The sequence below is a fragment of the Neofamilia massiliensis genome (genome assembly GCF_001299475.1).
Classification (GTDB): Bacteria; Bacillota; Clostridia; order Tissierellales; family Peptoniphilaceae; genus Neofamilia; species Neofamilia massiliensis.
Genome location: NZ_CYUJ01000002.1, coordinates 344,935 through 575,620 on the forward strand (window position 1 = coordinate 344,935; position 230,686 = coordinate 575,620).

A 230,686-nucleotide genomic window follows, 5' to 3' on the forward strand; every position below is an offset into this window, starting at 1 on the left:
GCAAGATCAGGCGGAGGCGTAAGACCAGGATTCGAAGGTGGTCAAATGCCATTATTCCGTAGACTGCCAAAGCGTGGATTTAAAAATATTAACACTAAAAAATTCGCTGAAATCAACCTAGACAGATTAAATAAATTTGAATCAGGTGCAGTAGTAGACCTAGATGCACTTGTAGAAGCAGGAATCGTAAAGAGCAGAGATGCTGTTGACGGTTTAAGAATATTAGGAAATGGAGAATTAAATCATCCATTAACAGTAAAGGCGACATATTTTACAAAATCAGCTCAAGAAAAAATTGAAGCCGCTGGCGGAAAGGCAGAGGTGATTTAAAATGTGGTCAAACCTTAGAGATGCGTGGAAAATTCCCGAAATAAGAAAAAAACTATTATTTACCCTAGCGACAGTTTTTATATTTAGAATTGGATCAGCAATTCCAGTTCCATATATGAACCAAGAAGCTATTCAACAACTATTTAATAATAGCCAAGGAACAATGCTTGACTTCTTAGATATGATGGCTGGGGGAAATATATCTCAATTTTCAGTATTTGCAACAAGTATATATCCATATATTACTGCATCTATTGTAATACAATTATTAACTTATGCTATTCCTTCACTAGAAGAATTAGCTAAAGACGAAGACGGAAGAAAGAAGATTCAAATATACACTAGATATTTAGGAATAGCCCTAGCATTTGTAACAGCTATTGGATATACCTTTGGACTATTTGGATCAGCCCTTGAAGCTACAACCCTAATGCAAAAAATGATTGTAGTACTTTCAATTGTAGGTGGAACAGCATTTCTAATATGGTTATCTGATCAAATTACCATGTATGGTATTTCTAATGGATCATCAATAATAATTTTCTTAGGTATTATTGGTAAATTACCTGGAGATATTAGAAAAATGATCTATGGAGTAAAAATAGGTTATATAAGCATATTATCAGTAGTATTATTCACAATTTTTGCCTTATTTGTAGTAGTAATTGTTGTTGCTATTAACGAAGGTGAAAGAAGAATACCAGTTCAATATGCAAAAAGAGTAGTAGGAAGAAAACTTTATGGAGGTCAAGCAACTCATATTCCAATTAAAGTTTCAATGTCAGGAGTAATGCCAATAATTTTCGCTAACGCAATTATGTCAATCCCTGGCTTACTATCTATTTTTAATCCAGAAGGTGGATTTGCTAGATTCTTTACTAACTGGTTTACAACACAAACAGTTAAAGGAACAGTAATCTATACCATATTAAATATAGTTCTAATAATTGCATTTGCATTTTTCTACTCATCAATGCAATTCAATACAGTAGAATATTCAAAAAACCTACAACAACAAGGTGGATTCATTCCAGGAATTAGACCAGGAAAACCAACATCTGTTTATCTACAAAGAATCTTAGATAGAGTTGTAATTGTAGGAGCAATTGTATTAGCCTTCCTAGCAACAATACCAACATTTGTATCAATATTTACAAAAATACCGATAGCATTTGGTGGAACATCACTAATAATCGTAGTTGGAGTAGTAATCGAAATCGTTAAGTCAATTGAGCAACAAATGCTTATTAGACATTACAAAGGATTCTTAAACTAGGAGGAGAAGATGAGATTAGTTATTCTAGGTCCTCCAGGGGCCGGAAAAGGTACGCAAGCAAACGAAATAGTAGAAAGATATAACATTCCACATATATCAACTGGAGATATTCTTAGAGAAAATATTAAGAAGGGAACAGACCTTGGCCTTGAAGCAAAAAAATACATGGACCAAGGCAACCTAGTTCCAGATACTTTAGTACTAGACTTAATCCAAGAGAGAATATCAAGAGCTGATACAAAAGATGGATTCTTACTAGACGGATTTCCAAGAAATGTATCCCAAGCAACATCACTAGATGCAGAACTTGACAAACTTGGAATCAAATTAGACAAAGTAATAAATATTATTGTAGACCCTAAAAAGCTCATAGCAAGAGCTACATCAAGAAGGGTGTGCCCAACTTGTGGAGAAACCTACAACATAGTGGCCAAACCACCAAAAGTTGAAGGAAAATGTGACAAAGACGGATCTGATTTAATAATAAGATCTGACGACACAGAAGAAACAGTATCAAGAAGAATTGAAGTTTATACTGAACAAACATCTCCACTTATTGACTATTACAAGGCACAAGGAACCCTATTTGATGTAGATGGTTCTCAATCAATTGAACAAGTAACTGAAGATATATTTAAAGGACTGAACAAATAATTAATGGACAGTACTAGATATCTAAAAGTTGGGCAGGTAGTAAGTTCAAAAAACGGAAGAGACGCTTTTAAAGTCTTTGTGATTGTAGAAATCCTAGACGACAAATATGTTCTAATAGCCGATGGCAAAAGAAGAACATTAGAAAAGCCAAAGAAGAAAAAAGTTAATCACTTAAATATTTACAAAAAAGTTTTTGAAGAAATAAAGTCCAAAGCTTGTGGCAAGTATCAACTAAACGATGCTTATATAAGAAGGATTTTAAAGCCCTTTGAAGAAATTGAATTAGAGAAACAGGAGGTTTCAATAAATGAGTAAAGAAGATATCATTGAAGTACAAGGTAAGGTAAAAGAAGCCCTACCAAATACACAGTTTATTGTAGAGCTAGAAAACGGACACGAAGTACTAGCCCACATATCTGGAAAACTCAGAATGAATTATATCAGAATACTCCCAGGAGACACAGTAACCCTAGAAATGTCTCCATACGACTTAACTAGAGGAAGAATTACTTGGAGAAACAAGTAAAGAGGAGGGAATATAATGAAAGTTAGACCATCTGTAAAAAAGATGTGCGAAAAATGTAAAATAATAAAAAGGAAAGGCAGAATAATGGTTATCTGTCAAAACCCTAAGCATAAACAAAGACAAGGCTAAGACGGAGGTAGTATACTAAATGGCAAGAATATCTGGTGTTGATTTACCAAGAGAAAAAAGAATTGAAATAGGACTAACTTATGTCTATGGCATCGGAAGAGCAAGATCAAACGAAATTCTTCAAAAAGCAGGAGTAAATCCTGATACAAGAGTAAAGGATTTGACAGAAGCTGAAGAAGCTGCAATTAGAAAAGCTGTTGATGACTATCATGTAGAAGGGGACCTTAGAAGGGACAGAGCTCTTGATATAAAAAGATTAAGAGACATTAACTGCTTTAGAGGAATGAGACATAGACGTAGTCTTCCAGTAAGAGGACAAAGAACAAAAACAAACGCAAGAACAAGAAAAGGACCAAAGAGACTAGTCTCAAAAGGAAAGTAAAAGAAGGAGGTAAAAAATAATGGCACCAACAAAACGTAAGGGAACACGTACCAGAAGAAGAGAACGTAAATACGTAGAAAAAGGCCAAGCTCACATTGCTTCCAGCTTTAACAACACAATGGTAACACTATCTGACTCAAACGGAAATGTATTATCATGGGCTAGTGCTGGTCAATTAGGTTTTAGAGGATCTAGAAAATCAACTCCATTTGCAGCCCAACAAGCAGCAGATGAAGCAGCAAAAAAAGCTATAAGTGAATATGGACTAAAATCAGTAGAAGTATTTGTAAAAGGTCCAGGATCTGGTAGAGAAGCAGCAATTAGAGCATTACAAGCTGCTGGTCTAGATGTAACTATGATAAAAGACGTTACTCCATTACCACACAATGGTACAAGACCACCAAAACGTAGAAGAGTATAATTTGACTTTTTTATACCTTAAAAGGAGGCTTTGTAATGATAGAAATCGAAAAACCTATAGTTACCATTCAAAATAGTGAAGAAGATGGAAATTATGGTAGATTTATAGTAGAACCCTTAGAAAGAGGCTATGCTATAACTCTAGGTAATTCTCTAAGGAGAATACTTTTATCTTCACTTCCAGGAGCAGCAGTTTCTAAAATAAAAGTAAGAGGAGTTCAACACGAATTCGATACTATTCCAGGAATGCTAGAAGATGTCCAAGAGCTAATCCTTAATATTAAACAATTAGTATTATCAATGGAATCAGAAGAACCAGTATCAGTTCTTATAGACAAAGTAGGGCCATGCGAAGTAAAGGCGTCAGATATAATTACAGGAACAGACGTAGTTATAAACGACCCAAACCAATATATAGCAACCCTAAACGAAGACGGACATCTATATATGGAGATGGTAGTTTCAAGAGGCAGAGGATACGAACCTGCAGAAACTCACAAAGATGAAAACACTGACATAGAAGCCATCCTCATAGACGCTAACTATTCACCAGTAAAATCAGTAAATTGGACTAGTGAAAACACAAGAGTAGGACAAAGAATCGATTACGAAAGACTTATCCTTGAAGTAGAAACTTATGGCTCAATAATGGCAAGAGAGGCAGTTAGCTTAGCAGCTAAAATTCTTATAGAGCACCTTGATTTATTTGTAAACATGACAGAACATGTAAGCGATGTTGAAATCATGGTAGAAAAAGAAGAAGAAGACAAAGAAAAAGTTCTAGAAATGACAGTAGAAGAACTTGACCTATCAGTTAGATCATATAACTGCTTAAAGAGAGCAGGAATAAATACAGTTGACGACTTGATTCAAAAAACTGAAGCAGAAATGATGAAAGTTAGAAACTTAGGGAAAAAATCTTTACTTGAAGTCAAAGGAAAACTTGCAGAACTAGATCTATCTTTAAAGGAAGAAGAAGTCTAAAGGAGGAAACTATGGCAAAGCTAAGAAAGCTTGGTCGTACATCTGACCATAGAGATCACATGCTTAGAAATCTTACAACTTCTGTTTTAGAATCTGGTAGAATAACAACTACAGTAACTAGAGCAAAAGAAGCCCAAAGAATGACTGAGAAAATGATCACTCTAGGTAAGAGAGGCGACCTACATGCAAAAAGACAAGCAAATGCATACCTTTACGATGCAAAGCTTGTTCAAACTCTTTTCAACGAAATCGCACCAAAGTATGAAAACAGAAACGGTGGTTACACAAGAGTTCTAAAATTAGGACAAAGACGTGGCGATGGAGCTGAATTGGCGATACTTGAATTAGTAGAATAAAAAATTTATTATAAATTCGGAGGTTAGAAAAACTAATCTCCTTTTTTATTGGGAAAAATTAGTTTGGAATGGAAAACCTGATCTCGAATTGAAAAATAATATAATTTGCTTAGCAAAAAGATAAATGATATTATAATAACAAATGTAAGTAATATATATGATTTAATTTTTAGAAAGGAGGTCAACAAGATAAAATTAAAAAACTGGAGGAATAGTATGCAAGAAAAGAAAATCTTAAAATCCGATGTTAAAAAGCCTTTGAAATTTTTATACTCTAATATTAGGAAAAAGGAGCTCTTCCTATTATATAGTTTGTCTGTGATATCTATCCTCATAAAAACAGCGAATATATTTCTTTCTGGATATATTGTTCAAGATGCCATAGAATTTAGGAAATTAAATATGAAGTTCACGCTCATCTTTTTAATCCTCACCATCAGTGAAATCATCATCTTTAAGCTTAAAACTTATATATCCAACCGCATTTCATACAAGGTTGAAAATAGACTGCTACTTAAGTCCGTTAATTCCATATTGGATATTAAACAATTGGATCTAGAGGCCTTTGGCCAATATGAAATCAATAACATATTGACTCAGGATGGACAGCGAGTCAAGCAATTTATAAATAAAAATATTGAAAAGCTTATTTTCTTTCCATTGTCCTTTCTAATCTATTTTATTTTTATCTTAAAGACAAATACCAGGATTGGACTTATCATTAGTCCCATAATTATTCTCTCATCCCTTTTTAATATCTTTATTACAGATAAATTAGTTCACGAATTGGGAAAAAAGGTGGAGGTCACCCATACACTCAATTCCTATGAGCAGGATATTATGGGCAATCAGGACCTGGTTCGGTCTTATAGAATTTTTGATTTTGTACTTAATAAATATGAAAATAGCTTGGGCGACATGTATACCAGCGACAAATCCGCCTTGAAGGTGAAATATATTTCATATATACCAGGCCTAATTAATGAATACTTGCCTATCCTAGTTCTCAGTATTTTATCCTTAGGCCTTATTATGAACAAGCAGCTTAATTACGGCGACTTTATTATTCTAGTCGGCTTGGTAAACCAGGTCTCTCTGCCTTTTACTCAATTTTTAAGAATTCTAAACAATCTGAAGATTATAGAAATTTATGAGAAAAACTTTTCCAAAATTTTATCCACTGACGCTGCCAAAAGCATGCCTTCTCAGTCCGTATCACTTAAAATGGATTGTCTTTCCATCGAATTAAAGCATGTGGATTTTTCCTATGAGGAACATTTCAAAAATACCCTTAACGATTTATCTTTATCCATATCGGACAAGGAAAAGGTGCTTATTACCGGGCCTTCTGGGATTGGAAAGTCAACATTGATCAAGCTTGTATCTGGCGTCTTAGAGCCAATTAAAGGTTTAGTTAAAGTATATGGTATCGATCCCTTTGACAATGAAAGGACTATTTTTGAAAATATAGCCATCATCGATCAAAAGCAGGAATTTTTTAAAGAAAGCATTCCTTTTAATATAAGTTTGAAGAAAGAATTAACCGATGAAGAAAAGGTCCGACTGAATGAAATTATAATATATACAGACTTGGACCAGCTCTGTACAGAAAAAGCATATATTGAAAAGAACGGCCAAAATTTGTCTGGAGGACAAAAGCTTAGAATTTTAGTGGCCAGGGCCCTATTCTCTCAAAGGAAGATTATGCTCTTGGATGAGCCGGATTTCGCCATCGATGAAGCAGGAATAGACAAAATATATCAACTTATTACAAGCATTGATTCCACAGTCCTTGTGATCACACACAATCGAAGGATCCACGGTTATTTTGACAAGCATTATATTTTTAGCAGGAAGGGAAAACTTTATGAGGAGAATGCCAATGAATATTAATCAGATATTTCGAAAAGTACTCAATCCGATATCTCTTATGAGTTTCATATTAAATATCCTTCAAACTAGTATCGCCAATTTATTATTGGGTTATATTTATATGATTCTTTTTTCAAGCAAGATCAATTATGTCAAACTTACGATTGTCGTCCTTATTTCATGCGTCTATTTTTGGGCCATCATCCCCTTTGCTGGATATAATATGGAGCTGACAGAATCTAGGCATAAAAAATCATTGAAATACAATATGATGAATTATATAGTCCATTCCAAAAACAGCATTGCAAATAACATCGGCCTTTTGTTATTGCAACAGGATACAGAGGCCATATCCAGCCTGTACAGTTGGCCTATTGTCATTCTACTCCAGGCCCTTGTCTCTGGCGCATTATCCATTATCATATTAGGTAAATACTCTCTCTTTATGGCCAGCCTCCTACTTTTGAGCGGTTTCCTTTTTATAGTTATTAACTTCTATTTGAAGAAGAAATTAAAGAAGACTGTTAGCCTCATGCGGGAATGGAGAGGCAAGAGAAATGAATTTATTTTTGAAACGACCCATAATATAAGGGCCATCAAAATGTATGGTCTAGGGGATTATGTGAACGATAAGCTCACCGAGTTCAATGATCAATTGAATTATTATGAAAATAAATACAGTACAGTGGCATTTATAGTCGGAATCATTGAAGGCATTTTGTTGGAAGGCTTCCTTTCGATTATCATTATAGGTTATGGAAGCTATCTCATCTCCATTAACAAAATTCCTTTTAATTCCCTCCTGATGATCTTGCAGCTTTCGACAGGATACACCTTCCTCTTTAGTTCGGTCACAAGTTTATATAGAGGGGTCCAGGGCCTCTTTCTATCAAAGGAGAAGGTCTCCGAATTTATCCAGGAAAATCCAATTGAGGATGTCCATGTGGTCGCTGAAGACCTTGAATGCATTGCCTTTGACCACTGTTCTTTGGGCTACAATGACAAAAACATCATCGAAAATCTCAATCTTAGCTTTAAATTTCCTGACAATTATATTTTATCCGGGGATAATGGAAAGGGCAAAAGCACGATTATGAAATCGGTCATAGGCCTATTGCCTCCCAAGGAGGGCAGGGTTCTGCTCAATGACTACGATCTCTATAAAGAAAATATCTCCTTTGGTACTCGAATAGGTTATATTCCTCAAAACACCTATATTTTTAACGATACCTTGCGAAATAATATCTTATTGGGTCGAGAAATGGAGGAGAAGGAGCTTTTTGATATCCTCTCTTTTGTAGGATTTGACAGCTATTTAAACAAAATAGATAGAAACCTAGATTATTATTTTAATATCGATTCCATTGCCTTGTCCGAAGGAGAAAAGAAAAGATTGGCTGTAAGCCGTGCCCTTATTGCAAGGCCAGAGGTCTTATTGATCGATGAGTTCGATTCAAATTTGGATGAAAAAAGCATGCTTGAACTTTTGAACAAGTTAACCGCAGAGTATTCATGTATTATTATCACTCATAACAGAAGCTTAAAGGATCGGTTTAAGAATGTAGATTTAAACGATTTGCAAGGCTAAAATAGTTTATAGCAATTAGCTCATATATTGATTTTTTTGTGTGGCAAGTTTTACCATAAACAAAGTTTATACATTCCACTGTTTATTGTAGGATAAAATTAAATAAGAAAATTAAAAATAAATTCGGAGGTTAGAAAAACTAATCTCCTTTTTTTTGGGAAAATTATTTGGTAGGAGAAAATTTAAAAATCAAAAAAAGCGAGCTAGAAAATTTCTAGTCCGCTTTTTAAGGTTCTTTATTAAATTTACTAGGGCTTTTCATAAAGCATAAGGCTGGCCCTAAAGGTATTTGCAGAAGGAGTAAATTTCATCTTTCCATGGTACTTAGAAGAAAGATATTTCACATTTTTAAGGCCAATGCCAGAAAACTCCTTGTCCTTTCTAGATAAAAACCTGCCATCTTTTATTAAAACTTTACCATCAAAAGAATTTTCTACCATTATAAAGACAAGGTCCATTTCATTTTGTAAGACGAGCTTTATCCACCTATCACCTACCTTTAAAGTAGCTTCGATAGCATTGTCTAAAAGATTTCCTAAAATTACAGCCAGGTCCCTATAAAGTATTTTTGTAGCCTTAGTTATATTAACATCTAGGACAAAGTCAATATTGTTCTTTTTACATATTTCATATTTAGAATTTATAATAGCATCTACTTCTATAATCCCAGTAGAGGAAATTAGAAATTCACTATTAAACTCTCCAATAATTTCAGAAAGATAGTCTTCAACATTAGTAGCAGAATCAGCCATATAATAAAGAGGTACAAGTTTGTTTTTTAAATCGTGCTCAAGGGCAGCTAATCTATCAGTAGAATTTTTAATATTTTCTCTTTGAATATTTAATAGCTTGTATTCCTGGTTAACACTTTGTAATTCTAGCCTGTCCTTATAGAGCTTTTGTAAGACATTAAAGATAATAAATACAGAAATATTTAATATTAAAAGTATTACTGAAAAAATCAAGTAGTACTTATCAGTTATGGGATATCTTATTGCTTCGAAAATTAATAAAGATAAACTAAAAAATGGCATTAAAGATAAAACAAGAATAATCTTTCTAGGAATATTATTCTCTTCAGTTTTATGAAAATTTAAATAAATAAAGATAGACGTAATTAAGGTTACTAGCTTTAAAAATATATAAGCAAAATTTACATCAAAATCTAAATATACTGTTGGTGAGTCATTTCCCCTAATAAAAAGTGCCATTAATGATTCTATTATTGCAAAAATAATATATGTTATAAAGAAAACAAATATCTTATAGTAACTTTTACCATCATATAAAAGAGTCAAAAAAAGCGTGCCCAAAATTACAAATATCATATTTAGAATAGAATATTTAGCAGTAAGCAAAACTGTTGTGGTAATAAAATAAAAAAGAAAATAAGACAAGCAAACAATTTTTTTATTATATTTTTCCTTGCCTAAAAATGTAGCATACAAAAAATAAATAGCTATAGGATTTACAATATTTAATAGAATAAGGGAAATATTTTTTGACATTTTAACCACCAAACTTGCCTTCTAAAAGGGACAGAATATTTTTTGAATATTTTTCGCTAACAGAAATAGTCTTTCCATTTTTCAAAATTATTGAAGAAGGAGAAATAGAATCTATAAAGTTCATATTTACTAAAAAAGACTTGTGAACACGAATGAAAACCTTAGGATCCAGCTTGTCTTCTAAATCATCTAGCCTAGCATAAAAGGAATCACTAGCTTCTGTTGAGAAAACCTCAACCTTTCTAGCAGAACTCATAAAATATATTATATCCTCAAAAGGAAGATAATAGGTACTTGTGTTCTTCTTATAGGAAAAGATATTTTCAGCGGCCCTAGACTTTTTCAAATAAGAATCTAAAATATTTTTAAGGTCCTTATAGTCTATAGGTTTTTTTAAAAACCCAAAAGGTTGGAAGGAAAAAAGTTCCCTAAAGTAGGCCTCACTTCCACTAACGAAGATAATTTCAGTTTTAAAATCTTCCTTAGAAAATCTAAGAGAATTAGCAAAATCTATGCCACTTTTTTCTGGAAACTCTATATCTAAAAATATAATATTATAAAATTCATCTTCACAAGCCTTAGAAAGCTCTTCAACAGAAGAGAAAGAATCAATTTGAAAATCAGTTTTTTCATCTATTTGATACTTGGCCAAATATTTTTCTAAAGATTTTATAAAAAGTAAATTGTCGTCACAAATAGCAAATTTCAAAATATCACTTCCTTAACTTATTATCAATTATAGCAAAGATAAGAGATATAAGATATAGTAGTAGATGAAGAAAGTCTATATCCAAGTATAGAAAATATCTAGGAAAAAAGTAGTAGATGTAAAAATTAGACTTATAAATGTAAAAAATTATTTTTATTACATCTGCAGGCCTATTTATTACATTTATAATAAACATTTTTGTTTTTATGCTAAGCTATAGTATAGAACAAAGTGGGTTGAAAAATCTGTTGGAGGATTTATATGAAGGAGAATATGGTAAAAATGAAAGAAATAAAAAAAAGTTTTATTTTTTATTTCATTATTATTTTAATTTTAATTCTAATTCAACTCTGTTCTTGCTCCAAAGTAGAGGAAATTGAGTATGACGATGGATTTCATTCGCTTAATCCAGGTAATAAGCTTGCAATAGTAAGAAACCCAGAAGCTGATGATTACAAAAAACATTTTGAGAAAATTTCTCAATTACCTGATTTAGAAAGTTTAGATGAATTAAATTATAATTGTAGCTGTTTTGATTTAAGTGAACTTGATTTAACTGACAAATATGAATCTATAAGTAAGATTGATTTTGATGATTTTACTATATGGCCAAGTGAAAAAAAGTTACCTGAAAATTTTGACATAGAAAAAATTAAAGAACTTGGAAAAGACCCTGGTATAAACATAAGAAAAGTACATGAAATGGGTATTACCGGTAAAAATATAGGAATAGCCATTATTGATCAGACATTGTTGGTAGATCATAAGGAATATAAAGATAATTTAGTACACTATGAAGAAATACATATGCCAAAAGATTTAACAGCACAAATGCATGGCCCGATGGTATCTTCAATAGCAGTGGGAAAAAATGTTGGAGTAGCACCTGATGCTAATCTTTATTATTTTGCAACGGGACATATTGAAATTGTAGATGAAGGCTTTAAACAAGATTTATCTTGGTTTGCAGATGCTATAGATAGAATAATTGAAATAAATAAGTTGTTGGATAAAGATAAAAAAATAAGAGTTGTATCATTTTCTCAAGGAATAAACTCAGGACTTAAAAATTATAAATTAGCATTTTCTGCTATAAAAAGAGCTAATGAAGAAAATATTGAAGTTATATATATTAGCGATTATAATAATCATCCTTGTAAAGGTTTTTTTAGGGATCCATTTTTAGATCCAAATGATACCAATTCTTTTGTGATAGATAATAGAAAAGATACTTATGGTTATGATATATATGTTCCAAATGGTTGGCGTACAGTAGCAAGCCAATTTGATGTTGATAAATATCAATACAAGTATAGTTGTGGAGCTAGTGGCATCCCACCATATGTAGCAGGTCTTTATGCTCTTTGTTTAGAGGTTAATCCGGAACTTAGTTTAAGAACATTTTATGAGCTTTTAGACAAGACTTCTAAAAAAACTATTTCAAATAACGATAAAACTTATAAAGTAGCAAATCCAGTAGAATTAATAAAATATTTACAAGATAATATTTCCTAAAAATATGGTATTAAATTGAAATAGCTATTAGAAAAATACTTCAATAAACTTGGGTTACTAATGGTATATTTGTTTCAGATAAAGCAATTAATTTATTGATAATAAATATAGTTTGTGTATTAATAGAGATGAAATAATATATTACTACAGAGAAAAAATAATTGAAAATGAAAATATAAAGAATTCACAAGACATAAAATTTACAAAATTTGAAATAAAATGTAATTCAGTAAAAAACAACTTAAAAATATTTTTGGGGGATTTTTATGAAGGAAAATATGGTAAAAAGAATTATAAAGAGTAATCTTTTATATTTAATTTTATCAGTAATTTGTGGTTGGGCAGAGGTAATATTTTCAGTAAAGTCTTTGCTTTTAATCGGTGGCTTATTAGATATTGCAACTGGCAGTATTGAAGAAAACTTAAAATTATACGTCCTAAAAATTATAAGCCTTGTGCTCTTACTTTTTGTAATGAGTGTCCTACAAAAATATTTCCAACAAAAATTTTCTATTGCTTGTACTGGACAACTTCGAAAAAATATAATAAGCAATTTATTTCAAGAATCTACAATAAAATTTAGAGAAATCTCTAGTGACGAGTATCTTGGTTTATTAGAAACTGACATTGAACAGATTAGAATTAATTATTTTGGTAGCATTCCAAATGTAATAACTAGATTAGGCCAGGTTTTAATTTATGGCTTTGCCTTATTTAGGTTTAATATATTTATTTTTGTCGCAAGTATTCTTGTAAGCTTACTTCCAATGTTGATAAACAGGTCCTTTATAAAACCACTAAACAAAATTGAACTAGACAGGTCTCAAAAAAACTCTTTTTATTTTGAAAAGTTGACTGAACTATTAGGCGGATATTCAACAATAAAGAGATCTAATAATGAAAATAAATTTGTTGAAAATGTATCGCTAGCAGACAATGACAAATTAGAGGCCGTTAAAAAGCTAAATGTTATACAAACTATAGCCATGCAAGGCTTATTTGCTGCTAATTTTATTTCAATAGCTACGATTATTTTAATAGGAAGTCTTTTAGTTAATCAGGGAAAGATGGAACTGGCTGAAGTAATAGCTGCAATGAGTATGGTATCTACTGGGTCAAATGCCTTTGGAAGTTTTTTAGGCGATTATTTGAAACTTAAATCTTCAAATTCCCTCTTTGAAAAGATTAAGAAATTATCCTTTGATGAACAAAATAGTACAAAGGCAATATCTGATATTAAAAATATTTTTCCTGTAACTTTTAATGATGTGTCTTTTGCCTTTGCCAACAAAAAGATTTTAGATGATTTTACTTTTAGCTTTAATGAAGGTGGTAGCTACGGAGTAGTTGGAGATAGTGGCTCAGGAAAAACTACTGTGGCTAGACTGATTTTAAAAGAACACGAAAACTACCAAGGGACAATATTATTGGGAGCAGAAGACATAGAAAATATAGGAGAAAATGATTTATATGAATATGTTGACTATATTCCTCAAACTCCTTTTATCTTTAAGGACACTTTAAAAAATAATATTTCCATGTTATATGATTATGACAAGGACAAAATGAACGATATTATAAAAAAAGTAAATTTAGAAGGAGTTTTACAAACCCATGGAGAGGAAATTCTAAATCCAATTAACTTATCTGGTGGAGAGAAACAGAGAATTGCAATAGCCAGAGCCCTATACAAAGATTCAAAATTAATTATTTTTGACGAACCTACATCAGGCCTAGACCCTTATAACAGGGAAATGATAGACCAGTTAATATTTTCTCTAAAAAATACAAGTAAGATTGTAATTACCCACAACTGGGACAAAAACTTTTTATCAAAATTTGATGAGGTTATTAGAATTAAAAACGGTGGAGAAAAATATATAGTTTAAATACTTTTCAATTTAATATATGGGTAAGAAGCAAATAGAAAAAAATAAATAGCTTAGTATAAAAAAATGTAAGTAGTATATATGTGTTTTAATTTTTACAAAGGAGATTAACTATGAAAAAATTTAAAATTCTAACCTTAAGCTTATTAGTTTTACTTTTAGTAGCTTGCAATAAGGGAGAAATTGAAAATAACTCAGTATCTGAAAATAGTGAAAATAATGAATATATTGTTAACTATGGGAAACTTGCGGGATCTGCCGTGCAACTTAAAGATTTAAAAATCGACAAAGACAATGGATCTAAGCTATATATTTATGCTAAAAATAACAGTGATGCTATTCTAGCTATGCTATTTAATGGTGAAACTGTTGCAGAAATTGAACCGAACGAAGATTATGAATATTCAACTGATGTAACTTTTAGAAAGTGCGATATCCAACTAGTGCGTGCTGATGGAGATGTAGATGTAGAATATAAGATTTATCAAAAGTAAAAAGAATAGAAAATGGCTCAGACTTAAATATCTGAGCTATTTTTTTATTAAATAATCTTTTTTAAGACCAAGATTATTCTTTTAGAAAGTCTAGCAAGTATTGAAAGGAAATTTTCATATAAATAAATTGGTTTAGCATATTGAAATATATATTTCAAAGTGCTATTATTAAGTCAATATAATATTATCTAAAGGAAGGCGTCATGGAAAAGAATTTTAAAAAGATTTTGGCTATTGTTTTTGGAGAATTAATTTGCGCTTTGGCAATTACTTTCTTCTTTGTGCCTCACAAGTTATTGTCTGGTGGAGTTGGTGGGATTAGTATTTTACTTCAACTGCTAACTGGTTATTCTACTGGGGTTTTTATTTTTCTAATAAATATTCCCCTAGCTATTGTTGGTTTTAAGAGGCTGTCTAAGTCTTTTATGATCTACACTTTTATTTCTTATAACCTTTTGTCTCTCTACTTACTTATTTTAAACAAGTTGAACTTAAACTTTTGGGTAGACGATATTCTTCTGTCTTCAGTTTTTGGTGGAATTTTTAACGGCTTAGGCATGGGGATTATGTTTAAAAACTCTACCAGCCAAGGTGGTCTTGACATTATTGCCATGATTTTGAGAAAGGAAAAAAATATTTCTATTTCAACTCCATTAATGATGATGAACTTTGTTGTTGTCCTAATTGGATCTACAATTTTTGGCGTAACTAGAGGCATGTACACTTTAATTGCCATGTATATTGGCTACCAAATGGTTGACAAAGTTGTTCTCGGTTTTGATACAAAGAAACAAATTATTATTATCTCAAAAGAATACGAAAAAATTGCTCAAAAGATTTTAGTTGACCCACACAGGGGAGTTACTATGTTAAATGCAAGGGGAGCTTTTACTGGAGAACAAAAGGAAGTTCTCTATGTTGTTGCCTACTCTAGACAAGTTGTTCGTATTAAACAAGTTGTCAAGGAAATTGACGAAAAGGCCTTTATTTCAATTTCAGACATGGTTGAAGTTTCTGGCAAGGGCTTTGTAAGTGATGAAGATTTTTAAGTTAAAGAGTTCAAGATTTTCTTGGACTTTTTTCTTATAAATTTTTGCTTAAAATTTTCTTTTACTGTATAATAATGATGACAAATAAATATATGGATTGTTAGACTTTATGTCTTGGAAGTTAGGTGAAATTCCTACACAGGGTCGCTGCTGTAATAAGGGAGCAAGTCCTCTAAAAGTTAAATCTTTAGCCACTGAGAAATTGGGAAGGCGAGGTGCTTGTGCTGATCTTTAAGTCAGAATACGATAACAATGCAGGGCCATATTCTTACCGTGTTTTGGTCCAGATTTTTATCGTATCCTCAGGGTACGATTTTTTATTTTAAGATGAATTTATAAATTATAAGGAGACTATATGGCAAAGATTTATGGCCTGGGAACTGGGCCAGGAGATGTTGAATACCTTACTCTAAAGGCTGTAAGGGTTTTAGAAGAAGTTGATTATATTTTTGTTCCCAACAACAAGGGGAAGAACATGGCCTTAGACACTATTGAAAGCTTAGTAGATGAGGACAAGCTAGTCTTTATCGACTATCCAATGGGCCAGATGACAGAAGAAAAATATAAAGAAAACGCAAAAGTCATTGAAGATATGTTAAGCCCAGACAAGACTGGGGCCTTTATAACTATAGGGGATCCAATGTATTATTCTACGGTTTTAAATACCTTTGTTTTCTTTTCAGAAAATGTGGACCAAGAATTTGTATCTGGTATTCCGTCTTTTGTTGCTGCAGCAGGAGTTTCTAAACAACCTCTGGCTCTAATGGGAGAAAAGTTTATGGTCTTAGACAGGTTGCCTGAAGAATTTATTCCAGGTGTAGACTCTTATGCCATCTTAAAGACCTTTGACCTAGATGATGAAAAACTAGATTTTATAGAAGAAGCTGGCTTTTCCTATACCTATGTTGAAAGAGCCAGCCTTGAAGATGAGAAAGTTTTTACTAAGAGAGAAGATATTTTATCTACAAAGAATTATATTTCACTGTTACTACTAAGGAGGAAATAAAATGAAGGGAATAATTGTACAAAGTTTCGGTTCAACTTATAGGGAGGCCTATAAAAAGTCTGTCGGTTCTGTTTTTGAAAAAGTTAAGGCTGACTTTCCTGACTACTATGTCGTAGAATCTTATTCTTCAGAAATAGTTAGAAAGAGAATTGAAGCCAGAGACGGAGACCACTATTACAACATTGCAGAAGCTTTAAAAGTTATGGAAGATAAGGGTATCAAAGATATTTTTGTCCTAAGCCTTTATGTTATCGAAGGCCATGAATACAACAAGGTAATAAAAATGGCTGAAGACTATAATGCTGATGGCAGGTTAAATATTAAATTTTCCAAAGGTCTTTTCTCAGACGATGCTGACATAGAAAAAGTTGGAGAATTTTTTAGCCACTTAAAAGACAAGTCATCTGCTGAAGCCCTAGTTTTTATGGGCCACGGGTCCTTCCACGACGAAGACGAAAAATATGGCAAGCTTCAAGCTTATTTAGACCAAAGAGGCGTAAAAGTTTTTATAGGAACAGTTGAAGGTTCAATTGTCCTTGAAGACATAATGGCTAGACTTGAAAAAGAAAATATAAAGTCAGTTGAAGTCTATCCTCTAATGTTAGTAGCAGGAGACCACGTTCAAAACGACATGGCAGGAGACGAAGACGACTCTTGGAAGTCTGTACTAAGAAAGGCAGGCTTTGACGCAGGCGTTTCTGTTAAAGGCCTTTGCGAATACGATGACTTTAACGACTTGTTTATAGGAAAACTTAGAGAAATCCTATGAAGACCATCCAAATAACTGCCCCAGCTTCAAACTCTGGAAAGACTATAACAACGTCAATTATAGCCAGGGCCCTAAAAAACCGCGGCTTAGACCTAGTTGGTTTTAAATGTGGGCCAGACTTTATTGACTCTAAGTACCTGGCCTTTGCTAGCAAGAAAGACAACGGCAACTTAGACGTCCACCTTTGTGGGACTAAAGGAATGAAACATGCCCTTGCTTTAAACAAGGGAGCCTACGCAATTGTTGAAGGGGCCATGGGCTACTTTGATGGCATTGGCCTAGGCTATGAGGCATCAGCCTATGACATTGGAAGGACCTTAGACCTTCCAGGAATTTTAGTTTACAAGCCCCAGGGAGAAATGTTTACAATAGTTCCAAAGGTCAAGGGCATGGTAGACTACTCTCAAGGCCGCCTCAAGGGAATAATTTTTTCTGCAACAACCAAGACCATGTACGGCTATTTGAAAAAAATGTTAGAAGACCATGTGGACATTAAGGTCTTAGGCTATATAGAAAAAGACGAAGACTTAAACTTTGGGTCTAGAAACCTTGGCCTAATGCTACCAGAAGAATTAGAAGAATTTGATAATATTTTAGATGCCCAAGCTAAAAAATCTGAAGAGACAATAGACTATGAAAGTCTAATAGATCTAATGGCAGATATAAATGTAGATCAAGGTATGGAAGAGATTAAAAAAACTCCCTATACTATTGCCATAGCTAGGGATCAGGCCTTTTGCTTCCACTATGGAGAAAATATTAAGCTCTTTGAAAAATATTTTACAGTAAAATACTTTTCTCCACTAAGGGACAAGACCTTGCCTGAGGCAGACCTTGTCTATATTGACGGTGGCTATCCGGAAATTTATATAGACGAACTTGCAGCAAACAAGTCTATGCTTAAAAGTGTTAGAGCTTATATAGAAGCTGGTGGATTTTATCTTGGCCAAGGAGCAGGACTTTTGTATTTAACTGAAAACCTAGATGGCAGGGACCTAGTAGGAATTTTTAAGACCCAGTCCCAAATGACTAATAGGCTGCAAAACTTTGGCTATGTAAATTTAATTTTAGAAGAAGATTTACTTTTAGGAGATTCGGGGACTCTAATTCCAGCCCACGAGTTTCACTATTCAAAAATCGAAGAGAATTTACCAGCCAGCATAAGGGTTGAAAAGGCATCAAAGTTAAAAACTTGGTCAGGAGGCTATAAGTACAAAAACGCCCTAGGCCTTTACCAACACATAAACTTTGCTGGCAATGAAAGTGTAATTGACCATATAATAAAAAAATTAGGAGAAGAAAATGTATATAAATAATCCCATGGAAATTGAAAACAAATCAATGGACATAATTGAAGAAGGTTTAAATAAGACAAATTTTACAGAAGAAGAAAAAATTGTAGTTAAAAGGACCATTCATACAACTGGCGACCTTGACTACCAAAACATTGTAGACTTTAAAGAAGACTTTGTTAATGTTGCAAAAAATTCTTTAAAGAACAAGGTGAAGATTTATACAGATACAAATATGACCAAGGCTGGAGTAAACAAAAAGGCCTTGGAAAAACTTGGCCTAGAAATTGTCTGCTATATTGCCGACGAAGATGTAGCTAAGAAGGCCAAGGAAGAGGGAACAACTAGAAGCCAGGCAGCCATTGAAAAGGCTATTAAAGAAGGGGTGACTTGCTTTTCAATTGGCAACGCCCCAACAGCCCTCTATAAATTATTAGAAGAATACGATGCAGGCAGGGCAAAGGTTGACTTTGTAATTGGAGTTCCAGTTGGTTTTGTTGGAGCAGCAGAATCAAAAGAAGACCTAAGAGGCTATAAAATTCCTCAAGTTACAACCATAGGCAACAAGGGCGGCTCAAATGTTGCAGCCTCAATAATCAATGCCCTTATGTATATGTTAGTTGAAAGATGAAAAAACTAGACCTTTATATTGACAAGGACGGGGAAAAACTTCGCTGTGGTTATACAACTGGATCAACTGCAACTGGAGCCACCAAGGCAGCAGCTATAATGCTCCTTAGCCAAAGGGAAATTTCTGAAATTAAAATAAAAACTCCAGCAGGCGTAGACCTAGACCTAGAAGTTGAGTCAGCAGAAATAGGAAAAGACTATGCCATAGCCTCTGTGAAAAAAGATTCTGGTGACGACCCAGACGCAACCAAGGAAGTAGAAATTTTTTCCAAGGTCTCCTTAAGAGATGATGGGGAAATTTTTATAACAGGGGGACCAGGAGTTGGAAGAATTACCCAAAAGGGAATTTACGGAGATATTGGCGACTATGCAATAAATCCAGTTCCTAGGCAGATGATGGAAAGAGAACTTTTAGACCTAGGAGAAGACACTGGCTACAATGTAGAAATTTTTATTCCCCAAGGTGAAGAGATTTCAAAAAGGACCTTTAACAAAAACATTGGCATTGAAGGTGGCATTTCAATTATTGGCACCAAGGGCATTGTCTATCCAATGAGCGAAGAAGCCCTACTAAAGTCAATTTATATGGAAATCGAATCTATAAAATTAAAGCAGGGAACAGAAAAAACTCTGATGCTAACTCCAGGTAACTATGGCGAAGAATATGCAAAAAAGTTAGGAGACGACATAAAAGTTGTCCAAGTTTCTAACTATGTAGGCAGGTGTTTAAAGTACGCCTACAAGGCAGGCTTTAGAGACTTTTTCCTCCTTGGCCATATAGGAAAATTTTCAAAATTATCTATGGGAGCCTTTAACACCCACAACGAAACAGTTGACCTGCGCATGGAGGCCTTTGTCTACTATCTAGCCTTAAAAGGCGTGGACCTAGACCATTTAAAAACCATAGATAAGTTTCTAACTGCAGAAGAGGCGTCAAAGTATATTTTCGAAAATAACTTAGACTTTGTCTTTAAAGACATGGAAGCAGGCTGCCAAAGAAGGATAAAAAAATACCTAAAAGACGATCAAATAAAGGTTCAAGTAAAAATGTATTCAATGAGTAGAGGTATGCTAAGTGATTAAACTAATAGGAGCAGGACCTGGTAACATTAACTTGTTAACCCTCCAGGCCCTAGATGAGATAAAGACAGCAGATAAAGTCATAGCCTTTGAAAGAATTGCCAAGGACCTTCACAGCCTAAGACCTGACATTATTGTTATAAAAAGAGTAGACCAAGTCTTAGACCAGCTAGAAAAAATTGGCGGAGATGAGACTGTAGCTATTATGGCTTCAGGGGATTCTTGTTTTTTTGGAATTATAGATCTCTTAAAGAGAAAGGGAGTTGAGATAGAAGAAGTCCTAGTTGGAATTTCTTCTGTTCAATACTTTTTCAACAGGCTACAAAAGTCTTATTCCAGTCTAGAGACTAGGTCAGTTCACGGCAGAGACTTTGATTTTTCTACAATTGATAAAGATAAAAAATATTCTTTCTTAATTGACCAAGAAAAAAATGCCAACTATATTTCAAAAAAATTAAAAGACCAGGGCCTAAGTGGAAAAATCTACTGTGGCTACAATCTTTCTTATGACGACGAAAAAATTTTAACAATAAATATTGGAGATCAAATAGACGAGCCTTCAATATTGGGAGTAGTGGTGGTGGAATTTAATGTGGATTAAAGACGAAGAATTTATTAGGGGCCAGGTCCCTATGACAAAATTTTCTGTCCGCAGTCTTATAATAGCAAATCTTGCCGTAAAAGATGACGACAGGCTTTTAGATATAGGCTGTGGAACAGGATCAATTTCTGTAGAAGCTGCCTGCCATGGAGCGACAGTTTTTGCAGTTGATAAAAACCCAGAGGCAGTGAGCCTAACTAAAGAAAATGCAAAAAAATTCGACCAAGACATAGAAGTTCTAGAGAGAAATGTTCCAGACGGCCTTGACGACATAAAAATAAACAAGTGCTTTGTCGGTGGATCAACTGGCAGGCTAGAAGATATATTTTCTTATTTAGAAAAAAACTTAGAAGCAGGCGGAGTTCTTGTAGGGTCTTTTATACTTTTAAAAAATCTTTTTGAGTTTAAAGAGCTGTTGAAAAAATACGCCTACAAGGACCTGGAAGTAAACTTAGTCCAAGTTGCTACAGAAGATAAGATAGGACTAATGAGAGGAGAAAATCCTATTTTTATAGTAAAAGGAGTTAAAGTATGATACATTTTGTTGGAGCAGGACCAGGAAATCCTGACTTAATAACTATAAGAGGCAGGGACCTTTTAGAAAAAGCAGATATATTAATTTGGGCTGGGTCACTAGTATCACCAGACCATTTAAAATACACCAAGGAGTCATGTGAAATCTACGACTCCAAGGGCATGAACCTAGACGAAGTTATAGAAGTAATGCTAAGGGGCCATGAAGAAGGCAAGGAAATTGTCCGCCTTCACACTGGCGACCCTACAATTTATGGAGCCATTAGAGAACAAATGGACAGGCTAGAAGAAGCAGGCATTGAGTACGAAGTTGTGCCAGGAGTTTCATCTTTTACAGGAGCCTGTGCAGCCATAAAAAGAGAATTTACACTACCAGGAGTTTCTCAAACAGTAATTCTAACTAGAAACGCTGGCAGAACTCCAGTTCCAGAGGGAGAAGAGTTAGAAAAATTAGCCAGTCACAAGGCGTCAATGGCAATATTTTTGTCAGTCCAAGACATAGACTCTGTAGTTGAAAAACTAAAAAAAGGCTATGGGTCAGGAGACGTGCCAGTGGCCATTGTCTTTAAGGCAACTTGGGACGACCAAGAAATTCTATATGGCACCTTAGACACAATTTCTGATCAAGTAAAAAAGGCCAACATTAAAAAAATGAGCCAAATCCTAGTAGGAAACTTTATAGAAGGAGACTATGAACTTTCTAAACTTTATGACAAGCACTTTACCCATAAATTTAGAAAAGGCATAGAGGAAAAATGATAAAAATATTTTCTTACTCTCAAGCTGGCCTAGACCTTGGAGAAAAAATAAAGGACTTTTTGTCAGCTGACCACTATAATAAAAGAATTACTGCCTTTGATGTAAAAATAATTTTAAAAGAAAACTGGCAGGCAGCTGAAGCCTTTATATTTATTTCTTCAACTGGCATTGCAGTTAGGATGATAAAGGACTTTATAAAAGCCAAGGACCAAGATCCAGCAATTATAGTTATAGACGACACAGGAAAAAATGTAATTTCACTTTTGTCAGGCCACCTAGGTGGGGCCAACGACTTGACTCGGACTCTAGCAGAATTTTTAGGAGCCAATCCAGTCATTACAACATCAACTGACAACCACGGCATTGAAGCAGTAGACAGTTTTGCAAGGACCAACGACTACAGGCTGGCAGATAAAAATAAAATCCTGCCGATTTCAAAGTTAATGCTAGAAGGAAAGACTATCGGTTTTTATTCAGAAGTTGACAAGGTCATTGATTACAATCACATAAAAGTTTTAGAAAATCTAGACGATCTTTCGGGCTTAGACGGGCTAATTGTAGTTTCTAATAAAATAGAAAGAGACCTTCCTATCCCTAGTATTTATTTACACCCAAAAAATCTTAACCTAGGTATTGGCTGTAGGAGAGATACGCCAGGAGAAAAAATTATTTCCTTTATAAAAGACCAGCTTAATGACCTTGGCCTATCATTTTATAGCATAAAAAAAATTGGCTCAGTTGAAGCAAAAAGAGACGAAGTTGGCATCCAAGAGGCGGCAGACTATTTTAAAGTAGAGAAGAAAATTTTTTCAAACGATCAAATAAAAACAGTAGAAGACAAATTTGATAAATCAGACTTTGTTAAAAAGACCATTGGAGTTTATTCAGTGGCAGAGCCTTGTGCATACCTACTTGGTGGCAGGCTTTTAACAAAGCGACTAAAAAAAGATGGCATAACCCTTGCCATAAGTTTGGAGGACAAATGAAAAAATTATATGTAATTGGAATAGGCCCAGGTGGCAAGGAAAGAATGACCCAAGAAGCCTTGGCAGCTATAGAAAAATCTGATGTTATAGTTGCCTACACACCATATTTAGAATATGTAAAAGACTATATAAAAGACAAAGAGACCTTTACATCAGGAATGAGAAAAGAAGTAGAAAGATGTCAAAAGGCCATAGACTTTGCTAGAGAAGGCAAGACAACTTCGATTTTATCAACAGGAGACGCAGGCCTTTATGGCATGGCAGGACCAATTTTAGAACTCCTAAAGGGAGACGAGGAAGTTCAGGTAGAAATTGTTCCAGGAGTTTCTAGCGTTTTTTCTGCAGCAGCAGAACTTGGCGCCCCAGTTATGCACGACTTGGCAATAATTTCCCTATCAGACCTAATGACACCATGGGATCTTATTCAAAAGCGCATTGACCTAGCAGCCCAAGGGGATTTTGTCATTAGCTTGTATAACCCAAGGTCCAAGGGTAGACCAGACCACCTTCAAACAGCCATAGAAATAATTTTAAAACACAAGAGCCCAGACACTCCAGTTGGAGTTGTAAAAAATTCTGGCAGAGAAAACAAAGAACAGTGGGTCACAACCTTAAAAGACCTAGACTATGAAAAAGTTGACATGCTGACAATTTTAATAATTGGCAACAAGGCTTCCTATATAGACGGAGACAAAATTATAACTCCAAGAGGCTATGAAATATGATTTGGATAGTAGGTGGAACTAGCGAATCAGTAGCCCTAGGAAAAATATTTGAAGAAAAAAATATTCCCCACCTAATAACCTATGCCACCAAAGACGGTCTAGAACTGGCAACAGACAAGGCCATTAACAAAGACGAGTCAGTAGAAGACTTTATAGTCCACAAGGACATTGACACAATCATAGACCTGACCCATCCCTTTGCTGTAAAGATGACAGACAAGGTGAAGAAGGCAGCAGAAAAATTTCAGATCAGCTACTTGAGATACGAAAGAGAAAGAGTTTCTTATCCAGCTGACGCAATTTTAGTAGACTCTTACGAAGAAGCTTATGACAAGTTAAAAGACATGAGTGGAACATTTTTCTTTACAACTGGGTCTAACAAGATCGCAGACTTTGAAAAGGTAAAAGGCCACAAGAGATTTGTCTATAGGATCCTACCGACAGTAGACTCAATAACTAAGGCCAGAGAGGCAGGAGTTGAAATAAGAGACCTAGTTGCAATGCTAGGGCCATTTTCAGAAGAAATAAACCTGGCCATGCTAAGGACCTTCCAGGCAGACTACCTAGTTACTAAGGACTCAGGCAAGGCAGGTGGCGTAGAAGAAAAAATTTCTGCAGCAGAAAGCCTAGGCATAGTGCCAATAATAATAACCAGAGACCAAGTTGCAACAAAAACTTGGGAAGACTTTTTATTAGAAGTAGAAAAATTCCTATCCATTAAAAAAAGCAGGACCTAGAAAAGTAGGTTCTGCTTTTTGCTATAAAACTTTATAAACTTATATCATATTAAAAATCCAATTCTCTTTATTTCTTTTCAAACAAGATTACACTGACCCTAAACTTATTTTCCTTATGACTTATGGTGACCTTGCCTCCGTACTTATCAGCTAGGTATTCTACATTGGAAAGACCTAGGCCAGAAAATTCTTTGTTCTTTCTAGAAATTAATTTGCCATTTTTCTTTTTTAAAATGCCGTCAAAGGAATTATCTACCATAATAAAAACTAGGTTTTGTTCACTTTTCAACACTAGCCTTATCCACTTGTCAGCCACTTTTGAAGACGCTTCTATAGCATTATCTAGTAGGTTTCCTAAAATAATTGCCAGGTCTCTGTGGTTAATATTAATGTCCTTAGAAATATTTAGGTCTACATCAAAATCTATATTATTTTCCTTACAAAATTCGTATTTAGAATTAATAATGGCATCAACTTCTATAAGGCCACTATTTGCAATTAAAAATTCGTTTTTAAACTCGCCAATAATTTCAGATAGGTAGGCGCCAACATTGCCTTCACTTTCAGCCATATAATAAAGAGGAATGAGCTTGTTTTTTAGGTCATGCTCCAAGGCTGCCAGCCTCTTAGTGGACTTGTTTATATTTTCCTTTTGCATATTAATAAGGTCATAGTCTTTTTCTAAGTTGTTTAGTCTTAGCCTGTCGGTGTAAAGGTTAGAGAGAATAGTAAAAATCACAAAGATTGAAATATTAATTAGCAAGAGAAATAAAACTAAAAGAGCATAAAACCTATCAGAAATTGGATTTCTTACTGTTTCTAAAACCATTATTATTATACTCAAAATAGGAACTATAAATAGGAATATAGTTATATATTTAGGTAGTGTCTTATTTCTAAATTTATTAAAATTGAGATTTATAAAAAATGCTATTAAGAGCATTGAAATTTTAATAAAGACATAAACAAAATCAACCTCAAAATCTAAATTATAAAGTGAAATATCTAAAGAAGAGAAAATAAGATATAAAGAAATTTCTTCTAATGCAAATATAATGTAAATTATAAAGGCAATAAAAATCTTAAAATATATCTTTCCTTCATATAAAAATGTAAGCAAAATCATTCCACCTAGAAAAAATATTGAATTTAAAATTGAAGATGAAGCCTTTAACAAAACAAAAGTAGTAATAAAATTAAAAACAAAATAAACAGCAAAAACTATTTTTTTATTGTACTTGGGCTGGCCTAAAAAGGCAGCATAAATTAAATAAATAGCTATAGGATTGATAATATTTAAAAGGATAAGGGCTAAGTCTCTAGACACTTTCTCCACCAAACTTTCTTTCTAAAAATAAAACAAAACTCTCAGCATAGCTAGTTGAAATAGCAATTGACTCGCCATTAATAAGACTAACATGGGCCAAAGAATAGTCTTTAATAAAATTAGTATTTATAATATAGGACTTGTGGACCCTTAAAAAAACTTCCTGGTTCAAGGCTTTCTCAATATTATCTAAGCGGTCATAAAAAGAATCACTGCCATCTAGGGTCTTCACCTTAATCTTCCTATTATAACTAGCAAAATATAAAATCTCATTATAAGGCAGAACAAAAGAAGTTGTACTCTTTTTGTATGTAAAAACATCCCTAGTAACTATGGCCTTAGAAAAAAACAAATCTAAAATCTTCACTAGGTCCTTATAGGCCACAGGTTTTTCTAAAAACCCAAAAGGCTGAAAGGAAAGAAGATCTCTAAAATAACTATCAGACCCAGAGACAAAAATTATTTCACTAGAGAAATTTTTCTCTACATATCTCAACTTGTTAGCAAGGTCTATGCCACTTTGGCTAGCGGCAGGAAATTCTATATCTAAAAATATTAACTTATAGGCCTTGTCCTGTATAGCCTGATAAAGGTCTTCTACAGAAAAATAAGAATCCACTTCAAAATCATAGCATTTTTCAATTTGATACTTGTCCAGATATTTTACTAACCCATCTACAAAAGCCTTATTGTCATCGCAAATAGCTATTTTCAAAAAATCACATCCTTATCTTATTATCAATTATACCAAAGATAAGTAAAATAAGACAATGAGACAAAGATAAAAAATAAACCAAAAGTAATTCTTCATAGCACATTATAAAAAATAAAAAAGACAATAACAAACCACAAGTTAAAATTATAAGAACTTTTTTCTTAATTTTTCTTCTTTCATTTACATCAAGTCTTCTATTTTTAGTATCTACTGGAGCAAATAGAAATATAAAAATAGAAAATATAATAATTAACACGAGTAGTATATTCGTATTCAAATTTAGATTTTTTAATAAAAAAGCTATAAAAAATAGTTCCATTATAGAGGTGAAAAGACAATAGTAGTAATTTTTAAAATGAAAACCACCTGTATAAGATCTAAATAGCAATATTATTGATAAAAAATATAATAAGTCATAATTAAGGAGATATACTCTACATACAATGTAAGCAGTCAAATATAAAACAAAATAGTTAAATATAATAAAGCTACCATATTCATATATATCTTTATTTGCTTCATCAAGAATATTTTTTTCTATTAATTTTTTAACTATTAATGATGAGTTGTTCATAGCCTATCTAAATTTTTAATTTTACTTGAAATTTTTGAAATATCAGGCTGATATAAAATACCTACACAAACAGAATTTAAATTATGCCTTACAATTTTTAACAAAAAAACAGATAAAAATTTTGAAATTAGGACACTCATAATTACCTCCGTAAAATTATATTTTATTGCTTTTAATTTTATTATATTACAAAGAAATTAACATAAAAATGTTGAAAAAAGGCACAAAAATGTTGAAATTAATTTAAATTCAACAAAAATACCTGTTTTTTCAACATTTTTGAAAAATTAAATATATCAGTGGTATCTTATAATTAACAAGAAATTAGAATCTTAAAAAATAATATGGAGGTCAAAATGAAAGTATCAAAATTTAATCACTATTATAATTGTGACGGAGAAATATTTATTTATAATGCCAGAACAACAGCTCTTGCAAATATTGAAAAAGAAAAATTTGAAGCTTTAAGTAAATTTACCAGTGATAATTCTACTAAGTTAGATAACGATTTCATAAAAGACTTAGAGTTTGGAGGCTTTATTTTGCCAAAAGATGTAGATGAACTAGATATATTAAAAGAAGAAGTTTTTAGATCTAGAATGAATACAGATTCCTTTGGCCTAACAATAGCTCCAACTTTAGCTTGTAACTTTAAATGTCCTTATTGTTATGAAAGAGAAGTTACAGACTGTAGCCTTATGACTGAAGAGGTCCAAGAAAAAATAATAGAATTTATAGAAGCAAAAATTCCTACAATAAACCACCTTAGTATCTCTTGGTATGGAGGAGAACCTCTATTAAAAAAAGAAATCATAGAAAATCTCAGTGAGAAAATAATAAAACTATGTGAAGAAAACAATGTAAGTTACCACGCAGGAATAACAACAAATGGATACTTTCTAGACAAAGACACCCTAGAAATGTTACACAAAAATAAAGTAAACTCTATCCAAGTTCCCCTAGACGGAATGAAAGATAACCATGACGAAACTAGGTTTATTTCTAAAGACAGGGGAAGCTTCGATAAGATAATAGAAAACCTACTGTCAGTTAAAGATCTCTACCAAGACGAAAAAGAAAACTATCCTAGAATAAATATTAGAGTAAATATAACTAGAAAAAATCACAAGGACATATATGACCTAGTAGACCTCTTCAAAGAAAAAGGCCTCAATGAATATGTAGGAATGTATATAGCAAAAATTGATGACCCCTTAGATACAAACTATGAATATACACTAACAAATGAAGAATTTATAAAACTACAAAATGATTTTTCAAAAATTATACCAAAAGACAAGGACGAAGATGTATTTTGGAAATACTATCCAGATAGAATAACAGCAAGTTGTTGTTGCGATAGCATATCTGCCTTTGTAGTAGATCCAAAAGGTAGGCTGTATAAATGCTGGGAAGAAATAGGCCATGAAGAATATAGTCTCGGCGACCTAATAAATGGCAGAAAAAAATATTATCCAAAAAATTACTATAAGTACTTATTAGATACATCAATTACAAACGAAAAATGTAGTAAATGTAGCATACTGCCAGTTTGTATGGGTGGAAGATGCCCATATAGAATAGCAAACAATACAGCCCTAAGCTGTAAGGAAATGGAAGATACCTTTAATTATTGGATGAATAACTCCTTTAAGTCTCTTAATAAAAAAGACATTAGAAAAATTAGTATTTAACTAGGTTAATAACACACTGCTAGAATACTGTAAGTATATAAAAATAAAAACTTAAACAGGAGGTATATTATGAAATATATAGTAAATCCTTTTGATGCTACTACAAGTGACTGTGAATGTAATTGCTTAGTTAATTGTAAATGCAATGGGCCAGCTGGAAATGTTTGTGCTCCTCATGGGGATAATTCGTGTGTTGTAAAATGTGAAACTAAATGTTCAAACAATTGTACTGGTACAAACTCAGTAGCATCTCCAACATCTTTTAATTTCTAAGAAGTAAAATAAAACGTAGCAGTGTGTTATTATATAAATGAGGTGATAGAATGTACTTAGAATTAAAATCATTTTTTTCAAATAAAATTATAAGGCTAGTTTTAATAGCATCAATAATCTTGTCTTGCTTTTATGTCTATACAGTTATTGAAAACGGAGACAATGTAGATAACTCTATTAATAATACAAGACGAGAAATAGTTAATAATAAAAAGTATTATGATGATATAGTTACAAGCATAGAAATGTATACTCCAGAAAAGTATAGATATTTAAAGGATGAGTATATTAAGTCTTTGGACTGGGAAATAAAAGCTGATGAAAGATATTTGGACTTATTGTTAGATGGTTATAGAAAAAATGAAAAAGGGTTACGAAAACTAATAATATACTTTAACTTATATTATATGGCCATACAAACTGACTATGAAAGAGGCTATGAATATCCTACCCAAGTTTTCAAAGATGAAATAGAAAACTACCTAGATCTTTCAGAGCTTCCCTTTGACTTATATGCTCTAGAAGACCTCCACAATGTAAGTTGGTCTAATGTTAATAATAAAGAATCAGAGGAAGATAGAGAATCGCTTCATAGAGCCTATGAAGAGAACAAAAAAGGTGTAGAAAGAAAATTTTTCCTCTATAAAAATAATTTAAGAGAAGTAGATGAAACAAGCTTGTCTCCATGGACTTATTTAGCTTACATTTACTCATATACTTCAACTAAGACTCAAATATTTCTTCCTTTAATAATATTATTAGCTAGTTATCTGATGATTTTTTGTAGGAAGGAAAAGTCCCTAGACCTAATAAAATTAAAGGCAGATAAAAAATCTAAAATCTATAGCCACTATCTAAAAATAATCCTAAGTCTTAGTTTAATAATCTTATTAGTTCCAGACCTTTTGGCAATTCTATTTATGGGCATAAAAAATGGTTTCTATGGCCTAAAAAATCCAATAGGTATATATGTAGAAGGATTAAGGTTCTTTAACCCTTACGAACACATATTTTCAGGAGCTGGTACTAGAGGATTAGGACTAGTATATGGCATAGGTTATTATCCTGATGGATATGTAATGGCATTCCCAGGCCTTAGCAATATAGAATTTTACAAATTTCTCCTTCTATCCATTGTTCCAAGTATTTTAAAATTAGTATTTTTTATCTCTCTTGGAGTTTCTATAGGCCTACTTATAAAAAATACTACCATAAGCTTACTTGTAAGTTCTCTAATAACTTTATTTACAGTTTTATCTGCAAGTTTAAATGCTCTAAAAACTCCGTATAATATATTTTCACTAGATAGTGGTTGGAATATTACCCTAGGTCATACTAATTTTTCTTGGCTAGGCAGTGTTCTTGGTCTTAGCCTAGGAATAATTGTAGTGCTTGTTGTAAGTTTAGTTGTCTTAAACAAAAAAGAATTAGATTGAGAAAAATCATAAGAATAAAATTTAGAGAATTAAATGATCTCATAAATAACACACTGCTAAAGAAAATCAAATATAAAATAAACATAAACAGAAAACAAGGAGGAAATTTATGAAATATATAGTTAATCCTTTTGATGCTACTACAAGTGACTGTAATTGTAACTGTTCATCTGCTTGCAATTGTAACTGTACAATAGCTAACGTTAAAGTTTGTGATCCAAATATATGTGCTCTATGTGAATCAAATTGTATAAACAATTGTACTGGCACAAACTCAGTAGCATCTCCAACATCTTTTAATTTCTAAGAAGTAAAACAAAGCCTAGCAGTGTGTTACTATATAAATGAGGTGATAGTATGTACTTAGAGTTAAAATCATTTTTTTCCAACAAAATTATTAGGCTAGTCTTAATAGCGTCAATAATTTTGTCTGGATTTTATGTCTATACAGTCATTGAAAATGGAGACAATGTAGGCAACTCAATTAATTATATAAGACGAGATATAGTTGAATATAAGAAATATTATGATGATGCAGTTACAAGTATAGAAATGTATACTCCAACGAATTATAGATATTTAAAAGATGAGGCAATTAAAGCTAGAACTTGGGAAATAGAGGCTAGAGAGAGAAAGTTAGACTTATTGTTAGACGGATATAGAAAAAATGAGCAGGAGTTACGAAAACTATCAATATATTTTAACTTATATTATATGAGCCTTCAAGCTGACTATGAAAATGGATATAAGTACTCCACCCAAGTTTTTAAAGATGAAATAGAAAATTATCTAGACCTATCAGAGCTTCCTTTTGACTTATATGCCCTAGAAGACATCCACAATGTAAGTTGGTCTAATATTAATAGTATAGAATCAGAGGAATATAGAGAAGCACTTCATAAAGCTCATGAAGAGCAAAGAAAAACTTTAGAAAGAGATTTTTTCCTATTAAAAAATAATTTAAGAGAAGTTGACTCCGCAAGTCTATCTCCATGGACTTATTTAGCCTATACTTATTCATCTAAATTGACTAAGGTTCAGTTATTTGTTCCTTTATTAATAATGCTATCAACCTATATGCTTATTTATGCTAGAAAGGAAAAGTCCCTAGACCTAATAAAACTAAAGGCAGATAAAAAATCTAAAATCTACACCCACTATCTAAAAATAATTCTAAGTCTTAGTCTAATAATACTATTAGTTCCAGACCTATTGGCAATTATCTTTATGGGCATAAAAAATGGTTTTTATGGTCTAAAGAATCCAATAGGTATATATGTAGAAGGCCTAAAATCTCTTTATCCCTATGAAAATTTAGGAATAGGGGCTAGAGTTAGAGGCTTGGGACAAGTAAATGGCATAGGTTATTATCCTAATGGAGATATAATAGAATTCCCAAGACTTACAAATATAGAATTTTACAAATTTCTCCTTCTATCCACTGTTCCAAGTATTTTAAAATTAGTATTCTTTATATCTCTTGGAGTTTCTATAGGCCTACTAATAAAAAATAATACCATAAGCTTACTTGTAAGTTCTCTAATAACTTTATTTACAGTTTTATCTGCAAGTTTAAATGGTTTAAAAACTCCATATAATATATTTTCACTAGATAGTGGTTGGAATATAACTTTAGGTCATACAAACTTTTCTTGGCTAGGCAGTGTTCTAGGTCTTAGCCTAGGAATAATTATAGTGGTCGCCGTAAGCTTATTAGTCTTAAATAAAGGAGAATTAGACTGAGAAAAAGTATAAGAATAAAATTTAGAGAATTAAATTACCCCATAAATAACACACTGTTAAACAATATAAACGTATAAAAAAGAAAAACGTAAATAGGAGGAAATTTTATGAAATATATAGTTAATCCATTTGATGTTACTACAAGTGACTGTACTTGTAACTGTTCATCTGCTTGTCATTGTCAATGCACAGTGGCTCTAAATGATACTAATATATGTGGAGATAGAGACTGCAGATTTTATTGTGAGAGAAATTGTGAATCGAATTGTTCAAACAATTGTACTGGCACAAACTCAGTAGCATCTCCAACATCTTTTAATTTCTAAGAAGTAAAACAAAGCCTAGCAGTGTGTTATTATATAAATGAGGTGATCGTATGTATTTAGAATTAAAATCATTTTTTTCCAATAAAATTATAAGGCTAGTATTAATAATTTCAATTATTCTATCTATTTTTATGGTATATAATATTTTTGAAAATGGAGACAGATCTGAAGGCGCGATTAATTACCTAAGACAAGAGATAGTAACAGATAAGAAGTACTATGATGATAAGATTACAAGCATAGAAATGTATACTCCAGATAAATATAGATATCTAAAAGATGAGTACATTAAGTCTAAGGACTGGGAAATTGAAACCCAAGAAAGAAGATTAGACTTATATTTAGATGGATATAGAAAAAACGAACAAGAGCTAAGAAAACTTTCAATATACTTCAACCTATATTATATGGCCATACAAACTGATTATGAAAGAGGTTATGAATATCCTACCCAAGTTTTTAAAGATGAAATTGAAAACTATTTGGATCTTTCAGAGCTTCCCTTTGACTTATATGCCCTAGAAGACCTCCACAATGTAAGTTGGTCTAATGTTAATTCTTTTATAAGAAAAGAAATAGATAGGGAAGAGCTCCATGATGGATATGAAGTAAATAAAAAAAAATTAGAAAGAGATTTTTTCCTCTATAAAAATAATTTAAGAGAAGTAGATAATAAAAGTTTATCTCCATGGACTTATTTAGCCTTTACCTATTCATTTAAATTGAATAAGGTTCAGTTATTTGTTCCTTTATTAATAATGCTATCAACCTATATGCTTATTTATTCTAGGAAGGAAAAGTCCCTAGACCTAATAAAACTAAAGGCAGATAAAAAATCTAAAATCTACACCCACTATCTAAAAATAATTTTAAGTCTGTGCCTAATAATACTATTAGTTCCAGACCTATTGGCAATTCTCTTTATGGGTATAAAAAATGGCTTTTATGGCCTGAAAAATCCAATAGGTATGTATGTAGAAGGACTAAAATCTCTTTACCCTTATGAAAATATAAGCTCAGGAGCAAGTATTAGAGGCTTAGGTCTAATAGTGGGAACAGGATTTAACTCACTTGGACACCTTATAGACTTCCTAGGACTTACCAATATAGAATTTTATAAATTTCTTCTTCTATCCACTGTTCCAAGTATTTTAAAATTAGTATTTTTTATCTCTCTTGGAGTTTCTATAGGATTACTAATAAAAAACAACACCATAAGCTTACTTGTAAGTTCTCTTATAACTTTATTTACAGTTTTATCAGCAAACTTATATGGTCTAAAAACTCCATATAATATTTTCTCTTTCGATAGTGGTTGGAATATAACTCTAGGTCATACAAACTTTTCTTGGCTAGGTAGTGTTCTTGGCCTTAGTATTGGAATAATTATAGTGGTATCTGTAAGTTTACTTGTCTTAAATAAAAAAGAATTAGACTGAGAAAAAGTATAAGAATAAAATTTAGAAAATGGATCATTACATTAATAACACACTGCTACGATACTGTAAGCATATAAAAATAAAAACTTAAATAGGAGGTATATTATGAAATATATAGTTAATCCATTAAATATTGGAAAAAATGGTGATTGTAATGGGATAAATTTTTGCAATTGTAATTTTCTGAAAGATTGTTCCGACAAAAAAGAGAAGCCGTGTAAAAATTTTATTCCATGTGGAAGTAAATGTGACGCACTTTGTACATCTGATTGTTCAGGAACTGATTCAGTAAACTCTCCATCTTCATTTAATTTTTAGTTAGCAAATAAAACCTAGCAGTGTGTTATTATATAAATGAGGTGAATATATGTACTTAGAAATAAAATCATTTTTTTCCAATAAAATTATAAGACTAATATTAATTGCATCAATAATTCTATCTGTTTTTATGGGCTATTATATCCTTGAAAGTGGGGATAAATTGGAAAGTACAATTAATCATATTAGACAAAATATAGTTACATTTAAGAAAAATTATGATGATAAAGTTACAAGCATAGAAATGTATACTCCAAAAAAGTATAGATATTTAAAAGACGAGTATATTAAGTCCATGGATTGGTTGATTGAAGTAGAAGAAAGTCGTGTAGATTTACTATTAGATGGTTATAGAAAAAATGAAAATGAATTAAGAAAGTTATGGATATACCTAAATTTATATTATATGAGCCTTAGAGCTGACTATGAAAGCGGTTATGGGTATTCTACTCAAGTTTTCAAAGACGAAATAGAAAACTACCTAGATCTTTCAGAGCTTCCTTTTGATTTATATGCCCTAGAGGACCTCTACAATGTAAGTTGGTCTAATGTTAATAATAAAGAATCAGAGGAAGACATAGACTTACTTCATATAGCCTATGAAGAAGAAAGAAAAACTTTAGAAAGAGAATTTTTTCTATTAAAAAATAATTTAAGAGAAGTTGACTTTATAAACCTATCTCCATGGACATATTTGTTTTATACCTATTCATTTATATCAACTAAGGTTCAGCTATTTGTTCCTTTATTAATAATGCTATCAACCTATATGCTTATTTATTCTAGGAAGGAAAAGTCCCTAGACCTAATAAAACTAAAGGCAGAAAAGAAGTCTAAGATCTACACCCACTATCTAAAAATAATTTTAAGTCTTAGTTTAATAATATTACTAGTTCCAGACCTATTGGCAATTATTTTTATGGGAATAAAAAACGGTTTTTATGGCCTAAAAAATCCAATAGAAATTTATAAGGAAGGCCTAAAATCTCTTCAGCCTTACCAAAACATCGGAATTATTGCTAATATTAGAGGCTTAGGCTTGATATCTGCAACAGGATTTTTTTCTTCATCTGATCCTATTGGATTTTTAGGGCTAGAAAATATAGAGTTTTATAAGTTTCTCCTTCTATCCTTTATACCAAGTCTTTTAAAACTAATATTCTTTATTTCTCTTGGAGTTTCTATAGGCTTACTAATAAAAAATAATACCATAAGCCTACTTGTAAGTTCTCTTATAACTTTATTTACAGTTTTATCGGCAAGTTTAAATGGTTTAAAAACTCCATATAATATTTTCTCTTTAGATAGTGGTTGGAATATAACTTTAGGTCATACAAACTTCTCTTGGCTAGGCAGTGTTCTTGGTCTTAGCCTAGGAATAATTATAGTGATTTTTGTAAGCTTACTTGTCTTAAACAAAAAAGAATTAGATTGAAAAAAAGTGTAAAAATAAACAATTAAATGATCTCATAAATAACACACTGCCAAAGAAAATCAAATACAAAATAAACATAAACAGAAAACAAGGAGGAAATTTATGAAATATATAGTTAATCCATTAAATATTGGAACAAATGGTGATTGTAATGGGATAAATTTTTGCAATTGTAATAATCTGAAATATTGTTCCAACAAAGAAGAGGACTCGTGTGATAACTTTATTCCATGCGTAAGTAATTGCGAGTCAAAATGCTCAAACAATTGTATTGGCACAAACTCAGTTGCCTCTCCAACATCTTTTAATTTCTAAGAAGTAAAACAAAACTTAGCAGTGTGTTATTATAAAAATGAGGTGACAATATGTATTTAGAGTTAAAATCATTTTTTTTAAATAAAATTATTAAGCTAGTATTAATAATTTCAATAATTCTATCTATTTTTACGGTTTATTATATTTTTGAAAATGGGGATAACTTAGAGGGCCCAATTAATCATATAAGACAAGAAATAGTAACAGATAAGAAGTATTATGATAATGGAGTTACAAGCATAGAAATGTATACTCCAACAAAGTATAGATATTTAAAGGAAGAGTTTATTAAGTCTATGGACTGGGAAATTGAAGCCGAAGAAAGAAAATTAGACTTATATTTAGATGGATATAGAAAAAACGAGCGAGAGCTGCAAAAACTATCAATATACTTTAACCTATATTATATGGCTCTACAAACTGACTATGAAAGAGGTTATGAATATCCTACCCAAGTTTTCAAAGATGAAATAGAAAATTATCTAGACCTTTCAGACCTTCCCTTTGATCTATATGCCCTAGAGGACCTCCACAATGTAGGCTGGTCTAATGTTAATTATAGTATAGAATCAGAAATAGATAGGGAAGAACTACACGCAGGTTATGAAGTAAATAAAAAAAATTTAGAAAGAAATTTTTTCCTCTATAAAAATAATTTAAGAGAAGTAGATGAAACAAGTCTGTCTCCATGGACTTATTTGGCCTATACTTATTCATTTAAGTCGACTAAGGTTCAGCTCTTTGTTCCCCTACTAATAATGCTATCAACCTATATGCTTATTTACTCTAGAAAGGAAAAGTCTCTAGATCTAATAAAATTAAAGGCAGATAGAAAATCTAAGATCTACAGCCACTATTTAAAAATAATTTTAAGTCTTAGCTTAATAATATTATTAGTTCCAGACCTACTGGCAATTCTCTATATGGGCATAAAAAATGGTTTTTATGGTCTAAAGAATCCAATAGGAATATATATAGAAGGCTTAAAATCTCTGTACCCTTATGAAAATATTGGAATAGGAGCTAATATTAGAGGTTTAGGGTTAATAATGGGAACAGGATATAATTCGCTTGAAAAGATTATGGAATATTCAGGCCTTACAAATATAGAGTTCTATAAATTTCTCCTTCTATCAACTGTTCCAAGTGTTTTAAAATTAGTATTTTTTATCTCTCTTGGAGTTTCTATAGGCCTACTTATAAAAAATAATACCATAAGCCTACTTGTAAGTTCTCTTATAACTTTATTTACAGTTTTATCGGCAAGTTTAAATGGTTTAAAAACTCCATATAATATTTTCTCTTTAGACAGCGGTTGGAATATTACCCTAGGTCACACTAACTTCTCTTGGCTAGGCAGTGTTCTTGGTCTTAGCCTAGGAATATTTTTAGTAGTTGCTGTAAGCTTATTAGTCTTAAACAAAAAAGAATTAGATTGAGGTGGATTTATGAAAATTTTAGAAATTAAGGATTTAAAAAAGAGCTTTGGCCAAAAAGAAGTATTAAAGGGCCTTAGCTTTGATGTTAATGAAAATGAAATAGTTGGATTTTTAGGGAGAAATGGATCAGGCAAGTCTACAACTATGAAATTAATTTGCGGACTTTTAGACCCTGATGGTGGAGAAATTAAAGTTTGTGGCTACGATATAGAAAAAGACAGGGTAAAGGTCTTAGAAAATCTTGGAGTCAGCATAGAATCTCCAGCCCTTTATCAAAATTTAACAGGCAGAGAAAACCTAAAATTAATGGGCAACTGGCGCAAGGCTTCAGATGAGAGAATAAAAGAAATGGAAGACTATACTAGGCTAGACCACAACTTAGACAGAGCTGTTAGAACTTATTCTATGGGAATGAAAATGAGGCTGATGCTATCTATGGCCCTAATGGCAAAACCAAAACTTTTAATACTAGACGAGCCAATGAATGGCCTAGACCCAGATGGAGTTTTTGATCTAAGGGAAAAAATGAAGGAGCTAAAAAACCAAGGCTGTTCAATTTTATTTTCTTCCCACCAACTTTCAGAAGTGGAAAAAGTTTCAGATAGGGTAGTGATGATAGAAGGCGGCCGTGTTGTTTACAATGATAAAATGGAAGGAAATATCCTAGGCCTAGTAAACTATTCTATACTTACAAATAGTCTAAAAAAGACCATAGACGTTTTAGGAAAACTTGGAATCGAAGGAAGAGAATCTAGGGAAAAAGATAGACAAGGCTACGTTATTATATCTATAAAGACAGAAAACTTAGATACAGTTTTAAAAAAACTAAGAGAAGAGGGCCTAGTAATAAAAGATATAGAAAAATTACACAAATCCTTAGAAGAGCTATACAAAGAGCTAAGAGGTGAAGGGGCAGCCCTATGAAAACTCTAGCAAAAAACGAAAGAAAATTATTTTTTTCTAAGAAAAACCTAGTCCTTAGTATAATTCTCTTTGTTCTAATGGTATTTATGTATAGGTCCTATACAGTTAAAAACTACAAATACTATATAGGAAATTTAAACTATGAAAACAGCCAGCGTTTAGAAAATTCTAAACTGATAGTAGAAGAAATGAAGGTAAGACAAAAGTCTTTGAAAAAGCTTATAGAAGATGCAGAAGAAATAGAGCATCCTAAAGAAAAAGACTTAGAAAATATAGAAAAATGGAAGAAAGAAATAGATGAAATAGAAGAAGATAAAAAGAAGTGGACAGTAATAAACTCAAACCTAGGCCTACTAGACTTATTCTTAAATGAAGAAAGACCTAACCTAAGTTCAATAGAAGAAGTCTGGGTAGACATAGATCACTTTCTCGATACAGAAGTTTACGAAAAAAAATTTAAGAGCCAGTATACAGGCCTTTACTTAGACGATGGCAGGTACTGGAATAGTAGAAAGCTTTTAAGAGAAGCCAACCAAGATATTCCATACAAGCACCACGAAGCCTATCCTAGTGGCCTCAAGGCAGTTTTTGATATAGTAGCTGGTGAAAATATGAGATACATGGCAATACTTGTAATGTTTATAGTCCTAGCAAACTTCGATGGTTGGACCAATGACTTTGAAGAAAATGAGGGAAAAATTATTCTCACCCTACCTTATGAAAAGAGAACCCTTTATTACACAAGGTTCTTTAGTAGATTTTTGTGTACTCTAGGTCTAATACTTTTATCTATCCTAATCGTATTTATCCTTGCATCTATAAAGTATGGAGTAGGACCAAATAGAATGGTCTTAATTAACGATTTGCCTATAAAAAATCCTTTTGTATTCATTACAGATAGGCCTTGGGTTTGGCAACATGATTATCCAGTGACTTTAAGCAAGTATATTTCCTATGCCTTCTTAGTTTTTATCCTATTTATATTCTTTATCTACTCTCTAACTAACCTTATATCTATATTAATTAGAGATGGAGTTGGAATATTAGCAGGAGGCATACTATTTACAGTTTTAGTTGCTATAGTAGACTACTTAAAGTATTCAAATTTATTTTCCTATTACAAGGTCCAGGACATGATATATATGATCCCCTATTATCAACATGATTGGTTTTGGGGCATAGGCCTTTATAGCACAATATTATTAATTGCATCGCTAGTCAGTGCTTATTTAGGAAAGATTAAATTTAAAAGATTATAGGAAAAGGACAGTGGCCTAAATAGTTTTTAATTTAGGCCACTATTATAAATTTTTAAGGATAAGTGACTATGAAAGAAATAAAAAACAATATATACATGCTAAAATACATTTGGGGCATAAGAAAATCCTACATAATAATTACTTTAATCTTAGGGATTATAGGCTCAGCTAGTCCTGTAATAATGAACCTAATGATAAAAGAAGCCCTAGATATTTTTACTTTTTCTGAAAATTTTAATAACTTTTTGCGTCTACTTATTTTATACAGCTCTTATAGTTTAATTTTATCAATTTTTTCAAACTATTATAATACTATTTACTCTAGATTTTTAATAGAAGATATAAATGAAAAGATTTTAGATGATTTATATAATAAATCTAGGCAGATAGACTTATTAGAATATGACAACCACGAATTTTATAATAAATATAACTTTGTCCTATCAAATGCCTTAGACAAGGCCTACAATTCTGTAAATATTTTTTCAAATCTTATAGCAGGCTTATTTGGCATAGGTTTTTTAATAACTTTAATACTTACAATAGATCCAGTAATGGTTATATTTGCCCTAGTGGCATCTATTATTAATTTTATAATTAATTTAAAACAATCGAAACTAAGTTATCAAATTGAAAAAGAAATAAATCCCTCTTATAGAAAAATTAATTATGTAGGTAGAATTTATTATCTAAAGGAATTTGCCAAAGACTTGAGGATAACTAAGGTTCACAGACCCTTAAGTGACTTGTACAAAAAGGGCAAGAAGGGAATTGTTGATGTTGTAAAAACAAGGGGCAAGACCCAAGTCTTTTATAGCAGTCTACAAAATATAATTCAAATTGGGGCTATGGCTGGAATAATGGTCTATCTCTCTAAATCCCTTATGAATAATAATTTAACTGCTGGAGAATTTGCTGCGGTTTTTAATAGTTATAGCCAATTATCTGGAAATATAGAGAGAATTTTAGGATTTTTCCCACAGTTATATAAAAACAGTCTATATATAGAAGATTTTAAAGAGTTTTTAGAATATGAAAATGAGGATTTTGAAGAAAAAATTCAGCTAAAAGACTATAAGGAAATAGAACTAAGCCATGTTTACTTTTCTTATGAAGCCAACAAGGAAATACTTAAAGATATAAATATAAAGATAAGAAAAGGCGAAAAAATAGCCTTAGTTGGAAAAAATGGTGCAGGCAAAAGTACTATTGCCAATATTATCCAAGGATACTTTCAACCAACAAAAGGAGAAATATATTTAAATAACATAGCCTATAAAAAATACGACAAAGATAGTATTAGTAAAAAAATTGGAAGCCTTGCCCAGGACTTTAAAACTTATAGCCTAACAATACTTGAAAATATTTTTATGGATTCAAAAGAAAATATAAGTAAGACAGAAATTGAAGATGCAAAAAAAGTTTTAAAAGATCTAGGACTTAAAGAAAAAATTGAAAAACTACCAAAGGCTTTAGATACAAACATAACATCAGAGTTAGAAGAAGGAGTAAACTTTTCTGGTGGAGAACTACAAAAAATTGCCCTAGCCAGGGTTTTAATAAAAGATTATGAGCTTATAATTTTAGACGAGCCATCAAGTGCCTTAGATGCCTACTCAGAAAAAGAAATATTTGAAAAAATTCTAAATAAGTATTCCAATGAAAGTATTATTTTAATATCTCATAAACTAGCAAATGTTATAAATGTAGATAGAATATATTATATAGAAGACGGTCAAATAGTAGAAGAAGGCAGCCACAAAGACCTAATGGACTTAGGTGGTTATTACAAAGAACTTTTTGAAATTCAAGCGAAAAATTATATTAAAAGTGAGTCTAGGAATTAATTTGAATTTTATTTTAGAAAAAAAATCTAATTAATGCTATTAGTGAGAAAAAATAGTTTTATATTTAAGTCTATACTTTCTTTAAAATTCTACTAGAACTATGAGAGAAGTCCGCTTAAATCTGAAAGTTAACTCTAAAAAGATTTCTGGTCTTGGCTTTGCTGGACCCTATTATGTCCTTATAAAAAATAGTAATAGCAAGGCCTATGCCTTTGATGGAGATGTTGATATTCACTTTGTCAATGATTTGGAAATGAATTCACTTATTCACGGTGTAGGAGTAGATGAAAGTGGAGATCAAGTTAGAGATTTTTATGCCCAAAGAGACTTATACCTAGCTTGGTTGTCTAATAATAATTAAAAACAATTTTTAACCGACAGCTTCTTGTTGGTTTTTTGCTGGGAAAAATTATTTTGATTTTTTATTAAAGCTCAATATTAAATTTTTGGCACTTGTCTAACAAAATTTTAGTCAGATAGTCTTCGCCTAAAAGCTTGCACAAGTCTAAGGCTTTTACTAAATCGTCTTTAAAAGTCTTATCATCTAAGTGAAGCTTAATTCTACTTCTATTATAATAAGCAAGAGGCAGGTTTTTAAAATAAAGATTAGAATGTAAAAAATCAATTGTTTGGTTAATATAGACTAGGGCATCTGCATACAATTCATTTCTTGAAAGATTAATAGCATATAGGCTTAAAATATTTTCATAAAATTCCCAATTTGTATCTAAACCTTGGGCCAGGGACTTAATAATTTTATTAGAAAGATCCTTGTCCCCTAAGTAAAAAAGACAAAGACTAAGTTCATATAAGTTTCTAATTTCAATTTTACTTAAGGCCCTAAGATTAGCTAAATAAAAATCTATAGAAGTCAAATTAAAATTTTCTAAGCTAAGCCTTAGAGAACTTATAAAATAATTAAAGGCTGTAGAATAGTCCTTCTCATAGACTAAACTTAGGCCAGCTAAAAAATCTCTATATTGCTTATAAAATAAGTAGTTAAAGCTACTAAGGCTAGAAGCATCAAGAATTTCATCTAAACTTTCTATGTAGGAAGCAATTTTAGGCCTAATCTCCAAGGCGGTATTAATATTTGAAAAATTCTCATAAAAATCAACATCAATAATATATTTTGTCTTAGCTGAAATATTAATTAAAGTCATAGGGTGGAGCTTATAGGCCTTACTAAGAGCCTCTATTTTATTATAGCCTGGAAGAAGGCCATTATGTTCAAAATCCCTAATAGTTCTTTCGCTAACACCACTTTCAATATAAACTTCTTTTTGAGTCAAGGACAAAACACTTCTTCTTAAAGCCAACACAAATAATCTAACCTCCACAAAAAATATACTTATTAAAATTATAAGGCAAATAAGAAAAATCGGCAATATTTTGCCTGTTTTAAAAAAATTATTGTGCTAAGATAAGGGCAAAAGAAATATTTGGAGGATTTTATGAAAAAGCGTATATTTTTACTTATATTTATAGTTTCAATTTTAATTCAAAAACCCTTTATTGCTTTTGCAAACGAAGATGAATATGTTGAACACCATGGGCTTATTGTTGGAGGCGAAGTAAACAAATAAGTTAAGTCTAAAGTAAATATATTTAATTACAAAGAAATTAACATAAAAATGTTGAAAAAAGGCACAAAAATGTTGAAATTAATTTAAATTCAACAAAAATACCTGTTTTTTTCAACATTTCTAGTTTCTAAAAAAAGTTACTAGTATACTGTATTTGAAGATAAATTATTATTAGAGGTGAGATCGTGAATTTTTTAAAAAGTAGAAGATTGCATAGATTAGAATTTATTGTTGCTAATTATTGCAATTTATCTTGTAAATATTGTTATGCTGATTCAGGAACATATAATCAAAATAAGAGATATATCGATAAAAAAACAATAGATAATACTTTCAAATATTTATTTGTAAATATTGATGTTATTGAAGAGATACTATTATTTGGAGGTGAACCTCTATTAGCAGTTGAACAAGTTAAGTACATATGCGAATTATTTTATACATTCAAACAATCAAGACCAATAATAAAATTAGTTACCAATCTTACGATTTTGAATGAAGAAATAATTAAAATTATAAACAAGTATAATATTCAAATTACAGTTAGCTTAGATGGTCCAAAAAGTATCAATGATAGTCAAAGATATTTTCATAATAGTAGCAGAAGTGTATATGATGCTGTGGAAACAAATATTAATACTCTTAATAAATATAATATAAATCCAAATTCGATAGAATGCACCTATACGAAAGAAACAAGAAGAATATACTCTAGGCAAGAAATCGCACAATATTTTTTTAGCAAGTTTAAAAACATAGATGTAATACAAATTTGTAACGAACATTCTTGTTTTAGAGATTTAGTTGAAGCTAACTATATTTTTGTCAGAGACATTAATCTTGATGAAAAAAGTTTAAATAGAGCAATAATAAAAAATAATATAATTAATAATAAAAATAGAAAATATCCTAAGATATGTAATGCAGGAAAAAATATAATTTCCGTGTTTAGTAATGGTGATATTTATCCTTGCCATTTTTTTATAAATATAATAGATCCTATTGGAAATATGGATATGGAATTTAAACAATTAAATAACAATTTTAGAGAATATTATTTTTATACAGAAAAGATACGAAGTCATTTATTCAAAAATTGTAATAGTTGTGCAAGTGTAGCAAACTGTATTATATGTGTAGGTGCACTAGAGAGTGAAAAACATAAAACTAATAATTCTTATGAAAATATACTAAGTGAGTTTTGTGATGGACTTAATAAAGACATAGAAGAAATTCTAAATAATTGTTAACAATTAAGGTTTTGTTCAAAAGATGGAGGAAAAGATATGACAGAAAAAAACTATGATAATTTAGAAATACAATTAAATGATATTGAACTTGATAAGAATGAGTTAGAATATTTAAAAAAATTAAATAATAAGTTAGCCGGTGGTGCATGCGGTGCTGCCAAAGAATGTAGTTGTGACAGCTAATAACAATTAAATTGAAATAAGATAGAATATGAACAAAACCTTAATTTATTATAAAAATAAAAAAAATTGGAAAGAAATACAAAACTTACTAAGGAATAATAGTGTTGAATGTGTGACACTATGTTATGGACTTTATGAAAACAATATACTAACTCTATTGCAACCTTTATATTTTAAAAATGGAGAAAGTGAGTATAATGTAAGTGTTGATAAAATAGCTCTTATGAAATTTTTGAAATTAGTCCACAATAAAACAAATTGTTACCCTTGCGTTATACATAATCATTTAAAATATAATATTTTAAAATTTTCTTTACCTGATAGTAGGTTTGAAGAGTCACTAAATGATTATTTGAATGAATATAATAAAGAAGTTATAATGATATTATATGGTGTCAATAATGATATACTAATTCATTCTAAAAGCTTAGGATTAAAAATGGGGATTGAATATGAAAACGAAATTTAGATTTATTGACTTTAATAAGAATTGGATTTTATTTTGTACAATGACTACATTATCTGGTCTTATTATGTATGGGATGACCAGATTAATAGAGGTATTTTCTAGAATAGTATATGACAAAAATGGGGACCTTATTCCAAAAGCCTTGTTTTTGTTTATTGCTTGGGCTTTAGGTTCGTTTTTTATTAGGTATTCTCGTAATACTTTAAAAAGTAAAGTTATTTATGACTGGAACACTAAGATGAAGACTAATCTTATGGATAGGCTTTTATCAAGAAAGGTCCAAGACTTTAATAAAAACGATAAGGCTTATTACATATCTATTTTTAACAATGATATAAAATTTATTGAAGAAAAATATGTCTTTCCATGTGCTGAAATTTTTTCTAATATTATAGCTTTTATTGTGACATTTTCTTATGCCCTAACTATTAATAAATATATGGCTATTATTATCGTTTTAGCTGGATTTTTAATCATGATTATTTCTAAAAGACTGGGAGAACTTGCAGCTACAGACAATGACAACCATTTTAGTACTCTAAAGGGATATAATGAAATTTTAAATGATGGACTTTATGGTTTTGAAACTCTTTATAGAACAAACAAATCAAAAGCATTTATGAAGCTGTTTGAAACTAAAACTAATAAAGTTGAGTCGAGCCATTCTACTGCTTTTAAGTCCTCTGGTAAATTAATTGTCTTAGTTAATTATGCTTCTATTACTATCCAAACACTAATTATTTTTATTTCTGCAATCTTTGTTTTTAGAGGAATAATTAGTCCAATATATTATCCAGTTTTACTGTCTCTAATGAGTGACATTATCTTTCCAATGCAAGAAATTGCAGATAACTATGGTAGTATTAAGTCTAGTGAAAATATTAGAAAAAATTTCGTTGAAGATTATGAACTAAGTTTTTATGATGAGGAAATAGATACTGTAAACTCTCAAAAAAATAATTTATTGCCAGAAATATTTTTTAATGAAGTTTCATTTTCATATGGGGATAAAATAATTTTAAATTCTGCTAGCTTTCAAATTGAAAAAGGAGAGCACGTAATGATTGTAGGAGATAGTGGGTCTGGAAAATCAACTATTTTAAAGCTACTAACTAAAGAATTATACTATGATGATGGTGAAATATACATTGAAGGAGAAAATCTTCTAAACATGAGCAAGGAAAAACTATTTGGAAAAATAGCAGTTATTCCTCAAAAGCCTATGATTTTTAGAAATAGTATCTTGCAAAACATTGTTTTGTTTGAAGATGAGGCTGATATTGATTTTGAAAAAGTAAAGTTAGCAGTCGAAAAATCTGGTTTAAAGGAACTAATAGCTAAACTTCCAGAAGGATTAAATACAGTGTTATTGGATTCAGGAGACAATCTCTCAGGTGGAGAAAGACAAAGGATAGAAATAGCTAGAGCTCTATATAGGGATGCCGACATATTTCTAATAGACGAAGCCACATCTGCCTTAGACCTACCAATGGCCCTAGAATTAGAAAAGATTTTTTCAACACTAGATAAAATTATAGTTTCAATATCACATAGGAGAGATATTGAATATAAGAACTTCTATAATAGAGTTCTTAGAATAAATAATAAGAAAATTTACTCAGAAGATTTAAAGTAGACTATAAAAAATGTTGAATTAATTTAAATTCAACAAAAATACCTGTTTTTTCAACATTTAATGCCAACATTAAATTATAAGTAGTATATTTATTTTATAATATTGTGAAAGGATGGATATTATGAAAAAGATTAAAGGATTTTTAGCAGGGTTAGTTTTAATTTTATTTGCAGGGACTAATGTAGTTTTTTCTATATTTTTGAAAAAACTTATAGACTCAGCTATGGCCAAGGACTATTACATATTTAAAAGTTTTATAGTCTACACTATTTTGATTTTGCTTTTGGATTTGCTTTTAGGGATTTTGTCTAGGTATTTAATTTTAAAATACACTGGAGAAAGGGTCTACAATATTAAAAATAATCAAATTTTAAAGTCTTTAGGAGAGAATAAATCTGAATATCAAATTTCTAAATTTTCTACAGACACGGATTTAATTTATACAAATTATTATATGAACCAACTTTTATTTGTATACTTTTTTGCCCAACTAATTTTTTCTTTAGGCACAATGTTCTATATGAATATTAAATTATCTATTGTTGCTTTAATAGTTTCATTTTTACCATTACTTGTACCAATGCTACTTGCTGGCAAATTAGAAAAGGCAAATGCAAATTATACAGAAAATTCAAAAAATTATCTAGCCTTGGTAAGTGATATTTTAGGTGGATCTAAAGAAATAAATAGATACAAAGCCCAAGGTTATTTTTTAGATATTCATGAAAAAGAAAACCAAAACTTAGAAGATTCTAGAAGAAAATTGAAGATGACAATTTTTTCTTCTAATAGATTGTCGAACTTTTTTGGTAGCTTATCTTTTGTAGCAATTATTGCTTTTTGTGGTTACTTAGTTATTAAAGGCGAAACTACAGTGGGAACCTTAATAGCCTTTATCCAACTTCTAAATACAGTAGTTGGACCTATTGGAAATATTGGTAACTCAATGGGAGAATATAAATCTGTAAAGACTTTAAAAGAATCTTATGATGATTCAGCTTTAACATTTAGGCCAGTAGAAAAACCAAGAAAAAATATAGATCAAATTCAAGTTAAAGATTTGAGCTTTGCTTATAACGAAGGAAAAGAAATTTTTTCTGACCTTAATCTAAACTTCCAAAGAGGTAAATCATATTTGATCCTAGGAGAATCAGGTAAAGGAAAATCTACTATAGCCAAGGTCTTAGGTGGAGAGCTAGACGGAGCCAAGGGCAGTCTTTTATATCTAGATAAAGATGGCAAAGCCTTGGACCAAAGTGAAGTTTTAGAAAATATTCAATATGTTGACCAAGATCCATATATCTTTAACATTTCTGCCAAGGATAACATTGCCTTTGGAGACAAGATTAAAGATCCTGAAAAATTTAATCTTTTAAAGCAAAGTTTAGAACTAGATCAAGTTTTTGATGAGACAAGGGGAGCTTCTATAAAAAATAAACTTTCAGGCGGAGAAAAAGAAAGACTGGCAATTTTTAGAGCCTTGTATAATCCAATTAGCCTGCTAATTTTAGATGAACCAACTGCCAGCCTAAACTACAGACTAGCTGACAAGGCTATAGATACAATTCAAAAAATGGACAATGACATTCTAATAGTCATCTCCCATGACGAAAGAGAAGACTTTGTAAGTAAATTTGATCAAGTTATTAGGATTTAATTTGCTTAGGATCCAATAATTTAAAACTAAAAATAAAATTTTTAACCGACAGCTTTTTGTCGGTTTTTTACTTTGAAAAAAATTATTTTGATTTTCTTATTTATTATAATAATAACTTGAAAAACATCTTTTATTTGATATAATTAAGTCAATAAAAACAAATGAGAATTTCATTGTGGTTTTGGAATTTTTTCCAAGGAATTGGGTGTAAGTCCCAAACAGGATCGCTGCTGTAATAAGGGAGTGAGGCTATATAATACCACTGGAGCAATCTGGGAAGGTTTAGTCAAACTATGATCTTTAAGTCAGAATACCTACAATGGGGTTGGTTAGTATTTTCGGACTCAAGATACTAGCTAATAGCCTTTAATTTTCATACGCTGATCTTGGGTCAGTGTTTTTTTATTGTTGAGCCCTGTAAGACTAATGCTTTTAACAATAGGAGGAAAATTATGAAGAAAAAAGTTTTACTAACTCTTGCATGTGCCTTTGTTTTAGTTTTTGGTTTTATGCCAGTTGCTAATGCCATGCACATTATGGAAGGATTTTTGCCTGTTAAGTATTGTATTGCTTGGGGTGTTGTTTGCCTTCCTTTCATTGTAGTTGGTATAAAAAATCTTAAGAAGGTTACTACAAACAACAGAAAAGCAATTATTATTTTAGCTATGGCAGGGGCCTATGCCTTTGTTCTTTCAGCTTTGAAGATCCCTTCAGTTACAGGTTCATCTTCTCACCCTACAGGAACTGGTTTAGTTGCCATGTTATTTGGTCCAACAATTGCATCAGTAATTGGACTTATTGTTCTTTTATTCCAAGCAATTTTACTTGCTCATGGTGGACTAACAACTCTTGGTGCCAATACTTTTTCTATGGGTATTGCTGGTCCTTTAGTTTCTTATGGAATCTACAAGGCAGTTAGAAAGTCAAATATGTCTAAGAATGTGGCTATATTTTTAGGAGCAGCCCTTGGTGATCTTTTCACTTATGTTGTTACTTCTATCCAATTAGCTATGGCTTATCCAGATCCAGTTGGCGGAGTTATGGCTTCTTTTGGAAAGTTTGCTACAGTTTTTGCTGTGACTCAAGTTCCTCTTGCAATTATCGAAGGTTTAATTACTGTTGTTGTAGTTATTGGCCTTGATTCTCTTGCAAGTGATGAATTAAATTCTCTAGGCTATTATAACAAGGAGGCATAAGATGAAAAATTCTAAGAAAGTAATTTTAATTTTAATACTTTGCGTTATTATTGCAGTTGTACCTTTAATGATGATTAAAGATTCTGAATTTGGCGGTGCCGATGGCCAAGCTGAAGAGGTTATTGCTGAATTAAATCCAGACTATGAACCATGGTTTGATCCTATAATTGAACTTCCTGGTGGAGAAACTGAATCTCTACTTTTTGCCTTACAAGCAGCTATTGGTGCTGGTGTTATTGGCCTAGGTTTTGGTTATTTTATAGGTAGAAAAAAATACAAACAAGCTTAATATGATTAGATCAATACTCTTCTCCCTTGTCCTATTTCTCTTAGGCCAAGGGAGAATTTCAAATACTTTATTAATAGGCCTGTGTCTGGTCCCTATAATTTTATCTTTTATTTTTAAAAAGGACCACCACCATAGCAGCCTACAAATTATAGAAAATCTTTCTAATCATTCAGCCTTGGGTCGTATTCATCCTGGGCCAAAGTTGATTTTTGCTATTAGCTTAATTGCTTTTCTGGTGGCTCTTAAGTCTATGGCTATTTCTGCAATAGTTTTATTATTCTCTATAGGATTTTTTCTAAAATTTGGTCGACCTAGCCTACATAGCTACTTGGACCTAATGACAGGACCGCTGATTTTTATTTTAATGTCAACTATTGGCATAGTCATATCTGTGGCCAAGGACCCTACTAGTCCAACAGCTCTTAAGATTTTCAACTTATATTTTTCTATTAGTCCAGAGTCTCAAATTCATGCTATAAGACTAAGCCTAGTTTCACTAGCTTCTGTAAGCTCATTAATTAATCTGGCCATTACTACTCCAATTGGAGATATAATTTATTTTATGAGAAAAATTAAGTGCCCCAAGGTCTTTATAGAAATTACTTATTTGATTTATCGCTATATCTTTACTCTTTCAAAGCTATTAGCCTCTATGCAAAATTCTGCAAATTCTAGGCTAGGCTTTGTTTCCTATAAAAGATCCTTAGAAACTGCAAAGATGATAGCCAATAGACTTTTTAACAAGTCAATGAGGATGGCTTTAAATTCTTATTCTGCCATGGAGTCTAGACTTTATGATGGGGACATTAACTTTTTAGAAAGGACTTATGTAAGGTCTAACTTTTCTTATTTGGCAGGAGGATTTTTCGTATTTCTTTTAATAATTTATTTGCTGGTGATAAAATGACTGAGACAATTTTAGAATTAAAAAATATTTCATATAAGTACCCTGGCGCAAGTGATATCGCCTTAGACGACTTGTCTATAAAAATTTCTTCTAAAGAAAAAATTTCAATTTTAGGAAAAAACGGCATGGGCAAGTCTACTATGTTTTTAATTTCAAACGGTGTAATTAGACCTGCTAAGGGCAAGGTCTACTTAAATGGAGACGAAGTTTCTGACAAGAAGGCAGATCTTTTTAATCTTAGAAAGACCATCGGCCTAGTCTTCCAAGACCCTGACAGCCAATTTATTGCCCCTAGGGTTTTTGAGGAGATTTCCTTTGGCCCATTAAATGCAGGCAAAAGCCAAGCTGAAGCTAAGACCATTGTTGAAAAAATTATTTCTGACTTGGAAATTTCAGACCTAGAAGAAAAATCTCTTTACTCCTTAAGTGGAGGAGAGAAGAAAATTGTTTCCATTGCCAGCGTTCTTGCCTTGGAACCGAAGATTATTTTCTTTGACGAACCTACTGCTGGTCTTGACAATATAAACACAGCTAGATTTAAAAGAGTTATTGATGGCCTTTATAAAAGGGACATTGGCCTAGTTATTTCCACCCACGAAGTTGACTTCGCCTGGGAGTGGTCAGATCGGACTATAATTATTAAAGATGGAAGAGTCTTTGCAGATGGACCAAGTGATATGATTATGACTGACAAAGACCTTATGGCAGAGGCAGAACTTAGAAGGCCATATTTAGTTGAATTTGCTGAGCGAGTGCAAAAAAATTCAGACGAAATTATTTATCCTAGGTCTTTAGAAGATTTAGAAAAAATACTTTAGGTCAGCGTGTAGAGAAAAATCTACAGAGGCGCTGGCCTCTTTTTTTATATTTCTGTTATAATAAAACCATAGGAGGTATTTATGGACGAAAAATATACTTATAGAATTGCAGTTGAAGAGGACTTAAGATTTACAGACGAAATTGAAAAAGAAGCCCTGCCAATAATTGATCCTTATTACAAAAATAATATTCATATATTTAAAGGGGAAATTGATGGCGAATTAATTATGGTTTATGATTGCTGCTATCCTGTGGCCATGGGCAGGTATTCCTTCCACCCAGATGGAACTATGTGGTTGGAAACAGTAAGAGTAAGACCAACCTACCAAGGTAAGCACATTGGAACTGGCATTTATGAAAAATATCTGGAGGCTGCCAAGGAAAATAATATTAAAACCATTAGGCTTTACACCGAAGGCTTTAACGAAAAATCCATGGGCCTAACTAAGAAGATGGGCTACAAGATTATTCAAAAATACGACTACTATTCAATGAATGTCGCAGATGGAGATAGAGATACTTTAGGCTTTGAACTTGAAGAAGACCTAGACAAGATAATGAAAATCGTAGAAAAAAATCCTTGGACTGATATGATTTGTATAAACAATGTCTTTTATGATGTTAATAGAGAGAACCTAAAGTGGTTTGTAAAGAGAAAAATGTTTTACTCTAAGGGTGATAACTTATTATTAGTTGGAGCCAGACACAACAGAGACAGTGTGGCCTACATTGGCTATATGGCAGGGGACTACAAGGCATGTATTGACGCAGCCATAGCAATGAATCCTGGCAAAACTCTTTCAGCTGGAATTTCAAAAAATAACAAGGACTTAGGCAAATACTTTTCAGACTTTGAAAAGAGATACGACCTAGTTGTTTCAGAAAAAAACTTATAAAAAAATTTCAAAGCAAATAAAAAATCCCTAGGCGGCTAAACCTAGGGATAAATTTTTGTTTAGATTAGTGATTTTACTACTTCTAAGGCCTTGTCAAAGTTTACTTCGTTAGTTACTTCAGGAACATATTCAACATAAGCAACTTTTCCTTCTTTGTCAACAATTACAATACCTCTAGTTAAAAGTTGTAATTCGTCAATTAAGAAGCCGTACTTGTTACCAAAGTCCTTCCATCTGTAGTCTGAAACTATAGTAGAATTTTCTATGCCCTTAGCTGAGCAAAATCTTTCTTGGGCAAATGGTAGGTCAACTGAAACAGTTACTATCCTAACGTCGTCGCCAAGTTTTCCAGCTTCTTCGTTAAAGTTAGTAGTTTGAATTGAACAAACACCTGTATCAACAGATGGAACAACAGAATAAACTACAACTTTTCCTAAGTTATCTTTTGAAGAAAAATCTGATAGGTCTAGGTTTACTGCCTTAAATTCTGGAGCCATATCTCCAACTTTAATTTCTTTGCCAACTAAGTTAACTTCGTTTCCACCAAATGTTACTTTCATTATTTTTTTCCTCCTTAAGAATTTTCAAAATTTATCTATACTTATTATATCCAGGTTAGGTCTTTAATAAACAAAAACAAAAACAAAAAAGAGCCTTAAAAAAGACTCTTAATTTTCCTATTTATCTAATTCGTTTAAAGCTTCCATTAGGTGTTCAAGGTCTAGGCCGTGAACCATAGCAGCTTCTTCAAGTGATTCCATTTGGCTTGATGGACATCCAACACAGCCCATGCCAAAGCTCATTAAAATTCCAATAGTTTCTGGATTTTGTCTAACAACATCTCCAATTAACATATCTTTTGTATAAGTCATAATTTGCCTCCTTCTATATTTTCTATAATATTATACCCTAAGAAGAAAAAAATAACACTAAAAGTGAAAATTGTAAAAGATTTTTTAAAAGAATCCAAGCTTCTATATTGGAAAAAATATAAAAATCTGCTAACCTATAAATAGAATAATAAAAACGAGGACAGCTATGGAAAAATATATAATGGCATTTGATTCAGGAACATCAAGTGTAAGGACAATAATTTTTGACAAAAAGGGGCAGGTAAAAGCTGTGGCCCAAAAAGAGTTTAACCAATTTTATCCAAAATCAGGCTGGGTTGAACAAGACCCTAACGAAATTTGGTCCAAGCAAATTGGAACTGCAGTTGAAGTAATAAACCAAATGGGAATTTCTGGGGAAAACATTGCAGCAATTGGCATCACTAACCAAAGAGAAACCACAATAATTTGGGACAAAAATACTGGCGAACCAATTTATAATGCAATTGGCTGGCAGTGTAGGAGGACATCTCACTACTGTGATGAGCTTAAAGAAAAAGGCTATGGAGATCTCTTTAGAGAAAAAACTGGCCTAGAAATTGACGCCTATTTTTCTGCAACAAAAATTAAATGGATCTTAGACAATGTTCCAGGTGCCAGAGAAAAAGCAGAAAAGGGAGAAATTCTCTTTGGAACTGTAGATAGTTTTTTAATTTGGAAGATGACTGACAAAAAAGTTCACATCACCGACTACTCAAATGCATCTAGGACCATGCTCTACAACATCAACGACCTATGTTGGGACGAAGAAATTTTAAAAATTTTAGACATACCAAAAAATATTCTGCCAGAAGTTAGGCCATCATCTGAAATTTATGGCTACTTGTCTAAGAGGTTTTTAGGCAGCAAGGTTCCAATTGCATCTGCCATTGGCGACCAACAAGGAGCCCTCTTTGGCCAAGGTTGTTACGAGGCAGGGCAGGCAAAAAATACCTACGGCACAGGAGCCTTCCTTTTAATGAATACAGGAACGAGACCAATCCAATCTAAAAAAGGTTTAGTAACAACAATAGCCTGGGGCCTAGATGGCAAAGTTACCTATGCCCTAGAAGGATCAATTTTCGTTGCAGGCTCAGCAATAAAATGGCTGAGAGACCAACTTAGAATTATTGATATGTCAGACGACACTGACTATATGGCCTCGAAAGTTGCAGACACCCATGACTGTTATGTTGTGCCAGCCTTTACAGGTTTAGGCGCACCTTATTGGGACCAATATGCTAGAGGGGCGATTTTAGGTCTTAGCCAAGGAGTAACAAAATATCACATCGTCAGGGCGACCTTAGAATCAATTGCCTATCTTTCTTATGATATATTAAAGGCCATGGAAGAAGATTCAAAGATAAAATTAAAGTCCCTTCGAGTTGACGGAGGAGCTGCCAACAACGATTTTATGATGGGCTTCCAAGCTGACCTAATTAACCGTCCAGTTGAAAGACCATATTGTGTCGAGACAACAGCCTTAGGGGCAGCAAAACTTGCAGGACTGGCTCTAGGTTTTTATGATGATTTAAAAGACCTAGAAGAAAACCTAGCCATAGAAAGAACCTTCCAAGGAAACATGGAAGATGATATTAGAGAAGAAAAAATTAGAAAATGGCACAAGGCAGTAAAAAAATCCCAAGGCTGGGCTGAATAAAAAAGAAAATATTAAAATAAAAAACTTCAAAATAGAAAAAACAAAACCTATTTAAAACTGGAAACAACTAGCTTTAAATAGGTTTTTAAATTTAAAGAAAACAGAAAAATGAAAATAAAAATAAAAAAGTTTCAAAAAACTGTTTACAAATAAAAATAAAGTGGTATAATGTAAGTACAAAGAAAAGAAAAAGAAATATTTTCTAGGGACAGGAAAAACGTGAATTAACTAGAAATGAAATCTTTCGCTTGGATGAAATTGACCTATCTTGAAGGGGTTAGGTAATATCAGATGAAGGACTTCTAGCTTATGACTTTTAAATTTCTTTGGCATCCAACTCATACAAAATGACATAAGAATCTAAATATGACTTTCATATTTGTGACTAGAGGATGATGGCGTTTTAAAAGTGTAAGATTATTGGAAATTTCCTCCTAAAGAGTAACTGTGATTTAGGAGCGCTTTGACAAATAAATATAGCAGCTATACAGTTTTATAAAAACGTATGGGGTCTAGCAGTAGACCCAAGGTCTAGAGGATAGATTTTAAGAATCATGGACGGAGAGCTTAAGTATTTCAAGTAATCACTTTTTAGTGAAAAGACTTTAGAAATATAAGAAATAAATGATTAGAGAAATGATTGATTGCTTAGAGAAAAGCCTCAATATAGGGACCGGTAAATTCATTTTGTACCCCTAGGGGACTAGAAAGGGCAAGTGTCTTTATTAAGAAAGGAAGATTTTGGTGAAAGAAGCAAAAAATTTAAATCTGTATGAGTTGGATGAAAGATAAAAACCAGCTTGGGTGATTAGGACAATTGGCCAGGTTGGTTTTTTAGTTTTCTTAAAAACTTTAAGAGCTTACTTACATAAAATTTGAAAACTTAATAAAAAACCAATGAAATAATTTAAGCCGATGAATAAAAATTTTTTCTTAGGCTATAAAAAACAATAAGGAAGACTTTTAAAAAGTTTAGCTAGAGAATTTAAAAATAAAAAATATTTTTATAAAAGGAGATAACTTATGAAAAGATTTAAAAAATTAATGCTAGTCCTAGGGCTAACATCCCTACTTGCAGCTTGTGGCTCAGGTAATGTCATTGAAAAAACAGAAAAGAAAGTTGACGACCTTGATGAAAAGGTTGAAACTAAGGTTGAAGAAAAATTAGATGAAAAAGGCCTAGGAGACAAAGATTCTGACACAAATATAGCTGGCCTAGAAAGTAAAGATACTTTTCTTTCTTTAGACGAAGTTGCAGGAGCTTTTTATGATAACTTTGGCTCAACTGACATTCAAATTGAAAAAATAAGTTTAGAAGAAGATGATAGAGTTTTAGTTTATAATATTGAAGGCTTTGACGAAGAAAAAGAATATGAGTTAGAACTTAATGCAGAAAACGGCCAAATCATTTCTCAAGAAGTTGATTCTAATGACCTTAATGATGACGACTATGGCATTGCCTTAGACCTAATAGTAACTCCAGCTCAAGCCATGGAAGGAGCCTTAGTTACAAACGAAGGTACTTCTGTAAAAGAATGGAAACTAGAAGCTGAGAAAAATGGAATATTTTATGAAGTTGAGCTTTATGACGATATAGAAGTAAAAGTAAACGCCGAAACAGGCGAAGTAATTAAATAAAAAATTGAGGTCCCTAGGGCCTCTTTTTTCATTTTGTCCTTGTTTACTTTTTAATTAATCTAAAATTTAAATAATTTATAAGGTACTGGGTATAAGGTTTTTGAGAGGGAAGAGTACTTATTTTAATAAGAATATAAAAATTAGGAGATTATTATGACTGACAAAAAAGAATATTCAAAGGTAATTTATACTAAAGGCGGCGACAAGGGAATGACTTCCCTTTATGATGGAACAAGAGTTGGCAAAGACGACATTAGAGTTGACACCTATGGAACAGTTGATGAATTAGGAGCCTATTTAGGTCTAGCAATTTGTTTCTTAGAAGACGAGCCTGACCTAGTTGAAGAAATTAGGGGCATCCAAAATCAACTTTTTGTTGTTAACCACAACCTAGCAACAGCTGACCCAGATAAAATCAAGAGAAGAATTAAAGAAGAAGAAATTACCATGCTTGAAAAACTAGTAGACAAGTATATGGAAAAAGCTGGAAAGTTTGACGGCTTTATTATAAACGGAACTTCAAAACCAGCAGCAATCCTTCACATAGCTAGAACTGTTTGTAGAAGGGCAGAAAGAAGAGTTGTTGGCCTTGCTAGAGAAGTAGAAGTTGATCCACTAGTAGTAAAATTTATTAACAGACTTTCAGACACCCTTTATTCCTTTGCCAGATACTGCGAAGTAAAAATCATCGACGTAGACTGGGATGGAGAAATGGTTATAAAATAATAAGACCAAAAGGAGACTAAATGAATTATAAATTTTTACACCTTTGTCTAAGGGTAATGGACTTAGAAAAGTCTTTAAAGTTTTACACAGAAGCCCTAGGCTTTAAAGTAACTAGAGAAAAAGACTTTCCAGAAGATGAATTTACCCTAGCATTTTTAACAGACGAAGACGAAAACTTTGAACTAGAACTAACCTACAACTACCATCCAGAAAAACTATATACAATTGGAGATGGCTATTCTCACTTTGCAGTCTCTGTTGAAGACCTAGAAAAATCTAGGCAAAAAAATATGGATATGGGTTACGAGTGCACAGACCTAATGGGCCTACCAGGAACCGAGCCTTCCTACTACTTCGTAACAGACCCAGACGGCTATGAAGTTGAAGTAATAAGAAAAAAATAAATAGCAAAAATAAAATCGTCATTTATATGGCGATTTTTTTCATCCTATAGTAAAATTAAAGGCGATTAAGATAAAAGAGGGACCTATGAGACTGAGAAAGAAACACTTTGCTATTCCAGAGTTAGAAGAAAACAAAAAAGTATTTTTACATCCAGAGGAAAACAAGGGCAGCTGGGGAGAAATTTTTAAAAACAATAATCCCATCCACCTTGAACTTGGAGCTGGAAGGGGAGGCTTTGCCTTAAGGATGGCAGAGAAAAATCCTAAAATAAATTTCCTCGCCTTAGACCTAGAAGCAAATGTCTTTGTCTATGCAGGCAGACTAATTAAAGAAGCAGACTTAGACAATCTTTTTGGCGTCCTAGCCAGGGCAGAAAATCTTTGTGACTACTTTGCAAAGGGCGAAGTTTCAAAAATCTACATTAACTTTTGCAACCCTTGGCCCAAACCTAGGCAGCACAAGAGAAGACTTACTCATCCTAGGCTTTTAGAAGTTTATAAAAATATTTTAAAGGAAGGATCAGAAATAGAAGTAAAAACAGATGATGATGGCCTTTATCTTGCTAGCCTAGAATATTTTAAAGATTCAGGCTTTGAAGTCCTTGAAGCCACTGATGACTTAGAAGAGAGAGAAGATTCAATACAAACTGATTATGAGAAAAAGTGGCGATCACAAAATATAAAAATCAAATACATTAAGGCAAAATTTATTGGATAATAAAAGGAAGAAGATGGAAAGATAAAAAATTTTTCCGTCTTTTTTTATTTTTTCTTGACAAGTGTTATAGACTGTTATACTATGACTATAACAGGAGGACCAAATGAAAATACTAATTAGTAACTCTAGCTCTCTTCCCATATATGAACAAATAAAAGACCAAGTTGTAGACCAAATCCTAAGTGACGACTTAGCAGAAGGCGAACAACTTCCGTCTATAAGATCTTTAGCCAAGGAAATACGTATAAGCGTAATGACAGTGAAAAAAGCCTATGATGAATTAGAAAGAGAAGGCTATATAGAAACTCGTCAAGGCAAGGGCTCTTTTGTTTCAAAAAAAGGACTTGAGCTTGCTAAAGACATGAAGTACCAAGAAATTGAAGACTATATTTTTAAAATCGTAGACTTGTCTAGGTCCTATGACATAGATAAAGAAAAGATTTTTGAATTATTAGAATTTGCCTATAGGAGTGAATGACATGAAGGCTATAGAAATGATAAATGTAAATAAAACCTATCCATCAGGATTTTCTATAAAAGACATTAACCTTGAAGTAGAAAAAGGAACAATTGTAGGTTTTATAGGAGAAAACGGCGCAGGAAAAACTACATTAATTAAGGCTCTTGCAGGAATATTAAATATAGACCAAGGACAGATAAAAATTTTTGGAAAAGATATAAAAGATGGGGACCAAGATATAAAAGAAGACCTAGGCCTAGTCTTAGATGATATGTTTTTTCCACTTAAATTAAATGCAAAAGATATAAATTCCATTATGCAGGGAATTTATAAATCTTGGGACCGAGATTTATTTTATTCCTACTTAGAAAAATTTAAAATCCCAGACAAATTAAGCATAAATGCCTTGTCCAAGGGCATGAAGAAAAAACTAGAACTGGCAACAGCACTTTCCCATAGACCTAAGTTACTAATTTTAGATGAGCCAACATCAGGCCTAGATCCAGTTATTAGAGAAGAAGTCTTAGATATATTTTTAGACTTTATCCAAGACGAAGACCACACAATATTTTTATCCAGCCATATAACCTCAGACCTTGACAAGGTTGCAGATGAAATAATTTTTATAGACCAGGGAGAAATTTTACTAGCAGCAAACAAGGACGAAATTTTAAATTCCTATGGCCTAGTAAAGTGCGGCCTTGAAGACGTAGAAAAAATTGATCCGACCTATATTATTTCAAAGAGAAATACCAAATACTTTTACGAACTATTAGTAAGCGACAAAAAGGCTCTAGAAGAAAAACATCCAGACTTTGTTGTAGATAATATTAGCCTAGAAGACCTTATGGTCCTAATTATAAAGGGGGAAAAATAATGCTAGCTTATTTAAAAAAAGACCTTATAATAATTTCAAAAGACTTAAAAATCTACCTACCTATGCTTTTGATTTTAGTTTTCTTTATTGGTGCAAGGTTTGAAAGTGTAATTTTCCTATGCCTCTTTTATATGCTCATGATGATCTTTACAACTTTTTCCTATGAAGAACAAAGTAACTTTTATTCCTATGCAGCAGCCCTTCCAAGTGGAAGGAAGAAACTTGTTGCTGGTAAATATATTTCTAGCTTAGTATTAATCTCTATAAGTTTACTTCTCTCTCTTGGATTTTATTTTCTAATGAGAACCTTTAATGAAGTGCCTGACTTTAGTGACTTTATAAAACTTTTGCCTATAGGATTTTTATTTATAAGCTTATACATTAGCCTAGTAATTCCATCATCTTTTAAATTTGGATCCAATATAGGAAGGATAGTTACAATTTTAGTTCCTTTTATAATAGTAATGGTTGGAAAAATTATGGACCAAGAAGTAATTGAAAAAATTTCTGAAGCTTTTATAAATACATCATGGTGGATTTATATTCTACTTGGCTTTGTATGCCTAGGAATTTCCTACTTTATTTCAAATGCAATAGTTAAAAACAAGGACTTTTAGGAAGAATTTATAAGGGCAGGAGAAAACATAAAAGAAATTAGCAAAAATCTTTGAAAATACTTATATTTTTCTTGACATATCTTATGGCTTTGATATAAAATATATAGCAGTGTTTAAAAAAGAGGCCCGGAAACTCTTTTTATAGACTAAGAAAATAAAAGGAGGGGATAATTGATGAAATCTTATATGGCAAATGCCCAAAACATCGAAAGACAATGGTATGTAATTGACGCTGAAGGTATGGTTCTAGGTAGACTAGCTTCTGAAATTGCTATGGTTCTTTCAGGAAAGAGAAAACCAGTTTATACACCACACTTTGATGCAGGCGATTATGTAATCGTGCTAAATGCAGATAAAATAAAATTAACAGGAAATAAATGGCAACAAAAAACTCATTGGTACCACACAGGTTATCCTGGAGGGGCTAAAGAGGTAAAATATCAAGACTTAGTAAAGAAAGACCCAACTAAGATTTTGAGACTAGCTGTAAAAGGAATGCTACCTAAAAACTCTATGGGTAGAGCAATGATCAAAAAGATGAAAGTATACACAGGAACTGAGCATCCACACGAAGCTCAACAACCTATTGAACTTAAGTTTTAGTATTGGAAGGAGGTTTATAAATGGCTTTAGAACAATATAGAGGAACAGGAAGAAGAAAAACTTCTGTTGCACAAGTAAGACTATTACCAGGAACTGGTAAAATTACAATAAATGGAAAAGACATCGATGAATATTTCGATTATGAAACACTAAAAGTATTAGCCAAAGAACCTTTAGATATAGTAGAAGTATCAGACCAATACGACGCTATTATTAAGGTTCAAGGTGGTGGATTTACAGGCCAAGCTGGAGCAATCAGACACGGAATTGCAAGAGCACTACTAGAAGTAAACGAAGAATTTAGACCAAGTCTTAAAAAAGCAGGAATGCTAACAAGAGACCCAAGAATGAAAGAAAGAAAGAAATACGGTCTAAAGAAAGCAAGAAAATCACCACAATTCTCAAAGAGATAATATTTCAAAGCAGAGGATTTATATCCTTTGCTTTTTTTATGCTTAAAACAAAAAACTTGCCAGCAGATTAAGGCTAGCAAGTTATAAAATTTATTTTTTTAAAATTTTTCTAATATTCTCATCATTTAGATTTTGAAGAACTTTCACTGCAAGGTCAACTGTGGCTTCAAAGTCTGAAAGCCTTGCAAAGTTATAGTGGCTGTGGACGTAGCGAGATGGAATTCCTAGGACTAAAACTGGGACGCCTTCATTAGAGAGGTGAATGGCTCCTGCGTTTGTTGATCCTGCTCGTCTAATGGCTGATTGATATTTTATTTCGTTTTCATCTGCCAGGTCCTTGGCTAGTTTTAAATACTTAGGATTTCCAATGTAGGACTTGTCAAAGTGGCGGATTTGAACTCCTCTTCCCAAGGCTCCTTGGGCCTGGTTTTTTGAAAAGTACAAGTCGTCTGCTGGTGATCCTTCAAAGACTATGGCTAGGTCTGGTTTTGCTTTTTGGCTGGTGATTTTTGCTCCTCTCATGCCAACTTCTTCTTGGGCAGCAAAGGCTCCAACTAAGTTTACATTTAGGTCGGCGTCTTTAAGTCTCTTCATAGTTTCAATTATACAAGAACAGCCTAGTCTGTTGTCAAAGGCCTTGCCGCGAATAAGGTCGTGGTCTTTGTCATATCTAAAGTCAACTAGGGGAGCAACTGGTGCGCCTGGCTCGATTTTAAAATCTTCTATAACTTCTTCATAAGAACTTGCACCAATATCTATAAACATTTTTTCTATGTCTAGGGGACGGTTTCTCTCTTCCTGACTCATAAAGTGGGGAGGAGTTGATCCTGTTATCCCTTCAATTATTTGTCCGTCTTTATTTCTAATGCCAACTAGGTGGGCAGGGACATTTGTTAGCACCCAGCCGCCTAGGGGAACGATAGCTAAAGATCCGTTATCTAAAATACTTTGGACCATAAAGCCAACTTCGTCAGTGTGGGCATCAAGTTGGACTGTAAATTTTTTGTCCCCAGAGTTTTTGTATTTGGCGTAGACATTGTTCATTGAATCACTTTCAAGGTCAAAGTCCTTTAGATTGTTTTTTATTATCTCTACTAGGTCTTCTTCAAAGCCTGAAGGCCCAAAGGCTGTCGTCAATTCTTCTATTAATTTTATCTTGTCCATAAGATCCTCCATTTTCTAAATTTATTATAGCCCACTTGGCTTTTGCTCTCAAGTGAGAAGTTTTTTTAAAAGCCTAAAGGCAAAGAATTTAAGCTCTAGTAAATTTTTTTAGAAAATTTTAAAAATATTAAATTTTACTATTGACAAAATTCTTGGACTTATTTATACTATATTAAAATGCATTGAAGGAGACAAAAATACAAAAAGCCTTCTAGAGAGTTCCCGTTTGGTGGAAGGGAATAGGTGGTCGGTATATAATATTCACTCCTTAGCAGAGAATTGAAGTTAGTAGATTTTTCCGGTCCAGTCGCCGTTATAGACTTAGGAGTTGTTAGACTCTGAAGTGATGGTTAATAACCATAAAATGGGTGGTACCGCGAAGCTTATACCTTCGTCCCAGCAGTTAAAGCTGAGACGAAGGTTTTTTTATATTATGGAGGAGAAAATGAAAAAAATTAGTATTTTATTAGCAGCCTTAGTTCTTTTACTAAGTGGATGCGAAAAAGAAAATGAAAAACAAGATGTGAAAGATGATGGATCTTATAAAATTGGCATAGTTCAATATATGGACCACAAGGCTTTAGATGATTCAAGAGAAGGCTTTGTTGAAATCTTAAATGAACTTGGAGTAAGCTACGACCTTGATTATAAAAATGCCCAAGGAGACATGGCAACAGCCAGGGCAATTTGCGAAAAGTTTGTGGCAGATGGAGTTGATTTAATTTATGCAATTGCAACACCAGCAGCCCAAGGAGCCCAAGGTGCAACTGATGAAACTCCAATAATCTTTGCAGCAGTAACAGATCCAGTTGGAGCAGGTCTAGTTGCAAGCGAAGATAAGCCTGGTGGAAATATTACAGGAGTATCAGACAGGGCCAACATCAAAGACCAACTTGAAATCTATAAGGACTTAGACCCAAGTATAAAAACCCTTGGCCTAGTTTATTCCCTAGATGAAATAAATTCAAAAGTCCAAGTTGACGAGGTTGAAAAACTTGGCAAGGACTTAGGCTTTGAAATTAAAACCAAGGGGATCTTAAATATTTCTGACCTTGGCCCAACTGCCAGCGCTTTAATAAGTGAAGTTGACGGCTTTTATATTTTATCAGACAACAAAATCGCCTCATCAATATCCTTGCTTTCAGATATGTTAATAGAAAACAAAATGATTTCAGTTTGTGGCGAAGAATCTCAAGTAAAAGGCGGCGGGCTTTTAACTAGAGGCATGAAGTACAAGTCTCTAGGCAATCAAGCAGGAGCTATGGCGGAAAAAATTTTACTAGAAAAAGTTTCTCCAGCTGACCTCCCAGTTGAAGGACCAGAAGAAGCGAAGATGATTGTAAATGAAAAAACCTTAGAGACCCTAGGTCTTTCAAAAGATTTAGAAGTCTTAAAGGACGCAGAGTATGTAGGAGACTAAGATGAATTTACTTCTAACGACAATAGAACAAGGACTAATTTATTCAATTTTGGCCATGGGAGTTTTCCTGTCCTTTAAAATTTTAAAAATTCCAGATATGACAGTTGAAGGAACTTTTCCATTTGGCGCAATGTTAACAGCAAATCTTTTATTAAAGGGAGTAAATCCGCTTTTAGTTTGTATGATTTGTTTCTTGCTTGGCTTTATACCAGGACTTATATCCCAAGGACTTGCTATAAAATTAAAGATTAAGCCAATCCTTTCAGGAATTTTAACAATGACCATGCTTTATTCAATTAACTTGAGAATAAATTCATTGCCTAACATGCCACTTGCTGGAGCGAAAAAAATATTTGATATAAGTCTTACAGGAGATGCTTATGTGGACAGGATAATTGTCCTTCTTATAATAGTAGTCTTAATAAAAATTATTTTAGACTTATTTTTAAAGACAAAGATGGGCTACATGTTAATTTCCAGTGGCGACAACGAAAGCTTAGTTAAGTCCCTTGGCGAAGAACCTGACAAGTATAAACTAATTGGGCTAGGACTTTCTAACGGCCTAGTAGCACTTTCAGGTTCCCTATTTTGCCAGTCAATGAAGGTGGCAGACAGCCAAATGGGCGCAGGGATTTTAGTAATCGCCCTTGCATCAATAATAATTGGCGACAGTATTTTAAAGAAATTATCAATAAAGGCGACAACAAGGGCAATAATGGGAGCCATAATTTATAAAATAATTGGCAGCCTTGCAATAAAGGCAGGGCTAAATCCATTTGATTTGAAATTAGTAAATGGCCTAATCTTAATTATATTTATTGCCTACAACAATACAGAAAATAAACTTTTGAAAAATATTTATAAAAAAGGAGCATACTATGTTAGAAATTAAAAATCTATCTAAGACCTACAACAAGGGAACAGATATGGAAAAACAAATTTTAAATGACTTTAGCTTAAAAATAGAAGAAAAAACAACCCTAGCTATAATTGGAACTAACGGCTGCGGTAAATCTACTTTAATGAATTTAATTGGTGGAAATATTCTTGCAGATGCAGGATCAATTTCCTTAGATGGCAAGGACTTATCCAATATTAAAGAAAGAAAAAGATCCAAGTATATAGCCAGAGTCTACCAAGACCCATCAATGGGCGTTTGTCCAAGTCTTACAATTTTAGAAAATATGGCCCTAGCTGACAATAAAAATGGAGTTTACAACCTAAGTCCCCTTATAAAAAGAGACAGGATAAATTATTACAAGGACTTATTAAGACCTTTAGATTTAAATCTAGAAAATATCATGGATAGAAAAGTTAAAGAGCTTTCAGGCGGCCAAAGACAATCTCTGTCCCTAGTTATGGCAGCGATGAAAAATCCAAAAGTCCTACTACTAGACGAACATACAGCAGCCCTAGACCCAAAAACTTCTAAGCTAGTAATGGAAAAAACCAAAGACCTAATAAGAGAAAAGTCAACAACCACAATAATGATCACCCACAAACTAGCAGATGCCCTCAACTATGCAGATAGGGTAGTCATGTTAAAAGACGGCCACATCTACTTAGATAAAAAGACCAAGGACTTAAACTTAGATGATTTAGAAAATCTCTATAAGGAAAAAGAAATTCAATAAAGACGCAAAGAACCTAGGTAACTAGGTTTTTTTGTTGAGAAAAAATGAAATGGGTATAGGTAAAGTAAGAAAGAACAGTGGAGGTGAGAGACAAAAATTTAATAATTATTAAAAATCCGTGATAAATATGATAATTAATTGAAAAACCCTTTAGTGTAGTTTTATAATTAGCGTAAGAAAGAAAAATTTTTTTAGGAGGATGTATGAAAAAGTATTTAAAAATTCTGTTAGCGTTTGCTTTAGTTATTGGCTTAACAGCTTGTGGCAATTCAAACAATGCTACCACAGAAGAAAAAACAGAAGCTCCTGCAACAGAAAATGTTGAAGAAGCTACAACAAATGAAGAAACAGAAGCAGTAGCTGAAGTTACTTTTGAAGAACCAATTCTTTTAACTTCAGTAGGTCAAAGTGCCGATGTAGAAATGGTTAAGTCTATTGTAGACAGAGTTGGCCTAGACTATACAGCTAACAACCTAGCAACATCTGCAGACTTAGGAGAAGCAAAAACATTAATCCTAGCTATAGGAGGATCTTCTAAGGGACTTGGAGCAGCAGGAATTGATGCTGATGGAGAATTAAAAAGAGTTCAAGAATTAATTGACGCTGCAAAGGCAAATGACGTAAAAGTTTTAGCCCTACACATTGGTGGAGAAGCAAGACGTGGTGAACTTTCAGATAAGTTTATTAAACCAAGTTTTGAAGCTGCTGACTATGCAATAGTTGTAAAAGGCGGAGACACTGATGAATTTATGAAAGGCTTAGCTGCTGATAATGGTATTGGTCTTGAATATATTGAATCAATAACTGATACAACAACAGCAATCGAAAACGCTTTTGCTAAGTAAGAAAATATTTAAAGGTGAAGTAGTTTTTACTTCACCTTTAATATAAAAACTAAAGGAGGTAAAAATGAGTATAGAATTAATTATTTTTCTAGCAATGATAGTAACATTTTTAGTTTGCGCATTTGCTTTTAAACTTCCAGTTAGTATCTCTATGATGTTAGCATCTATAGTTGGAGGCCTAGTTGGTGGAAAAGGTTTACCTATCCGCCACCTTGTAGAAGGAACCTTCTCCTACATCGATACTATTTTGGTTATAGCTTGCGCAATGATATTTATGAAAGTTGTAGAAAAATCAGGAGCCTTAGATGCTATATCTGCAACTATCATAAAGAGATTTCACAAAAAACCAGCACTTTTATTATGTTTGGTAATGTTAGTTATAATGTTTCCAGGAATGATAACTGGATCATCAACTGCAGCAGTACTTTCTGCAGGATCAATTATGGCCCCAGTACTACTTATGATGGGAATACCAACAGCTGAAACAGCTTCTATTTTAGCTATGGGTGGTATCTTAGGAATGATAGCCCCACCTGTTAATATTCCAGCTATGATCATTGGTGGAGGTATAGATATTCCTTATGTAGGTTTTGAAGTTCCACTAGCCCTATTAACATTTCCAGTTGCAATATTTACAGTATTATTCTTTGGATACAAACACGTTAAGGGACTTGACTTTGAAGAAGTAAAAGGAAAACTAAACTTTGAACCAATTGAAAAATTCGGTTTTAGAATTTATCTACCTATTATAGTAGCAATTGTTCTAATGATTTTAAACAAAGTTGTTCCTGCAATACCAGACCTAGGTATGCCACTTGTATTTATTATTGCAGCAATAGTTGGCCTATTTACTGGATACAAAATTGATATTCTAAAAGAAACCAAGGCTGCGATAAATACTGTTTTACCAGTTCTAGGAATTCTAATGGGTGTTGGAATGTTTATACAAATAATGACCCTAACAGGAGTAAGAGGTCTTATTGTAACAACTTGTATTAGTTTGCCAAACGCTTTAAGATATATTGCTATGGCAATTTCAGTTCCACTATTTGGTGCAGTTTCATCTTTTGGTGCAGCATCAGTACTTGGAGTTCCATTCTTATTATCTTTTATGGCCAAGGACCAAATTATTACTGCAGCAGCAATATCTCTAATAGCTGGAGTTGGAGACATGGTTCCACCAACAGCTTTGGCAGGTATCTTTGCAGCTCAAGTATTAAATATGGACAACTACACTCCAGTTTTAAAGAAATGTATGATTCCAATTATTGTAATGATAGTATGGGCAATTATCTTTATAGTTTTCTCTCCACAACTATCTTCAATAATTGTATTTAAGTAAGAATGGAGGAAGATAATGATTACTTTAATTTATAGACTATTATTAGTAATGATCTTATTCTTTGTTGTTTGGAATCTATTCGATGAAGAGGATATTTTTAAACAAGCTAACGCAGCTATGTTAATTATTCCTCTTATCCTAAGAATATTGATGATTAAATAAGAAGGAGATAAGTATGAAAAAGAAATATATTAGTGCATGTGTGCTTTTAGTAGTTGCCTTAGTAGTTACCTTTATTTCAGGCAAAAACTTTGCAGCCATGCATGAATTACCAGATATCACACCTGGACCAGGTGTAACAGAAGTAAAAATGCTGTCAGAATATTTTGATGGACTAAAGGGTTCTAATGGTGACACTCCAGTATATGTTCTTCAAGGAGAAAAACCTGGAGGAAAAATGCTAATTCTTGGAGGTACTCACCCTAATGAACCATCAGGACACTTAGCAGCTGTAACTTTTTTACAAAACGCTAAAGTAACAGAAGGAACTGTTTTTGTACTACCTTATACAAACAGGTCAGGTTTTACCCACAATGATCCTCAAGAAGGATCACCACAAGCCATTCACTTTACTACTAAAGATGGTCAAGAAGCAATGTTTAGATATGGCTCTCGTGCTACTAACCCAATTGACCAATGGCCAGACCCAGACGTTTATGTTCACGCAGCTTCAGGACAAAGATTATCAGGTTCTGAAACTAGAAATATAAACAGGGCTTATCCAGGTAGACCAGACGGTACCTTCACAGAAAAAGTAACTAACGGTATTGTTCAACTAATTAAAGATGAGGATGTAAACTTGACATTTGACTTACATGAGGCATCACCTGAATACCCAGTAATCAATGCCACAGTTTCTCACGAAAAGGGCATGTCTATAGCAGCAGTTGGTGTAATGAACCTACAATTTGACGGCATAGCAATGACCCTAGAACCATCTCCTGTAAACCTAAGAGGTCTTACTCATAGAGAACTTGGAGATTATACAGACACTATCCCTCTTTTAATGGAAACAGCTAATGCATCTCAAGGAAGACTAAGAGGAGAAACAAGCGAAAGGCTAGCACTAACTGGCCAAGACAAGGCTTATGTTTATGCAGAAAAACTAGGCTTCCTATATGTTCCTTATGATGAAAAAGGTCATCCAATAGAAGAAAGAGTTGGTAGACATCTTCAAGGTATAATTGAATACGACTCAGCTTACAATGACCAATATCCAGACAAGATGATAGTCTTTGAAGGCGTTCCTACTTATGAAGAATTATTTACTTCATCTGATGGTAGCGACTTAGGTGGTAAAAGGTTAGGACAATACTTGTTAAAGTAAAAAAATTTAAAAGGAGTTAGTTATGAAAAGATCAAGATTTTTGGCCCTCTTGCTAGCAATGGTTTTATTACTATCAGCATGTAGCCAGCCAGCTCAAAAGCCAAAGGAAGAAACTCCTACTGCAGAAACTCCTGTTGTAGAAGAAAACAAAGAAGCAGCCGAAGAAAAAGACGACAATAAAGAAGAAGCTAAAACAGATGACAATTATACATCTCTAGATGACTTTAAACTATTTGATGAAAACAACCAATTAGTTAGAACAGGCAGAGATGACATTGGTGAAAACGGTGTAGTATCATCAGGAAAATATGAAGCTTCAAAAATTGGTAAAGAAATAATAGAAAAAGGCGGAAATGCCATAGACGCAGCTGTTGCAACAGCCTTTACTCTTGCCTTAACAGAACCAAATGCTACAGGTATTGGTGGTGGAGGATTTATGACAATTCACTCTGCCGAAACTGGAGAAAATATTTTTATAAACTTTAGAGAAAAAGCTCCAGCAGCAGCAACACCAGATATGTGGCAAACCATTCCTACTGAAGATGGTAAAGAAATGGTAATTGGTAACCAAAAGATTTTAGGTGGTAAGTCAGTAGGTGTTCCAGGATTTGTAAAAGGTTTGCTATACGCCCTAGATAAATATGGAACAATGTCAAGAGAAGAAATTCTTCAACCAGTTATAGATCTAGCAGAAAAGGGAATTACAGTAACTCCAACTCTAGCAGGCGATATGAGTGGTGAATATGACAACCTAATGAAATACTCTGAATCTGGAGACATTTTCTTAAAAGACGTAGACGGAATGAAGCTACCTTATGAAGTAGGAGAAAATTTTGTAAACAAAGATTTTGCAAAAACTCTTAGACTAATTGCTGAAAAAGGTGAAGCAGGATTTTACGAAGGCCCTGTAGCCAAAGAAATAGTTGAAACTGTTAATAAATACGGTGGAGTTTTCACAGAAGAAGACTTAAAGAACTATGAAGTAGAAGTAATGGAACCAGTACACTTTAACTACAGAGGATATGATATTTATTCATCTCCATCACCATCATCAGGTGGAACAATTGTAGGAGAAATTTTAAATATTGTAGAAAACTTTGACCTTCCAAGTATGGCTCAAGATGACCCAGAAAGATTACACATCTTTGCAGATGCCTTCTCTCTAGCTTATGCTGATAGAGGAGAATACATGGGCGATGTTAAGTTTGTTGATGTTCCTATTAATGGATTATTAAACAAAGACTACGCTAAGAAGTTATCAGAAAAAATAAAGCCAGATACAGCTATTACAGAACCAATGCCAGACGATCCTTGGATGTTTGAACATGAAGATACTACTCACTTCTCAGTAGTAGATATTGATGGAAACATGGTAGCTGTAACTTCAACTGTTAACTACTTCTTTGGATCAAAAGTTGGTATACCAGGATATGGATTTGTTATGAATAACGAAATGGACGACTTCGTTGCTAAGCATGACCATCCAAACTCAATAGCTGGAGGAAAAACTCCTCTATCTTCAATGTCACCAACTATTATTCTTAAAGATGGAAAGGCAGTTGCTGCTTTAGGATCACCAGGTGGAACTACAATTATTTCTACAGTTGCACAAGTTATTTCAAACATAATTGACCACAATATGGGTATGCAAGAAGCTGTAGACGCTCCACGTATAAAAGGATTTAAAGATGGTAAATTAACTTACGAAAATAGATTCCCAGAAGCAACTATAAAGGCCCTAGAAGAAAAAGGTCACACAATGGAAGAAAGTGATGATTGGAATAAGAGTTTCGGTTCAGTTAACGCAGTATTATTTACAGAAGACGGAAAACTAGAAGGAGCTGGAGACCCAAGAAGAGACGGTAAGGCTTTAGGATTCTAAAAAAAATTGAGGGCTATTTAGCCCTCTTTACATAGGAGTAGAAATGACAAATAAAAATTGACTAGTTAAGTTTTTCTTTGTTTGTCTTTCTATAATAATATACAAAGGAGGATATAATGAAAAATAGGAAAATTTTAGCCTTGATGTTAGTATTTATTCTACTTTTAACATCATGTGGTCAAAAAACTAATACAGCAGAAGAAAAACTTGCTGAAGCAGAAAAACCTGTAGTAGAAGAAAATAAAGAAGCTGAAACTGAAGTAGCCAAAGAAACTGAAGAAAGTAAAGAACCTACATCAAAACTTTGGGAAGAAATGCAAGATACTATAAAAAATTATAAGTACAATGAATTTATTCCTTTTGATGAAAATCTTGACCTTGTTCCAGATGGAAGAGACGCAGTTTCTGAAAATGGAATTGTTTCTACACAAAAATACGAAGCCTCAAAAATCGGAGCAGATATTATTGCCAAAGGTGGAAATGCTGTTGACGCAGCAGTTGCTTCAGCCTTTGCCCTAGGTGTTTGTGAACCAAATGCTTCAGGCCTTGGTGGTGGAGGTTTCATGACTCTAAGAGATGGAGAAACAGGAGAAACTGTTTTTGTAGACTTTAGAGAAGTTGCTCCACTTGCTGCAACAGATGATATGTACCTTGATGAAAAAGGCGAAGAAATTGATGGCATTAAACAAAGAGGTGGACTTGCTATTGCTGTTCCAGGAGAAGTAAAGGGTCTACTTTATATTCTTGAAAAATATGGAACAATGTCTAGGGAAGAAGTTTTACAACCAGCTATTGACCTAGCAGAAAATGGATTTTTAGTTACACCTAAGTTTGCAATTACAGTTGCAGATGCCTATGACGTAATGGCTAAGTATGAAGAAATTGGAAAAATTTATTTAAGAGATGGCCTTCCAGTTGAAGCTGGAATGGTAGTTAAAAACCCTGACCTTGCAAAAACTTTAAAAATAATTGCTAAAGAAGGGGAAGATGGATTTTACAAGGGCGAAGTTGCAGAAGCTATTGTAAAAGCTGCTCAAAAATACGACGGAATTTTGACCCTAGAAGATCTTGAAGGTTATGAAATTGAAGTTGGCAAACCTGTAACAGGAACTTATAGAGGCTATGAAATTATTTCAAGTCCTCCTCCATCTTCAGGTGGTGCCCACCTTATCCAAATTTTAAATATCTTAGAAAACTTTGATATGTCAGCTTATGAACCACTAAGTGCTGAATATATGCACATGTTCTCAGAAGCCTTTAAGATGACTTATGCAGATAGGGCTAAATACATGGGAGACCCTAACTACGTTGATGTTCCTCTAAAGGGAATTATGTCAAAAGACTATGCTAAGACGCTAGCATACAAAATAAAATTAGATGAGTCACAAGAATATGAAGCAGACGATCCTTGGAAGTATGAAGGAGATAGTACAACTCACTTATCAGTAGCTGACAAGGACGGTAACATGGTAGCAATTACAAAAACTATTAACTACTACTACGGATCAGGAGTTCTAGTTGATGGCTATGGATTTATTTTAAATAACGAAATGGATGACTTCTCTCCATTTACTGGAGAGGCAAATTCTATAGCACCTAAGAAAAAACCACTAAGTTCAATGAGTCCAACTTTAATCTTAGATGAAAACAAGGACCCTTATATGGTCTTAGGATGCCCAGGTGGAATGACAATTTTTGCTCAACTATCTCAAGTTATTGTAAATGTTATTGATAACAATATGGATCTACAAGAAGCAGTTGACCTTCCTAGAGTATGGGACAGTTTATCAAATGTATTTACCTATATGGATGATGTTGACCCAGAAGAAGTTAAAAAACTAGACGAGATGGGTCACAAGACTTCCCACATGGTAAGCGACAGCTTTGGTTTTGTTCAAGCGATAAAATATGAAGATGGAAAACTAAAAGGAGCAGCTGACAACTGGACAGACGGTAAGGCTGTAGGATTTTAAAAAATAGTAATAAGAGACTTATTTCTTTTTGAAATAGATTTTCCTCCATTAATGTTTAAAAGGGCGTAAGAAAACTTACGCTCTTTTAAAGTTTACATAAGATTTAGATAAAAGTATAATTATTATAAGGAGATGAGTAAGTGCTAGACTTTATAATATTAATCTTGGTATTAATAGAGCTAATTTATCTAATATACGAAGATTATAAAAATAAGAAAAACAGAAAAAAACTAAAAGCTGTTATTCATGTAAACGGCATCCGCGGCAAGTCTACAGTAACTAGGCTTATTCATGGAGCCTTAAAAGCTAAAGAAGATAAAAGAGTTTTTGCAAAGACAACAGGAACCCTTCCTATGACTATAGACAATGATTATAAGGAAGAATTAATTGTTAGAAAATCAAGGTCAAACATTAAAGAACAAATAAAAATTATTGAAAAGGCAGTAGAGGAAAAGTCTGATTACTTAGTAATTGAATGTATGGCAGTAAATCCTCTTTTGCAAAAAGTTTCCCAAGAAAAAATTCTCTATGGAGACATTGGAGTGTTAACAAATGTAAGACTAGACCATACAGAAGAGATGGGAGAAAATCTTTTAGAAATTGCCCAGTCACTTTCTTCTTTTATTCCTAAAAACGGAGTTCTAATAACTTCAGAAGAAAAATACTTCCACGTTTTAGAAAAATATTCAAAAAAAGTTTCTACAAAAATTATTAAGGCCAAGCCTAAGGAAGAATATTCCCGTATTAACTTTCCAGAAAATGTAGCCTGTGCTATAGAAGTTTGTAAACTTTTTGATATTGACGAAGAGGCAGCCTTAAAGGCCATGGAATCCTTTGTAAGAGATCCTTATGATTTGAGACTTTATAAATTTGATAAAGGCGGAATTTTTATAAATGGTCTTTCTATAAATGACCCTGATTCATCAGAACTTGTTTATAAAAACCTAGCTAAAAAACATTCTTGGCAGGATAAAAAACTTGTTTTACTAATTAACAACAGACCAGACAGGGGCTATAGGGCCAAGCACATGGTAGACTTAAGTAAAAGATTAAAACCAGATGAAATTATTATTGCTGGATCATTTTCAAAATACCTATCTAGACAGCTAAAAGATTTTTCTAGAAAAATTATTACTAGTCCAGCTGATTTGGATTTTTCTCTTTATGACGAGAATACAATTATCTACGCCGTTGGAAATATTGCCAACCATGGAGACCAAATACTAGATAAAGTAAAAAAGGAGGCCAGAGAATATGTTTGATAAGGTGATTATAATTGGAATATTTGTAAGCTTAATTTATGCTGAGTTAACAGGCTTTTCTGCCTGTGGCCTTGTTGTACCTGGTTATATTGCCATTAATATAAATAATCCTGAGAGAATTTTCTATACTTTAGTTCTTTCTTTTTTAACATATTTAATTATTAGACTCCTATCAAATGTTGCAATAATTTATGGCAAGAGACAATTTTCCCTAGCCATTGGACTTTCAATTTTATTAAATATTTTACTGACAACTTTACTTCCTTTTAATTTTGGAGTTATTGGGAATATTATTGCAGGTTTGATTGCAAATAATTTTTTAAAGGAAGGAATTTTTACATCTATAGTTTCTCTTATTATAGTAAGTGCCATAGTTGTTTTGCTTATGGTTCTTTTAAAAGTTCCAGTATTTAGGTGATAAGATGAAGGTGAAAAATTTAAGGGTCTTAAAACTTCTTCCCCTTGCCCTACTTTTATTACTAAGCTTACTTTTAACTTATCTTACTAGTAGCTTAGAAAAAAATTCTTATTATAATGACCAGATTTTGGCAAGAAGTATTATGGAAGATTATATGGAAGCAGTTAAAGACTACAAGGCGGAAAAAAATATTCCCATCTATGACTATGATTATTTTAATACAGGTCTATTAGGAGATGACTACAACGACTTTACAACTTCTCTTGGCAACCTTGAGGCCAAAAGAACATCAGCAAATCCTGATATGGCAGCCTTGGTTGTAAAAATGTTTCATCAAATAAATCTTCAGCCAAATGACCATGTAGCTGTAGGACTTTCTGGATCATTTCCTGGACTGAATCTTGCAGTTATTGCAGCAGGCGAGGCCATGGACTTAGATTATACAATTATAAGTAGCTATGGAGCTTCAACCTTTGGTGCCAACCAAGAAGGCCTAAGTTTTCCTGTGATTTTAGATAGACTTCACAAGGACGGCTATACCAAATTCAACAGCGACTTAGTTAGCCTTGGAGGAGATGATGACACCCTAAGCGAAAAGCCAGCAGATTTTATAAAAAAAATTACAGACCAATACGAAGAACTTGGTCTAAATGTCTATGTAGAAAATGATTTTAATAAAAATGTTGAGGACAAAATAAGATTTTATGAGAAAAAAGATGTAGATGCCTATATTGCAGTAGGAGGAAACATTACTTTTTTAGGCATCCACGAAAAAGACCTAGCAAATAGACAGGGGATTTTAAAGCACAGCAGGCTTAGGACAGATAAATATTCTTATGACTACGGTATAATAGATTATTTTCTATTAAAAGATATTCCAACCATTCATCTATTGAATATAAAAAAAATTGTTGCAGATTATGGGCTTCCCTTTGATCCAATATCCTTGCCTCAAGAAGGTCAGTCTAATGTCTATTTTGAAAAAGTCTATAAGAAATATCCAGCCTTTATTAGCCTAGGAATTTCGGCCCTTTATCTTCTCTATATAGCAAAGGACAGGTACAAAAATGATTAAAGTAACGAGAAAAAATAAATTTTTCCTAGGCCTATTTTTGGTTTTCTTAGGAATTGTCATGCCAATGATCTTAGATATATCTCTATTTCATATTCAAGAAAAAATTGTCCAGTCCATTGAAGAAAACAATTCTTTGATGCTTGTTTTTGCAGCTATTATTTTAGTTTTTGTAAATACTATTAGGGCCCTACCTCACTATATTGGAGCCTTTTATATGTCTGAATCTATAAGCTTTAAAAGTGAGAGTTTTTTAAACAAGTACATTAAACAAATAACTATGGTAGTAATTGTACCTATAGTTTATATTTTGATTCAATATCTCTATCCAACAGTAACCTATCACTTTGGCCTACCTGCTATAACTTTAATTCTATTAATAAGTTTACTAGGTTCAAGGGAGTACAACTATGTATCTGAGTGGAAAAAAACTTTTTTAATAATATTTTTTATTGCAGCTGTCCAATTTTTAGACTTGACGCCATCTCTTTCTTTTCTTCCCTTTGGGAAAGGTGAAACTTCTAGTGAAATAAAATTAGTTTCTTATTTTTTAGGAGTTGAAAGAGAACTGGACCTTATTACTTTAATATTTTTCTTCATCTTTATTTTCTTTGGAAGTTTATTATTTTTACTTATCAAAGATGAAAACCAACTTAGGCTGGTAGATGAACTTAGAAAAGAAAACTTAATGCTAGAAAGTGAGGCTAAAATTAAGGATATAGAAAATAGGACCAACCAAGAAATGAAGGCCTTGGTCCACGACCTTAAGTCACCTTTAACAAGTGCCCAGGCTCTAATTGGCCTAGTAAAATTTTCTTGTGAGCAAAAGGATATGGCAGAAGAAATACAGTATTTAAATATTGTTGAAGAGTCTATTGACTCTCTGTCCCAAATGATTTCAGAAATCCTAAGTGAAGATGCAAAATTTTTAATTACTACAGAAGAGCTAATAAACAGCGCCCTTGCAAATATTTCAAAAAATCCAATGGCCCAAGTGATTAGCACTGTCAACAACGTTCCTGACAAATTTGTAAAAGTCAACAAAATTACTTTTACAAGGGCGATAGTAAATATTTTAGAAAACTCCTTTAGGGCAATAAAAGACATAGAATGTGGTAAAATAGAAATAGTAATTGATTCAGTAGACCTAGGAGGAGACAAGTCCATTGAAATTTCAATAATGGACAATGGAGTGGGAATTGATCAAAAATATAATAACAAGGTTTGGGAAAGTGGCTTTACTAGAAATGAATCCTACGGTCTTGGCCTTAACTTTGTAAAGAGAACTGTGGAAAAACTAAATGGAGAGGTGTTTTTCTACAGTAAAAAAAATGAGGGAACAACAGTCACAATTATATTAGGAGAGGAAGAGGTTAATGGGTGATAAAATATCTGTACTTTTTATAGATGACGAGGAGAAAATCAGGTTTGCCTTAGAAGCAGTTATAAAAAGTCAGGGCTGGCAGCCAATTGAGGCCAAAAATATTAGACAAGCAGAAGAGATAATAAAAAAGAAAATGCCAACCTTAATTTTAATTGACTATCATATGCCAGATATAAACGGTTTAGAGGGAGTAAAAATTATTAGGTCCTATGACAAGGACGTGCCAATTATAGTTTTTACAATTGATTCTGATTTAGAATTGGCACAAGAATTTATGGAAGCTGGGGCAACAGACTTTGCTACAAAACCTATAAAGGCTCCCGACCTTATTTCCAGGATAAACTTACATATAAAGTTACTTGGAGAAAATTTTGATGACGAGGAAGTTCTTTTAGACGAAGATATTTTACTTCCTAAGGGCATAGGCAGGTCTACTTTAAATTCTCTTTTGGAAAAATTAAAGGACCAAGAAGATTATTTAACTGTAGAAGAAATTTCTGAAATTACTGGCCTGTCCTACCAAACTACTTATCGCTATCTACAATTTTTAGAAAGCGAAGACATTATAGAAGTGATGATTAATTATGGAAAAATCGGTAGACCAAAACAAAGATACAAATTATCAAAAGACTAAGATGACAAAAAAGAGAATTAATTTTATAGATACTTGGAGGGGGCTTTCCATAGTTTTTATGGTTATCTACCATCTCCTCTATGATCTTAAATTTATTTTTTTAAAGGACATGGAATTTTTTACAATTCCTTCCTGGTATCCCTTTCAACAATTTATTTGCTGGTCTTTTATTTTTCTGGCAGGTTTTTCCCACAATTTGTCCAAGAGGCCTTTAAAAAATTCTATAAAGATTTTGCTGGCAGCCTTGGTCTTAACACTGGCAACTAAGACTTTTGACCCAAATGCCTATATTCGCTTTGGTGTTTTGCATTTGCTTGGATTTTCTATGCTTATAGTATCCTTAGGCCAAAGGGTTTTTCCTTTGGAAAAATCTCATCCACTTGGGCTTGGACTTTTGGCTTTTATAATTTTTATTTACTTCTGGGCCTATGGGGTGGAGGCCTTAAGTTTTTATGATGACCTTGCAGGAAGGAAATTTTTATTTGCCCTTGGTTTTACAGGTCCTTCTTTTGTGTCCACAGATTATTTTCCTATTATTCCTTGGTTTTTCTTATACCTAACTGGTTTTTATTTGGGCTCTTATCATAAGCACGTAAATCCATTTTTAAAAGACCATGACCTAGGAGAAAATTTTTTAGGAAAAATTGGCCGCCATTCTTTTTTTCTTTATCTAATTCACCAACCAATCACTTTAGGGATTTTATATTTATTACAGGCCCTTAAGCTTATTTAAGCTTGTAAATAAAAAGTGGCTTGCTATTATTTTTTTAAGAAATGAATGTCTCCTTTGGCTAGGCCTAAACTGCTATTACGCTGATGACTTCTGTTTGTTACAGGGGAATCAGCTTTTTTTATGGAGGATTTTAACTTATGTGACCTATAAAAAGTTTTTGCAAAAGGAATTAAGGACCTAGATTTTATGTCTAAGTCCTTTTTTAATTATTATTTAAATTAATATCTTTATATCCTAGTAAAATGATATGAATTGTATTATAATAGCAAAAGAGGATAAAATTCATATACTTTGTCATAAGTATATGGAATGAAAAATAGATTTCTAATAATTTAGGGAGGAAACAAATGACAAAATCACTACTAAACATAGAAGATCTTATTGTGTCTGTTGAAGACAAAGAAATTCTACACAAACTTGATTTAGAGGTTAAAGAAGGCGAGACTCATGTAATTATGGGACCTAATGGAGCAGGTAAGTCTACTTTAGGAAATGCAATTATGGGCAACCCTCAATACTCTATAGATGGAGGAAAGATAATTTTTGATGGAGAAGATATTACTGATTTATCTCCAGACAAGAGAGCCAACAAGGGCTTATTTATTTCTTTCCAAAACCCAATTGAAGTTCCTGGAATAACTTTAGGAAACTTTACAAAGACAGCTTTAGAAGCACACACAGGTGAGAGACTAAGACTTTGGGACTTTAAAAAGGAAGCAAAAAAAGTTTTAGAAATGCTAGACATGGATCCATCTTATGCAGACAGAGATCTAAATGTTGGTTTTTCAGGTGGGGAAAAGAAAAAGGCAGAAATCTTTCAACTACTAATGCTAAAACCAAAACTTGCCATCCTAGACGAAACTGACTCAGGTCTAGACGTTGATGCTGTAAGGATTGTTTCTGAAGGTGTAAAGATTTATAAGGAACAAATGGGTGGAAGTCTAATAATTATTACCCACTCAACTAGGATTCTAGATGCCCTTGATGTTGACCACACCAACGTTTTAGTTAGAGGAAGCATTGTTGCATCTGGAGATAGAAAACTAATTGACGAAATTAACGAACACGGTTTTGAAAAATATATTTAATTATTAGGAGGTGAAACCGTGACTAGAGAAAAAGCTCATGTTGAAGATATTAATCGCTCCATGTATGACTTCCACTTTGATGACAAAGATTCATTCAAAGTTGAAGGTGGGTTGACTGAAGAAATTGTTAGAGAAATTTCTAAGGAAAAAAACGATCCTGAATGGATGACAGATTTAAGATTAAGATCTTTAAGAATTTATAATGAAACCCCACTTCCAAACTGGGGACCAGATATTACTGGCCTAAATATGAGTGAGATTGTAACTTATGTAAGGCCAAACACAAATATGAAAGCCAACTGGGACGATGTTCCAGATAATATAAAAGACACTTTTGAAAAACTTGGCATCCCTCAAGCTGAAATAAAATCACTAGCTGGAGTAGGAGCCCAATACGATTCAGAACTTGTATATCACAACTTGAGAGAAGAAGTTGCAGCCCAAGGAGTTATTTACACTGACCTTGAATCTGCTATGCACGGCGAATATGGCAAGATGATTGAAGAATACTTTATGAAGTTAGTTCCACCAACAGACCACAAGTTCGCTGCTCTTCACGGAGCTGTTTGGTCTGGAGGTTCTTTTGTCTATGTGCCAAAGGGAGTTCAAGTTGAAATTCCCCTACAATCTTATTTTAGATTAAATGCACCAGGAGCTGGACAATTTGAACACACTTTAATTATTGTAGACGAAGGTGCATCTCTTCATTTTATTGAAGGCTGTTCTGCACCAAAATATAATGTAGCCAACCTTCACGCAGGTTGTGTTGAACTTTATGTAAAGAAAGATGCAAAACTTAGATATTCTACCATTGAAAACTGGTCAAAGAATATGTATAACTTAAATACAAAAAGGGTCATCGTTGAAGAAGGTGGCCAAATGGAATGGGTTTCAGGATCCTTTGGATCTCACATTTCATGTTTATATCCAATGACTATTTTAAATGGCGAAAGAGCCAGCGTTGAATTTACTGGTGTAACTTTTGCTGGAGCAGGCCAGAACCTAGACACAGGTGCAAAAGTTGTTCACAATGCACCAAAGACAACTTCATTTATAAACACTAGGTCTATTTCAAAGGGCGGAGGCATTTCTACCTTTAGGTCATCACTAAAGGTCAGCCCAAATGCTACACAGGCCAAGGCAGCAGTTAACTGCCAGTCTCTAATGCTAGACCCAATTTCTAGGTCAGATACAATTCCAGCCATGGATATTAGAACTTCTGATGCAGATATTGGCCACGAAGCAAGTATTGGATCAATATCTGATGATGCAGTATTTTATTTAATGTCTAGGGGCCTAAGCGAAGAAGAAGCTAAGGCACTAATTGTTTCAGGTTTTGCTGACAATGTTTCTAAGGAACTTCCACTCGAGTATGCAGTTGAAATGAACAATTTAATTAGACTTGAAATGATAGGATCTATAGGCTAAGGGGGAGAAAATGGAAAAGAGAGAAAAATTAATATTAAACCACATTCCAGTTTTAACTTGGAACAGGTTAAAGATGAATTATGAAGAAATTCCTAACCCTGGCAAAATGACAGACCTTGAATTTGATAAAAAATTTCCAGCTGAAGTTTTTTATGAAAAAGATACAAAGAGAAAGATAGATGTTCAAACAGGAGTAGGAGCAGATATAAATAGTCTACTAGACGCAAGCGAAATTTCCAGCCACTATTTTAAAGTAGGCAAGGGAGAAAAACTAGCTGAGCCAATTAGACTTGATTTTGATATTAAAGAAGGCAAGTGGGCTTCAGTTGTTGAACTTGAAGTTGAAGATGGGGGAGAGGCCACTTTAGTAATGGACTACAGGTCAAGTGGATCTGGATTTTCTGCCATTCAAACTAGACTAAAAGCCGACAAGGAAGCCAAGATAACCCTAGTTCAAATTCAAAGAATAGGCGATGACCTAGACTTTGTTAACGACCTAGGCGGATATTTAGACGAAAAATCAAACATTAAAGTTATAAAAGTAATTTTATCAGGAGACAATAGCTACGATGGTGGAAGATTTGTCCTTGAAGACAGGGCAGACCTTTCAACTAATATAGGATACATTGTTGAAAAAGACCATAGACTAGATATGAATTATTTAGTTGAACACAAGGGAGTCTTTTCCCTATCTGAAATTGATGTAGAAGGAGTTCTTAGAGACACTGCCTACAAAATGTTTAGGGGAACAATTGACATCCAACATGGAGCCGACCAAGCCAAAGGCAACGAACACGAAAATGTTCTAATGCTAGATGAAGGTGTTATTAATAAGTCTATTCCAATAATTCTCTGTGCCGAAGAAAATGTTGAAGGCAACCACGGGGCTACTATGGGTAGACTTGATGAAGACTTAATGTTCTACCTATTGTCTAGGGGAATTTCAGAAGAAGAAATTTATGAACTTATGGCCAAGGTTAGAATCCTAGCAATTGCCAACCAAATTGAAGATTCAGTTGCCAAAGACCTTGTCCTAAATGAAATTGGAGGCTTTGACAATGACTAAGGACCTTTTAAAGTTTAGAGATGAGTTTCCACTTTTGCAAAGAGAAAAAATTGCCTATTTAGACAATGCGGCAACATCACAAAAACCTCAATGCGTTTTAGATGCAGTTGAAAAATATTACCAAGAAGACAATGCAAATCCTATGAGAGGTCTTTACGATCTTTCAGTTAGGGCCACAGAAACTTATGAAGAAGCAAGAAGAAAAGTAGCTAAGTTTATAAACGCCAGCCGTCCAGAAGAAATTGTCTTTACTAGAAACGCTTCAGAATCTTTAAACCTAGTTGCCTATACCTATGGCCTAGACAATTTAAAAGAAGGAGACGAAATTCTAGTTGGCATAACAGAACACCACTCAAACTTCCTTCCTTGGAGGATGGTTGCAGAAAAAACTGGAGCCAAGGTCATCTATATAGAATGCCAAGAAGACGGATCAATATCTGAAGACTACTTTAAATCACTTTTAACCGAAAAAACTAAGTTAGTTGCTCTTACTCATATTTCAAATGTTCTAGGTAGAGAGTATCCAGTTAAGAAATTTATTGAACTTAGCCATGAGGCTGGAGCAGTTTTTGTTTTAGATATTTGCCAGTCAATGCCTCATGTAAAAATTGATATCCAAGATCTTAATCCTGACTTCGCTGCCTTTTCTGGCCACAAAATGTTTGCGCCAATGGGAATCGGCGGACTTTATGGCAGGTATGAACTTTTAGATAAAATGTCTCCCTTTATGCGCGGAGGCGAAATGATAGAGACAGTAAATTTAGAAGGCCAAACTTACGCTGAAGTTCCTCACAAGTTTGAAGCAGGAACAGTAAATGTAGGAGGAGCAAAAGGCCTAAGTGCTGCAATTGATTTTATCGAAAGAGTTGGCATGGAAAATATTGCAAAGAGAGAAGAAGAGCTAACAAAACTTGCTCTAGAAGGTCTTATGAAAGATCCTCATGTAAAAATTCTAGGAGCCAAGGATGCCAAAAACCACCACGGAATAATTTCCTTTGCAGTTGAAGGAGTTCATCCTCACGACATTGGAGAAATTTTAAGCCACGATGGAATTGCAATTAGAGCAGGCCACCACTGTGCTCAACCACTACTTGCCCACTTGGGAGTAAAATCATCAGCTAGGGCATCAATTGCCTTTTATAATACAGAAGAAGAAGTAGAGAGATTTGTAAAATCAGTAAGATCATTAAGGGAGAAGATGGGCTATGACGACTAATACTTTTTATAACGAAATTCTAACAGAACACAACATCAGACCCTTACACAAAAGAGAAATAGAGGGAGCCAACCTTAGACTAGAAGGAGTTAACCCATCATGTGGAGATGAAATTACAGTTTCCCTTAGAGTTAATGCCGATGACATAGTTGAAGATGGCGCCTTTGAAGGTTCAGGTTGTGCCATATCCCAGGCATCTGCAGATATGATGTTAGATTTAATTATTGGCAAGACCAAAGACGAAGCCCTTGAGCTAGCAGATATATTTTTAAGGATGATTCAAAAACAAGCAAGTCCTGAAGAAGTAGAAATGTTAGAAGAAGCTTCGATTCTAGAAGATGTTTCAAATATGCCAGCCAGAGTAAAGTGTGCAGTACTAGGTTGGAGAACAGTTGACGAAATGTTAAAAAACCATGAAGACCACAAATAAATTTTTAAAAGTCTTAGCTATTTTGTAGCTAGGACTTTTTTAATGGAAACTTTTCTAGGCCTTAATACAGACTTAATAAAAGATTCTTACAATAAATATGCAAGAAGCAAAGAGATAAATTTTTTCATACTATCCATTTTAAAGAAAAGAGGGCGAGTCAGCTCTCTTTTGCTTTATAATAAAATATTTCCTTGTTATAATAAAAGGACGAGGAGGTAAGTATGGAATTAAAAAAGAATATTAAAATAGAATGCCCGTCATGTAAAAGTGAAAGTGACTTTGAAGTTTATGAAAATATAAATACAAAAATCTATCCTGACCTAAAGGATCAAATTAAAAGTGGAGACCTCTTCCTCTTTACTTGTCCAAAATGCCAGGCAGAAACAATTGTAGACTATGGTCTAATTTACCAAGACCCAGAAGAAAAAATTCTCATCCAATACTGTAAAAACGACGAAGAAAAAAATGCAGCCCTAGGACTTTTTAAAAAGGAAAATATGGACGATGTTGATAAGGCCAAGGAAATAATTGGAATCTTAGATTCTTATGACAAGAGACTAGTTGAAAGTCTAGATAGCTTGATAGAAAAAATTAATATTTTTGATAGAGGTTTAGACGATAGAATTGTTGAACTAATAAAAATATTTGCCTTAGACTTTTTTTCTAAGGACCAACCTGGAGAGACTTTAAAAAATATTTTTTATACAGACGAAGATGGCAAGGGCTTAATTATCTTTGAAACCCAAGATGACTTTTTCGCCTTAGACATGGACGAAAACTTGTATAATTTTTTAAAGGCCAAGCTTAGAGAACTAGACTTAGATGAAGCCTATATAATAGACAACAAATGGGCCAAGGAAGTTTTTGATAAACTAGTAAAATTAGGATAAGAAAAAAGCTGGGAGAATTTAATCTTCCAGCTTTTAAATATTTTATTCTAAAACTAAATCAGCTTCTGATTCCCATAAGCCGTGGATATTACAATAGCTTAGGGCAAATAGCTTTCCATTTTTTTCTGCTTTAAAGTTTACTTCTGCTGTGTAAGAAGTTAAAGTGTCTTCTTCTCCGTGAGCAGTAAAGTCAACTGTTGATACTTCAATTGGTTTTGGGAATCCTTCTGGTTGGAAGAATAATTTAAACCAAGCAATGTGGTGTTCAAAAGTATTTGGATGGCCAATTTCTTCGCCAACTGCTAATTTTACCTTTACATCTTCACCTTTTACTGATTTTTCAATGTGGATAACTGGAACGTGTTTTTCGTTTTTCCAATCTCCGCTCATAATAGTTTTACTAAGCATTACTATCTATCCTCCTATTAGTATTTTCACAGTATTTATATCCATTCTAAAGTCTTTTTAAACAAATCCCACAAAAGCTTTTCATTTTGTGATAAAATATACTTAGGTGAACTATGGAAAAATACACATTAATAGCAACTACAACCTTTGGTCTTGAAGCTCTTTGTAAAAGAGAACTAAGAGACCTAGGTATGGAAATAAAAAAAGTACAAGACGGAAGAATATATTTTGAAGGAACCATGGAAGATGTAGCAAAAGCCAACTTGTGGTTAAGGACAGCTGACAGGGTTTTAATTGAGCTTGGAAACTTTAAGGCTCTTAGTTTTGAAGAGCTTTTCAACAAGGTTTATGAGATTCCCTGGGAGGATATTATTCCTGCAAATGGAAACTTTATTGTAAATGGCAAGTCCATAAAATCAAAATTATTTTCAATTTCAGACTGCCAGAGAATTACAGAAAAGGCAATAATAAAAAAACTACAGACCAAATACGATATAGCCTGGTTTGAAAAATCTGGCGCCCTTTATGATATTGAAGTGGCACTATTAAAAGACTATGCTTCAATAACCTTAGATACTACAGGCAAGGGCCTCCACAAGAGAGGCTATCGAAAAAAACACGGAGACGCTCCAATTAAAGAAACTCTAGCAGCTTGTATGGTTATGCTTTCGTATTGGAACAAGGACAGGATCTTATACGATCCTTTCTGTGGGTCTGGAACAATTTTAGTCGAGGCGGCAATGATTGGTAGAAATATTGCTCCAGGTTTAGAAAGAGGTTTTGCCTTTAATAACTGGACTGGAGTTAATAAGGATATTTTAGCAAAGGCAAAAAAAGATGCCCTTGAAAAAATCGACCACCATGCGAACTTAAAAATTTATGGCACAGACATAGACGAAGAGATGGTAAATTTATCTAGGGAAATTGTTGCAGACCTAGGTTTTGAAGATGATATAAAAATTTTCCGCAAGGATTTTAGAGACTTTGACCTAGAAGATTCTTTTGGGGTTATGATTACTAATCCGCCTTATGGAGAGAGACTAAAAATTTCTGACCTAGCAAGGCTTGAAAGAGATCTGGGAGAAAAAATAAATAAATTAAAAACTTGGTCTTCCTATATTATAACCAGTGACGAAAATTTCGAAAGAAACTTTAAGAGAAAGGCCGACAGAAAGAGAAAGTTATACAATGGCAAGATTAAGGTAGACTACTATCAATATTATGGGCCGAGACCTGATTTTTAAAAGGAGCTAGGAATGCTTAAGACTAAATACTTTAAAGACGACCATTTTGAAATATTTGAAAACATGGCCGACTTAATTAGGGTTAAAGACGTAGATGACAATGTTATTTACATTAACGACCAAATTCTTACTGATAATAATTTTAAAATACCTGACAAACCTCGAAAACTTTTAGGCTTAGAAGACACCTTACAAACAGAAGAGAAAATTGCTGGCAGAGATTACTCCATAAAGGCATCTCCTGTTTATAACGAAGATGGAGAACAAATTGCATCAATAGAAGTTTTTAGAGATGTGACTAGAGAGAGAGAACTTGAAAAAGCCTTAAAGAGAACTTCTAAGGAAATAGAAAAAGATTTAATCTTTGCAAAAAAAATCCAAAGGCAGATTCTTCCTAGAAAGGGCCAGTTTAATAATATAACTATAGACTTTAAATACAGGCCTTCTAAGTATTTGTCTGGAGATTTATTTGATATTTTTGATATTGATGATGAGAATATAGGAATTTATATTGTTGACGTTGCAGGTCATGGTATAGCTGCTTCAATGCTAACTGTTTTTATTAGGCAGACCATGTATTCTGTTGCCAAGGAATCAAAGTCTCCATCAGAAGTATTAGTAAAGCTAAAAGAAAAGTTCCAAGACCTAGAGCTCGAACCTGAAAGATACTTTACTATGTTTTATGGGGTCTACAATATGAATGAAAAAGAATTAAAATATGCCAACGCTGGCCACAACTCAATTCCATTTTTATTTAACAAGGACTCAATAACCATGTTAGTAAATTACGGCCTGCCAATTTTAGGCTTTGATACACCTACTAACTATATAGACAAGTCTGTTCGCCTAGAGGCAGGAGATTCTGTTTTAATGTATACAGATGGACTTATTGAGGCAAAAAATGAATATGGCGAAGAGTTTGGAGAAGACAGGGTCAAGCTTGCAATTTTAAATACAGAGGGAAATCTTCTAGAAGAAATAGAAAAGAAACATGCAGACTTTATAGGCATTGAACAAAAAGACGACATAGCAATGATTTTAATGAGTGTAAAATAAGGGGGTCCTATGACTATAACACTAGATTACTCAAAGGCCTTAATAAAAGAAAATGACCTTGAAGAAATTAAACACTTGGCCTTAGCTTCAAAAGACTTACTTGAAAATAAAAATGGAGCAGGTGCAGAGTTTTTAGGTTGGACAAATCTTCCGGAAAACTATGACCAAGATGAGTTTTTAAGAATTAAAGAAGCAGCTAAAAAAATAAAAGACCAGTCAAAGGCCTTACTTGTAATTGGCATTGGTGGATCTTATTTAGGAGCCAAGGCTGCAATCTCTGCCTTAACTAATAATTTTCACAATGAAAGCTGTGGAGATGACCAGGTGAAGATTTACTTTGCAGGCCAAAACCTTTCGGAAAGCTATCTAATTGATCTTTACAATCTTTTAAAGGACCAAGACTTTTCTATAAATGTAATTTCAAAATCGGGAACTACAACTGAACCAGCTCTTTCTTTTAGAATTTTTAAAGATCTTTTAGAAGAAAAATATGGGGAGACTGCAAAAGAGAGAATTTTTGTAACTACAGACAAGGAAAAAGGAGCCCTAAGAGATTTGGCCCTAAAGGAAGGCTACGAAACTTTTGTGGTTCCAGACGATATTGGCGGAAGGTATTCTGTACTCAGTGCAGTTGGTCTTCTTCCAATGGCCTGTGCAGGTATTGATATTTCTCAAATGATGGAAGGGGCAGAAGCTGCAAGACTTAAATACAAAAATCCTGTCTTTGAAGAAAATGACGCCCTTATCTATGGCGCCCTTAGAAATATTTTATACAAGAAGGGCAAGGACATTGAGCTAATGGTTTCCTACACTCCAGAGCTTTCATATTTTTCTCAGTGGTGGATCCAACTTTTTGGAGAATCTGAAGGGAAAAATAGCCAGGGAATTTTTCCAGCTTGTGGAAACTTTACAACTGACCTTCACTCAATGGGCCAAATGATCCAAGACGGCAGGAGAAATCTATTTGAAACTGTAGTCTTAGTTAACAAAAGTGCTAAGGATCTTACTATAAAAGAAGACCCAGACAACTTAGATGGGCTAAATTATTTAGTGGGCATGAACCTATCTGAAATAAACCGAAAGGCCTTTGAAGGAACAATAGATGCCCATGTTGAAGGAGGAGTTCCCAACATTGTTGTAGAAATAGAAAGGCTAGATGCCTACAACTTTGGAGAATTATTTTACTTCTTCCAAAAGGCCTGTGGATTTTCAGCCTATATGTTAGGAGTAAACCCTTTTAACCAACCTGGAGTTGAAAAGTACAAGAGCAATATGTTTAAGTTATTAGGAAAACCAGGCTATTAAAATTTGATGCTTAGTGGAACAGTTATAAAAAAGAGGTGGATATATGTTTGAAAAAGGTGAAATAGTTTTTTATAAGAATATTGGCGTGTGTATGGTAGATGGAATTACAAGATTAGATTTTGCCTTAGATCCAAGACAAAAATACTATGTAATGAGAAGTATTTATAAAAACGGAGTAAATTATGTTCCAGTAGGCGGAGAAGTTGAAAATATTAGATCTATTATTTCTAAGGAAGAAGCCGAAGCCCTAATTGATAAAATTAAGGACATAGAGCCAGAACCAATTTTAGACCTGGCAGTCAAACAAATGACTGAAGTATACGAAGAAAAATTAAATTCAGGCAATCCTGAAGATATTTTAGATTTACTTTTATCAATTGACAAGAAAAAAGAAATACTCTATGAAGAAAAGAAAAAATTTGGAGCCATAGACGATTCTTATTTAAAAAAGGCCATAGATATGTTTTATGAAGAAACTGCTGCAGCCTTGGGTTTAAAAAAAGAAGCTATGGGAAAATATATAGAAGAAAGAACAGGCTTTACTCTAACTGTTTAGCCTAAACTTAAAGAAAAATTAAGTTCGCACTTTGCATAGATAAAAGCTGCGAACTTTTTAAAATATTAGAAAGTAAGAAGAGGACCAAATGGAGAAAGAACAAATACTAAAAGACCTAGAAGATTTAAATATTGGAAAAATATTAATAGATGAGCCTATGAAAAACCACACCACCTTTGAAGTAGGTGGACCTGCAGATATTTTTATCGAGCCAAAAGACGAAGAGGCTTTAATAAAACTAATGGCATACTTGAGAAAAAAGTCTATTGATCATTTTATCCTAGGCCAAGGATCAAACCTTCTAGTAACAGACAAGGGCATTAGAGGAGTAGTTATAAAAATTCACGGCTGCCTGACAGACTTATACTTAGAAGATGAGAGGACAATTTATTCAGGAGCAGGCATAACAGTTCCAAGGCTTGCTAAATTTGCCCAAGACAATACTCTAACAGGACTTGAGAAAATTTCTGGAATTCCTGGAGATGTTGGCGGCGGAGTTTTTATGAACGCTGGAGCCTATGGCAGTGAATTTAAAGATGTAGTAAAAGAAGTAAAAGTTTTAACTACAGAAAATAAAGTTGAACTTATAAAAAACGAGGACATGGAATTTTCTTATAGACAGTCTTTAGTAAAGAAAAAAGGCTATATAGTTTTAGGGGCAAGTTTCTCCTTGGGAAAAGGTATCCAAGAAGAAATTGATGCCATGGTTTCTGACTATACTGCTAGACGTAGAAACAAACAACCATTAGAGTGGCCATCAGCTGGATCAACTTTTAAAAGACCAGAAGGCTATTATGCTGGAGCCTTAATAGAAGAAGCTGGCCTTAAGGGCCTAGTCCATAGGGGGGCCATGGTTTCAGACAAACACTCAGGCTTTGTAATTAATCACGACCATGCAACTTATCAAGATATAATAGAATTAATTAAACTGATTCAACTTGAAGTCTACAACAAAAGTGGAGTGAAGTTAGAAAGGGAAGTAAAGATTGTAGGAGAAAAGTAGGGAGAGCTTATGGAAAAAAATATTGAACTAATAGTAATAAGTGGCATAAGTGGAGCAGGTAAGTCAACTGCCTTAAGGGCTGTTGAAGACTTAGGATATTATTGTATGGACAATATTCCTCCTCAGCTTCTTACGACCTTTGTCCAGCTATATGTCCAAACAAAATCAGCCCCATCAAAGGCGGCAGTTGTACTAGACATTAGGACCAGGGAATTTTTTGAGGACATATCCTTAGAACTTGAAAAATTAAAAAAACTGGGAGTTGACTACAAGTTAATATTTCTAGAAGCAGCAGACGAAACTGTTGTTAACAGGTACCAAGAAATGAGAAGGCCCCATCCTCTAGCAGCAGATGGAAATATTTTAGATGGTCTCAAAGAGGAAAGGAAAAAACTTCAAGCCATAAAAAAACTTGCTGACTATATAATAGACACATCGAGAATGAATAACTATAAACTTAGGGCAGAGATAAATAATATCCTAGAGCTAGGTTCATCTCAAATGCAAGTTTCAATAGTTTCCTTTGGTTTTAAAAATGGAATCTTACTTGATGCAGACTATGTCTTTGACATAAGATTTATCCCTAATCCCTACTATATAAAAGAACTAAAACCACAATCAGGAAAAGACCCAGCAGTTAAGGACTATGTCTTTTCCTTTGACGATACAAAAATCTTTATGGACAAAATCGAAGACCTAATAAAATTTGTAGTTCCAAGATATATAAAAGAAGGACGTCTTCAATTAACTGTAGGCATAGGCTGCACAGGTGGCAGACACAGGTCAGTTGCCTTAAGCGAAGAATTAAAAAATCGCCTAAAAGACGAAGACATAAAAGTAGTTGTAGATCACAGAGACTTAGACAGGTGATTTTATGAAAGACAAAAAAGTTGTAGTCATTGGAGGAGGAACTGGAAACTCAGTTCTCCTTGCTGGCTTAAAAAATTTCACACAAAATATTACAGCCATAGTTACAGTTGCAGATGACGGCGGCGGATCTGGAGTTTTAAGGTCAGACTTAGGCATGCTACCTCCAGGAGATATTAGAGCCTGTCTTCTTGCTCTATCAAACACCCAAGAACAATTGGAAAAATTATTTAGATTTCGTTTTGTCAGTGGAAAACTTAAGGGTCAGTCTTTTGGAAATTTATTTTTAGCAGCCATGAACGAAATTTATGGCGACTTTGGTCTTGCAGTTAAAGAGGCCTCAAAGGTTTTAAACATAACAGGCAAGGTCCTTCCAGTAACCCTTGATAAAATGGACTTAATAGCAGAACTTGAAAATGGCAAAAAGTTTTTAGGAGAATCTGCCATTCCAAAATTTGTAAAAAAAGAAAAGTCTCCAATTAAAAAACTTTCCCTAGAAAATTCTGATGTAAAAATTCTCGACTCTTGTATAGAAGCAGTAAGAGAAGCTGACTTAATTGTTTTAGGCCCTGGATCTTTATATACTTCTGTAATTCCAAACCTACTTATAGGACAAATGGTTGAAGAAATTGTAAACTCAAAGGCTCAGACTGTTTATATTTGCAATGTAATGACCCAGGCTGGAGAGACAGATGATTATAGCGTTTCCGACCACGTAAGAGGACTTTTAAAACACTCAAGCGAAGATATACTAGACTACTGTTTTGTAAATGAGAAAATTATTGATTACAAGTATTTAAAATCTTATGACATAGAAGAATCAGTTCAAGTCCTTCCAACAAAAGAAGACGAAAAGTTTTTAAAAGAAAAAAACATTAGGCTAATAAAAGGGGAATACATTGATGTCAAAGATGGTTATATAAGGTCAAACTCTTTAAAAATATGCAAGGACCTAGAGAAAATTTTAAAGACTCAAACAAAATAAATATAAGTGAGAAATCGCTTGCACAAGTTATTTAATAATGATAGAATAATAAGTAGTATGGACAAAATGGAGTGATATTATGAGGGAAGTAAGCGCTGGAGGTGTTGTGTTTAATTCTGACAAGATATTATTACTTCGTAAACTCAATGGCGGCTGGGTTCTTCCCAAGGGGCATGTAAAAAAAGGTGAAACATATTATGAAACTGCTCTAAGAGAAGTAAAAGAAGAAACAGGAATACAAGCAGACTTAGGTGTTTATATTGATAAAATTGACTACCAATATTACAACCTTAGAAGAAAACAAAAATCTACTAAGACTGTGCACTGGTTTACTATGTATTCTGAAGATACTAATCTCAAACCACTAAGAAAAGAAGGGTTTAACGAAGCAAAATATGTTGACTTTGAACAAGCATTAAAAATTTTAATCCACGACAATGAAAAGATGATTATAAAAAAGGCGAAAAAAATAAAAGAGGAAAGTAAAAACTAATATGGGTTTTTCAAATGACGCAAAAAACGAAGGCGCTAGGGTTCACTTAGAATCTTCGAAACTCATATTAGCTGAACTTTCTGCCTTTGTAAGAACTTGTTGTGAGATAAAAATAAAATCAAAGAATATATCACTAGAATTTGTCACAGAAAATGCCTCAACAGCCAGGAGGATTTTCACCCATTTAAAAGGCTATTCAAACCAGCTTGAAGCCTATAGAAAAAAATCAACTAGCCTAGTAAAAAATGGCCAGTATATAATAGTAATGAATGACAAGTATGCCATTGATGATCTACTCCATGACACAAACTTTATTTATAACGGTCAGTATTTTAATAAGGGATCATATATAATGGCTGACAGGCTTAAGTCAGACAAAGAAGAAAGGGCCTACTTAAGGGGAGCCTTTTTAGGAGCAGGGTCAATTACAAATCCAGAAAAATCCTATCATTTGGAAATTGTTTGTAGGGAAGAAGACTTTGCTGAAGACTTAAAAAATCTTATAAACAAAAGAGGTCTCAAGGCTAGAAGCTCAAAGAGAAAAAATTCTCATATAGTCTATATTAAAGAAGCAGAACAAATTTCAGACTTTATGGCCTTAATTGGTCTCAGTCAAAGTCTACTAAAATTTGAAAATATAAGAGTTTTAAAAGACTTAAGAAACAATGTCAACAGAGTTGTAAATTGTGAAACTGCAAATATAAACAAACAAATTGAAGCTGCTCAAAAACAAATAGCAGATATAAATTATTTAAAAGAAATAGGAAAGTATCAAGGCCTTTCAGATGATATAAAAGAAATAGCACAGATTAGGCTGGAAAACGAATACTATACTTTAAAAGAAATAGCAGAAAAAACTAAAGACCATTACACAAGGTCAGGAGTAAATTACAGATTAAAAAAAATTAGTAAAATGGCAGAAAAACATAGGGGTGCAGAAGATGAAAGAGATGAAGGTTAAGTTAGTAAACGAAGAAGGCCTACATGGTAGGGCAGCAGCGAACTTTGTAAAAGTAGCTGGAAAATTTGAATCTGAGGTAAAACTAGTTTCTGATGGCATATCAGTAAATGGCAAGAGCATAATAGGAATAATGTCCCTAGGTGCATTTTGTGGAGAAGAACTTACAATAAAAACTGACGGACCTGATGAGAATGTAGCCCTAAGAACTTTAGTTGATTTAATAAATCAAAAGCTATAAAAATAAAATAAAAAGAATCGCAAAGCTATGCTTAAATTTATCTAAGTATAGCTTTTTTTGTGAGTAAATTTTTTCTTTTAAACTAATTGACTAACAAATATTCATGTGATACAATAAATCATTGAATAATATAATTTAAATTGGGGTCTTATGCTCTATTTATATTATAGAAGGTAGTTATTGATATAGACGTTCAAGTGAGAGGTGAGGTTTTTTACATGACAAATCCTGTAAATTATGGCAAAAGAGTTAGGGTTTCTTATTCGAGAATTAAAGAAGTTATAGATCCACCTAACTTAATTGAAGTTCAAACAAACTCTTTTAAGTGGTTTTTAAATGAAGGCTTAAAAGAAGTGCTCCAAGATGTTTCTCCTATAGAAGACTATACTGGAGATTTGGTTATGGAGTTTGTCGAGCATAAAATAGGTGAAGACAAAAAGTACACAGAAGAGGAAGCTAAAGACCATGATGCCAATTATTCTGCCCCTCTAACTGTTAAGGTAAGGTTACACAATAAGTCCACCATGGAAATTAAGGAACAGGAAGTATTTATGGGCGACATGCCTATGATGACTGAAACAGGTACCTTTATTATTAACGGCGCAGAGAGAGTTGTTGTTAACCAGCTAGTTAGATCACCTGGTGTATACTACAAATTAGAAAGAGACAAAACAGGTAAGCCTCTTTATTCTTCTACTTTAATTCCAAACAGAGGAGCTTGGATTGAGTTCGAATCTGACTCAAAGGACATAGTCTATACTAGAATAGATAGGAACAGAAAAATTCCTATGACAATTTTAGTAAGGGCCCTAGGAGTTGAAACCAAGTCAGAAATTCTAGATACCTTTGGCGAAAGTGAAGAACTTTTAGCTACTCTAGAAAAGGACTTGACCCAAAATAGAGAAGAAGCTATTATTGAAATTTATAAAAAGTTAAGACCTGGAGAACCTCCTACTTTAGACTCAGCCACATCTTTATTTAACAATATGTTCTTTGAACATAAGAGATATGACCTAGCAAATGTAGGTAGGTATAAATTTAATAAAAAATTAGCCCTTGCTTCTAGAATTAAAGGCTTTGTAGCAGCAGATAATATAGTTGACAGAGAAACTGGAGAAATTATTGTTACAAAAGGCTCAGAAATTACAGAAGAAATTGCTAAAGAAATAGAATATGCAGGTATTAACCTAGTTACTATTTTAAACAAAGACGAAGAAGCAGTTAAAGTTTTAGGTAACAACTTTGTAGATGTTGAAGCCTTTGACATTGACCTTAGTAAATACGGCTTGAAAGACAAGGTATATTATCCTTTAATGAAAGAACTTTTAGAAAACTTTGAAGGAGAAGACCTTGATTTTGAGATTGAACAAAATATAAAAAATCTTAGTCCAAAACACGTTCTTAGAGATGATATTTTAGCATCAGTTTCTTATGAACTTGGACTATTTAAAGGCATTGGTCTAATTGACGACATTGACCACTTAGGTAACAGAAGAATTAGATCAGTTGGAGAGCTTTTACAAAACCAATATAGGATAGGTTTTTCTAGAATGGAAAGAGCCATTAGAGAAAAAATGACTATCCAAGATATGGAATCTAACACTCCTCAATCTTTAATTAACATTAGACCTTTAACTGCAGCAGTTAAGGAGTTCTTTGGTTCTTCACAATTATCTCAATTTATGGACCAAACAAACCCTTTATCTGAACTAACTCACAAGAGAAGAATGTCAGCCTTAGGACCTGGTGGTCTAAGTAGAGACAGGGCTGGAATGGAAGTTAGAGACGTTCACAACTCCCACTATGGAAGAATGTGTCCAATTGAAACTCCTGAAGGACCTAATATCGGTCTTATAACATCTCTTGCAACTTATGCGAGAATTAACGACTTTGGTTTTATTGAAGCGCCTTTTAGAAAGGTAGTAAAACCAGATGGCAAGGTTACAGATGAAATTGACTATATAACAGCAGATATTGAAGACAAACACATTATTGCTCAATCAAATGAACCTCTTGATGAAAACGGATATTTTATTAACGAAAGAGTTGTGGCTAGAGGTATTAACGGGGTAGTTGACGTATATGACGTAAAAGATATAGACTACATGGACGTATCGCCTAGACAAATTGTTTCAGTTGGTACTGCCATGATTCCTTTCTTGGAAAATGACGACGCCAACCGTGCCCTAATGGGTGCAAACATGCAGCGTCAAGCTGTTCCTCTATGCTTTACTGAAGCTCCAATTATTGGAACTGGTATTGAATACAAGGCAGCCAAAGACTCTGGTGTTGTAATTGTAAATAAGGAAGATGGAGTTGTTTCAAAAATCTGTGCTGACTACATTGAAGTTAAGGCAGATTCATATGGCTCTATTCACAAGTATAAATTAAAGAAATTTAGAAGGGCCAATGCTGGTACAACTATTAACCAAAGACCTATTGTCCACTTGGGAGACAAGGTTGAAGCAGGCCAAGTTATAGCAGACGGACCTTCAACTGATCAAGGAGAAATGGCTCTAGGTAGAAATATTAGAATTGCCTTTATGAACTGGGAAGGTTATAACTACGAAGACGCTATGTTAATTTCTGAAGACCTAGTTATAGAAGATAAACTAACATCAGTGCACATAGAAGAATATGAATCTGAAGCCAGAGAGACAAAACTTGGCTCAGAAGAAATTTCTAGAGACATTCCTAATGTTGGGGAAGACATGCTTAAAGACCTTGATGAAAGAGGCGTAATTAGAATTGGTGCTGAAGTTAGGTCAGGCGACATCCTTGTTGGTAAGGTTACTCCTAAGGGAGAAACAGAACTTTCACCTGAAGAAAGACTTTTAAGGGCGATTTTTGGTGAAAAGGCCAGAGAAGTTAGGGACACATCTCTAAGAGTTCCTCACGGAGAAGCGGGAATTGTTATAGACGTAAAGACCTTTACTAGAGAAAATGGCGATGAACTAAATCCTGGCGTAAATGAAATGGTTAGGGTTTATGTTGCAACTAAGAGAAAAATTTCTGTTGGTGACAAGATGTGTGGTCGTCACGGTAACAAGGGGGTAATTTCTAGAATATTGCCTAGAGAAGACATGCCTTATTTACCAGATGGAACTCCAGTAGAAATTGTTCTTAACCCACTAGGGGTACCATCTAGAATGAACCTAGGCCAAGTACTAGAAGTTCATTTAGGTCTAGCAGCAAAAAAACTAGGCTGGCATGTAGCTACATCTGTATTTGATGGAGCCAACGAATACGATATTGCCGAGGCCTTAAAAGAAGCAGGCTATTCTGAAGATGGAAAAATCCAACTAAGAGACGGTAGAAGTGGAGAAAAATTTGACCATCCAGTAACTGTTGGTTATATGTATATGCTAAAACTTCACCACTTAGTAGACGAAAAAATTCACGCTAGGTCAACTGGACCATACTCCCTAGTAACCCAACAACCTCTAGGAGGCAAGGCTCAATTTGGTGGCCAAAGGTTTGGGGAAATGGAAGTTTGGGCCCTAGAAGCCTATGGCGCATCTCATACTCTACAAGAAATGCTAACTATAAAGTCAGACGATATTGTAGGTAGAGTTAAGACCTATGAGGCTATAGTAAAGGGAGAAAACATACCAGAACCTGGTATACCAGAATCATTTAAGGTTTTAATAAAGGAATTACAATCACTTGCCCTTGACGTAAAAGTTCTAGACCTTGACAACAACGAAATGAACTTAGACGACGATATAGATGACGAATTAAGTAAAATTGATTCAAGCTCAGACAAGTACGAAGACGATGAAGCCGATTTGGCCCAAGACAAAAATGTAATTTCAGGTATTAGAAAAATTGGAGAAGATGAGATCCCAGAAGGGTTTAACTTTTCTGACGATGAAGATGACGACGAAGACGACGAAGATTAATATTTCTTTTAGATAGACAAGAAATGTTTTATGAAGGGAGCGACTCTTTTGGAAAATAAAGATGTAATAAATTCTATAGAGATTGGATTAGCATCATCAGATAAAATAAGACAATGGTCTTATGGAGAAGTAAAAAAACCAGAAACCATTAATTATAGAACATTAAAACCTGAAAAAGAAGGTCTTTTTTGCGAAAAAATATTTGGACCAGTTAAAGACTGGGAATGTAATTGTGGCAAGTATAAGAGAGTAAGATACAAGGGAGTAGTCTGTGAAAAATGTGGCGTTGAAGTCACCAAGGCCAAGGTTCGTAGAGAGAGAATGGGCCATATAGAACTAGCTACACCAGTATCTCATATTTGGTATTTCAAGGGAATCCCATCTAGAATGGGCCTTCTACTTGATATGAGTCCAAAGGAACTTGAGAGAGTCTTATACTATGCATCTTATGTAGTAACAGAAATCCACGAAGATGGCACAGGTCTTTTTGACAAGCAACTTCTTGGAGAAATGGAATATAGAGAATTAAAGGCTGAATTTGGCGACAAATTTGAAGCAATGATGGGCGCCGAAGCTATTAAGTATCTACTAGAAAAAGTAGACCTTGATAAAGAATCTAAAGAGCTAAGGGCAGAACTTGAAGATGCTAGAGGCCAAAAAAAGAGAAGAATTTCTAGAAGACTAGAAATAATCGAAGCCTTTTTAAACTCAAACAACAGACCTGAATGGATGATTTTAGATGTTCTACCAGTAATACCACCAGATTTAAGACCAATGGTCCAACTAGATGGTGGCAGGTTTGCAACATCAGACTTAAACGACCTTTATAGAAGGGTAATAAATAGAAACAACAGACTTAAAAAATTATTAGATATAGGAGCACCTGATATCATTGTTAGAAATGAAAAGAGGATGCTTCAAGAAGCAGTCGATGCTTTAATTGACAATGGTAGACGTGGAAGACCTGTAACAGGAGCAGGAAATAGACCATTAAAATCACTTTCTGAAATGCTTAAGGGTAAGCAAGGTAGGTTTAGACAAAATCTACTAGGAAAGAGGGTTGACTATTCTGGCCGTTCAGTAATTGTAGTAGGACCAGAATTAAAATTTCACCAATGCGGTCTACCAAAGACTATGGCCCTAGAATTATTTAAACCATATGTAATGAAAGAGCTAGTAGAAGACGGCTTTGTTCACAATATAAAATCTGCCAAGAGAATGGTAGAAAGACAAAATCCACAAGTTTGGGACATTCTAGACAAGGTTATAAAAGACCATCCAGTTTTACTAAACAGGGCACCGACCCTACACAGACTTGGTATCCAAGCCTTTGAACCAGTTTTAGTAGAAGGCAAGGCCATTAAACTTCACCCACTTGCATGTACTGCCTACAACGCAGACTTTGACGGGGACCAAATGGCTGTCCACTTGCCACTATCTGCTGAAGCCCAAGCTGAAGCCAGACTTTTAATGCTTTCAACTAACAACGTTTTAGGCCTAAAAGACGGTAAGCCAATTGTAACCCCTACCCAAGACATGGTACTTGGAATGTACTATTTAACTATGGAAGCCAAAGAGCCAGTTAAGGGAGACGGCATGGTTTTCTCAGACATGGCAGAGCTTCTACAAGCCTACAACACAGGCAGTGTTCACATTCACGCCCATGTTAAACTAAGAATAAGAGACGAAGAAGGCAAATCTGTTATAATTCCAGGAACAATTGGAAGATTTATTATCAACCAATATATTAAACAAGACCTAGGTTTTGTAGACAGGGAAGTAGACAAGTACGGCCTAGAAATAAACAGGGTTATAAACAAGTCTCTCCTTGGAAAAATTATAGAAAAAACTTATGAAAACCATGGCAACATGGAAACAGTAGAATTTGTTGATACTGTTAAATCCATGGGTTATAAGTATTCAACCAAGGGAGCAATCACTATTTCTTTTGGAGACATTCACGTTCCAGAAGAAAAACAAGCTATGATTGACCAAGCTGAAAAAGAAGTAGACAAATATGAAAAAGCCTATAGAAGAGGACTTATTTCAGACGAAGAAAGATATGAAAAAGTAATTGAAATTTGGTCTAAGGTAACTGACGAACTTACTGACAAGGTAATGACTACCTTTGACTATGATAACTCAATCTTTATCATGGCAGACTCAGGAGCCAGAGGTTCTAAGAACCAAATTTCTCAGCTAGCAGGAATGCGTGGACTTATGGCCTCACCTACAGGAAGAATTATTGAAGTACCAATTACTTCTAACTTCCGTGAAGGGCTATCAGTACTAGAATTCTTCATGTCAACTCACGGATCTAGAAAGGGACTTGCAGATACAGCCCTAAGAACAGCTGACTCAGGATATTTAACTAGAAGGCTAGTAGACGTATCTCAAGAAGTTATTATAAAAGAAGAAGACTGTGGAACTGAAGAATATTCTGTATTAAAAGCCTTTGTAGATGGCAAGGAATTAATCGAGTCCCTAGAAGACAGAATTACAGGAAGATATACCCACGAAGAAATTGTCCATCCAGAGACAGGTAAGGTCTTAATTGGCAAAAACGAAATGATAACAGCAACAATTGCAGGAAAAATTGTAGACGCTGGCATCAAAGAAGTAAAAGTAAGAACAGTCTTTAACTGTAAGACCAAAGGCGGAATTTGTTCTCACTGCTATGGCATGAACCTAGCAAATGGATCAAAGGTTGGCCTAGGAGAAGCTGTAGGAATTATAGCAGCCCAATCAATTGGTGAACCAGGAACCCAGCTTACAATGAGAACATTCCATACAGGTGGTGTAGCATCAGCATCAGACATTACCCAAGGTCTTCCAAGGGTTGAAGAGTTATTTGAAGCTAGAAAACCAAAGGGACTTGCTATTATTTCTGAAATAGATGGTACAGTAAAAATTGAAAGTGAAAATAGAAAAAAAGAAGTAGTAATAACTGCTGACGATGGCCAACAAGAAAGATATAATATCGTCTATGGAGCTATTGTAAAAGTAAAAGATGGCGACAAGGTAGAAGCAGGAGACGAACTTACAAGTGGTTCAGTATATCCTCAAGACTTACTTCGCATAAAGGGAACCAAGGGAGTCCAAGACTATATTCTAAAAGAAGTACAAAGAGTTTACAGACTTCAAGGGGTAGACATTGACGACAAACACATTGAAGTTATAGTTCGCCAAATGTTAGCCAACATAAAAGTTGAAGAAGCAGGAGGAACCAACCTACTTCCAGGATCCTTCGTAAAACTAGAAGCCTTTAACGAAGCTAACGAAATAGCTAAAGAAGAAGGCCTAGAAGAAGCCAAAGGAAGCCCAGCCCTAATGGGTATAACCAAGGCATCCCTAGAAACTGATTCCTTCCTATCAGCAGCATCCTTCCAAGAAACCACAAAAGTTTTAACAGATGCATCAATAAAAGGAAAATCAGACGCCCTAGTTGGCCTAAAAGAAAATGTAATTATTGGCCAATTAATACCAGCAGGAAGTGGACTAAGAAAATATAAGAGCTTAGACATTTACGACAAAGAAACAGGCGAAAGCTTGTCACAACTAAATCTTAAAATTCAAGAAGAATTAGAAGCGGTTGAAGGAGAAGAGGAAACTCCAGTAGAAAATTAAAAACAAAATTTTAAAACAAATCCAGGAAAAATCACCTGGGTTTGTTTTTTTATTTGGCCCTTTATAAATATAAGGACGACCAATCATAGAAACAAGCTGCTTAGCTATTCTATAAACTTAGTAAATGTGATATAATTTTATAATGACAAATTATTTTTAGGAAAAAATTGGTGGTAAAAAATTGGAAAAATGGTTAATTAAATCTGCTAATTCTAATATAGCATCTTTAGGACAAAGTCCAAATGAAAAAATTTTATACAGGATAATTGCCAATAGAGGTATTGAAAACGAAGCTGACCTTGAAGAGTTTTTAAATCCTTCTTTGACTAGGCTTAATGATCCATCTCTAATGAAGGATTTAGAATTAGGGATTGATATTCTTTTACATGCCATTGACCAAGAAAAGAAAATTAGAATTATTGGCGACTATGATGTAGATGGGATTATGTCTACTTATATTTTATATAAGTTTATTTCCAAGGAAAACCCAAAGACTGACTATCATCTTCCTCACAGGATAGAAGATGGCTACGGCATTAATGCTTCTATGGTAGATAAGGCGAGCGCAGATGGGGTAGACTTAATTATAACCTGTGATAATGGAGTTTCTGCCTTTGACGCTCTGGAAAGAGCCAGAGAAAAAAACATAGAGACCATTGTTTTAGACCACCACGAACCAAAAATTGAAAATGGAATTCAAGTTCTTCCACCAGCTACAGCCTTAATTAATCCAAAACAAGAAGCTTGTCCCTATCCTTTTAAGGGCCTTTGCGGGGCGGCTATAAGTTACAAGTTTATAGAGTACCTGGCAGGAGTTTTAGGCTACGAAGAAGGAGAAGTTGTTAGAGATTATTTAGAATATGCTGCCATTGCTACAGTTTGTGACGTTATGGACCTTGTTGGAGAAAATAGAATTATTGTAGCTAATGGCTTAAAACTTTTAAACAATACCACTAATATTGGTCTAAAGTGTTTAATTAAAGCTTCTGGCCTTGAAGAAAAAACCTTAGAACCCTATCACTTAGGCTTTATTATCGGCCCACTTTTTAATGCTTCTGGCAGATTAGATTCTGCTACAATTGGCCTAGACTTACTTTTGGCAGAAAATTTAAATGATGCTATTGAATTAGCTAGGCGCCTGCAAGAATTAAATCAAGAGAGAACAAAACTTACCCAAGAGGCTCTTGAACTTTTTATTAGAGATATTGAAAGTAATAAATATTATGAAAACGACATTATCGTCTCCTATCTGGCTGGAGTCCACCAATCTATTGCTGGCATTGTAGCTGGAAGAATTAAAGAAAAATACAACAAGCCGACAATTATTTTAACTGACGGCGATGACAATATTATTAAAGGCTCAGCCAGGTCTATAGATGAATACCATATTACAGATGGTATTGCTAGAGAAAAAGACCTCCTCCTATCCTTTGGCGGCCACAAGTTGGCGGCAGGTCTATCTTTAAAAAAGAAAGATCTTGAAGAATTTAGAAAGAGAATTAACGACCATTCTACTTTAAAGGAAGAAGATTTTTATAGGAAGGTTATGATAGACCTAGGTCTACCTCTTTCTTTTATAAACTTCGATCTTATTAACTTGTTAGATAAAATTGGTCCCTATGGCAATGAAAACCCAAGGCCGATTTTTGGTGGCAAGGATTTGAGCCTAGGAAATTTTAAAATCCTTGGAAAAAATAAAAATGTTTTAAAGATGACAGTTAAAGAGGGAGATACTTCCCTTGATGGCATTATGTTTACAAGGCTAGATGAATTTGAAAGCGCCTTAGAAGAAAAGGGCTACTCTCTAGCCAGACTTTTAGTAAATGGAGCTGACGTAAAGGCAGACATTGTCTACTCAGCTAATATAAATGAATGGGGGTCTAACAAGACTCTCCAGTTGCAAATAAAAAATTTTAGAATTAAGGCAGGTGAGTAATATATGACTACTGAAAATAATATCGCTATAAGTGAAGACCAAGAAGTCTTAAAAGAAAATCTTAGAAAAGACCTTGTTGAGAAAATTTTAGCTAACAATCCTGAGGCAAATATTGACGTGATTTTACAGGCCTTTGACCTGGCTTTTAAAATGCATTTAGGCCAAAAGAGAAATTCAGGGGAAGATTATATTATCCACCCCTTTAATGTTGCCTTAATCTTATCTGACCTTAGAATGGATTCTTCAACTATAGTTGCAGGACTTTTGCATGACGTTGTAGAAGATACGCCTTGTACCCTGGAAGAAATAGAAGAACTCTTTGGCAAAGATGTTGCCCACATTGTAGACGGAGTAACTAAGTTAACTAAGATCAACTACAACACCAAAGAAGAAAAACAAGCAGAAAATATTAGAAAAATGGTCCTAGCTATGGCCAATGACATTAGGGTAATTATTGTAAAACTTGCTGACAGGCTGCACAATATGAGAACCCTAGAGTATATGACAGAGGCGAAAAAAATTGAAAAGGCTAGGGAAGTAATTGAAATCTACGCCCCTTTAGCAAACAGGCTGGGGATTTCAAAATTAAAATGGGAACTTGAAGATTTGGCCCTTCGCTACTTAGACCCATCTGGTTACTATGAACTAGCAGACATGGTCTCTAAGAGGAGAAGCGAAAGAGAAAAGGAAATCGAAGAGTTTATTAAAAAAATTGCTGAAAATTTAAAGGCAGTTAATATTAAGGCAGAAATTTATGGCAGGCCAAAAAGCCTTTATTCAATTTATAAAAAAATGCACATGCAAGGCAAGTCCTTTGAAGAAATTTATGACCTATCAGCAGTGAGAATTATGGTTGATGACCTTAAAGACTGTTACGGAGCCTTAGGTGTTGTTCACAACTTATTTAAACCAATTCCAGGCAGGTTTAAAGACTATATTGCCATGCCTAAGTCAAATATGTACCAGTCCTTACACACTACAGTAATTGATGACAAGGGCGAAACCTTTGAAGTGCAAATCAGAACTTATGAAATGCACGAAATAGCAGAATACGGTATTGCCGCCCATTGGAAGTACAAAGAAGCTGGCGGCTCAGTTGTAAATGATACTGAAAAAGACAACCTAGTTTGGGTTCGTCAAATGTTAGAATGGCAGCAAGAACAATCTGACCCAGAAGAGTTTATGGAAGGCCTAAAGGTAGACTTTTTTACAGACGAGGTCTTTGTCTTTACTCCAAGGGGAGATGTCTTTGCCCTAGCAGAAGGCTCAACTCCAATTGACTTTGCCTATATGATCCACACCCAAGTCGGTCACAATTGTGTTGGTGCAAAAGTCAATGGAAAAATTGTGCCCCTAGACTTTAAGTTAAAAAATGGAAATATAGTAGAAATAATTACAGACAAGTCTTCAGGACCATCTTTAGACTGGATAAAAATCGTAAAGTCTTCCAAGGCCAAAAACAAAATCAGACAGTATTTAAAGGCCAAGGACAAGGATAGGAATACAGTTATTGGTAGAGAAATGCTTGAAGAAGAAATTAGGCGAGCAGGTATAGCTGCCAAAGACCTAATGACTGATGACTTTTTAAGTGGAGTCGTTCGCAAGTATAAGACCAAGACCATAGAAGACCTTTATTCTTCAATTGGCTTTGGAAATCTATCAGTTAGACAAGTTGCAGGAAAACTTGTAGATGCCTATCGCAAGGAAAAAGAAAAGCATCTTTCTGATGATGAAGTTTTAAAACTAAATGAAGCCAAGAAGCCAGCGAAAAAGAGAAATGGTGGAGTTGGAGTTATTGTCCAAGGGTCTCACGACCTTAAAGTCAGAATGGCCAGGTGTTGTAATCCAGTTCCTGGAGATTCAATAGTAGGCTTTGTAACTAGAGGCAGGGGTATTACCATTCACAGGGCAGACTGTTTAAATATTGCCAACAACCTAGACTCAGAAAGAATGTTACAGGCTGAGTGGGACTACGAAGACCAGGGCTATTACAATGCAGAAATTGCCATTAAGGCCTTGGGAAAAACTGGCCTTCTTGCAGATGTAACTAACAGGGTGGCAGATTCTGGATTAATGATAAATGCCATTGAAGCAAAGACTTCTAAGGACAAGATCACAACTATAAATATGATTTTAGAAATTCACGACATAGATGAACTTCACAGGCTAATGGAAAGACTAAGAAATATAGACAGCGTAATAGAAGTATTTAGAGTTATAGGCTAAGGAGAACAAATGAGAGCAGTAGTACAAAAAGTATCAAGGGCCAAAGTTTCAGTTGACGGACAAACCATTGGCCAAATTGAAAAGGGGTTTTTAGTCCTTCTTGGAGTTTACAAGGAAGACACAGACAAAGACTTAGACTATATTTATAAAAAAGTTACAGGCCTAAGGGTCTTTGAAGATGAAAATGACCAAATGAATTTAGCCTTAAATGATGTAGGTGGAGAGCTTTTAGTGGTCTCTCAGTTTACCCTATATGGCGATGCTAGAAAGGGCAGGCGTCCATCTTTTACAGATGCAGCCAAAGGCGACCTGGCAAAATCTCTCTACGAAGACTTTATTACAAGGGCAAAAGCTGACGGCTTTAACTGTAAGTCTGGTGAGTTTGGTGCCCATATGGAAGTTGAACTTGTAAATGACGGACCAGTGACAATACTTTTAGACTCTTTTAAAAACTTTTAGGAGGACTTATGGAATTTAAAAAATTAGAACTTGGCTTTGGTCAAATGAACTCCTATATACTTTGGGATGAAAAAACAAAAGAAGGGGCAATAATTGACCCAGGCTACGATTTTTATTTAATAGAAAAGGCCTTGGAAGAAGAAAACATTGTTCCAAAATTTATTTTATTAACCCACAGCCATGGCGACCATATTGGAGCCATAAAAGAATTAAAAGACAAGTATAAAGATTTAAAAGTCTATGTCCACAAGGATGAAGAACAAATGATTATGGACCCAGTTTTAAATCTTTCTAGGCTAACTCAAATGGAGCCAGTAAGCGTTAAAGCTGACGAGACCTTTGAAGATGGAAAAGTTTTTACCTTAGGAGACATAGAAATTAAGGCCATTCATACGCCAGGCCATTCTCCAGGAGGAACTTGTTATCTAGTGGGAAATACTTTATTTTCAGGAGATACTCTTTTTAAACTTTCAGTTGGCAGGTCAGATTTTTATTTAGGCGACCAAGACCAGCTTATAAATTCTATTAAGACTAAACTTCTAACTTTAGATGATGACATAGTAGTTTATCCAGGTCACGGACCAGAAACTACAATTGGTCAAGAAAGAGAAAGGAATCCGTTTCTTTAAATGATAGACTTTATAAAGATTGCCTACAACAAGGAATATCTTGAACTGGCTGAGGCCTTTGTTCCTGGTATTTCAAAAGATGAGGAAGAGGTTTTTATTGAAAGGGCTGGAGACTATTTAAAACTAAAGACTCCAACCTTTGAAGACCAAGTAAATCTAGATTCTTATTTTTCTTACGAAAAGACCAATATAAAAAGAGGAATCTATAAACTTTTTAAAAAATATACAAATAGAGACTTAGCATGGGGGATTTTAGTTGGAGTAAATCCCCTTAAACTTGTAAAAAAACTTTTAGATTCTTATGCTAAAGACCAAGTAGAAAAAATTTTAGCAGAAGGATATTTTTTAGATCGTGATAAAATTGACCTGGCCTTTGAAATAATAAAAAAGCAAGAGCCCTTTGTAAAAGACTTAAGAGATCAGGCCCATATTTATATAGACATCCCCTTTTGTCCATCAAAGTGCAGCTACTGCGCCTATCCAACTTATTTAATGGAGCCAGAAAAAATTAAATTATATACAGCAAGTCTCATTAAAGAGATAGAGACATTTTTTTCTCAGACTCAAATGGACTTTGCCACAGTTTATATAGGTGGAGGAACACCATCAGCCTTAGGATCAGAAAACTTAGATAGGCTAATTAAGATTTTGAGAAAATATGTGAGAAACATTAAAGAATTTACTGTAGAAATAGGAAGACCAGATACCTTTGACAAAGACCTACTGTTAATGCTAAAAGAAAACAAGGTAGACAGAATTTCGATAAATCCTCAGTCGATGAACGATAAGACTTTAGAAAGAATTGGCCGAAAGCATTCTGCCTTAGATATTGAAAAGAGTTTTAAGCTAGCAAGGGACCTTGGCTTTTATAATATTAATATGGATTTAATTATCGGTCTGCCAGGAGAAGGGGCTTTAGACTTTGAAAGATCTTTAAATAAAGTTTTAGATCTTGGAGCAGATTCAATTTCCATCCACTCTTTGGCTTTAAAAAAATCTTCTAGGCTAAGTCAAAGAGGCTATGAAAATGATAGAGACTTAGACTTTGAAAAAGTTAGAAATACTTTAATGAAGACTTCCGTTTATGAGCCTTATTATCTTTACAGGCAAAAGCATATTTATTTAAATTTAGAAAACATTGGCTACTCAAGGATTGGCAAAGAGTGCCTTTATAACATTGCCATGATGGAAGACCTAGGGCCAGTTATAGGCTTTGGCCTTGGGGCAACTAGTAAGTTAATTTTAGACAAAAAAATAAAAAGACACATGAATCCTAGAACCTTAAAAGACTATCTAGCAGGTTCGAAAGAAAGTGCATTAAATAAAATAAAATTTTTAGGGAGTGAGTAGATGAAAGCTAAAGATCTTTTAAAAGACATTGAAATTTTAGAAATTAGAGGATCCTTTAATGAAGACCAAGAAATAACTGACGTGTGCTTCCATTCTAACAAGGTTAAAGATGGGGCGATTTTTGTCGCCATTAAAGGTCATGAAACAGACGGCCACAAGTATATTAATGACGCAATAAAAAGGGGAGCTGCTATAATTTTTGTAGAAGACTTTCAAGATGTTGACACCTGCCAAATAAAAGTTGCCAACGGTCGAATAGCCCTAGCTGACCTTTCAGATAACTTTTTTGACCATCCATCGACAAAGTTAAATGTAATTGGTATAACTGCCACCAATGGTAAGACCACAACTTCCTTTATGGTAGAAAAAATCTTTCAAGAAGCTGGAATAAAAACTGGAGTTTCAGGAACAGTTGACGTTAGATATGGAGACGTAAGCATTCCATCAATTTTAACAACGCCAGAATCAAGAGACCTCCAAGAGCATACAAAAAATATGGTCGACCTTGGTATTAGCGATTTAATTATGGAAGTTTCTTCCCACGCCCAAGAAATGTACAGGGTCAAGAACATGGACTATGACATTGTAACCTTTAACAATCTTTCCAGAGAACACATTGACCAACACGGGTCCTTTGAAAACTATGCAAAGATCAAGTCAAGACTTATAAGAAACGCCAAAGAAGACGCCTATGTAATTTTAAACTTTGACGAAGATTATATTAAAAAACTTGCAAATGAAACTAAGGGCAAGGTCTTGTCATATTCTTTTAAAAATAAGGACCAAGACTTTGGTATTGACAACTTAGACTTTTCTACAGGCTATCCAAGGTATGACTTTGTAATTAACAGGGATATAGAAGAATTGAAATTAAAAAAGGGAAGCTTTCCAGTTGACTTAGGCATTGCTGGTTATTCATCTGTAATGAATTCAGTGGCAGCAATAATTATCTCCCTAGTTAGGGGCATAGATATTCCTACAATCCAAAAGGCCTTGAGAGACTTTAACGGAGTTGAGAGAAGGTTCCAAGTTATTTATGACGAAGACTTTATGATCATTGACGACCACTATGCAAATGCCAGAAATATTAATGTAACCATGGAAACAATTTCTATGATGGCCTATAAAAACTTCCACATCTTCTACGCCATTAGAGGCAACAGGGGAGTAAACTTAAATAGAGAATCAGCAGAAGAATCAGCCAAGTGGCTAAAGAAATTAGGAGTAAATGAAATTTATTCAACTTCATCAGCTGAAACTGTAACTTGGAAGGACGAGGTTTCAAAAGAAGAAAAAGAAGTCTTTGATGAAGTTATGAAAGAAAATGGAATTAAAGTTATTCACTTTGATAGACTTGACGATGCTTGCTACCACGTTTTAGAAACAGTAGAGAAAGGCGACCTCTTATTACTAGCAGGCTGTCAAGGCATGGACCCAGCTGGCAGAATAGTATTAGAAAAGCTTACAGAAAATGTTGATCCAAAGAAAAAAGAAGAACTAATGAAAGTTTTAGATGGCAGGGCCTTTTAAGAAAAATTTTTTAAAGAGTACTGAGATTTTTAGTACTCTTTTTATTTTTCCTAAGAGTTGACAAAAAAATTTACTTATTATAAAATTACTTTAATTGGCGATGAAGAGAAAGAGTAGCTGAGAAGTTTTTTATAGAGAGCAAATGGCTGGTGGAAATTTGTAAAAGACCTTGGTGAAGACATCTTGGAGCAAAAGGTTTGAAACCGCCTAAGGTTTTATAAGCTGGGATATTTTTATCCAATTAGGGTGGCACCGCGATTTATTCGTCCCTTAGAGAGGACGATTTTTTTATGGAATAAAATAGTTAGGAGGACTAAGATGATAGAGAAAATGGGTGGCCTAAGAAGAAGTCACTATGCTGGAGAGTTAAGAGAAAAAAATATTGGAGATGAAGTTACACTAATGGGCTGGGTCCAAAGGGCCAGGTCCTTTGGTTCAATAGTATTTGTAGATATTAGAGATATTTCTGGCATTAGCCAAATAGTTTTTGATGAAGATTCTGGAGATGAAGTTTTAAAAAAGGCAGAAAAACTTCGTTCAGAATTTGTAATTGCAGTTAAGGGAAAAGTAAGAGAGAGGTCTTCAATAAACGAAGAAATTCCAACAGGAAAAATTGAAATTCTAGCAAGTGATCTAAAGATTTTAGACACAGCAGAAGTTCCACCGATTTATGTTAAAGATGGGGACAATGTTTCTGAAACGATGAGACTAAAGTACAGGACTCTTGATTTAAGAAAACCTGAAATTCAAAAAAATCTTCTACTTAGGGCCAAAACCTACAAGGCCTTTAGAGATTATTTAGCAGGTCATAGGTTTGTTGAAGTTGAAACACCAGTTCTTGGTAAGCCAACTCCAGAAGGAGCTAGGGACTACTTAGTTCCATCAAGAGTTAATCCAGGAAAGTTTTACGCCCTACCACAATCACCACAATTATTTAAGCAAATGCTTATGGTTTCTGGTTATGACAGGTACTTCCAAATTGCCAAGTGCTTTAGAGACGAAGACCTAAGGGCCAACCGCCAACCAGAATTTACCCAAGTGGATATTGAAATGTCATTTGTAGATGTTGAAGATGTTCTTTCTATGAACGAAGGTCTAATGCAATATGTCTTTAAAGAAGTAAAGGGCATTGACCTTGAAATTCCATTTAAGAGACTATCCTATAACGAAGCCATGGAGAGATATGGAGTAGACAAACCAGATACAAGATTCGGCTTTGAACTTGTAGATCTTTCAGATATTTTAAAAGATTCAGCCTTTAAAGTATTTTCTGGAGCAATTAGTTCAGGTGGATCAGTTAGGGCCATAAATATAAATGGTCAGGCAGAAGAATTTTCTAGAAAGGACATAGACAAGTTAGAAGCCTTTGTAAAAACTTATGGAGCAAAGGGCCTAGCTTGGATGAAGTTAAAGGCAGATGTAGAAATCCAATCTCCAGTTGCTAAGTTTTTAGGAGAAGATGAAATCAAATCCATAATAGAAAAAATGGACGCCAAAGAAAATGACCTTATTTTATTTGTTGCAGATAAAAATTCAGTTGTCTTTGACTCTTTAGGAAATCTTAGAAATCATATAGCTGACAAACTTGGCCTAAGAGATCACGATACTTATGATATTCTTTGGTTAACTGACTTCCCATTATTTGAATATGACGAAGAAGAAAATAGATATGTAGCCAAACACCATCCATTTACTTCACCAAAAGACGAAGACTTAGATATGTTAGAATCTGAGCCAGACAAGGTTAGGGCAAAAGCCTATGACATTGTTATAAATGGAGATGAAATGGGCGGAGGATCAATTAGAATTTCAAATTCAGATTTACAAAAGAGAATGTTTAATGCCCTTGGCATAGATGAAAAGGCCCAAGAAGACAAGTTTGGCTTCTTGTTAGAATCATTTAAGTACGGAACTCCTCCTCACGGCGGAATTGCCTACGGCCTAGATAGATTAGTCATGTTATTTGCGGGTACAAATAATATAAGAGATGTAATTGCCTTCCCTAAGACTCAGTCAGCAACTGACTTGTTAACAGGGGCGCCAATTAGTCTTGACAACAAACAATTAGAAGAAGTTCACATTGAAGTCCTTAGAAGGGAGGATTAATGGAAAGAGTAGGAAGAGTTGTAACAGTAAATGACGGCATAGCAGAGTTAGAAGTGAGAAAAGTTTCATCTTGTGGAAGTAGTTGTGCCTCATGTTCTGCAGCCTGCCAACAACCGCCACAAGTTATTAAGGTTATTGACAACTTACAAGTAAAGCCAGGAGATTTTGTAGAAGTTCAAGCAGACTCATCTAGGGTTTTAAAATTTATGTTAGTCCTTTATGGAATTCCACTTTTGTTTTTAATAGTAGGATTTTCCCTAGGCCATTCATACTTTTTAAAAGCCCAAGCTGACAACTACGAACTTCTAGCCCTTTTAGTTGGCCTTGTATCAATGGCTGTTGGAGGCTTTATTGTTAGACTTATAGATAAAAAATCTAAGGTAAGATCAGAAAATATAAATTTTATGGTAAAAAAACTGTAAAAAATTAGCGCTGGTAGAAAATATCTACTGGCGCTTTATTTTTATCCTATAAATTCTATTTAAAATATTTACTAGATTAGTCGCTATAAAAATTCCCGTTGCCAAAGATATGGCCATTAGAATTGTTTCAACTCCCTTAGCAGATGCCTTGTCCAAGTCTTGGGTGATAAAATAATACATAGTATAATAAATTCCAGTTCCAGGAACTAGGGGAATTAGTGAAGGCAAATAAATTGTAATAGCAGGGATTCTTTTAATTATTGCAAAAATTCCTGCAAAGAGGCCGATAAAAAGGCCGGCAATCATTGAAGCAAAAACTGTTTGTCCAGTTATAAAAACTAAGTACTTATAAATAATCCAACCAAAGCCTCCAATTGTTGCATTAAGAATATAAACTCTCTTTGGGGCCTGGAGCAAAACATTAAAGGCCAGGGTGGCAAAAAAAGAATAAATAAAATGTAGTATATAAATCACTTGCTTCTCCTTTTTATAAATAAAGGGCTAAAACCATACCAGCCCCAAAAGCCAAACCAACTGCAATAAAAATTGCTTGGGCTATGGACATGAGACCTGTCATAGTATCTCCACTTAAAATATCTCTAATGGCGTTGGTTATTGCCATACCTGGAACATAGGGCATCAAACAGCCGATAACAATCATATCTAAGTCCTTGGCTAGGCCAAGTTTAACAAAGGCTACAGCTAGACCTGCTGTCATAATGCCAGCTAATAATTGAACCATAAATTCTGGCACGTGAAACTTAGGAGCTTTATTTACAACAAAAAATCCTAAGAAACCTACAAAAAATGCAGGGATAAAATCAATAATAGGCCCTCCAAATAAAATTGTAAAAAAGGCACCAACAAAACCAGTACAAAGACCTAAAAACCATTTAGGAAAATCTTTAGTCTTATCTATTTTAGTAACCTCTTTATAGGCTTGGTCTAGAGACATTTCCTTGTTAACAAAATTTCTAGAAAAGCTGTTTATCATATCTATAACTTCTAACTTTGTGGAAGGAGATTTTTCTCTGGCCACTTGGGTGTAGGGAATACCTTCAAAAACCAAGGTAACAGAAACAGAAGTCTTCATACAAAGGACCTCAACTCCATCTAAATTTGAAAAAGATGAACACATTCTTTCAATTGTATCTTCAACTCTAAAAACTTCGCCGCCAGATTGGAGAATAAGTCTTCCAACCTTTATTGTAACGTGAAGGAGTTTATAAATTTCGTCAACGCTTTTAATCTCTCTACTCATATTTATCTCCTTGTAAATCATATCAAAATATCTTAGCTTTAGCAAACCTAAGTTTTTTAAAATAAACACAAAAAACTCATAGGCTTAAGTGAATACTTCTAGCTTTTCTGCTATAATAATCTTATGGAGATATGTTTAAATAAAGATATAAATACAGTTGTTGAAGTTTTAGAAAATTCAATAGCTGAAGAATTAGAAATTCAAGTTGGAGATGAGATTTTATCAATTAACGGTCAGAAAATAAAAGACATAATTGATTATAAATATTTAATTTCTGATGAGTATATAGACTTAGAAATAAAAAAAACAAATGGAGATCTTGTAGTCTATGAAATAGAAAAAGACTATGACGAAGACCTAGGTCTCGTTTTTTCAAATCCATTAATTGATGAAGCCAAATCTTGTTCAAACAATTGCATATTTTGTTTTATAAACCAATTGCCTAAAAATATGAGAGAGACCTTGTATTTTAAAGATGACGACTCTAGGCTTTCTTTTTTGCAGGGAAATTTTATAACACTTACTAATATGTCAGAAGAAGAAATTCAAAGGATAATTGATCTTCGAATTTCTCCAATAAATGTTTCAGTTCACACCACAAACCCTGAACTGAGAAAGCAAATGTTAAGAAATATAAATGCAGGAAAAATTTTAGATATTTTACAGGCCTTTGACCAGGCTCATTTAGAAATCAACTGCCAAATTGTAGTAATTCCTGACATTAACGACAAGGAAGAGCTAGAAAAAACTCTAAGAGACTTGTACAATTTAAAAAACTCTGTTCATTCAGTAGCCATAGTTCCAGTTGGCCTAACAGGTCACAGGGAGGGACTTCCAAAACTAAAGGGATATGACAAGGACTTGGCCATAGAAATTATTGACCAAGTTGAAGATTTACAAGGAGAATTTTTAAAAGACTCTGGCAGCCGCTTTGCCTTTTTGGCAGATGAGTTTTATATTTTAGCTGATAGAGATCTACCAGCAGATGAGGCCTATGAAGGCTATCCACAAATTGAAAATGGAGTTGGCCTAGTTAGAAACTTTTCTGAAGAAGTAAACCTAGCTCTTAGAGACTTAGAAGTTTCTTATAAGGAAGCTGAGATGACTTTTGTAACAGGAACCTTGGCCAAGGATTTTATGGAAGACATTAGAAAGAGAATTTTAAAAAAGTTTCCTAAGTATAAAATTAACGTCAAGGCTATAGAAAATGACTTTTTTGGCAGGTCAATTACTGTAGCAGGTCTTGTTACTGGTGGAGACATTATAAAACAAGTTGCAGATGTAGATGCCTATAAAAATATTTTAATCCCATCAGTTATGTTAAGGGCCCAGTCAGATTATTTCTTAGACGATGTCACCCTTGACCAACTAGAAAATGCCTTAGATAGAAGGGTTTTAGTAACTGAGGTTGATGGAGAAAAATTTATTAAATTACTAGCGGAGGTATAATGAAAACAGTATGTATAGTAGGCAGACCTAATGTAGGCAAGTCTACCTTATTTAATAAAATTGTTGGCGCAAGAATTGCCATAACTGAAAATGTGCCTGGCATCACTAGAGACAGAATTTATTCTGACGCCAACTGGCTAGGTAAGGACTTTACAATGATAGACACAGGAGGCCTAGACCCAAGAGACGATGACGAGTTTATGGAAAACATCAAGGCCCAAGTTGACATAGCCATTGATAATGCCCAAGTAATTATATTTTTAGTTGACGGTCTTGTTGGCCTTACCCAAGCAGATATAGAAATTGGAAAAATGCTCTTTAGGTCGAAGAAAAAAGTAATTTTAGCTGTAAACAAGGCTGACACCAAGGGAGTTTTAGAAACAGAATACGACTACTATGAACTAGGTTTTGGTCATCCCTTTATGGTTTCAGCAGAAAATTCTATTGGCCTAGGAGACTTACTTGACCAGGTGATAGAAGATTTAGAAGCTCTTCCAGAAGAGGAAGAATACGAAGACGACAGAATTAAAGTTGCCTTTATTGGCAGACCAAACGTAGGCAAGTCTTCAACTATAAATAAATTAATTGGAGAAAATAGGTCAATAGTTACTAACATTCCTGGCACAACTAGGGACTCAATTGACTCAAAGTTAGACAAAGACGACAACAAGTTTTTATTTATAGACACAGCAGGCCTTAGAAAGAAAAATAAGATCTACGAAAACGTTGAAAGATATTCTGTAGTTAGGACCCTGGCCTCAATTGACAGAGCAGATGTTTGTGTTGGAGTAATTGACGCTTCAGTTGGAGTTACAGAACAAGATTCAAAAATAATTGGCTATGCCCACGACCAAGGCAAGTCCATAATAATTGCAGTTAACAAGTGGGACCTAGTTGAAAAAGACAATAGGACTGCTAGAAAATTTGAAGAAGAAATTAGGGCAGAACTTCCATTTTGCCTTTACGCTCCAATAATATTTATTTCAGCTGAGACAGGCCAAAGACTAGACAATCTATTAAATTTAATTGTTGGAGTAAATGAAAATTACAATATGAGAATCCAAACTGGAGTCTTAAATGACATTATAAACAAGGCAGTTTTAATGAACCAACCAAGGGCGGACAAGGGTAGACAGGGAAAAATCTACTACGGCGCCCAAGTTTCAGTAAGGCCACCAACTTTTGTAATTTTTGTAAATGACAAAGAATTAATTCACTTTTCCTATGTAAGATATTTGGAAAATGAAATTAGAAAGAACTTTGGCTTTGAAGGAACACCTATTCACCTTATTGTTAGAAATAGAAATGAAAAGGACATCTAATAATGTTTGAGAAAATAATTCTTTTGGTCCATTCTTATCTGTTAGGATCAATTTCGCCAGCCTATCTACTGGCCAAGTATAAATTTGGTTTTGATATTAGAACAAAAGGATCTGGCAACCCAGGAACAACTAATGCCTTTAGGACCATGGGCAAAAAAGCAGCCCTCCTAACCTTAGTCTTAGATGTTTCTAAGGGAATCTTTGGAGCCTTTCTTGGCAGCAAGTTTGTTGGGGAAGACTTTGGAGCCTATACAGGACTAATGGCAGTTTTAGGTCACAACTTTCCAATATTTTTAAATTTTAAAGGTGGCAAGGGAGTGGCAACATCAATGGGTATGGTTGGATTTTTATCTTTAAAGACCCTAGGCCTTTGTGTAGGTCCTGGCCTTATAGTTCTTTGCTTAAGCAAAATTGTATCTCTGGCTTCAATAACTGGCTTTATAACTTTATTAATAAGTTCACTGTATGAAGGTTTTACTAAGAGCTTTGGACCAAAGACTGTAGTCTTTATATTTATTTCCCTACTAAATATTTATAGACACAGGGCTAATATTGATAGAATTCTTAAGGGAAAAGAGAAAAAAATTATTTAAAAGGAGACTTAAATGAGAGTTGGAGTAATTGGAGGCGGCAGCTGGGGAACAGCCTTAGCTAGAGAATTAGCCAATAAAAATATTGACACTAAAATTTATATTAGAAACAAAGACCAGTATGAGACAATGAAAGAGTATCATATTAATAAGAGATACCTAGCAGATGTTATCCTACCAGAATCTTTAAAACTTACAAATGACTTAGATGAATGTATTTTAGACAAGGACTTTTTAATTTTAGCTGTACCTACTAGCTCTGTTAGGTCATTAATGGAAAATCTTTCAGGAAAAATTTCCAAGGACGTAATTTTAGTAAATGTTGCCAAGGGCATAGAAGTAAAGACCCTAAAGAGAATTTCTGAAATTGTAAGTGAGTTTTTCCCAGAAAATAAATTTGTAGCTCTTTCTGGACCAACCCATGCAGAAGAGGTTGCCATAGATTTTCCATCTACAATTGTAGCTGCATCAGAAAACCTAGAAGCTGCAGAAAAAACTCAAAATTTATTTATGTCAGATACTTTAAGGGTCTACACCAACGACGACCTTTTAGGAGTTGAACTTGCAGGAGCCTTGAAAAATATAATTGCCCTAGCTAATGGAATCTTAGTTGGCCTAGGTTATGGTGATAACTCAAGGGCAGCTTTAATGACTAGGGGGCTAGCAGAAATAACTAGACTAGGCAAGGCCATGGGAGCCCAAGAGGCAACCTTCTTAGGCCTAACTGGTGTTGGAGATTTAATAGTTACCTGTACTTCAGAACATTCAAGAAATAGAACTTGTGGAAAATATATTGGCCAAGGCATGAAAGTTGAAGAAGCCATAGAAAAAGTTGGCATGGTTGTTGAAGGCATAAAGACTACTGCTTCAACTGTTGAACTTGCAAAAAAATACAAGGTTGACATGCCAATAGCCACAGCCCTTTATGAAGTAATTTATGAAGGAGCAGACGTAAAAGATATAGTAACTAGACTTATGTCTAGGTCAAAAAAACACGAAATAGACGGATATTTTAGGGGATAGATTTTTTTGGAAAAAGAAAAAAGAAAAAGAGCCTATAAGTTAAAAAGGCTAAGACTACTTTTAATACCACTGGCCCTTGTAATAATTTTTTCTATCTTTACTAACAGAAAGACGGCAAAAAATATTGCAACTAACCTGCCAATAAAAACTGAATACTTAGACAAGGTTGACAGCAAGGGCTATTTGATTTTAAAAGAAAAAGTCTACACCTCCCAAGGTGATGGAGTTGTTGACTACAATGTTAGAGATGGCGAAAGGGTTCCCAAAGACTACATTGTCGCAAATTTAAATTTAATGAGCGATTCAGAAGACTTAAAAAAAGAACTTTTAAAGGTCCAATCTGCCATTGAATATAAAAACCAAAGTCTCAACCCATCGACTTCAAGCTTTGTAATAACAGACAAGGAAATAAATCTTATAAACTCTATTCAAGACTCTCTAGTAAGGGACAATATGCAAGAAACCCTTTTGGCCATTGAAACCTTAGAGCTAAACACCAAGAAGAATGTAGATATTTCAGAAATTTCAGACTTGATTAATCTTTCTAACCAAGAACTAGAGGACAGGAGAGACGACCTTTCTAAAGAAATTTCCACCAACAACGTTGTCTACAAGGCAGAAGATGCTGGAATAATTTCCTACAAGGTTGACGGACTAGAAGAAGTTTATAATGAAGAAAATATAGAAAAGATTGACTACCAGCTAATAATGGACAACCAAAAGTCTGCAAGCCTGGGTCAAAGAAATTCTGTAAAAATGGGAGACCCACTTTATAAAATTATAGACAACTTCACCTACGCCATGGCCATTCCAGTTGAAGATGAAAAAGTTCTAAAGACCTACAGCAAGGACAAGGCAGTTGACCTTTTAATAAATTCCAAAATTTCCTTAAAGGGAAGAGTTTCTAGAGTAAACAGGACCAGTGAATCCAAGGGAGTTTTAATTGTGTCCTTAAACGACAAACTTTCTGAACTTGGTTATGACAGAGTATTAAATGTTTCTCTTATAGAATCTAGGTCAGATTGTTTTGTTATACCAACTAAGGCTATAGTAGAAGTAGACAACCAAACAGGAGTTTATATTTTAGAACTCAACGGCCTAGTAAAATTTAGACCGATAGAAATCCTAAGACAAAATGAAATTGATACCACTATTAGTATAGGAGACGAAAAAGGCTATATTAAAAACAAAAAAGGCGAAGATCTAAGAACACTTTCAGCCTTTGAGGAAGTAATAATAGAACCTGAAAACATAGAAGAAGGGGAAATACTATGATAGATGTTAAGAAAAATTTAGACGATATTGTAAAGAGAATTGAAGAAGCAAAAAAACGTGCTGGCAGAACTGATGAAGTTCATTTATTAGCAGTAAGCAAGACAATTGCCTACGACCTTATTGACGACTCAATTGAATGGGGAGTAAGGGACATTGGAGAAAATAAAGTCCAAGACCTACTTAAGAGAATGGACCACTATGGAGATAAATTAAACTATCACTTTATAGGCGGCCTTCAAAGAAATAAAGTAAAAGACATAGTTGGAAGAGTAAAATTAATTCACTCTGTTGACTCCCTAAGACTAGCTAAAGAAATTGACAAGAGGGCAAAAAATGCTGAAGTAATTCAAGACTGCCTCCTTCAAGTTAATGTCTCTAAAGAAGAAAGTAAATCAGGTGTATATCTTGAAGAATTAGAAGAATTCGTGTATAATGTTTTAAAACTAGACAATATTAAAATTAGAGGTTTTATGACTATGGCACCCTTTGATGCAAGCGAAGAAGATCTTAGAAAATACTTCGGATCACTAAGGGATGCCTTTAACAAATACAATAAAGAAATTCCAGGCCTAGACATGGACTACCTATCAATTGGCATGACTCACGATTTTGAAATTGCCATTGAAGAAGGGGCAAATATAGTCAGGGTTGGATCAGGAATTTATGGAGAAAGAAACTATTAGGAGGAAGTATGGAAAAGATTAAAAACTTTTTTGGACTAGGTGACGAATTTGAAGAAGGAGAAGACCTTTACGAAGCTGAACCAACACCAGTAAATGAAATTGAAGAAGACACTACATCTTCATACCAAGCTAGCGAAAGACAAACTTCAAGATCAAAGTCAAAGGCTGCTTTAAACCTACACTCAAGTGGCAACATTCAAATGAAAATTTGTATTCATGAGCCACTAAGTTATGACGAAGCACCATTAATTGTTGACGACCTAAGACTTAGAAAGGCAGTTGTTCTTAACTTTGAACAATTAGACATTAACGTAAAGAGACAAATCTTTGACTTTGTAAACGGAGCCCTTTATGCCCTAGATGGAAAAATCCAAAAAGTAAACAGGGACATCTTTATTTTAGCCCCATCAAACATTGAAATTGATGGCCTTAAGGCTGAATTACAAGAAAAGGGAGTATTTCCTTGGTAAAAAATGAAAATTAATAAAGAAGAGTACCTTCTCCACCTTAGAGACCAAGAAGAAATAAAGGCCATGAGAAGGTTACTCGACCTTATTGAAATTACCATAAACCGACATTGTATTACTTATACAGATTTTTTTGAACCAAACTTAGTTGAAGCTTCAAAGTCAATACTAAATAGATTTGATGAAATTTCTTACTCAATTGACGGTGGCTTTGAAAATGCTGAAAGAAAAATAATAAGTATTTACAGTTGGTATTATTTTTATGAAGAAAAAGACCTACCCTTAAGAGCTTTAGAAATTAAGGGCAATATCGATAACTTAGACCATAGAGATGTTTTAGGAAGTCTATTGGGCCTTGGAATTGTAAGAGAAAAAATTGGAGATATAGGATTTTTTCCAGATTCAATTAGGCTAGTAGCATCAACTGACATCTCAACTTTTATTTTATACAACTTAAATAAAATCAAACACGAAAATGTGACTATAAAAGAAATTCCCCTTGCTGATCTTGGTAATATAATAATAGAAGGCTATGAAAAGGAAGTTATTTTATCTAGTCTTAGGCTGGACCAACTTGTAGCAGAAGCCTACAATCTCTCTAGGTCTGATGCTCAAAAATTAATTTCCTCAAGGCTAGTCAAGGTTAACTTTTCTACAGAAGAAAAAGGCCACAAGACCTTAGAAGAAGGTGACCTTGTTTCTGTAAGGAGAAAGGGCAGGTTTAAAATAAAAGAGATAAATGGTTTTACAAAAAAAGGAAGAATTAAAGCGAAATTTTTCTATCCAAGTAGGGATAGGTAGAAATAGATGAGGAAAATATGTTAGCAATAATTTTTATGCTTGTGTGCGTTTTTTTAGACCAACTTACTAAGTACATTGTTCTCACATCTTTAAAGGGAAGACCTCCTGTAATTATAATTGACAACTTTCTTTCCCTTATCTACGTAGAAAACAGGGGAGCAGCCTTTGGAATTTTACAAGGCAAGAAAATATTTTTTGTAATTATTACTGTAATTTCTATAGCAATTGTTTCATATATTTTAATTTTTAATTACAAAAAACTTTCTAAGACTATGATTATTTCCCTAGGAGCAATTTTAGGAGGAACTATTGGAAACTTTATAGACAGACTGCGCCTAGGTTATGTAGTAGACTTTGTATCAATGAGATTTTTTGATAGATATGACTTTGCAGTTTTTAATCTTGCAGATTCTTTTATAGTTTGTGGCGCTCTTGTACTTATGATTTATATTTTATTTTTTGAAGGAAAATCTAATGGACTACAAAATTAAAGTAGAAAATTCAGGAGAGCGAATAGACAAGTACCTAGCAAAGAATCTTGAACTTTCCAGGTCTACAATTAAAAAGCTGATAGATGAAAATGAGGTTTTTGTAAATGGACAGGCGGTTAAGTCAAGCTATAAGGTTTCTATAGATGATTTAATCGTCTTTACTTATATAGAAGAAAAAATAAATTTAGTCCCAAAGAAAATGGATCTGGATATTATTTACGAAGACGAAGATATCCTAGTAGTAAATAAAAGTAAGAATACCATAGTCCATCCAGCATCAAATGACCAAGACGACACTTTAGTTAATGGACTAATTTACAAGTATCCAGAATTAAAAACACTTGACCCCATAAGGCCAGGAATAGTCCACAGGTTAGACAAGGATACAAGTGGGGCCTTGGTAGTCGCAAAAAACAAAGACGCTTACGAAAAATTAGTTGACCAGTTTACAAAGAGACAGGTAATTAGAAAATACTACGCCATCGTCCACGGCAGACTAGAAAATAAGATTGAAATAAATAAAAAAATTGGCCGCAATGAAAAAGATAGAATTAAAATGGCAGTAAATGAAAAAAATGGTAAAGAAGCCATTTCTCTAGTTGCACCAGTAAAGGTCTTTGGTGATTACACTTTAGTAGAAGTAGAACTAAAAACAGGTAGGACCCACCAAATTAGAGTCCACATGGCATCAATTAATCACCCAGTTGTCGGCGACTTAGTTTATGGCAGAGAAAATAAATTTGCAATAAAAACTCAACTTTTACACGCCTACTGTCTAGAGTTTTCTCATCCAAAAACAGGAGAGCAAATAAAAATTACAACAGACCTGCCAGATGACTTTAAAGATTTTATAAAGAGGATTGAAGATGAAGAAAATATTAAGCCAAGATGAAATGAGAAGGGCCATATCCAGAATTTCCCACGAGATTTTAGAGAGAAATGAAGATTATGAAAGCATAGTTTTTTTAGGCCTAGTAACTAGAGGTTTTGAACTCGCAGAAAGATTGCAAAAGAAAATTTTTGAAATTGAAAAGATTTCTATACCAGTTTATCAGCTAGACATTTCCAACTACAGGGACGACTTGAAAAAGTTAGACCAAAGACTGGAAAATATTAAACTTCCAGACGTAGACGTAGATGAAAAAAATGTAATTATAGTTGACGATGTAATTTTTACAGGCAGAACTACAAGGGCAGCCTTAGACGCAATAGTAGAACTAGGCAGGCCATCAAGGGTTCAATTAGTTGCCTTAGTTGACAGAGGCCACAGAGAGTTTCCAATTCGTCCAGACTATATAGGAAAAAATATTCCAACTTCCAAAGACGAAAAAGTAATTTTAAGACTAGAAGAAGTAGATGGAATAGACGAGGTATTAATAGATTAAAAAAGACGGGAGTCACTAAGCAAAAAAGCTTAAGGACAACCCGCCTTTTTTATATTTATTTTTCTTCTTCTTTAACTTCTTCAGTGCTTATAGTTTCAGATTCACTTTCTTTTTCTAGCTCATCGCTATTTGTAATAGGTTCAAAGAAACTATCTTCAGTGTCTTTATTTTTTTCTTCTAAAATTTCTTTGCCGTCATTTATAAACTCTTCAACAATATCTGGATTAGTTTTATTTAAAGTATCTAGGTACTTTTTAATTACAGCTACATTGGACTTTGATAATTTTTCAATTTCTTCTCCAATGTTTGGATGGTTTCTTAAAACTAAAATTGTCTTTATAGAATTAAGTAGAGAAAGCTTTTCAACATCATATTTAAACAAAACATTTTCTATGTCTGTGGCAATTTGTTTTTGGACTGGCTCACTAAGGCCTTCTGATAAAATTGAAACACTTAGGCCGCCATTTTCAATAGTTTCATTAAATTTAAAAGTGGATTCACCAATGTTATCGGCCCTATAAAATTCTATTTGAGATCTCTTTGCTCTGTCAGCTAAGGCCTGGTTAAGTTTTGAATCGCCAGTTGCAATTACACAGTAGTCATAGCCAAAGAAAACAAAGTCTTCAGTTAGAATTCTTCCTTTAAGTAAAAGTCTTTCAGGATACTTATCTTTTAATGCTAATAATTCTTCGCTAAAATCATCAGAGATACAATAAATTTTAAACTGAGAATTTAGAAGAATATTTATTTTTGATGTAGCAAGACTACCGCCGCCTAAAACTAAAACAGTTTTATCCTTGCTGTCAATGCTAATTGGAAAATATTTCATGTTATTACACTCCATTTTTCAAAAAATATCTATATAAAGGGCCTATATTTACCCGTATTATAATTATTATACCTTAAGCAGGCTAATTTTCAATAGTTTTAGCTAAAACAGCGAGAATTTACACTTAAGTTTGACAAAAATTTTATAAAATTGAAACTTTTTTGTAATTAATACACAAATTCAATATGGTATAATTCTTTTAAAGATTTAAGGAGGATTATTATGTTAAAAAATAAAAAGATAATTGCCTTACTCCTATGCCTGGTAATTTTATCCCAAGGGGCAAGTGTAATGGCAGCAAGTTTTACTGATGTAAAAAAATCAGGAGACTCAGCATGGGCCTATGAATACATTATGGACCTAGCTGACAAGAAAATCATAAACGGCTATCCAGATGGATCTTATAAACCAAAAGGAAATGTTTCTATCCTTGAAACTATTTCTCTATTATATGGTCTAATGAACCCAAGCCAAAGCGAAGTAAACGATGCTTTAGTAAAACACAAAGACTATATTAAAGATACACTTACTGACGTAAACTGGGGCCAAGAAAGAGTAGCCTATGCCTTAGAAAAAGGTGTAGTAACAAAGACTGACCTAAACGATGCTCAAAAAGCTGGCATGTTAAAAAACGGCACAAAAATTAATGCATCAAGATTTTCAGTTTCTATTATGACAGCAAGAGCCTTAGGTCTTGAAGAAAAAACTTCTTATAATTTAACTTATAAGGACCTAGACAAAATTTCCAACTCAAGAGGTTTAATTGCAGCTTTAATAGACACAGGTGTTCTTCATAAGGACGGAATCGAAGGCTATTTTAGACCAAGTGAAAATATAACTAGGGCCCAAATGGCAAAGATGATTAGCGTTGCTTATGATTGGAAGGCTAAAAACGACAAGAACTTAGAAACAAAAACTGAATCTGGTAAAGTTGTAGAAGTTTTAGACTTTGATGATTATAAGAGCTTAGTTTATACAAAGGAATACGCTAATGCAAACACATCTGCCAAGGTAGACAAGAATACAAAAATCACAGACAAAGACGGCAAGACAGTAGAATATAAGAACTTAAACAACTACAAGGGAGCTAAAGCTACAATAACTTTTACTGGCAGCCACCCAGACAAAAAAGCTACAGAAGTTAAATTTACTTCAGATGCTTCTTATGCTGATGGAGTATTCACTTTTGTATCATTTAGAACTGATGGTAAGAAAAACTATATTAAACTAAAAGACTCTAAGGGCAATGCCTTAGATGAAGTTCAAATTTTATATGACTATGCAAAAGATGGAAACGACCAAATAAAATTAAATTCACTATCAGCTGGAACAGAACTTGATATAGAATTTGTTGCAGGAGTTGTAAGTGAAGCCAAACTTCACAGAGGAAAAACTGGTGAATATAAGATAGAAAGTATTTCTGGCAACACTATTAGACTTGTAAAAAATACTAAGTATGGTGTTTCTACAGTAGAAAGTTACAGAATCGATAATTCAACTACAATAAAAAGAGCAGACGGAGTAAAGTTCTATCAATCAGACCTAAAGGCAGGACAAACTATTGATATTACAAAAAGATACAATAGCTCAAGTGACATTATTGATACTATTGTAGTTTATACAGATAATTACTATAATGCTCAATATACCTATGATGGAAGCCAAGGTAATAGAATTTATGTATATGATTACTATGCAAAAAAATATACAAATTTCCAAATGGCATCATCATTTACCTTTAATGGAAAAAGATACTCTTCACTAAGCAATATTAGGCTATATAAAGATGATAAAATCAACCTAAGATTTAATCGTTCAAATGAAGTAGAAGAAATTACAACAGCTAGTTACTCCTATAATAATAGAGTAAAAGCAAATTTAAAGAACAGCTCAACAGACAGTGTTACACTAACAGCAACTAATTACAGAGACCAAATTATATGGGCAAACTCAAATGTAGACTTTTATATAAACGATAGAAGAGTTGCAGATTTTAGAGAAGTTCAAAACATATTGACTTTCAATAGATCAAGAGATGTTGAAGCAACTTATGTAAATGGAGAAGTAGTAGCAGTTTATATTACTACAGATTATTATAATTACAACTATAATAATAGAGGCCTAGTTACAAATATCGAGAATAGGACTGAATATTATGGATCTAGATATCAAAATGTAACTATTAAAACTTATAATGGTTATCAAACTATTAGAATTAATTACTATGACAATCTTTACGATAAACTAAGTGTAAACGATGATGTATATGTAAGCTTCAATGACTATGGAGAAATTTCATCTATTGAAAGAATAAGATAATAAAAAAATAATTAAACTCCGAAGAAAGCCAGCTTTTATAGCTGGTTTTTTTCTACATATAAATAATTCCAATAAAATAATCTAAAGAAAAGCAAGAAGTAAATAAATGCCTTGGTCTTTATGATATAATATTTTAGAAAGGGGTTTTTATGGAAAATTTTGTACACTTGCATGTTCACTCTGAATATTCGCTCTTAGATGGGTCTACTAGAATAAAAGATTTAGTAACTAGAACTAAAGACCTAGGCATGAATGCAGTTGCCTTAACTGACCACGGGTCTATGTATGGAATTATTCAATTTTATAAGGCTGCCCACGAGGCGGGAATAAATCCTATTTTAGGTTCAGAAGTTTATGTTACAGATAAGGAAATGACAGACAAGTCACCAACAAATAGAAAATACTACCACCTGGTATTGCTTGCAGAAAACAACGAAGGCTACGAAAACTTAATGAAGATTGTATCTCTTGGTTATTCTGAAGGTTACTACTATAGGCCAAGGGTTGATTATGATGTCCTAAAAAAATATTCTAAGGGTCTAATAGCAACATCAGCCTGCCTTTCTGGCGAAGTCCAAGACTATCTACTTAAAGGCGACTATCAAATGGCCAGAACCAAGGCCATCTTTTATGAAGATATTTTTGGAAAAAATAATTTCTTTTTAGAACTTCAAGACCACGGCATGGAAGAACAAAAAATTATAAACAAGGGACTTTTAGAACTTTCAAAAGACACTGGCATTGACTTAATTGCTGCCAACGACTCCCACTATTTAAAGAAAGAAGATTCCATTGCCCATGACGTTCTCCTTTGTATCCAAACTGGAAAAACTGTCAACGACGAAAATAGAATGAGATTTCCATCTAATGAATTTTATTTAAAGTCGCCAGAAGAAATGTACGAACTTTTTTCCTATGTACCAGAAGCCCTAGCTAACACTCAAAAAATTGCAGACAGGTGTAAGGTTGAACTTGAATTTCACAAGACCAAACTTCCACACTTTGAAAGCCCAAGTGGCTACACCAACGAAGAGTATTTAAAAAAATTAATTGAAGACGGCCTAGTAAAGAGATATGGCCTAATTAATAAAGAAATAGAAGAAAGATATAATTACGAATTTTCTACTATTAAGAACATGGGTTTTATTGACTACTTTTTAATTGTCTGGGACTTTGTAAGATTTGCAAAATCCCAAGGGATTCCCGTAGGGCCTGGTAGAGGTTCAGCAGCAGGATCAATAATTTCCTACGCCTTAGAAATAACAAATATAGATCCACTTGGGCATAAGCTTCTCTTTGAAAGATTTTTAAATCCAGAGAGAATTTCTATGCCTGATATAGATATAGACTTTTGCTATGAAAGAAGGGAAGAAGTAATTGACTATGTCAACAACAAGTATGGCCACGACAAGGTTGCCCAAATTGTAACCTTTGGTACTATGGCAGCTAGAGGATCAATTAGAGACGTCGGCAGGGCCTTAGACATCCCCTATGGCAAGTGCGACACTATAGCGAAGATGGTTCCTTCTGCACTTAATATGACCTTAGACAAGGCCTTGGAAATTTCAAAGGATTTAAAAGAAGCCTACGACAAAGATTATGAAGTTAAAAGACTTATTGATATTTCAAGGGCAGTTGAAGGCTTGGCCAGACACACGTCAACTCACGCAGCAGGAGTTTTAATTACAGGCTCAGAGGTAACTGACTATGTGCCTCTAACTAGAAATGACCAAATCCTCTGCACCCAATACAATATGATTGAGTTAGAAGAACTTGGGCTTTTGAAAATGGACTTTTTAGGTCTAAGAACTTTAACAGTTATTAACGACGCCTTAGAGGCAATAAAAAGAGACAAGGGCATAGACATTGACATAAACAACATTGACTATGAAGATCCAGAAGTTTTAAAACTTTTTGGAACAGCAGAGACCATTGGAATTTTTCAATTTGAGTCTCCAGGTATGAGAAGGTTCTTAAAGGACTTAAAGGCAGACGTATTTGAAGACTTAGTTGCTGCCAACTCCCTTTTCAGACCAGGACCAATGGACCAGATTCCTCAGTTTGTCGAATCAAAACACGACCACTCAAAAATTTCCTACTTGCATCCAAAACTTGAACCGATTTTAAAGCCGACCTACGGTTGTATAGTCTACCAAGAACAGGTTATGGAAATTGTTAGAAGAATTGGTGGCTACTCCTTTGGCCGAGCAGATTTAGTTCGCCGTGCCATGTCAAAAAAGAAAATGGCAGAAATGGAAAGGGAGAGAAGGGTCTTTATCCACGGAGAAGTTGACGAAGATGGAAATGTTTTAATAGCAGGTGCCGTTAGAAATGGAGTTGACGAAGAGACAGCAAACAAGATTTATGACTTGATGATCACCTTTGCTAACTACGCCTTTAACAAGTCTCACTCAGTTTCTTATGCAGTAGTTGCCTTCCAAACTGCTTATCTGAAAAGATATTATCCAGCAGAGTATATGGCAGCTTTAATTTCTTCTATAGTTTCAAACACTCCTCAAGTTGTTCTTTACCTAGAAGAGTGTAAGAGGCTGGGTATAGAAGTTTTAAGACCTGATGTAAATTATTCTTACAAAAAATTCTCTGTTGAAAATGAATCGATTCGCTTTGGACTTTTGGCTATAAAGGGAATTGGGTCAGCAGTAATTGATTCATTAGTTGGAGCAAGACAAGCTGGCGGACCTTTTACAGATCTAAAGGACTTTATTGTTAGAGTCTCAGACCAAAAAGCCAACACCTTAAACAAAAGAGCTCTTGAAGGTTTTATAAGGTCAGGGGCAATGGACTCAATAATTCCATCTAGGGCCAAGGCTCTAAGTGTCTACGAAGATATTTTGTCCTCCCATGTCCAAGAGCAAAAAAGAAACCTTTCAGGACAATTTAATCTATTTAGTGGGGGTATAAGTGATAATGTAGAAGATTACAAGGTTGTCTATCCAAATGTAAAAGAATTTACAAAAAAAGAACTTTATGAAATGGAAAAGGAGACAACTGGCATTTATATTACAGGCCATCCACTTGAAGAATATATGGACCAGATTAAAAAAATTAATATCTATTCAATAGCAGACCTAAAGGCCAAGGAAACAGAAGAAGACGATCTTTATTTTGATGGCAAGATAGTAAAACTTGCTGGCATGATTATAAATGTAAAAAAGATGCTAACTAAGAAAAACGACCTAATGGCCTTTGTAAATTTAGAAGATATGTATGACAATCTTGAGTGTGTAGTATTTCCAAAGACCTATGACCAGTATTCAAAGTATTTAGAAGAAGGTAGGGTTGTGACTATGGTAGGAAGAATTCAAACTTCAGAATCTGATGATCCCAAACTTCTAGTAGAAAAAATTTCTAGTCTTGAAGATGAGACTTTTAAGAAAAAACTTTTTATTAGGCTAGACAGCCAGGAAAACACTTATGCTATTAAGGATGTCATAAAAGTTTTAACAAAATATCCTGGCGATACAGATACGATTTTCTATTTTAATAAGGAAAGAAGATCAATGGCCTACAAGGATTTGCAAATAGACGAAAAAAATATTTCACTTATAACTAGCGAACTTTTAAAAATTGTAAGTGAAAAAGATATTATATTAAAGTAGGAGGTGCCCATTTGAAAATAGCATTACTAACAAGTGGCGGCGACTCTCCTGGTATGAACCCTGCAATAAGGGCCATAGTAAGGACAGCTGCCTTTAATAAAATAAAAATTTATGGAGTAAGATCAGGCTACAAGGGGCTAATAAAAGGAGACCTAGTTGAACTTAATGTAAACTCAGTTGGAGATATTATCCAAAGAGGAGGAACTATGTTAGGAACAGCTAGAAGCCCAGAATTTGAAACAGATGAAGGAATAGAAAAAGCTCTAAACGTTTTAAATGTCTATAACATTGACGGCCTAATTGTTTTAGGCGGAGATGGAACTTTTATGGGAGCAGAAAAACTATCTAAAGCTGGCATAAAAACAGTTTGTATTCCTTGTACAATTGACAATGACCTAGCCTATACAGACTACACCATTGGTTTTTGGACAGCAATTGAAACTGTAACAGAAGCCATAGGAAAACTTAGAGACACATCATCATCTCACGGCAGAGCCAATGTTATAGAAGTTATGGGTAGAAACTCTGGACAACTTGCCCTTTATTCAGCGCTGGCTGGTGGTGGCGAATCTATAATTGTCCCAGAAGAAGACGTAGACATAGATGCCATTTGTAAAAAGGCCTTAAGAGGACGAATGAGAGGCAAGAAACACAATTTAATTATTGTAGCAGAAGGAGCAGGCAAGGCCTTTGATATAGCAGACCAGATTATAGATAAAACTGGCATCGACACCAAGGTAACAGTTTTAGGACACGTTCAAAGAGGCGGCTCTCCTTGTGCAGTTGATAGGATTTTAGGATCTCTTATGGGCAGGCATGCAGTTGAACTTTTAATGGCAGGAAATACTTCTATAGCCATTGGAGTCAAAGAAAATAAAATTATCGACTTAAACATAAGCCAGGCCCTTGAAGAAAAGAGAGACTTTAACTACAGCATTTACGACACAATAAATATTTTATCAATATAGGGGGAAATATGTTAAAGAAAACCAAGGTTGTATGTACCATTGGACCAGCATCTGAATCAGAAGAGATGCTAGAAAAATTAATGCTAGCAGGCATGAACGTAGCTAGATTAAACTTTTCCCATGGAACTCATCCAGAACATCAAGTAAGAATAGATAGAATTAGAAAAGTAGCTGACAAACTAGGCCTTTCAATAGCTATTATGCTAGATACAAAGGGACCAGAAATAAGGCTGGGAGATTTTAAAGACGGACAAATTGAAGTTGAAATAGGAGATACCTTTACCCTTACAACAAGGGACATTCTTGGAGACAAGACTATTGTTTCAGTTTCCCACCAGGGTCTAGCATCTGATGTAAAAGTTGGCGACTTAATTTTAATTGACGACGGCCTAATTGAACTTGAAGTAAGAGAAATAAAAGACGGAACTGATATAATTTGCCGAGTAAATAACTCAGGACAAATGTCTAACCACAAAGGAGTCAATGTTCCAAATGTAAAAATTTCTCTGCCAGCAATTACAGAAAAAGATAGAGAAGATATTTTATTTGGTATAGAAAACCAAGTTGACTTTTTGGCGGCGTCTTTTGTTAGGAAAAAAGAAGACGTCTTTGAAATAAGAAGAATTCTAGAAGACAACCACGGCGAATATATACAAATAATTCCAAAAATTGAAAACCAAGAAGGAATTGACAACATAGATGAAATACTTTTAGCTTCAGATGGCCTAATGGTTGCTAGAGGAGATTTAGGAGTAGAAGTTCCACCTCAAGAAATTCCTCTAGTTCAAAAGATGCTAATAAAAAAATGCTATCTTGCAGGTAAACCTGTAATCACTGCAACTCAAATGCTTGACTCTATGATTAGAAACCCAAGACCGACAAGGGCAGAAGTAACAGACGTTGCCAATGCAATTATAGATGGAACTTCAGCTATTATGCTTTCAGGTGAAACTGCAGCAGGCAAGTACCCAGAAGAAGCTGTAAAGATGATGACCTCAATTGCTAGAAGAGTTGAAGAATCCCTAGACTATGACCTTATGTTAAATGAAAGTGTGTCTCTTTTAGAAAACACAACTACTAACTCAATTTCAAAATCAGCCTGTGTAGTTGCCAGAGACTTAGAGGCAGCAGCAATTGTTGCAGCAACAACATCAGGAGCAACTGCAAGAGCCCTTTCAAAGTACAGGCCAAAGACAAAAATCCTAGCAGTAACTCCTTCTGAAAAAACTGTAAGAAAAATGGCCTTGTCTTGGGGAGTAGAACCACTTTTAATTCCAGACTTTACATCAACTGATGATTTAGTAAACGAGTCATTAGATCTTTTAGTCCAAGCAGGTATGCTAGAAGAAGGCGACCTAACAGTTGTAACAGCAGGAGTTCCTGTTGGCCTATCAGGATCAACAAATCTACTAAAGGTAAAAACAATAGCAACTTTAATTCTTTCAGGCCTTGGCCTAGGCAAGAGAAGTGGAGTTGGTAAAGTTGTTGTTGCAAACACAGAAGAAGAACTTCTTGCTAAATTTAAACAAGGAGACATAATTGTCTGCCAGTCAACTGACAAGGACATGGTTAAGTTTATAGAAGACGCCTCAGCCTTAATAGTTGAAGAAGGTGGTTACACATCTCACGCAGCCATAGTTGGCCTTCATCTTAATATTCCAACAATTATTGGAGCAAAAGGAGCAACCACAACTCTTAAAGACGGCGATATAGTAACTGTTGATACAGAAGCAGGCAGTGTCTACAAGGGCAGAGCAAAAGTAAAATAAGAACATTAAGTAGTCTAGAAGACCTAGGCTACTTTTTTTATGAAAATTTTTTAAAGTCAAGTTGGTGAAAAGTATAAAAAATCTAAAGTAGAATTTCTTAAAGACCTTGCAAATTTTAAAATAAAAAGCTATAATATGAACAGTTGATTTAAGTATTTTACGGTGGTTACCGAAATTTTCAGGTAGTTTTTATCTGATGCTAAAGTTTACGACTGTAGAGCCTTTTATCTGCCTGATGTGGGAGATAAAAAAGCTAAAAAGTGACTATTACGCTCAGAGTTTTTACAAGAAAAAATCAGCAAATAAAAAAGCATCAACACCACGAGATTGCAAGAGTACGAAGGCTATCCTTACGACCGACAGCAGTCTTTTTTGTTGGTCGGATACCTTCTGATATTGCAAAATATTAAGGAGGTGTAAAAATGCTAAATCAAAAGCTGACTTGGTTTAAATTAACAAGAGCAGGACTAATTAATATTATCTTAGGGTCTATGATTATGGCTTTTACAGTTGTAAATATCCATATCCCATCTCAAATTACAGAAGGTGGAATCCTAGGCCTGGCCTTACTTGCTTATAAGACCTTTGGCATTAACCCATCTATCCTAAGTCCAATAATGGATATTATCTGTATTATTATTGGCATAAATATTTTTGGAAAGATATTTTTAAGAAGGACCATGGTTGCTTCTTTATTGTTTGCATTTTCCTATAAAATATTTGCTCTTATGGGCCCAATTCTTCCTAACCTTTATAGCTATCCACTTTTGGCAGCTGTAGTTGGAGGAATCGGAATTGGACTTGGCTGCGGCCTTGTAGTATCCCAAGGAGGAGCATCAGGTGGAGATGACGCCTTGGCCCTTGTTATTTCAAACAAGGCTAAGATAAATATTTCTTATGCCTACTTATTAATGGACGTAATTGTCTTATTAATGTCTTTAACTTATATTCCCTTTGGCAGATTAATTTTCTCTCTAATAACTACAACAGTTTCATCTGTTTTAGTAGGACAATTTGAGATTAAAGTTTCTAGCCCAGTGGAAGAAACAAATCTTACAATTTAATTTTTGTATTTTTAAATCGCAAGATTTCCAAGTTTATACATGAAAAGAAGTAGCTTAGGCTACTTTTTTTAATTAAGTGGAAGAGCTAATACCTTCTACTTATTTTATCGGCCTAGGATTTTTCTTAAGCCGATTTTTTAATTATAAATCTTGGTATTATAAATATGCTATAATATTAGAGTAGAATTTAAAATATGATTTTCAGAGATAATTTATTTATACATAAAGTATTCATAGGATTTTAATATTTTTTGGAGTATAGAATTGAAAATACTAATGATTGAAGATGACAGCACAATTGCTTTTGCTGTTAAAACTTACTTAAACAAACATAATATTGAAACTATTATTTATAACAATCTTTCTCAGGCAGAAAATCTTAATTTTAATGACTTTGATTTGATTCTTCTTGATGCCAATCTTCCTGATGGGTCAGGCTTTAATTTTTTGAAGTGGCTGAGGGGATTTTCTGACCTTCCTGTAATAATGCTTACTGTAAAAGATGAAGATGAGTATGTTATAATAGGTCTTTCCCAAGGAGCAGATGATTATATTACAAAACCTTTTTCTCTTCCTGTTCTAAAGGCGAGAATAGACAATGTATTTAGTAGAAAAATAAAAAAGGTTGATGAACTGACTTTTGAAAATTTATCTTTAGATCTCATTTCAAAACAAGCTTCAATAGATGGAATAGATCTAGACCTTAACTTAAAAGAGTTTGCTATATTGGAAATGCTCTTAGAAAATCAAGATGTAAATCTACTAAGGGAACGAATTTTAGATTATGTATGGGTTTATGATTTTTATGAAGTTAATGACAATACCCTAACTGTTACCATAAAGAGACTCAGATCTAAACTTGGAGATTATGGTAATCATATAAAAACAATAAGAGGAATAGGATATAGGTGGGACAATGAATAAAAGCAAAAATATTTTATTTGCCTTAATTTTAAATGTAGTAATGTCTTTGTTTGTAATTTATCTTAATTCAAGATTTGATATCCTAACACTTATTGGCTTTATAGTTATAAATATAATTCTATTTATAGTTATTTCAAAAATTGAAAAGAAAAAAGAAAAAGCTCTTGAGGATAAGATCAACAATATATTTAACCTACTACATTCACTTGATATAAACTCTGATAATTACGAAATTATTGACGATGAATTTGGCAAACTCAGAGATGAGATTATTAAAATTATTATAGAAAACAAGAGAATAGCTGAAAATGCTGAAAAAAATAAAGAAATTCTAAGGGAATATACGGAAGATATTGCCCATCAAATAAAAACTCCATTAACCGGATCTCTATTATTACTTGACTTATTAGAAGATGAAAATGACAACTTTTCCGAAGAATATATAGAAAGACTTAGAGATAATTTACTTAGACTCCACAACTTATCTGATATTTTATTAAAACTTGCCGCCCTTGATTCTGGCACAGTAGAAATGGCAAAAGATAGTATATCGGCTAGAGAGTTAATTGAAGATATCATACGAAACCTAAAAGATTATTTTATCAATGATAATATTGAAATTCTTCTTTATGGAGATGATTTTGATCTTATATGCGATAAGAAATGGACTTATGAAGCAGCATTTAATGTGATGAAAAATGGTCTAGAAGCAACAGAAGATAGACATATAGAAATTCATCTTAAAGAAACAAATCTATATAAAAGTATTTTTGTGGAAGATTTTTCTAAAGGTTTGGATCGTAAAATGTTAGAAAAAGTTTTTAAACGTTTTTATAAGCTGGATCCAAATTCAAAAGGCTATGGTATTGGACTTCCTATGGCAAAATCTGTTATGGAAAGACAAAATGGAGAGCTTTTATATCATAAGGGGAAGAAATCAAATTCCTTTGAACTGAGATTTTATAACTGATTTAATTATGGCTGTGTAAATAAAGCACAGTCATTTTTTTCTAGTCACTTTCCAGTCACTTAAGCCTAGTATTATATAGACAAGTTAAGGAGGATGCAATATGAATATTGTAAAAACAGTAGATTTAACAAAAACTTACAATAGTGGAGTAGAAGTACACGCTCTATCAAATGTGAATTTTGAACTAGAAAAAGGAGATCTTGTCGCCATTATTGGAGATAGCGGGTCAGGAAAGTCTACCTTGCTTCATCTATTAGCAGGAGTTGATAAACCAACAAATGGGGATATTTTTATTCAAGATAAAAATATTACCAAGTTTAACAAAGATGAGATGACAGTATTTCGCAGAAGAAATATTGGCGTTGTTTATCAATTTTTTAATTTGATTCCAAACATCAACGTTCGAAAAAATATTTTACTTCCTCTTTTGTTAGACAATAAAAAGGCAGATGAGGAATATTTAAAGGAAATTTTATCAATACTAGGAATAGAAGGAAAACTCGATAGGTATCCAAAGCAGTTATCAGGTGGAGAGCAACAAAGGGTGGCTATTGCTAGAAGTCTTATTACAAGACCTGCCATTATCCTAGCAGATGAGCCTACAGGAAATCTTGATAGGAAAAACTCAGAAGAAATCACAGGACTTTTCAGACTTGTAAATAAAAGATTAAATTCTACAATTATGATAATAACTCATGATGAAAAAGTAGCAAATTCTTGTGACAAGGTTTATAGAATGGTAGATGGTAGGTTAAATTTCTTAGGAGATGAAACTTATGAAAATTATTAATGACCTAGCTGATGGAGCTGTAAAAAATAATAAGAAAGACAGTTTTGCCATTAAAATTTCCATACTTTTGGCAGTTATGCTACTAGGAACTGTTATTTTTATTTTCAATTTATTGAGTACTGACCAGTACAATTACGTCAAAAAAAATGTTGGAGACTACCATGTGTCAATTAGTGAAATTGACGAGAAACTTTATGATAAATTAATAAATGATGAGGATATAGAAAAGATTTCTTTTAATAAAATCATAGAGACAGATTTAAATGCAACTATCTATGAATTTGGAGATCCTACTGGTCTTATAGGTTTTGATATTAAAGAGGGAAGAAAACCTAATAATTCAAACGAGATTTTAGTTCCAGAGAAATTTTTAATAAAAAGTAAAGAATACGATTTGGGTTCTGAAATAACTGTTCGTGATAAAACTTATAAAGTAGTTGGAATTTATGATGATTATTCTAAATCATTTGAAGATTCTATGCTTATAGGTTTGACTGAGAGTGATGATAAAAAAGTCTTGTTTGAAAAAAATGGTGGAATAAAAGCCCAGATTTGGTATAAAAATATAAGGGATACTTATACAAAAACTAGGGAAATTTTATCAGAAATGAATATTGATGAAAACCATGCCTTAGACATTGGTAGAGTATTTTATAATAAAGATATCTTAGAATATAAAATGGTCTATCCAAAAGGAATCATTCCACCAAAAAGTGTTGTTAATTCAGCTTTAGAAAAATATGGAGCAGCTTTCTTACTTTGCCTACTCTTTGCCTTTATCATTTATGGTGCTTTTAATGTATGGAACAATAGAGATTTAAGGGAAATTTCTCTTTTAAAAACTACTGGAATGACAGATAAGCAGGTCAAAAAAATGATTAGAAAGAAAGCATTTAAACTTTCCACCTTACCAATAGCCTTGGGAACAATTCTATCTTTGGCATTTGCAAATCTTCTCTTATACTTGATGTGGCTTAATAATTCAATATCATATAAAAATATGTCTCAGATATTAGGAGAAAGTTTAAAATCACCAGACTTTTATTTCGTTTATCCAAACCCTATTTCTATAATAATGATTATATTATTGTCAATCCTAACAGTTTATTTATCTGCGATAATTCCTGCTAGAAAAAGTGCAAAAATAAAAATTATAGAAGGTTTAAATGGGATTACAGAAAAAAATATTAAATTAGGAAAATCAAAAATAAATGGACCTATAGAAAAGACTTTAGCAAAAGATTATTATAGGTCTTATCGTTCAACCTATAGAATTATTGTAATTTCCATGGCACTTTCTGCCTTTGTACTGACTGCAGTCTTAGTTAGCCAATCATATAGAGCTTTGAATAAAGAATATAACTCATATAAGAGTCCTTACAATTTTAATTCAAGTATTTACACTGATAAGAATTTAGATGAAAACTTACTAGCTGATTTAGAAAAAGTTGATGGAATAAAAGAGCTTCACCTATATCAAAGAAATAACACTAAGTTTTACCTTGACGATAATAAAGACTTTATTTCTAAAGACTTAAAAAATTCTCTTGATAGTGGGAAAATAGCAAAAGATAGACTATATGCTAGTATATATGCTTTAACAGATGAAGATTTTGAAAAGCTTTTAAAAGAAAATAACATCTCTCATGCATCTTACTTATTGCTTAATAAGATAAGAAAAGATAATAAAACTCCGTATGCTTTTAGTGAGTATATAAAAATTTCTGATAAGGGATTTGGAGATGTTACTTTAAAATATAATGCAGATGGTAAGTCCATGCCTATAAAAATAGATTCAAGTATTGATGAAATGCCTTATAATCTAGAAGCTTATAATGACAATCAAATATCTATCTTTACAAGTGAAAGTACTATGAAAAAATTTATTGATGAATATGGAATAGATGAAGGCGACCCAGTCTATTATTACTTTGTAAAAATTAAAGCTGATAATAATAAAGAAAAAGTATTTGAAGATGCAGAAAAAGTTATTTCAAATTATGTTCCAAAATCTGACCATGGCACTTCTACAGAAATTATTAGAGCAGCCATGGATAAAGAACAAATAAGGAATGAAAGACTTTTAAACCTAGCTATCCAAATCATTCTTATAACAATCGCTCTTTCCAACGCCTATAATAGTTTTAAAGGAAACCTTAGAGCAAGATTCAATGATTTTAAACTCCTATCAACTACAGGTATGACAGAAAATCAAATGAAAAAGATGGTCTTCGGAGAGGGGAAAATATTGTTTAAAAATATTTTCTTAGCCTATATCTTTATGTTCATTATTGGAATTGCACTTAGAGCCTATAGGAGTAACTATGAATTAGCATTTGCAATAAAAGGTCTGATAACAAATATGAATTATATCCCTCTAATAGTAGTATTTATATTTATAATTGCAGGTGTCTTACTTGCAATAAAAAGTGGTTTTAAAACAATAAATGAAAATTCAGACAAGTCTTATTAAAACATATAAAATTTTTAGCTATGGGTATTTTGCTCATAGCTTTTTTATATCTAACTTTATAAAAAAATAATTAGTTTGACAATAAAAATCTAGTCTTATAAACTATAAGAAGAGAAGAATATATGGAGGTCTAATGAAGGTTTTTATTTTTGACATGGATGGAACTTTTATCTATTCTATGGACTATTGGAATACTTTAATGGAAAATTATTTAAAGACTCTTGGCATAAAGGCGCCTAAGGGACTTGGCAAGGAGCTTTTAAATATGACTTTAAAAGATGGAATTGTATATACTAAGGAAAAGTTTTCTCTAAGCAAAAGTCCAGATGAAATTCTCACTGACCTAAAGGCCTTAATGGCTTATAATTATAAAAACACCTTTGAAATTGATCCAAAGATTATTGAGATTTTTCAAAGGATAAGAAATAAAGGAGACAAGGTTGTCTTAGCTACTGCTACCCAAAGAGACCTAGTTGATGTTGTCTTAGACAGATTTTCCCTGCATCCTCATTTTGACTTACAATGTGTTTCAGATGAAGTTGATTTTCACAAGGACGACCCTAGGTATTTTTTATCAATTGCCGACTACTTTGGAGTTGAACCTGAGGACTGCTATGTAGTTGAAGATGCCCTCTATGCTATAAAAACTGCATCAGCTTTGGGCATGAAGACCCTGGGAGTTTTGGCCCAGGCAACCAAGGATCACATTGATGAAATTAAAGGGCTAACAGACCTTAGTGTTGATACAGTTGGACAACTAGAAGATTATTTTACAGACCATGGCTATTAAGAAAAAGAAAAAGAGGACAAAGAAAAATAAAACTTTTAAAAGGAGAAGGTGGACTTTTGTCATCTTCTTAGTTTTAATTTTATTTTTTATTTTCACCCTCTTATCTAAAAATGAAAAAATTGAAGAAGAAGTTGAAAAACTTACCTTCGTTAGGGGAGTTGATATTTCTCGCTACCAAGGTGATGTAGATTTTTCTGCCCTTTATGACCAGTCTATTCGCTTTGCCTTTATTAAGGCCACAGAAGGTAAGGACCACCAAGATGAAAACTTTTTTATAAACTGGGACAAGGCCAGAGAGTCTAAGATGAAAATTTCTGCCTACCACTTTTATACCTTTTCAGTAAGTGGTGACGACCAGGCTGATAATTTTATTTCCCACGTTGACTTAGAAGATGACGATATGGGTCCAGTTATAGACCTTGAATTTTATGGGTCTTATATCAACAAACCCCTGTCCAAAGAAGAAGTTGATCCAGACTTAAGAAGACTAGTTGACAGGCTCTATGAAGCCTATGAAAAAAAAGTTATTATTTATTGTAACAAGTATGTTTATGAAAAATATCTTTTTGAAGGTTATGACGACGTCGATATTTGGTACAGGTCTATATCAAAGGACTATCCAAGACTTCCCAAGGGGAGAAAGTGGACCTTTTGGCAATACGAAGATGAGGGCAAGCTTGAGGGCTATGGAGGGCCAGGAGCTAGCGAGTTTATAGATTTAAATTATTTTCATGGAGACATGAAAGAATTGGAGGAATATGGAAGAAGTAATAATTGATGGAGTTGTAAAAGGATCTCTATCTGATTCAAATTTTGTTTTAGATGAGGACAAAAAGAGAAAGTCCTTGGAGACAATTGAAAGATCAATAGTAAAGTCTTATAGAAAGCACATTTGGATAAAGTTTGTAAAGGCAATAAAAGAATACGACATGATCCAAGAAGGAGACAAAATTGCTGTGGCAATATCAGGGGGAAAAGATTCCCTGCTTTTAGCAAAACTCTTTCAAGAACTTCACAAGCATTCAATCTTTGATTTTGAAGTTGAATACATTGCCATGGACCCAGGCTACAATGATTCAGTTAGGGCTCATCTAGAAGATATCTTAGACTATTTAAAAATTCCAGCAAAAATTTATAAGTCAGATGTCTTTGAAGTTGCCGACCATTTAGACAGAGAAAAACCATGTTATATGTGCGCCAGAATGAGAAGGGGAAATCTCTACGCCAAGGCCCAAAGTCTAGGCTGCAATAAGCTAGCCCTAGGCCACCACTATGATGACGTAATTGAAACGATTTTATTAAATGTCCTTTGTTCAGCCAACTACAAGACTATGATGCCAAAGCTTAAGGCGAAAAATTTTGACAATATGGAATTAATTAGGCCCCTTTATTTTGTGGAAGAAAAATCAATTATTAGATTTATAGAAAACTCTGGCATTCAAGCCCTAAATTGTTCTTGTAGGATTGCTGAAAAGAAAGATGGCAAGAGGGCAGAAATAAAAGAATTAATCAAGGACCTTGAAGGATCTTTTTATAATGTTAGAAATTCAATTTTTATGTCAGCAGAAAATGTAGACATGGGTGCGATTTTAGGCTGGAAGGAAGATGGAGAGAAGAAAAGCTTTTTAGAATCTTACGACGAAGAATAATAAGAAAAAATTAATATTTTATTTACTTATTTTCTTTAATAGGTTAAAATATAAGTAGGAAGAAAAATAATTTAGGAGGAAGAAATGGAATATTTATCAGTAGAAATTGACAAAAATTGGCACTACATTGGTGTAAACGATAGAGATACTAGACTTTTTGAAAATATGTGGCCACTTGAAAATGGGGTTTCATATAATTCATATTTATATACTGGCGAAAAAACTGCCCTACTAGACACTGTTAAAATTAACAAGTCAGGTCTTTTTGTAGAAAAATTAGAAGCTGCCTTAAAGGGCAGACCAATTGATTATTTAATTGTCCACCACATGGAACCAGACCACTCTGGATCTATTACAAGTGTTTTAGACCTTTATCCAGACATTAAATTAGTTGGTAACAAAAAGACTAGAGAATTTTTAGAAAACTACTACCAACTTGAAGGCTATAATGGATTTTCTTATGAAAAAAACTTTGTTGAAGTTGGAGATGGAGACAAATTAAGCCTTGGAGATACAGAACTTACATTTTATCTAACTCCAATGGTCCACTGGCCAGAATCAATGGTATCCTTTGAAGAATCAACAGGCAGATTATTTTCTCAAGACGCCTTTGGTGCCTTTGGATCTTTGTCAGGAGCAATCTTTGACGACGAAATCAACTGGGAATTTTATTTAGACGACACTATTAGATACTATACAAACATTATCGGCAAGTTTTCAACCCTAGTTAAAAACGCCCTTAAAAAATTATCTCCTCTAGATATAAAAATGATTTGCCCAGTTCACGGACCAGTTTGGAGAACAAACCCATCTAGAATTTTTGACCTTTATCAAAAACTTTCTGACCAAAAAACTGAAGAAGGTGTAGCTATAATTTATGGATCAATGTATGGCAATACAGAAAAAATGGCTGAAACAATAGCTAGGACCTTAGCCGTTAGAGGAATAAAAAATGTTAGAATTTTCGACGTTTCTAAAACCCACCTATCTTATTTATTAGCCGATATGTGGAGGTATGAAGGCCTAGTTTTAGGATCATGTACCTACAACAACGCCTTGTTCCCACCAATGGAAAACCTAGTTAGAACTTTAGTCAACCAAAAAATGAAAAACCACACTTTAGGAGTATTTGGTTCTTATAGCTGGGGAGGCGGAGCCCTTAAAGAGCTTCAAGAATTTGCTAATAAATCTGGTTATGATTTAGTTGAAAGCACAGTTGAAGTAAAGGGAACTCCAAACAAAGAAGACTTTGAAAAAGGCGTTGCCCTTGGGAATGAAATGGCAGATAAGATCATTGCAAAAAGATCCCAAGACTACTATGTAGAATTTTAAATTAAAAACAAAGAGGACTTACTAAAAGTGAACTGATGTTTATAAAGTAGACACATAATTAAATTAATTTTATCTTTAGGATGCTTGATTTCTATATTCTAGTGGACTCATGCATCCTAAGCCTTTTTGTAGTCTCACTTCGTTATAAAATTTAATGTATTGTTCTATCTTTTCCTTCAATTCTTCTAAACTTTCGAATTTCTTGTCATGAAACATTTCTGATTTTAATGTTCCGAAGAAGCTTTCCATTGGTCCATTGTCTATACATTTGCCTACTCTTGACATGCTTTGTGTCATTCCTGCTTCTTCTAGTTTTCTTTTAATTGTTTTGTTTGTGTATTGAAATCCTCTGTCACTGTGGAATAGTGGTTTTGCGTCTGGGTTACTCTCAATTGCTCTGTCAAACATTTTAAATACTAATTTATTGTTGTTTCTATATGATATCTCGTATTCTACTATGCTGTTGTCATATAGATCTTTTATCGCACTTAGATATAGCTTTCTGTTTTCTCCTGGAATCTTAAATTCTGTTACGTCTGTTAGCCACTTTTCGTTTGGCCTTGTTGCTGTAAAGTTTCTTGCTAGTATGTTTTCTCCGGTGTATTCTGGCATTATGGTTTTTCTGTTTACTTTTTTTCTTTTGACTCTTGATGATACGCCTAATACTTTCATTAGTCTATAAATGTAGCTTTCTGAAAAGTTTGTGCTGTTAAATTTATTTATATACATGGCCATATTTCTATAGCCTAGTATTCCATCAAATGTCAAATGATATTCTGATATTAACATACATAGCAACAGGTCCTGGTTTTCTTTTTCTGGTGTTATTCTTTTTTTGTTTTTGTAGTAGCTACTTCTTGATATGTTTAGTACTTCGCATATTAATTTTACTGGATATCCTTTTTCTCTATAGTAGTATACTATTTGATTTTATTCTGGCTGTTCTAGTTTTGTGACAGGATTTTCTTTTCCAATTCTTCTTTTTTTTTTAGTATTTCTATTTCTAATTCTCGTCTTTTTCTTAGGGCTCTTTCTTCGTCTAGTTCTAACTTTAGTCTTTCTGTTTCTGTTAGATTTTGTTTTTTTATCTTAGTCTTAGTTTTTCTTCCACGTTTCTTGTATTTTAGAGCTTCTTTACCATTTTCTAGATAGTTTTTTGTCCATTTATATATGTTTGCATATGGAATTTCATATTTTCCTGAAGCTTTTTTGTAGTTCATATTATTTTTTATTGTCCACTCTACAATTTCTATTCTTTCTTCATATGTGGTCTTTCTAGTTTTCATGGTATTGGTAGCTCATTTGGTATAGTCTTTTAATTCTCTTCTCTTATACTATTTGTTTACCCATCTAACTATGGTGCTGTGGTTTAGATTGTATTTTGCAGATAAGTCTGCATATGAAGATTCTCCACTTACATATTCTTCTACTACTTTGTGTTTGAATTCTTTTGTGTAGACCTGTTTATGATCTGGCTTTTTAAAGGCTTCTTCCCCATGCTCTTTGTATCTAAAGCACCATCTTCTAATTGTTGATTTTGCTGCAGATAATTTTCTTGCTAAGCTATCATATGACTCTCTGCCTTCTTCATAATCTTTACAAGCTTTAATTTTTGTTTCTAAATCATATTGTTTGTTCATCGATATACCTCCAAAGTATCTAGCGTATTTTTAATTAATTACGCTGTCTACTTTGGACATATCGGTTCAAAATTTAGTAGGTCCTTTTTTTTAAGTGCTTTGATAACTTTACAAACTATTAGATTTAAATTATAGGGACCTTGCTTTAGATTTAATCATTTTAATATTCAAAAAAAATATTTTTCACTAAAAAAAGTTTCACAATGCTTTAGTTTTTAACTTATTAATTTTTTAATTATGAAAATCTTGTAAAATTACAATTATACTAAAGAAAGACCAGGGAATTTCATAATTTTGTGATATAATTTATCTGAATTGTTACTTATAAAAAATTAGAATTATTATAAATCTATTAGATAGGAGAAACATGAAACTTCATACAGGTTTAGATATTGGTTCAACTACTTGTAAAATTGTAGTTATGGACCAAGATGAAAAAATTTTATACTCAAAATACCAAAGACATTTTTCCGATGTTAGACAGACAGTTGAAGAAATGTTAGAAGAGTGTGTAGAAATTTTTAAAGACGACTTAACAACTATAAATATTACAGGTTCAGGTGGCCTTATTATCCACAAACTTTTGGACCTGCCTTTTGTTCAAGAAGTTGTAGCTTCAACTAAGGCTATTAAAACTAAAATTTCACAAACAGATGTGGTCATTGAACTTGGAGGCGAGGATTCTAAAATTATTTATCTAAAGGGATCAGTTGAACAGAGAATGAATTCAATTTGTGCAGGAGGAACTGGAGCCTTTATAGACCAAATGGCATCACTTCTTGAAACTGATGCAGCTGGTCTTAATGCCTATGCAGAAAATTTTGAAAAGACTTATCCAATTGCTTCCAGGTGCGGAGTTTTTGCAAAAACTGATATCCAAGCTTTGATCAACCAAGGGGCCAGCAAGGAAGACATTTCTGTTTCTGTCTTCCAATCTGTTGTCAATCAAACAATTTCAAACCTGGCTTGTGGCAGACCAATTAGAGGCAAGGTTGCCTTTTTAGGAGGTCCACTTCACTTTCTACCTGAACTTAGAAAGAGATTTGCTCTAACTTTAAATTTAAAAGACGACGAAGTTATTGTGCCAGAAAATCCCCAACTTTTTGTAGCCCTTGGGGCAGCTTTACTTTCAAAAGACGGGGACTATGTTTCCTTTAAAGACCTTTATGAAAAAATTAAAAATAACGAAGACAAGGATCTTACAACTACTAATTTTTTAAGACCACTTTTTGAATCTCAAGAAGAATTAGATGACTTTAGAAAGAGACATGAAAGTCACAGGGTTAAAGACTTAAATCTAGCTGGCTACAAGGGCCCGCTTTACCTAGGCATTGACGCAGGATCAACTACTTCAAAGTTAGTTCTCTTAGATGAAGACAACAACATAAGATATTCATTTTATGGCAACAACAAGGGCAAACCCCTAGAAGTAATTACTGAACAATTAAAAATTATTTACGATAAATTAGAAAACGGAGCCTATATAGCCTCATCAGGTATAACAGGCTATGGAGAAGAATTTATAAAGACAGCTTTAAATGTTGACCATGGCGAAGTTGAAACTATTGCCCACTTAAAGGCTGCCATGTACTACAATCCAAAAGTAGACTTTATAGTTGACATTGGCGGCCAAGACATGAAGGCCATGAAAATTGAAGACGAAGTTATTTCTTCAATTCTATTAAACGAAGCTTGTTCTTCTGGATGCGGGTCCTTCTTAGAGACCTTTGCAAATTCTATTGGCCTAAGTGTAAGTGAATTTACCAACCAAGCTTTACTTGCAAAAAATCCAGTTGACCTAGGGTCTAGGTGTACAGTTTTTATGAACTCAATGGTCAAACAAGCCCAAAAAGAAGGGGCAGAAGTTGGAGATATTGCAGCAGGCCTAGCTTATTCAATTATAAAAAATGCCATTCAAAAGGTTATAAAAATTAGAGATCCAGAAAGTCTAGGAGAAAATATTGTAGTCCAAGGGGGAACCTTTTACGGCGACGCAATTCTTCGTGCCTTTGAATTAATTACTGGCAAGGAAGTTATTAGACCGAGAATTGCTGGTCTAATGGGAGCCTTTGGTATGGGACTTATAGCCAAGGAAAAAGCTCCAGAAAAAACAAATTTACTTTCTAAAGGCGACTTAGAAGATTTTTCTTATAAGACTAAAAACGCAACCTGCCACCAATGTACTAATTATTGCAGGCTGACTATAAATACTTTTTCCAACGGCCAAAGATATATTACAGGCAACAGGTGTGAAAGGGGAGCAGGAATTACTAAGTCTAAGGAAAACACCCTACCTAACCTCTATGAATATAAATACAAGAGGGTCTTTGATTACGACTCCTTAGATCCAGAAAAGGCGCCAAGAGGAAAAGTTGGCCTACTTCGAGTTTTAAATATGTACGAAAACTATCCTTTCTGGCATACCTTCTTTAGCTCCTTAGGTTATTCAGTTGTTTTATCACCAAGGTCATCTAGGGAAATTTATGAAAAGGGAATCGAGTCAATTACATCTGAAACTGCCTGCTATCCAGCAAAAATTAGCCACGGCCACTTAGAAGCACTAATTGAAGAAGGAGTAGACTTTATTTTCTATCCTTCAGTATTCTACGAAGAAAAAGAATTTTCTAAGGCTGACAACACTTTAAACTGTCCAGTTGTTGCTGGTTATTCAGAAGTTTTAAAAAACAATGTTGAAAGCCTGGCAGATAAGAATGTTAAATTTTTAAATCCCTTTATTTCCTTTGATAATAGGAAAAAGTTAGAAAAGAGAATGGCTGAAATTTTCCCAGACATTCCAAAAAATGAAATTAAAAAAGCTGTTAGGGCAGCCTATGAAGAACAAGATAGGTATGGCGCTGACATTTTAGCAGAAGGTAGAAGAGCCTTAGAATATATAGAAAAAAATAATTTAAAAGCCATTGTCCTTTGTGGTAGACCTTATCACATAGATCCAGAAATTAACCACGGCATTCCAGAACTTATTAATTCAATGGGCCTGGCTTTAATTTCTGAAGACGCCCTAGCAACTACAACTGAAATAGATGGCAGGCTCAGAGTCTTAGACCAATGGACCTATCACTCAAGACTTTATAGGGCAGCTCAATTTGTTGGCCAAAGAAAGGACCTAGAACTTGTTCAACTAAACTCCTTTGGCTGTGGAATTGACGCTATAACAACAGACCAAGTAAATGAAATTTTAAGAGGTTACAACAAGACCTATACAGTTATAAAAATTGACGAAGTTTCAAACCTTGGCGCAGTAAAAATTAGACTTAGGTCCCTAATTGAAGCAACAGAAAGAAGAGAGTTAAAGGCTCCAAAGGCTATAGAAAAATTTGATGAAGACCCACTAATCTTTACTAAAGAAATGGCCAAGTCTGGCTATACAATTTTAATGCCACAAATGGCTCCTCTTCACTTTGAATTAATAGAAGAGGCAATGAAGACCTCAGGTATGAAACTAGAAGTTTTAAAACCAACTAACTCACAGGTTGTAAACGAAGGCTTAAAATATGTAAACAACGACGCCTGTTATCCATCAATGTTTGTTGTAGGCCAAATTGTTGACGCGTTAAAGTCAGGCAAGTATGACACAGACAAATTGGCAGTTTTAATGAGCCAAACAGGAGGAGCTTGTAGGGCATCAAACTATGTTGGCTTTATAAGAAAGGCCTTAAAGGAAGCAGGCTTTGGTCACGTTCCAGTAATTGCCTTGTCCTTCCAGGCCATAGAATTTCATCCAGGTCTATTTGCAGACAGGTCTATTGTCAAGTCCTTTAGAAAAATGGCTCTGGCAACAGTCTATGGCGACCTTTTAATGAGACTTTCAAATAGGACCAGACCTTATGAAGTAGTTAAGGGAACAACAGACGCCTTAGACAAAAAGTGGATGGCTATCTTTAAGGATGAACTATCTTCCTATAAGAAAAAAGACCACGAAAGACTTGTAAGAGAGTGTGTAGAAGATTATTCTAGTGTCCAAATAACAAATGAACTAAAGCCAAGGGTTGGAATAGTAGGAGAAATTTTAGTCAAGTACCTACCAGCAGCCAACAACAATGTCCAAAAACTTTTAGAAGAAGAAGGGGCAGAAGTTGTTGTCAACGACCTAATTGACTTTATTTACTACTGTATGAAAAACGCCAGTATCAAACACCAAAGTCTATCAAAGGGATATTTAGGCTCTCTAGGATCAGAAATAGTTATTAACTACATTGAAGGTTTTAGAAAACCAATAAGGAAAGCCCTAGAAGGCACAAGGTTTGGCCAGCTAGCAGACATTGAAGAGCTAATGGACTTTGCCCAAGAATTTGTCTCCTTAGGCAATCAATACGGCGAAGGCTGGCTACTAACTGGAGAAATGGTTGAGCTAATCCATCACGGAGCCAACAACATCGTCTGCGTTCAACCTTTTGGTTGTCTTCCTAACCACATTACAGGCAAGGGAGTTATGAAGGCAATAAGAGAAACTTATACCAATGCAAATATTGTTGCCATTGACTATGACGCCTCAGCCTCTATGACCAACCAAGAAAATAGAATTAAACTTATGATGGCTAGAGCCAGAGACAATGTTGAGGCAGATAGGGCGTATTCAAATAAGTTAATGGAAGAAAGAACAGCTCAAGGATAAAAAAATAAAAAGGCCTAAAGAAATTTATGGCCTTTTTATTATGACTTGTAAAGAAAATCGGGTATAATTATTAATATAAAATATTTGAGGAGAATGAAAGATTTAATGAAAAAATTAAAAAAGATTTTACTTACAATATTAATCTTAGCCCTTGTTCTAGGAGGAGCCTACCTGGGCTTTAAATATAAAAATGCCAAAGACAAGGCGCCAACAATAACATCAACTAGCTTAAAGGAGAGTTTATTGTCAGTAGAAGAACTAACTACAACAAAATACTTTTACACAAGTATGGGCACGTACGAAAACCAATCCAACTTTTATGGAATAAAAATCCCTTTAACTTTGAAGAAATTTATTATTTCCTTTGAGGGAACAATTAGCGCAGGAGTAAACTTAGACGAGATGACCATTGAAGTCAAAGATAACAACATTTTAATAAGCCTGCCTGAAACAAAAATTTTGTCCCATGAAATTGACGAAAACTCTATAAAAATCTACGATGAAAAGTCATCTATTTTTAATCCGCTAAAAGTTGAAGACTATTCAGCCTTTAGACAAGACCAAAAAGAAGAAAGAGAGGCTGAAGCCTTAAACAAGGGACTTTTATCAAAAGCAGAAGAAAAGGCCAAGGATTCTATTAGAGAACTTTTACTTTTAATACCAGAAGTGGAAGAAAACTATCAAATCCAATTTGTAAAAACCATAAAAACTGAAAATTAATAATTATGCTTTTTAGAAGAAGCTAAAAAATTTTATTTTAAAACTAAGAAGACTTAAAAATAACTTACTAAGACAAGGAGAAAAATTATGTTTGACAAAGATGCAGTATATGAAGTGCTAACTTCTACAAAACTAACCTACGAACAAAAGGTTCTTAACCTTGCCCGCCAGGCAGAAAATGGCTTGGATGTCTTAAATATTTCAGACAAGATGCAAGAATACTTTGACAACGGGTCAATTAACGACCTTTTTGAAGGCCACGCACCTTATAGACCAAGGTATATCTTACCTGATTATGATAAATTTATAAAAAACGGCTCAGAGTTTTTAGCTATTAAGCCGCCAAAAGACTTTGATGAATTACTTTTTGCCCTAATGACTCTTTACCACCACGTTCCATCTATAACTAGTTTTCCAGTTTATTTAGGAAATTTAGACTATATGATAGATCCATTTATTACAGATCTGACAGACGAAGAAGTTGTAAAAAAACTTACCTTATTCTTCAACTACCTAGACAGGACAATAACAGATTCATTTTGTCATGCAAACATTGGACCTAAGGCAACTAGGGCAGGCAGTCTTATCTTAGATGCAATTGCTCCACTAAATAACCCTGTACCAAACTTTACAATAAAATACGATCCAGAAATTACTGCAGATGACTTTATGAAAAAGGCAATTTCTTGTTCACTAAAATGTTCAAATCCAGCAATTTGCAACCACCAAGTTAACACTGAGCCTTTTGACTTAGACTATGGCATTTCATCTTGCTATAATATACTTCCAACTAGTGGTGGAGCCTATACTTTAACTAGGATCACTTTAACTAAGCTTGCTGAGCAGGCTAAGTCAGTAGGTGACTTTATGGATAATTTATTGCCAGAAGTCTTAGGACTAATAGCAGACTATATGAGTCAAAGAATAAAATTTATCGTAGAAAAGTCAGGATTTTTTGAATCTAACTTTTTAGTAAAAGAAGGCCTAATTAACAAGGACAGGTTCTTAGGCATGTTTGGAGTTACTGGCCTTGCTGAAGCTGTTAACACCTTATTAAAGGATAGGGACCTTCAATATGGCAGAGACAAGGAAGCAGATGACCTTGGAGTAGAAATTCTAAAGAGAGTTGAAGAAATCGTAAATGGCTTTGAAGCTCCATATTCAAAAGTTACTGGCGGAAAATTCTTGCTTCATGCCCAAGTTGGCCTAGACTCAGACCTAGGTGTAACTTCAGGAGTTAGAATTCCAGTTGGAGACGAACCAGATTCTTTTATTGACCACCTTAGACATTCATCTAGGTACCACAAGTTTTTTCCAGCTGGCGTAGGAGATATTTTCCCAATTGCTACAAATGTTGAAGCTAACACAGATTCACTTTTAGATGTTGTTAAAGGCGCCTTCCAAACTGGTGTCCACTATATGAGTTTTTATGCGGCAGATACTGACCTAGTTAGGATTACAGGTTATTTAGTAAAACGCTCAGAAATGGAAAAATACAAACACGACCAGGCAGTTTTACAAAATACTACTCAATTAGGTGCTCCAAATTATGAAATCAACCATCTAAAAGACAGAAAAGTTAGAATGGCTGACTAGAATGGGAAGTAAACAAATACTAATAAATAAAATTATTCCCCTGTCGACAGTAGATGGACCAGGAGCTAGAACTTCTATTTATGTCCAAGGCTGTAATTTAAAATGTGGCTACTGTCACAACCCTGAGACTATAAATATGTGCATCCACTGTGGCAAGTGCATAGAAGTCTGCCCAGTTGGAGCTCTAAAACTTGTAGATAAAAAGGTAACTTGGAATGAAGATACTTGTATAGACTGCGACAAGTGTATAGAAACTTGTCCCTATCTTGCTTCACCAAAGACCAAGGCCTACAGTCCAGAAGATTTAATGGCTGAAGTTAGAAAGAACATGCCCTTTATTAGAGGCATTACTCTTTCAGGTGGAGAAGCCAGTTTATATCCAGAATTTTTAAAAGACCTTTTTTCTCTGGCCCATGAAGAAAAGCTAACTTGCTTTTTAGACTACAATGGCAAGGTTGATCTTTCTAAACACCTAGACCTAATGGAATATGTAGACGGTGTTATGGTAGACGTCAAGGCCTGGGACGATGAGAAGTTTAAAAGATTAACTGGAGGGACTAGAGAAGTCCCACTGGTGGATACAATAAAATATTTACTAGAGACAAAAAAACTTTACGAAATAAGAATTGTCCACCAAGAAGATTTTGTAGATACAGAAAATGCCTTGAGACAAATTAAAAGTTCCTTTCCGAAGAACTTTGCTGATATAAAAATTAAGTTAATTGCCTATAGGAACCACAATGGCAGACTTTTTATGAAAGATATACCATCTACAAAAGTAAAAGATTTAAAAAAATTTGAAAGTTTAGCTAAAAATTTAGGCTACAAATATGTTATAATTAAATAAACTATAAGGAGGCAAAAAGATTGTTAGATGTAAAAAGTGAAAGAGAATTAATGGCTAAAGCAATAAAGGCTAGTAAGAGTTCTTATTCACCCTATTCAAATTTTCAAGTAGGAGCAGCTATTCTTTGCTCAAGTGGAAAAATTTTTACAGGAACAAATGTAGAAAATGCCTCTTATGGTGGAGGAATTTGCGCTGAAAGATCAGCTGCAGTTACTGCTGTCTCCCAAGGAGAAAGAAAATTTTTAGCAGTTGCTGTCTTTGGATCTTTTAAAGACGCAAGAGAAGATGGGTTACAATATGCTTTTCCATGTGGAATTTGCAGGCAGTTTTTAAGAGAGTTTGCGGCTAAGGATATGGTCGTCCTAGTTGGGACATCTGAAGATGACTATAAAAAGTTTTCTTTCTATGAAGAAATCCTACCACACTCCTTTGGCCCTGAAGATTTAAATATGGAAGCATAGGTAATATAAAAAAACATTTATTATGGAGGATGTTATGAAAAAATTTAGAGTGCTAGCCTTACTTATGGCATTAGTAATGGTATTTGCCGTTGCTTGTAACAGTAAGCCAGCAGAAGAAAAGGCACCAGAAGAAGAAGGAGCTAAGGCTCCAGTAGAAGAAGCAGCAACAGAAGAAGGTGGAGAAACTCCAGCTGAAGCAGTAGAAGGAAAAGTTGCTATGGTAACAGATACTGGTGGAGTAAATGATGAATCATTTAACCAATCAGCATGGCAAGGACTTCAAGCTCTTGAAAAAAGAGGAGCTGAAGTTTCTTATATCGAATCTCACAAGGATGCCGACTATGCACCAAACATTGAAGCTAAAGTAAATGAAGAAAATGATTTAATTTGGGGAATTGGATATTTAATGAAAGGCGCTATTGAAGACGCAGCCCTTGACAATCCTGAACAAACTTTTGCCTTAGTTGATGACTTCTGGGAAGATGGAAAACTTCCTAACGCAGCAGGAGTAATGTTCCACTCAGAACAATCTTCATTCCTAGTTGGTTATATAGCTTCTTATATGACTGAAACTAACAAGGTTGGCTTTATCCTAGGTATGGAAGGCCCTGTAATGGATACTTTTAAATATGGTTACTTTGCAGGTGTTAACTACGGTGCCAAAGAACAAGGTAAGGACATTGAAATTATGTCAGTTACTGTTGAATCATTTAACGATGCAGCTTTAGGAAAGGCTACAGCAACAAAAATGTATTCTGACGGCGCAGACGTAATCTTCCACGCAGCAGGTAACGTTGGCGTTGGTGTTATTGAAGCAGCTGTTGAAGCTGACAAATGGGTTATCGGTGTTGACCTTGACCAAAATCACCTAGGTCCAGACAACGTAATAACTTCAGCAATGAAGAACGTGCACGTAGGAACAGAAGACTTATCAGCTAGGTTCTTAAATGGCGAAGAAATTGGTGGAAAAACTTTCTACTATGGCCTAGAAGAAGATGCTGTTGGTATTGCTCCAACATCTGACAAATTAGTTCCAGCTGATATTCTAGAAAAGACTCACGAACTTGAACAAAAAATCAAGGACGGAGACCTTGTAATTCCTATTAACGAAGAAGAATACAATAACTTTAGCTATTAATTATTAAAAAATGAGATCATGCCTTTACTTTAAAGTGATCGCATGGTCTCTCTTTACTTATAAGCATTGAATGTATGAAAAATTGAGAGGATATAAATGATTAATTCTTCAAATGATTATGCAGTTGAAATGACTGGCATTAGTAAATTCTTCCCAAGAGTAAAAGCCTTAGACAATGTAGACTTAAAGGTAAAAAAAGGCACAGTACATGCCCTCCTAGGAGAAAATGGAGCAGGCAAGTCTACCTTGATGAAAGTATTATATGGCCTATACAATCAAGATGCAGGTCAAATAAAAATTAATGGACAAGAGGTACAAATTTCTGATCCTAAAGACGCCTTGAAAAACGGCATTGGTATGGTTCACCAGCACTTTATGCTAGTGGAAAACTTTACCATAGGAGAAAACATTGCCCTAGGACAAGAAATCACTCAAGGGATTGCAAAACTTAATATAGCAGAAACCAACAAGAGAATAACTGCCCTTGGGAAAAATTTTGGACTAGAAGTAAATCCTAGAGATTACATTCAAGACATACCAGTTGCAACCCAACAAAGGGTAGAAATTTTAAAGGCCCTTTACAGGGGAGTAGACATATTAATTTTAGACGAACCTACTGCAGTACTAACACCTCAAGAAATTGATTCTTTTTTTGAAACACTTAGATCCCTAGTAAATGCAGGTAAGACAATTATAATAATTACCCACAAGTTAAAGGAAATTAAGGCCATAGCTGACAAGTGTACAGTTCTAAGGTCTGGAAAACTTATTGGAACAGTAGATGTTAAAGATGTTTCTGAAAATGATTTAGCATCGATGATGGTAGGCTATGACATTGACCTTAATGTAGACAAGGAAGAAGTTCCTGTTACAGAAGAAGTTTTAAAGGTGGAAAACCTTTGTGTCAAAGACTTTAGAGGAGTGGACAAGGTTAAGGACTTTTCCTTTAATGTTAGAAATGGCGAAATTGTTGCCATAGCAGGTGTTTCTGGTAATGGCCAAGATGAACTAATTGAGGCTATAACAGGTCTTACTAAGGCAGAATCAGGCAGGGTTTTAGTAAAAGGCCAGGCTGTTGAAAATAAGACTCCAGCAGATGTAAGACGTGCTGGCATTGCTACCATTCACGAGGACAGACACAAGAGGGGCTTAGTTTTAGACTTTAATATTGCAGAAAACTTTATTTTAGAATCCTATGCCAAGGAACCTTTTTCAAAAAATGGCATTTTAAAATGGCCAGAAATTTTTAAATATTCAGATGAAAAGATAGAAGAGTTTGATATTAGACCAAGGGGAGCAACAAAAATTATGGCCTCTAATCTTTCTGGTGGTAACCAACAAAAGGTTATTATCGCCAGAGAAATTGATCAAGATCCAGAACTACTAATTGCCTGTCAGCCTACTAGAGGCCTAGACGTTGGTGCAATTCACTCTGTCTATGAAGCCTTATTAAAACAAAGGGCAAAGGGCAAGGCGATTTTACTAGTGTCCTTAGAGCTAGAAGAAGTTTTTGCCCTAGCAGACAGGATAATAGTTATGTACGATGGAAGAAATGTTGCTGAACTTGATCCTAGAAAGACAGACGATAAAGAAATAGGCTTGTTAATGGCAGGAGGTAAAAATGAACAATAATAAATTTGCAAATTTTCTAAAAAAACCTATAGTTGCCATTTTATTCGCCTTGCTTTTAGGTCTACTTGTAGGGGCCATAGTTTTTGCCCTAGCAGGTTTTAATCCAGGCCAGGCCTATGGAATTATGATAAGGGAAATTTTTACTAAGCCTAAAAACTTTTCCCAAGTTGTTGTCAACGCAGTGCCTATTATTTTTACAGGTCTTGCCTTTTCCTTTACTTCTAGGGCAGGTCTTTTCAATATAGGTATTGAAGGCCAATTTATGTTAGGGGCTATGACAGCAGCCTTGGTTGGTCATTTTATTGGCCTACCAATGGTTATTCACCCTCTAGTTATTTTAATTTTAGCCTTTTTAATTGGCGGACTTTGGGGGGCTTTCTCAGGATTTTTAAAGGCCAAGTTTGCCATCCACGAAGTTATTTCTACAATCATGTTAAACTGGATAGCCTATTATCTTAACAATTTTATTGTAAACTTAGACTTTGTTAAAGAACCTAACACCCTTCACTCTAAGGCAATTAGAGAAACAGCAGTTATAAAATTTGTATCTACAGAGTGGAGAAGGTCTGAAGCAGGTAGAGAATTTATTAAAGCCAATCCATTTTTAGGAAATGTAATTAAGACAGATGTTGGCTGGGGAATTATTCTAGCTATAATCTTTGCAATTTTGTTTTGGTTTATATTAAACCATACAAAAAGAGGCTACGAAGTTAGGGCAGTTGGACTAAATAAATATGCTGCAGAATTTTCAGGAATTTCTGTAGACAAAAATATAATCTTTACTATGTTTATTTCTGGAGGCCTAGCAGCCTTAGGTGGAGCCATTTTAGTAATGACTTCTACTAACTTTATTTCAGTTTTAGCTGGCCAAGAAGGTTATGGTTGGGACGGAATGAGTGTGGCCTTAATTGGAAACACTTCTCCACTTGGAGTTTTGCCTGCAGGTTTATTATTTGCAGCCCTAAGTCACGGTGGAACTTTAGTTCAATCTCAAATTGGCGCACCAACAGAAATTATAAAAATTATTATCGGCGTAATTGTTTTAGCTATAGCAATAGCAAGTCTATTACCAAGACTTGCTGATAACTTAAGTAGACGCTCTTTAGACAAGTCTCTAGCTGAAAAGAATAAGGAGGAAGCAAAAGATGAGTAGAATTATTTTATTAGCTATATCCCTAACATTAATGTACTCAGCTCCCTTAGTTTTAGGCGCCATGAGTGGAGTAATATCAATGAGGTCTGGTGTAGACAATATTGGTATTGAAGGTATGATGACTATTGGTGCCTTTACTGCAGCAGCAGTTGGATACTTTTCTGGAAATCCTTGGTTGGGATTTTTTGCAGCAGGGCTTGCTGGCATGGCCTTGGCTCTTTTACATGGCCTTGTATCAATAACTTGCAAGGGCAATCAAATTATTTCAGGTATAGCCATAAACTTTATTGGGCCAGGAGCAGCAATATTTTTATCAAGACTCCTATTTGATGGGGCAACTCAAACTAAAAACGTCGCTAGAAAAATGCCAAAACTATTTGCCTCCCTTGGAATTACAAATCCAAGCTTAAGGTCGGCAGATGTTGATATAACAGTTTTCATTGCTCTCTTAGTTGTTGTCTTTCTATGGTACTTTCTTTATAAGACTAAACCAGGACTTAGAATTAGAGCCTGTGGTGAACATCCAGCTGCAGCAGATACTGTAGGTATAAATGTAACTTTAACTAGGTATCTTTGTGTTCTAGCATCAGGATTTTTAGCTGGCCTAGGCGGAGCTGCCTATACCCTAGCTATTATTTCAAACTTTACAACAACAGTTATTTCAGGCCAAGGCTTTATTGCCTTAGCAGCAGTAATTTTTGGTAACTGGAAGCCAATTGGGGCAGCTATGGGTTGCCTATTATTTGGTTTTGCCCAAGCCTTAATTATAATTTTAGCAGGATCTGCAATTCCATCACAAATCCTAGCCATGTTGCCTTATTTACTAACACTATTAATTTTAATTTTCGTTAAAAAATCTGACCCACCAAAGGCACTTTCAAAGCCTTATTTCAAAGGCCAAGCCTAGAGAAAGGATGAACTATTTATGGACAAACTTTATCACACAGCCTTAGATGACTCACATGGAGCTAAATATGCAATTTTACCTGGAGATCCAGGCAGGGTAGAGGCCATCGCCAAGTATTTAGATGATCCAAAAGAAATCGGCCACAATAGAGAATATTTAACTTATTTGGGCAAATTAGAAGGAGAAAATGTTCTAGTTATGTCAACAGGTATGGGTGGCCCGTCAACTGCCATAGGAGTGGAAGAACTTTATATGACAGGAGTTAGAAACTTTGTTAGAGTTGGAACTTGTGGAGCTATGAAATTAGATATTGTCGGTGGCGATGTAATAATAGCAACAGGAGCTATTAAATTAGACGGAACTCCTGATGAATATGTTCCCAAAGAATTTCCAGCAGTTGCAGACTTTGACCTTACAGAAAAATTAGTTAAGGCCAGCAGAGACCTTGGTTACACAACACATACAGGAATAGTAGAGTGTAAAGATTCTTTTTATGGTCAGCACAACCCTGACAGGATGCCAGTAGGCTACATGCTTAAAAACAAATGGGAGGCCTATAAAATGGCAAATTGTCTGGCATCAGAAATGGAATCGTCGACGCTCTTCACTTTGGGTTCAGTCCTAAGGGCGAGAACTGCCTGTGTTCTTTCAGTTGTTTGGAACCAAGAAAGACAAAAGGCAGGTATGTCTAATCCAGAAAATCACGATGTTGACTCTGCTATAAAAGTGGCCATTGAAGGCATAAGACAAGATATATTAAATAACAAATAAAAAATAAAGGTGCTAGCTTATTAGCGCCTTTTAAATTTCTCGTAATAAATAAAAATTTCTCTTTAAATGCTTTTTTTATAGGAGATTTCTTGTATAATTAAAGGGACTTAAAAACTTTATAGACTTTACTTAAAATTAATATTTGAAAGTAAGAGTAAAACAAATATTTCATATAGAAGATATAAAGCCTATAAAATATTTTAAATAAAAACATAAAAAGCCTATGGCTATGAGCCTTAGAGCCAATATGTGGATAAAGTCAAAGAGCTGTGGATAATGGGGATAAGTCCTCAAAGGCAGTCAGGGGCTAGATAGGCTTTATGAAAACTTTTTTATAAGATTTTCACAATAGAAAAGCGGTTGAAAACAAGTAATTGCAAGGCTTTCAAAGAAAACTTAAGAAAAAACTTAAGAAAAAATTAAGGAAAAAGTGAAAGAATTTAATTTTTATTTTCTTGGGGAGAAAAAGTTGACTTATCCACAGAAATATAAATAAAAACATAATTAGGAGACCAATGAAGAAATTATTTATCCTTAGTAGCAAGGCAGGTTCTAGAGATTTTTTGGCCTTTGAAAAAAGTATATTAAGAATTTATAAAAGACATAAGAGAGAAGACGAACTTACAATTAAGATAACTGAAAATAAGGATTCAGCTAAAAACTATACCAGAGATTTTATTAAAGATGACCCAGCAAATAAAGTTGTAATTGTATGTGGGGGAGACGGAACCCTTGGAGAAGTAGCCAACATCCTTGCAGGAACTAAGGCTGCCCTAGGCTTAATTCCCATGGGAACAGCCAACGACTTTTCTAAAAACTTTGACTACAAGAATTTTAAAATCGAAGACACCTTTGATCCAATAATTAAACCAATTGATCTTATGCAAGTAAACAATGATTATTGTATCAATGTAATGTCCCTAGGTTTTGATACCTATGTTTTAGAAAAAACTTATGAGCTTTTAAAAAAGAATCCAAAACTTAAAGAAAGGGCCTTTATAAGGGCGGCGATAAAGTCGCTATTAAATTTAGTTTATGAAGATTTTACTTTAAAAATGACCTTAGAAGACGGAAGTGAAAAGACGGTTTCTGATTCATTTTTAATTACAGCTCTTTGTAATGGAGGTTATTATGGGTCAGGCTTTAATCCTGCACCAGATGCGAGATTAAATGATGGCCTATTAAATTTAGTTTTAGCCAAGGCCATGTCCCTTTATGAAGTCCTACCACTTTTGAGAAAATATAAAAAGGGAAGTCATCTTAATCATCCACTAATATCTGAAGACAAGGTTAAAAATCTTAATATTTCTTCAAACAAACTTTTAACCTACAATATTGATGGAGAAATTTATAAGGCCAATGAAATAGATGTAAAAATAATAGAGAATGGAATAAACTGGGCTTTCTTTGAAAAAGCCTAGATAAAACAAGGAGGAAAAAATGAAAATAGATTTAGACTATATAATTAAAACTTTTGAAGACCTAGTGAAGATCCCAAGTCCATCTGGTTATACTGAAGAAGCTATGGCCTATGTAAAAAATGAATTTGAAAATCTTGGAGTAAAATTCTTTACAACTAACAAGGGAGCAGTTTATGGAGTAATAGACGGAGAGGACAATGACCAAAGCATCCTATTAACTTCTCATGTTGACACTCTTGGCGCTATGGTTTTAGATATTAAAGACAACGGCAGATTAAAGCTAGCAAGTGTTGGCGGCTTTGCTTGGGGATCAATTGAAGGAGAAAACGCCTTAGTCCACACTGACTCTGGCAAAGTTTATTCTGGATCCTTACTTCCAGAAAAAGCATCTGTTCACATTTTTGCAGAGGCAAGTGAAGAGAGAAAAGAAGAAAATATGGAAATAAGATTAGACAATGACGTAAGATCAGCCAAGGAAACTAGAGGCCTAGGCATTGAAGTTGGAGACTTTGTAAGCTTTGACCCAAGATTTATGCTAACAGAAAACGGCTATGTAAAGTCTAGACATATAGACGATAAAATCTGTGTAGCCATTCAACTTGGACTTTGTAAGGCTCTAATTGAAGCAAAAGAAAAACCTAAATACCAAACTTACTTCTATATTGCCAACTACGAAGAAATTGGTCACGGTCTTTATCATATACCAGAAAACTGCACAGAAGTTATTGCAGTAGACATAGGAACTGTTGGTGGAACTAACACTTCTTCAGAAAAGGCAGTAACAATTTTTGCAAAAGACTCATCAACTCCTTATGACTATGGCATTAAAAAGACTATGGTAGAACTTTGTAAGACAAAGGACATTCCATATAGAGTTGATATAGCAAGAAGATATGGATCAGATGCGTCAGCAGCTCTTAGACAAGGAAAAGACGTTAGAACAGCATGTATAGGACCTGGTGTTGACTCAACCCACCACTATGAAAGAACTCACAAGGATGGAATTTTAGCATCAGCTAACTTAGTTATGGCCTACCTGTTAAGAAAGTAAATTAAATTAAATAGTTTTAAAGCTATAAACAAAGGAGCTAGGGAAATAAGATGGAAGAAAAAATAATAAAAGCAGAAGATTTTATTACTACAAAATGGTCAGGAGGAGAAACTAGCCAGCTTTATATTTATCCAGAGAATGCAGATTTTTCTAAAAAAGATTTTCTCTTTAGAATATCTTCAGCGACCTTTACAGGATGCGAGTCTACATTTTCAGATTTTTCCAACTACTATAGGTATATCCTTCCCTTAGAAGGAAGTCTTTCAGTAGACCACAAAAATCTTTATAAGAGAAGTCTTTCCATACTTGAGCCAGAATTTTTCGATGGAGGTTGGAAAACTTATTCAGAAAACTCCTTAGACTGTAGGGATTATAACTTTATCTTTTCAAAAAAAGCCAGGGGAGACTTTAAAGTCATTAAGACTAGAGAAAAAGTTAGCTTAAAAGAAAATGGAATTTATACTTTCTTTTCAAAAGAAAACTTCTCTCTAAGGCTAAATGATAAAAAAAGAGAAATTCCAGCTTTTTCACTTTATCTTTTAAAAACAGAAGTAGAAAACACAAATATAGAAATAGAGGATTTAAAAGATTCAATAATAATAAGTGAGTTTTTTAAATAAATCTAAGACAAAAGGGTTCTTTGTAATTTTACAAGGAACCCTAATTTTTTAACAAAAAAGAAAAATCTTATAACTTATTTATCTCCATACATATTATAAAAAACAAGTCAGCTAGATGAAAAGAAAAAATAAAATAGAATTCTTCAAAAACTCCTAATTAAAATTAAAAATCATCTAAAAAAATGAAAATAAACAAAACAAAGTTTCAAATAAGAAAATTTTATTATTGTAATAATAAAATATTGACAATGGTAGCAAACTTTGTTATTATAAACTTGTGAAGATAAGAAAACATTTTCAAAGAAACTAAGAAAGAAAACTAAGGAGGATATTTTAATGGTAGATGTTTTTGATTTAAAGAAGTACCCTGCAGAACCTTTTAAGATTAAGACTGTAGAAACTGTTAAGACTATTACTAAGGAACACAGAGAAAAAGCTATAAAAGAAGCTGGCTACAACACTTTCTTATTAAAGAGTGAAGACTGCTATATAGACTTACTTACTGACTCTGGTACAAATGCCATGTCTGATAAACAATGGGCTGGTATGATGATTGGAGACGAAGCCTATGCAGGATCTAGAAACTGGTTACATCTTGAAAAAACTGTTCAAGACATTTTTGGATTTAAACACGTTGTTCCTACTCACCAAGGTAGGGGAGCAGAAAACCTTCTTTCAAGAATAGCTATTAAACCAGGCCAATATGTTCCTGGCAATATGTACTTTACTACAACTAGATACCACCAAGAAGCTAATGGCGGTATTTTTGTAGACATAATTAGAGACGAAGCCCATGATGCAGGCCTTAATGTTCCATTTAAGGGAGATATCTGCCTAGATAAACTTAAAAAATTAGTTGACGAAAAAGGCGCTGAAAATATTGCTTATGTATGTTTAGCTGTTACTGTAAACCTAGCAGGTGGTCAACCAGTATCAATGAAAAACATGAGAGAAGTTAGTGAATATTGTAGACCACTTGGAATTAAAGTAATGTATGACTGTACAAGATTTGCTGAAAATGCATTCTTTATCCAAGAACAAGAAGAAGGCTACCAAGATAAATCAATTGCTGAAATTGTAAAAGAAATGTTTAGCTATGCTGACGGTGCAACAATGTCAGGTAAAAAAGACGGTATTGTAAACATTGGTGGTTTCTTAGCTATGAACGACGACGAACTATTTGGCAAGGCTAAAGAATTTGTTGTTGTATTTGAAGGTATGCCGTCTTATGGTGGTATGGCTGGTAGAGATATGGAAGCTATAGCAATAGGTCTAAAAGAATCTCTACAAGACTCTTATATTGAATACAGAGTTAAACAAATTAGATACCTTGGAGATAGACTACTAGAAGCTGGTATTCCTATAATCGAACCAGTTGGTGGCCACGCAGTATTCCTAGACGCTAAGAGATTCTGCCCTCACATTCCACAAGATCAGTTTCCAGCTCAAGCTCTAGCTGCAGCTCTTTATGTTGAAGCAGGAGTTAGATCAATGGAAAGAGGAATTGTTTCTGCTGGTAGAGATCCAAAGACTGGCGAAAACCACGTTCCAAAACTTGAAACTGTTAGACTAACTATTCCTAGAAGAGTTTACACTTACAAACACATGGATATAGTTGCTGACGCTGTTATAAAACTTTACAAGCACAAAGAAGACATTAGAGGACTTAAGTTTGTTTACGAACCAAAACAACTAAGATTCTTTACTGCTAGATTTGAGCATATTTAAAAAATAGAAAACCTTAAAAATTTAATAGCTATGCCTTAGCTGGCATAGCTATTTTTATAAACAAAATCGAAAGGTTTTCCCAAAAAACATTACAAGGAGAAAGTCATGAGTGAATCTAAATTTAAAAGCAAGTGGGGCTTTATTTTAGCCTGTGTTGGGTCCGCTGTTGGTATGGCTAATGTATGGGGTTTTCCATACAAGGTTGTTGATAATGGAGGCTTTGCCTTCCTAGTTCCTTATTTTCTATTTATTATTCTCTTTGCATATGTAGGCCTTTCTGCTGAGTATGCAGTTGGTAGAAGGGCAAAAACAGGTACTCTAGGAGCCTATGAAATGGCTTGGGCAACTAGGGGAGAATCTTCTAGAAAAGTCGGTAGAATCGTTGGATTTATTCCATTACTTGGTTCTATGTGTATAGCTATTGGTTATGCAGTAATTATTTCCTACATTCTTAATGGCCTTACTGCATCTATAACTGGCGAAATGATGACCCTAGATACATCTACATGGTTTGCATCTTTTGCCTTTAAAAACTTCTCAGTAGTTCCCTATCACCTAGTAATAATTGTAGTAGCCTTACTTACACTTTTATTAGGGGCAGAATCTATTGAAAAGACTAATAAAATTATGATGCCATTGTTCTTTATATTATTTATTATAATGGCAGTTAGAGTAGCCCTACTTCCAGGTGCCTTTGACGGTTATAAGTTTTTATTTAAACCAAACTGGGAAAAACTTACTGACGTTCAGGTTTGGATAGCGGCTATGGGTCAGGCCTTTTTCTCTCTATCAATTACAGGATCAGGAATGATTGTATATGGAGCCTACTTATCAAATGATGAAGACATAGTTGATGGAGCAAAGAATACGGCACTTTTTGACTCTATTGCAGCTATGATTGCAGCCCTCGTTATGATACCAGCAGTTTTTGCCTATGGTATGGTTGAAAGTGAAGGAGGACCAGGCCTACTATTTGTAACCCTTCCAACTATTTTCCAAGATATGCCCCTTGGAAGATTGTTTGCCATTATTATGTACACAGCTGTACTATTTGGTGGTATTTCATCTATACAAAATATGTTTGAAGTAGTTTTAGAATCAATAATGCACAGGTTCCCTAAGGTTAAAAGAATTCCTGGTATTATTGGTATGGGTATAGTTTGCTTCGGTATTGGAGTATTTATGGAACCTATAGCTGAAACTCCTGGAGCTCTATTAGGCGGCTGGGGACCATGGATGGACCTAGTATCAATTTATATTATTCCAATAGGTGCAACCCTTGGAGCAGCTTCTTGGTTTTGGGTTATGAAGAAAGAAGACTTAATGGAAGAAGTAAATTTAGGTGCTACAAGCAAGGCCAGTGATCTTTGGTACAATTTAGGAAGATATGTATATGTTCCAGCAGCTTTAATTCTTACTATTGTTGCCTTGGCTTTAAAGATAGCATTCTAAGATTGTAATTAACAAAACGAGGCAGACTTTTTCTGTCTCGTTTTTTAAAGGAAAAATTTTATTTATTTTAAAAAACTACATATTAAAAAATTAAGATATGTATATTAAATTAGAGAGGATAAAAATGAATTCAAAACTTGAAAACTACGTTAGCTTTATAAGTTTTTTCTCAAAGGCCATAGGCCCAGACTACGAATTATATCTATTAGATACTCGTGGAGGAAAATTTAAAAAGTTAAGTTTAGAATATGGTAAAATTTCTGGGAAAAATTTAGACTCAGACCTTCCGCCAGCAATAAAATCTAGCTTAGACAAAAAAGAATACCAGTATACAGATTATATTGTAAACAGGACCACCTATTCAAAAACAGGCAAGGCCCTTAGGACATCTATGTTTTTTATAAAATCAGATGGTGGAGATCTTGAGGGAATAATGTGTATTAACTTTGACGACTCAAGGTATGAAGAACTAGGGAAAAAAATAATGTATCTTTGCCATCCAGATGCCTATATAGAAGAGAGGATTTCATCTGTAAGCCTAATTGATAATATTGATGAGGGAACCTTGGATCATATTAATCAAGGAGAAAAGATGACGATGGAAGATACCATTATGTCTATGATTGATCTAGAACTAAAAGAGGCTTTAATTCCAGTTGAAAGATTAACTCCAGATGAGAAAGTTCAAATAGTAAAAAATTTAGACTCTAAAGGCTTCTTTATGCTAAAGGGTGCAGTAAGTATTTTATCAAAAGTCTTAGACATGTCCCAGGCCTCAGTTTATAGGTATATAAATATGGCCAGAGATGAAAAGTAGAAAAAAATAGAATTAAAAAAATCATAATGGGTAAAAGGTTTTTAGTAGAAAAATTTAGGAGGACCTATGACTAGAAAATTATTAGTTTATAATATGCCCAAAGAATCTTTGGAAAAAATAAAAGACTTAAAAGAAAAATACGATTTTAAAGTAATCGAAGCAGAAATAGACCACTTAGGCCAAAAAATTGAAGACCTTTTAGCAGAAAACTTAGTAGAAGATATTTCAAATGAGGGCCTAGACCACATAGACATTAACTTTTTAATGATTCACGGTTTTGAAGACTCAGAACTTTCAGCCTTGTTAAAGGACTTTAAAGAAAAAGATCTTAAGCTTCCTAACAAATGTGTATCAACTCCAACAAATAAAACTTGGATCCTTCATGACCTATTAAAAGAAAACAAGGAAGAGGCAGAACTGATGCCCCTTTTACACAGCTTATTTTCTCTAAGAACCTTTGTCCAAGGTCTAATAGAAAATGGAAATGAAGATCAAAGACTTGTAGACCTAGTCGAAGAAATTTCAGCCTATATAAAGAAGCAAGAATTAGAAAAAAATGAGATGATAGAAATTTATAACAGGGGAGCAAAAATTGCAAACGAATATATAGACAAAAACTAAAGGAGCCAGAAGGCTTCTTTTTATTTTAGTAAAAACTCTAAAAATATTTACTAAAAAATAAATGCTTTGCTATAATAGACTTAAGCGAGGTAAAAAATGATCAGACAAATAAAGAAAAACTTTTCAATTTTAGAATTAAATAAAGAAGAAGACTTTATAGAAGCCCAGGCTGAGGAAGGTTATATTTTTACAAAAATAGAAGATGGAACTTATAGTTTTGAAGAAGGAGAACCCTTTAAGGCGACTTGTGTAATAGAATATTTTAAAGAAGACCAAGGAGCAAAAGATTTTTATGAGGACCAGGGCTTGGATTTAGTTTATGCCTATAAGGGAAAAATCGGATATTGGTCTTATTATCTAGGACCCTATAAGGAAAATTTAAATAGAAGAGTAGATGACAGGAAGGATCTTTACCAATCTTTAAAAAGACGAAATGAAATTTTTTGGACAATAATTCCCCTGTCTTTACTTTTATTTTCTCTTTATATGGTCTTTATAAGCAAAAATTATTATTTTTTCCTGCTAACTTTGGCAGCTGGACTTTTACTAAACAAAAGCAGGCTTATTAATAAAGAAATAAAAGAAGACGAGGACTAAGATTTGGCTACAATAAAAGATATTTCAAAAATAACAGGCTATTCACTGGCTACGATTTCTAGGGTTTTAAATGAAGACGATAGCATTAAAGTCAAAGAATCTACAAGAAGTGAAATTTTAAAAGTAGCAGAAGACCTATCATATGTGAGTAAGAAAAAATTTTCAAAGAGAGATGAATTTATTGGCATAGTCCAGTGGATTTCATCTGATGCAGAAATCGAAGACCCCTACTACCACTCCCTAAGACTAAGTGTAGAAAGTTTTTTTGTCAAAGAAAAAATACCAACAAAAATATATTACAAGCAAAACTTTGAAGAGATTTTTAAAGACAAAAACCTTCTAGGCCTTGTTTGTCTTGGAAAATTTTCTCAAGACCAAGCAGCAGACTTTAAAAAAGTTTGTAAAAATTTAGTCTTTGTTGACTACAATCCAGATGAAAAAATTTATCACAGCGTTGTAGCAGATTTAAAAGCTGCAACAGAAGATCTTTTAGCCTATTTAAAGAAAATGGGTCACAGGGAAATTGGTTTTATTGGCGGTAGAGAAAGGTTGGGAAAGACAAACTCACTTTTTATAGATATTAGAGAAAAGACCTTTGAAGAAATTATGCTTGCAGATGATTATTTTTCCTACAATCCAATTTATAAAAGAAGCAGAGACTTTGATGCAAAAACTGGCTACGATCTAATGGCTGGATTTTTAAAGGAAGAAAATTTGCCAACAGCCTTTATTTGCGCATCAGACTCTTTGGCCATGGGCGCCTTAAGGGCTTTGGGAGATGAGAAAAATTCTAGGAAGGAAAAAATTTCCATAGTTGGCTACAACGACATAGGACTTGCAGCCTTTACTAATCCTGCCTTAACAACAGCTAGAATAAATATAAGGGAAATGGGAGAAATGGCAGGAATGCTTTTGACCTATCTTTTAAAAAAACCATCTTCTAGTCCAATAAATATTTCTATAAAGACAGAAATAATAGAAAGAGAGTCAGTTTTTAAAATCGAAGACTAGATGTTATTTAAATAACATGGATTTAGTAAATATTTTCCAAAGTTTTTTACTAAAGACTTAAAATAATTGACGTTAACGTTTTCAGGTTGTAAACTAAAGTTAAGAGAATAAGAAGAAAGGTGGATTTATTCATGAAAAGAAAATATTTATCTCTACTACTTGTATTAGTACTTGTAGTCACTTTAGCTGCTTGTTCAAATGGAGAAAAGACTAATGAAACAACTCCAGCTGAAACAACAGCTAACGAAGCAGCTGAAAAAGCTCCAGGCAAAGATACTGTTAATGTAGGTGTTGCAATTTATCGTTTTGACGATAACTTCATGACTCTTTATAGAGAAGAATTAGAAAGATACTTTAAAGAGTTAGGAGAAGAAACAGGTGTAACTTACAATCTTGACATCCAAGATGGTAAACAAGACCAAGCAACTCAAACTGAACAAATTCAAAACTTTATTACCCAAGGTAAGGATGTTATGATTCTTAACCTAGTTGATATTACTGCAGCTAATGCAATTATCGACCTTGCTAAAGAAGCCAACATTCCAATAGTATTTATTAACAGAGAACCTGAAACTATTGATATGAAAAACTGGCCAGGCAAAACAACTTATGTAGGTGCTGACGCAACTCAATCAGGAACTTTCCAAGGTGAAATGATCGTCGACACTCCTAACCAAGGAGACTTTAATGGAGATGGAAAAATTTCTTATATTATGTTACAAGGTGACCCACAAAACGTTGACGCCCAACAAAGAACAGACTTTTCTATAAAGGCTCTTGTTGATGCAGGCTTAACTCCAAACCCATTATCTGAACCATACCAAGCAAACTGGGATTCAGCTAAGGGCCAAGAATTTACAGCCAACGCCCTAGCTCAATTTGGTGACGACCTAGAAGTTGTATTTGCTAACAACGACGGTATGGCCATGGGAGCTATCCAATCAATTGAAGCTGCAGGCAGAAAAGTTAACGAAGACATTTATCTAGTAGGAGTTGACGCTATTCCAGAAGCTGTTCAAGCTTTAACTGACGGAAACCTTACAGGAACAGTTTTAAATGACCACTACAACCAATCACATACAGCTGCAAAAGTTGCTGTTGAATTAGTAGCAGGCAAAGATGTAGAAAACTATTACTGGGTTGACTATGTAAAAGTTTTACAAGAATCTGATGCTACCTTAAAGGATGCAGAAGCAAGAACAGAAACAGTTGAAGAAGCTGAAACACGCTACGCAGAAAGAGCAAAATAATTAACTAAGAAAAAACAAGTGTGCAGCTAATGCATACTTGTTTTTTTAAAAGGCAGGTATTTTAATGAGCGACTATATATTAGAAATGGAAAATATATCCAAATCATTTCCAGGTGTAAAGGCCTTAGATGATGTTTTCTTAAGAGTAAAACCTGGAACTGTCCATGCCCTAATGGGAGAAAATGGGGCAGGAAAATCTACCCTAATGAAAATATTATTTGGAATATACCATGAAGATAATGGAACTATAAAAATAAATGGCGAAGAAGTTAAGATGATGAACCCAAAAGATGCCATGGCCCATGGAGTGTCTATGATCCACCAAGAACTTCAACCTATACCGATGATGACTATAGGGGAAAATATTTTTCTCGGAGACTATCCACTGGGAAAATTTAACTTAGTTGACCATGATAAAATGTATAAGGATACTGAAAAGTACTTAGATGCAGTAAAATTAAAAGTCTCTCCAAAGACGCTTTTAAATGAACTTACAGTATCTCAAATGCAATCAGTAGAAATAGCCAAGGCCTTATCAAAACATTCAAAAATAATGATTATGGACGAGCCTACCTCTTCACTAACTTCATCTGAAGTAGAGGTTCTCTTTTCAATAATTAGAGACCTAACTAAAGAGGGCATGGCAATAATTTATATATCCCACAAGATGGACGAAATCCTAGAAATTTCTGACGAAATAACAATAATGAGAGACGGCCAATATGTTGGAACTTGGCCATCAGACCAAATGACCAATGCCTCTATTATTAAAAACATGGTAGGCAGGGAATTAAAGTCCCTTTATCCAGAAAAAACCAATAAGGTAATAGACGAATATGTTTTAGAAGTAGAAAACTTTACATCTCCAAACCCTATGTCCTTTAAAGACTGTTCCTTTAAATTAAAAAAAGGAGAGGTTTTAGGAATTGGCGGCCTTGTTGGTGCTCAAAGAACTGAATTTTTGTCAGCTATTTATGGAGTTAGAGACCACGTTACTGGAAAGATTAAAAAAGATGGTGTGGAAATAATTATCAACAACCCTAAGGATGCTATAAAAAATGGCATAACCCTTTTGACAGAAGATAGAAGGGCAACAGGAATCTTTGGAGTCCTAAGTATTAGAGACAACACTGCTATATCTTCCCTTGATAAATACCTAGGCAATTACAGGCTTTTATCACAAAAAAAATTAGACACAGCAACTAGAGAGGCCATAGACAGGCTATCAATTAAGACCCCATCTTTAGAAACTCAAATTGAATCCCTATCAGGTGGCAACCAACAAAAGGTTATTATTTCAAGATGGCTGGCAAACGATCCAGACATTTTAATACTAGATGAGCCAACAAGGGGAATTGATGTAGGTGCCAAGTATGAAATTTATCAAATTATAAATGAACTAGCAGCCTCTGGCAAATCTATAATAATGATATCTTCAGAAATGGGTGAGCTTTTAGGAGTTTCAGACAGAATTATGGTTATGTGTGAAGGCCGAATTTCAGGATTTCTAAAAGGCGGCAAAGAAACAACCCAAGAAGATGTTATGAGTCTAGCAACTAAGTACATGTAAGGAGAAAATCGTGAACAGAAAAAGAAAATATGACTTAAAGGAATTTTTAACTGATTATGCTTTAATAATAGTAGTCATAATGATGATTATTTTTACAGGGGTAACTAGAAAAAATTTCCTATCATTAAATAACTTATCAAACCTAATGGCCAACGTTTCTGTTAGGTTTATAATTGCCCTTGGGGTATCAGGCTGTTTAATTATTAAAGGAACAGACCTTTCAGCAGGACGTATAGTAGGGCTATCAGCTCTTATAACAGGAACAATGGTACAAAATCCAGATTATCCATCAAAGTTTTTTGAAAATCTGCCAGACATGCCAGTTTTTGTTCCCCTATTAATTGTTTTAGGAGTATGTGCCCTTTTTGGACTTATTAATGGACTAATTGTTGCCTACCTTCACGTTCCGCCATTTTTAGCAACCCTAGGTACACAAATTATGATCTATGGTATTAATATGCTTTATTCACAAAACAAGCCTATAGGATACTTCAAAAGATCTTTTATAAAAATCGGCCAAGGAAAAATTTTCTTTATTCCCTATCTAGCCCTAATAGCAGCGGTAGTTGGCCTTATTATGTGGGTGCTTTTTAACAAAACCAGACACGGTAAATATATGTATGCCATAGGTGGTAACGAAGCGGCAGCAGAAGTTTCTGGAGTAAATGTAGAAAAATCAAAAATTAAAATCTACACCCTAGCAGGATTTCTATATGGCCTAGCAGGATATTTACTAACAGCAAAAACTGGGTCAGTAGGACCTGGAGTTGGCCAAGGTTATGAACTAGAGGCCATTGCTTCAGCAACTATTGGTGGTGTTTCAACATCTGGTGGCCAAGGAACTATCTCAGGAATATTATTAGGGGTTTTTGTCTTTGAACTTTTAAAAATTGCCCTATCCTTCCTAGGAGTTTCTCCAGACATGACTAATGTTATCCAAGGTATAGTTATAGTAATAGCAGTAGCCCTTGACGTTAGAAAGACCCTAGTTAGAAGATAAAAAACTTTATGCCTTGATTTTAGTCAAGGCTTTTTTTATTAAAGGAGATAAAAATGAAAATATACTCAGGCAAACACTTTAATAAAGACGTCTATATTTTAGAAAATGATCAGCTTCAAGTAAAAGTATTAAAAGACTTTGGAGCCAAGGTAGTTTCAATTTATAAAAAAGACTTAGACTTTGAACTTTTATTTCAGCCAAGTGACAAGGCCTACAAGGAACCAAACTTAGGAGATGACTTTGAAGCCTATGACAGGTCAGGCATAGATGAGATGCTACCGACAATAGACTCTTGCTTCTATCCAAATTCTTACAAAAAACTAAATGACCATGGAGACCTTTGGACCCAAAAATGGGATTTTGAAATAAGAGAAGAATCACTTGTTTCAAAAGTTAGATGCGACTCAATAAAGTTGGATTTAGAAAGACAAATAACTTTAGACGGAGACCAAGTTAAGTTTTCTTACAAATTAAAAAATCCAACTGTACAAGATCATCCTTATCTTTGGGCCTTTCACGCCCTAATGACTTATAGCGACCAAGTTGAAATTGACTTTGGTCAAGATGGAGAGATATTAAATGTAATAGATGGAAAACCTTACGACTTTGATTATAGAAACCTTGATGAATATCCAGATAAAAATGTCTATAAGTTTTATTTTGTAGATGAAATAGCAGACGGAAATGTAGACATCTACTATAAAAAAGAAAAACTAAAGGTTCAAATGAACTTTACTACAGATATAAACAAGTACCTAGGTTTTTGGCTAACTAAAGGCGGCCTAAAAGGCGAATATAACTTTGCCCTAGAGCCAGCTTCAGGCTACTACGACTCCTTAGAAAGGGCCTTTAAAAACAATAAGTTTTCAAAAATCGCCTCTAAGGAAGAAAAAACTTGGGAGCTAACTTTAACACTTAGAAAGGAAAATGATTAATGGCAGAATTAAGATACAATCCACTTTTAAATGACTGGACCATGGTAAGTGCAGACAGGTCAAAAAGACCTGACATGCCCAAGGACTTTTGCCCTTTCTGTCCAGACTCAGGTAAGGTCCCAGCAGACTATGACGTTTTAAAATACGATAACGACTTTCCAATCCTGTCTCAAAACCCACCTCAGCCAGATGAAGTTGGATCAGACTTTTATAAGACAGATTATTCCTATGGCAAGTGCGAAGTTATTTTATACTCCCCAGACCATGACGGAAAATTTTATGACCTTAGCCAGGCCCATATAGAAAAACTAGTTAGGCTGTGGCAGGAAAGATTTGAAGATTTAAAGACCGATGAAAAAATAAAATACATTATGCCTTTTGAAAATAAGGGCAAGGAAGTTGGAACTACAATGATCCACCCTCACGGCCAAATTTATGCCTATGCAAAAATGCCACTGAGACTAAAACTAGAACTTAAAAATTCTATGGACTATTTCAAGGAGACAGGCGAAAATATTTTTGACAGGCTAATAAAAGAAGAGAGAGCCTTTAAAGAGAGGATAATTTTTGAAAATGATTCTTTTATTGTCTTCCTACCATTTTTTGCCAACTATCCTTTTGAAACATATATTGTAGCCAAGGACAAGATTAGTTCTTTTTCAGACTTTACTGATAAGACAGTTTCTGACTTTGCTAAGACCTTAAAAGAATTGACTAAGGCCTTTGACTATGTTTATAATAAACCCTTTCCCTATATGATGGCAATTTATCAAGAGCCTGTAAATTCTCCTGAATATGCTGGAGTTCATGACTTTTATAGGTTTAATGTAAAATTCTTCCCGCCACTAAGGGGGAAAAACTCAATAAAATACAACGCCTCTTCTGAAACTGCAGCCTGGGTTCATGGCAATCCAAGAAGGGTAGAAGAAACAGCAGAAGAATTAAGAAGGGCCTATAGGAGCAGTGTAGATGAAGGATGAAAAAATAATTTTAGCTAATACAGAAAAAATCTTTAAGGAAAAATTTTCCAAAGAGCCGAGAAAGTTTTTTTCTCCATCTAGAATAAATATAATTGGTGAACACATTGACTACAACGGCGGCAAGGTTCTTCCATGTGCTATAGAAATTGGAACTTACGCCTGTGCTGAAAAAAACTCTACTAATAAAATTTGCGCCTATTCAGTTAACTTAGACTCCTATGGTGAATTAGATTTAGATAAGCTTTCTTACAATAGAGACTTAGGTTGGCTAAATTATCTAGGCGGCATGGCCAAGTTTATAAAAGAAGCAGGTTATGATTTTGAAGGTTTCGATCTTGTTATTGAAGGAAATATTCCAACAGGATCGGGCCTATCTTCCTCAGCGTCCTTAGAAGTTTTAGTTGGATTTGTAATTAGCAATCTTTTTAATCTAAATATTTCAAATCTCGACCTAGCCAAAGTAGGCATGAAAACAGAAAATGAATATTTAGGCCTTCACACTGGCATTATGGACCAATTTGCCATAGCCATGGGAAGAAAGGGATCGGCCATACTTTTAGATACAAATACTCTAGACTATTCTTATATAGATGTTGACCTTAAGGATTTGGAAATTTTAATTTTAAATACAAACAAGCCAAGGTCCCTAATCGAATCTAAGTACAATGAAAGAAGGCAAGAAACCCAAAAGGCCCTTTACATCTTAAAAGACTTTGTTGACATAGATAATCTTTGTCAGCTAGCTAAGTATCCTAATTGGGAAGATCTTCTACTTCATATTGAAGATAAGACTCTTTATAAAAGGGCCAGACACTGTGTAGAAGAAAATCTTAGAGTTAAAGAAATGGTTAAGGCCATGGAAGCTGCTGATTATAAAAAAATGGGCAGGCTTTTAAATGAATCTCACAAGTCCCTAAGAGACTTTTATGAAGTTACAGGCAGGGAGCTAGATGCAATAACTGAAGGAGCCAGACAAGTTGACGGCTGCCTAGGTGCTAGAATGACTGGCGCAGGATTTTCAGGTTGTGCCATAGCCCTAGTTGAAAAAAATTCTATAGACGAATTTTCTAAAAAAGTTAAAGCCTATTACAAAGACCAAACAGGACTTGATGCGGAGATCCTTTCATCTAATATTGGTTCAGGTCCTAGAGAAATTTTATAAAGACGAAAACTGATCTAAAACTAGGTCGGTTTTTTTATTTACAAGACAATTATTTTTTTATAAATAGGTTATAATAGCAAATAGAAGGAGGGATTAATATGAACAAACTTAAATATTATTTTTTAGGAATCTTATTTTTGTTTCTAGGCTTATTTTCAATTATTGTTTTAAACCAAACAATTTCAATTTATAAAAACCTATCAGAAATTCACCCAGTCTTAGGGATTTTAGGAGCAGGACTGACAGTGATTTTACTAGCCATCCTAATATTTTTACAAGTTTTTGTAATCTTTAAGTATCCAAAAGTAAAGAAACTTCCAAAAAATCCAAGCAAGGAAGAAATCGAAAACTTTAAGGCCGAAAGAATTAGAAGACTTAAGAAAAATAAAACTCTTTTAAAATTAGGATACAACTTTGAAGGAAAAGATACTGAAAAGATCCTAAGAGAGACAGATGAACTTTTAAAGAATCAGGCTATGGCAGTGACTAGAAAAAACGCTAACTCAGTTTTTATAACAACAGCTATTTCTCAAAATGGAGTTTTAGATTCACTTAGTGTTTTATTTACTTTAGGTGTAATGGTCTATCAAATTATAGAAGTTTACGAAAACAGACCAGACTTTAAAAGAGTTATTTATCTCTACAGCCAAATTGCTTCAGTTGTCCTAGTGGCAGCGTCTATAGAAGACTTGGACCTAATTGAAGAACAACTTGAACCAGTTTTAACTGGCCTCTTATCTTCGTCTATAATTTCTGCCATCCCAGGAGCTGTTGGCCTGGCAAATTTAATTACAAATTCTCTTGTAGAAGGATCAGTAAATGCTTTATTAACTCTTAGAGTTGGCATTGTTGCATCAAGGTACTTATCATCAAGCCTTGACTTAGATAAAAAGTCCTTGAGAAAGGGAGCCTTTATTGAAGCAACTGGCCAGCTAGGAACTATAATTGTATCTAACAGCGCCGAAGTTATTAAGTCAATTTCCAAGGCAGCTAAAAAGGCAACTATAGATAAAATTAAAAACCCCTTCACAAAAGTCAAGGACCTAGTCTAGAGATAAAATAATTTTAAAGGCTAAGACCTTGGAAGAAGAAAGGATTTTAGTATATAATTAAGTTAAGAAAATTTTTTTGAAAAACATGAGGTGATTATAATGGACGTAAATCAAAAACTTGGTATGCTTAGAAATTTAATGGCAGAGTATAGGTTAGATGCCTATGTAGTTTCTAACTCTGACCCACATTTTTCTGAATACCTACCAGACAGATATAGACAAATAAAATGGCTGACTAACTTTTCAGGATCAAATGCCTTGGTTTTAGTTACTAATGACCAGGCCCTAATTTGGACTGACGGCAGATACTTTGTCCAATGCCAAAAGGAAATCGCAGGCTCGGACTTTGAAATGATGAAGATGGCAACACCAGGCTATCCAAATATTTTTAAAACTATAGAAAAATTACTTCCTGAGGGAAGAAGACTGGGAGTAGATAGAAATATTTTATCTCAAAGCGACTACGAGTCCTATGAAAAGATTTGTAAAAATAGGGGCATAGACCTAGTAGATGACTATGATTTAATTACTGAACTTTGGACTGACAGGCCAGAAATAAAAAAAGACCCAGCCTTTATTCACGAACTTAAATATACAGGTCTATCTGCCAAGGAAAAAATAAATGATCTTAGAGAAAAATTCGACGAAGAAGAAGTAGACGGAACAATTATTTCTTCTCTAGCTGACATAGCCTGGCTTTACAACCTAAGAGGTTCAGACATTGCCAACAACCCAGTTGTAACTGCCTACGCCTATGTTGATAAAAAGTCTGCGATTCTCTTTATAGAAGAAGAAAAACTCTCTATGGAAGTTTTAGACCATCTAAAAGAAAACGACATTGACTATTTAAAATACAGTGAAGTCTTTGCCAAGGCCAACAACCTAAGAAATATGACTTTGGCCCTTGATAAGAAGACAACAGCCAGGTCAATATTTAAAGTCCTTGATCCATCAGTAAAGGTTAAAGACATTACTGATCTAACAACAAAGTTAAAGGCTATAAAAAACGATGTAGAAATTAAAAACCAAAAACACGCCTATATTAAAGATGGCGTCGCCTTAACAAAATTTATTTACTGGCTAAAGCACCACGAAAATATAGAATCCGAAGACGAATACACAGTAGGAGAAAAGCTAGAAGAATTTAGAAAAGCCCAAGACCTTTATGTTGAACCATCCTTTAGTACTATTTCTGCCTACAAGGAAAATGCAGCAATGATGCACTACAAGGCAGAAAAAGATAGCGCAAAAAAACTTGAAAAGGAAGGTTTCTTATTAGTTGACTCAGGTGGCCAATACTACGACGGCACAACTGACACAACTAGGACAATCGTTCTTGGAAAATTAACAGACGAAGAAAAGAAAGACTTTACTCTAACATTAAAAGGCCACATGGACCTTATGACTACAATATTTTTAGCAGGTACAACAGGCTTTGCCTTAGATGCAATTTGTAGAAGACCCCTTTGGCAAAACAAGTCTGACTACAAGTGTGGAACAGGCCACGGCGTTGGATATTTCTTAGGAGTTCACGAAGGACCACAAGGTATTTCACCAAGATCAGCTGGAGCAGCTATTGAGCCAGGTATGGTAGTAACCATTGAACCAGGAGTTTACAAGGAAGGTAAACACGGCATTAGAACAGAAAATGTTGTCTTGGTTGTTGAAGATGGCGAGACTCTTGATGGCAAGTTTTTAAAATTTGAATGTATGTCCTTTGTGCCAATAGACCTTGAAGCAATTGATCCTTCACTATTAAACGACTTAGACAAAAAAATTATCAACGACTACCACAAGGAAGTCTACGAAAAAATTTCTAAATATTTAACCAGAGAGGAGTCAGACTGGCTAAAAGAAGTAACAAAAGCCATATAGACTATGTTTGATATAAAAGAAGCCTTGGCCAAGGTTCCAACAAAACCTGGAGTTTATATAATGAAAGACCAGGTAGGAACGATAATTTATGTAGGCAAGGCCAAAAATCTTAGAAATAGGCTAAGACAATATTTTCAAAACACTCTTACTAATCGCAAGGTCTCAAGTATGGTAGATCACATAGAAGAGTTTGAATATATAATAGTAGAAAACGAAGTTGAGTCATTAATTCTTGAGCAGAATTTAATAAAATCCAATATGCCTAAGTACAATATTTTATTGAAAGATGACAAGCAATTTCCCTATATAAAAATAAATATTAGAGACAGGTTTCCTAAAATAACAAAGACTAGGGCACCTAAAGATGATGGGGCAATATACTATGGCCCCTTTTCATCTGCAATTTCTGTAAACGAATCAATAGAGTTTTTAAACAAGTACTATAAGATTAGAACTTGTGGTCTAAATCTAAATAGAAAAGACAAGACCTACAAGGTCTGCCTAAATTACCATCTTGGACTTTGTGACGGCCCTTGTGCTGGATTAATTTCAGAAGAAGCTTACAGAGAAAAAATAAATGCGGCCAAGGACTTTTTAGATGGAAAAAAATCAGACCTTATTTCAAGTTTAGAAAGTGAAATGTACCAGGCATCAAGTGACCTAGACTTTGAAAAGGCAGCTAAATGTAGGAACACTATTGAGTTTTTACAAAATCTCTTTACCAAACAAAGTGTAGACACCTTGTCCTTTATAGACAAGGACGTAATTGGTCTAGCCAAGGGAGAAGAAAATGCCTGTATACAAATTTTCTTTGTCCGCGGAGGCAAGGTCCTAGGCAGGGAACACTATTTTATAAACGACATTGCAGATGACAGCAGGGAAGAAATTTTAGCAGCCTTTATAAAGCAGTATTATATGGGCTATTCGCAAATGCCCAACGAAATAATTATAGAAGACAGGCTAGATGACCAAGACCTAATAGAAGAATTTCTTACAAAACTTAAAGGCCAGACTCTTAGGATTATAAATCCACAAAGAGGAGAAAATGTCGACCTTTTAAAACTTGCTAAGAAAAATGCCTTAGACATGTTATTAAAACATTCAGACAGGTACACTAAGAGAAATAAAATTAACCGTGAAAACCTAGAAAATCTTCAAGAGATGTTAGGCTTAAAAAATCTTCCACATAGAATAGAAGCCTATGACATTTCCCACTATGCTGGAGACCAAAGTGTTGGGGCCATGGTCGTCTTTGAAAATGGTGAGGCTAAAAGATCTGACTACAGAAAGTTTAAACTTAGGGAAAATAAAAATGACGACTACCAGTCCCTAGAAGAAGTGCTAACTAGGAGATTTAAAAGACTGGTAAACCGTGATGACAATAATGAATCCTTCCACCTCTTTCCAGATTTAATAATGATGGACGGAGGCAAGGGCCAAATTAATATAGCCAAGGGAGTTTTAGAAAAGTTGAACTTGGATATTCCAATTTGTGGTCTAGTCAAAGATGACTTCCACCAAACCAGGGGAGTGATTTATGAAAATGTTGAAATAGAAGTTCCAGTAAATACCAACCTATTTAGGATGATTTATATCATCCAAGAAGAAGCCCACAGGTTTGCAATTTCCTATCACAGAAATAGAATGTCAACAAGATTTTATAAGTCAGAACTCGACAACATTTCAGGCGTTGGTCCAAAGAGAAAAAAGGCTCTTATCGACCACTTTAAGTCTATAGAAAAAATAAAACTTGCAAGTATGGAAGACCTGACTAAAGTTAATGGAATAAATAAAAAAGTTGCAAAAGATATTTACGATTATTTTAAGGGGGAATAATGGAAAAGTATTTTACTGTAGAAGAATTACTAAAAAATATTAATTTAGAAATAATTCATCTGGCCAGAGACTATAAAGAAGCACAAATTAATACTAGCGAAGTAAACAGACCTGGCCTGCAGCTAGTTGGCTTTTATGAAGAATTTTCAGGTTCAAGGCTGCAGCTAATTGGCAATGCAGAAACTCAATACTTAGAAAGTTTAGAAAGGGCGACTAGGAAGGAGAGAATAGAAAACTATTTAAAATTAGAAATTCCAGCCATAGTTGTTACAAATTCAAATGTGATTTCAGATGAATTAAAAGAAGCGGCCATAAAAAAAGATAAGACTCTTTTATTAACTTCATCTACAACTTCAAAATTTATGAACGACTACTATACCCTGGCATCAAAAAAACTTGCGCCAAAGATTTCTATCCACGGAGTACTTATAGAAATTTATGGCCTAGGAGTTTTATTAACAGGAAAGTCAGGCATAGGAAAATCTGAAACAGCCCTCGACTTAGTTTCAAGAGGCCACAGATTAATTTCAGATGACATAGTTGAAATAACTAAGGTCAATGATTATTTAGAAGGAGAATCTCCAGAACTCACCCGCCATTTTATGGAACTAAGGGGAGTTGGAATCTTAGATATAGAAAGACTTTATGGAGTTGGATCAGTAAAGCAAACCCAAGAAATTGACCTAGTAATAGAATTAGAAAATTGGGACATGGATAAGTCCTATGACAGACTAGGTTTTGATGAAACATATACAGAAATTCTATCAACTAACATACCTACAATTTCAATTCCAATGAAACCAGGTAGAAATATAGCCCTAGTAATAGAAGTTGCATCTAGAAACCACATCCAAAAAAAACTAGGCTACAACGCAGCTATAGAATTAAACAATAGGGTCTTAGAAAAAATCAAAGAAAGAAAGAAAAATAATTAATAAAATCATTTTACTAACTTTACAAAAACTTTAGGAATTTTCACACTTTAAAATTTGCATTATTAGAATTTTAGATATATAATTAGAACGAAAAGTTATTAAACTATTTAAATTTTTATAGGGGGTATTTATGACTAAGATTATGAAGAGTATGTCAGGTAATCAAGCAGCAGCATATATTTCATATGCATTTACAGACGTTGCAGCGATCTACCCAATTACTCCATCATCAGACATGGCAGAATATGTAGACACATGGTCTTCAGAAGGAAGACTTAACCTATTCGGCCAAAAAGTTAAGGTAACAGAAATGCAATCAGAAGCAGGAGCAGCAGGAGCTGTTCACGGCTCACTTCAAGCAGGTGCATTAACTACAACATTTACAGCTTCACAAGGCTTATTACTTATGATACCTAACATGTACAAAATTGCTGGTGAATTATTACCAGGAGTTTTCCACGTATCAGCTAGAGCAATAGCTTCTCATGCACTATCAATCTTTGGTGACCACCAAGACGTTATGGCAGCAAGACAAACAGGCTTTGCAATGCTAGCATCAGGTTCAGTTCAAGAAGTTATGGACTTAGGATCAGTTGCTCACTTAACATCAATTAAGACTAGAGTTCCATTCCTACACTTCTTTGACGGATTTAGAACTTCTCACGAAATTCAAAAAATCGAACTTATGGACTACGAAGACCTAAGAGAATTATTAGACTACGAAGCAGTTCAAAAGTTTAGAGACCACTCAATGAGACCATCAGCTCCAGTAACTAGGGGTACAGCACAAAACCCAGATATTTACTTCCAACAAATAGAAGGCTCAAACGAACACTACCTAGCTGTTCCAGATGTAGCTAACAAATACATGGAAGATATGACTAGACTTACTGGTAGAGAATATAAACCATTTGTATACTATGGAGACAAAGATGCTACAAAAGTTATAGTAGCTATGGGATCTGTAACAGATACAATTGAAGAAACAATTGACTACCTAGAAGCTAAGGGAGAAAAAGTTGGTGTAATTAAAGTTCACCTATTCAGACCATTCTCTAAGAAATACTTTATGAACGTTCTTCCTAAGACAGTAGAAAAAATTGCTGTTCTAGACAGAACAAAAGAAAAGGGATCAGCTGGAGAACCACTATATAAAGACGTTGTTTCAATGTTCTATAACGAAGAAAAACAACCTACTATAATTAGAGGTAGATTCGGACTAGGTTCTAAGAACACAACTTCATCTCAAATCCTAGCAGTATACAAAGAACTTGCTAAAGATGAACCAAAAGAAGAATTTACAATTGGTATAGTTGATGACGTTACTAACCTATCTCTTGACCAATCAGAAAAAATTACTACTGAACCAGAAGGAACAGTAAAATGTAAGTTCTGGGGTATTGGTGGAGACGGAACAGTTGGAGCTAACAAATCTGCTATTAAGATTATTGGTGACAACACGGACATGTATGCCCAAGGTTACTTTGACTATGACTCAAAGAAAACATCAGGCGTTACAATGTCTCACTTAAGATTTGGTAACCACCCAATCACATCAACTTATTTAATTCAAGAACCAGACTTTATTTCTTGTTCAGTTCAATCTTATGTAACAAGATATAACATCCTAAGAGGCCTAAAGAAAGGTGGAACATTCCTATTAAATACACTTTGGTCTCCAGAAGAATTAGAAGAACATTTACCAGCATCAATGAAGAGATTCATTGCTGAAAATGATATTAAATTCTACACAATTAACGCAACAAAAATAGCTGCTGACATTGGACTTGGCGGAAGAACTAACATGATTATGCAATCAGCATTCTTCAAACTTTCTCAAGTTATTCCACTAGACCTAGCAGTAGAAAAACTAAAAGAATCTATTGTAGCTAACTATGGCCACAAGGGTGAAGACATAGTTAACATGAACTATGCAGCAGTAGATGCAGGTATAGACAAGATCGTTGAAATCGAAATTCCAGCTAACTGGAAAGACGCAAAAGACGAAGAAACTGGCGAAGACAAGAGACCAGAATTCATCAAAAACATTCTTACACCAATGGTTAGACAAGAAGGTAACGACCTTCCAGTATCTGCCTTTACAGGAATGGAAGACGGTACATTCCCAGCAGGAACATCAGCTTACGAAAAACGTGGTATAGCAGTAAACGTACCAGAATGGCAAGCTGAAAACTGTATCCAATGTAACCAATGTTCATATGTATGTCCACACGCAGTTATTAGACCATTCTTACTAGACGAAGAAGAAGCTAAGAACAAGCCAGAAAACTTCAACACTATTGCAGCTAGAGGTAAGGGCTTAGATGGAATGGAATACAAGATTCAAGTTTCAACTCTTGACTGTACAGGATGCGGAAACTGTGCTGACGTATGTCCAGCTAAAGAAAAAGCTTTAATTATGAAGCCACTTGAAGAACAATATGAACACCAAGAAGGAAATTGGGAATTTGCAATGTCACTTAGAAACAAAGTTGAAGAACTTGACATTGAACCAACAAATGTTAAAAATACTCAATTTATCCAACCATTACTTGAATTCTCTGGAGCATGTGCAGGTTGTGGAGAAACTCCATATGCAAAACTTGTAACACAATTATTCGGAGACAGAATGATGATAGCTAACGCTACAGGATGTTCTTCAATTTGGGGTGGATCAGCTCCAGCATCAGTTTACACTGTAAACCAACACGGATGTGGACCAGTTTGGGCTAACTCACTATTTGAAGACAATGCTGAATTCGGCTTTGGTATGTTACTTGGAGTAAAACAACAAAGAGTTAGAATTAGACAAATCATGGAAGACTTTATCGAACTTAAAGTTGATAGCGACCTAAACGACATCTTCCAAAAATGGTTAGACAACGAAAGAGACGTTAAGACAACTAAAGAAGTTTATGCAAAAGTTCTACCACTACTTGAAAAATCAACTGGTAATAAAGAAGCAGACCAACTTCTAAAAGACCTTGACGGAATCAAAGACTATATCATTAAGAGATCAGTTTGGGTATTCGGTGGAGACGGATGGGCATATGACATCGGCTTTGGTGGATTAGACCACGTTCTAGCATCAGGCGAAGACATTAACATCCTAGTATTCGATACAGAAGTTTACTCTAACACAGGTGGCCAAGCTTCAAAAGCTACACCAACAGCAGCAATTGCACAATTCGCAGCTTCAGGTAAGAGAGTAAGAAAGAAAGACCTAGGTCTAATGATGGCATCTTATGGCTATGTATATTCAGCTCAAATTGCAATGGGAGCCAACCAAGCACAAGCTCTTAAAGCAATAAAAGAAGCAGAATCATATGACGGACCATCTCTAGTAATTGCTTATGCACCATGTATCAACCACGGTATTAAAGGTGGAATGGGCAGAACTCAAACAAGAGAAAAACAAGCAGTTGCAGCAGGATACTGGCACCTATTCAGATATGACCCAAGACTTGAAGAAGAAGGAAAGAATCCTTTCCAACTTGACTCTAAAGAACCAACAGAAAGCTTCAGAGACTTTATCCTTGGTGAAGTTAGATACAAGACTCTTCAAAGATCACAACCAGACGTTGCTGAACAACTATACGAACAAGCAGAAAAAGATGCTAAACATAGATACCAAAACTATGTAAGACTTTCTAGCTTAGAATATTAATATTAAAAATTAGACTTGAGGACATTAACTTGTTCTCAAGTCTTTTTTTGTAAGAAGAAAACCCCCAGTTAGACTGGGGGTTCAGTATAGCTTTAGCGATGAAAAACCAACAAAAAACCTCCAATGATATATAATTAAATTGTAGTTCGCCAACTGCAATAAAAAATATCAAGGAGGTAAGAAAATGTCATCAATAAATGACAAACATAGTTTATCACATACAAAATGGAACTGTAAATACCATATAGTATTTGCACCAAAATATAGGAGAAAAGAATTTTACGGAAGCAAAAGATTAGAAATAGGACAAATACTTCGAGAATTATGTAGCTGGAAAGAAGTAAACATAATAGAAGCGGAAGTATGCCCAGATCATATTCATATGTTAGTAGAAATACCACCAAAACTATCAGTATCAAGTTTTATGGGATTTTTAAAAGGAAAGAGTAGCATAATGATATATGAAAGATGGGGAAATTTAAAATATAAATACAGAGGAAGACAGTTTTGGTGTAGAGGATATTATGTAGACACAGCAGGTAAAAATGCAAAAGCAATCCAAGAATATATCCAAAACCAATTAAAACAAGATCAGTTAAGCGAACAACTAACATTTGATGTAGTTGACCCTTTTAAAGGGTAGCAAGTAAAAGTTACAAGTGGCGGACTAACCAACGCCATTGAGGCGTGGCTGGTAATACAGGCCCTTTGGGCCGCATGAGAAAAACCCCCGGCTACGCCGGGGGATGATTATTTTGTTTAAATTAAAAAATTAAAATGCAAAAATTAAAAAGTCTCAGCCTAAAGCCTAACCAAGAAGAAAAAATCTTATAAGATATGCTATAATTTTATAAAGGAGGCTGCTATGCTAGAAAACACATTAAAAACTTATTTTGGATACAGGTCATTTCGCCCAGGTCAAAGAGAAATAATTGAAAATATTTTAAATGGAAGAGACGTCCTTGCAATTTTGCCAACAGGAGGAGGCAAGTCCCTTTGCTATCAACTTCCTGCCATAGAATTAAATGGTCTAAGTCTTGTTATATCTCCATTAATATCCCTAATGAAAGACCAAGTCGACCAGGCTAGGGAAATGGGAATCAAGGCTTCTTATTTAAATTCAACATTAGATGAAGATGAAGTTTTAAAAATCTACAAAGACATAGAAGAAGAAAAAATAAATTTACTTTATTTGGCACCTGAGAGATTAGACTCAAGGTATTTTGTCGACCTTATAAAATCTAAGTACATAACTTTTATTGCCATAGACGAAGCTCATTGTATATCCCAATGGGGTCACGACTTTAGGCCGTCTTATAGAAAAATTAGAAACTTTATAGAAAACTTAAATAAAAGACCAGTTATAGGAGCCTTTACAGCAACAGCAACTGAAACAGTTAGAGAGGACATAATAAATGAACTAGGCCTAAGAGATCCATTTATAAAAATAAATTCCTTTGACAGGCCAAACATTAGATTTTCCATAAAGTATAAAGCAAACCTAGAAGAGGAAATTTTAAGAGACATAAATAGAGAAGACTCGATTATTATTTATTGTTCAACGAGAAAAAATGTAGAAAATCTTGCAGCTTACTTAAGAGAAAAAGGCTACAAGGCAGGCGCCTATCACGCAGGCATGGATGTTAATACAAGAACAAAAACCCAAGACGATTTTGTAAAAGATAAAATAAATATAATAGTAGCAACTAACGCCTTTGGCATGGGGATAAACAAGGCAGACGTTAGAAAAGTCATCCACGCCAATATGCCAAAATCCCTAGAAGCCTACTACCAAGAAGCAGGAAGAGCAGGTAGAGACGGCGATAAGGCCCAGGCAATCTTATATTATTATCCAAAAGATGTAAGTCTAGCTAGAAGACTAATAGCCCTAGGCCAAGATCCCTATGCTCTTAGAAAACTAAATTCCATGGTAGCTTATACCAACGAAACAAGTTGTTTAAGAGCCTTTATCCTAAATTACTTTGGAGAAAAATCTAATCCTTGTAACAATTGTTCAGCCTGCCTAGAAAAACCAACAAGGGAAAATATTACTATCCAAGGACAGATGATTTTATCATGTATATATAGACTTGAAGAAGGCTTTGGCATAGACATGGTAGCTAGAGTTTTAAAAGGATCGAGAGACAGAAAAATCCTAGAAAGATCCTTTGATAAACTTTCCACCTTTGGCCTAATGAAAAATTATGACCTAGGAAGAATTAAAGATATGATAAACTATCTTCTTGCCTTAGACTATATTTCTATGGATGCCTACCAGTGCTTGAAATTAAATCAAAAATCCCTAAGTCTTTTAAAAAATAAAGAAGAAATTTATATTAGAGCAGATGAAAAGAAGTCAAAAGTTTCATCAGCCTACAAAGAAGATAATTCTAACAAAGAAGAAATTGTAAACGAAGACCTTTATGAAGCCTTACGCCAGTTGAGAAACGACTTTGCATCAGAAAAAAATCTTCCACCATATACAATCTTTCACAATTCCAGCCTAAGAGCAATGGCAAAACTACTACCAAGAACTGCTGAAGAATTTATACAAATTCCAGGAGTAGGCTATAAAAAGTTAGAAAACTATGGAGTAGAATTTTTACAAGTTATTAATGAGTATATTGAAAATCAAGCCTATAATATAGAAAGAAAAAGTATTAAGGCTGACGAAAAACAAAAGAAAAAGGGTCTTACTTTCAACCAAAGACAAACCCTTGAACTCTATAAATCAGGTATGACCTATAAGGAAATAGCAGAGACAACTGGTTTTAGACAAGCAACTATTTTAAAACACCTTATTGCCATAGCTGACTTTGGTTATGTAATAGATTTTAAGTCAGACCTTCCAGCTAATAAAAAAGACCAAGTCCTAGCTGCTATAGAAAAAGTTGGATATAAAAAACTTAGACCAATTAAAGACCTTGTTGACGATGATATTAGTTTTGATGAAATTAGATTTGTTATCTTAGAATACTTGTGTAAAGAAAATACGAGTTCTTATAGGCCAATAAAAAATAATAATAGTAAAGCCTATAAAGAAACGAAAACCAATTCAGAAGATTATATTTTGGAAGACTTAGAAATAAGCCAAAAAAAGATTTGACATAGGTATCCTACAATGGTAAAATAACAAGGTGTGTAAATATGTAATTATTTATGCATACGACAGATGTTAGTATATAAAATTAATGAGGAGGTGCAAGAATGCCAACAATTAATCAGTTGATTAAACAAGGAAGAAAAGCAAAAACTACTAAATCTAAATCACCAGCTTTAGGTGTAAACTTCAACTCTTTGAACAAAAAAGTTACTAGACATAACTCACCACAAAAAAGAGGTGTATGTGTAGCTGTAAGAACTGTTACTCCTAAGAAACCTAACTCAGCTTTGAGAAAGGTTGCCAGAGTAAGATTATCAAACGGTGAAGAAGTTATGGCTTATATCCCAGGTATAGGTCACAACCTACAAGAACACTCTGTTGTTTTAATTAGAGGTGGAAGAGTAAAAGACCTTCCAGGTGTTAGGTACCATATTGTTAGAGGATCATTAGACACAGCAGGAGTTGCTAATAGAATGTCTTCAAGATCAAAATATGGTGCAAAGAAAGCAAAAAGCAAATAGTAGGTAAAAATCGAAAAACTTAAGCAAGAAGTCAATGTTATTCATTAATTTTATATATTAACATTGGCGCAAACGGCAAAAGTGTCGAGTACCGATGATTTTACTAAAAAAATGGTTAAGGAGGGAAGCGAAGTGCCAAGAAAAGGTCATATTCCAAAAAGAGAAGTTATGCCTGATCCAATGTATCAAGACAAGGTAGTAACTAAACTAATAAATAATGTAATGTTAGACGGAAAAAAAGGAAAGGCTCAAAAAATAGTTTATGATGCCTTTGCCTTAGTCCAAGAACGTTCAGGCCAAGATGGTCTAGAAACTTTCTACAAGGCTTTAAACAATGTTATGCCTGTATTAGAGGTAAAAGCCAGAAGAGTAGGAGGAGCAACCTACCAAGTTCCTATGGAAGTAAGAGCAGAAAGAAGAGAAACTTTAGGTCTTAGATGGTTAGTAAACTATTCAAGAGCTAGAGGAGAAAGAACCATGGTTGAAAGACTAGCTGGTGAAATTCTTGATGCATCTAACGAAATGGGCGGTAGTGTTAAGAGAAAAGAAGAAATGCACAGAATGGCAGAAGCTAATAAAGCATTTGCTCATTATCGTTGGTAATTAAAGGGGGATTATTTTGCCAAGACAAATACCTTTGGAGAGAACAAGAAATATCGGTATCATGGCTCACATCGATGCTGGTAAAACAACTACAACAGAACGTATACTTTTATACTCTGGTAGGATTCATAAAATCGGCGAAACCCATGACGGTGGAGCAACAATGGACTTTATGGAGCAAGAAAAAGAAAGAGGTATCACAATTGGGTCTGCAGCTACAACAGCTATGTGGAAGGACCACAGATTAAACATCATAGATACACCAGGACACGTTGACTTCACAGTTGAAGTAGAAAGATCTCTAAGAGTCCTTGACGGCGCAGTATCACTTTTTGATGCTAAGTCAGGTGTTGAGCCTCAATCAGAAACAGTTTGGAGACAAGCTGACAAGTATATGGTTCCAAGAATTGCCCACATTAATAAGATGGACGTTGTTGGAGCAGATTTCTTCCGTTCTGTTGAAACAATTAAAAACAGACTAAATGCAAACCCAGTTCCAATTCAAATTCCAATTGGAGCTGAAGATAATTTCACAGGAATGATCGACTTAGTAACAATGAAAGCCGAAATCTACAAAGATGACATGGGCTTTGAAATTGAAATTACAGACGTTCCAGATGATATGAAAGACCTTGCAGAAGAATATAGAGAAAACCTTATTGACAAGGTTTCAAACTTTGATGATGATTTAATGATGGCTTATTTAGAAGGAGAAGAAATCTCTGAAGAAATGCTAAAGAAAGCTATTAGAAAGGGAACTGTATCAGTACAAATGGTACCAGTAACTTGCGGTTCATCATACAAAAACAAGGGTGTACAATTACTATTAGATGCTATAATTGACTATCTACCATCTCCACTAGATGTTCCAGCTATTAAAGGAACAACAGAAGATGGCGAAGAAGTAGAGAGACATTCATCAGACGAAGAACCATTCTCAGCCCTAGCATTTAAAATTGTTACTGACCAATATGTAGGTAAACTTTGCTACTTTAGAGTATATTCAGGATCAATAAAAGCTGGATCTTATGTTTATAACTCAACAAAGGGCAAAAAAGAACGTATTGGTAGAATTATGGTAATGCACGCAGACAAGAGAGAAGAAGTAGAAGAAGTTTTTGCTGGAGAAATTGCAGCAGCAATTGGCTTAAAAGATACAACAACTGGAGATACCCTATGTGATCAAGACGCACCAATAGTTCTTGAAAACATGGAATTCCCAGAACCAGTAATCTCTGTAGCCATAGAACCAAAAACTAAGGCTTCTCAAGACAAGATGACTGCAGCCCTACTAAAACTAGCTGAAGAAGACCCAACATTTAGAACCTATACAGATGATGAAACTGGCGATACAATTATTTCCGGAATGGGAGAACTTCACCTTGAAATTATTGTAGACAGACTACTAAGAGAATTCAAAGTTGAAGCTAACGTTGGTAACCCACAAGTATCTTACAGAGAATCTATAACAATTCCATCAGAAGCAGATACAAAATATGCTAGACAATCTGGTGGTCGTGGACAATACGGTCACGTTAAACTTAGAATGGAACCACTTGAAAAAGGAGCAGGCTTCGAATTCGTTAACGAAATTGTTGGAGGAGCTATTCCAAAAGAATATATGGGAGCTGTACAAGAAGGTGTTGAAGAAGCCCTTAAGTCAGGTATCCTAGGTGGCTACGAAGTTCTAGATGTAAAAGTAACTGTATATGACGGTTCTTATCACGAAGTTGACTCTTCAGAAATGGCCTTCAAGATTGCCGCATCAATGGCAACTAAAGAAGCTTTAAGAAAGGGTAACCCACAATTACTAGAACCTACAATGGCAGTAGAAATTACTACTCCAGAAGAGTACATGGGAGACGTTATTGGAGACGTTAACTCTCGTCGTGGCCAAGTAGAAGGAATGGAAATGGTAGCAGGAGCTCAAGTTATTAGAGCCTTTGTTCCACTAGGAGAAATGTTTGGTTATGCAACATCACTTAGATCAAACACTCAAGGTAGAGCAACATACTCAATGCAATTTGACCACTACGCACCAGTTCCAAAGAATATTGCTGAAGAAGTAATAGGTAATAGAGAGTAATAGTTGAAAAAAATACAAAATTGATGTATTATTAGAATAATTAGGATAAAAATATATTTATAGTTCATTAGGAGGATTAAATAATGGCTAAAGAAAAATTTGAGAGAAGTAAACCACACGTAAACATTGGTACAATTGGTCACGTTGACCACGGTAAGACAACTTTAACTGCAGCAATCACTTATGTACTACACCAAAGATATGGTACTGGTGAAAACATCGATTACACAAACATCGACAAGGCTCCAGAAGAAAGAGAAAGAGGAATCACTATTTCTACATCTCACGTAGAATACGAAACTCCAAACAGACACTACGCTCACGTAGACTGCCCAGGACACGCCGACTATGTTAAAAACATGATCACTGGTGCTGCTCAAATGGACGGTGCTATCCTTGTAGTATCAGCTGCTGACGGACCAATGCCACAAACAAGAGAACACATCTTACTTTCAAGACAAGTAGGTGTTCCAAAAATCGTAGTATTCTTAAACAAAGAAGACCAAGTTGACGACCCAGAACTAATCGAATTAGTTGAAATGGAAGTTAGAGAACTTCTTTCTGAATATGACTTCGACGGAGACAACACTCCAATCGTAGTTGGATCAGCTTTAAAAGCTATCGAAAGCCCAGAATCAGAATGGGGAGACAAAATTCTTAAACTTATGGAAGCTGTAGACGAATACATTCCAGAACCAGTAAGAGACATCGACAACCCATTCCTAATGCCAATAGAAGACATATTTTCTATTACAGGTAGAGGAACTGTTGCAACTGGTAGAGTAGAATCAGGTGTAGTTAAAGTTCAAGACGAAGTTGAAATCGTAGGACTTACTGATGAAGCTAGAAAAGTTGTTGTAACTGGAGTAGAAATGTTTAGAAAACTTCTAGACCAAGCTCAAGCAGGAGACAACGTAGGACTACTTCTTAGAGGTGTTCAAAGAGAAGACATCCAAAGAGGACAAGTTCTTGCTAAACCAGGAACAATTAAACCACACACAGAATTCGAAGCAGAAGTTTATGTACTATCAAAAGAAGAAGGTGGAAGACACACTCCATTCTTCAACGGATACAGACCACAATTCTACTTCAGAACAACTGACGTAACTGGAGATATCCAATTACCAGAAGGTGTAGAAATGGTTATGCCTGGCGACAACGCTACTTTCAAAGTAAAACTTATCACTCCAATCGCTATGGACGAAGGTGTAAGATTTGCTATTAGAGAAGGTGGAAGAACTGTAGCATCAGGTGTTGTAACTAAATTAATTGGTTAATTAACAATAAACAAAGAGTAGGCTATAAAAGTCTACTCTTTTTTTACATAAAGGAGCTAAAATGACAAAGATAAAAAATAAGTGGCTGGACCATATAGGCGATGAATTTGAAAAAGACTACTATAAAACTCTAAGACAATTTCTAATAGAAGAATACAACAATGAACTGATCTTCCCAAGGGCAGAAGACATCTTTAACGCCTTCCACTACACAGACTACGACGACGTAAAAGTGGTAATCCTAGGCCAAGACCCCTATCATAACTATAAACAAGCCCATGGCATGGCATTTTCAGTACTACCAGGAACAAAAACTCCGCCATCACTAGAAAATATCTTTAAAGAACTTCACGACGATTTAGGCCTAAAAGTTCCAAACAATGGCAACCTAACAAAATGGGCCGACCAAGGAGTCCTCTTATTAAATACAGTACTAACAGTAAGAGCCCACCAGGCCAACTCTCACAGAGGCAGAGGCTGGGAAATATTTACAGACCAAGTTATAAAAAGTCTTAACGACAAAAAAGATCCAGTAGTATTTTTATTATGGGGAAGACCAGCCCAAGAAAAGAGAAAACTAATTACTAATAAAAACCATTTAATACTAACAGCCCCACACCCAAGTCCACTATCAGCTTATAGAGGCTTCTTTGGCTGCAAACACTTTTCAAAGGCCAATGAATTTTTAAAAGCCCATGGCTTAGAGCCAATTGACTGGCAAATAGAAGACATATAAAATTCAAATTAAACAAAAAGGGGACATTGCCTTAGCTGGGTCCTCTTTTTCCTCCTTAGGGGACATTCGAAGCCCTAGTCCAAATCTCTGATTTGGCAACAGGTCTCGCGCAAAAGCTTCCCAAGAAGCTGACCAAGGAGAAGGCTGATTGGTTAGAATCTGACTGCCTATTTAGTTGTGCCCCCATTTACTTTCATCCAATCTAAAATAAACTTTATTGCAAGCAAATTGTGGACAGGACCAAAGGGTTTCGTATTATAATAGTGATAGAGGCAAATAATAACAGTGAATACTGGTTTTTAGAGTTTCTACATAAAATTAAAAGGAGTTGTTTTCTATGAAAATAGCTTTAGCAGCGGTAGGTTTTCTAACTAATGATATAGATTATAACTTTGACAAAATTAAAGAAACGGTAAAAAAGCACTCTAGCCAGGCTGATTTGATTCTATTTGGAGAAAGTTTTTTGCAAGGCTTTGATTGTCTAACTTGGGATTATTCAAGGGACATAGATATAGCTGTAAGTCAGAATTCATCAATAATAAATGAAATCAGATCTTTGTGCAAAAATAATAAAGTGGCAATTTCATTTGGTTATATAGAAAAAGATGAGGATAAGTTATTCAGTAGTCAATTAACTATAACTAAGGATGGTGAAATAATAGATAATTTTAGACGTGTATCTATAGGATGGAAAGAACCTGTTGCAGATTTTCACTATGTAGAAGGTAAAGGGTTTGGACAATTCTCTTACTTAGAGAAAACTATTTCAGTAGGTTTGTGTGGTGATTTTTGGTATGCAGAAAATTGTATTAAAATGAAGAATTTAAATTCTGATATAGTTTTCTGGCCAGTTTATACAGATTTTAACTCTAAAGAATGGAATGAAAGTTTGAAATACGAATATGCTCAACAAGCTCAAAAATGTGGCAGTAATATTTTGTATGTTAACTCACATTGTCTAGATAAAAATAGTGACAATATAGCAAGAGGTGGAGCTTGTTTGTTTAATGAAGGAAATATAGTGCATGAACTTCCAGCTGGTGAAGAAGGAGTTCTTATAGTTGAAGTATAGTTGTAATTATATTCAACTTGTGAGACAGTTCCCTCTTTTTTTTGGAACTACACAATACAGGGACTGACCATTGTGTCTGTCTCCAACAAAAAAGCCCTTACAAAAGTAAGAACTTAATAAGAATAAAAAATATAAGTATAAATAAGCAAAGATAAAAAAGTCACCAAAAGAAAGACCTTCTTATTCTTTTTGTGCTTAAAGATAAACATTCCAAAAAGAGAACCTAAAGATCCACCGATAATAGTAAAGAAAAGTAAAGTAGACTCTTTAATTCTCCACCTATGAGTTTTTGCCTTGAACTTATCTAGGCCATATAAGAAAAAAGTAAGGACATTAACTATCAAAAGATAGGATTTAAGCATCCTCATCCTCTTCAGGATCTTTTTCCTTTGCAACTAAAACAGAAATATTAGAAGACTCAATAACTTTTTTAGAAACACTGCCTAAAATTGTCCTAGAGAAAAAACCTAGATCCCTGTTACCCATAACAATAAGGTCGGCGTCAATTTCTTCAGCATAGGCAATAATTTCTCTAGCAGGCTCTCCAATTTTATAAAGACTAGAGTGCTTATAAGGATAAGATTCAAGTTTCTTATCAGCATCATCTAAAATCTTTTCAGTAATAATATAAACATCTTCATTAAGCTCCTCATCTTCCTTAGAAATATTAGTAGGAATTCGCATAATAGCTTCAGGAGCAACAGAAAGCACATGAATTTCAGCTTTAGTCATCATACCAAGCTTAATGGCCTTGTCTAAGGCAACTAAAGATGAATTAGATCCACCAATTGCAACTAACAATTTATTAAACATAAGACCTCCTCCTTCTTAGAATAAATTTACCCTAAAAAAAGAAAATAATTCAAAAGCTTTGCTCTTAGAAATAATATATCTTATAATAAAATGCAAATACAAAAGGAGACAAGATATTGCGAGACTTAGAAATAAATGAAGACTTATTTTTTATAAGTGAAAATTTTTATAAGGAAAACACTAATAAGCTTAAAAATCAACTAGTTCTGCCAGCAGATGATTTTTTTAATAGCTATAAATATGGCACAGTAAATAATATAAGCAATCACGAAGTTTGGAACATAGATTTTGCTTATGTAATTATTGCAAAAGTAGATTGGTTTGAAAATCAAAATGAAGACTTTAGAAAAAGTCTGTCAGCAGAGACAATTAAAAATGGAGATGGACTTGTATATAAAGATGAAATTCTAACAAAAAACCGCTGGACCAACTTGGACCAAAAAGCAAAGGAAGACTTTTTTAAAAGCCAAGATGATGAGAAAGTTCAAACAAATTTAGACGCAATAAAAGGATTTGAAAACTTAAAAAAATACCATAACCACTTTCCAAAATCTCATGGAGCCAACTGCTTTGCTAGCGTCTTATATGCCATTTCAAAAAACGAAGCCCTAATAGACGAGTGGATCTTTGCAGACACTTTTCTTTTATTTTTGCAAGCCAATGGATATGAAAAAATATTACAAATAAAAAGCTTAGACCAAGTAAAAGAAGCAGACGTCCTAGTCCTTTATATAGACGGAAAACTAATCCATGCATTTTACTGCATTGATGAGAAAGTCTGTTTTAATAAATTTGGACAAACCATGCACGAACAATGGGCCCTTCTTCCAATTACAGATGTGCTAAAAGAATTTGAGGGAAGTAAGTGGACTATATACAGAAAGAAATAAATTAATAAAGCAGAAGAAAATAACTCAAAAGCTTTGCCTTAGGAAGAATATATCATATAATAAAAATGTAAAACAAAGAGAAGACAAAATAAAAAACCTATATAAGAAAGTAAAAAAGCGACTAAAAGCAATAAAGGTGCAAGATGATGAAAACATACAGAAATAATTTTACCAGCTTTGAAACAAGTATAAAAATTAATTCCTTAGAAAACTCAGCTCAAATGCAAAAAAGACTAGATATAATAAAAAGTGGCATGAAAGACCATGTTTTTAAGTCAAGTCCAAAGAACCTATTGATTTTAGCTCTAATAGTTTTAGTTGGTTTTCCCTTGCTTATATTACTTCCACCAGTAGGCATACCCCTGTCAGTTTTTGCCTTGCTTACATTTATAAAAAAACTCAATAAAAAGAAAAAGATGTTGACCAAGGCCTATATAGAAAACTTTTTACAACCAGTCTTAGACCAAATCCTAGAAGATACAAAAATAAACTATTATAAACTCATAGACGATATGGACTTTTTGGCCCTAATGTTTAACCATGCCCAAATATACAAGGGCGAGTGCAATATAGTCTTTGGAGATGAATACAAAACAGAATTTTCAAACCTAAATGTCATGCACTATAGGGAACAAAAAGGCGAAAATGTAGCCACTGACGACGACTTTATAGGTCAAGTTCTAAGAGTAAAAATACCAACAAAAATAAAGGGGCACCATAGAATAATACCCAAGGACAAGAAAAAAATAAGAGGGAAAAATTTATATGGGCCCTACAGAGGCCTATACAAAGACGAAATAGAAGTTCCAACTGAATCAATAAAATTTAACAAGTCATATTCGATATTTTCTACAGACGAATTTTATGCTAAACTATTTTTAGATCCAAAAATAATTGATATATTTACTAATTGGATTGATAAAATGAAAATCAGCCTGTATATGGACGAAAACTCAATTTCTATTCTATATCAGTCAGACAAATATCTATTTCCAGCACCAATAACTGAAGAAGAAATAGATGATCTATCCCTAGCAGGAGAATATGAAAAAGTAAGAGACCAGTTAGCTGATTTTTATTCACTAATAGACATAATCAGAGAAAAATTCTAAGGAGGACAAATAGTGGACCCAATAATCAAAGCTCTTATAATGCCAGTAGTACTAATAATAATATTAATATACCTAATACACGGCTTTATAAAAATTTCAAACAAACTAAATAGACTTAAAGTTGTAGTTAATGAGTCAAAGAAAAACGTAGACATAGCCTTGGCAAAGAGGTACGACACAATAACTCAAATGTTAAAGATAGCAAAGTCCTTTGCAAACCATGAAAACATAACCTTTACAGAAGTTATAAAACACCGAGGAGGGGCAAGTGCTGCTGAAATAGACAAAACTATAGACAAGCAAAACAAGGCAATAAATAAAATATTTGCCCTTGCAGAAGCCTATCCAGAATTAAAATCATCAGATCAATTTTTAAAACTACAAGACGAAATAAATGACGAAAACGAACAGCTAGCAGCTGCAAAGAGAATTGCAAATAGCAATATAAGTATTCTAAACCAAGAAATAGTAAGCTTTCCAACATCAATAGTTGCAAAAATAAAAAACATGAGAGAACTAGAATTTTTAACTGCAGATAATTTAAATCTAAAAAAATCCCTAGATGACATTGAATATAATATAAGTTAAAGACAAAATACAAATAAAAATTAGACCAGCTCAGCCAAGTGACGCCGAACAAATATTAGACCACACAAAAATTTGTGGAGGCGAAACAGATAATATGTCCTATGGCGAAGAAGGCTTTAATATAACAATAGAAGAAGAAGAAAAAATTTTAGAGCGCATAGGAAAAAGCCACAAGCAAGCATTTTTTCTAGCAGAAGCTGATGGCAAAATAGTTGGAACAGGCACTTACACAGGATCAAACAACAAGAGAATGGCCCACCGTGGATCCATTGGCCTATGTGTCCAAAGACTATATTGGGGCCAGGGAATCGGATCAGCCCTAATAGAAGCTTTAATTGACTTTGGGAAAAATACAGCCAAGGCAAAAATTATTTCCCTAGGAGTAAGGTCTGACAACCAAGTAGCTATCCACCTATACGAAAAATACGGCTTCAAAAAAATCGGAACATTTGAAGGCTACTATGAAATTGACGATAAACTTATTGACGTAGACTATATGAATTTGAAACTTTAGCGAATATATTAAACTTTCTTAGCTGATAAATTAATAAAAGCAAAAGAAATTAACTAGGCAAGGAAAATTCCAGCCTAGTTTTTTTAATTCAACAAGTCAGGGCGTAAATTTCAAGTACAAGTTGAAAAATACGCCCTAAAATCTATCGAAAAATTATTACAATTTAAACTTTGCTTCAAGACCCTGATGCAATTTTTATTGGCGAACTAAGAGATGACTTTATGTTTAGAAGAAAATGGAATTTTAAAGCAAAGAAAGAAGTAAAACAATCAGCAGAAAAAAACCTTTCTAGCTTTGATAAAAAAATTAATATTCCAAATGAAAATACTATTCAAGCAATAGAAGAAGCGAGAAGAATAGCCAGAGATAAAAGTACTAAGATTTATGATAATATTAAAGAATTAACTCTAGATTTAGAAGTATAAATTACCTTTGAAATTCAAACGTAAAAACCAACGTAAAATTTGCGTTTGATTTATTGTTGGTTTTTGCTACAATTAAATTGTCTATAATGGAATTAATGAAATATATAAAATTGAAAAAGCTCAATTAATTAAAAGAAAAATAAAAAGGGGATTTATGAAATTTACTGTAAGAGAAATAAAAGATAAAAAAGAAAAAGAAAAAATAGCAAGAGAAGTTCTTAGTGACTTGCCAGAGTGGTTTGGCCTGCCAGAAAGTACAGAGGCCTATATTGAAGACTCACAAGACAAGACTTTTTTAGCCAGCTTTTATAAAGACCAGCTAGTTGGTTTTATTGTCCTTAACGAAACGAGTCCTGCCTGTGCAGATATATTTGTCATGGGAATTAAAAAGCAGTTTCACCGCCAAGGTGCAGGTAGGCAATTAAATGAAGCCTATGAAAAACTAGCCAAGGAAAGAGGCTACACATATTCACAAGTAAAAACTGTTCAATCAGGTCACTACAAAGAATATGACATTACAAATTCCTTCTATACTTCAATGGGCTACAGTAAATTAGAAGTATTTCCAGACTTATGGGATGAGTGGAACCCCTGCCAAATCTATATAAAATACCTAGGTGACTAAAATGAGCACCTATACTTTAGAAGATTTTAAAGAAGACATAAAAATAAACAGGGAATTTGAATTCACTTTTCATAATAAATCCTACTCCTTAACTTTTTCAAAAGATGGATATATCTTTACCGATATTAATGAAAAAAAAAAAACGCTGTATATAAGAATTATGATGACTTATTAAAAGATATAAAAATTGAAGGAAAAAAAATCGAAGAAATAATCGCCGATAAACTGTATGATGATTTGTCTATATATTAAGTTTCCCATTTAAATAAAAAATATTTGACCAGCTTGGAGCAATTAATACAATATTAGAGGTACCGGGATGTTAGAACATGATAAAAAAAATTTAAGTTATGAAGAGTTGAGTTCATTAATAAATATAAATAACATATATGAAATTACACACAATAAACTGTTAGATATTAGTTTAAAAATTGACGAAATAACTAGCATTAATTTATATTTTCAAATGTTGGGCTTACTAATTAATTTAGAAAAACATAATGATTCATTGAAAATTGCTTATTTATCCAACCTAATATCTTTTTATATATTTGATGTTATAACTCCACCTTATTCTGAAGAAATTGCTAGGTTTTATGCCGAAAAGTCTTTAGAAAATAATTCAACATCAGAATATAAAGAGTGGCTTGAATATATAAACCAAGGCAATTAAATTGTAAAAATTAATGACAAATAATGAAATAGTACAAAATAAAATTGTTTGAAAACATCTAGCAAGTCTAGGTGCTTTTTTTATTAAAATCAACATTTATGAAAAAATATTTTCAAAGGAAATTAAAATAAAAACTTACCTTCATTTAACATTAGCCTTATATAAATTAAATATGCATAGACTAATATAGGCTTGCAAATAAAATTTATAGGAATTATTGGAGGAAATTATGAACTTACAAAAACAAAAATTTAATTCTTCGCAAAAACTTATGGTCTTTGTATTGACCATGTCGCTGTATGGATTAGCAACAATGTTTTCTGAGCTAATACCAAAAGTCCATGTAGGTATAGTTGAATTTTCAGTTGAATATTTCTTATTTATACCACTAACAATAGCCATGCTTTTAGATCCACTAAGTGCTGGTCTTGGAGCTGCAACAGGTGAACTTATTTTTTCAGAAATAATGTTAGGACAATTTGGTGGTATAGGTGAGTTAGAAAAATTCACTACAGTTACTCTTGGTGTATTTATTGCAGGCATGATGGTAAAAGATCCAAGAAACAAAACCCAAGTAGGTCTTGCTGCAATAGTAGGAACAGGAGCTCAACTATTTATGGGAACTATGGTAGATATCTTAAAAGTTGTATTTGCTGTAGAAGACTTTGAAGCTGTAGCTGGTTTGCCAGAATCAGTTTGGGCTACAGAATTTTTTGCATTTTTCAATGACCTACTATTTTCAGGCATCCTATTTTGTCTAATACCTACACTAATTTTAGTGCCAAGACTCTATGGAAAAATTGAAGCCCTTATTGGAGTTCAACCTAGGGTAGCAGGCATGGAAGTAGACTTTTCTCTTGGAAAAATTTTATTACTTGCTCTTGTTGGTATAGCCCTAGGCTTTGGTTTTGAATACTTAGCTGAATCTGGTTTTTCAATAATAGACTGGGAAGCTGATTGGGCAGAAAGTCAATTGTCAATTATTATTAGCTTAACAGTAGCAGCTGTTCTATCCTTGCTTACACTTTTATGGCTAAAGAAAAATAAAGAGAAAAGTATAAATTCTTATGAGTAAAATAGAAATAAGAAATCTAAGTTTTACTTATCCAGGATCAGATAAAAAAATTTTAGACAATATCAATTTAGACATTGAAGAAGGTGACTTTATCGCTATTATTGGCAACAATGGTAGCGGAAAGTCAACTTTTTGTAAGTGTATTAACGGACTTATACCACACTTTATTGTTGGAGACTTTAAAGGCCAAGTTCTAGTCAATGGAAGATCTACCCTAGACTTAGATGTAGGAAGTTTAGCTAGACAAGTAGCCTATGTTTACCAAGACTTTGAAAACCAAATAGTTAGGCCAACTGTTTTAGACGACGCATCCTATGCTCTATTAAATTACGGTTATGAAAACTACGAAGACCTTGGTAGAAAGTCTTTAATTGCCTGTGGCTTAGAAGGCAGAGAGTATGATTATATTTGGCAGCTATCGGGAGGGCAAACCCACCTTCTAGCCCTAGCAGGAGCCATTGCCCTTGGACCAGACATTTTAATTTTAGATGAACCAATCGCCCAACTTGATCCTCAAAATGCAGACAAGATTTATGAAATCCTAGAAGATCTTAGAAAAAGATATAATAAGACAATAATCTCAATTGAGCACCACACCGAATACATTGCAAAATATTGTAACAAGGTCATGCTTCTAAATAAGGGAAAAATTTCTTGGATCCTTCCTACAAAAGAAGGCCTATCTAAAGTTGACGACCTAAAAAAATCAGATATATTTCCGCCCCAAATTACTCAAGCAGCCTTTATGCTAAATGAGAAAAATGGAGAAGATACTAAAGATAAGGTACACTTACCTCTTAGTATCGAAGAAGGTCTTTCCTACTTTTCTAACCTAAAATTAAAGGACTATAAAAAAGAACAAATAGAAAACACCAATGAAGAGATTCTTAGATTTGAAGATATAGACTTTACTTATAATACTATAAAGGGTCAACCTAAAATCATCTTTGATAAATTAAATCTTAGTATAAAAAGAGGGGACAAGATTGCTCTAATAGGTTCTAATGGAGCAGGTAAGTCTACAATTATGAAATTATTAGTAGGACTTGCTAAGGCTAAAGACGGAAAAATTTTATTTAAAGGTGAAGACATTAATCAAATTGATGAAGAAGAACTGGCAAAGCACATCTCCTTGGTTTATCAAAATCCAGAAGAGATGTTTATAAAAGATAGCATCTACGAAGACATAGCCTTTGCAATGAAAGAAAGAGAAGTAGAAGACTATAAAGAGAAAACCTCTAACTTAATTAATAGATTTAGGTTAAATGACCTAAAAGACAGAGACGGAAGATTATTATCTGGTGGCCAAATGAGAAGAGCCAGTGTAGCCATTGGTATCGCCTTAAAACCCGAAGTCTTACTATTAGACGAACCTACTGGAAACTTAGACATGGCCACTCGAACAGAAATTATAAAAGTTCTAGAAGAAATAAAATCTGAAACAGAAACCGTAATAATTGCAACCCATGATATGCAATTAGTATCTCAATGGGCAGACAGAGTTATCGTCTTAAACGCTGGCAAGGTTATTGCAGACAAGTCCAAGGACCAAATATTTGACAACGACTTAGTTAAAGAAACTATAGCTATAAGAGCCCCAGAAATTTTTGACCTAGCCCAAGCCATTAACCCAAAGACCTATGTCTATACGGTGGAAGAATTTTTAGAAAATATTGAAAATAATTTAAAGGAAGGCCATTATGAAGACTAATAAATTAGACAATGTAATAGAAAGCCTGCAAGATAAGTTCACTATAGACTATCTTAGAAGCCAGGTACTTAAAAATGCCTATGGCAACGACGATACTCCTATTGCAAAACTAGACCCAAGGATTTTAATATTTTGGTACCTGTTTTTTGGAATTGTGCCATGGTTTTCTAATAATTTAATGTTTTTAGGATCTTGTTTTATTTTAGTAACCATTACTACACTTATGGCCAAGGTAGCAGGTCTGGTTCTCTTTGTGTTTTTACTTGGAGTCCTAGGCCAAACAGGCTATATGCTAATTGCCGTCTTAATTTTTGGTGGAGACTTGTCGTCTATTATTCCTCTATCAATACTTACTCTAAAAGTTTCTACAGTATCCCTAGCCTCAGTGACTGTATTTTCAGGTATGGACCCAGACAAGTTATCAAATGGCCTAATGTGGTTTGGCCTGCCAGAGAAATTTACCTTTTCTATATCCTATTCATATAGGATCCTGCCTCTTTTAATGACTGAGTTCCAAAATGTCCTACTTTCTTTTAGACTAAGAAGCAAGGCCCCTGCTAAGGAAGGCCTTAAGGGCAAGATAAATTATATATGGTACAGGATTAAAATGATTATGAACTCCTTCTATCCCCTAATATTAAATACGGCCAAAAAGACAAGAACAACTGTTGAGGCCTTAGAGATAAAAGGTTTTAGATATGCAGCTACCAACAAGGATGTTAAAAAATTAAAACTGAAATCATTAGTCATATCATACGACGATATAATTTTTCTACTTATATCATTTATTTGGGTCATGATAACTCTTATGGTTTCAATTATGATGAAAGGATAAGTTAATGAATATAGATTTTCACACCCATGGCAAACTGGCAAAAGCCCTGCCTGTTAACGCAAAATACATCCAGTGGATGTTTGAAGAATGCAAGAAAACAAACTTAGATGCTATATGTTTGACAGAGCATTTTAATACAAAAGCCTTTAAAGACCTCTATAAACTTGTCTATGACAATTCTGAAAAAGATGGAGACTGTCTAATTTTTAATGGCCTAAAAATATTTCCTGGCATGGAAGTAGACATTTTAGAAGGTGCTCATATTCTCGTTTTAGGAAAATTTGAAGATATTATAGAAATAAACGAAAAGTTAGAAGACCATAAAACCAAAGAAACCTTTCTGCCCTTTGACGACCTTATGGATTTATTAGAACCCTATGACCTAATAAGAGGCGGCGCCCATCCCTTTAGGTCAAATGGAGCCATTCCTAGATTGACCAAAGACCAGCTAGAAAAACTTGATTTTATAGACCTAAATGGAAAAGATACTGCCTTAGAAGGGGAAGACAACATTGAAAAAATAAAAGCCTTTGCTAAAAAAATTTCTAAACCAATATTATGTGGCAGCGACACCCACCAAGCCTTCCAATATGAAGCTGTCTATAATGAATTTGAAAATGATGTAAATACCTTTGAAGCCTTAAGAGAAGAAATTAAAAATGGCAGATACAAACTGAAAATATCTGCTACAATAAAAGACCAAGTAAAGTCTGCAACTCTTTTAAAAAAAGCCTTAAAGACCATTCATGCCTTAGGCGGAGACTATATAGAAGTGCTAACTAATAACTAAGAGGGAGCAAGTCATGAAATTAATTTCTTGCTTAGATGACCTACAATTAACAAAATCAGAAATAAAAATTTTAGAATTTATAGAAACTAACTATGATGATTTTCTCTTTATGTCAATAATTGAGCTTGCTGAAAAGTTAGAAATTTCAGAAGCAACAATTTCAAGATTTGTTAGAAAAATTGGCGCTGACGATTTTAAAAGCTTAAAAACTTTAGTCCTAGAACAGTCTCCTTATATGGCAGCCGAAAAAATGAAGACCACCCTAGCTAGCTCTGAAGACCTAAGCCTAGACTCATATTTAAGCAAACAAATTGAGAACATTAAAAAGACCCTAGACCACATTGACAAAAATCAATTTGACCAAGCTTGCAAAATACTTGCTCAAAAAAATAAAATTTATGTCTATGCAAAACACGCAGGCAAAGCCCTTACTTCACTAATATATACCAGACTAAATAGAATTGGAATCGACGTTTGGACTCTACCTACTGGCGGCACAGAATTAGTAGAATCTTTATCCAAATTAGAAAAAGATGATCTTTTACTTATATTTTCTTTTTCAAAAATATCTAGAGAAGATAAAATAATTTTCGACTATAAAAAAGAAGTAGGATTTAAGCTAATCCAATTTACAAGCAGACTCTACCACGATGAAGAAAATTCTGGAGACCTTAACCTCTTTGTATACAGAGGCGAAAGAAACGAATATCACTCCCTAACAACACCAGTAGCCCTAGCTGATGCAATGATAGTTAAAATTACAAAACTAAAGGGAGAAAAATCCCTAGAGAGACTTGAAAAGATCAAAGACCTAAAAAATAAATATAAGGACTTTAAGTAGCAAACGAAGTAGACGAAAAAACCCCGTCTGCTTTTTTAATCTCAAAAATAAAAACCTAAAAGCAAACTCCCAATAAATTCGCTAAAAACATTTTCCTTTGTTATAATAAACATAAGAAAAAGACAAAGACGGAGGAATAAAATGACTAGGACACAAGAGCTTTACCAAAAACTTTGGGACTCAGCTGACATATTGAGATCGAAAATGGATGCCAATGAATATAAATCATATTTGTTAGGCCTTATTTTTTATAAATTCCTATCAGACAACATGGTCCTAAAGGCAGCAGACCTAATAGGCGAGGAGACAGAGGATATAGACGAAGCCCAAATGATCTTTGAATCCTATATGGAAGAAGGAACTTTAGAAGACAGGGAAGAACTTCTAAACGAACTAAAATACGAATACTCCTTTAACCTAAAAGTAGAACTCACCTTTGGCGCTCTTATAAAGGAAATCAAAAACAAAAGTTTCCAACTAGAAGACCTCCAACAAGGCTTTCGCGACCTGGAACAATCAGACCCAGCCTACGAAAATCTATTTGAAGACATAGACCTCTACTCAAAAAAGCTAGGCCAAACCCCACAAAAGCAAAACGAAACCATTTCAAAAATAATGCTAACCCTGGCTCCCCTAAACTTTGCAAAGACAAAAGGCGACGTCCTTGGAGATGCCTACGAATACTTAATAGGCCAATTTGCATCAGAATCTGGGAAGAAAGCAGGAGAATTCTATACGCCCCAATCAGTTTCCCATCTAATGACGAGAATTGCCATTGACGGCAAGGAAAACAAAAAGGGATTATCGGCATATGATCCAACAATGGGCAGTGGATCTCTTTTATTAAATGCAAAAAAATATTCTAACGAAACTAAAACTATAAACTACTTTGGCCAAGAACTAAACACGTCCACCTTTAATCTGGCGAGAATGAATATGATCCTTCACAGGGTGCCAATAGAAAACCAGCACCTGAGAAACGGAGACACTCTTGACGCCGACTGGCCAGTAGATGAGCCGACTAACTTCGACATGGTTTTAATGAATCCGCCATACTCTGCAAAATGGTCTGCCCACAAGGGATTTTTAGACGACCAAAGATTTGCCCCTTTCGGAGTTCTAGCACCAAAGTCAAGTGCCGACTTGGCATTTTTGCTCCATGGTTTTTATCATCTTAAAAACGATGGCGTAATGGCAATTGTCCTTCCTCACGGACCACTTTTTAGAGGAGGGGCAGAGGGAAAGATCCGCCAAAAATTATTAGAAAACGGAAACATCGACACCATAATTGGCCTGCCAGCAAATATATTTTTTAACACCTCTATACCGACAATTATTATGGTCCTAAAGAAAAATAAGGAAGACAGGTCAGTCCTCTTTATAGACGGATCAAATGATTTCGAAAAAGTTAAGACCCAAAATATTCTAAGAGATGACCATATAGAAAAAATTATTCAGACTTATAGGAAGAGGGAGACTATAGAAAAATATTCCTATCTGGCAGACTTTAAGGAAATAGAAGAAAACGAATTTAATCTAAATATCCCAAGATACGTAGACACCTTTGAAGAAGAGGAGGAGATCCCCCTAGCAGAAGTTTCAAAGTCTTTAAGAGAAACTCAAGCAGATTTAAAGGCAGCAGAAGATGAATTAAAAATTCTTCTAAAAGATCTAGTAGGAACATCAGCCTCAGCCCAAGAAGACTTAGATAATTTTCTTCAAGGAATATTCGGTGAATAATATGGAAAAAAGAAATATACCAGAAATAAGATTTAAAGGCTTTGTAGGAGATTGGAAAGAGGATAAGTTAGGTAATATTTCAAATATATCTAAAATGGCTGGATTTGAATTTACAGAACATGTTAATTATTCAGACGAAGGAAGTATTGTGGCAATTCGAGGATTAAATGTAAAAGAAGGCAAACTCAATCTTAATGATGTGAAATATATAGATGATAGTAATTTAGATAAACTTGAAAGGAGCAAACTTTTTAAGGGAGATATAATTTTTACCTATACAGGAACAGTTGGAGAAACAGCTATTATTCCAGAAAATAATAAATTTTATTTAGCTCCTAATGTTGCAAGAATAAGATTAAATCAAAATGAAAATCCTTTATTCTATATCAACAATATAAGCAGGACAGAATATTTTAATAAAGTTATTAGAAGATATATAACAGAATCATCTCAAGCTACTTTGAATATGGAAAACATTCGAAAACTTGAAATAATGAAAACAAATTTACAAGAACAAAAAGAAATTGGCAGGCTTTTTGAAAGCTTGGACCAGACTATAGACTTGCAAGGAAAAGTTGTCGAAGAAAATAAAAGACTAAAGCAAGCCCTTCTTCAAAAACTCTTTCCAAAAAAAGGTCAGAAGTTTCCAGAATTAAGGCTAAAGGGCTTTAGTGGAGATTGGGAAGAGAAAAAGTTAAGTGAAATTGATAATATAGAAATATATCAACCAAAAACTATCACTGCAAATGATTTTATAAATGATGGCAAATACAAAGTCTTTGGAGCCAATGGATATATTGGATCTTATGATAAATACAATCACGAAACAGATCAAGTAACAATAAGTTGCCGAGGAGAGAATTCTGGACTTGTAAATTATGTAAAAGCATTTACTTGGATAACTGGAAATTCTATGGTTGTTAATATTGATAAATGTAAAGAACTAAATAAATATTTTTTTTATAACTTATTGTCTTGCAAAAATTTAAAAAGAATTGTAACAGGTAGTGGTCAACCACAAATAACAAGAAAAGATTTAGTAACATTTAAAATAGAAGTCCCATCTATCCCAGAACAAGAAGCCATAGGCAATCTCTTTAGATCCCTTGACGAAAAAATCCTTAGAGAAGAAGAAAGGCTTGAAGGCTATAAGACTTTGAAAAAATCTCTTTTACAAAAAATGTTTGTTTAAAGTTAAGAATTAAAAGGTGACTTATGATAAAGACTACAGACGAAGCTATAATGGAAGAAAATTTAATAAAGAGGCTGACCAGCGATATTTCCCAGTGGACTTATAGGCCTGATCTTGACAATGAAGCCAAGCTTTGGGAGAATTTTAAAAATATTTTAGAGAGAAACAACAAGGCTGTCTTAAAAGATAGGCCCTTAACTGACCAGGAGTTTTCTCAAATAAAAAACCAACTCAACTTCCCAAACTTTTTCTCTGCTGCCAAATGGTTGGTAGGAGAAAATGGCATAGCCAAAGTTGAGGTCCAAAGGGAAGACGCAAGTCTTGGAACTATTAGGCTAAATGTCCTTAACCGCCTTGATGTTGCTGGCGGGACTTCTGTTTATGAACTTATTAACCAGTTCCAAACTGACAAGTCTAGGATAGGCGATCGAGGCAGGTTTGATGTGACTTTAATGATTAACGGCCTGCCTATGATCCAAATTGAGCTAAAGAAAAAATCCGATACTTATTTTACTGCCTTTAAGCAAATTAAAAATTACTTGCAGGCTGGATTTTTTACGGGAATTTTTTCTGCTGTTCAGATGTTTGTAGTTTCTAACGGCAGTCAGACTAGGTACATTGCAGCAGCTCCTTTTGAAAAACTCAACTCTCAGTTTCTAACTCGTTGGGTCGATGTTAACAATGAGCCTGTTGATAATTATATTTCCTTTGCTGAAGAACTTCTACGAATTCCTATGGCTCATCAAATGGTTACTGATTATTCGGTTTTAGATTTTGATAGAAAGGCCATAATTCTCCTTCGCCCTTATCAGATCCACGCCATTGAAGGGGTGAAATCTTTCGCCTCTAGGTCTAGGTCTGGTTATGTTTGGCACACAACTGGGTCAGGGAAGACTTTAACTTCTTACAAGGTTTCGAAAAATCTTTTAGGCATTCCAAGCATTGACAAGACGATTTTTATTGTAGATCGAAGGGACCTTGACCAGCAGACGACTTCGTCTTTTGAGTCTTATGCTGAGCTAGATACTATTGACATTGATGGCACTGAGTCTGTTGTCCTCTTAGAGAAAAAACTTGCTTCTGATGAAAGGGCTGTGGTCATTACTACTATTCAAAAGCTCCACTATCTTATGAAGAAGGCAGAAAATTCTTCGAATCCTAAATACGAAAAAATTAGAAATAAAAAACTTGCCTTTGTTGTCGACGAGTGTCACAGGGCAGTTTCTCCTGAGAAACAAGCTGAGATAAATAAGTTTTTTTATGTGGATCCTCTTTGGTACGGCTTTACTGGCACGCCAATTTTCGCCGAGTCTAAGAGAAAGTCTCCTGGAGATCTTCCTGAAACTACTGAAGAACAATACGGCGACCGCATCCACCAGTACACTGTAAAAGAAGCAATTAAGGACCAGGCTGTTCTTGGTTTTAATATTGAATACAATTCTACAATTTCTGAAGACGACATTGTTGACATTCTTGAAAAGGCAAATCCAAAGTTAGATGTTTCTGCCCTTGATGATATAGCCCGAGAAGAAAAAATTCCTAGGGACTATTATGAGAGAGACGACCACATGCTGGCTGTTATTGATAGGATAGTTAACAAGTCGGTGGAAAAGTTTGGATTAAAAAATGCGACTCCTTATTCTGCTCTTCTATCAGTTTCGTCAATTCCCTTGGCCCAAAGATACTATGAACTCTTCATGGAAGTAAAGGCAGGGAAAAACGAAAAGGTAAAAATTTTTGACAAGGTGAAAAGGCTTGATAGCGACTTTCCTCGTATAGCAATTACTTATTCTATTGCCGACAACGAAGAAGAAACGAGACCGTCAATGGAAAAGATGATGGAGTCACTTAAAAATTACAACGACTTTTATTCCACTTCTTTTGATATTTCAAACCTTGGCTCTTATAATATTGACGTCAACAACAGGTTGGCGAGAAAAAATTCTAAGTTCTTTGTTCGCTCTGAGCAGTTGGACCTAGTTATTGTTGTAGATAGACTTTTAACTGGCTTTGATGCGCCGTCTCTTCGAATTTTATTTTTAGATAGGCCGCCTCTTAGTCCTCACGGTTTGATCCAAGCTTTTTCTAGGACTAACAGAATTTTTGATGCCACAAAAGATTTTGGCCAAATTGTAACTTTTCAAAAACCAAATTTGTATGAAGAAAAAGTTAAGAAAGCCCTGGTCTTATATTCAAATGGCGGCGAGGACTTTGTTCAGGCTCCAGCTTATGAAGAAGTTTATAAAAGTTTTATTGACTCTATTGAAAGGCTTAAAAACATTGCACCGAGACCTGAAGCCACTGACGACTTAGTGGACCTTGAAGATAAAATTGAATTTGTAGCAGCCTTCCAGGCTTTTGATAAGTTTTATTCTGCAGCAAGGGTCTACAGGGACTACGAAGATGCAGATGTGGATAGGGAAATTGCTGATGCATATAATTTGACAGCTGAGACTATTGAGGAATACTTAGGCAGGTACGAAAACATTAAGGCAGCCTTGCCAAAACTTCCAGATCATATTGTGGAAGATAATTTCTTAGACATTGACTACGAGTTTCGTGGAGTCCGCAGTGCAAAAATCGACTACAATTATATTATCCAGCTGATCCAATCTACAGTTGACTTTAGAACTTCAGCTCAAGAAAAATCCAGAGACATTAAAGAACAAGCAAAGAAAAATGCAGAAATCGAAAAAATTCTCAAAGACTACGAAAGTGGCAATCCAAAGGCAGGTCTTATTGTTAGACAGCTTTGGGAAGAAATTAAAGACGACGACCAGGCCTTTAAAGATAAGGACATTGGAGTTTTAATAGACCAAAGATTTAGAGACAGATATGAATCTAAGATAAAAGAATTTGCATCTAAGTGGGCAGTTGATAAAGACAGCCTAGACTTTGTCGCAGAAAATTATGTAGTAGACAAGGATAGAAACCAGCTAGGCGAAAAAGAACTAGTAGGCAGCGGCAACCTAGACGAATACAACAAAAATTCCTCCGAGCAACTTACTAAGTTAAAGTATAGAAAAAATTTGAGAGAAGAATATAAGAGCTTCGTCGAAGAAGAAATTATTCCTCTTATGGTTAGGTAGGAAAGGAGTTAAAAAATGACAGAAAACAAAACAAGTGAAGCTCAAATTAGAGCGACTAGAAATTGGGAAAAGAAAAATCCAGAAAAAGCAAGAAAGGCAAGCTATAGAAGAGGCGGCAGAAATTATATTTTAAACTATGCCGATGAAGATGATCTGAAAGAAGTTGAAGCTTGGATAGAAGAGAGAAGAAAAAATTTGTAGAGAATAAAAACTTAGGTATATATCATTAATAATTAGCCTTAGTGATTAGTTTAGATGCTTATAAAGAAACGAGGAAATAAGATGACTGAATTTACAACAACTGAAGCACAAAGAAAAGCTAAAGAAAAATGGCAGCAAGAAAATAGGGAAAAATCAAAAAGATATTCTTATAAGTCTACTGCAAAAAATTTTATAAATAATTATGCTACTGAGGAAGATTTAAAAGAGTTGTTAGATTTAATAGAGGAAAGAAGAAGTAATTTATAGAAAATATTAATGAGCTAATTGAATATTTATAAGTTTAAATCCTTGAGTTAGACTCAGGGATTTTTTCTTTGTAAACAAAAAACCAGGACTATATCCTGGTTTTAAATCTTTATGGTGGAGCCGGTGGGAGTCGAACCCACGTCCGAAAACTCGTCCACAACACTTTCTTCGAGTGGAGTCTATTATATTTTTATTCGACAAGAAGTTCTAACAGACAAGTCCTTCTTGTTATATCGTCATAGTTACCCTCTTTCTTATGGCGACTTAGAAAGATTTGTTTCCCATATAGTTGACACCAGTGCCTAGGCCTATGGGGAGCCTAGATGGTGAATGCAAGCTTAATTAAGCTGCAAATGCGAAATTATTATTTTCGTTGTTTATTTGTTTTGAGCTGTTTTACGTTTTGTCTCAAAAAACGACTCGCTTATGTTGATTCAAAATCCCCGTCGAAGCCATATTCGGCCCCAAGTATTAAAAAGGGAAGGCTATAATTCCTTCCCTATGTATGCCGTACCCTAACTTCGAAGACAACTTCCCGATGGTACACAAGTAGTTAACTCAGACCAGGCACCCTTGTGGCACACGAAAAATCATTGCTTAGTGCTGCTTCCTTCCGGACCTGACACGGTTCACAAGCATTCGTTGCACAAGACCCAATCGTCACTGCCACTTGCTTGCGGCAAACTCGACAAGTTGGCCCCTCTTGATAGTGGTCAACCCTGCTGTAGCGGACTGCAGGTTACAAGGTCCCGCTAAATCCCCGTCTAGTACGGCAAATTTTCTACTGGCGGAGAGAAGGGGATTTGAACCCCTGATACGCTATTAACGTATACCCGCTTTCCAGGCGAGCGCCTTCAGCCAGCTCAGCCATCTCTCCTTAACCAATGCTTATCTATTTTATAATAAATGACCTGCCTTGTCAACCAATCTAAGGTGTAAATTAAGTGTAATTCAAGTTTTTAAAGTTTTTGTACATTTATAATTTTTGAAATGTCATAAAATAATTTGACATTCTATCTGCTAAGTTGTAATATTTAATTTGAAAAAGACCTTTAAATTGAACCTGTGAGTTCAAAAAGGATAACATTATTTCCACGAGAAATTTTTTAGTTATCAGGTTTTGTTTTAATTTACTATAAGGAGACTAGAAAATGTTAAAAGGAAGAAATTTAGTAAGTCCTGACGATTTAAGCGTTGAAGAATTATACGAATTAATGGATTTAGCTCGTGATATTATTAAGAGTCCAGATGATTATTCTAATGTTTGTAAGAATAAGATTTTAGGAACTCTTTTTTTTGAGCCTTCAACTAGAACTAGACTTTCATTTGAATCTGCTATGCTAAGGCTAGGAGGCCAAGTTATTGGTTTTTCTGAAGCTGCTTCTTCATCTACTGCCAAGGGCGAATCACTAATTGATACTATTAGAACTGTTGGTTCTTATGCCGATATTTTAGCTATGAGAAATCCTAAGGAAGGATCAGCTATGCTTGCATCAGAATACACTTATGTGCCACTAATTAATGCAGGCGATGGAGGCCACTACCACCCAACCCAAACCCTAACTGACCTACTTACAATTATTGAAAACAAGGGGACTTTTGAAAATTTAAATATTGGTCTTTGTGGAGACTTGAAGTTTGGTAGAACTGTTCACTCTCTTCTTAAGACTATGAACAAGTTTAAAGGAAACAAGTTTTATCTTATTTCTCCAGATGAGCTAAGAATTCCTAGCTATGTTATGGAACTTACTTTTGAAGACGGAGCTGACAACTTTGTTGAAGTTGAAAGGCTAGAAGAAGTTATTCATGACCTTGACATTCTCTACATGACCAGGGTCCAAAAGGAAAGATTTTTTAACGAGGCTGACTATGTTAGGTTAAAGGATTCTTATATTCTAGGACCTGAAAAAATGTCTATGGCCAAGGACGACATGATTGTCCTTCATCCACTTCCAAGGGTCAATGAAATTGAAGTTGCTGTTGACTCTGACCCAAGGGCCAAGTATTTTGAACAAGTTAAAAATGGTATGTACGTTAGAATGGCACTTATTATGAAATTATTGGGGGTTTGTAAATAATGTTAAGTATTACTAGTATAAAAAAAGGAATTGTTATTGACCACATTAGACCAGGCCTAGGCTATGAAATTTATAAACTTCTAGAATTAGACAAGGCCGATTATAGGGTAGCTTTAATTACCAACGCCGATTCAAAAACCTATGGCAAAAAGGACCTTTTAAAAATCGAAAACAAAATTGATATGGATCTAACAGCCCTAGCAATTTTAGATGAAAATCTTACTATAAATATTATTGAAGATGAAAAAATCGTAAGGAAAATTCAAGTAAATCTACCTACAGAGTTTTCTGGAATTTTCACTTGCAAAAACCCAAGATGTATTAGCCAAAGTGAAAGGGAAATTGAAAGCAAGTTTACCTTAGTTGATCCAAAAACTAAAAAGTACAAGTGCCACTACTGTGACCACTTCTTAGAAATGGACAAACAGTAATGAAGTTTTTAATTAAGAATGTAAAGCTTACTGACCACAGGGGCAGCAAGATTTCTGATTTATTAATTGAAGATGAGATTATTAAAAAAATAGGAAAAGATCTTTCTGCCTATGAGGATTCCATGGTAATTGACGGAACTGGAAAAGTCCTAATGCCATCTTTTGTAGACCTCCACGTTCACTTTAGAGATCCTGGCTACACCTACAAGGAAGACATTGAATCAGGATCAAGGGCAGCTTTAAAAGGCGGCTATACAATATGTTACGCCATGGCAAATACAAAACCTGTCTGTGACAATATGGAAATCTATAATTATATAAGAGAAAAGTCCAAGGACTTAGACTTAATTGACCTTTATCAAAACATTGCCGTGACAAAAAACTTATCAGGCAAAGAATTAACTGACTTCGAATCTTTTGGAGACGATGTAAAATTTATTTCTGATGACGGCAGGGGAATTTTATCTAATCACGTAATGAACCAAGCCTGCCTTGAAGCGAAAAAACACAATATTGGAATTATGGTTCACGGAGAAGATCCAGAAATTTCTCCTTATGACTACAGGTTGGCTGAAGATATTATCACTTTAAGAGATAGCTACTTGTCAAAGATTACTGGAGCGAAAATTCACTTTAGCCATGTTTCAACTAGGGGGTCTGTAGAAATTATTAGAGACTATAAGGCCCAAGGTGCTAACATCACTTGCGAAACAACTCCTCATCACATTTATTTAGCTGGTGAAGACTTTAGGGTCAATCCACCAATTAGAGAAAAAGCTGACAACGAGGCTTTGATCCAAGGGCTAAAAGATGGAACTATAGATTGTATTTCAACTGACCACGCCCCTCACTCAAAAGAAGACAAGGAAAAAGGTGCACCAGGTATGGTTGGTCTTGAAACTGCATTTGCAACTTCTTATACTGCCTTAGTTGATTCTGGAAATTTGAGTTTAGAAAAATTATCTCAAGTTATGGCCTACAATCCAGCAAAGATTTTAGGCCTAGACCATGGAGAAATTAAAGAAGGGGCCAGGGCTGATTTAGTTTTAGTTGATTGCGAAGAAGAATATATTGTTAGCCAAGCTGATATTGTTTCTAAAAGTAAAAACTCTCCTTTTATTGGAAGAAAGTTAAAGGGAAAAGTGCTAATGACTTTTAGAAAGGGAAGACTTATGTACGGAGGCAAAAATTGATTATAGATAAGTTATACGAAAGAGTTAAGGAAAGAGGATTTGTCTGTGTTGGCCTAGATCCAGTGTTTGACAATTTGCCTAAGAGATTTACTGACCTGGGAGTTTGTGATGGATTATTTGCTTTTAACAAGGAAATTATTGACGCAACTGCTGACCTTGTTGCAATTTTCAAACCACAAATAGCCTTTTACGAAGCCTATGGTCTTGAAGGACTAAGGGCCTACGAAAAAACTGTGACCTATTTAAGAGACAAGGACCTTTTATCAATTGGCGACATTAAGAGAGGAGATATTTCTTCTACTGCAAAAATGTATGCTAAGGCCCACTTTGAATCTGAGCTGAGAACAGATTTTATAACTCTGTCTCCTTATATGGGCTTTGATTCAATTGAGCCATATTTACCATATTTAGAGTCTGGCGACCATGGAGTTTTTGTTCTTCTTAGAACTTCAAATCCTGGAGCCAAGGATTTAGAATATCTTATCCAAGAAGACGGACGTCCACTTTATTACACAGTTGCCGACAAGTTAGAAGAAATGGGCAAAAAGTTTATTGGCAAGTGCGGTTATTCATCTCTAGGCATGGTTGTCGGTGGAACTCACAGCGAAGAGGCCATTGAAATTAGAGAAAAATATAAAAACGCCTTTTTCTTAATTCCAGGTTACGGGGCCCAAGGTGGCAAGGCTGAAGATATTAGAAATTATTTGGCAGACTTTAATGGAGGAGTTGTAAATTCTTCTAGGGGAATTATTAATAACTACAAAAAATATGATGACGGCGATGATAAAGTTGGCTTCTATGCTAGAGCAGCTGTTGAAGCAATGAAAAAGGATATTTTTAATGAATAAGTACGAAAGAAGAAAAATTATTTCAAATGAATCACTAGGCCAAGGGGTTTACTTAATGGAAGTTGAAGGTGCCTATGAAGGTAAACCAGGGCAATTTTATATGCTCAAGGACTGGGAAACTGATCCAATTTTATCTCGTCCACTTGGAGTTGTTGACCTAGAGAAAAATTCAATAAAGTTTTTGTATATGGTTGTTGGAAGGGGAACTGAAATGTTATCTAAGAAAAAAACTGGAGAAGAAATTGAACTTATAGGTCCCCTAGGCAATGGCTTTGACCTTGGTGACCACAAAAAAGTTGCCATAGTTGCTGGGGCAGCAGGCCTTGCTCCAATGCTTTTACTTGCTAAATCCTTAGATTGTCAAGTTGACCTCTACGCAGGTTTTAGAGATTATGACTTTTTTATAGATGCCTTTAAAGACCATGTAGACAATATTTATATTTCATCTGACAATGGCAAGGTTGGCTTTCATGGAAACATTGTTCAACTTATTAAGGAAAAAAACGAATCTTATGATATGGTCTACGCCTGTGGGCCAATGCCAATGTTAAAAGCTTTGGCTAATAGCATGGACAAGGACAAGTTACAAGTATCTTTAGAAGCGAGAATGGCCTGTGGCTTTGGTGTCTGCTTAGGCTGTGGAATAAAAACTCTTGAAGGAACAAAGAGAGTCTGCCACGATGGACCAGTATTTTTAGCAAGTGAGGTGGTCTTCTAATGCTTAAGACAAATTTGTGTGGAATTGAATTAAAAAATCCAGTTATAGGAGCTAGCGGAACCTTTGGCAACGGTAGAGAGTTTGCTGAATTTTATGACCTGTCTGTTCTAGGAGGAATTTGTTCTAAGGGAGCAACCCTTTATAAAAAAGACGGCAATCCTGGCCAAAGAATTTATGAAACTAGGTCTGGCATTATGAACTCAATTGGCCTACAAAATCCATCTGTTGAAGTTTTTATTGAAAGAGAACTTCCCTTTATGGAAAGCCTAGGAACTGAAATTTTTGTAAACCTAGGTGGCAATACCTTAGAAGACTATGTTGAAGGCGCCAAACTATTAGACAAGACTAAGATTAATTTTATAGAATTAAATATTTCTTGCCCAAATGTTAAAGAAGGCGGCATGGCCTTTGGAATGGCTTGCCAAGATGCAGCTTTAGTAGTGTCAAAGGTTAGGGAAGTGACAGACAAGAAGTTAATGGTAAAACTTTCGCCAAACGCCAACGACTTAGTTGCAGTTGGAAGAGAATGCGAAAAAGCTGGGGCTGACTGCTTGTCTTTAGTCAATACTTTTAACGCCTTGGCCATAGATATTTATAGGAGAAAGGCAGTTTTTGAAAATATTACTGCAGGCCTATCAGGTCCAGCTATAAAACCTATTGCCCTAAGAATGGTAAGAGAAGTTTCTAAGGCAGTTTCTATTCCAGTTGTTGGCCTTGGTGGCATTATGGACTACAAGGATGCCATTGAATTTATTATGGCAGGGGCAACAGCTATCCAAGTTGGAACAGCAAACTTTATTAATCCACAAGTTATGCCAGAAATAATTAGGGACATGGAAAAGTTTATGGAAGAACAAAATATTAAATCACTTGATGAAATTAGAGGAATAATTTAGGAGAAGAAAGATGACAGATGTAGAAAAAATACTTAAAGACTGTGGAGCCTTTTTACAAGGACACTTTTTATTATCTTCAGGCAAGCACTCAGACGGCTATGTCCAATGTGCAAAGGTGCTAATGCATCCTGACAAGGCTGAAGAAGTTTTAAAAATTGCAGTAGACAAGGTTAAGGACTTAGACATTGATGTAGTAGTTGGTCCTGCTATGGGTGGAGTTATTGTCTCCTATGAAGTGGCCAGACAACTAAAAAAACCTTCAATGTTTACTGAAAGAGAAAATGATAAGATGACCCTTAGACGTGGGTTTACTTTAGAAAAGGGTGCCAGGGTTTTAATTACAGAAGATGTAGTTACAACAGGCAAGTCTTCACTAGAGGCAATTGAAGCTTTAAAAGCTTATGGAGTTGAAATAGTTGGCATAGCCTGCCTAGCAAATAGAAGTGGCAAGGAAGAAATTAACGGCTACAAACTCTATCCAGCTATTAACCTTAATATAAATACCTACGACCACGAGTCTTGTCCACTTTGTGATAAGGGACTTGACATAGTAAAACCTGGATCAAGAAAGAAATTTTAAATACAGCTAGAAGGATGGGTTAGGCCTGTCCTTTTTTCTTTATTAATTTTTCTAGATGGCTTATAATGAGACTGGAGGATGAAGATGAATTCAAAATTATTAAAAGACTCAGGTCTTATATCTTATATTTCTGGAAGCGACTATCACATGAGGGCCATGTCTATTGGAGAAAAAGTTGCAGACGAAGTGGACGAGATTTTAAAAATCATGGGCCAAGAACCTACAGAGATTTATTCTGGCCAACAAGTTCACGGAACTAATATTGAATATTGCGACGGAAAAAGTGGCAGAGAATTTTTTTATGGCAGGCATTTTTTAGAAACTGATGGTTTGATTACTGATAAGAAGGACATAGCCTTGGTAATAAAGTTTGCCGACTGTAGTCCAATTATTTTATTTGATCCAGTGAGGGGAGTTCAATGTGCCATCCACTCAGGTTGGAGGGGGACTGCGAAGAAGTTTTCTAAAATTGCCCTTGATCGTATGGTTAATGACTTTGGGTCAAAGATTGAAGACATCTTAGCCTATATTGGTCCATCTATTGACATTGATTCTTACGAAGTTGGCAAAGAAGTCTATCAGGCCTTTGAAGATTTTCCAACTAGGGATAAATTTTTTAAAGAGCACGGCGACAAGTATTTACTTTCAATGGTTGACGCCAACTTAGAAGTCCTTTTAGAAGCTGGGTTAAAAGAAGATCAAATAGAAGTTTGTAGAGAATCCACTTTTAAAAACAAAAATTTAAACTCAGCCAGAAGAGATGGTGAAGGTTATAAACTAAATGCAATTTTTACTATAATGAAATAGAAAATTTGGTTAAATCGGGGACAGTTTTTTTGAAAACTAAATAATGGAATAAAATTTTGGGTCTGTCTTTTGTGGACTGACCCTTTTAATTTTTGTAAAAAGAAAAACAGGGGAGCCCTAAAGGCTGACCCTGTTATTTTAATTTGTTTCTTATTTATTTTTTTGACTTTGTTCCCAAAGTTTATCAGCTGTTGGTGACCAATTCTTTGCTGCATCTAAGACTTTTTCAGTTAAGTCATCAACATCTTCTGGCGCCTCCATGTCAGTTGATTTGGCATTTGACTTGTGGACCATTTGTTGGAGTCTACCAGGATTGTCTAATAGTGGACAAGGTTTTAGGTGGTTGTCATTAAATGGTTGGCCAGCTTGGTATTCTTTAAAGAGATCACTTTGTAGACATTCAATTAGGGAGTTTTCTTTTATGTTTATGTTAGAGTAGTGGATAAAGGCACAAGGTTCTACGTCGCCGTTGGCGTTAATGTGTAGGTAGTTTCTTCCACCAGCTATACAGCCGTGAACATATTCGCCGTCATTCCAAAAGTCTATGGTAAATAGAGGTTTAGTTTTACGGAAGTCTCTAATTGCATGATACATCTTTTCTCTTTGTTCTGGCCTTGCCATTAATTCTGAAGTTGAGTTTACACCTATTGGCATAAAGGTAAAGAACCAGGCGTACTTGGCTCCTTTTTCAACTAGCCAGTCAAAGTAGGCTTCAGAAGATAGGGAATCGATATTCTCACTTGTGTAGCAACAAGATGCTCCAAATGGAAGTTTGTGGTCTCTTAGGATGTCCATAGCTTCTTCGATTTTCTTAAAGGTTCCGTTGCCTCTTCTAAAGTCTGTTGCAGATTCAAAACCTTCTACAGAAATTGTTGGGATAAAGTTTTTAACTCTTAGCATTTCCTTGGCAAAGTCTTCGTCTATTAAAGTTCCATTTGTAAAGGAAACAAATAGACAATCAGGATGGGCTTCGCAAAGTTTTAAAATTCTATTTTTTGCTACAAGTGGTTCGCCACCTGAGAATAAGTACACATAAATGCCAAGGTCCTTGCCTTGCTTAACAATAGAGTCTAAGGTTTCGTAGTCTAGGTTTAGTTTGTTGCCGTAGTCAGCAGCCCAGCAACCTATACATTTTAGGTTACAACCACTAGTTGGGTCCATTAAAATGGTCCAAGGAATAGAGCAGCCGTATTTTTTCATAAGCTTTGGACGTTTGTCTTTCCATTCTAAGTAGCCGTTTAAAAAGAAGTTTACAATAATTGTCTCTCTTACTTCTTCGTCTAAGTCCCAAATACTTCTTATAAGTTTATACCAATTTGAGTTTTCGTCTAAGGCGGCTTCTTTTATTTTATAAAATCTTGGATCGTCTTTTACACCAGGTAAATATTTTTCTGCCCAATCTAAGGCTTTTGGAATATTTTCGTCTGGGTCAGAGTTTAAGTAACTAATAACTTTTTTTATAGCGATATCTTTTAACATAATATCTCCTTTTCTTTTCTAAAAAAATTTTCAATAACTTTTTTCTACAACCTTACTTATAAAGCCTTAAAACTTGAAATTTTAATAAGACTTAAAAATAGATAATATTTTCTTATACTATAATTACCCAGGAAAAATAAATTTTAAACAAAAAAGTTAAGAAAACAATAAAAATTCTTAAAAAACATATTATTTTTTTACTATAAGTTTAGGTATAATAAAAACTAATATCATTTATGGAATTATTAGACATATAAGGAAACTTGAATATAAAAAAACCAGGTAAAAGTTAATATTTACCTAGTTTTAAATAATTATTAAAAGGAACCTATCATATTTATATTGCCTTGGCCTTGGTAGTGGTCAATTTCTAAAAAGTAATCATCCTGGGATTTTTCAAAAGTTTTAAAGGAGATTCCTGCAGTTTGGTCTTCTAAAAGACTAATTACTAATTTGTTATCATCTTCTGTATAGACATTTACTTTTATGTCTCCTAGCTGAATTCTTTTATTAAAAAGTTCGTAAGATCCTTGAGAACTTTCAGCTACAAGAATAAAAGTATTTCCATCATCATAGAGAAACTCATCTCCAACTTTTTCTGCATCAGTATAAACTTTTACAGAGTCGATTCCAAATTTATCAACAAAGTCTAAGTTCAAAGAAAAGGCTTCATTAAAGTTTTCGTAGGCGACCTTGTCTTCTGCATAGATTTTTTTCTCTGCTAGCTTTTCTTCTTCTATTTCTTGGTTTTCATTTAAATCTTGATTTTCATTTGCTAGTATTTCATTTATCCCTACAAGTTCAAATGTATTTTTGTCATAGGTTAAATCGATTTTAGATCCACTTTCTATTAGGCCAAAGTCATCATAAGCTGAACAATCTATTTTTAGAAGTTGTCCATTTACATCTAGGTCCAAGTATTTTTTGTCGTTTTCTACATATCTGTCTTTAACTAGGCCAATGACAGTAACTTGGTCTTCGCTGTCAAGGTCATTTGTCTTGTTTTCTGGTCCTTGGTTTGGAATTTTTACGCAAGCTGTTAGGACTAGGGCACAAAGCAATGTTAAAAGTATTAATCGTTTTTTCATATCTTCACCTCTAATGTTTATCTTATAAGATTTCTGTGAAAATTAAGTTACAAAGTAAAGTCAATTATTGAAAATTAAAGACCCTTATCATATTATTGATAGGGAGGATTTTATGGATAAATTTTTCTTGGAAGTAAACAAGCTTGCAAAAAAAGCACTATTATACGAAGTTCTACTTAGTCCAAAGCCTGGACTAGTTGATAGGATAAATTCTGGTGCCCACGATGACATGGACCTTTACACCTTTGTGGATTCAATTGTGGCCCTAGATGATTTTTTCTACAAGTGTACAAAGATCGGCTATGAAAACAAAGATAAGGACTATGGAGATATTTTTCCTTCCTTAAGGACTTGTGGACTTGAAGCAGAGAGGGCAATGTTTGCGGCTACAAATAATATTAACACCCACAAGGGGGCAATTTTCATTTTTGCCATTTTGTGCGGAGCTATTGGATCACTAAAAAGTGAAGACCAAGTTTTGACAGTAGAAAATATTTCTGCAAGGTCGAGAGATATTTCAAAAAATATTTTAAAGGACTTTAACGATATTTCTAAAAATGAAAACAAAACTTACGGCATAAAACAATACTTAGACCATGGCCTTCTAGGGGCAAGGGGAGAGGCCTACTTGGGCTTTCCTGCTATCTCTAAAGCCTACAAGGTCATTGAAGAGTCAATTAATTCTGGATTTGACGAAAAAATTGCCTTAGGTAATGGCCTAATTGAAATTATGACCTGCTTAGTTGATACAAATATTATTGGCAGAAGGGGACCTGAAGCTGGGAAATTCTTAAATGATTCAGCAAAAAAGGTTAAAGACCTAGGTGCTTATGGAAGTGAAGTAGGCCTTGAAGAAATTTATAGGCTAGATAAAAAATTTATTGAAATGAATATTTCTCCAGGGGGATGTGCTGATTTAGCAGCAGCCAGTCTCTTTATTTTTTGGCTTTGCAGGTCTTAATTTCTTGTAAACTAAAGTTTTTTCTGCTATTATAGACTAGATAAATAATGTACTTTTATAGAAGAAGGAGATAAATTTTGAAGGGAAAATTTTTTGTATCTTTCCTTATTGGATTAGTTATATTTTCCAGCGCCTATATGTGGGTTTGGTCAAAAATTGGCGGTGGCTTTTCTGAAGTCCAGGCCCTTGAAGAAGAAGCTGGTGTTGAACAAGTTGAAAATATTGAAGAAGGAAACGAAATCAAACAAGCTAATATAGATGAAGTATTTTTTCTCTTAGTTGGAGTTGATACTTCTGATGTTAAAAACATTGAGGTTTCAGCGTCAGGTCAAACTGGTATTAGGTCTGACACTATGATCCTCTGTAGGGTTAACTACAATGACGGCTCAATAAAGATGATGTCTCTTCCTAGGGACTCTCGTGTTCCAGTTAAGGGAGCCTTAGACAAGTTAGGCCACGCCCACTCTTATGGAGGCATGAAACTTTTAATGAAGACAGTTCGTGACTTTACAAATCTTGATGTGGACTATTATGTAAGAGTTGACTACAAGGCTGTTGAAAAACTAGTTGATGCCATAGGCGGAGTTGAAGTTGACATTAAACAAAGGATGTACAAACAAGACACTACCAAGGGCAAGGAATACTTAATTGATTTCCAACCAGGAGTGCAAAAACTTTCTGGTGATCAGGCCATCTTATTTTTAAGATATAGGAACTACAAGGATGGAGATGTAGACAGGACTAAGGTCCAACAATATTTCCTTACTGAAATGATTAAACAAACTTTAGAACCAAAAAATATTTTAAAACTGCCACAAATTTTAAATGTCTATTCAAACTTTGTAGACACTAACATGGACCCAGCAATGATTTATTCAGGTGTAGCCATGGCAGGCAAATTAGATAGAAATAATATTGAAACCACAACTATGCCAGGAGAATTTTTAGAACTTTATCCTGACGGCAACAAGGTCTCTTATTGGAAGCCTTACGAAAACCAAGCCCACGACGAGTTCGAAAGACTTTTTGGTCCTTATTTAATGGACTAAGGAAGGAGATAAAATGAGAAAATCTAGAAAACAAGAACATATAGAAAATTATTTGTTGACATCTTATAAAAACGAAAGTCTCTTTGACAATGTCTATATTGACCACTGTGCCCTAAGTAATAAAAATCTAGATGACATCAATACTTCCATTGAAGTTTTTGGCAAAGAAATTTCCTTTCCCTTTATGATTAATGCAATGACAGGTGGGTCAGAATTTGCTGAAGAGATAAACGAAAACCTAGCAAAGATTGCAGGAGAAGTTAATATTCCCATGGCAGTTGGCTCACAAAAAATTGCCTTAGACGATGAGGAAGCTGACAAATCCTTTAAACTTGTGAGAGAAAGAAACAAAGACGGACTGATTTTTGCAAACCTAAGTGCCTTAGCTAGCCTAGAAGAATGTAGGAAAGCTATTTCTATGATTGATGCTGACGGCATCCAACTTCATCTAAACCTAGCCCAAGAACTTGTTATGGCTGAAGGCGACAGGAACTTTAAAGGTCTTAGCGAAAATATAAAAAATATTGTAGAAAAAATTGACAAACCAGTAATTGTAAAAGAAGTTGGAACAGGCCTTAGCGGCAAAGTTGCAAAATCTCTTTATGACCTAGGCGTTAGAAATATTGACCTAGCAGGCAAGGGCGGAACAAACTTTATTGAAATTGAAGACTTGAGAAACCAAGAAAAAGATTTTTCAGAATTTTATAACTGGGGAGTTCCTACAGCTCTTTCCTTACTTGAAGTAAAAGATTTGAAAAAGGACGACTTGTTTGTAATTTCATCAGGTGGAATTAAAACTTCTTCTGAAATTTTAAAATCCTTAGTCTTAGGAGCAGACCTTTGTGCAGGATCTGGGGAAATTATTAATTATCTCCTTAGAGGCGGCTTCGACCTAGCCCTTTCTTATGTAAAAGACTTGAAAGAAAAATTAAAAATCTACATGGCCCTTTTAGATGTAGATAAGGTGTCTGATCTAAAAAATGTAGACTATAAAATATATGGCCAACTAAAAGACCTGTACAAATAGGCAAAATTATATGCAGGAGGCAAAATGATAAAAATTATAACTGATGACGGCGCAGATATTTCCAAGGCCCGTCTAGAGGAATATGAAATTGAAACTTTTCCTATCCCTATAAATGATGGTGAAAATGAATATATAATGAGACAGACCATTGAAAGCCAGGAATTTTATGACGGCATGAGAGCAGGAACTGATTATAAAACATCCCAAGTTACAGAAGCCTATATAAATCATAGGTTTGAAGAACTTGCAGCTGAAGGAGCGGAGGCCCTTTACTTTACTCTTTCGTCAGGACTTTCAGGAACTTATGACAATGCTTGCAAGGCCAAGGCCAAGGTTTTAGAAAAATATCCTGATGCAAAGATAGAAGTAATTGACTCTATGGGTGCATCTCTTGGTCAAGGAGCTGCAATTCTTAGGGCAGGTCTAATGAAAAAGGCTGGAGCCAGCTTTGAAGAAATTGTTGCAGATCTAAAAAGACAAGTAGCAAACCAAATGTACTTCTTTACTGTAGGCGACCTCCAATACCTTTATAGAAATGGCAGGTTGTCAAAGACTTCTGCAGTAATAGGTGGAGTCCTAAACATTATGCCATTTTTGTGGATTGACCAAGAAGATGGAAAGCTAAAGTCCATAGACAAGGTTAGATCTAAAAAAGCCTACTTTAAAAAATTAAAGACCTATATGAACAAGTATTCAAAAGATGGTGTCTTTAACCCAGACCAAAAAATAACTATTGCCCACGGCCAATGGCCTGAGATGATGGAAGAAGCAGTAAACTTTCTTCTAGACATGGGAGTAAAGAGAGAAAACATTATTGAAGAAGAAATTCTCTGTGTAATTGGAGCCCATACAGGACCAGAAGTTTTCGCTCTTTATTATTCCAAAGATCCAGGATCTTATGAAATGTATGAATATTTAAAATAAGAAAATGCTATAGATTAAGGAAAGCTTAGTCTATAGCATTATTTTTTTTTCTTAAATTTTATTTTTTCTTAAAAGAGCCCATAAAGCCTCTGGCAATTTCTCTGCCAATTTGTCTGGTGAAAGAATAAAGGGCTGAGTTAAACATTTTAGTTACTGGAGAATTATTCTTTTCTCTTTCTCTGGCCTTTTGTTCTTTAATCAATATTTTTTCCTCTTCTTGGGCCTTGACCAGTCTAGCTTCTTCTTCAAACCTAACAGCCAAAAGTTCATAGGCAGATTCTCTATCAACTCCATGGAAGTATTTGTTATAAAAGTTAGAATTTTGAATTACACGATTGTAGTCAGTTAAAGTTAGAGGCTCAAAAGACGACCTTGGTGGATAGATTAGGGCTTTTTCAACTGGTCTTGGTGATCCGGATGCATCTAGGCTGGAAATAATCGCCTGGCCAGTTTTTAGATTTTGAATTTCTTCTTCTAGGTTAAGGTCATCTGAGTGCCTTAGACTTTGAGAAATTTCTTTTATCATCCTAAGCTCTCTTGGAGTAAAGGCCCTAAGCTGGTGGATTATTTTTGTTCCCAGTTGAGAGGCAATTGGGTCAGGAATGTCTAATGGATTTTGGCTGACAAAGAAAATTCCAACTCCCTTAGAGCGAATTAGTCTAACTAATTGTAAAATCTTTTCATTTAAGGCCTTGGATGCGTTATTAAATAAAAGATGGGCCTCGTCAAAGAAAAATACCAGCTTTGGAAATTCCTGGTCTCCAACTTCAGGTAGACTTTCATATAGTTCAGACAGCATCCAAAGGAGGAACATTGAATAAAGTCTTGGGTTTGAAATTAATTTTCTAGCAGACAGTATATTTATCATGCCCCTGTGAGACTTGTCTTCAGCAATTAAGTCTTCTATGTCTAAAGACGGCTCTGCCATAAACAAGTTGCCGCCCATGTCTTCTAAAAGTAAAAGTTTTCTTTGGATGGCAGCAATACTTGCTCCAGAAACTTGGCCAAATTCCATAGAAACTTCCTGGCGGTTTTCTTGGATGTATCTTAAAATTGACTTTAAGTCTTTAATATCCAAAAGCAAAAGTCCTTGAGAGTCGGCAATTCTAAAGGCAATGTTTAAAACTCCAAGTTGAACTTCGTTAAGTTCTAAAATTTGTCCTAAAAATAGGGGACCCATTTGGCTGACAGAAACTCTTAGTGGCAGTCCTTCGTCTCCATAGACATCCCAAAGATTAATTGGATAGCCTGTAGGTTCAAAGTCATTTATTTCCATTTGGTCTAGGCGGTCTTTTATCTCTTCAGGGTCTCCAGGATTAATTAGATTGGCTAGGTCGCCTTTAACATCTGATAAGATTACTGGAATGCCTAGGTCAGATAGGTGTTCAGTTAAAACTTTTAAGGTTACAGTTTTTCCTGTACCAGTTGCACCACAAATTAGGCCGTGGTGGTTTAGTTTTTCAGTTAGTAGATTTACATTTTTTAAATTCTTATCTTTTCCAATATTAATTTCCAAGTCATCACCTCATTTATTATCTAAATATATTTTACCACATTAAAAATTATATTCATTAAAAACTTTGTCTCTAGCTTATAGCTTAGAAAATTTATTTGTGATAAAATTTAAGAGGTGATATTTTAATGCAAAATGATGGAGATACAAAGTTAATAAAACTTTTAGACCAGGCTGAGGAAGAAAAAAACCTTGGTCATTATATTTTGGCCTTAGAAAAATACAAAGAGGCCAGACATTTTTTATCAGGTCAAGCTTTAGCCGAGCTTTTATTTTCCCTAGCAGATCTTTATAGCCTAATGGAAAACTATGCAGATGCGAAAAAAACTTATTTTCAAATTTTAGATATAGATGCAAATAATTCTGGCGCCTGGTATGGCCTAGCTTATACTAGCGAACTAGTAGGCGAGGACTTGGACCAAGTTTTAATTTATTATGAGAGGGCCATTAACCTAGACCCAACTTATAAAGAAGCCTATTATTATGCTGGAACAATTTATGGTGACCTAGGTCAAAAAGACAAGGCCAAGGCCTATTTAAAAAAAGTTATTGACCTAGATTCCTTTGACTTTATTGCCTACAACGACTTAGGGTCCTTGTATGAAGAAGAAAATGACCTAGACCAGGCGAAGACCTATTTGGAAAAATCCATTTCTCTAAATCCAAATTACTACTTGTCCCACTTTAACCTAGGCGTCGTCTATAAAAAAACTGGCGACCACGACAAGGCCTTGGAAGAATATATTAAGGCCAAGGATTTGTCAGATAATATTTATATTTTTCTAAATATGTCTGCAATTTATATAGAAGAAAAGAGATATGAAGATGCTCTTGAAATTTTAACAGAGGGAATAGATAGAAATCCCCACCATATTTTATATTACAACAGGGCCTGTTCTTATAGGAAGTTAGGAAACATTTCCCAGGCAGTGAAAGATTATAAAGAAGCAAAAAACTTAGACCCAGTAGTTGAAAAATGGGCTAAAAATGATATAGACTTAAAGGATATTATAAAGGAGTAGAAGATGATTATTTTAAAAACAGATGAACAAATAGAAAAAATGCACGCAGCTGGAAAACTTTTAGCCCAAGTTCACAAGGAACTAAGAAAGAGAATTGTTCCAGGAGTTACAACTATGGAGTTAGATAAGTTTGTAGAAGAATATCTTTTAGAAAGAGGAGCCTATCCAGAACAAAAAGGCTACCAAGGTTATCCTTATGCAATTTGTGCTTCAATAAATGATGAAATTTGTCACGGCTTTCCAAGAAACGAGCCTTTAAAAGAAGGGGACATAGTTACAATCGACATGGTTGTTAGACTAGATGATGCCTTAGCTGACTCAGCTTGGTCTTATGGAGTTGGAGAAATTTCTGAAGAAAAACAAAGGCTTTTAGATGCCACTAAAGAATCTCTTTATAAGGCAATTGACCAAGTTAAAGTTGGTAACAGGTTAGGAGACATTGGCCACGCCATCCAATCTTATGTTGAGCCACTTGGTTATTCAGTTGTTAGAGACTTTATTGGCCACGGCATTGGAAGAAATATGCACGAAGATCCACAAGTCCTTCACTATGGAAAACCAGGTAGAGGCCAAAGGCTAATGGAAGGCATGGTCTTTACAATTGAGCCGATGATAAACACAGGCGGCTATGAAATAAAAATGGATGACAATGGTTGGACAGCTAGGACTAAAGACGGGTCAATGAGTGCCCAATACGAACACACCCTAGCCCTTACAAAAGATGGAGTGATTATATTAACTGAACAAGAAGACTAGGAGGGACTTTATTTGACAGAAAAAAACTATTTATTACATGGAGATATAAAGAAAACTCTAATAAAAATGGCCCTGCCCCTAATGGGTATATCTTTTATCCAAATTACCTACAACCTAGTCGATATGTTTTGGCTAGGCAGGTATTCTGATTCTGCAGTAGCAGCAGTTGGAACGGCAGGACTTATAAATTATATAGGAAACTCCCTAGCTATGATAGGAAGAGTTGGAGCGGCAACATGGATTTCCCAATCCTATGGCAGACGGGACTACAACAATGTAATAGGATATGTAGAAAACGGCTTTAAAGTAAATATTTTTATTTCCTTACTTTATACAATTATTGCAGCCCTATTTATGAATAGCTTTTTAGATTTTTTTACTTTAACAGAAACGGTAAGGACCTATGCAGTTGAGTATTTGAGAATACAAATTGCAGGCATGCTAATTGTATTTTTAAATCCAATGTTTGCAGTTTCTTACAACTCAATGGGAGACTCTGTAACGCCTTTTAAACTTTCGGTTATTGGCCTTGTACTAAACTTTATAATGGACCCATTATTTATTCATGTATTTAATATGGGAGTTAAGGGAGTTGCCCTTGCTACAGTTTTAGCCCAAGCAGTAGTTTTAATAATCTTTATAGTAATTTCAAAAAAAGATGAGATTATGGGGGTAGTTGATCTTAAGAGAAAAACTAATATGACTAAGGTAAAAAACATTGTAAAAGTCGGCCTACCAGTTTCAGTTCAATCAACAGGAATGGCAATAATAGCATCAGTACTAAATACATTTATTTCAAGATTTGGTCCAATGCCAATGGCAGTATTTTCCCTAGGAGTTCAAATTGAATCAATTTGTTGGATGACAGCAGATGGATTTGCAGTTGCAGTTACCTCCTTTATGGGCCAAAACCTAGGAGCAGAAAACTACGACAGGATGGATCAAGGCTTTAAAGAAGCCATAAAACTTTTCATATTAATTGGGGCAATTGCTTCAAGTGTTCTAATTTTCTTTGGAGAAAATTTAATTGGACTCTTTATGCCAGGAGACCCAGCAGCCATAGCCGAAGGTGGTAGACTTTTAAAGATTATGGGAGCTTCAGAAGTCCTAATGGCAATTGAAATAGGAATAACTGGAGCCCTAAGTGGAGTTGGCCTAACAAGATTTCCTGCAATAAACGGACTTGTTGGAAACTCACTTAGAATTCCACTTGCTTTAATATTGATGCCACACTTTGGAGTTTTAGCAATATGGATGGTTATCTCAATGACCATGGCTATAAAAGGAATTTCCTCAATGATCGCCTACCAAGTAATAAAGAAAAAGACCCAAGGCTTTAGAGTTCTACCAAATGCCAAGGCTTAAAAAATTTAATAGAAATCTTTAACCAAGAAGAGTAAAAAAGCTTCTTGGTTTTTTATATGATAAAAGTCTAGACACTTATCTTGTTTTACTCTTTTTTTAATTGTTGTTTAATTATAATTTCTTCTGGGAATATATTTAATAGCAAGCAGAAGAGAAGACAGACTAGAAGGAGGTCTATAATGAATAAGGATATTTTAGAAGGAAAATGGGAACAAATTAAGGGAGCCATCCAAAGAAAATTTGGTGAGCTTACTGAAGACGAACTAATGCAAATTAAAGGAGATACAAAAAAACTAGAAGGTTACCTTCAAGAAAAATATGGCAAGTCTAGAGAAGAAGCTGAGGAGCTTTATAATGAAATATTTGCAGGCTACGATCCAGCAGCAGATCCTGATTTATGTTTAGACAAAGACCTTCTTGAAGACCCATCTATGTGCCCAGCTGATGAACTTAATCCAGATAGACAAGTAGCAGAAGCTGAAAAAGAAGTTTTAAAGAAAAAAGCTGAAGGGGTAAGCGAAGAAGAAAAAGATTATTATAAAAAAATCGGTGAAGCCAAAGCTTATATCCAAGACGACAACAAATTAAGATAGAAATTTTTAGCTAATAGGCTTTTTGCTTATTAGCTTTTTTAAATTTTAAAGAGGAAGAATTATGAAAACACTAAGAGATGGCCTTTATGGCCTGGCAGTTGGAGATGCCCTTGGAGTTCCTGTTGAATTTTATGAAAGGGGCACTTATAAAGTTACAAAGATGGAAGGCTACGGATCTTGGGACCAGCCTCCAGGAACTTTTTCAGATGACACTTCAATGACCCTGGCAACTGCCTATGCAATTAAAGAAAAAAAGTCTATTGACCTAGAAGCTATAATGGAAAATTTTGTAGACTGGTTAAAAGATGGGAAGTTTACCCCGGACAACAACTGTTTTGATGTGGGTAGAACTACAGCTAAGGCTATAGAGACCTATATAGAAACAGGGTCCTTGGAAAAATCTAGCCAAGTTGACCAAAGGTCCAATGGAAATGGATCTTTAATGAGAATTTTGCCATTAATATTTACAGATGCTAATGACGAAGACATAGCAAAAGTTTCTGCCCTTACTCACGGTCATGAAATTTCTATTGAAGGCTGTTTGATTTATGTTTATATAGGAAGAGAAATTTTAAAAGGTCGAAAACTTAAAGATATTTTAAAGAATTTAAAAGTTAGCGAGACCTATGAGAGATTAAAAATTTTAGACCAGTTAGAAGAAAAAGACATTAAATCAACTGGCTATGTTGTCTATTCACTAGAGGCCAGTCTTTGGTGCCTATTAAAGTCTTCTTCATACGAGGAGGCTGTTTTAAAGGCCGTTAACTTAGGCGACGACACCGACACTATTGGCGCCATAAGTGGAGGTCTTGCTGGATTAATTTATGGCTATGAGTCTATTCCAAAAAATTGGATTGATACTTTAAGGGCCAAGGACTTAATTGAAGGTGCAGTCTTTGAAAGTTTATAAAGTCCTAAAGATTGCTAAGAGATTTTAAAAGATAGATTAAAAAAATTAATTTTATTTTTTAAATGTTTAAAGACTTTTAAGCAGGGTAAAATTATAACG

General features: G+C 34.1%; 218 protein-coding genes, 1 tRNA gene, 2 other RNA genes, 2 riboswitches and 2 other annotated features (1 of these 225 cut by a window edge). Of the genes, 196 read left to right on the forward strand and 25 right to left on the reverse strand.

Annotated features, from left to right (window positions below):
* The 12 genes from rplO to BN2667_RS01755 form a co-directional block, all read left to right on the forward strand.
* On the forward strand, nucleotides 1–330 hold the 3' portion of the coding sequence (rplO, locus tag BN2667_RS01700; protein ID WP_054251592.1) for a 50S ribosomal protein L15. It extends 120 nt beyond the left edge of the window; 330 of the gene's 450 nt are visible here — the last part of the coding sequence; its start codon lies off the left edge, out of view; its stop codon occupies nucleotides 328–330.
* A 1-nt stretch (nucleotide 331) separates the two neighbouring features.
* Nucleotides 332–1,606, forward strand: a complete 1,275-nt coding sequence (secY, locus tag BN2667_RS01705) for a preprotein translocase subunit SecY (protein ID WP_054251593.1) — start codon at nucleotides 332–334, stop codon at nucleotides 1,604–1,606.
* A gap of 9 nt (nucleotides 1,607–1,615) precedes the next feature.
* Nucleotides 1,616–2,260, forward strand: a complete 645-nt coding sequence (locus BN2667_RS01710; protein ID WP_054251594.1) for an adenylate kinase — start codon at nucleotides 1,616–1,618, stop codon at nucleotides 2,258–2,260.
* A 3-nt stretch (nucleotides 2,261–2,263) separates the two neighbouring features.
* Nucleotides 2,264–2,575, forward strand: a complete 312-nt coding sequence (locus tag BN2667_RS01715; RefSeq protein WP_054251595.1) for a KOW domain-containing RNA-binding protein — start codon at nucleotides 2,264–2,266, stop codon at nucleotides 2,573–2,575.
* A complete protein-coding gene (infA, locus tag BN2667_RS01720) occupies nucleotides 2,568–2,786 on the forward strand; it encodes a translation initiation factor IF-1 (protein WP_054251596.1) in 219 nt (72 codons plus the stop codon). The genes BN2667_RS01715 and infA overlap by 8 nt, the downstream gene beginning before the upstream one ends.
* A gap of 15 nt (nucleotides 2,787–2,801) precedes the next feature.
* Complete coding sequence (rpmJ, locus tag BN2667_RS01725; protein WP_054251597.1) at nucleotides 2,802–2,915, forward strand: 50S ribosomal protein L36; 114 nt, start codon at nucleotides 2,802–2,804, stop codon at nucleotides 2,913–2,915.
* A 19-nt stretch (nucleotides 2,916–2,934) separates the two neighbouring features.
* The gene (gene rpsM, locus BN2667_RS01730) at nucleotides 2,935–3,297 is read left to right on the forward strand and encodes a 30S ribosomal protein S13 (protein ID WP_054251598.1); all 363 of its coding nucleotides are present in this window, start codon (nucleotides 2,935–2,937) and stop codon (nucleotides 3,295–3,297) included.
* A 19-nt stretch (nucleotides 3,298–3,316) separates the two neighbouring features.
* Nucleotides 3,317–3,718 (forward strand): 30S ribosomal protein S11, encoded by a 402-nt coding sequence (gene rpsK / locus BN2667_RS01735; RefSeq protein WP_054251599.1) that lies wholly within the window; start codon nucleotides 3,317–3,319, stop codon nucleotides 3,716–3,718.
* 35 nt (nucleotides 3,719–3,753) lie between these two features.
* On the forward strand, nucleotides 3,754–4,701 hold the full coding sequence (locus BN2667_RS01740; RefSeq protein WP_054251600.1) for a DNA-directed RNA polymerase subunit alpha: 948 nt from the start codon (nucleotides 3,754–3,756) through the stop codon (nucleotides 4,699–4,701).
* An 11-nt stretch (nucleotides 4,702–4,712) separates the two neighbouring features.
* Nucleotides 4,713–5,057 carry a 50S ribosomal protein L17 gene (gene rplQ / locus BN2667_RS01745; protein WP_054251601.1) on the forward strand — a complete coding sequence of 115 codons (345 nt, stop codon included), beginning with the start codon at nucleotides 4,713–4,715 and terminating at the stop codon, nucleotides 5,055–5,057.
* A 216-nt stretch (nucleotides 5,058–5,273) separates the two neighbouring features.
* Complete coding sequence (locus tag BN2667_RS01750; RefSeq protein WP_054251602.1) at nucleotides 5,274–6,950, forward strand: ATP-binding cassette domain-containing protein; 1,677 nt, start codon at nucleotides 5,274–5,276, stop codon at nucleotides 6,948–6,950.
* A 37-nt stretch (nucleotides 6,951–6,987) separates the two neighbouring features.
* Nucleotides 6,988–8,517 carry an ATP-binding cassette domain-containing protein gene (locus BN2667_RS01755; protein WP_242848711.1) on the forward strand — a complete coding sequence of 510 codons (1,530 nt, stop codon included), beginning with the start codon at nucleotides 6,988–6,990 and terminating at the stop codon, nucleotides 8,515–8,517.
* A gap of 248 nt (nucleotides 8,518–8,765) precedes the next feature.
* Here the strand turns inward: BN2667_RS01755 and BN2667_RS01760 are convergent, their stop codons facing one another.
* Together BN2667_RS01760 and BN2667_RS01765 are read right to left on the reverse strand one after the other, a co-directional pair.
* Nucleotides 8,766–9,728, reverse strand: a complete 963-nt coding sequence (locus tag BN2667_RS01760; protein WP_162200273.1) for an ATP-binding protein — start codon at nucleotides 9,726–9,728, stop codon at nucleotides 8,766–8,768.
* Nucleotides 9,729–10,026: 298 nt separating this feature from the next.
* A complete protein-coding gene (locus tag BN2667_RS01765; RefSeq protein WP_054251605.1) occupies nucleotides 10,027–10,734 on the reverse strand; it encodes a LytR/AlgR family response regulator transcription factor in 708 nt (235 codons plus the stop codon).
* 261 nt (nucleotides 10,735–10,995) lie between these two features.
* Here BN2667_RS01765 and BN2667_RS01770 point away from each other — a divergent pair, with 261 nt between their 5' ends.
* The 15 genes from BN2667_RS01770 (at nucleotide 10,996) to cobK (ending at nucleotide 24,800) form a co-directional block, all read left to right on the forward strand.
* Nucleotides 10,996–12,249 (forward strand): S8 family serine peptidase, encoded by a 1,254-nt coding sequence (locus BN2667_RS01770; RefSeq protein WP_054251606.1) that lies wholly within the window; start codon nucleotides 10,996–10,998, stop codon nucleotides 12,247–12,249.
* Between the two features lie 266 nt (nucleotides 12,250–12,515).
* Nucleotides 12,516–14,138 carry an ATP-binding cassette domain-containing protein gene (locus BN2667_RS01775; protein ID WP_054251607.1) on the forward strand — a complete coding sequence of 541 codons (1,623 nt, stop codon included), beginning with the start codon at nucleotides 12,516–12,518 and terminating at the stop codon, nucleotides 14,136–14,138.
* Between the two features lie 113 nt (nucleotides 14,139–14,251).
* Nucleotides 14,252–14,632, forward strand: a complete 381-nt coding sequence (locus BN2667_RS01780) for a hypothetical protein (protein WP_054251608.1) — start codon at nucleotides 14,252–14,254, stop codon at nucleotides 14,630–14,632.
* Nucleotides 14,633–14,835: 203 nt separating this feature from the next.
* Entirely contained in the window at nucleotides 14,836–15,681 is an 846-nt protein-coding gene (locus BN2667_RS01785) for a YitT family protein (protein ID WP_054251609.1), read from the forward strand.
* Between the two features lie 83 nt (nucleotides 15,682–15,764).
* A riboswitch (cobalamin riboswitch) is annotated at nucleotides 15,765–15,947 on the forward strand.
* 89 nt (nucleotides 15,948–16,036) lie between these two features.
* Nucleotides 16,037–16,687, forward strand: coding sequence for a precorrin-2 C(20)-methyltransferase (locus BN2667_RS01790; protein ID WP_054251610.1), 651 nt, complete (start codon nucleotides 16,037–16,039; stop codon nucleotides 16,685–16,687).
* 1 nt (nucleotide 16,688) lies between these two features.
* Complete coding sequence (locus BN2667_RS01795; protein WP_054251611.1) at nucleotides 16,689–17,456, forward strand: sirohydrochlorin cobaltochelatase; 768 nt, start codon at nucleotides 16,689–16,691, stop codon at nucleotides 17,454–17,456.
* Complete coding sequence (locus tag BN2667_RS01800) at nucleotides 17,453–18,772, forward strand: cobyrinic acid a,c-diamide synthase CobB (RefSeq protein WP_054251612.1); 1,320 nt, start codon at nucleotides 17,453–17,455, stop codon at nucleotides 18,770–18,772. The genes BN2667_RS01795 and BN2667_RS01800 overlap by 4 nt, the downstream gene beginning before the upstream one ends.
* Entirely contained in the window at nucleotides 18,759–19,379 is a 621-nt protein-coding gene (locus tag BN2667_RS01805; protein ID WP_054251613.1) for a precorrin-8X methylmutase, read from the forward strand. The genes BN2667_RS01800 and BN2667_RS01805 overlap by 14 nt, the downstream gene beginning before the upstream one ends.
* Nucleotides 19,376–20,461, forward strand: coding sequence for a cobalt-precorrin-5B (C(1))-methyltransferase CbiD (gene cbiD, locus BN2667_RS01810; RefSeq protein ID WP_054251614.1), 1,086 nt, complete (start codon nucleotides 19,376–19,378; stop codon nucleotides 20,459–20,461). The genes BN2667_RS01805 and cbiD overlap by 4 nt, the downstream gene beginning before the upstream one ends.
* Nucleotides 20,454–21,059, forward strand: a complete 606-nt coding sequence (gene cbiE, locus BN2667_RS01815; RefSeq protein ID WP_054251615.1) for a precorrin-6y C5,15-methyltransferase (decarboxylating) subunit CbiE — start codon at nucleotides 20,454–20,456, stop codon at nucleotides 21,057–21,059. The genes cbiD and cbiE overlap by 8 nt, the downstream gene beginning before the upstream one ends.
* On the forward strand, nucleotides 21,049–21,594 hold the full coding sequence (gene cbiT / locus BN2667_RS01820; RefSeq protein ID WP_054251616.1) for a precorrin-6Y C5,15-methyltransferase (decarboxylating) subunit CbiT: 546 nt from the start codon (nucleotides 21,049–21,051) through the stop codon (nucleotides 21,592–21,594). Before cbiE ends, cbiT begins: the two co-directional genes overlap by 11 nt.
* The gene (cobM, locus tag BN2667_RS01825; RefSeq protein WP_054251617.1) at nucleotides 21,591–22,352 is read left to right on the forward strand and encodes a precorrin-4 C(11)-methyltransferase; all 762 of its coding nucleotides are present in this window, start codon (nucleotides 21,591–21,593) and stop codon (nucleotides 22,350–22,352) included. The genes cbiT and cobM overlap by 4 nt, the downstream gene beginning before the upstream one ends.
* A complete protein-coding gene (cbiG, locus tag BN2667_RS01830) occupies nucleotides 22,349–23,338 on the forward strand; it encodes a cobalt-precorrin 5A hydrolase (RefSeq protein WP_054251618.1) in 990 nt (329 codons plus the stop codon). Before cobM ends, cbiG begins: the two co-directional genes overlap by 4 nt.
* On the forward strand, nucleotides 23,335–24,063 hold the full coding sequence (cobJ, locus tag BN2667_RS01835; RefSeq protein ID WP_054251619.1) for a precorrin-3B C(17)-methyltransferase: 729 nt from the start codon (nucleotides 23,335–23,337) through the stop codon (nucleotides 24,061–24,063). Before cbiG ends, cobJ begins: the two co-directional genes overlap by 4 nt.
* Nucleotides 24,060–24,800, forward strand: a complete 741-nt coding sequence (gene cobK / locus BN2667_RS01840) for a precorrin-6A reductase (protein WP_054251620.1) — start codon at nucleotides 24,060–24,062, stop codon at nucleotides 24,798–24,800. The genes cobJ and cobK overlap by 4 nt, the downstream gene beginning before the upstream one ends.
* A gap of 67 nt (nucleotides 24,801–24,867) precedes the next feature.
* Here the strand turns inward: cobK and BN2667_RS01845 are convergent, their stop codons facing one another.
* From BN2667_RS01845 to BN2667_RS09595, 4 genes are read right to left on the reverse strand one after another with little or no spacing between them, the layout of a single operon-like run.
* Nucleotides 24,868–26,127 carry a sensor histidine kinase gene (locus BN2667_RS01845; RefSeq protein WP_054251621.1) on the reverse strand — a complete coding sequence of 420 codons (1,260 nt, stop codon included), beginning with the start codon at nucleotides 26,125–26,127 and terminating at the stop codon, nucleotides 24,868–24,870.
* Complete coding sequence (locus BN2667_RS01850; RefSeq protein ID WP_054251622.1) at nucleotides 26,120–26,842, reverse strand: LytR/AlgR family response regulator transcription factor; 723 nt, start codon at nucleotides 26,840–26,842, stop codon at nucleotides 26,120–26,122. Before BN2667_RS01850 ends, BN2667_RS01845 begins: the two co-directional genes overlap by 8 nt.
* 4 nt (nucleotides 26,843–26,846) lie before the next feature.
* Nucleotides 26,847–27,416 carry an accessory gene regulator B family protein gene (locus BN2667_RS09590; protein ID WP_054251623.1) on the reverse strand — a complete coding sequence of 190 codons (570 nt, stop codon included), beginning with the start codon at nucleotides 27,414–27,416 and terminating at the stop codon, nucleotides 26,847–26,849.
* Nucleotides 27,413–27,556 carry a cyclic lactone autoinducer peptide gene (locus tag BN2667_RS09595; RefSeq protein ID WP_082380165.1) on the reverse strand — a complete coding sequence of 48 codons (144 nt, stop codon included), beginning with the start codon at nucleotides 27,554–27,556 and terminating at the stop codon, nucleotides 27,413–27,415. The genes BN2667_RS09590 and BN2667_RS09595 overlap by 4 nt, the downstream gene beginning before the upstream one ends.
* Before the next feature lie 216 nt (nucleotides 27,557–27,772).
* Between BN2667_RS09595 and BN2667_RS01860 the strand changes: the two genes are divergently transcribed.
* The 12 genes from BN2667_RS01860 to BN2667_RS01915 all read left to right on the forward strand — a co-directional run bounded on the left by BN2667_RS01860 (nucleotide 27,773) and on the right by BN2667_RS01915 (nucleotide 42,225).
* Nucleotides 27,773–29,110, forward strand: a complete 1,338-nt coding sequence (locus BN2667_RS01860; RefSeq protein ID WP_054251624.1) for a radical SAM/SPASM domain-containing protein — start codon at nucleotides 27,773–27,775, stop codon at nucleotides 29,108–29,110.
* Nucleotides 29,111–29,179: 69 nt separating this feature from the next.
* Nucleotides 29,180–29,383, forward strand: coding sequence for a hypothetical protein (locus BN2667_RS01865; RefSeq protein WP_054251625.1), 204 nt, complete (start codon nucleotides 29,180–29,182; stop codon nucleotides 29,381–29,383).
* Between the two features lie 50 nt (nucleotides 29,384–29,433).
* Complete coding sequence (locus tag BN2667_RS01870) at nucleotides 29,434–30,819, forward strand: hypothetical protein (protein ID WP_054251626.1); 1,386 nt, start codon at nucleotides 29,434–29,436, stop codon at nucleotides 30,817–30,819.
* Between the two features lie 357 nt (nucleotides 30,820–31,176).
* On the forward strand, nucleotides 31,177–32,562 hold the full coding sequence (locus BN2667_RS01875) for a hypothetical protein (protein ID WP_054251627.1): 1,386 nt from the start codon (nucleotides 31,177–31,179) through the stop codon (nucleotides 32,560–32,562).
* 376 nt (nucleotides 32,563–32,938) lie between these two features.
* Nucleotides 32,939–34,327 carry a hypothetical protein gene (locus BN2667_RS01880; RefSeq protein ID WP_054251628.1) on the forward strand — a complete coding sequence of 463 codons (1,389 nt, stop codon included), beginning with the start codon at nucleotides 32,939–32,941 and terminating at the stop codon, nucleotides 34,325–34,327.
* A 105-nt stretch (nucleotides 34,328–34,432) separates the two neighbouring features.
* Entirely contained in the window at nucleotides 34,433–34,645 is a 213-nt protein-coding gene (locus BN2667_RS01885) for a hypothetical protein (protein WP_054251629.1), read from the forward strand.
* A gap of 49 nt (nucleotides 34,646–34,694) precedes the next feature.
* A complete protein-coding gene (locus BN2667_RS01890; protein WP_054251630.1) occupies nucleotides 34,695–36,080 on the forward strand; it encodes a hypothetical protein in 1,386 nt (461 codons plus the stop codon).
* Between the two features lie 365 nt (nucleotides 36,081–36,445).
* A complete protein-coding gene (locus BN2667_RS01895; protein ID WP_054251631.1) occupies nucleotides 36,446–37,834 on the forward strand; it encodes a hypothetical protein in 1,389 nt (462 codons plus the stop codon).
* A 9-nt stretch (nucleotides 37,835–37,843) separates the two neighbouring features.
* The gene (locus tag BN2667_RS01900) at nucleotides 37,844–38,758 is read left to right on the forward strand and encodes an ABC transporter ATP-binding protein (RefSeq protein WP_054251632.1); all 915 of its coding nucleotides are present in this window, start codon (nucleotides 37,844–37,846) and stop codon (nucleotides 38,756–38,758) included.
* On the forward strand, nucleotides 38,755–40,017 hold the full coding sequence (locus tag BN2667_RS01905) for an ABC transporter permease (protein WP_054251633.1): 1,263 nt from the start codon (nucleotides 38,755–38,757) through the stop codon (nucleotides 40,015–40,017). The genes BN2667_RS01900 and BN2667_RS01905 overlap by 4 nt, the downstream gene beginning before the upstream one ends.
* A 68-nt stretch (nucleotides 40,018–40,085) precedes the next feature.
* Nucleotides 40,086–41,864, forward strand: coding sequence for an ABC transporter ATP-binding protein (locus tag BN2667_RS01910; protein WP_054251634.1), 1,779 nt, complete (start codon nucleotides 40,086–40,088; stop codon nucleotides 41,862–41,864).
* Nucleotides 41,865–41,964: 100 nt separating this feature from the next.
* Nucleotides 41,965–42,225, forward strand: coding sequence for a hypothetical protein (locus BN2667_RS01915; RefSeq protein ID WP_054251635.1), 261 nt, complete (start codon nucleotides 41,965–41,967; stop codon nucleotides 42,223–42,225).
* A gap of 64 nt (nucleotides 42,226–42,289) precedes the next feature.
* Here the strand turns inward: BN2667_RS01915 and BN2667_RS01920 are convergent, their stop codons facing one another.
* On the reverse strand, nucleotides 42,290–43,186 hold the full coding sequence (locus BN2667_RS01920) for a helix-turn-helix domain-containing protein (RefSeq protein ID WP_054251636.1): 897 nt from the start codon (nucleotides 43,184–43,186) through the stop codon (nucleotides 42,290–42,292).
* 132 nt (nucleotides 43,187–43,318) lie between these two features.
* Here BN2667_RS01920 and BN2667_RS09545 point away from each other — a divergent pair, with 132 nt between their 5' ends.
* The 11 genes from BN2667_RS09545 to BN2667_RS01965 all read left to right on the forward strand — a co-directional run bounded on the left by BN2667_RS09545 (nucleotide 43,319) and on the right by BN2667_RS01965 (nucleotide 52,752).
* On the forward strand, nucleotides 43,319–43,450 hold the full coding sequence (locus BN2667_RS09545) for a hypothetical protein (RefSeq protein WP_278308122.1): 132 nt from the start codon (nucleotides 43,319–43,321) through the stop codon (nucleotides 43,448–43,450).
* Between the two features lie 185 nt (nucleotides 43,451–43,635).
* Nucleotides 43,636–44,700 carry a radical SAM/SPASM domain-containing protein gene (locus tag BN2667_RS01925; RefSeq protein ID WP_054251637.1) on the forward strand — a complete coding sequence of 355 codons (1,065 nt, stop codon included), beginning with the start codon at nucleotides 43,636–43,638 and terminating at the stop codon, nucleotides 44,698–44,700.
* Nucleotides 44,701–44,736: 36 nt separating this feature from the next.
* A complete protein-coding gene (locus BN2667_RS09305) occupies nucleotides 44,737–44,883 on the forward strand; it encodes a hypothetical protein (RefSeq protein WP_156191362.1) in 147 nt (48 codons plus the stop codon).
* A gap of 28 nt (nucleotides 44,884–44,911) precedes the next feature.
* A complete protein-coding gene (locus BN2667_RS01930) occupies nucleotides 44,912–45,352 on the forward strand; it encodes a hypothetical protein (protein WP_054251638.1) in 441 nt (146 codons plus the stop codon).
* Nucleotides 45,336–46,988, forward strand: a complete 1,653-nt coding sequence (locus BN2667_RS01935) for an ATP-binding cassette domain-containing protein (protein ID WP_054251639.1) — start codon at nucleotides 45,336–45,338, stop codon at nucleotides 46,986–46,988. The genes BN2667_RS01930 and BN2667_RS01935 overlap by 17 nt, the downstream gene beginning before the upstream one ends.
* Nucleotides 46,989–47,109: 121 nt before the next feature.
* Entirely contained in the window at nucleotides 47,110–48,645 is a 1,536-nt protein-coding gene (locus BN2667_RS01940; protein ID WP_054251640.1) for an ATP-binding cassette domain-containing protein, read from the forward strand.
* A gap of 156 nt (nucleotides 48,646–48,801) precedes the next feature.
* Nucleotides 48,802–48,981: riboswitch (cobalamin riboswitch) on the forward strand.
* 116 nt (nucleotides 48,982–49,097) lie between these two features.
* A complete protein-coding gene (locus BN2667_RS01945) occupies nucleotides 49,098–49,841 on the forward strand; it encodes an energy-coupling factor ABC transporter permease (protein WP_054251641.1) in 744 nt (247 codons plus the stop codon).
* A 1-nt stretch (nucleotide 49,842) separates the two neighbouring features.
* The gene (locus tag BN2667_RS01950) at nucleotides 49,843–50,130 is read left to right on the forward strand and encodes an energy-coupling factor ABC transporter substrate-binding protein (RefSeq protein WP_054251642.1); all 288 of its coding nucleotides are present in this window, start codon (nucleotides 49,843–49,845) and stop codon (nucleotides 50,128–50,130) included.
* A gap of 1 nt (nucleotide 50,131) precedes the next feature.
* Nucleotides 50,132–51,037, forward strand: a complete 906-nt coding sequence (cbiQ, locus tag BN2667_RS01955; protein WP_054251643.1) for a cobalt ECF transporter T component CbiQ — start codon at nucleotides 50,132–50,134, stop codon at nucleotides 51,035–51,037.
* Nucleotides 51,034–51,855, forward strand: a complete 822-nt coding sequence (locus BN2667_RS01960) for an energy-coupling factor ABC transporter ATP-binding protein (RefSeq protein ID WP_054251644.1) — start codon at nucleotides 51,034–51,036, stop codon at nucleotides 51,853–51,855. The genes cbiQ and BN2667_RS01960 overlap by 4 nt, the downstream gene beginning before the upstream one ends.
* 81 nt (nucleotides 51,856–51,936) lie before the next feature.
* Nucleotides 51,937–52,752 carry a GNAT family N-acetyltransferase gene (locus BN2667_RS01965; protein ID WP_054251645.1) on the forward strand — a complete coding sequence of 272 codons (816 nt, stop codon included), beginning with the start codon at nucleotides 51,937–51,939 and terminating at the stop codon, nucleotides 52,750–52,752.
* Nucleotides 52,753–52,811: 59 nt separating this feature from the next.
* Here the strand turns inward: BN2667_RS01965 and tpx are convergent, their stop codons facing one another.
* Together tpx and BN2667_RS01975 are read right to left on the reverse strand one after the other, a co-directional pair.
* Entirely contained in the window at nucleotides 52,812–53,312 is a 501-nt protein-coding gene (gene tpx, locus BN2667_RS01970; protein WP_054251646.1) for a thiol peroxidase, read from the reverse strand.
* Between the two features lie 117 nt (nucleotides 53,313–53,429).
* Nucleotides 53,430–53,624: a DUF1858 domain-containing protein gene (locus BN2667_RS01975; RefSeq protein WP_054251647.1), complete on the reverse strand. Its 195-nt coding sequence runs from the start codon at nucleotides 53,622–53,624 to the stop codon at nucleotides 53,430–53,432.
* 166 nt (nucleotides 53,625–53,790) lie between these two features.
* Between BN2667_RS01975 and glpK the strand changes: the two genes are divergently transcribed.
* The 10 genes from glpK (at nucleotide 53,791) to rpsI (ending at nucleotide 61,737) form a co-directional block, all read left to right on the forward strand.
* Nucleotides 53,791–55,281 carry a glycerol kinase GlpK gene (gene glpK / locus BN2667_RS01980; RefSeq protein WP_054251648.1) on the forward strand — a complete coding sequence of 497 codons (1,491 nt, stop codon included), beginning with the start codon at nucleotides 53,791–53,793 and terminating at the stop codon, nucleotides 55,279–55,281.
* Between the two features lie 1,023 nt (nucleotides 55,282–56,304).
* Nucleotides 56,305–56,919 carry a PepSY domain-containing protein gene (locus BN2667_RS01985; protein ID WP_054251649.1) on the forward strand — a complete coding sequence of 205 codons (615 nt, stop codon included), beginning with the start codon at nucleotides 56,305–56,307 and terminating at the stop codon, nucleotides 56,917–56,919.
* Between the two features lie 153 nt (nucleotides 56,920–57,072).
* Nucleotides 57,073–57,645: a cob(I)yrinic acid a,c-diamide adenosyltransferase gene (locus tag BN2667_RS01990; RefSeq protein ID WP_054251650.1), complete on the forward strand. Its 573-nt coding sequence runs from the start codon at nucleotides 57,073–57,075 to the stop codon at nucleotides 57,643–57,645.
* 20 nt (nucleotides 57,646–57,665) lie between these two features.
* Entirely contained in the window at nucleotides 57,666–58,049 is a 384-nt protein-coding gene (gloA, locus tag BN2667_RS01995; protein WP_054251651.1) for a lactoylglutathione lyase, read from the forward strand.
* A gap of 85 nt (nucleotides 58,050–58,134) precedes the next feature.
* A complete protein-coding gene (trmB, locus tag BN2667_RS02000; protein WP_054251652.1) occupies nucleotides 58,135–58,767 on the forward strand; it encodes a tRNA (guanosine(46)-N7)-methyltransferase TrmB in 633 nt (210 codons plus the stop codon).
* Nucleotides 58,768–58,870: 103 nt separating this feature from the next.
* A complete protein-coding gene (locus BN2667_RS02005) occupies nucleotides 58,871–59,245 on the forward strand; it encodes a GntR family transcriptional regulator (protein ID WP_054251653.1) in 375 nt (124 codons plus the stop codon).
* Nucleotide 59,246: 1 nt separating this feature from the next.
* Nucleotides 59,247–60,104, forward strand: a complete 858-nt coding sequence (locus BN2667_RS02010) for an ABC transporter ATP-binding protein (protein ID WP_054251654.1) — start codon at nucleotides 59,247–59,249, stop codon at nucleotides 60,102–60,104.
* Complete coding sequence (locus BN2667_RS02015; RefSeq protein WP_054251655.1) at nucleotides 60,104–60,721, forward strand: ABC-2 transporter permease; 618 nt, start codon at nucleotides 60,104–60,106, stop codon at nucleotides 60,719–60,721. Before BN2667_RS02010 ends, BN2667_RS02015 begins: the two co-directional genes overlap by 1 nt.
* 174 nt (nucleotides 60,722–60,895) lie before the next feature.
* Nucleotides 60,896–61,324: a 50S ribosomal protein L13 gene (gene rplM / locus BN2667_RS02020; RefSeq protein WP_054251656.1), complete on the forward strand. Its 429-nt coding sequence runs from the start codon at nucleotides 60,896–60,898 to the stop codon at nucleotides 61,322–61,324.
* Between the two features lie 20 nt (nucleotides 61,325–61,344).
* The gene (rpsI, locus tag BN2667_RS02025; protein WP_054251657.1) at nucleotides 61,345–61,737 is read left to right on the forward strand and encodes a 30S ribosomal protein S9; all 393 of its coding nucleotides are present in this window, start codon (nucleotides 61,345–61,347) and stop codon (nucleotides 61,735–61,737) included.
* Nucleotides 61,738–61,827: 90 nt separating this feature from the next.
* Here rpsI and BN2667_RS02030 read toward each other — a convergent pair whose 3' ends face one another.
* Nucleotides 61,828–62,901 carry a M42 family metallopeptidase gene (locus BN2667_RS02030; RefSeq protein WP_054251658.1) on the reverse strand — a complete coding sequence of 358 codons (1,074 nt, stop codon included), beginning with the start codon at nucleotides 62,899–62,901 and terminating at the stop codon, nucleotides 61,828–61,830.
* 173 nt (nucleotides 62,902–63,074) lie between these two features.
* Nucleotides 63,075–63,303: a binding site (T-box leader), on the forward strand.
* Nucleotides 63,304–63,346: 43 nt separating this feature from the next.
* On the opposite strand from BN2667_RS02030, the gene BN2667_RS02035 reads away from it, so the two are divergent.
* From BN2667_RS02035 to BN2667_RS02130, 20 genes are all read left to right on the forward strand, one after another.
* Nucleotides 63,347–64,321 (forward strand): ABC transporter substrate-binding protein, encoded by a 975-nt coding sequence (locus tag BN2667_RS02035; protein WP_054251659.1) that lies wholly within the window; start codon nucleotides 63,347–63,349, stop codon nucleotides 64,319–64,321.
* Between the two features lies 1 nt (nucleotide 64,322).
* Nucleotides 64,323–65,213, forward strand: coding sequence for an ABC transporter permease (locus BN2667_RS02040; RefSeq protein ID WP_054251660.1), 891 nt, complete (start codon nucleotides 64,323–64,325; stop codon nucleotides 65,211–65,213).
* Complete coding sequence (locus BN2667_RS02045) at nucleotides 65,200–65,955, forward strand: ABC transporter ATP-binding protein (RefSeq protein WP_054251661.1); 756 nt, start codon at nucleotides 65,200–65,202, stop codon at nucleotides 65,953–65,955. Before BN2667_RS02040 ends, BN2667_RS02045 begins: the two co-directional genes overlap by 14 nt.
* A 203-nt stretch (nucleotides 65,956–66,158) precedes the next feature.
* The gene (locus BN2667_RS02050) at nucleotides 66,159–66,800 is read left to right on the forward strand and encodes a DUF6305 family protein (protein ID WP_054251662.1); all 642 of its coding nucleotides are present in this window, start codon (nucleotides 66,159–66,161) and stop codon (nucleotides 66,798–66,800) included.
* 64 nt (nucleotides 66,801–66,864) lie between these two features.
* Nucleotides 66,865–68,142: a TRAP transporter large permease subunit gene (locus tag BN2667_RS02055; protein ID WP_054251663.1), complete on the forward strand. Its 1,278-nt coding sequence runs from the start codon at nucleotides 66,865–66,867 to the stop codon at nucleotides 68,140–68,142.
* A 175-nt stretch (nucleotides 68,143–68,317) separates the two neighbouring features.
* Entirely contained in the window at nucleotides 68,318–69,469 is a 1,152-nt protein-coding gene (locus BN2667_RS02060) for a M14 family metallopeptidase (RefSeq protein ID WP_054251664.1), read from the forward strand.
* Between the two features lie 22 nt (nucleotides 69,470–69,491).
* A complete protein-coding gene (ggt, locus tag BN2667_RS02065; protein ID WP_054251665.1) occupies nucleotides 69,492–71,351 on the forward strand; it encodes a gamma-glutamyltransferase in 1,860 nt (619 codons plus the stop codon).
* Nucleotides 71,352–71,467: 116 nt separating this feature from the next.
* Nucleotides 71,468–73,324 carry a gamma-glutamyltransferase gene (gene ggt, locus BN2667_RS02070; protein WP_082380169.1) on the forward strand — a complete coding sequence of 619 codons (1,857 nt, stop codon included), beginning with the start codon at nucleotides 71,468–71,470 and terminating at the stop codon, nucleotides 73,322–73,324.
* Between the two features lie 140 nt (nucleotides 73,325–73,464).
* A complete protein-coding gene (pgsB, locus tag BN2667_RS02075) occupies nucleotides 73,465–74,586 on the forward strand; it encodes a poly-gamma-glutamate synthase PgsB (RefSeq protein WP_054251666.1) in 1,122 nt (373 codons plus the stop codon).
* A complete protein-coding gene (pgsC, locus tag BN2667_RS02080; protein ID WP_054251667.1) occupies nucleotides 74,579–75,004 on the forward strand; it encodes a poly-gamma-glutamate biosynthesis protein PgsC in 426 nt (141 codons plus the stop codon). Before pgsB ends, pgsC begins: the two co-directional genes overlap by 8 nt.
* A gap of 4 nt (nucleotides 75,005–75,008) precedes the next feature.
* Complete coding sequence (gene pgsW, locus BN2667_RS02085) at nucleotides 75,009–76,079, forward strand: poly-gamma-glutamate system protein (RefSeq protein WP_054251668.1); 1,071 nt, start codon at nucleotides 75,009–75,011, stop codon at nucleotides 76,077–76,079.
* The gene (locus BN2667_RS02090) at nucleotides 76,072–77,460 is read left to right on the forward strand and encodes a sensor histidine kinase (RefSeq protein ID WP_054251669.1); all 1,389 of its coding nucleotides are present in this window, start codon (nucleotides 76,072–76,074) and stop codon (nucleotides 77,458–77,460) included. Before pgsW ends, BN2667_RS02090 begins: the two co-directional genes overlap by 8 nt.
* Nucleotides 77,453–78,094: a response regulator gene (locus BN2667_RS02095; protein ID WP_054251670.1), complete on the forward strand. Its 642-nt coding sequence runs from the start codon at nucleotides 77,453–77,455 to the stop codon at nucleotides 78,092–78,094. The genes BN2667_RS02090 and BN2667_RS02095 overlap by 8 nt, the downstream gene beginning before the upstream one ends.
* Nucleotides 78,045–78,827: an acetyltransferase domain-containing protein gene (locus tag BN2667_RS02100; protein ID WP_054251671.1), complete on the forward strand. Its 783-nt coding sequence runs from the start codon at nucleotides 78,045–78,047 to the stop codon at nucleotides 78,825–78,827. The genes BN2667_RS02095 and BN2667_RS02100 overlap by 50 nt, the downstream gene beginning before the upstream one ends.
* A 347-nt stretch (nucleotides 78,828–79,174) precedes the next feature.
* Nucleotides 79,175–79,915, forward strand: a complete 741-nt coding sequence (gene sufC / locus BN2667_RS02105) for a Fe-S cluster assembly ATPase SufC (RefSeq protein WP_054251672.1) — start codon at nucleotides 79,175–79,177, stop codon at nucleotides 79,913–79,915.
* A 60-nt stretch (nucleotides 79,916–79,975) separates the two neighbouring features.
* Complete coding sequence (sufB, locus tag BN2667_RS02110; protein WP_054252146.1) at nucleotides 79,976–81,343, forward strand: Fe-S cluster assembly protein SufB; 1,368 nt, start codon at nucleotides 79,976–79,978, stop codon at nucleotides 81,341–81,343.
* A gap of 10 nt (nucleotides 81,344–81,353) precedes the next feature.
* Entirely contained in the window at nucleotides 81,354–82,409 is a 1,056-nt protein-coding gene (locus BN2667_RS02115) for a SufB/SufD family protein (RefSeq protein ID WP_054251673.1), read from the forward strand.
* On the forward strand, nucleotides 82,402–83,625 hold the full coding sequence (locus tag BN2667_RS02120) for an aminotransferase class V-fold PLP-dependent enzyme (RefSeq protein ID WP_054251674.1): 1,224 nt from the start codon (nucleotides 82,402–82,404) through the stop codon (nucleotides 83,623–83,625). The genes BN2667_RS02115 and BN2667_RS02120 overlap by 8 nt, the downstream gene beginning before the upstream one ends.
* A complete protein-coding gene (gene sufU / locus BN2667_RS02125; RefSeq protein WP_054251675.1) occupies nucleotides 83,615–84,055 on the forward strand; it encodes a Fe-S cluster assembly sulfur transfer protein SufU in 441 nt (146 codons plus the stop codon). Before BN2667_RS02120 ends, sufU begins: the two co-directional genes overlap by 11 nt.
* A 221-nt stretch (nucleotides 84,056–84,276) precedes the next feature.
* Complete coding sequence (locus BN2667_RS02130) at nucleotides 84,277–84,945, forward strand: CpXC domain-containing protein (RefSeq protein WP_054251676.1); 669 nt, start codon at nucleotides 84,277–84,279, stop codon at nucleotides 84,943–84,945.
* Between the two features lie 42 nt (nucleotides 84,946–84,987).
* On the opposite strand, the gene BN2667_RS02135 is transcribed toward BN2667_RS02130, so the two are convergent.
* Nucleotides 84,988–85,353 carry a desulfoferrodoxin family protein gene (locus tag BN2667_RS02135; RefSeq protein ID WP_054251677.1) on the reverse strand — a complete coding sequence of 122 codons (366 nt, stop codon included), beginning with the start codon at nucleotides 85,351–85,353 and terminating at the stop codon, nucleotides 84,988–84,990.
* A gap of 113 nt (nucleotides 85,354–85,466) precedes the next feature.
* Between BN2667_RS02135 and BN2667_RS02140 the strand changes: the two genes are divergently transcribed.
* The 20 genes from BN2667_RS02140 to BN2667_RS02235 all read left to right on the forward strand — a co-directional run bounded on the left by BN2667_RS02140 (nucleotide 85,467) and on the right by BN2667_RS02235 (nucleotide 112,248).
* Nucleotides 85,467–86,597 carry a THUMP domain-containing class I SAM-dependent RNA methyltransferase gene (locus BN2667_RS02140; protein WP_054251678.1) on the forward strand — a complete coding sequence of 377 codons (1,131 nt, stop codon included), beginning with the start codon at nucleotides 85,467–85,469 and terminating at the stop codon, nucleotides 86,595–86,597.
* Nucleotides 86,598–86,609: 12 nt separating this feature from the next.
* Complete coding sequence (locus BN2667_RS02145) at nucleotides 86,610–87,653, forward strand: SpoIIE family protein phosphatase (protein ID WP_054251679.1); 1,044 nt, start codon at nucleotides 86,610–86,612, stop codon at nucleotides 87,651–87,653.
* A gap of 9 nt (nucleotides 87,654–87,662) precedes the next feature.
* The gene (locus tag BN2667_RS02150; protein WP_054251680.1) at nucleotides 87,663–88,958 is read left to right on the forward strand and encodes a glucose-6-phosphate isomerase; all 1,296 of its coding nucleotides are present in this window, start codon (nucleotides 87,663–87,665) and stop codon (nucleotides 88,956–88,958) included.
* 43 nt (nucleotides 88,959–89,001) lie between these two features.
* Nucleotides 89,002–89,514, forward strand: coding sequence for a CarD family transcriptional regulator (locus BN2667_RS02155; protein WP_054251681.1), 513 nt, complete (start codon nucleotides 89,002–89,004; stop codon nucleotides 89,512–89,514).
* A gap of 88 nt (nucleotides 89,515–89,602) precedes the next feature.
* The gene (murB, locus tag BN2667_RS02160) at nucleotides 89,603–90,517 is read left to right on the forward strand and encodes a UDP-N-acetylmuramate dehydrogenase (protein WP_054251682.1); all 915 of its coding nucleotides are present in this window, start codon (nucleotides 89,603–89,605) and stop codon (nucleotides 90,515–90,517) included.
* A gap of 9 nt (nucleotides 90,518–90,526) precedes the next feature.
* A complete protein-coding gene (gene rapZ, locus BN2667_RS02165) occupies nucleotides 90,527–91,387 on the forward strand; it encodes an RNase adapter RapZ (protein WP_054251683.1) in 861 nt (286 codons plus the stop codon).
* A gap of 4 nt (nucleotides 91,388–91,391) precedes the next feature.
* Nucleotides 91,392–92,369, forward strand: coding sequence for a gluconeogenesis factor YvcK family protein (locus BN2667_RS02170; RefSeq protein WP_054251684.1), 978 nt, complete (start codon nucleotides 91,392–91,394; stop codon nucleotides 92,367–92,369).
* 79 nt (nucleotides 92,370–92,448) lie between these two features.
* Entirely contained in the window at nucleotides 92,449–92,862 is a 414-nt protein-coding gene (locus BN2667_RS02175) for an NUDIX hydrolase (RefSeq protein ID WP_054251685.1), read from the forward strand.
* Nucleotide 92,863: 1 nt separating this feature from the next.
* Nucleotides 92,864–93,823: a DNA-binding protein WhiA gene (whiA, locus tag BN2667_RS02180; protein WP_054251686.1), complete on the forward strand. Its 960-nt coding sequence runs from the start codon at nucleotides 92,864–92,866 to the stop codon at nucleotides 93,821–93,823.
* Nucleotides 93,804–94,061, forward strand: coding sequence for an HPr family phosphocarrier protein (locus tag BN2667_RS02185; RefSeq protein WP_054251687.1), 258 nt, complete (start codon nucleotides 93,804–93,806; stop codon nucleotides 94,059–94,061). The genes whiA and BN2667_RS02185 overlap by 20 nt, the downstream gene beginning before the upstream one ends.
* Nucleotides 94,062–94,279: 218 nt before the next feature.
* A complete protein-coding gene (gene rpoB, locus BN2667_RS02190) occupies nucleotides 94,280–97,963 on the forward strand; it encodes a DNA-directed RNA polymerase subunit beta (protein WP_054251688.1) in 3,684 nt (1,227 codons plus the stop codon).
* Nucleotides 97,964–97,993: 30 nt separating this feature from the next.
* Nucleotides 97,994–101,590, forward strand: a complete 3,597-nt coding sequence (gene rpoC / locus BN2667_RS02195; protein WP_054251689.1) for a DNA-directed RNA polymerase subunit beta' — start codon at nucleotides 97,994–97,996, stop codon at nucleotides 101,588–101,590.
* A 181-nt stretch (nucleotides 101,591–101,771) separates the two neighbouring features.
* Complete coding sequence (gene recJ, locus BN2667_RS02200) at nucleotides 101,772–103,526, forward strand: single-stranded-DNA-specific exonuclease RecJ (RefSeq protein WP_054251690.1); 1,755 nt, start codon at nucleotides 101,772–101,774, stop codon at nucleotides 103,524–103,526.
* Between the two features lie 3 nt (nucleotides 103,527–103,529).
* Complete coding sequence (locus BN2667_RS02205; RefSeq protein WP_082380171.1) at nucleotides 103,530–105,752, forward strand: RelA/SpoT family protein; 2,223 nt, start codon at nucleotides 103,530–103,532, stop codon at nucleotides 105,750–105,752.
* Between the two features lie 9 nt (nucleotides 105,753–105,761).
* Nucleotides 105,762–106,211: a D-aminoacyl-tRNA deacylase gene (gene dtd / locus BN2667_RS02210; protein WP_054251691.1), complete on the forward strand. Its 450-nt coding sequence runs from the start codon at nucleotides 105,762–105,764 to the stop codon at nucleotides 106,209–106,211.
* A gap of 8 nt (nucleotides 106,212–106,219) precedes the next feature.
* Nucleotides 106,220–106,840 (forward strand): MBL fold metallo-hydrolase, encoded by a 621-nt coding sequence (locus tag BN2667_RS02215; protein WP_054251692.1) that lies wholly within the window; start codon nucleotides 106,220–106,222, stop codon nucleotides 106,838–106,840.
* Nucleotides 106,841–108,190: a coproporphyrinogen dehydrogenase HemZ gene (hemZ, locus tag BN2667_RS02220; RefSeq protein ID WP_054251693.1), complete on the forward strand. Its 1,350-nt coding sequence runs from the start codon at nucleotides 106,841–106,843 to the stop codon at nucleotides 108,188–108,190.
* A complete protein-coding gene (locus BN2667_RS02225; RefSeq protein WP_054251694.1) occupies nucleotides 108,191–109,720 on the forward strand; it encodes a Mur ligase family protein in 1,530 nt (509 codons plus the stop codon).
* A 91-nt stretch (nucleotides 109,721–109,811) separates the two neighbouring features.
* Nucleotides 109,812–109,994 (forward strand) — a binding site (T-box leader).
* 44 nt (nucleotides 109,995–110,038) lie between these two features.
* Nucleotides 110,039–111,826, forward strand: coding sequence for an aspartate--tRNA ligase (gene aspS, locus BN2667_RS02230; protein ID WP_054251695.1), 1,788 nt, complete (start codon nucleotides 110,039–110,041; stop codon nucleotides 111,824–111,826).
* On the forward strand, nucleotides 111,826–112,248 hold the full coding sequence (locus tag BN2667_RS02235; protein ID WP_054251696.1) for a SoxR reducing system RseC family protein: 423 nt from the start codon (nucleotides 111,826–111,828) through the stop codon (nucleotides 112,246–112,248). Before aspS ends, BN2667_RS02235 begins: the two co-directional genes overlap by 1 nt.
* 24 nt (nucleotides 112,249–112,272) lie before the next feature.
* Here the strand turns inward: BN2667_RS02235 and BN2667_RS02240 are convergent, their stop codons facing one another.
* Nucleotides 112,273–112,722, reverse strand: a complete 450-nt coding sequence (locus BN2667_RS02240) for a threonine/serine exporter family protein (protein WP_054251697.1) — start codon at nucleotides 112,720–112,722, stop codon at nucleotides 112,273–112,275.
* A gap of 13 nt (nucleotides 112,723–112,735) precedes the next feature.
* Entirely contained in the window at nucleotides 112,736–113,509 is a 774-nt protein-coding gene (locus BN2667_RS02245; protein WP_054251698.1) for a threonine/serine exporter family protein, read from the reverse strand.
* A gap of 123 nt (nucleotides 113,510–113,632) precedes the next feature.
* On the opposite strand from BN2667_RS02245, the gene BN2667_RS02250 reads away from it, so the two are divergent.
* Genes BN2667_RS02250 through pyrR form a run of 11 tightly spaced genes read left to right on the forward strand, consistent with a single transcriptional unit; the run spans nucleotide 113,633 to nucleotide 122,995 of the window.
* A complete protein-coding gene (locus BN2667_RS02250) occupies nucleotides 113,633–114,958 on the forward strand; it encodes a DUF512 domain-containing protein (protein ID WP_054251699.1) in 1,326 nt (441 codons plus the stop codon).
* Entirely contained in the window at nucleotides 114,958–116,280 is a 1,323-nt protein-coding gene (der, locus tag BN2667_RS02255; protein ID WP_054251700.1) for a ribosome biogenesis GTPase Der, read from the forward strand. Before BN2667_RS02250 ends, der begins: the two co-directional genes overlap by 1 nt.
* Before the next feature lie 2 nt (nucleotides 116,281–116,282).
* Nucleotides 116,283–116,873, forward strand: coding sequence for a glycerol-3-phosphate 1-O-acyltransferase PlsY (plsY, locus tag BN2667_RS02260; protein ID WP_054251701.1), 591 nt, complete (start codon nucleotides 116,283–116,285; stop codon nucleotides 116,871–116,873).
* Nucleotides 116,874–116,885: 12 nt separating this feature from the next.
* Nucleotides 116,886–117,893, forward strand: a complete 1,008-nt coding sequence (locus BN2667_RS02265; RefSeq protein WP_054251702.1) for an NAD(P)H-dependent glycerol-3-phosphate dehydrogenase — start codon at nucleotides 116,886–116,888, stop codon at nucleotides 117,891–117,893.
* A gap of 6 nt (nucleotides 117,894–117,899) precedes the next feature.
* A complete protein-coding gene (locus tag BN2667_RS02270) occupies nucleotides 117,900–119,168 on the forward strand; it encodes a biotin/lipoyl attachment domain-containing protein (protein WP_054251703.1) in 1,269 nt (422 codons plus the stop codon).
* Complete coding sequence (locus BN2667_RS02275) at nucleotides 119,165–119,851, forward strand: YggS family pyridoxal phosphate-dependent enzyme (RefSeq protein WP_054251704.1); 687 nt, start codon at nucleotides 119,165–119,167, stop codon at nucleotides 119,849–119,851. Before BN2667_RS02270 ends, BN2667_RS02275 begins: the two co-directional genes overlap by 4 nt.
* An 8-nt stretch (nucleotides 119,852–119,859) precedes the next feature.
* Nucleotides 119,860–120,321, forward strand: coding sequence for a cell division protein SepF (locus tag BN2667_RS02280; protein ID WP_054251705.1), 462 nt, complete (start codon nucleotides 119,860–119,862; stop codon nucleotides 120,319–120,321).
* A gap of 3 nt (nucleotides 120,322–120,324) precedes the next feature.
* On the forward strand, nucleotides 120,325–121,119 hold the full coding sequence (locus tag BN2667_RS02285) for a YlmH family RNA-binding protein (protein WP_054251706.1): 795 nt from the start codon (nucleotides 120,325–120,327) through the stop codon (nucleotides 121,117–121,119).
* Between the two features lie 17 nt (nucleotides 121,120–121,136).
* Nucleotides 121,137–121,610 carry a signal peptidase II gene (gene lspA, locus BN2667_RS02290; RefSeq protein ID WP_054251707.1) on the forward strand — a complete coding sequence of 158 codons (474 nt, stop codon included), beginning with the start codon at nucleotides 121,137–121,139 and terminating at the stop codon, nucleotides 121,608–121,610.
* Complete coding sequence (locus BN2667_RS02295) at nucleotides 121,594–122,502, forward strand: RluA family pseudouridine synthase (RefSeq protein ID WP_054251708.1); 909 nt, start codon at nucleotides 121,594–121,596, stop codon at nucleotides 122,500–122,502. The genes lspA and BN2667_RS02295 overlap by 17 nt, the downstream gene beginning before the upstream one ends.
* Entirely contained in the window at nucleotides 122,477–122,995 is a 519-nt protein-coding gene (pyrR, locus tag BN2667_RS02300) for a bifunctional pyr operon transcriptional regulator/uracil phosphoribosyltransferase PyrR (protein WP_054251709.1), read from the forward strand. The genes BN2667_RS02295 and pyrR overlap by 26 nt, the downstream gene beginning before the upstream one ends.
* A 55-nt stretch (nucleotides 122,996–123,050) precedes the next feature.
* On the opposite strand, the gene BN2667_RS02305 is transcribed toward pyrR, so the two are convergent.
* Complete coding sequence (locus BN2667_RS02305; RefSeq protein WP_054251710.1) at nucleotides 123,051–123,824, reverse strand: precorrin-2 dehydrogenase/sirohydrochlorin ferrochelatase family protein; 774 nt, start codon at nucleotides 123,822–123,824, stop codon at nucleotides 123,051–123,053.
* Nucleotides 123,825–124,046: 222 nt separating this feature from the next.
* Between BN2667_RS02305 and BN2667_RS02310 the strand changes: the two genes are divergently transcribed.
* The 13 genes from BN2667_RS02310 (at nucleotide 124,047) to BN2667_RS02370 (ending at nucleotide 142,492) form a co-directional block, all read left to right on the forward strand.
* Nucleotides 124,047–126,143 (forward strand): S-layer homology domain-containing protein, encoded by a 2,097-nt coding sequence (locus BN2667_RS02310; RefSeq protein WP_054251711.1) that lies wholly within the window; start codon nucleotides 124,047–124,049, stop codon nucleotides 126,141–126,143.
* A 149-nt stretch (nucleotides 126,144–126,292) separates the two neighbouring features.
* Nucleotides 126,293–129,763, forward strand: coding sequence for a DNA polymerase III subunit alpha (locus BN2667_RS02315; RefSeq protein WP_054251712.1), 3,471 nt, complete (start codon nucleotides 126,293–126,295; stop codon nucleotides 129,761–129,763).
* An 11-nt stretch (nucleotides 129,764–129,774) separates the two neighbouring features.
* Entirely contained in the window at nucleotides 129,775–130,731 is a 957-nt protein-coding gene (gene pfkA / locus BN2667_RS02320) for a 6-phosphofructokinase (RefSeq protein ID WP_054251713.1), read from the forward strand.
* A gap of 8 nt (nucleotides 130,732–130,739) precedes the next feature.
* On the forward strand, nucleotides 130,740–132,500 hold the full coding sequence (gene pyk / locus BN2667_RS02325; protein WP_054251714.1) for a pyruvate kinase: 1,761 nt from the start codon (nucleotides 130,740–130,742) through the stop codon (nucleotides 132,498–132,500).
* 422 nt (nucleotides 132,501–132,922) lie between these two features.
* Nucleotides 132,923–133,564, forward strand: coding sequence for a YitT family protein (locus tag BN2667_RS02330; protein WP_054251715.1), 642 nt, complete (start codon nucleotides 132,923–132,925; stop codon nucleotides 133,562–133,564).
* A 264-nt stretch (nucleotides 133,565–133,828) separates the two neighbouring features.
* Nucleotides 133,829–134,488: a response regulator transcription factor gene (locus tag BN2667_RS02335; RefSeq protein WP_054251716.1), complete on the forward strand. Its 660-nt coding sequence runs from the start codon at nucleotides 133,829–133,831 to the stop codon at nucleotides 134,486–134,488.
* On the forward strand, nucleotides 134,481–135,458 hold the full coding sequence (locus BN2667_RS02340) for a sensor histidine kinase (protein WP_054251717.1): 978 nt from the start codon (nucleotides 134,481–134,483) through the stop codon (nucleotides 135,456–135,458). Before BN2667_RS02335 ends, BN2667_RS02340 begins: the two co-directional genes overlap by 8 nt.
* Before the next feature lie 100 nt (nucleotides 135,459–135,558).
* Nucleotides 135,559–136,248: an ABC transporter ATP-binding protein gene (locus BN2667_RS02345; RefSeq protein ID WP_054251718.1), complete on the forward strand. Its 690-nt coding sequence runs from the start codon at nucleotides 135,559–135,561 to the stop codon at nucleotides 136,246–136,248.
* Nucleotides 136,235–138,721 carry an ABC transporter permease gene (locus BN2667_RS02350; protein ID WP_054251719.1) on the forward strand — a complete coding sequence of 829 codons (2,487 nt, stop codon included), beginning with the start codon at nucleotides 136,235–136,237 and terminating at the stop codon, nucleotides 138,719–138,721. The genes BN2667_RS02345 and BN2667_RS02350 overlap by 14 nt, the downstream gene beginning before the upstream one ends.
* A gap of 133 nt (nucleotides 138,722–138,854) precedes the next feature.
* Complete coding sequence (locus tag BN2667_RS02355) at nucleotides 138,855–139,511, forward strand: HAD family hydrolase (protein ID WP_054251720.1); 657 nt, start codon at nucleotides 138,855–138,857, stop codon at nucleotides 139,509–139,511.
* On the forward strand, nucleotides 139,501–140,289 hold the full coding sequence (locus tag BN2667_RS02360) for a glycoside hydrolase family 25 protein (protein ID WP_054251721.1): 789 nt from the start codon (nucleotides 139,501–139,503) through the stop codon (nucleotides 140,287–140,289). Before BN2667_RS02355 ends, BN2667_RS02360 begins: the two co-directional genes overlap by 11 nt.
* Complete coding sequence (locus BN2667_RS02365) at nucleotides 140,270–141,160, forward strand: tRNA 2-thiocytidine biosynthesis TtcA family protein (RefSeq protein ID WP_054251722.1); 891 nt, start codon at nucleotides 140,270–140,272, stop codon at nucleotides 141,158–141,160. Before BN2667_RS02360 ends, BN2667_RS02365 begins: the two co-directional genes overlap by 20 nt.
* A gap of 84 nt (nucleotides 141,161–141,244) precedes the next feature.
* Nucleotides 141,245–142,492 (forward strand): FprA family A-type flavoprotein, encoded by a 1,248-nt coding sequence (locus tag BN2667_RS02370; RefSeq protein WP_054251723.1) that lies wholly within the window; start codon nucleotides 141,245–141,247, stop codon nucleotides 142,490–142,492.
* Between the two features lie 75 nt (nucleotides 142,493–142,567).
* Here the strand turns inward: BN2667_RS02370 and BN2667_RS02375 are convergent, their stop codons facing one another.
* From BN2667_RS02375 to BN2667_RS02385, 3 genes are read right to left on the reverse strand one after another with little or no spacing between them, the layout of a single operon-like run.
* Nucleotides 142,568–143,416 (reverse strand): IS3 family transposase, encoded by an 849-nt coding sequence (locus tag BN2667_RS02375; protein WP_075967852.1) that lies wholly within the window; start codon nucleotides 143,414–143,416, stop codon nucleotides 142,568–142,570.
* Between the two features lie 20 nt (nucleotides 143,417–143,436).
* On the reverse strand, nucleotides 143,437–143,778 hold the full coding sequence (locus BN2667_RS02380; protein WP_054251725.1) for a helix-turn-helix domain-containing protein: 342 nt from the start codon (nucleotides 143,776–143,778) through the stop codon (nucleotides 143,437–143,439).
* A gap of 48 nt (nucleotides 143,779–143,826) precedes the next feature.
* Nucleotides 143,827–144,132, reverse strand: a complete 306-nt coding sequence (locus tag BN2667_RS02385) for a helix-turn-helix domain-containing protein (RefSeq protein WP_054251726.1) — start codon at nucleotides 144,130–144,132, stop codon at nucleotides 143,827–143,829.
* A gap of 367 nt (nucleotides 144,133–144,499) precedes the next feature.
* Between BN2667_RS02385 and BN2667_RS02390 the strand changes: the two genes are divergently transcribed.
* The 38 genes from BN2667_RS02390 to BN2667_RS02575 all read left to right on the forward strand — a co-directional run bounded on the left by BN2667_RS02390 (nucleotide 144,500) and on the right by BN2667_RS02575 (nucleotide 192,968).
* On the forward strand, nucleotides 144,500–148,765 hold the full coding sequence (locus tag BN2667_RS02390; protein WP_054251727.1) for an acyl-CoA dehydratase activase-related protein: 4,266 nt from the start codon (nucleotides 144,500–144,502) through the stop codon (nucleotides 148,763–148,765).
* 105 nt (nucleotides 148,766–148,870) lie between these two features.
* Nucleotides 148,871–149,485, forward strand: coding sequence for a DUF4230 domain-containing protein (locus BN2667_RS02395; RefSeq protein ID WP_075967881.1), 615 nt, complete (start codon nucleotides 148,871–148,873; stop codon nucleotides 149,483–149,485).
* An 87-nt stretch (nucleotides 149,486–149,572) separates the two neighbouring features.
* On the forward strand, nucleotides 149,573–151,081 hold the full coding sequence (locus BN2667_RS02400) for a YjjI family glycine radical enzyme (protein WP_054251729.1): 1,509 nt from the start codon (nucleotides 149,573–149,575) through the stop codon (nucleotides 151,079–151,081).
* 1 nt (nucleotide 151,082) lies between these two features.
* Nucleotides 151,083–151,928: a YjjW family glycine radical enzyme activase gene (locus tag BN2667_RS02405; protein WP_054251730.1), complete on the forward strand. Its 846-nt coding sequence runs from the start codon at nucleotides 151,083–151,085 to the stop codon at nucleotides 151,926–151,928.
* 20 nt (nucleotides 151,929–151,948) lie between these two features.
* Nucleotides 151,949–152,389 carry a cytidine deaminase gene (cdd, locus tag BN2667_RS02410; RefSeq protein ID WP_278308125.1) on the forward strand — a complete coding sequence of 147 codons (441 nt, stop codon included), beginning with the start codon at nucleotides 151,949–151,951 and terminating at the stop codon, nucleotides 152,387–152,389.
* 34 nt (nucleotides 152,390–152,423) lie between these two features.
* Nucleotides 152,424–153,527: a BMP family lipoprotein gene (locus BN2667_RS02415; protein WP_054251731.1), complete on the forward strand. Its 1,104-nt coding sequence runs from the start codon at nucleotides 152,424–152,426 to the stop codon at nucleotides 153,525–153,527.
* 96 nt (nucleotides 153,528–153,623) lie between these two features.
* Nucleotides 153,624–155,159: an ABC transporter ATP-binding protein gene (locus BN2667_RS02420; protein ID WP_054251732.1), complete on the forward strand. Its 1,536-nt coding sequence runs from the start codon at nucleotides 153,624–153,626 to the stop codon at nucleotides 155,157–155,159.
* Nucleotides 155,149–156,312, forward strand: coding sequence for an ABC transporter permease (locus BN2667_RS02425; protein WP_054251733.1), 1,164 nt, complete (start codon nucleotides 155,149–155,151; stop codon nucleotides 156,310–156,312). Before BN2667_RS02420 ends, BN2667_RS02425 begins: the two co-directional genes overlap by 11 nt.
* Nucleotides 156,305–157,219: an ABC transporter permease gene (locus BN2667_RS02430; RefSeq protein ID WP_054251734.1), complete on the forward strand. Its 915-nt coding sequence runs from the start codon at nucleotides 156,305–156,307 to the stop codon at nucleotides 157,217–157,219. The genes BN2667_RS02425 and BN2667_RS02430 overlap by 8 nt, the downstream gene beginning before the upstream one ends.
* Before the next feature lie 18 nt (nucleotides 157,220–157,237).
* A complete protein-coding gene (gene udp / locus BN2667_RS02435; RefSeq protein WP_054251735.1) occupies nucleotides 157,238–157,990 on the forward strand; it encodes a uridine phosphorylase in 753 nt (250 codons plus the stop codon).
* A 515-nt stretch (nucleotides 157,991–158,505) separates the two neighbouring features.
* Nucleotides 158,506–159,411, forward strand: coding sequence for a diacylglycerol/lipid kinase family protein (locus BN2667_RS02440; RefSeq protein WP_054251736.1), 906 nt, complete (start codon nucleotides 158,506–158,508; stop codon nucleotides 159,409–159,411).
* Between the two features lie 19 nt (nucleotides 159,412–159,430).
* The gene (locus BN2667_RS02445) at nucleotides 159,431–160,462 is read left to right on the forward strand and encodes a M42 family metallopeptidase (protein ID WP_054251737.1); all 1,032 of its coding nucleotides are present in this window, start codon (nucleotides 159,431–159,433) and stop codon (nucleotides 160,460–160,462) included.
* 50 nt (nucleotides 160,463–160,512) lie between these two features.
* Nucleotides 160,513–161,082: a HutD family protein gene (locus BN2667_RS02450; protein WP_054251738.1), complete on the forward strand. Its 570-nt coding sequence runs from the start codon at nucleotides 160,513–160,515 to the stop codon at nucleotides 161,080–161,082.
* A 336-nt stretch (nucleotides 161,083–161,418) separates the two neighbouring features.
* On the forward strand, nucleotides 161,419–162,810 hold the full coding sequence (locus tag BN2667_RS02455; protein ID WP_054251739.1) for a tyrosine phenol-lyase: 1,392 nt from the start codon (nucleotides 161,419–161,421) through the stop codon (nucleotides 162,808–162,810).
* 105 nt (nucleotides 162,811–162,915) lie between these two features.
* Nucleotides 162,916–164,262: a sodium-dependent transporter gene (locus tag BN2667_RS02460; RefSeq protein ID WP_054251740.1), complete on the forward strand. Its 1,347-nt coding sequence runs from the start codon at nucleotides 162,916–162,918 to the stop codon at nucleotides 164,260–164,262.
* Nucleotides 164,263–164,386: 124 nt separating this feature from the next.
* A complete protein-coding gene (locus tag BN2667_RS02465) occupies nucleotides 164,387–165,079 on the forward strand; it encodes a helix-turn-helix domain-containing protein (protein ID WP_054251741.1) in 693 nt (230 codons plus the stop codon).
* A gap of 66 nt (nucleotides 165,080–165,145) precedes the next feature.
* The gene (locus BN2667_RS09410) at nucleotides 165,146–165,700 is read left to right on the forward strand and encodes a DUF3783 domain-containing protein (protein WP_054251742.1); all 555 of its coding nucleotides are present in this window, start codon (nucleotides 165,146–165,148) and stop codon (nucleotides 165,698–165,700) included.
* A gap of 96 nt (nucleotides 165,701–165,796) precedes the next feature.
* On the forward strand, nucleotides 165,797–166,297 hold the full coding sequence (locus BN2667_RS02475; protein ID WP_054251743.1) for a DUF2812 domain-containing protein: 501 nt from the start codon (nucleotides 165,797–165,799) through the stop codon (nucleotides 166,295–166,297).
* 3 nt (nucleotides 166,298–166,300) lie between these two features.
* Nucleotides 166,301–167,308 carry a LacI family DNA-binding transcriptional regulator gene (locus tag BN2667_RS02480; RefSeq protein WP_054251744.1) on the forward strand — a complete coding sequence of 336 codons (1,008 nt, stop codon included), beginning with the start codon at nucleotides 166,301–166,303 and terminating at the stop codon, nucleotides 167,306–167,308.
* Between the two features lie 131 nt (nucleotides 167,309–167,439).
* Nucleotides 167,440–168,558, forward strand: a complete 1,119-nt coding sequence (locus BN2667_RS02485) for a galactose ABC transporter substrate-binding protein (RefSeq protein WP_054251745.1) — start codon at nucleotides 167,440–167,442, stop codon at nucleotides 168,556–168,558.
* 64 nt (nucleotides 168,559–168,622) lie between these two features.
* On the forward strand, nucleotides 168,623–170,128 hold the full coding sequence (locus tag BN2667_RS02490) for a sugar ABC transporter ATP-binding protein (protein ID WP_054251746.1): 1,506 nt from the start codon (nucleotides 168,623–168,625) through the stop codon (nucleotides 170,126–170,128).
* A 10-nt stretch (nucleotides 170,129–170,138) separates the two neighbouring features.
* Nucleotides 170,139–171,128 carry a galactose/methyl galactoside ABC transporter permease MglC gene (locus tag BN2667_RS02495; protein ID WP_075967853.1) on the forward strand — a complete coding sequence of 330 codons (990 nt, stop codon included), beginning with the start codon at nucleotides 170,139–170,141 and terminating at the stop codon, nucleotides 171,126–171,128.
* A 53-nt stretch (nucleotides 171,129–171,181) separates the two neighbouring features.
* The gene (locus BN2667_RS02500; protein ID WP_054251748.1) at nucleotides 171,182–172,063 is read left to right on the forward strand and encodes an aldose epimerase family protein; all 882 of its coding nucleotides are present in this window, start codon (nucleotides 171,182–171,184) and stop codon (nucleotides 172,061–172,063) included.
* The gene (gene galT / locus BN2667_RS02505; RefSeq protein WP_054251749.1) at nucleotides 172,063–173,043 is read left to right on the forward strand and encodes a galactose-1-phosphate uridylyltransferase; all 981 of its coding nucleotides are present in this window, start codon (nucleotides 172,063–172,065) and stop codon (nucleotides 173,041–173,043) included. The genes BN2667_RS02500 and galT overlap by 1 nt, the downstream gene beginning before the upstream one ends.
* Nucleotides 173,033–174,205 carry a galactokinase gene (locus BN2667_RS02510; RefSeq protein WP_054251750.1) on the forward strand — a complete coding sequence of 391 codons (1,173 nt, stop codon included), beginning with the start codon at nucleotides 173,033–173,035 and terminating at the stop codon, nucleotides 174,203–174,205. The genes galT and BN2667_RS02510 overlap by 11 nt, the downstream gene beginning before the upstream one ends.
* Nucleotides 174,206–174,303: 98 nt before the next feature.
* Nucleotides 174,304–175,257 carry a DUF697 domain-containing protein gene (locus BN2667_RS02515; RefSeq protein ID WP_054251751.1) on the forward strand — a complete coding sequence of 318 codons (954 nt, stop codon included), beginning with the start codon at nucleotides 174,304–174,306 and terminating at the stop codon, nucleotides 175,255–175,257.
* A gap of 99 nt (nucleotides 175,258–175,356) precedes the next feature.
* Nucleotides 175,357–177,132 carry an aminopeptidase P family protein gene (locus BN2667_RS02520; RefSeq protein ID WP_054251752.1) on the forward strand — a complete coding sequence of 592 codons (1,776 nt, stop codon included), beginning with the start codon at nucleotides 175,357–175,359 and terminating at the stop codon, nucleotides 177,130–177,132.
* Between the two features lie 3 nt (nucleotides 177,133–177,135).
* Nucleotides 177,136–178,968, forward strand: a complete 1,833-nt coding sequence (uvrC, locus tag BN2667_RS02525) for an excinuclease ABC subunit UvrC (RefSeq protein ID WP_054251753.1) — start codon at nucleotides 177,136–177,138, stop codon at nucleotides 178,966–178,968.
* The gene (gene hprK / locus BN2667_RS02530) at nucleotides 178,968–179,903 is read left to right on the forward strand and encodes an HPr(Ser) kinase/phosphatase (protein ID WP_054251754.1); all 936 of its coding nucleotides are present in this window, start codon (nucleotides 178,968–178,970) and stop codon (nucleotides 179,901–179,903) included. The genes uvrC and hprK overlap by 1 nt, the downstream gene beginning before the upstream one ends.
* A gap of 130 nt (nucleotides 179,904–180,033) precedes the next feature.
* On the forward strand, nucleotides 180,034–183,570 hold the full coding sequence (gene nifJ, locus BN2667_RS02535; RefSeq protein WP_054251755.1) for a pyruvate:ferredoxin (flavodoxin) oxidoreductase: 3,537 nt from the start codon (nucleotides 180,034–180,036) through the stop codon (nucleotides 183,568–183,570).
* Between the two features lie 193 nt (nucleotides 183,571–183,763).
* Complete coding sequence (gene tnpA, locus BN2667_RS02540; RefSeq protein WP_154865151.1) at nucleotides 183,764–184,213, forward strand: IS200/IS605 family transposase; 450 nt, start codon at nucleotides 183,764–183,766, stop codon at nucleotides 184,211–184,213.
* Nucleotides 184,214–184,435: 222 nt separating this feature from the next.
* A complete protein-coding gene (recQ, locus tag BN2667_RS02545) occupies nucleotides 184,436–186,676 on the forward strand; it encodes a DNA helicase RecQ (protein ID WP_054251757.1) in 2,241 nt (746 codons plus the stop codon).
* Between the two features lie 101 nt (nucleotides 186,677–186,777).
* Complete coding sequence (rpsL, locus tag BN2667_RS02550; protein ID WP_054251758.1) at nucleotides 186,778–187,194, forward strand: 30S ribosomal protein S12; 417 nt, start codon at nucleotides 186,778–186,780, stop codon at nucleotides 187,192–187,194.
* 132 nt (nucleotides 187,195–187,326) lie between these two features.
* The gene (gene rpsG, locus BN2667_RS02555) at nucleotides 187,327–187,797 is read left to right on the forward strand and encodes a 30S ribosomal protein S7 (protein WP_054251759.1); all 471 of its coding nucleotides are present in this window, start codon (nucleotides 187,327–187,329) and stop codon (nucleotides 187,795–187,797) included.
* 16 nt (nucleotides 187,798–187,813) lie between these two features.
* Nucleotides 187,814–189,883 (forward strand): elongation factor G, encoded by a 2,070-nt coding sequence (fusA, locus tag BN2667_RS02560; protein WP_054251760.1) that lies wholly within the window; start codon nucleotides 187,814–187,816, stop codon nucleotides 189,881–189,883.
* An 83-nt stretch (nucleotides 189,884–189,966) separates the two neighbouring features.
* Entirely contained in the window at nucleotides 189,967–191,160 is a 1,194-nt protein-coding gene (gene tuf / locus BN2667_RS02565) for an elongation factor Tu (RefSeq protein ID WP_054251761.1), read from the forward strand.
* 61 nt (nucleotides 191,161–191,221) lie between these two features.
* The gene (locus tag BN2667_RS02570) at nucleotides 191,222–191,896 is read left to right on the forward strand and encodes a uracil-DNA glycosylase (protein ID WP_054251762.1); all 675 of its coding nucleotides are present in this window, start codon (nucleotides 191,222–191,224) and stop codon (nucleotides 191,894–191,896) included.
* Between the two features lie 337 nt (nucleotides 191,897–192,233).
* Entirely contained in the window at nucleotides 192,234–192,968 is a 735-nt protein-coding gene (locus tag BN2667_RS02575; protein WP_054251763.1) for a carbon-nitrogen hydrolase family protein, read from the forward strand.
* A 113-nt stretch (nucleotides 192,969–193,081) separates the two neighbouring features.
* Here the strand turns inward: BN2667_RS02575 and BN2667_RS09600 are convergent, their stop codons facing one another.
* Together BN2667_RS09600 and BN2667_RS02585 are read right to left on the reverse strand one after the other, a co-directional pair.
* The gene (locus BN2667_RS09600) at nucleotides 193,082–193,336 is read right to left on the reverse strand and encodes a DUF1294 domain-containing protein (protein WP_075967854.1); all 255 of its coding nucleotides are present in this window, start codon (nucleotides 193,334–193,336) and stop codon (nucleotides 193,082–193,084) included.
* Nucleotides 193,323–193,781: a universal stress protein gene (locus BN2667_RS02585; protein WP_054251765.1), complete on the reverse strand. Its 459-nt coding sequence runs from the start codon at nucleotides 193,779–193,781 to the stop codon at nucleotides 193,323–193,325. Before BN2667_RS02585 ends, BN2667_RS09600 begins: the two co-directional genes overlap by 14 nt.
* A 116-nt stretch (nucleotides 193,782–193,897) precedes the next feature.
* Between BN2667_RS02585 and BN2667_RS02590 the strand changes: the two genes are divergently transcribed.
* From BN2667_RS02590 to BN2667_RS02675, 17 genes are all read left to right on the forward strand, one after another.
* Nucleotides 193,898–194,671: a hypothetical protein gene (locus BN2667_RS02590; RefSeq protein WP_054251766.1), complete on the forward strand. Its 774-nt coding sequence runs from the start codon at nucleotides 193,898–193,900 to the stop codon at nucleotides 194,669–194,671.
* 143 nt (nucleotides 194,672–194,814) lie between these two features.
* Nucleotides 194,815–195,783, forward strand: a complete 969-nt coding sequence (locus tag BN2667_RS02600) for a DUF3137 domain-containing protein (RefSeq protein ID WP_075967855.1) — start codon at nucleotides 194,815–194,817, stop codon at nucleotides 195,781–195,783.
* 12 nt (nucleotides 195,784–195,795) lie between these two features.
* A complete protein-coding gene (locus tag BN2667_RS02605; protein ID WP_242848704.1) occupies nucleotides 195,796–196,371 on the forward strand; it encodes a LemA family protein in 576 nt (191 codons plus the stop codon).
* 19 nt (nucleotides 196,372–196,390) lie between these two features.
* The gene (locus tag BN2667_RS02610; RefSeq protein WP_278308129.1) at nucleotides 196,391–196,885 is read left to right on the forward strand and encodes a GNAT family N-acetyltransferase; all 495 of its coding nucleotides are present in this window, start codon (nucleotides 196,391–196,393) and stop codon (nucleotides 196,883–196,885) included.
* A 221-nt stretch (nucleotides 196,886–197,106) separates the two neighbouring features.
* The gene (locus BN2667_RS02615; RefSeq protein ID WP_054251770.1) at nucleotides 197,107–197,310 is read left to right on the forward strand and encodes a hypothetical protein; all 204 of its coding nucleotides are present in this window, start codon (nucleotides 197,107–197,109) and stop codon (nucleotides 197,308–197,310) included.
* Nucleotides 197,311–197,464: 154 nt separating this feature from the next.
* A complete protein-coding gene (locus BN2667_RS02620) occupies nucleotides 197,465–197,935 on the forward strand; it encodes a GNAT family N-acetyltransferase (protein ID WP_054251771.1) in 471 nt (156 codons plus the stop codon).
* 319 nt (nucleotides 197,936–198,254) lie between these two features.
* Nucleotides 198,255–198,608: a hypothetical protein gene (locus tag BN2667_RS02625; RefSeq protein ID WP_054251772.1), complete on the forward strand. Its 354-nt coding sequence runs from the start codon at nucleotides 198,255–198,257 to the stop codon at nucleotides 198,606–198,608.
* Nucleotides 198,609–198,837: 229 nt separating this feature from the next.
* Nucleotides 198,838–199,683, forward strand: coding sequence for a DUF8171 family membrane protein (locus tag BN2667_RS02630; RefSeq protein ID WP_054251773.1), 846 nt, complete (start codon nucleotides 198,838–198,840; stop codon nucleotides 199,681–199,683).
* The gene (locus BN2667_RS02635; protein WP_054251774.1) at nucleotides 199,676–201,394 is read left to right on the forward strand and encodes an ABC transporter ATP-binding protein; all 1,719 of its coding nucleotides are present in this window, start codon (nucleotides 199,676–199,678) and stop codon (nucleotides 201,392–201,394) included. The genes BN2667_RS02630 and BN2667_RS02635 overlap by 8 nt, the downstream gene beginning before the upstream one ends.
* Nucleotides 201,384–202,229: an energy-coupling factor transporter transmembrane component T family protein gene (locus BN2667_RS02640; RefSeq protein WP_054251775.1), complete on the forward strand. Its 846-nt coding sequence runs from the start codon at nucleotides 201,384–201,386 to the stop codon at nucleotides 202,227–202,229. The genes BN2667_RS02635 and BN2667_RS02640 overlap by 11 nt, the downstream gene beginning before the upstream one ends.
* Before the next feature lie 4 nt (nucleotides 202,230–202,233).
* Nucleotides 202,234–203,019 carry a PHP domain-containing protein gene (locus BN2667_RS02645; protein WP_054251776.1) on the forward strand — a complete coding sequence of 262 codons (786 nt, stop codon included), beginning with the start codon at nucleotides 202,234–202,236 and terminating at the stop codon, nucleotides 203,017–203,019.
* Between the two features lie 13 nt (nucleotides 203,020–203,032).
* On the forward strand, nucleotides 203,033–203,860 hold the full coding sequence (locus BN2667_RS02650) for a MurR/RpiR family transcriptional regulator (protein ID WP_054251777.1): 828 nt from the start codon (nucleotides 203,033–203,035) through the stop codon (nucleotides 203,858–203,860).
* A gap of 141 nt (nucleotides 203,861–204,001) precedes the next feature.
* Nucleotides 204,002–205,600 carry a type I restriction-modification system subunit M gene (locus BN2667_RS02655; protein WP_054251778.1) on the forward strand — a complete coding sequence of 533 codons (1,599 nt, stop codon included), beginning with the start codon at nucleotides 204,002–204,004 and terminating at the stop codon, nucleotides 205,598–205,600.
* Between the two features lies 1 nt (nucleotide 205,601).
* Complete coding sequence (locus BN2667_RS09415; RefSeq protein ID WP_075967857.1) at nucleotides 205,602–206,792, forward strand: restriction endonuclease subunit S; 1,191 nt, start codon at nucleotides 205,602–205,604, stop codon at nucleotides 206,790–206,792.
* A gap of 23 nt (nucleotides 206,793–206,815) precedes the next feature.
* Nucleotides 206,816–209,881: a type I restriction endonuclease subunit R, EcoR124 family gene (locus BN2667_RS02665; protein ID WP_054251779.1), complete on the forward strand. Its 3,066-nt coding sequence runs from the start codon at nucleotides 206,816–206,818 to the stop codon at nucleotides 209,879–209,881.
* Between the two features lie 15 nt (nucleotides 209,882–209,896).
* Entirely contained in the window at nucleotides 209,897–210,082 is a 186-nt protein-coding gene (locus BN2667_RS02670) for a hypothetical protein (protein WP_054251780.1), read from the forward strand.
* Between the two features lie 81 nt (nucleotides 210,083–210,163).
* The gene (locus BN2667_RS02675) at nucleotides 210,164–210,349 is read left to right on the forward strand and encodes a hypothetical protein (protein ID WP_054251781.1); all 186 of its coding nucleotides are present in this window, start codon (nucleotides 210,164–210,166) and stop codon (nucleotides 210,347–210,349) included.
* Between the two features lie 112 nt (nucleotides 210,350–210,461).
* Here BN2667_RS02675 and ssrA read toward each other — a convergent pair.
* From ssrA to BN2667_RS02680, 3 genes are all read right to left on the reverse strand, one after another.
* Nucleotides 210,462–210,815, reverse strand: a transfer-messenger RNA (tmRNA) gene (gene ssrA / locus BN2667_RS09135).
* Between the two features lie 42 nt (nucleotides 210,816–210,857).
* Nucleotides 210,858–211,122: signal recognition particle sRNA large type (ffs, locus tag BN2667_RS09140), an RNA gene on the reverse strand.
* Between the two features lie 12 nt (nucleotides 211,123–211,134).
* Nucleotides 211,135–211,226 (reverse strand) — tRNA-Ser (locus BN2667_RS02680).
* A gap of 274 nt (nucleotides 211,227–211,500) precedes the next feature.
* Between BN2667_RS02680 and pyrB the strand changes: the two genes are divergently transcribed.
* From pyrB to pgeF, 8 genes are all read left to right on the forward strand, one after another.
* Nucleotides 211,501–212,427: an aspartate carbamoyltransferase gene (gene pyrB / locus BN2667_RS02685; RefSeq protein ID WP_054251782.1), complete on the forward strand. Its 927-nt coding sequence runs from the start codon at nucleotides 211,501–211,503 to the stop codon at nucleotides 212,425–212,427.
* Nucleotides 212,427–212,858 (forward strand): aspartate carbamoyltransferase regulatory subunit, encoded by a 432-nt coding sequence (locus BN2667_RS02690; protein WP_054251783.1) that lies wholly within the window; start codon nucleotides 212,427–212,429, stop codon nucleotides 212,856–212,858. The genes pyrB and BN2667_RS02690 overlap by 1 nt, the downstream gene beginning before the upstream one ends.
* Entirely contained in the window at nucleotides 212,858–214,051 is a 1,194-nt protein-coding gene (locus BN2667_RS02695) for a dihydroorotase (protein WP_054251784.1), read from the forward strand. The genes BN2667_RS02690 and BN2667_RS02695 overlap by 1 nt, the downstream gene beginning before the upstream one ends.
* Nucleotides 214,048–214,899 (forward strand): orotidine-5'-phosphate decarboxylase, encoded by an 852-nt coding sequence (gene pyrF / locus BN2667_RS02700; protein ID WP_054251785.1) that lies wholly within the window; start codon nucleotides 214,048–214,050, stop codon nucleotides 214,897–214,899. Before BN2667_RS02695 ends, pyrF begins: the two co-directional genes overlap by 4 nt.
* Nucleotides 214,892–215,617: a dihydroorotate dehydrogenase electron transfer subunit gene (locus BN2667_RS02705; protein WP_054251786.1), complete on the forward strand. Its 726-nt coding sequence runs from the start codon at nucleotides 214,892–214,894 to the stop codon at nucleotides 215,615–215,617. Before pyrF ends, BN2667_RS02705 begins: the two co-directional genes overlap by 8 nt.
* A complete protein-coding gene (locus BN2667_RS02710; protein ID WP_054251787.1) occupies nucleotides 215,617–216,513 on the forward strand; it encodes a dihydroorotate dehydrogenase in 897 nt (298 codons plus the stop codon). The genes BN2667_RS02705 and BN2667_RS02710 overlap by 1 nt, the downstream gene beginning before the upstream one ends.
* Before the next feature lie 10 nt (nucleotides 216,514–216,523).
* A complete protein-coding gene (gene pyrE / locus BN2667_RS02715) occupies nucleotides 216,524–217,093 on the forward strand; it encodes an orotate phosphoribosyltransferase (protein WP_054251788.1) in 570 nt (189 codons plus the stop codon).
* 84 nt (nucleotides 217,094–217,177) lie between these two features.
* Nucleotides 217,178–217,900, forward strand: a complete 723-nt coding sequence (gene pgeF, locus BN2667_RS02720) for a peptidoglycan editing factor PgeF (protein ID WP_054251789.1) — start codon at nucleotides 217,178–217,180, stop codon at nucleotides 217,898–217,900.
* A gap of 150 nt (nucleotides 217,901–218,050) precedes the next feature.
* On the opposite strand, the gene BN2667_RS02725 is transcribed toward pgeF, so the two are convergent.
* Both BN2667_RS02725 and BN2667_RS02730 read right to left on the reverse strand, forming a co-directional pair.
* A complete protein-coding gene (locus BN2667_RS02725) occupies nucleotides 218,051–219,379 on the reverse strand; it encodes a radical SAM protein (protein ID WP_154865140.1) in 1,329 nt (442 codons plus the stop codon).
* 317 nt (nucleotides 219,380–219,696) lie between these two features.
* Nucleotides 219,697–220,467, reverse strand: a complete 771-nt coding sequence (locus tag BN2667_RS02730) for a hypothetical protein (protein WP_054251791.1) — start codon at nucleotides 220,465–220,467, stop codon at nucleotides 219,697–219,699.
* A gap of 112 nt (nucleotides 220,468–220,579) precedes the next feature.
* On the opposite strand from BN2667_RS02730, the gene citG reads away from it, so the two are divergent.
* The 4 genes from citG to BN2667_RS02750 all read left to right on the forward strand — a co-directional run bounded on the left by citG (nucleotide 220,580) and on the right by BN2667_RS02750 (nucleotide 224,428).
* Complete coding sequence (citG, locus tag BN2667_RS02735; protein WP_054251792.1) at nucleotides 220,580–221,428, forward strand: triphosphoribosyl-dephospho-CoA synthase CitG; 849 nt, start codon at nucleotides 220,580–220,582, stop codon at nucleotides 221,426–221,428.
* Nucleotides 221,429–221,505: 77 nt separating this feature from the next.
* Nucleotides 221,506–222,477, forward strand: coding sequence for an LCP family protein (locus BN2667_RS02740; protein WP_054251793.1), 972 nt, complete (start codon nucleotides 221,506–221,508; stop codon nucleotides 222,475–222,477).
* Between the two features lie 13 nt (nucleotides 222,478–222,490).
* Nucleotides 222,491–223,504, forward strand: coding sequence for a type 2 isopentenyl-diphosphate Delta-isomerase (gene fni / locus BN2667_RS02745; protein WP_054251794.1), 1,014 nt, complete (start codon nucleotides 222,491–222,493; stop codon nucleotides 223,502–223,504).
* Between the two features lie 24 nt (nucleotides 223,505–223,528).
* Nucleotides 223,529–224,428 carry a DegV family protein gene (locus BN2667_RS02750; RefSeq protein ID WP_054251795.1) on the forward strand — a complete coding sequence of 300 codons (900 nt, stop codon included), beginning with the start codon at nucleotides 223,529–223,531 and terminating at the stop codon, nucleotides 224,426–224,428.
* Between the two features lie 58 nt (nucleotides 224,429–224,486).
* On the opposite strand, the gene BN2667_RS02755 is transcribed toward BN2667_RS02750, so the two are convergent.
* Nucleotides 224,487–225,944 (reverse strand): helicase HerA-like domain-containing protein, encoded by a 1,458-nt coding sequence (locus tag BN2667_RS02755; RefSeq protein ID WP_082380176.1) that lies wholly within the window; start codon nucleotides 225,942–225,944, stop codon nucleotides 224,487–224,489.
* Nucleotides 225,945–226,069: 125 nt separating this feature from the next.
* Here BN2667_RS02755 and BN2667_RS02760 point away from each other — a divergent pair, with 125 nt between their 5' ends.
* The 5 genes from BN2667_RS02760 to BN2667_RS02780 all read left to right on the forward strand — a co-directional run bounded on the left by BN2667_RS02760 (nucleotide 226,070) and on the right by BN2667_RS02780 (nucleotide 230,587).
* Entirely contained in the window at nucleotides 226,070–226,963 is an 894-nt protein-coding gene (locus BN2667_RS02760) for a tetratricopeptide repeat protein (protein WP_054251796.1), read from the forward strand.
* 3 nt (nucleotides 226,964–226,966) lie between these two features.
* Nucleotides 226,967–227,719 (forward strand): type I methionyl aminopeptidase, encoded by a 753-nt coding sequence (gene map, locus BN2667_RS02765; protein ID WP_054251797.1) that lies wholly within the window; start codon nucleotides 226,967–226,969, stop codon nucleotides 227,717–227,719.
* Between the two features lie 12 nt (nucleotides 227,720–227,731).
* Complete coding sequence (locus BN2667_RS02770) at nucleotides 227,732–229,084, forward strand: MATE family efflux transporter (protein ID WP_054251798.1); 1,353 nt, start codon at nucleotides 227,732–227,734, stop codon at nucleotides 229,082–229,084.
* Nucleotides 229,085–229,263: 179 nt separating this feature from the next.
* A complete protein-coding gene (locus tag BN2667_RS09145) occupies nucleotides 229,264–229,677 on the forward strand; it encodes a CsbD family protein (RefSeq protein ID WP_075967858.1) in 414 nt (137 codons plus the stop codon).
* 61 nt (nucleotides 229,678–229,738) lie between these two features.
* Complete coding sequence (locus BN2667_RS02780; protein ID WP_054251799.1) at nucleotides 229,739–230,587, forward strand: ADP-ribosylglycohydrolase family protein; 849 nt, start codon at nucleotides 229,739–229,741, stop codon at nucleotides 230,585–230,587.
* Nucleotides 230,588–230,686 lie beyond the last annotated feature (99 nt).

Excerpts from the sequence above, each read along its gene's own strand:
- secY (WP_054251593.1), top strand. The coding sequence starts at position 332 with ATGTGGTCAAACCTTAGAGATGCGTGGAAAATTCCCGAAATAAGAAAA.
- BN2667_RS01710 (WP_054251594.1), top strand. The coding sequence starts at position 1,616 with ATGAGATTAGTTATTCTAGGTCCTCCAGGGGCCGGAAAAGGTACGCAA.
- BN2667_RS01715 (WP_054251595.1), top strand. The coding sequence starts at position 2,264 with ATGGACAGTACTAGATATCTAAAAGTTGGGCAGGTAGTAAGTTCAAAA.
- infA (WP_054251596.1), top strand. The coding sequence starts at position 2,568 with ATGAGTAAAGAAGATATCATTGAAGTACAAGGTAAGGTAAAAGAAGCC.
- rpmJ (WP_054251597.1), top strand. The coding sequence starts at position 2,802 with ATGAAAGTTAGACCATCTGTAAAAAAGATGTGCGAAAAATGTAAAATA.
- rpsM (WP_054251598.1), top strand. The coding sequence starts at position 2,935 with ATGGCAAGAATATCTGGTGTTGATTTACCAAGAGAAAAAAGAATTGAA.
- rpsK (WP_054251599.1), top strand. The coding sequence starts at position 3,317 with ATGGCACCAACAAAACGTAAGGGAACACGTACCAGAAGAAGAGAACGT.
- BN2667_RS01740 (WP_054251600.1), top strand. The coding sequence starts at position 3,754 with ATGATAGAAATCGAAAAACCTATAGTTACCATTCAAAATAGTGAAGAA.
- rplQ (WP_054251601.1), top strand. The coding sequence starts at position 4,713 with ATGGCAAAGCTAAGAAAGCTTGGTCGTACATCTGACCATAGAGATCAC.
- BN2667_RS01750 (WP_054251602.1), top strand. The coding sequence starts at position 5,274 with ATGCAAGAAAAGAAAATCTTAAAATCCGATGTTAAAAAGCCTTTGAAA.
- BN2667_RS01755 (WP_242848711.1), top strand. The coding sequence starts at position 6,988 with ATGAGTTTCATATTAAATATCCTTCAAACTAGTATCGCCAATTTATTA.
- BN2667_RS01760 (WP_162200273.1), bottom strand. The coding sequence starts at position 9,728 with ATGGCACTTTTTATTAGGGGAAATGACTCACCAACAGTATATTTAGAT.
- BN2667_RS01770 (WP_054251606.1), top strand. The coding sequence starts at position 10,996 with ATGAAGGAGAATATGGTAAAAATGAAAGAAATAAAAAAAAGTTTTATT.
- BN2667_RS01775 (WP_054251607.1), top strand. The coding sequence starts at position 12,516 with ATGAAGGAAAATATGGTAAAAAGAATTATAAAGAGTAATCTTTTATAT.
- BN2667_RS01780 (WP_054251608.1), top strand. The coding sequence starts at position 14,252 with ATGAAAAAATTTAAAATTCTAACCTTAAGCTTATTAGTTTTACTTTTA.
- BN2667_RS01785 (WP_054251609.1), top strand. The coding sequence starts at position 14,836 with ATGGAAAAGAATTTTAAAAAGATTTTGGCTATTGTTTTTGGAGAATTA.
- BN2667_RS01790 (WP_054251610.1), top strand. The coding sequence starts at position 16,037 with ATGGCAAAGATTTATGGCCTGGGAACTGGGCCAGGAGATGTTGAATAC.
- BN2667_RS01795 (WP_054251611.1), top strand. The coding sequence starts at position 16,689 with ATGAAGGGAATAATTGTACAAAGTTTCGGTTCAACTTATAGGGAGGCC.
- BN2667_RS01800 (WP_054251612.1), top strand. The coding sequence starts at position 17,453 with ATGAAGACCATCCAAATAACTGCCCCAGCTTCAAACTCTGGAAAGACT.
- BN2667_RS01805 (WP_054251613.1), top strand. The coding sequence starts at position 18,759 with ATGTATATAAATAATCCCATGGAAATTGAAAACAAATCAATGGACATA.
- cbiD (WP_054251614.1), top strand. The coding sequence starts at position 19,376 with ATGAAAAAACTAGACCTTTATATTGACAAGGACGGGGAAAAACTTCGC.
- cbiT (WP_054251616.1), top strand. The coding sequence starts at position 21,049 with ATGTGGATTAAAGACGAAGAATTTATTAGGGGCCAGGTCCCTATGACA.
- cobM (WP_054251617.1), top strand. The coding sequence starts at position 21,591 with ATGATACATTTTGTTGGAGCAGGACCAGGAAATCCTGACTTAATAACT.
- cbiG (WP_054251618.1), top strand. The coding sequence starts at position 22,349 with ATGATAAAAATATTTTCTTACTCTCAAGCTGGCCTAGACCTTGGAGAA.
- cobJ (WP_054251619.1), top strand. The coding sequence starts at position 23,335 with ATGAAAAAATTATATGTAATTGGAATAGGCCCAGGTGGCAAGGAAAGA.
- cobK (WP_054251620.1), top strand. The coding sequence starts at position 24,060 with ATGATTTGGATAGTAGGTGGAACTAGCGAATCAGTAGCCCTAGGAAAA.
- BN2667_RS09590 (WP_054251623.1), bottom strand. The coding sequence starts at position 27,416 with ATGAACAACTCATCATTAATAGTTAAAAAATTAATAGAAAAAAATATT.
- BN2667_RS09595 (WP_082380165.1), bottom strand. The coding sequence starts at position 27,556 with ATGAGTGTCCTAATTTCAAAATTTTTATCTGTTTTTTTGTTAAAAATT.
- BN2667_RS01860 (WP_054251624.1), top strand. The coding sequence starts at position 27,773 with ATGAAAGTATCAAAATTTAATCACTATTATAATTGTGACGGAGAAATA.
- BN2667_RS01865 (WP_054251625.1), top strand. The coding sequence starts at position 29,180 with ATGAAATATATAGTAAATCCTTTTGATGCTACTACAAGTGACTGTGAA.
- BN2667_RS01870 (WP_054251626.1), top strand. The coding sequence starts at position 29,434 with ATGTACTTAGAATTAAAATCATTTTTTTCAAATAAAATTATAAGGCTA.
- BN2667_RS01875 (WP_054251627.1), top strand. The coding sequence starts at position 31,177 with ATGTACTTAGAGTTAAAATCATTTTTTTCCAACAAAATTATTAGGCTA.
- BN2667_RS01880 (WP_054251628.1), top strand. The coding sequence starts at position 32,939 with ATGTATTTAGAATTAAAATCATTTTTTTCCAATAAAATTATAAGGCTA.
- BN2667_RS01885 (WP_054251629.1), top strand. The coding sequence starts at position 34,433 with ATGAAATATATAGTTAATCCATTAAATATTGGAAAAAATGGTGATTGT.
- BN2667_RS01890 (WP_054251630.1), top strand. The coding sequence starts at position 34,695 with ATGTACTTAGAAATAAAATCATTTTTTTCCAATAAAATTATAAGACTA.
- BN2667_RS01895 (WP_054251631.1), top strand. The coding sequence starts at position 36,446 with ATGTATTTAGAGTTAAAATCATTTTTTTTAAATAAAATTATTAAGCTA.
- BN2667_RS01900 (WP_054251632.1), top strand. The coding sequence starts at position 37,844 with ATGAAAATTTTAGAAATTAAGGATTTAAAAAAGAGCTTTGGCCAAAAA.
- BN2667_RS01905 (WP_054251633.1), top strand. The coding sequence starts at position 38,755 with ATGAAAACTCTAGCAAAAAACGAAAGAAAATTATTTTTTTCTAAGAAA.
- BN2667_RS01910 (WP_054251634.1), top strand. The coding sequence starts at position 40,086 with ATGAAAGAAATAAAAAACAATATATACATGCTAAAATACATTTGGGGC.
- BN2667_RS01915 (WP_054251635.1), top strand. The coding sequence starts at position 41,965 with ATGAGAGAAGTCCGCTTAAATCTGAAAGTTAACTCTAAAAAGATTTCT.
- BN2667_RS09545 (WP_278308122.1), top strand. The coding sequence starts at position 43,319 with ATGAAAAAGCGTATATTTTTACTTATATTTATAGTTTCAATTTTAATT.
- BN2667_RS09305 (WP_156191362.1), top strand. The coding sequence starts at position 44,737 with ATGACAGAAAAAAACTATGATAATTTAGAAATACAATTAAATGATATT.
- BN2667_RS01930 (WP_054251638.1), top strand. The coding sequence starts at position 44,912 with ATGAACAAAACCTTAATTTATTATAAAAATAAAAAAAATTGGAAAGAA.
- BN2667_RS01935 (WP_054251639.1), top strand. The coding sequence starts at position 45,336 with ATGAAAACGAAATTTAGATTTATTGACTTTAATAAGAATTGGATTTTA.
- BN2667_RS01940 (WP_054251640.1), top strand. The coding sequence starts at position 47,110 with ATGAAAAAGATTAAAGGATTTTTAGCAGGGTTAGTTTTAATTTTATTT.
- BN2667_RS01945 (WP_054251641.1), top strand. The coding sequence starts at position 49,098 with ATGAAGAAAAAAGTTTTACTAACTCTTGCATGTGCCTTTGTTTTAGTT.
- BN2667_RS01950 (WP_054251642.1), top strand. The coding sequence starts at position 49,843 with ATGAAAAATTCTAAGAAAGTAATTTTAATTTTAATACTTTGCGTTATT.
- cbiQ (WP_054251643.1), top strand. The coding sequence starts at position 50,132 with ATGATTAGATCAATACTCTTCTCCCTTGTCCTATTTCTCTTAGGCCAA.
- BN2667_RS01960 (WP_054251644.1), top strand. The coding sequence starts at position 51,034 with ATGACTGAGACAATTTTAGAATTAAAAAATATTTCATATAAGTACCCT.
- BN2667_RS01965 (WP_054251645.1), top strand. The coding sequence starts at position 51,937 with ATGGACGAAAAATATACTTATAGAATTGCAGTTGAAGAGGACTTAAGA.
- tpx (WP_054251646.1), bottom strand. The coding sequence starts at position 53,312 with ATGAAAGTAACATTTGGTGGAAACGAAGTTAACTTAGTTGGCAAAGAA.
- BN2667_RS01975 (WP_054251647.1), bottom strand. The coding sequence starts at position 53,624 with ATGACTTATACAAAAGATATGTTAATTGGAGATGTTGTTAGACAAAAT.
- glpK (WP_054251648.1), top strand. The coding sequence starts at position 53,791 with ATGGAAAAATATATAATGGCATTTGATTCAGGAACATCAAGTGTAAGG.
- BN2667_RS01985 (WP_054251649.1), top strand. The coding sequence starts at position 56,305 with ATGAAAAGATTTAAAAAATTAATGCTAGTCCTAGGGCTAACATCCCTA.
- BN2667_RS01990 (WP_054251650.1), top strand. The coding sequence starts at position 57,073 with ATGACTGACAAAAAAGAATATTCAAAGGTAATTTATACTAAAGGCGGC.
- gloA (WP_054251651.1), top strand. The coding sequence starts at position 57,666 with ATGAATTATAAATTTTTACACCTTTGTCTAAGGGTAATGGACTTAGAA.
- trmB (WP_054251652.1), top strand. The coding sequence starts at position 58,135 with ATGAGACTGAGAAAGAAACACTTTGCTATTCCAGAGTTAGAAGAAAAC.
- BN2667_RS02005 (WP_054251653.1), top strand. The coding sequence starts at position 58,871 with ATGAAAATACTAATTAGTAACTCTAGCTCTCTTCCCATATATGAACAA.
- BN2667_RS02010 (WP_054251654.1), top strand. The coding sequence starts at position 59,247 with ATGAAGGCTATAGAAATGATAAATGTAAATAAAACCTATCCATCAGGA.
- BN2667_RS02015 (WP_054251655.1), top strand. The coding sequence starts at position 60,104 with ATGCTAGCTTATTTAAAAAAAGACCTTATAATAATTTCAAAAGACTTA.
- rplM (WP_054251656.1), top strand. The coding sequence starts at position 60,896 with ATGAAATCTTATATGGCAAATGCCCAAAACATCGAAAGACAATGGTAT.
- rpsI (WP_054251657.1), top strand. The coding sequence starts at position 61,345 with ATGGCTTTAGAACAATATAGAGGAACAGGAAGAAGAAAAACTTCTGTT.
- BN2667_RS02030 (WP_054251658.1), bottom strand. The coding sequence starts at position 62,901 with ATGGACAAGATAAAATTAATAGAAGAATTGACGACAGCCTTTGGGCCT.
- BN2667_RS02035 (WP_054251659.1), top strand. The coding sequence starts at position 63,347 with ATGAAAAAAATTAGTATTTTATTAGCAGCCTTAGTTCTTTTACTAAGT.
- BN2667_RS02040 (WP_054251660.1), top strand. The coding sequence starts at position 64,323 with ATGAATTTACTTCTAACGACAATAGAACAAGGACTAATTTATTCAATT.
- BN2667_RS02045 (WP_054251661.1), top strand. The coding sequence starts at position 65,200 with ATGTTAGAAATTAAAAATCTATCTAAGACCTACAACAAGGGAACAGAT.
- BN2667_RS02050 (WP_054251662.1), top strand. The coding sequence starts at position 66,159 with ATGAAAAAGTATTTAAAAATTCTGTTAGCGTTTGCTTTAGTTATTGGC.
- BN2667_RS02055 (WP_054251663.1), top strand. The coding sequence starts at position 66,865 with ATGAGTATAGAATTAATTATTTTTCTAGCAATGATAGTAACATTTTTA.
- BN2667_RS02060 (WP_054251664.1), top strand. The coding sequence starts at position 68,318 with ATGAAAAAGAAATATATTAGTGCATGTGTGCTTTTAGTAGTTGCCTTA.
- ggt (WP_054251665.1), top strand. The coding sequence starts at position 69,492 with ATGAAAAGATCAAGATTTTTGGCCCTCTTGCTAGCAATGGTTTTATTA.
- ggt (WP_082380169.1), top strand. The coding sequence starts at position 71,468 with ATGAAAAATAGGAAAATTTTAGCCTTGATGTTAGTATTTATTCTACTT.
- pgsC (WP_054251667.1), top strand. The coding sequence starts at position 74,579 with ATGTTTGATAAGGTGATTATAATTGGAATATTTGTAAGCTTAATTTAT.
- pgsW (WP_054251668.1), top strand. The coding sequence starts at position 75,009 with ATGAAGGTGAAAAATTTAAGGGTCTTAAAACTTCTTCCCCTTGCCCTA.
- BN2667_RS02090 (WP_054251669.1), top strand. The coding sequence starts at position 76,072 with ATGATTAAAGTAACGAGAAAAAATAAATTTTTCCTAGGCCTATTTTTG.
- BN2667_RS02095 (WP_054251670.1), top strand. The coding sequence starts at position 77,453 with ATGGGTGATAAAATATCTGTACTTTTTATAGATGACGAGGAGAAAATC.
- BN2667_RS02100 (WP_054251671.1), top strand. The coding sequence starts at position 78,045 with ATGGAAAAATCGGTAGACCAAAACAAAGATACAAATTATCAAAAGACT.
- sufC (WP_054251672.1), top strand. The coding sequence starts at position 79,175 with ATGACAAAATCACTACTAAACATAGAAGATCTTATTGTGTCTGTTGAA.
- sufB (WP_054252146.1), top strand. The coding sequence starts at position 79,976 with ATGTATGACTTCCACTTTGATGACAAAGATTCATTCAAAGTTGAAGGT.
- BN2667_RS02115 (WP_054251673.1), top strand. The coding sequence starts at position 81,354 with ATGGAAAAGAGAGAAAAATTAATATTAAACCACATTCCAGTTTTAACT.
- BN2667_RS02120 (WP_054251674.1), top strand. The coding sequence starts at position 82,402 with ATGACTAAGGACCTTTTAAAGTTTAGAGATGAGTTTCCACTTTTGCAA.
- sufU (WP_054251675.1), top strand. The coding sequence starts at position 83,615 with ATGACGACTAATACTTTTTATAACGAAATTCTAACAGAACACAACATC.
- BN2667_RS02130 (WP_054251676.1), top strand. The coding sequence starts at position 84,277 with ATGGAATTAAAAAAGAATATTAAAATAGAATGCCCGTCATGTAAAAGT.
- BN2667_RS02135 (WP_054251677.1), bottom strand. The coding sequence starts at position 85,353 with ATGCTTAGTAAAACTATTATGAGCGGAGATTGGAAAAACGAAAAACAC.
- BN2667_RS02140 (WP_054251678.1), top strand. The coding sequence starts at position 85,467 with ATGGAAAAATACACATTAATAGCAACTACAACCTTTGGTCTTGAAGCT.
- BN2667_RS02145 (WP_054251679.1), top strand. The coding sequence starts at position 86,610 with ATGCTTAAGACTAAATACTTTAAAGACGACCATTTTGAAATATTTGAA.
- BN2667_RS02150 (WP_054251680.1), top strand. The coding sequence starts at position 87,663 with ATGACTATAACACTAGATTACTCAAAGGCCTTAATAAAAGAAAATGAC.
- BN2667_RS02155 (WP_054251681.1), top strand. The coding sequence starts at position 89,002 with ATGTTTGAAAAAGGTGAAATAGTTTTTTATAAGAATATTGGCGTGTGT.
- murB (WP_054251682.1), top strand. The coding sequence starts at position 89,603 with ATGGAGAAAGAACAAATACTAAAAGACCTAGAAGATTTAAATATTGGA.
- rapZ (WP_054251683.1), top strand. The coding sequence starts at position 90,527 with ATGGAAAAAAATATTGAACTAATAGTAATAAGTGGCATAAGTGGAGCA.
- BN2667_RS02170 (WP_054251684.1), top strand. The coding sequence starts at position 91,392 with ATGAAAGACAAAAAAGTTGTAGTCATTGGAGGAGGAACTGGAAACTCA.
- BN2667_RS02175 (WP_054251685.1), top strand. The coding sequence starts at position 92,449 with ATGAGGGAAGTAAGCGCTGGAGGTGTTGTGTTTAATTCTGACAAGATA.
- whiA (WP_054251686.1), top strand. The coding sequence starts at position 92,864 with ATGGGTTTTTCAAATGACGCAAAAAACGAAGGCGCTAGGGTTCACTTA.
- BN2667_RS02185 (WP_054251687.1), top strand. The coding sequence starts at position 93,804 with ATGAAAGAGATGAAGGTTAAGTTAGTAAACGAAGAAGGCCTACATGGT.
- rpoB (WP_054251688.1), top strand. The coding sequence starts at position 94,280 with ATGACAAATCCTGTAAATTATGGCAAAAGAGTTAGGGTTTCTTATTCG.
- rpoC (WP_054251689.1), top strand. The coding sequence starts at position 97,994 with ATGAAGGGAGCGACTCTTTTGGAAAATAAAGATGTAATAAATTCTATA.
- BN2667_RS02205 (WP_082380171.1), top strand. The coding sequence starts at position 103,530 with ATGACTACTGAAAATAATATCGCTATAAGTGAAGACCAAGAAGTCTTA.
- dtd (WP_054251691.1), top strand. The coding sequence starts at position 105,762 with ATGAGAGCAGTAGTACAAAAAGTATCAAGGGCCAAAGTTTCAGTTGAC.
- BN2667_RS02215 (WP_054251692.1), top strand. The coding sequence starts at position 106,220 with ATGGAATTTAAAAAATTAGAACTTGGCTTTGGTCAAATGAACTCCTAT.
- hemZ (WP_054251693.1), top strand. The coding sequence starts at position 106,841 with ATGATAGACTTTATAAAGATTGCCTACAACAAGGAATATCTTGAACTG.
- BN2667_RS02225 (WP_054251694.1), top strand. The coding sequence starts at position 108,191 with ATGAAAGCTAAAGATCTTTTAAAAGACATTGAAATTTTAGAAATTAGA.
- aspS (WP_054251695.1), top strand. The coding sequence starts at position 110,039 with ATGATAGAGAAAATGGGTGGCCTAAGAAGAAGTCACTATGCTGGAGAG.
- BN2667_RS02235 (WP_054251696.1), top strand. The coding sequence starts at position 111,826 with ATGGAAAGAGTAGGAAGAGTTGTAACAGTAAATGACGGCATAGCAGAG.
- BN2667_RS02245 (WP_054251698.1), bottom strand. The coding sequence starts at position 113,509 with ATGAGTAGAGAGATTAAAAGCGTTGACGAAATTTATAAACTCCTTCAC.
- BN2667_RS02250 (WP_054251699.1), top strand. The coding sequence starts at position 113,633 with ATGGAGATATGTTTAAATAAAGATATAAATACAGTTGTTGAAGTTTTA.
- der (WP_054251700.1), top strand. The coding sequence starts at position 114,958 with ATGAAAACAGTATGTATAGTAGGCAGACCTAATGTAGGCAAGTCTACC.
- plsY (WP_054251701.1), top strand. The coding sequence starts at position 116,283 with ATGTTTGAGAAAATAATTCTTTTGGTCCATTCTTATCTGTTAGGATCA.
- BN2667_RS02265 (WP_054251702.1), top strand. The coding sequence starts at position 116,886 with ATGAGAGTTGGAGTAATTGGAGGCGGCAGCTGGGGAACAGCCTTAGCT.
- BN2667_RS02275 (WP_054251704.1), top strand. The coding sequence starts at position 119,165 with ATGATAGATGTTAAGAAAAATTTAGACGATATTGTAAAGAGAATTGAA.
- BN2667_RS02280 (WP_054251705.1), top strand. The coding sequence starts at position 119,860 with ATGGAAAAGATTAAAAACTTTTTTGGACTAGGTGACGAATTTGAAGAA.
- BN2667_RS02285 (WP_054251706.1), top strand. The coding sequence starts at position 120,325 with ATGAAAATTAATAAAGAAGAGTACCTTCTCCACCTTAGAGACCAAGAA.
- lspA (WP_054251707.1), top strand. The coding sequence starts at position 121,137 with ATGTTAGCAATAATTTTTATGCTTGTGTGCGTTTTTTTAGACCAACTT.
- BN2667_RS02295 (WP_054251708.1), top strand. The coding sequence starts at position 121,594 with ATGGACTACAAAATTAAAGTAGAAAATTCAGGAGAGCGAATAGACAAG.
- pyrR (WP_054251709.1), top strand. The coding sequence starts at position 122,477 with ATGAAGAAAATATTAAGCCAAGATGAAATGAGAAGGGCCATATCCAGA.
- BN2667_RS02305 (WP_054251710.1), bottom strand. The coding sequence starts at position 123,824 with ATGAAATATTTTCCAATTAGCATTGACAGCAAGGATAAAACTGTTTTA.
- BN2667_RS02310 (WP_054251711.1), top strand. The coding sequence starts at position 124,047 with ATGTTAAAAAATAAAAAGATAATTGCCTTACTCCTATGCCTGGTAATT.
- BN2667_RS02315 (WP_054251712.1), top strand. The coding sequence starts at position 126,293 with ATGGAAAATTTTGTACACTTGCATGTTCACTCTGAATATTCGCTCTTA.
- pyk (WP_054251714.1), top strand. The coding sequence starts at position 130,740 with ATGTTAAAGAAAACCAAGGTTGTATGTACCATTGGACCAGCATCTGAA.
- BN2667_RS02330 (WP_054251715.1), top strand. The coding sequence starts at position 132,923 with ATGCTAAATCAAAAGCTGACTTGGTTTAAATTAACAAGAGCAGGACTA.
- BN2667_RS02340 (WP_054251717.1), top strand. The coding sequence starts at position 134,481 with ATGAATAAAAGCAAAAATATTTTATTTGCCTTAATTTTAAATGTAGTA.
- BN2667_RS02345 (WP_054251718.1), top strand. The coding sequence starts at position 135,559 with ATGAATATTGTAAAAACAGTAGATTTAACAAAAACTTACAATAGTGGA.
- BN2667_RS02350 (WP_054251719.1), top strand. The coding sequence starts at position 136,235 with ATGAAAATTATTAATGACCTAGCTGATGGAGCTGTAAAAAATAATAAG.
- BN2667_RS02355 (WP_054251720.1), top strand. The coding sequence starts at position 138,855 with ATGAAGGTTTTTATTTTTGACATGGATGGAACTTTTATCTATTCTATG.
- BN2667_RS02360 (WP_054251721.1), top strand. The coding sequence starts at position 139,501 with ATGGCTATTAAGAAAAAGAAAAAGAGGACAAAGAAAAATAAAACTTTT.
- BN2667_RS02365 (WP_054251722.1), top strand. The coding sequence starts at position 140,270 with ATGGAAGAAGTAATAATTGATGGAGTTGTAAAAGGATCTCTATCTGAT.
- BN2667_RS02370 (WP_054251723.1), top strand. The coding sequence starts at position 141,245 with ATGGAATATTTATCAGTAGAAATTGACAAAAATTGGCACTACATTGGT.
- BN2667_RS02380 (WP_054251725.1), bottom strand. The coding sequence starts at position 143,778 with ATGAAAACTAGAAAGACCACATATGAAGAAAGAATAGAAATTGTAGAG.
- BN2667_RS02385 (WP_054251726.1), bottom strand. The coding sequence starts at position 144,132 with ATGAACAAACAATATGATTTAGAAACAAAAATTAAAGCTTGTAAAGAT.
- BN2667_RS02390 (WP_054251727.1), top strand. The coding sequence starts at position 144,500 with ATGAAACTTCATACAGGTTTAGATATTGGTTCAACTACTTGTAAAATT.
- BN2667_RS02395 (WP_075967881.1), top strand. The coding sequence starts at position 148,871 with ATGAAAAAATTAAAAAAGATTTTACTTACAATATTAATCTTAGCCCTT.
- BN2667_RS02400 (WP_054251729.1), top strand. The coding sequence starts at position 149,573 with ATGTTTGACAAAGATGCAGTATATGAAGTGCTAACTTCTACAAAACTA.
- BN2667_RS02405 (WP_054251730.1), top strand. The coding sequence starts at position 151,083 with ATGGGAAGTAAACAAATACTAATAAATAAAATTATTCCCCTGTCGACA.
- BN2667_RS02415 (WP_054251731.1), top strand. The coding sequence starts at position 152,424 with ATGAAAAAATTTAGAGTGCTAGCCTTACTTATGGCATTAGTAATGGTA.
- BN2667_RS02420 (WP_054251732.1), top strand. The coding sequence starts at position 153,624 with ATGATTAATTCTTCAAATGATTATGCAGTTGAAATGACTGGCATTAGT.
- BN2667_RS02425 (WP_054251733.1), top strand. The coding sequence starts at position 155,149 with ATGAACAATAATAAATTTGCAAATTTTCTAAAAAAACCTATAGTTGCC.
- BN2667_RS02430 (WP_054251734.1), top strand. The coding sequence starts at position 156,305 with ATGAGTAGAATTATTTTATTAGCTATATCCCTAACATTAATGTACTCA.
- udp (WP_054251735.1), top strand. The coding sequence starts at position 157,238 with ATGGACAAACTTTATCACACAGCCTTAGATGACTCACATGGAGCTAAA.
- BN2667_RS02440 (WP_054251736.1), top strand. The coding sequence starts at position 158,506 with ATGAAGAAATTATTTATCCTTAGTAGCAAGGCAGGTTCTAGAGATTTT.
- BN2667_RS02445 (WP_054251737.1), top strand. The coding sequence starts at position 159,431 with ATGAAAATAGATTTAGACTATATAATTAAAACTTTTGAAGACCTAGTG.
- BN2667_RS02450 (WP_054251738.1), top strand. The coding sequence starts at position 160,513 with ATGGAAGAAAAAATAATAAAAGCAGAAGATTTTATTACTACAAAATGG.
- BN2667_RS02455 (WP_054251739.1), top strand. The coding sequence starts at position 161,419 with ATGGTAGATGTTTTTGATTTAAAGAAGTACCCTGCAGAACCTTTTAAG.
- BN2667_RS02460 (WP_054251740.1), top strand. The coding sequence starts at position 162,916 with ATGAGTGAATCTAAATTTAAAAGCAAGTGGGGCTTTATTTTAGCCTGT.
- BN2667_RS02465 (WP_054251741.1), top strand. The coding sequence starts at position 164,387 with ATGAATTCAAAACTTGAAAACTACGTTAGCTTTATAAGTTTTTTCTCA.
- BN2667_RS09410 (WP_054251742.1), top strand. The coding sequence starts at position 165,146 with ATGACTAGAAAATTATTAGTTTATAATATGCCCAAAGAATCTTTGGAA.
- BN2667_RS02475 (WP_054251743.1), top strand. The coding sequence starts at position 165,797 with ATGATCAGACAAATAAAGAAAAACTTTTCAATTTTAGAATTAAATAAA.
- BN2667_RS02485 (WP_054251745.1), top strand. The coding sequence starts at position 167,440 with ATGAAAAGAAAATATTTATCTCTACTACTTGTATTAGTACTTGTAGTC.
- BN2667_RS02490 (WP_054251746.1), top strand. The coding sequence starts at position 168,623 with ATGAGCGACTATATATTAGAAATGGAAAATATATCCAAATCATTTCCA.
- BN2667_RS02500 (WP_054251748.1), top strand. The coding sequence starts at position 171,182 with ATGAAAATATACTCAGGCAAACACTTTAATAAAGACGTCTATATTTTA.
- galT (WP_054251749.1), top strand. The coding sequence starts at position 172,063 with ATGGCAGAATTAAGATACAATCCACTTTTAAATGACTGGACCATGGTA.
- BN2667_RS02510 (WP_054251750.1), top strand. The coding sequence starts at position 173,033 with ATGAAGGATGAAAAAATAATTTTAGCTAATACAGAAAAAATCTTTAAG.
- BN2667_RS02515 (WP_054251751.1), top strand. The coding sequence starts at position 174,304 with ATGAACAAACTTAAATATTATTTTTTAGGAATCTTATTTTTGTTTCTA.
- BN2667_RS02520 (WP_054251752.1), top strand. The coding sequence starts at position 175,357 with ATGGACGTAAATCAAAAACTTGGTATGCTTAGAAATTTAATGGCAGAG.
- uvrC (WP_054251753.1), top strand. The coding sequence starts at position 177,136 with ATGTTTGATATAAAAGAAGCCTTGGCCAAGGTTCCAACAAAACCTGGA.
- hprK (WP_054251754.1), top strand. The coding sequence starts at position 178,968 with ATGGAAAAGTATTTTACTGTAGAAGAATTACTAAAAAATATTAATTTA.
- nifJ (WP_054251755.1), top strand. The coding sequence starts at position 180,034 with ATGACTAAGATTATGAAGAGTATGTCAGGTAATCAAGCAGCAGCATAT.
- recQ (WP_054251757.1), top strand. The coding sequence starts at position 184,436 with ATGCTAGAAAACACATTAAAAACTTATTTTGGATACAGGTCATTTCGC.
- rpsL (WP_054251758.1), top strand. The coding sequence starts at position 186,778 with ATGCCAACAATTAATCAGTTGATTAAACAAGGAAGAAAAGCAAAAACT.
- tuf (WP_054251761.1), top strand. The coding sequence starts at position 189,967 with ATGGCTAAAGAAAAATTTGAGAGAAGTAAACCACACGTAAACATTGGT.
- BN2667_RS02570 (WP_054251762.1), top strand. The coding sequence starts at position 191,222 with ATGACAAAGATAAAAAATAAGTGGCTGGACCATATAGGCGATGAATTT.
- BN2667_RS02575 (WP_054251763.1), top strand. The coding sequence starts at position 192,234 with ATGAAAATAGCTTTAGCAGCGGTAGGTTTTCTAACTAATGATATAGAT.
- BN2667_RS09600 (WP_075967854.1), bottom strand. The coding sequence starts at position 193,336 with ATGAGGATGCTTAAATCCTATCTTTTGATAGTTAATGTCCTTACTTTT.
- BN2667_RS02585 (WP_054251765.1), bottom strand. The coding sequence starts at position 193,781 with ATGTTTAATAAATTGTTAGTTGCAATTGGTGGATCTAATTCATCTTTA.
- BN2667_RS02600 (WP_075967855.1), top strand. The coding sequence starts at position 194,815 with ATGATGAAAACATACAGAAATAATTTTACCAGCTTTGAAACAAGTATA.
- BN2667_RS02615 (WP_054251770.1), top strand. The coding sequence starts at position 197,107 with ATGTTTAGAAGAAAATGGAATTTTAAAGCAAAGAAAGAAGTAAAACAA.
- BN2667_RS02620 (WP_054251771.1), top strand. The coding sequence starts at position 197,465 with ATGAAATTTACTGTAAGAGAAATAAAAGATAAAAAAGAAAAAGAAAAA.
- BN2667_RS02625 (WP_054251772.1), top strand. The coding sequence starts at position 198,255 with ATGTTAGAACATGATAAAAAAAATTTAAGTTATGAAGAGTTGAGTTCA.
- BN2667_RS02630 (WP_054251773.1), top strand. The coding sequence starts at position 198,838 with ATGAACTTACAAAAACAAAAATTTAATTCTTCGCAAAAACTTATGGTC.
- BN2667_RS02635 (WP_054251774.1), top strand. The coding sequence starts at position 199,676 with ATGAGTAAAATAGAAATAAGAAATCTAAGTTTTACTTATCCAGGATCA.
- BN2667_RS02640 (WP_054251775.1), top strand. The coding sequence starts at position 201,384 with ATGAAGACTAATAAATTAGACAATGTAATAGAAAGCCTGCAAGATAAG.
- BN2667_RS02645 (WP_054251776.1), top strand. The coding sequence starts at position 202,234 with ATGAATATAGATTTTCACACCCATGGCAAACTGGCAAAAGCCCTGCCT.
- BN2667_RS02650 (WP_054251777.1), top strand. The coding sequence starts at position 203,033 with ATGAAATTAATTTCTTGCTTAGATGACCTACAATTAACAAAATCAGAA.
- BN2667_RS02655 (WP_054251778.1), top strand. The coding sequence starts at position 204,002 with ATGACTAGGACACAAGAGCTTTACCAAAAACTTTGGGACTCAGCTGAC.
- BN2667_RS09415 (WP_075967857.1), top strand. The coding sequence starts at position 205,602 with ATGGAAAAAAGAAATATACCAGAAATAAGATTTAAAGGCTTTGTAGGA.
- BN2667_RS02665 (WP_054251779.1), top strand. The coding sequence starts at position 206,816 with ATGATAAAGACTACAGACGAAGCTATAATGGAAGAAAATTTAATAAAG.
- BN2667_RS02670 (WP_054251780.1), top strand. The coding sequence starts at position 209,897 with ATGACAGAAAACAAAACAAGTGAAGCTCAAATTAGAGCGACTAGAAAT.
- BN2667_RS02675 (WP_054251781.1), top strand. The coding sequence starts at position 210,164 with ATGACTGAATTTACAACAACTGAAGCACAAAGAAAAGCTAAAGAAAAA.
- pyrB (WP_054251782.1), top strand. The coding sequence starts at position 211,501 with ATGTTAAAAGGAAGAAATTTAGTAAGTCCTGACGATTTAAGCGTTGAA.
- BN2667_RS02690 (WP_054251783.1), top strand. The coding sequence starts at position 212,427 with ATGTTAAGTATTACTAGTATAAAAAAAGGAATTGTTATTGACCACATT.
- BN2667_RS02695 (WP_054251784.1), top strand. The coding sequence starts at position 212,858 with ATGAAGTTTTTAATTAAGAATGTAAAGCTTACTGACCACAGGGGCAGC.
- BN2667_RS02705 (WP_054251786.1), top strand. The coding sequence starts at position 214,892 with ATGAATAAGTACGAAAGAAGAAAAATTATTTCAAATGAATCACTAGGC.
- BN2667_RS02710 (WP_054251787.1), top strand. The coding sequence starts at position 215,617 with ATGCTTAAGACAAATTTGTGTGGAATTGAATTAAAAAATCCAGTTATA.
- pyrE (WP_054251788.1), top strand. The coding sequence starts at position 216,524 with ATGACAGATGTAGAAAAAATACTTAAAGACTGTGGAGCCTTTTTACAA.
- pgeF (WP_054251789.1), top strand. The coding sequence starts at position 217,178 with ATGAATTCAAAATTATTAAAAGACTCAGGTCTTATATCTTATATTTCT.
- BN2667_RS02725 (WP_154865140.1), bottom strand. The coding sequence starts at position 219,379 with ATGTTAAAAGATATCGCTATAAAAAAAGTTATTAGTTACTTAAACTCT.
- BN2667_RS02730 (WP_054251791.1), bottom strand. The coding sequence starts at position 220,467 with ATGAAAAAACGATTAATACTTTTAACATTGCTTTGTGCCCTAGTCCTA.
- citG (WP_054251792.1), top strand. The coding sequence starts at position 220,580 with ATGGATAAATTTTTCTTGGAAGTAAACAAGCTTGCAAAAAAAGCACTA.
- fni (WP_054251794.1), top strand. The coding sequence starts at position 222,491 with ATGAGAAAATCTAGAAAACAAGAACATATAGAAAATTATTTGTTGACA.
- BN2667_RS02750 (WP_054251795.1), top strand. The coding sequence starts at position 223,529 with ATGATAAAAATTATAACTGATGACGGCGCAGATATTTCCAAGGCCCGT.
- BN2667_RS02760 (WP_054251796.1), top strand. The coding sequence starts at position 226,070 with ATGCAAAATGATGGAGATACAAAGTTAATAAAACTTTTAGACCAGGCT.
- map (WP_054251797.1), top strand. The coding sequence starts at position 226,967 with ATGATTATTTTAAAAACAGATGAACAAATAGAAAAAATGCACGCAGCT.
- BN2667_RS09145 (WP_075967858.1), top strand. The coding sequence starts at position 229,264 with ATGAATAAGGATATTTTAGAAGGAAAATGGGAACAAATTAAGGGAGCC.
- BN2667_RS02780 (WP_054251799.1), top strand. The coding sequence starts at position 229,739 with ATGAAAACACTAAGAGATGGCCTTTATGGCCTGGCAGTTGGAGATGCC.